This is a genomic window from Ruegeria sp. MALMAid1280 (genome assembly GCF_049195285.1).
Taxonomy (GTDB): Bacteria; Pseudomonadota; Alphaproteobacteria; order Rhodobacterales; family Rhodobacteraceae; genus Ruegeria.
In genome coordinates, this window is the sequence record NZ_JBMIRT010000059.1 from 57,672 (window position 1) to 278,772 (window position 221,101).

General features: G+C 60.5%; 226 protein-coding genes, 1 tRNA gene and 1 other RNA gene (2 of these 228 only partly in view). 122 read left to right on the forward strand and 106 right to left on the reverse strand.

What is annotated here, in order from left to right; genetic code table 11:
* Together xdhB and xdhA are read right to left on the reverse strand one after the other, a co-directional pair.
* Positions 1-182 carry the start of a xanthine dehydrogenase molybdopterin binding subunit gene (gene xdhB / locus ACOQFT_RS17140; RefSeq protein WP_421599102.1) on the reverse strand. Its footprint begins 2,221 nt before the window's first position, so only the first 182 of its 2,403 coding nucleotides appear in the window; it begins with the start codon at positions 180-182; the stop codon falls past the left edge of the window.
* Positions 179-1,537: a xanthine dehydrogenase small subunit gene (gene xdhA, locus ACOQFT_RS17145; protein WP_421599103.1), complete on the reverse strand. Its 1,359-nt coding sequence runs from the start codon at positions 1,535-1,537 to the stop codon at positions 179-181. The genes xdhB and xdhA overlap by 4 nt, the downstream gene beginning before the upstream one ends.
* 344 nt (positions 1,538-1,881) lie before the next feature.
* Between xdhA and dnaE the strand changes: the two genes are divergently transcribed.
* The 3 genes from dnaE to ACOQFT_RS17160 all read left to right on the forward strand — a co-directional run bounded on the left by dnaE (position 1,882) and on the right by ACOQFT_RS17160 (position 6,060).
* The gene (dnaE, locus tag ACOQFT_RS17150; protein WP_421599104.1) at positions 1,882-5,382 is read left to right on the forward strand and encodes a DNA polymerase III subunit alpha; all 3,501 of its coding nucleotides are present in this window, start codon (positions 1,882-1,884) and stop codon (positions 5,380-5,382) included.
* An 85-nt stretch (positions 5,383-5,467) separates the two neighbouring features.
* Entirely contained in the window at positions 5,468-5,686 is a 219-nt protein-coding gene (locus ACOQFT_RS17155; protein ID WP_421599105.1) for a YMGG-like glycine zipper-containing protein, read from the forward strand.
* Positions 5,687-5,691: 5 nt separating this feature from the next.
* Positions 5,692-6,060, forward strand: coding sequence for a hypothetical protein (locus tag ACOQFT_RS17160; RefSeq protein ID WP_421599106.1), 369 nt, complete (start codon positions 5,692-5,694; stop codon positions 6,058-6,060).
* A gap of 4 nt (positions 6,061-6,064) precedes the next feature.
* Here ACOQFT_RS17160 and ACOQFT_RS17165 read toward each other — a convergent pair whose 3' ends face one another.
* The gene (locus ACOQFT_RS17165) at positions 6,065-6,259 is read right to left on the reverse strand and encodes a SlyX family protein (RefSeq protein WP_170573549.1); all 195 of its coding nucleotides are present in this window, start codon (positions 6,257-6,259) and stop codon (positions 6,065-6,067) included.
* A 129-nt stretch (positions 6,260-6,388) separates the two neighbouring features.
* On the opposite strand from ACOQFT_RS17165, the gene hisS reads away from it, so the two are divergent.
* From hisS to hisG, 3 genes are read left to right on the forward strand one after another with little or no spacing between them, the layout of a single operon-like run.
* Positions 6,389-7,876, forward strand: a complete 1,488-nt coding sequence (hisS, locus tag ACOQFT_RS17170; protein WP_421599107.1) for a histidine--tRNA ligase — start codon at positions 6,389-6,391, stop codon at positions 7,874-7,876.
* Positions 7,877-7,879: 3 nt separating this feature from the next.
* Complete coding sequence (locus tag ACOQFT_RS17175; RefSeq protein WP_421599108.1) at positions 7,880-8,968, forward strand: ATP phosphoribosyltransferase regulatory subunit; 1,089 nt, start codon at positions 7,880-7,882, stop codon at positions 8,966-8,968.
* Positions 8,965-9,654, forward strand: coding sequence for an ATP phosphoribosyltransferase (gene hisG / locus ACOQFT_RS17180; RefSeq protein ID WP_421599109.1), 690 nt, complete (start codon positions 8,965-8,967; stop codon positions 9,652-9,654). Before ACOQFT_RS17175 ends, hisG begins: the two co-directional genes overlap by 4 nt.
* Here hisG and ACOQFT_RS17185 read toward each other — a convergent pair.
* Positions 9,651-10,082, reverse strand: a complete 432-nt coding sequence (locus ACOQFT_RS17185; RefSeq protein ID WP_170674701.1) for a DUF1489 domain-containing protein — start codon at positions 10,080-10,082, stop codon at positions 9,651-9,653. The genes hisG and ACOQFT_RS17185 overlap by 4 nt on opposite strands.
* A gap of 114 nt (positions 10,083-10,196) precedes the next feature.
* Here ACOQFT_RS17185 and ACOQFT_RS17190 point away from each other — a divergent pair, with 114 nt between their 5' ends.
* The 3 genes from ACOQFT_RS17190 (at position 10,197) to rpsD (ending at position 14,284) form a co-directional block, all read left to right on the forward strand.
* Positions 10,197-12,479: an adenosylcobalamin-dependent ribonucleoside-diphosphate reductase gene (locus ACOQFT_RS17190; protein WP_421599110.1), complete on the forward strand. Its 2,283-nt coding sequence runs from the start codon at positions 10,197-10,199 to the stop codon at positions 12,477-12,479.
* A 367-nt stretch (positions 12,480-12,846) separates the two neighbouring features.
* Positions 12,847-13,446, forward strand: coding sequence for a hypothetical protein (locus ACOQFT_RS17195; protein ID WP_421599111.1), 600 nt, complete (start codon positions 12,847-12,849; stop codon positions 13,444-13,446).
* Positions 13,447-13,663: 217 nt separating this feature from the next.
* Positions 13,664-14,284 carry a 30S ribosomal protein S4 gene (rpsD, locus tag ACOQFT_RS17200; RefSeq protein ID WP_421599112.1) on the forward strand — a complete coding sequence of 207 codons (621 nt, stop codon included), beginning with the start codon at positions 13,664-13,666 and terminating at the stop codon, positions 14,282-14,284.
* 121 nt (positions 14,285-14,405) lie between these two features.
* Here rpsD and ACOQFT_RS17205 read toward each other — a convergent pair whose 3' ends face one another.
* Positions 14,406-14,867, reverse strand: coding sequence for an Lrp/AsnC family transcriptional regulator (locus tag ACOQFT_RS17205; RefSeq protein WP_421599113.1), 462 nt, complete (start codon positions 14,865-14,867; stop codon positions 14,406-14,408).
* A 102-nt stretch (positions 14,868-14,969) separates the two neighbouring features.
* Here ACOQFT_RS17205 and ACOQFT_RS17210 point away from each other — a divergent pair, with 102 nt between their 5' ends.
* From ACOQFT_RS17210 to ACOQFT_RS17225, 4 genes are all read left to right on the forward strand, one after another.
* On the forward strand, positions 14,970-16,385 hold the full coding sequence (locus ACOQFT_RS17210) for an aminotransferase class V-fold PLP-dependent enzyme (protein WP_421599114.1): 1,416 nt from the start codon (positions 14,970-14,972) through the stop codon (positions 16,383-16,385).
* 65 nt (positions 16,386-16,450) lie between these two features.
* Positions 16,451-17,536: a histidinol-phosphate transaminase gene (hisC, locus tag ACOQFT_RS17215; RefSeq protein WP_421599115.1), complete on the forward strand. Its 1,086-nt coding sequence runs from the start codon at positions 16,451-16,453 to the stop codon at positions 17,534-17,536.
* The gene (locus tag ACOQFT_RS17220; RefSeq protein ID WP_421599116.1) at positions 17,533-18,453 is read left to right on the forward strand and encodes a prephenate/arogenate dehydrogenase family protein; all 921 of its coding nucleotides are present in this window, start codon (positions 17,533-17,535) and stop codon (positions 18,451-18,453) included. Before hisC ends, ACOQFT_RS17220 begins: the two co-directional genes overlap by 4 nt.
* 20 nt (positions 18,454-18,473) lie before the next feature.
* Positions 18,474-19,277, forward strand: a complete 804-nt coding sequence (locus ACOQFT_RS17225; RefSeq protein WP_421599117.1) for an extensin family protein — start codon at positions 18,474-18,476, stop codon at positions 19,275-19,277.
* Here the strand turns inward: ACOQFT_RS17225 and ACOQFT_RS17230 are convergent.
* On the reverse strand, positions 19,274-20,275 hold the full coding sequence (locus tag ACOQFT_RS17230; protein ID WP_421599118.1) for a DUF2125 domain-containing protein: 1,002 nt from the start codon (positions 20,273-20,275) through the stop codon (positions 19,274-19,276). The genes ACOQFT_RS17225 and ACOQFT_RS17230 overlap by 4 nt on opposite strands.
* Positions 20,276-20,342: 67 nt before the next feature.
* Between ACOQFT_RS17230 and ACOQFT_RS17235 the strand changes: the two genes are divergently transcribed.
* The 3 genes from ACOQFT_RS17235 (at position 20,343) to ACOQFT_RS17245 (ending at position 23,763) form a co-directional block, all read left to right on the forward strand.
* Positions 20,343-20,873, forward strand: coding sequence for a gamma-glutamylcyclotransferase (locus ACOQFT_RS17235; RefSeq protein WP_421599119.1), 531 nt, complete (start codon positions 20,343-20,345; stop codon positions 20,871-20,873).
* Between the two features lie 70 nt (positions 20,874-20,943).
* A complete protein-coding gene (locus ACOQFT_RS17240; protein WP_421599120.1) occupies positions 20,944-22,122 on the forward strand; it encodes a biopolymer transporter ExbB in 1,179 nt (392 codons plus the stop codon).
* Between the two features lie 3 nt (positions 22,123-22,125).
* Positions 22,126-23,763 carry a peptidoglycan -binding protein gene (locus ACOQFT_RS17245; RefSeq protein ID WP_421599121.1) on the forward strand — a complete coding sequence of 546 codons (1,638 nt, stop codon included), beginning with the start codon at positions 22,126-22,128 and terminating at the stop codon, positions 23,761-23,763.
* Positions 23,764-23,774: 11 nt separating this feature from the next.
* On the opposite strand, the gene ACOQFT_RS17250 is transcribed toward ACOQFT_RS17245, so the two are convergent.
* The 3 genes from ACOQFT_RS17250 to gloB form a co-directional block, all read right to left on the reverse strand.
* Positions 23,775-24,383 (reverse strand): DJ-1/PfpI family protein, encoded by a 609-nt coding sequence (locus ACOQFT_RS17250; RefSeq protein WP_421599122.1) that lies wholly within the window; start codon positions 24,381-24,383, stop codon positions 23,775-23,777.
* Between the two features lie 90 nt (positions 24,384-24,473).
* Entirely contained in the window at positions 24,474-26,798 is a 2,325-nt protein-coding gene (clpA, locus tag ACOQFT_RS17255) for an ATP-dependent Clp protease ATP-binding subunit ClpA (RefSeq protein WP_421599123.1), read from the reverse strand.
* Between the two features lie 166 nt (positions 26,799-26,964).
* Entirely contained in the window at positions 26,965-27,732 is a 768-nt protein-coding gene (gloB, locus tag ACOQFT_RS17260; protein WP_421599124.1) for a hydroxyacylglutathione hydrolase, read from the reverse strand.
* Positions 27,733-27,793: 61 nt separating this feature from the next.
* Between gloB and ACOQFT_RS17265 the strand changes: the two genes are divergently transcribed.
* The 7 genes from ACOQFT_RS17265 to ACOQFT_RS17295 all read left to right on the forward strand — a co-directional run bounded on the left by ACOQFT_RS17265 (position 27,794) and on the right by ACOQFT_RS17295 (position 34,157).
* Positions 27,794-28,528 (forward strand): methyltransferase domain-containing protein, encoded by a 735-nt coding sequence (locus tag ACOQFT_RS17265; RefSeq protein WP_421599125.1) that lies wholly within the window; start codon positions 27,794-27,796, stop codon positions 28,526-28,528.
* 303 nt (positions 28,529-28,831) lie between these two features.
* Entirely contained in the window at positions 28,832-29,392 is a 561-nt protein-coding gene (locus ACOQFT_RS17270; RefSeq protein WP_421599126.1) for a F0F1 ATP synthase subunit delta, read from the forward strand.
* A complete protein-coding gene (gene atpA / locus ACOQFT_RS17275; protein ID WP_421599127.1) occupies positions 29,393-30,931 on the forward strand; it encodes a F0F1 ATP synthase subunit alpha in 1,539 nt (512 codons plus the stop codon).
* 15 nt (positions 30,932-30,946) lie between these two features.
* The gene (locus tag ACOQFT_RS17280; RefSeq protein ID WP_421599128.1) at positions 30,947-31,822 is read left to right on the forward strand and encodes a F0F1 ATP synthase subunit gamma; all 876 of its coding nucleotides are present in this window, start codon (positions 30,947-30,949) and stop codon (positions 31,820-31,822) included.
* 20 nt (positions 31,823-31,842) lie between these two features.
* A complete protein-coding gene (atpD, locus tag ACOQFT_RS17285) occupies positions 31,843-33,267 on the forward strand; it encodes a F0F1 ATP synthase subunit beta (protein WP_421599129.1) in 1,425 nt (474 codons plus the stop codon).
* Between the two features lie 12 nt (positions 33,268-33,279).
* Positions 33,280-33,690: a F0F1 ATP synthase subunit epsilon gene (locus ACOQFT_RS17290; RefSeq protein ID WP_170440760.1), complete on the forward strand. Its 411-nt coding sequence runs from the start codon at positions 33,280-33,282 to the stop codon at positions 33,688-33,690.
* A 116-nt stretch (positions 33,691-33,806) separates the two neighbouring features.
* Positions 33,807-34,157, forward strand: coding sequence for an H-type lectin domain-containing protein (locus ACOQFT_RS17295; RefSeq protein ID WP_421599130.1), 351 nt, complete (start codon positions 33,807-33,809; stop codon positions 34,155-34,157).
* Between the two features lie 42 nt (positions 34,158-34,199).
* On the opposite strand, the gene ACOQFT_RS17300 is transcribed toward ACOQFT_RS17295, so the two are convergent.
* The 3 genes from ACOQFT_RS17300 to ACOQFT_RS17310 all read right to left on the reverse strand — a co-directional run bounded on the left by ACOQFT_RS17300 (position 34,200) and on the right by ACOQFT_RS17310 (position 36,712).
* A complete protein-coding gene (locus tag ACOQFT_RS17300) occupies positions 34,200-34,883 on the reverse strand; it encodes a hypothetical protein (RefSeq protein WP_421599131.1) in 684 nt (227 codons plus the stop codon).
* Positions 34,884-35,179: 296 nt separating this feature from the next.
* Complete coding sequence (gene rpiB / locus ACOQFT_RS17305) at positions 35,180-35,632, reverse strand: ribose 5-phosphate isomerase B (protein WP_421599132.1); 453 nt, start codon at positions 35,630-35,632, stop codon at positions 35,180-35,182.
* Between the two features lie 60 nt (positions 35,633-35,692).
* The gene (locus ACOQFT_RS17310) at positions 35,693-36,712 is read right to left on the reverse strand and encodes a ribose-phosphate pyrophosphokinase (RefSeq protein WP_421599133.1); all 1,020 of its coding nucleotides are present in this window, start codon (positions 36,710-36,712) and stop codon (positions 35,693-35,695) included.
* Between the two features lie 108 nt (positions 36,713-36,820).
* Between ACOQFT_RS17310 and ACOQFT_RS17315 the strand changes: the two genes are divergently transcribed.
* On the forward strand, positions 36,821-37,423 hold the full coding sequence (locus ACOQFT_RS17315) for a 2-hydroxychromene-2-carboxylate isomerase (RefSeq protein WP_421599134.1): 603 nt from the start codon (positions 36,821-36,823) through the stop codon (positions 37,421-37,423).
* Positions 37,420-38,229 carry an alpha/beta fold hydrolase gene (locus ACOQFT_RS17320; RefSeq protein ID WP_421599135.1) on the forward strand — a complete coding sequence of 270 codons (810 nt, stop codon included), beginning with the start codon at positions 37,420-37,422 and terminating at the stop codon, positions 38,227-38,229. The genes ACOQFT_RS17315 and ACOQFT_RS17320 overlap by 4 nt, the downstream gene beginning before the upstream one ends.
* Here ACOQFT_RS17320 and ACOQFT_RS17325 read toward each other — a convergent pair.
* From ACOQFT_RS17325 to ACOQFT_RS17350, 6 genes are all read right to left on the reverse strand, one after another.
* Positions 38,226-39,260: a threonine aldolase family protein gene (locus tag ACOQFT_RS17325; protein WP_421599136.1), complete on the reverse strand. Its 1,035-nt coding sequence runs from the start codon at positions 39,258-39,260 to the stop codon at positions 38,226-38,228. The two genes, ACOQFT_RS17320 and ACOQFT_RS17325, sit on opposite strands and share 4 nt — an antisense overlap.
* Entirely contained in the window at positions 39,260-39,733 is a 474-nt protein-coding gene (locus ACOQFT_RS17330) for a YcgN family cysteine cluster protein (protein ID WP_421599137.1), read from the reverse strand. Before ACOQFT_RS17330 ends, ACOQFT_RS17325 begins: the two co-directional genes overlap by 1 nt.
* Positions 39,730-40,662, reverse strand: a complete 933-nt coding sequence (locus tag ACOQFT_RS17335; protein ID WP_421599138.1) for a bifunctional riboflavin kinase/FAD synthetase — start codon at positions 40,660-40,662, stop codon at positions 39,730-39,732. The genes ACOQFT_RS17330 and ACOQFT_RS17335 overlap by 4 nt, the downstream gene beginning before the upstream one ends.
* Before the next feature lie 190 nt (positions 40,663-40,852).
* Positions 40,853-41,173, reverse strand: coding sequence for a Stf0 family sulfotransferase (locus tag ACOQFT_RS17340; RefSeq protein ID WP_421599139.1), 321 nt, complete (start codon positions 41,171-41,173; stop codon positions 40,853-40,855).
* Entirely contained in the window at positions 41,112-41,555 is a 444-nt protein-coding gene (locus ACOQFT_RS17345) for a MaoC family dehydratase (RefSeq protein ID WP_170478393.1), read from the reverse strand. The genes ACOQFT_RS17340 and ACOQFT_RS17345 overlap by 62 nt, the downstream gene beginning before the upstream one ends.
* 100 nt (positions 41,556-41,655) lie before the next feature.
* Positions 41,656-42,531: an HAD family hydrolase gene (locus ACOQFT_RS17350; RefSeq protein WP_421599140.1), complete on the reverse strand. Its 876-nt coding sequence runs from the start codon at positions 42,529-42,531 to the stop codon at positions 41,656-41,658.
* Positions 42,532-42,586: 55 nt separating this feature from the next.
* Between ACOQFT_RS17350 and ACOQFT_RS17355 the strand changes: the two genes are divergently transcribed.
* Positions 42,587-43,495, forward strand: a complete 909-nt coding sequence (locus tag ACOQFT_RS17355) for a hypothetical protein (protein WP_421599141.1) — start codon at positions 42,587-42,589, stop codon at positions 43,493-43,495.
* A 29-nt stretch (positions 43,496-43,524) separates the two neighbouring features.
* Here the strand turns inward: ACOQFT_RS17355 and ACOQFT_RS17360 are convergent, their stop codons facing one another.
* Both ACOQFT_RS17360 and ACOQFT_RS17365 read right to left on the reverse strand, forming a co-directional pair.
* Complete coding sequence (locus tag ACOQFT_RS17360) at positions 43,525-44,445, reverse strand: manganese-dependent inorganic pyrophosphatase (RefSeq protein ID WP_421599142.1); 921 nt, start codon at positions 44,443-44,445, stop codon at positions 43,525-43,527.
* Between the two features lie 111 nt (positions 44,446-44,556).
* On the reverse strand, positions 44,557-45,537 hold the full coding sequence (locus ACOQFT_RS17365; RefSeq protein ID WP_421599143.1) for a TraB/GumN family protein: 981 nt from the start codon (positions 45,535-45,537) through the stop codon (positions 44,557-44,559).
* Positions 45,538-45,659: 122 nt separating this feature from the next.
* Here ACOQFT_RS17365 and ACOQFT_RS17370 point away from each other — a divergent pair, with 122 nt between their 5' ends.
* The 6 genes from ACOQFT_RS17370 to ACOQFT_RS17395 all read left to right on the forward strand — a co-directional run bounded on the left by ACOQFT_RS17370 (position 45,660) and on the right by ACOQFT_RS17395 (position 51,521).
* Positions 45,660-46,334: a DUF2161 domain-containing phosphodiesterase gene (locus ACOQFT_RS17370; RefSeq protein ID WP_421599144.1), complete on the forward strand. Its 675-nt coding sequence runs from the start codon at positions 45,660-45,662 to the stop codon at positions 46,332-46,334.
* A 152-nt stretch (positions 46,335-46,486) separates the two neighbouring features.
* Positions 46,487-46,774, forward strand: coding sequence for a co-chaperone GroES (locus tag ACOQFT_RS17375; RefSeq protein WP_120632017.1), 288 nt, complete (start codon positions 46,487-46,489; stop codon positions 46,772-46,774).
* A gap of 56 nt (positions 46,775-46,830) precedes the next feature.
* Positions 46,831-48,471, forward strand: a complete 1,641-nt coding sequence (gene groL / locus ACOQFT_RS17380) for a chaperonin GroEL (protein WP_421599145.1) — start codon at positions 46,831-46,833, stop codon at positions 48,469-48,471.
* Between the two features lie 246 nt (positions 48,472-48,717).
* On the forward strand, positions 48,718-49,569 hold the full coding sequence (locus ACOQFT_RS17385; RefSeq protein WP_421599146.1) for a DMT family transporter: 852 nt from the start codon (positions 48,718-48,720) through the stop codon (positions 49,567-49,569).
* A 30-nt stretch (positions 49,570-49,599) separates the two neighbouring features.
* The gene (locus ACOQFT_RS17390) at positions 49,600-50,373 is read left to right on the forward strand and encodes an esterase/lipase family protein (RefSeq protein ID WP_421599147.1); all 774 of its coding nucleotides are present in this window, start codon (positions 49,600-49,602) and stop codon (positions 50,371-50,373) included.
* Positions 50,370-51,521, forward strand: a complete 1,152-nt coding sequence (locus ACOQFT_RS17395; RefSeq protein WP_421599148.1) for an alpha-D-ribose 1-methylphosphonate 5-triphosphate diphosphatase — start codon at positions 50,370-50,372, stop codon at positions 51,519-51,521. The genes ACOQFT_RS17390 and ACOQFT_RS17395 overlap by 4 nt, the downstream gene beginning before the upstream one ends.
* A gap of 58 nt (positions 51,522-51,579) precedes the next feature.
* Here the strand turns inward: ACOQFT_RS17395 and ACOQFT_RS17400 are convergent, their stop codons facing one another.
* The 4 genes from ACOQFT_RS17400 to ACOQFT_RS17415 form a co-directional block, all read right to left on the reverse strand.
* Positions 51,580-52,647 carry a 5-(carboxyamino)imidazole ribonucleotide synthase gene (locus ACOQFT_RS17400; RefSeq protein WP_421599149.1) on the reverse strand — a complete coding sequence of 356 codons (1,068 nt, stop codon included), beginning with the start codon at positions 52,645-52,647 and terminating at the stop codon, positions 51,580-51,582.
* Complete coding sequence (locus ACOQFT_RS17405; RefSeq protein WP_421599150.1) at positions 52,644-53,405, reverse strand: NAD(P)-binding domain-containing protein; 762 nt, start codon at positions 53,403-53,405, stop codon at positions 52,644-52,646. Before ACOQFT_RS17405 ends, ACOQFT_RS17400 begins: the two co-directional genes overlap by 4 nt.
* Positions 53,402-53,887, reverse strand: coding sequence for a 5-(carboxyamino)imidazole ribonucleotide mutase (purE, locus tag ACOQFT_RS17410; protein WP_421599151.1), 486 nt, complete (start codon positions 53,885-53,887; stop codon positions 53,402-53,404). The genes ACOQFT_RS17405 and purE overlap by 4 nt, the downstream gene beginning before the upstream one ends.
* A 65-nt stretch (positions 53,888-53,952) precedes the next feature.
* A complete protein-coding gene (locus ACOQFT_RS17415) occupies positions 53,953-54,177 on the reverse strand; it encodes a DUF465 domain-containing protein (protein ID WP_170440808.1) in 225 nt (74 codons plus the stop codon).
* A gap of 164 nt (positions 54,178-54,341) precedes the next feature.
* Here ACOQFT_RS17415 and ACOQFT_RS17420 point away from each other — a divergent pair, with 164 nt between their 5' ends.
* The 4 genes from ACOQFT_RS17420 to ACOQFT_RS17435 all read left to right on the forward strand — a co-directional run bounded on the left by ACOQFT_RS17420 (position 54,342) and on the right by ACOQFT_RS17435 (position 56,816).
* Positions 54,342-54,755 carry an Hsp20 family protein gene (locus ACOQFT_RS17420; protein WP_085821398.1) on the forward strand — a complete coding sequence of 138 codons (414 nt, stop codon included), beginning with the start codon at positions 54,342-54,344 and terminating at the stop codon, positions 54,753-54,755.
* A gap of 5 nt (positions 54,756-54,760) precedes the next feature.
* On the forward strand, positions 54,761-54,985 hold the full coding sequence (locus ACOQFT_RS17425) for a DUF1150 family protein (protein WP_170325930.1): 225 nt from the start codon (positions 54,761-54,763) through the stop codon (positions 54,983-54,985).
* Positions 54,986-55,071: 86 nt separating this feature from the next.
* Entirely contained in the window at positions 55,072-55,959 is an 888-nt protein-coding gene (locus tag ACOQFT_RS17430; RefSeq protein ID WP_421599152.1) for a PhzF family phenazine biosynthesis protein, read from the forward strand.
* A complete protein-coding gene (locus ACOQFT_RS17435) occupies positions 55,956-56,816 on the forward strand; it encodes a glycosyltransferase family 10 domain-containing protein (RefSeq protein ID WP_421599153.1) in 861 nt (286 codons plus the stop codon). The genes ACOQFT_RS17430 and ACOQFT_RS17435 overlap by 4 nt, the downstream gene beginning before the upstream one ends.
* 54 nt (positions 56,817-56,870) lie before the next feature.
* Here the strand turns inward: ACOQFT_RS17435 and ACOQFT_RS17440 are convergent, their stop codons facing one another.
* The 4 genes from ACOQFT_RS17440 to trxB form a co-directional block, all read right to left on the reverse strand.
* Positions 56,871-58,589: a bifunctional sulfate adenylyltransferase/adenylylsulfate kinase gene (locus ACOQFT_RS17440; RefSeq protein ID WP_421599154.1), complete on the reverse strand. Its 1,719-nt coding sequence runs from the start codon at positions 58,587-58,589 to the stop codon at positions 56,871-56,873.
* Positions 58,590-58,805: 216 nt separating this feature from the next.
* Positions 58,806-60,476 carry an adenylate/guanylate cyclase domain-containing protein gene (locus ACOQFT_RS17445; RefSeq protein ID WP_421599155.1) on the reverse strand — a complete coding sequence of 557 codons (1,671 nt, stop codon included), beginning with the start codon at positions 60,474-60,476 and terminating at the stop codon, positions 58,806-58,808.
* A 58-nt stretch (positions 60,477-60,534) separates the two neighbouring features.
* Complete coding sequence (locus tag ACOQFT_RS17450) at positions 60,535-60,993, reverse strand: RES family NAD+ phosphorylase (RefSeq protein WP_421599156.1); 459 nt, start codon at positions 60,991-60,993, stop codon at positions 60,535-60,537.
* Between the two features lie 4 nt (positions 60,994-60,997).
* Positions 60,998-61,939, reverse strand: a complete 942-nt coding sequence (trxB, locus tag ACOQFT_RS17455) for a thioredoxin-disulfide reductase (RefSeq protein ID WP_421599157.1) — start codon at positions 61,937-61,939, stop codon at positions 60,998-61,000.
* Positions 61,940-62,165: 226 nt separating this feature from the next.
* Between trxB and ACOQFT_RS17460 the strand changes: the two genes are divergently transcribed.
* A complete protein-coding gene (locus ACOQFT_RS17460) occupies positions 62,166-62,666 on the forward strand; it encodes an Lrp/AsnC family transcriptional regulator (protein WP_421599158.1) in 501 nt (166 codons plus the stop codon).
* Positions 62,667-62,782: 116 nt separating this feature from the next.
* Here the strand turns inward: ACOQFT_RS17460 and ACOQFT_RS17465 are convergent, their stop codons facing one another.
* The 5 genes from ACOQFT_RS17465 to lgt form a co-directional block, all read right to left on the reverse strand.
* Positions 62,783-63,565, reverse strand: coding sequence for a Hint domain-containing protein (locus ACOQFT_RS17465; RefSeq protein WP_421599159.1), 783 nt, complete (start codon positions 63,563-63,565; stop codon positions 62,783-62,785).
* Between the two features lie 332 nt (positions 63,566-63,897).
* Positions 63,898-64,026, reverse strand: a complete 129-nt coding sequence (locus ACOQFT_RS17470) for a hypothetical protein (RefSeq protein ID WP_421599160.1) — start codon at positions 64,024-64,026, stop codon at positions 63,898-63,900.
* A gap of 270 nt (positions 64,027-64,296) precedes the next feature.
* A complete protein-coding gene (gene pgeF / locus ACOQFT_RS17475; RefSeq protein WP_421599161.1) occupies positions 64,297-65,055 on the reverse strand; it encodes a peptidoglycan editing factor PgeF in 759 nt (252 codons plus the stop codon).
* Positions 65,052-66,119 carry a class I SAM-dependent methyltransferase gene (locus tag ACOQFT_RS17480; protein WP_421599162.1) on the reverse strand — a complete coding sequence of 356 codons (1,068 nt, stop codon included), beginning with the start codon at positions 66,117-66,119 and terminating at the stop codon, positions 65,052-65,054. The genes pgeF and ACOQFT_RS17480 overlap by 4 nt, the downstream gene beginning before the upstream one ends.
* Positions 66,116-67,003 (reverse strand): prolipoprotein diacylglyceryl transferase, encoded by an 888-nt coding sequence (gene lgt / locus ACOQFT_RS17485; protein WP_421599163.1) that lies wholly within the window; start codon positions 67,001-67,003, stop codon positions 66,116-66,118. Before lgt ends, ACOQFT_RS17480 begins: the two co-directional genes overlap by 4 nt.
* Before the next feature lie 97 nt (positions 67,004-67,100).
* Here lgt and ACOQFT_RS17490 point away from each other — a divergent pair, with 97 nt between their 5' ends.
* The 5 genes from ACOQFT_RS17490 to ACOQFT_RS17510 all read left to right on the forward strand — a co-directional run bounded on the left by ACOQFT_RS17490 (position 67,101) and on the right by ACOQFT_RS17510 (position 70,295).
* Positions 67,101-67,349 (forward strand): accessory factor UbiK family protein, encoded by a 249-nt coding sequence (locus ACOQFT_RS17490; protein ID WP_050604795.1) that lies wholly within the window; start codon positions 67,101-67,103, stop codon positions 67,347-67,349.
* 312 nt (positions 67,350-67,661) lie between these two features.
* Positions 67,662-68,162, forward strand: coding sequence for a YbjN domain-containing protein (locus ACOQFT_RS17495; RefSeq protein WP_421599164.1), 501 nt, complete (start codon positions 67,662-67,664; stop codon positions 68,160-68,162).
* Positions 68,163-68,198: 36 nt separating this feature from the next.
* Positions 68,199-69,014 carry a pyrroline-5-carboxylate reductase gene (gene proC / locus ACOQFT_RS17500; protein WP_421599165.1) on the forward strand — a complete coding sequence of 272 codons (816 nt, stop codon included), beginning with the start codon at positions 68,199-68,201 and terminating at the stop codon, positions 69,012-69,014.
* On the forward strand, positions 69,007-69,345 hold the full coding sequence (locus ACOQFT_RS17505) for a tRNA-binding protein (protein ID WP_170670547.1): 339 nt from the start codon (positions 69,007-69,009) through the stop codon (positions 69,343-69,345). The genes proC and ACOQFT_RS17505 overlap by 8 nt, the downstream gene beginning before the upstream one ends.
* Positions 69,345-70,295 carry a 2-hydroxyacid dehydrogenase gene (locus tag ACOQFT_RS17510; protein WP_421599166.1) on the forward strand — a complete coding sequence of 317 codons (951 nt, stop codon included), beginning with the start codon at positions 69,345-69,347 and terminating at the stop codon, positions 70,293-70,295. Before ACOQFT_RS17505 ends, ACOQFT_RS17510 begins: the two co-directional genes overlap by 1 nt.
* Here ACOQFT_RS17510 and ACOQFT_RS17515 read toward each other — a convergent pair.
* A complete protein-coding gene (locus tag ACOQFT_RS17515) occupies positions 70,292-70,870 on the reverse strand; it encodes a thymidine kinase (RefSeq protein WP_421599167.1) in 579 nt (192 codons plus the stop codon). The genes ACOQFT_RS17510 and ACOQFT_RS17515 overlap by 4 nt on opposite strands.
* A 357-nt stretch (positions 70,871-71,227) precedes the next feature.
* Between ACOQFT_RS17515 and ACOQFT_RS17520 the strand changes: the two genes are divergently transcribed.
* On the forward strand, positions 71,228-71,689 hold the full coding sequence (locus ACOQFT_RS17520; protein ID WP_170440842.1) for a hypothetical protein: 462 nt from the start codon (positions 71,228-71,230) through the stop codon (positions 71,687-71,689).
* A 40-nt stretch (positions 71,690-71,729) separates the two neighbouring features.
* Here the strand turns inward: ACOQFT_RS17520 and ACOQFT_RS17525 are convergent, their stop codons facing one another.
* Together ACOQFT_RS17525 and ACOQFT_RS17530 are read right to left on the reverse strand one after the other, a co-directional pair.
* Complete coding sequence (locus ACOQFT_RS17525; RefSeq protein ID WP_421599168.1) at positions 71,730-72,374, reverse strand: class I SAM-dependent methyltransferase; 645 nt, start codon at positions 72,372-72,374, stop codon at positions 71,730-71,732.
* 64 nt (positions 72,375-72,438) lie between these two features.
* The gene (locus ACOQFT_RS17530; RefSeq protein WP_421599169.1) at positions 72,439-73,563 is read right to left on the reverse strand and encodes a beta-ketoacyl-ACP synthase III; all 1,125 of its coding nucleotides are present in this window, start codon (positions 73,561-73,563) and stop codon (positions 72,439-72,441) included.
* 166 nt (positions 73,564-73,729) lie between these two features.
* Here ACOQFT_RS17530 and ACOQFT_RS17535 point away from each other — a divergent pair, with 166 nt between their 5' ends.
* The 3 genes from ACOQFT_RS17535 to ACOQFT_RS17545 are packed head-to-tail and all read left to right on the forward strand — an operon-like array spanning position 73,730 to position 78,283.
* Positions 73,730-74,197: a MarR family winged helix-turn-helix transcriptional regulator gene (locus ACOQFT_RS17535; protein WP_421599170.1), complete on the forward strand. Its 468-nt coding sequence runs from the start codon at positions 73,730-73,732 to the stop codon at positions 74,195-74,197.
* Positions 74,194-75,231, forward strand: a complete 1,038-nt coding sequence (locus ACOQFT_RS17540; protein WP_421599171.1) for an efflux RND transporter periplasmic adaptor subunit — start codon at positions 74,194-74,196, stop codon at positions 75,229-75,231. Before ACOQFT_RS17535 ends, ACOQFT_RS17540 begins: the two co-directional genes overlap by 4 nt.
* Before the next feature lie 10 nt (positions 75,232-75,241).
* Complete coding sequence (locus ACOQFT_RS17545; protein ID WP_421599172.1) at positions 75,242-78,283, forward strand: efflux RND transporter permease subunit; 3,042 nt, start codon at positions 75,242-75,244, stop codon at positions 78,281-78,283.
* Between the two features lie 20 nt (positions 78,284-78,303).
* On the opposite strand, the gene ACOQFT_RS17550 is transcribed toward ACOQFT_RS17545, so the two are convergent.
* Both ACOQFT_RS17550 and carB read right to left on the reverse strand, forming a co-directional pair.
* Complete coding sequence (locus tag ACOQFT_RS17550; RefSeq protein ID WP_421599173.1) at positions 78,304-78,714, reverse strand: VOC family protein; 411 nt, start codon at positions 78,712-78,714, stop codon at positions 78,304-78,306.
* 254 nt (positions 78,715-78,968) lie between these two features.
* On the reverse strand, positions 78,969-82,313 hold the full coding sequence (gene carB / locus ACOQFT_RS17555) for a carbamoyl-phosphate synthase large subunit (RefSeq protein WP_421599174.1): 3,345 nt from the start codon (positions 82,311-82,313) through the stop codon (positions 78,969-78,971).
* A gap of 176 nt (positions 82,314-82,489) precedes the next feature.
* Here carB and ACOQFT_RS17560 point away from each other — a divergent pair, with 176 nt between their 5' ends.
* The 4 genes from ACOQFT_RS17560 (at position 82,490) to aspS (ending at position 86,742) form a co-directional block, all read left to right on the forward strand.
* A complete protein-coding gene (locus ACOQFT_RS17560; RefSeq protein ID WP_421599175.1) occupies positions 82,490-83,617 on the forward strand; it encodes an aminodeoxychorismate synthase component I in 1,128 nt (375 codons plus the stop codon).
* Positions 83,572-84,219, forward strand: a complete 648-nt coding sequence (locus ACOQFT_RS17565) for an aminotransferase class IV family protein (RefSeq protein WP_421599176.1) — start codon at positions 83,572-83,574, stop codon at positions 84,217-84,219. The genes ACOQFT_RS17560 and ACOQFT_RS17565 overlap by 46 nt, the downstream gene beginning before the upstream one ends.
* Positions 84,216-84,887 (forward strand): CPBP family intramembrane glutamic endopeptidase, encoded by a 672-nt coding sequence (locus ACOQFT_RS17570; RefSeq protein WP_421599177.1) that lies wholly within the window; start codon positions 84,216-84,218, stop codon positions 84,885-84,887. Before ACOQFT_RS17565 ends, ACOQFT_RS17570 begins: the two co-directional genes overlap by 4 nt.
* 79 nt (positions 84,888-84,966) lie before the next feature.
* Positions 84,967-86,742: an aspartate--tRNA ligase gene (gene aspS, locus ACOQFT_RS17575; RefSeq protein ID WP_421599178.1), complete on the forward strand. Its 1,776-nt coding sequence runs from the start codon at positions 84,967-84,969 to the stop codon at positions 86,740-86,742.
* A gap of 190 nt (positions 86,743-86,932) precedes the next feature.
* Here aspS and ACOQFT_RS17580 read toward each other — a convergent pair whose 3' ends face one another.
* Positions 86,933-87,649: a response regulator gene (locus ACOQFT_RS17580; protein WP_421599179.1), complete on the reverse strand. Its 717-nt coding sequence runs from the start codon at positions 87,647-87,649 to the stop codon at positions 86,933-86,935.
* A 134-nt stretch (positions 87,650-87,783) separates the two neighbouring features.
* Here ACOQFT_RS17580 and mce point away from each other — a divergent pair, with 134 nt between their 5' ends.
* Positions 87,784-88,188 carry a methylmalonyl-CoA epimerase gene (gene mce, locus ACOQFT_RS17585; RefSeq protein ID WP_170440867.1) on the forward strand — a complete coding sequence of 135 codons (405 nt, stop codon included), beginning with the start codon at positions 87,784-87,786 and terminating at the stop codon, positions 88,186-88,188.
* A 16-nt stretch (positions 88,189-88,204) separates the two neighbouring features.
* Entirely contained in the window at positions 88,205-88,480 is a 276-nt protein-coding gene (locus ACOQFT_RS17590; protein WP_170440869.1) for a DUF1467 family protein, read from the forward strand.
* A 3-nt stretch (positions 88,481-88,483) separates the two neighbouring features.
* Here ACOQFT_RS17590 and ACOQFT_RS17595 read toward each other — a convergent pair whose 3' ends face one another.
* Positions 88,484-89,179 (reverse strand): EI24 domain-containing protein, encoded by a 696-nt coding sequence (locus tag ACOQFT_RS17595; RefSeq protein WP_421599180.1) that lies wholly within the window; start codon positions 89,177-89,179, stop codon positions 88,484-88,486.
* Positions 89,179-89,757, reverse strand: a complete 579-nt coding sequence (locus ACOQFT_RS17600; RefSeq protein ID WP_421599181.1) for a nitroreductase family protein — start codon at positions 89,755-89,757, stop codon at positions 89,179-89,181. The genes ACOQFT_RS17595 and ACOQFT_RS17600 overlap by 1 nt, the downstream gene beginning before the upstream one ends.
* Positions 89,758-89,894: 137 nt before the next feature.
* On the opposite strand from ACOQFT_RS17600, the gene ACOQFT_RS17605 reads away from it, so the two are divergent.
* Positions 89,895-90,170: a DUF167 domain-containing protein gene (locus tag ACOQFT_RS17605; RefSeq protein WP_421599182.1), complete on the forward strand. Its 276-nt coding sequence runs from the start codon at positions 89,895-89,897 to the stop codon at positions 90,168-90,170.
* On the opposite strand, the gene ACOQFT_RS17610 is transcribed toward ACOQFT_RS17605, so the two are convergent.
* Positions 90,158-90,406 (reverse strand): hypothetical protein, encoded by a 249-nt coding sequence (locus ACOQFT_RS17610; protein WP_421600065.1) that lies wholly within the window; start codon positions 90,404-90,406, stop codon positions 90,158-90,160. The two genes, ACOQFT_RS17605 and ACOQFT_RS17610, sit on opposite strands and share 13 nt — an antisense overlap.
* 123 nt (positions 90,407-90,529) lie before the next feature.
* On the opposite strand from ACOQFT_RS17610, the gene ACOQFT_RS17615 reads away from it, so the two are divergent.
* The 5 genes from ACOQFT_RS17615 to ACOQFT_RS17635 are packed head-to-tail and all read left to right on the forward strand — an operon-like array spanning position 90,530 to position 92,467.
* Complete coding sequence (locus ACOQFT_RS17615) at positions 90,530-91,237, forward strand: M48 family metallopeptidase (RefSeq protein WP_421599183.1); 708 nt, start codon at positions 90,530-90,532, stop codon at positions 91,235-91,237.
* A complete protein-coding gene (locus tag ACOQFT_RS17620; protein WP_421599184.1) occupies positions 91,234-91,602 on the forward strand; it encodes a YigZ family protein in 369 nt (122 codons plus the stop codon). The genes ACOQFT_RS17615 and ACOQFT_RS17620 overlap by 4 nt, the downstream gene beginning before the upstream one ends.
* A 26-nt stretch (positions 91,603-91,628) precedes the next feature.
* Positions 91,629-91,922, forward strand: a complete 294-nt coding sequence (locus tag ACOQFT_RS17625) for a DUF6455 family protein (RefSeq protein ID WP_421599185.1) — start codon at positions 91,629-91,631, stop codon at positions 91,920-91,922.
* A gap of 15 nt (positions 91,923-91,937) precedes the next feature.
* On the forward strand, positions 91,938-92,210 hold the full coding sequence (locus ACOQFT_RS17630) for a DUF6455 family protein (RefSeq protein WP_421599186.1): 273 nt from the start codon (positions 91,938-91,940) through the stop codon (positions 92,208-92,210).
* Positions 92,207-92,467 (forward strand): DUF6455 family protein, encoded by a 261-nt coding sequence (locus ACOQFT_RS17635; RefSeq protein WP_421599187.1) that lies wholly within the window; start codon positions 92,207-92,209, stop codon positions 92,465-92,467. Before ACOQFT_RS17630 ends, ACOQFT_RS17635 begins: the two co-directional genes overlap by 4 nt.
* On the opposite strand, the gene ACOQFT_RS17640 is transcribed toward ACOQFT_RS17635, so the two are convergent.
* The gene (locus ACOQFT_RS17640; RefSeq protein WP_421599188.1) at positions 92,468-92,710 is read right to left on the reverse strand and encodes a CDGSH iron-sulfur domain-containing protein; all 243 of its coding nucleotides are present in this window, start codon (positions 92,708-92,710) and stop codon (positions 92,468-92,470) included.
* Between the two features lie 220 nt (positions 92,711-92,930).
* Here ACOQFT_RS17640 and ACOQFT_RS17645 point away from each other — a divergent pair, with 220 nt between their 5' ends.
* Positions 92,931-93,128: a hypothetical protein gene (locus ACOQFT_RS17645; protein ID WP_421599189.1), complete on the forward strand. Its 198-nt coding sequence runs from the start codon at positions 92,931-92,933 to the stop codon at positions 93,126-93,128.
* A gap of 132 nt (positions 93,129-93,260) precedes the next feature.
* Positions 93,261-93,617 (forward strand): diacylglycerol kinase, encoded by a 357-nt coding sequence (locus tag ACOQFT_RS17650; RefSeq protein WP_421599190.1) that lies wholly within the window; start codon positions 93,261-93,263, stop codon positions 93,615-93,617.
* 17 nt (positions 93,618-93,634) lie between these two features.
* Here ACOQFT_RS17650 and ACOQFT_RS17655 read toward each other — a convergent pair whose 3' ends face one another.
* Positions 93,635-94,036, reverse strand: a complete 402-nt coding sequence (locus tag ACOQFT_RS17655; protein ID WP_421599191.1) for a hypothetical protein — start codon at positions 94,034-94,036, stop codon at positions 93,635-93,637.
* A 104-nt stretch (positions 94,037-94,140) separates the two neighbouring features.
* Positions 94,141-95,529 (reverse strand): 30S ribosomal protein S12 methylthiotransferase RimO, encoded by a 1,389-nt coding sequence (gene rimO, locus ACOQFT_RS17660; protein ID WP_421599192.1) that lies wholly within the window; start codon positions 95,527-95,529, stop codon positions 94,141-94,143.
* Positions 95,530-95,625: 96 nt separating this feature from the next.
* Between rimO and ACOQFT_RS17665 the strand changes: the two genes are divergently transcribed.
* Entirely contained in the window at positions 95,626-97,587 is a 1,962-nt protein-coding gene (locus tag ACOQFT_RS17665; protein WP_421599193.1) for an AsmA family protein, read from the forward strand.
* A gap of 36 nt (positions 97,588-97,623) precedes the next feature.
* Here the strand turns inward: ACOQFT_RS17665 and ACOQFT_RS17670 are convergent, their stop codons facing one another.
* From ACOQFT_RS17670 to ACOQFT_RS17685, 4 genes are read right to left on the reverse strand one after another with little or no spacing between them, the layout of a single operon-like run.
* Positions 97,624-99,120: a phosphomannomutase/phosphoglucomutase gene (locus ACOQFT_RS17670; protein ID WP_421599194.1), complete on the reverse strand. Its 1,497-nt coding sequence runs from the start codon at positions 99,118-99,120 to the stop codon at positions 97,624-97,626.
* 14 nt (positions 99,121-99,134) lie between these two features.
* Positions 99,135-99,968 (reverse strand): 3-deoxy-8-phosphooctulonate synthase, encoded by an 834-nt coding sequence (kdsA, locus tag ACOQFT_RS17675; protein ID WP_421599195.1) that lies wholly within the window; start codon positions 99,966-99,968, stop codon positions 99,135-99,137.
* 5 nt (positions 99,969-99,973) lie between these two features.
* Positions 99,974-101,548, reverse strand: a complete 1,575-nt coding sequence (locus ACOQFT_RS17680) for a capsule biosynthesis protein (protein ID WP_421599196.1) — start codon at positions 101,546-101,548, stop codon at positions 99,974-99,976.
* Positions 101,526-102,185, reverse strand: a complete 660-nt coding sequence (locus ACOQFT_RS17685) for an ABC transporter ATP-binding protein (RefSeq protein ID WP_421599197.1) — start codon at positions 102,183-102,185, stop codon at positions 101,526-101,528. The genes ACOQFT_RS17680 and ACOQFT_RS17685 overlap by 23 nt, the downstream gene beginning before the upstream one ends.
* Before the next feature lie 228 nt (positions 102,186-102,413).
* Here ACOQFT_RS17685 and ACOQFT_RS17690 point away from each other — a divergent pair, with 228 nt between their 5' ends.
* Positions 102,414-103,001 carry a uracil-DNA glycosylase family protein gene (locus ACOQFT_RS17690; RefSeq protein WP_421599198.1) on the forward strand — a complete coding sequence of 196 codons (588 nt, stop codon included), beginning with the start codon at positions 102,414-102,416 and terminating at the stop codon, positions 102,999-103,001.
* Positions 102,994-103,782 (forward strand): SseB family protein, encoded by a 789-nt coding sequence (locus ACOQFT_RS17695; RefSeq protein WP_421599199.1) that lies wholly within the window; start codon positions 102,994-102,996, stop codon positions 103,780-103,782. The genes ACOQFT_RS17690 and ACOQFT_RS17695 overlap by 8 nt, the downstream gene beginning before the upstream one ends.
* A gap of 40 nt (positions 103,783-103,822) precedes the next feature.
* On the opposite strand, the gene yghU is transcribed toward ACOQFT_RS17695, so the two are convergent.
* Positions 103,823-104,701, reverse strand: coding sequence for a glutathione-dependent disulfide-bond oxidoreductase (gene yghU / locus ACOQFT_RS17700; RefSeq protein WP_421599200.1), 879 nt, complete (start codon positions 104,699-104,701; stop codon positions 103,823-103,825).
* Positions 104,702-104,931: 230 nt separating this feature from the next.
* On the opposite strand from yghU, the gene ACOQFT_RS17705 reads away from it, so the two are divergent.
* The gene (locus ACOQFT_RS17705) at positions 104,932-105,450 is read left to right on the forward strand and encodes a YHS domain-containing (seleno)protein (RefSeq protein ID WP_421599201.1); all 519 of its coding nucleotides are present in this window, start codon (positions 104,932-104,934) and stop codon (positions 105,448-105,450) included.
* Positions 105,451-105,504: 54 nt separating this feature from the next.
* Here ACOQFT_RS17705 and ACOQFT_RS17710 read toward each other — a convergent pair whose 3' ends face one another.
* Positions 105,505-106,158, reverse strand: a complete 654-nt coding sequence (locus ACOQFT_RS17710; protein WP_421599202.1) for a DnaJ domain-containing protein — start codon at positions 106,156-106,158, stop codon at positions 105,505-105,507.
* Positions 106,159-106,375: 217 nt separating this feature from the next.
* Complete coding sequence (gene metF, locus ACOQFT_RS17715; protein WP_421599203.1) at positions 106,376-107,242, reverse strand: methylenetetrahydrofolate reductase [NAD(P)H]; 867 nt, start codon at positions 107,240-107,242, stop codon at positions 106,376-106,378.
* A gap of 94 nt (positions 107,243-107,336) precedes the next feature.
* Here metF and ACOQFT_RS17720 point away from each other — a divergent pair, with 94 nt between their 5' ends.
* Together ACOQFT_RS17720 and ACOQFT_RS17725 are read left to right on the forward strand one after the other, a co-directional pair.
* The gene (locus ACOQFT_RS17720; protein ID WP_421600066.1) at positions 107,337-108,242 is read left to right on the forward strand and encodes a LysR family transcriptional regulator; all 906 of its coding nucleotides are present in this window, start codon (positions 107,337-107,339) and stop codon (positions 108,240-108,242) included.
* A 96-nt stretch (positions 108,243-108,338) separates the two neighbouring features.
* Entirely contained in the window at positions 108,339-109,124 is a 786-nt protein-coding gene (locus tag ACOQFT_RS17725) for an inositol monophosphatase family protein (protein ID WP_170440918.1), read from the forward strand.
* A gap of 55 nt (positions 109,125-109,179) precedes the next feature.
* Here the strand turns inward: ACOQFT_RS17725 and bhcD are convergent, their stop codons facing one another.
* The 4 genes from bhcD to bhcA are packed head-to-tail and all read right to left on the reverse strand — an operon-like array spanning position 109,180 to position 113,534.
* Entirely contained in the window at positions 109,180-110,160 is a 981-nt protein-coding gene (gene bhcD, locus ACOQFT_RS17730) for an iminosuccinate reductase BhcD (RefSeq protein ID WP_421599204.1), read from the reverse strand.
* A gap of 24 nt (positions 110,161-110,184) precedes the next feature.
* The gene (bhcC, locus tag ACOQFT_RS17735) at positions 110,185-111,348 is read right to left on the reverse strand and encodes a 3-hydroxy-D-aspartate aldolase BhcC (protein WP_421599205.1); all 1,164 of its coding nucleotides are present in this window, start codon (positions 111,346-111,348) and stop codon (positions 110,185-110,187) included.
* Positions 111,349-111,358: 10 nt separating this feature from the next.
* Complete coding sequence (gene bhcB / locus ACOQFT_RS17740; protein ID WP_421599206.1) at positions 111,359-112,333, reverse strand: beta-hydroxyaspartate dehydratase BhcB; 975 nt, start codon at positions 112,331-112,333, stop codon at positions 111,359-111,361.
* 10 nt (positions 112,334-112,343) lie between these two features.
* Positions 112,344-113,534 carry an L-aspartate--glyoxylate aminotransferase BhcA gene (bhcA, locus tag ACOQFT_RS17745; protein ID WP_421599207.1) on the reverse strand — a complete coding sequence of 397 codons (1,191 nt, stop codon included), beginning with the start codon at positions 113,532-113,534 and terminating at the stop codon, positions 112,344-112,346.
* 191 nt (positions 113,535-113,725) lie between these two features.
* Here bhcA and ACOQFT_RS17750 point away from each other — a divergent pair, with 191 nt between their 5' ends.
* Positions 113,726-114,556 carry an IclR family transcriptional regulator gene (locus ACOQFT_RS17750; RefSeq protein WP_421599208.1) on the forward strand — a complete coding sequence of 277 codons (831 nt, stop codon included), beginning with the start codon at positions 113,726-113,728 and terminating at the stop codon, positions 114,554-114,556.
* A 3-nt stretch (positions 114,557-114,559) separates the two neighbouring features.
* On the opposite strand, the gene ACOQFT_RS17755 is transcribed toward ACOQFT_RS17750, so the two are convergent.
* Positions 114,560-115,303 (reverse strand): rhomboid family intramembrane serine protease, encoded by a 744-nt coding sequence (locus tag ACOQFT_RS17755; protein ID WP_421599209.1) that lies wholly within the window; start codon positions 115,301-115,303, stop codon positions 114,560-114,562.
* 42 nt (positions 115,304-115,345) lie between these two features.
* Entirely contained in the window at positions 115,346-118,747 is a 3,402-nt protein-coding gene (gene putA, locus ACOQFT_RS17760; protein WP_421599210.1) for a bifunctional proline dehydrogenase/L-glutamate gamma-semialdehyde dehydrogenase PutA, read from the reverse strand.
* Between the two features lie 102 nt (positions 118,748-118,849).
* Between putA and ACOQFT_RS17765 the strand changes: the two genes are divergently transcribed.
* A complete protein-coding gene (locus ACOQFT_RS17765; RefSeq protein ID WP_421599211.1) occupies positions 118,850-119,338 on the forward strand; it encodes a winged helix-turn-helix transcriptional regulator in 489 nt (162 codons plus the stop codon).
* Between the two features lie 30 nt (positions 119,339-119,368).
* Positions 119,369-119,932 (forward strand): tetratricopeptide repeat protein, encoded by a 564-nt coding sequence (locus ACOQFT_RS17770; RefSeq protein ID WP_421599212.1) that lies wholly within the window; start codon positions 119,369-119,371, stop codon positions 119,930-119,932.
* A 42-nt stretch (positions 119,933-119,974) separates the two neighbouring features.
* On the opposite strand, the gene ACOQFT_RS17775 is transcribed toward ACOQFT_RS17770, so the two are convergent.
* The 7 genes from ACOQFT_RS17775 to ACOQFT_RS17805 form a co-directional block, all read right to left on the reverse strand.
* Positions 119,975-121,864: a PhoX family protein gene (locus ACOQFT_RS17775; protein WP_421599213.1), complete on the reverse strand. Its 1,890-nt coding sequence runs from the start codon at positions 121,862-121,864 to the stop codon at positions 119,975-119,977.
* Positions 121,865-122,075: 211 nt separating this feature from the next.
* Positions 122,076-123,068, reverse strand: coding sequence for an ABC transporter ATP-binding protein (locus ACOQFT_RS17780; protein WP_421599214.1), 993 nt, complete (start codon positions 123,066-123,068; stop codon positions 122,076-122,078).
* Entirely contained in the window at positions 123,065-124,099 is a 1,035-nt protein-coding gene (locus tag ACOQFT_RS17785; protein ID WP_421599215.1) for a Gfo/Idh/MocA family protein, read from the reverse strand. The genes ACOQFT_RS17780 and ACOQFT_RS17785 overlap by 4 nt, the downstream gene beginning before the upstream one ends.
* Complete coding sequence (locus ACOQFT_RS17790) at positions 124,096-124,935, reverse strand: carbohydrate ABC transporter permease (RefSeq protein ID WP_421599216.1); 840 nt, start codon at positions 124,933-124,935, stop codon at positions 124,096-124,098. The genes ACOQFT_RS17785 and ACOQFT_RS17790 overlap by 4 nt, the downstream gene beginning before the upstream one ends.
* A 10-nt stretch (positions 124,936-124,945) precedes the next feature.
* A complete protein-coding gene (locus tag ACOQFT_RS17795; protein ID WP_421599217.1) occupies positions 124,946-125,860 on the reverse strand; it encodes a carbohydrate ABC transporter permease in 915 nt (304 codons plus the stop codon).
* 65 nt (positions 125,861-125,925) lie between these two features.
* Complete coding sequence (locus ACOQFT_RS17800) at positions 125,926-127,179, reverse strand: ABC transporter substrate-binding protein (RefSeq protein ID WP_421599218.1); 1,254 nt, start codon at positions 127,177-127,179, stop codon at positions 125,926-125,928.
* 26 nt (positions 127,180-127,205) lie between these two features.
* Positions 127,206-128,090 (reverse strand): N-acetylmuramic acid 6-phosphate etherase, encoded by an 885-nt coding sequence (locus ACOQFT_RS17805; RefSeq protein WP_421599219.1) that lies wholly within the window; start codon positions 128,088-128,090, stop codon positions 127,206-127,208.
* A 169-nt stretch (positions 128,091-128,259) separates the two neighbouring features.
* Here ACOQFT_RS17805 and ACOQFT_RS17810 point away from each other — a divergent pair, with 169 nt between their 5' ends.
* The 8 genes from ACOQFT_RS17810 to ACOQFT_RS17845 all read left to right on the forward strand — a co-directional run bounded on the left by ACOQFT_RS17810 (position 128,260) and on the right by ACOQFT_RS17845 (position 137,166).
* Positions 128,260-129,135 (forward strand): BadF/BadG/BcrA/BcrD ATPase family protein, encoded by an 876-nt coding sequence (locus tag ACOQFT_RS17810; protein ID WP_421599220.1) that lies wholly within the window; start codon positions 128,260-128,262, stop codon positions 129,133-129,135.
* Positions 129,122-129,871 carry a GntR family transcriptional regulator gene (locus tag ACOQFT_RS17815; RefSeq protein WP_421599221.1) on the forward strand — a complete coding sequence of 250 codons (750 nt, stop codon included), beginning with the start codon at positions 129,122-129,124 and terminating at the stop codon, positions 129,869-129,871. The genes ACOQFT_RS17810 and ACOQFT_RS17815 overlap by 14 nt, the downstream gene beginning before the upstream one ends.
* Positions 129,872-129,890: 19 nt before the next feature.
* On the forward strand, positions 129,891-130,919 hold the full coding sequence (locus tag ACOQFT_RS17820) for an SIS domain-containing protein (protein ID WP_421599222.1): 1,029 nt from the start codon (positions 129,891-129,893) through the stop codon (positions 130,917-130,919).
* Positions 130,916-132,052 (forward strand): N-acetylglucosamine-6-phosphate deacetylase, encoded by a 1,137-nt coding sequence (nagA, locus tag ACOQFT_RS17825; RefSeq protein ID WP_421599223.1) that lies wholly within the window; start codon positions 130,916-130,918, stop codon positions 132,050-132,052. Before ACOQFT_RS17820 ends, nagA begins: the two co-directional genes overlap by 4 nt.
* Positions 132,053-132,158: 106 nt before the next feature.
* A tRNA-Gly gene (locus ACOQFT_RS17830) sits at positions 132,159-132,233 on the forward strand.
* A gap of 128 nt (positions 132,234-132,361) precedes the next feature.
* Positions 132,362-134,182: an ABC transporter transmembrane domain-containing protein gene (locus ACOQFT_RS17835; RefSeq protein ID WP_421599224.1), complete on the forward strand. Its 1,821-nt coding sequence runs from the start codon at positions 132,362-132,364 to the stop codon at positions 134,180-134,182.
* Between the two features lie 157 nt (positions 134,183-134,339).
* Positions 134,340-136,229: an acyl-CoA synthetase gene (locus ACOQFT_RS17840; protein ID WP_421599225.1), complete on the forward strand. Its 1,890-nt coding sequence runs from the start codon at positions 134,340-134,342 to the stop codon at positions 136,227-136,229.
* Between the two features lie 13 nt (positions 136,230-136,242).
* Positions 136,243-137,166, forward strand: coding sequence for an alpha/beta hydrolase (locus tag ACOQFT_RS17845; protein ID WP_421599226.1), 924 nt, complete (start codon positions 136,243-136,245; stop codon positions 137,164-137,166).
* Positions 137,167-137,170: 4 nt separating this feature from the next.
* On the opposite strand, the gene ACOQFT_RS17850 is transcribed toward ACOQFT_RS17845, so the two are convergent.
* From ACOQFT_RS17850 to ACOQFT_RS17920, 15 genes are all read right to left on the reverse strand, one after another.
* Positions 137,171-138,007 carry an alkaline phosphatase family protein gene (locus tag ACOQFT_RS17850; RefSeq protein WP_421599227.1) on the reverse strand — a complete coding sequence of 279 codons (837 nt, stop codon included), beginning with the start codon at positions 138,005-138,007 and terminating at the stop codon, positions 137,171-137,173.
* Positions 138,008-138,149: 142 nt separating this feature from the next.
* Entirely contained in the window at positions 138,150-139,787 is a 1,638-nt protein-coding gene (locus ACOQFT_RS17855; protein ID WP_421599228.1) for an ABC transporter ATP-binding protein, read from the reverse strand.
* Positions 139,784-140,599 (reverse strand): ABC transporter permease, encoded by an 816-nt coding sequence (locus ACOQFT_RS17860; protein WP_170326022.1) that lies wholly within the window; start codon positions 140,597-140,599, stop codon positions 139,784-139,786. The genes ACOQFT_RS17855 and ACOQFT_RS17860 overlap by 4 nt, the downstream gene beginning before the upstream one ends.
* On the reverse strand, positions 140,599-141,555 hold the full coding sequence (locus ACOQFT_RS17865; protein WP_421599229.1) for an ABC transporter permease: 957 nt from the start codon (positions 141,553-141,555) through the stop codon (positions 140,599-140,601). Before ACOQFT_RS17865 ends, ACOQFT_RS17860 begins: the two co-directional genes overlap by 1 nt.
* Before the next feature lie 15 nt (positions 141,556-141,570).
* Positions 141,571-143,154 carry an ABC transporter substrate-binding protein gene (locus ACOQFT_RS17870; RefSeq protein WP_170440973.1) on the reverse strand — a complete coding sequence of 528 codons (1,584 nt, stop codon included), beginning with the start codon at positions 143,152-143,154 and terminating at the stop codon, positions 141,571-141,573.
* Between the two features lie 120 nt (positions 143,155-143,274).
* A complete protein-coding gene (locus ACOQFT_RS17875; RefSeq protein ID WP_421599230.1) occupies positions 143,275-144,963 on the reverse strand; it encodes a CocE/NonD family hydrolase in 1,689 nt (562 codons plus the stop codon).
* Between the two features lie 51 nt (positions 144,964-145,014).
* Positions 145,015-146,118, reverse strand: coding sequence for a glycerate kinase type-2 family protein (locus tag ACOQFT_RS17880; protein WP_421599231.1), 1,104 nt, complete (start codon positions 146,116-146,118; stop codon positions 145,015-145,017).
* Positions 146,118-146,555 carry a D-aminoacyl-tRNA deacylase gene (gene dtd, locus ACOQFT_RS17885; RefSeq protein ID WP_421599232.1) on the reverse strand — a complete coding sequence of 146 codons (438 nt, stop codon included), beginning with the start codon at positions 146,553-146,555 and terminating at the stop codon, positions 146,118-146,120. The genes ACOQFT_RS17880 and dtd overlap by 1 nt, the downstream gene beginning before the upstream one ends.
* 25 nt (positions 146,556-146,580) lie before the next feature.
* Positions 146,581-147,249 carry a nitroreductase gene (locus ACOQFT_RS17890; RefSeq protein ID WP_421599233.1) on the reverse strand — a complete coding sequence of 223 codons (669 nt, stop codon included), beginning with the start codon at positions 147,247-147,249 and terminating at the stop codon, positions 146,581-146,583.
* Positions 147,250-147,340: 91 nt separating this feature from the next.
* Positions 147,341-148,432 carry a TFIIB-type zinc finger domain-containing protein gene (locus tag ACOQFT_RS17895; protein ID WP_421599234.1) on the reverse strand — a complete coding sequence of 364 codons (1,092 nt, stop codon included), beginning with the start codon at positions 148,430-148,432 and terminating at the stop codon, positions 147,341-147,343.
* A gap of 35 nt (positions 148,433-148,467) precedes the next feature.
* The gene (locus ACOQFT_RS17900; RefSeq protein ID WP_421599235.1) at positions 148,468-149,616 is read right to left on the reverse strand and encodes an SPFH domain-containing protein; all 1,149 of its coding nucleotides are present in this window, start codon (positions 149,614-149,616) and stop codon (positions 148,468-148,470) included.
* Between the two features lie 21 nt (positions 149,617-149,637).
* Positions 149,638-150,594 carry a DUF2927 domain-containing protein gene (locus ACOQFT_RS17905; protein ID WP_421599236.1) on the reverse strand — a complete coding sequence of 319 codons (957 nt, stop codon included), beginning with the start codon at positions 150,592-150,594 and terminating at the stop codon, positions 149,638-149,640.
* A gap of 13 nt (positions 150,595-150,607) precedes the next feature.
* On the reverse strand, positions 150,608-151,798 hold the full coding sequence (locus ACOQFT_RS17910; RefSeq protein ID WP_421599237.1) for a toxic anion resistance protein: 1,191 nt from the start codon (positions 151,796-151,798) through the stop codon (positions 150,608-150,610).
* Positions 151,799-151,828: 30 nt separating this feature from the next.
* A complete protein-coding gene (locus ACOQFT_RS17915; protein ID WP_421599238.1) occupies positions 151,829-152,743 on the reverse strand; it encodes a 5-bromo-4-chloroindolyl phosphate hydrolysis family protein in 915 nt (304 codons plus the stop codon).
* Positions 152,744-152,917: 174 nt separating this feature from the next.
* Positions 152,918-153,727 (reverse strand): pseudouridine synthase, encoded by an 810-nt coding sequence (locus tag ACOQFT_RS17920; RefSeq protein WP_421599239.1) that lies wholly within the window; start codon positions 153,725-153,727, stop codon positions 152,918-152,920.
* A gap of 62 nt (positions 153,728-153,789) precedes the next feature.
* Here ACOQFT_RS17920 and ACOQFT_RS17925 point away from each other — a divergent pair, with 62 nt between their 5' ends.
* On the forward strand, positions 153,790-154,251 hold the full coding sequence (locus tag ACOQFT_RS17925; RefSeq protein ID WP_421599240.1) for a nucleoside deaminase: 462 nt from the start codon (positions 153,790-153,792) through the stop codon (positions 154,249-154,251).
* Here ACOQFT_RS17925 and ACOQFT_RS17930 read toward each other — a convergent pair.
* Entirely contained in the window at positions 154,241-154,933 is a 693-nt protein-coding gene (locus tag ACOQFT_RS17930; RefSeq protein WP_421599241.1) for a metal-dependent hydrolase, read from the reverse strand. The two genes, ACOQFT_RS17925 and ACOQFT_RS17930, sit on opposite strands and share 11 nt — an antisense overlap.
* Positions 154,934-154,992: 59 nt before the next feature.
* Between ACOQFT_RS17930 and ACOQFT_RS17935 the strand changes: the two genes are divergently transcribed.
* Complete coding sequence (locus ACOQFT_RS17935) at positions 154,993-155,649, forward strand: ceramidase domain-containing protein (protein ID WP_421599242.1); 657 nt, start codon at positions 154,993-154,995, stop codon at positions 155,647-155,649.
* Between the two features lie 3 nt (positions 155,650-155,652).
* Here the strand turns inward: ACOQFT_RS17935 and ACOQFT_RS17940 are convergent, their stop codons facing one another.
* Positions 155,653-156,216 carry a DUF4202 domain-containing protein gene (locus ACOQFT_RS17940; RefSeq protein ID WP_421599243.1) on the reverse strand — a complete coding sequence of 188 codons (564 nt, stop codon included), beginning with the start codon at positions 156,214-156,216 and terminating at the stop codon, positions 155,653-155,655.
* A 145-nt stretch (positions 156,217-156,361) separates the two neighbouring features.
* On the reverse strand, positions 156,362-156,508 hold the full coding sequence (locus tag ACOQFT_RS17945) for a hypothetical protein (RefSeq protein WP_421599244.1): 147 nt from the start codon (positions 156,506-156,508) through the stop codon (positions 156,362-156,364).
* 240 nt (positions 156,509-156,748) lie between these two features.
* Between ACOQFT_RS17945 and gatC the strand changes: the two genes are divergently transcribed.
* From gatC to rnpB, 5 genes are all read left to right on the forward strand, one after another.
* Positions 156,749-157,036 carry an Asp-tRNA(Asn)/Glu-tRNA(Gln) amidotransferase subunit GatC gene (gene gatC / locus ACOQFT_RS17950; protein ID WP_068335936.1) on the forward strand — a complete coding sequence of 96 codons (288 nt, stop codon included), beginning with the start codon at positions 156,749-156,751 and terminating at the stop codon, positions 157,034-157,036.
* A 3-nt stretch (positions 157,037-157,039) separates the two neighbouring features.
* The gene (gene gatA, locus ACOQFT_RS17955) at positions 157,040-158,527 is read left to right on the forward strand and encodes an Asp-tRNA(Asn)/Glu-tRNA(Gln) amidotransferase subunit GatA (protein WP_421599245.1); all 1,488 of its coding nucleotides are present in this window, start codon (positions 157,040-157,042) and stop codon (positions 158,525-158,527) included.
* A 40-nt stretch (positions 158,528-158,567) separates the two neighbouring features.
* Complete coding sequence (locus ACOQFT_RS17960; RefSeq protein WP_421599246.1) at positions 158,568-159,281, forward strand: hypothetical protein; 714 nt, start codon at positions 158,568-158,570, stop codon at positions 159,279-159,281.
* On the forward strand, positions 159,265-159,936 hold the full coding sequence (locus ACOQFT_RS17965; RefSeq protein WP_421599247.1) for an N-acetylmuramoyl-L-alanine amidase: 672 nt from the start codon (positions 159,265-159,267) through the stop codon (positions 159,934-159,936). Before ACOQFT_RS17960 ends, ACOQFT_RS17965 begins: the two co-directional genes overlap by 17 nt.
* Before the next feature lie 129 nt (positions 159,937-160,065).
* Positions 160,066-160,462: RNase P RNA component class A (rnpB, locus tag ACOQFT_RS17970), an RNA gene on the forward strand.
* An 8-nt stretch (positions 160,463-160,470) separates the two neighbouring features.
* Here rnpB and ACOQFT_RS17975 read toward each other — a convergent pair.
* Complete coding sequence (locus ACOQFT_RS17975; RefSeq protein ID WP_421599248.1) at positions 160,471-160,803, reverse strand: GYD domain-containing protein; 333 nt, start codon at positions 160,801-160,803, stop codon at positions 160,471-160,473.
* A gap of 629 nt (positions 160,804-161,432) precedes the next feature.
* Between ACOQFT_RS17975 and rpmG the strand changes: the two genes are divergently transcribed.
* A complete protein-coding gene (gene rpmG / locus ACOQFT_RS17980) occupies positions 161,433-161,600 on the forward strand; it encodes a 50S ribosomal protein L33 (RefSeq protein WP_005630270.1) in 168 nt (55 codons plus the stop codon).
* A gap of 206 nt (positions 161,601-161,806) precedes the next feature.
* Positions 161,807-162,307 carry a hypothetical protein gene (locus tag ACOQFT_RS17985; protein ID WP_421599249.1) on the forward strand — a complete coding sequence of 167 codons (501 nt, stop codon included), beginning with the start codon at positions 161,807-161,809 and terminating at the stop codon, positions 162,305-162,307.
* 147 nt (positions 162,308-162,454) lie between these two features.
* On the opposite strand, the gene ACOQFT_RS17990 is transcribed toward ACOQFT_RS17985, so the two are convergent.
* On the reverse strand, positions 162,455-163,231 hold the full coding sequence (locus tag ACOQFT_RS17990; RefSeq protein ID WP_421599250.1) for a Bax inhibitor-1/YccA family protein: 777 nt from the start codon (positions 163,229-163,231) through the stop codon (positions 162,455-162,457).
* A gap of 183 nt (positions 163,232-163,414) precedes the next feature.
* A complete protein-coding gene (locus ACOQFT_RS17995) occupies positions 163,415-163,624 on the reverse strand; it encodes a DUF1127 domain-containing protein (protein WP_421599251.1) in 210 nt (69 codons plus the stop codon).
* Positions 163,625-163,751: 127 nt separating this feature from the next.
* Between ACOQFT_RS17995 and ACOQFT_RS18000 the strand changes: the two genes are divergently transcribed.
* Positions 163,752-164,633: a LysR family transcriptional regulator gene (locus ACOQFT_RS18000; RefSeq protein WP_421599252.1), complete on the forward strand. Its 882-nt coding sequence runs from the start codon at positions 163,752-163,754 to the stop codon at positions 164,631-164,633.
* Here the strand turns inward: ACOQFT_RS18000 and ACOQFT_RS18005 are convergent.
* On the reverse strand, positions 164,630-165,586 hold the full coding sequence (locus ACOQFT_RS18005; protein WP_421599253.1) for an NADPH:quinone oxidoreductase family protein: 957 nt from the start codon (positions 165,584-165,586) through the stop codon (positions 164,630-164,632). The two genes, ACOQFT_RS18000 and ACOQFT_RS18005, sit on opposite strands and share 4 nt — an antisense overlap.
* Positions 165,587-165,913: 327 nt before the next feature.
* On the opposite strand from ACOQFT_RS18005, the gene ACOQFT_RS18010 reads away from it, so the two are divergent.
* The 3 genes from ACOQFT_RS18010 (at position 165,914) to ACOQFT_RS18020 (ending at position 168,572) form a co-directional block, all read left to right on the forward strand.
* Positions 165,914-166,285: a helix-turn-helix domain-containing protein gene (locus ACOQFT_RS18010; RefSeq protein ID WP_058280151.1), complete on the forward strand. Its 372-nt coding sequence runs from the start codon at positions 165,914-165,916 to the stop codon at positions 166,283-166,285.
* A gap of 45 nt (positions 166,286-166,330) precedes the next feature.
* Positions 166,331-167,122 carry a histidinol-phosphatase gene (hisN, locus tag ACOQFT_RS18015; protein ID WP_421599254.1) on the forward strand — a complete coding sequence of 264 codons (792 nt, stop codon included), beginning with the start codon at positions 166,331-166,333 and terminating at the stop codon, positions 167,120-167,122.
* Between the two features lie 115 nt (positions 167,123-167,237).
* Complete coding sequence (locus tag ACOQFT_RS18020) at positions 167,238-168,572, forward strand: 8-oxoguanine deaminase (protein ID WP_421599255.1); 1,335 nt, start codon at positions 167,238-167,240, stop codon at positions 168,570-168,572.
* Here the strand turns inward: ACOQFT_RS18020 and guaD are convergent.
* A complete protein-coding gene (gene guaD, locus ACOQFT_RS18025; RefSeq protein WP_421599256.1) occupies positions 168,569-169,858 on the reverse strand; it encodes a guanine deaminase in 1,290 nt (429 codons plus the stop codon). The genes ACOQFT_RS18020 and guaD overlap by 4 nt on opposite strands.
* Positions 169,859-169,998: 140 nt before the next feature.
* Between guaD and mgtE the strand changes: the two genes are divergently transcribed.
* On the forward strand, positions 169,999-171,393 hold the full coding sequence (mgtE, locus tag ACOQFT_RS18030; RefSeq protein ID WP_421599257.1) for a magnesium transporter: 1,395 nt from the start codon (positions 169,999-170,001) through the stop codon (positions 171,391-171,393).
* On the forward strand, positions 171,390-171,953 hold the full coding sequence (locus tag ACOQFT_RS18035) for a 5-formyltetrahydrofolate cyclo-ligase (protein ID WP_421599258.1): 564 nt from the start codon (positions 171,390-171,392) through the stop codon (positions 171,951-171,953). Before mgtE ends, ACOQFT_RS18035 begins: the two co-directional genes overlap by 4 nt.
* Positions 171,954-171,958: 5 nt before the next feature.
* Here ACOQFT_RS18035 and ACOQFT_RS18040 read toward each other — a convergent pair whose 3' ends face one another.
* Entirely contained in the window at positions 171,959-172,192 is a 234-nt protein-coding gene (locus tag ACOQFT_RS18040; protein ID WP_421599259.1) for a DUF333 domain-containing protein, read from the reverse strand.
* A gap of 89 nt (positions 172,193-172,281) precedes the next feature.
* Here ACOQFT_RS18040 and ACOQFT_RS18045 point away from each other — a divergent pair, with 89 nt between their 5' ends.
* From ACOQFT_RS18045 to ACOQFT_RS18055, 3 genes are all read left to right on the forward strand, one after another.
* Positions 172,282-173,097 (forward strand): TIGR00282 family metallophosphoesterase, encoded by an 816-nt coding sequence (locus ACOQFT_RS18045; RefSeq protein WP_421599260.1) that lies wholly within the window; start codon positions 172,282-172,284, stop codon positions 173,095-173,097.
* Between the two features lie 80 nt (positions 173,098-173,177).
* Entirely contained in the window at positions 173,178-174,956 is a 1,779-nt protein-coding gene (locus ACOQFT_RS18050) for an SLC13 family permease (RefSeq protein ID WP_421599261.1), read from the forward strand.
* Positions 174,957-175,052: 96 nt separating this feature from the next.
* On the forward strand, positions 175,053-175,799 hold the full coding sequence (locus tag ACOQFT_RS18055) for a YbaY family lipoprotein (protein WP_421599262.1): 747 nt from the start codon (positions 175,053-175,055) through the stop codon (positions 175,797-175,799).
* On the opposite strand, the gene ACOQFT_RS18060 is transcribed toward ACOQFT_RS18055, so the two are convergent.
* From ACOQFT_RS18060 to ACOQFT_RS18075, 4 genes are all read right to left on the reverse strand, one after another.
* On the reverse strand, positions 175,800-177,461 hold the full coding sequence (locus ACOQFT_RS18060; protein WP_421599263.1) for an FAD-binding dehydrogenase: 1,662 nt from the start codon (positions 177,459-177,461) through the stop codon (positions 175,800-175,802).
* A gap of 11 nt (positions 177,462-177,472) precedes the next feature.
* Positions 177,473-178,330 carry a bile acid:sodium symporter family protein gene (locus ACOQFT_RS18065; protein ID WP_421599264.1) on the reverse strand — a complete coding sequence of 286 codons (858 nt, stop codon included), beginning with the start codon at positions 178,328-178,330 and terminating at the stop codon, positions 177,473-177,475.
* A gap of 72 nt (positions 178,331-178,402) precedes the next feature.
* Positions 178,403-179,137, reverse strand: a complete 735-nt coding sequence (locus ACOQFT_RS18070; RefSeq protein WP_421599265.1) for a glutamine amidotransferase — start codon at positions 179,135-179,137, stop codon at positions 178,403-178,405.
* A 16-nt stretch (positions 179,138-179,153) separates the two neighbouring features.
* The gene (locus tag ACOQFT_RS18075) at positions 179,154-180,926 is read right to left on the reverse strand and encodes an SLC13 family permease (RefSeq protein ID WP_421599266.1); all 1,773 of its coding nucleotides are present in this window, start codon (positions 180,924-180,926) and stop codon (positions 179,154-179,156) included.
* A 110-nt stretch (positions 180,927-181,036) separates the two neighbouring features.
* Between ACOQFT_RS18075 and ACOQFT_RS18080 the strand changes: the two genes are divergently transcribed.
* Together ACOQFT_RS18080 and ACOQFT_RS18085 are read left to right on the forward strand one after the other, a co-directional pair.
* The gene (locus tag ACOQFT_RS18080) at positions 181,037-181,777 is read left to right on the forward strand and encodes a YebC/PmpR family DNA-binding transcriptional regulator (protein WP_421599267.1); all 741 of its coding nucleotides are present in this window, start codon (positions 181,037-181,039) and stop codon (positions 181,775-181,777) included.
* 141 nt (positions 181,778-181,918) lie between these two features.
* Complete coding sequence (locus ACOQFT_RS18085; RefSeq protein WP_421599268.1) at positions 181,919-183,184, forward strand: permease; 1,266 nt, start codon at positions 181,919-181,921, stop codon at positions 183,182-183,184.
* Between the two features lie 9 nt (positions 183,185-183,193).
* Here the strand turns inward: ACOQFT_RS18085 and ACOQFT_RS18090 are convergent, their stop codons facing one another.
* Positions 183,194-184,084: a LysR family transcriptional regulator ArgP gene (locus tag ACOQFT_RS18090; RefSeq protein WP_421599269.1), complete on the reverse strand. Its 891-nt coding sequence runs from the start codon at positions 184,082-184,084 to the stop codon at positions 183,194-183,196.
* An 87-nt stretch (positions 184,085-184,171) separates the two neighbouring features.
* On the opposite strand from ACOQFT_RS18090, the gene ACOQFT_RS18095 reads away from it, so the two are divergent.
* The 6 genes from ACOQFT_RS18095 (at position 184,172) to ACOQFT_RS18120 (ending at position 189,936) form a co-directional block, all read left to right on the forward strand.
* Positions 184,172-184,771, forward strand: a complete 600-nt coding sequence (locus ACOQFT_RS18095) for a LysE/ArgO family amino acid transporter (RefSeq protein WP_170670677.1) — start codon at positions 184,172-184,174, stop codon at positions 184,769-184,771.
* Between the two features lie 40 nt (positions 184,772-184,811).
* On the forward strand, positions 184,812-185,720 hold the full coding sequence (locus ACOQFT_RS18100; protein WP_421599270.1) for a DMT family transporter: 909 nt from the start codon (positions 184,812-184,814) through the stop codon (positions 185,718-185,720).
* A gap of 89 nt (positions 185,721-185,809) precedes the next feature.
* Entirely contained in the window at positions 185,810-186,382 is a 573-nt protein-coding gene (betI, locus tag ACOQFT_RS18105; RefSeq protein ID WP_421599271.1) for a choline-responsive transcriptional repressor BetI, read from the forward strand.
* Positions 186,379-187,887 (forward strand): choline-sulfatase, encoded by a 1,509-nt coding sequence (gene betC / locus ACOQFT_RS18110; RefSeq protein ID WP_421599272.1) that lies wholly within the window; start codon positions 186,379-186,381, stop codon positions 187,885-187,887. Before betI ends, betC begins: the two co-directional genes overlap by 4 nt.
* 72 nt (positions 187,888-187,959) lie before the next feature.
* The gene (betA, locus tag ACOQFT_RS18115) at positions 187,960-189,618 is read left to right on the forward strand and encodes a choline dehydrogenase (RefSeq protein ID WP_421599273.1); all 1,659 of its coding nucleotides are present in this window, start codon (positions 187,960-187,962) and stop codon (positions 189,616-189,618) included.
* Positions 189,619-189,696: 78 nt separating this feature from the next.
* Positions 189,697-189,936, forward strand: coding sequence for a YdcH family protein (locus tag ACOQFT_RS18120; RefSeq protein WP_421599274.1), 240 nt, complete (start codon positions 189,697-189,699; stop codon positions 189,934-189,936).
* Positions 189,937-190,011: 75 nt separating this feature from the next.
* On the opposite strand, the gene ACOQFT_RS18125 is transcribed toward ACOQFT_RS18120, so the two are convergent.
* The gene (locus tag ACOQFT_RS18125; protein WP_421599275.1) at positions 190,012-191,409 is read right to left on the reverse strand and encodes a helix-turn-helix domain-containing protein; all 1,398 of its coding nucleotides are present in this window, start codon (positions 191,407-191,409) and stop codon (positions 190,012-190,014) included.
* A 65-nt stretch (positions 191,410-191,474) separates the two neighbouring features.
* The gene (locus tag ACOQFT_RS18130; protein WP_421599276.1) at positions 191,475-192,680 is read right to left on the reverse strand and encodes a multidrug effflux MFS transporter; all 1,206 of its coding nucleotides are present in this window, start codon (positions 192,678-192,680) and stop codon (positions 191,475-191,477) included.
* A gap of 183 nt (positions 192,681-192,863) precedes the next feature.
* On the opposite strand from ACOQFT_RS18130, the gene ACOQFT_RS18135 reads away from it, so the two are divergent.
* The 3 genes from ACOQFT_RS18135 (at position 192,864) to ACOQFT_RS18145 (ending at position 195,466) form a co-directional block, all read left to right on the forward strand.
* Positions 192,864-194,396 carry an acyl-CoA carboxylase subunit beta gene (locus ACOQFT_RS18135; protein ID WP_421599277.1) on the forward strand — a complete coding sequence of 511 codons (1,533 nt, stop codon included), beginning with the start codon at positions 192,864-192,866 and terminating at the stop codon, positions 194,394-194,396.
* A gap of 97 nt (positions 194,397-194,493) precedes the next feature.
* On the forward strand, positions 194,494-194,979 hold the full coding sequence (locus tag ACOQFT_RS18140; protein WP_421599278.1) for a DUF6497 family protein: 486 nt from the start codon (positions 194,494-194,496) through the stop codon (positions 194,977-194,979).
* A gap of 133 nt (positions 194,980-195,112) precedes the next feature.
* Positions 195,113-195,466, forward strand: a complete 354-nt coding sequence (locus ACOQFT_RS18145) for a hypothetical protein (protein ID WP_170441073.1) — start codon at positions 195,113-195,115, stop codon at positions 195,464-195,466.
* A gap of 87 nt (positions 195,467-195,553) precedes the next feature.
* Here the strand turns inward: ACOQFT_RS18145 and ACOQFT_RS18150 are convergent, their stop codons facing one another.
* Positions 195,554-196,705 carry a DcaP family trimeric outer membrane transporter gene (locus tag ACOQFT_RS18150; protein WP_421599279.1) on the reverse strand — a complete coding sequence of 384 codons (1,152 nt, stop codon included), beginning with the start codon at positions 196,703-196,705 and terminating at the stop codon, positions 195,554-195,556.
* A 650-nt stretch (positions 196,706-197,355) separates the two neighbouring features.
* Here ACOQFT_RS18150 and ACOQFT_RS18155 point away from each other — a divergent pair.
* Together ACOQFT_RS18155 and ACOQFT_RS18160 are read left to right on the forward strand one after the other, a co-directional pair.
* Positions 197,356-197,559, forward strand: a complete 204-nt coding sequence (locus ACOQFT_RS18155) for a hypothetical protein (protein ID WP_421599280.1) — start codon at positions 197,356-197,358, stop codon at positions 197,557-197,559.
* A 114-nt stretch (positions 197,560-197,673) separates the two neighbouring features.
* The gene (locus ACOQFT_RS18160) at positions 197,674-199,719 is read left to right on the forward strand and encodes an acetyl-CoA carboxylase biotin carboxylase subunit (protein ID WP_421599281.1); all 2,046 of its coding nucleotides are present in this window, start codon (positions 197,674-197,676) and stop codon (positions 199,717-199,719) included.
* 73 nt (positions 199,720-199,792) lie between these two features.
* Here the strand turns inward: ACOQFT_RS18160 and ACOQFT_RS18165 are convergent, their stop codons facing one another.
* Positions 199,793-200,242 (reverse strand): DUF4174 domain-containing protein, encoded by a 450-nt coding sequence (locus tag ACOQFT_RS18165; RefSeq protein ID WP_421599282.1) that lies wholly within the window; start codon positions 200,240-200,242, stop codon positions 199,793-199,795.
* Positions 200,243-200,410: 168 nt separating this feature from the next.
* Between ACOQFT_RS18165 and scpA the strand changes: the two genes are divergently transcribed.
* From scpA to ACOQFT_RS18195, 6 genes are all read left to right on the forward strand, one after another.
* Entirely contained in the window at positions 200,411-202,537 is a 2,127-nt protein-coding gene (scpA, locus tag ACOQFT_RS18170; protein WP_421599283.1) for a methylmalonyl-CoA mutase, read from the forward strand.
* A gap of 104 nt (positions 202,538-202,641) precedes the next feature.
* Positions 202,642-203,244 (forward strand): VOC family protein, encoded by a 603-nt coding sequence (locus ACOQFT_RS18175; RefSeq protein ID WP_421599284.1) that lies wholly within the window; start codon positions 202,642-202,644, stop codon positions 203,242-203,244.
* Positions 203,241-203,732, forward strand: a complete 492-nt coding sequence (locus ACOQFT_RS18180; protein ID WP_421599285.1) for a GNAT family N-acetyltransferase — start codon at positions 203,241-203,243, stop codon at positions 203,730-203,732. The genes ACOQFT_RS18175 and ACOQFT_RS18180 overlap by 4 nt, the downstream gene beginning before the upstream one ends.
* A gap of 42 nt (positions 203,733-203,774) precedes the next feature.
* On the forward strand, positions 203,775-204,455 hold the full coding sequence (locus ACOQFT_RS18185) for a molecular chaperone DjiA (RefSeq protein ID WP_170441090.1): 681 nt from the start codon (positions 203,775-203,777) through the stop codon (positions 204,453-204,455).
* Between the two features lie 4 nt (positions 204,456-204,459).
* Positions 204,460-205,437 (forward strand): endonuclease/exonuclease/phosphatase family protein, encoded by a 978-nt coding sequence (locus tag ACOQFT_RS18190; protein ID WP_421599286.1) that lies wholly within the window; start codon positions 204,460-204,462, stop codon positions 205,435-205,437.
* 38 nt (positions 205,438-205,475) lie between these two features.
* Complete coding sequence (locus ACOQFT_RS18195; protein ID WP_421599287.1) at positions 205,476-205,850, forward strand: hypothetical protein; 375 nt, start codon at positions 205,476-205,478, stop codon at positions 205,848-205,850.
* 3 nt (positions 205,851-205,853) lie between these two features.
* Here ACOQFT_RS18195 and ACOQFT_RS18200 read toward each other — a convergent pair whose 3' ends face one another.
* From ACOQFT_RS18200 to ACOQFT_RS18220, 5 genes are all read right to left on the reverse strand, one after another.
* Positions 205,854-207,398 (reverse strand): Ppx/GppA family phosphatase, encoded by a 1,545-nt coding sequence (locus ACOQFT_RS18200; RefSeq protein ID WP_421599288.1) that lies wholly within the window; start codon positions 207,396-207,398, stop codon positions 205,854-205,856.
* A gap of 49 nt (positions 207,399-207,447) precedes the next feature.
* Positions 207,448-208,137, reverse strand: a complete 690-nt coding sequence (locus ACOQFT_RS18205; protein WP_421599289.1) for an HdaA/DnaA family protein — start codon at positions 208,135-208,137, stop codon at positions 207,448-207,450.
* Complete coding sequence (locus ACOQFT_RS18210; protein WP_421599290.1) at positions 208,138-209,211, reverse strand: AI-2E family transporter; 1,074 nt, start codon at positions 209,209-209,211, stop codon at positions 208,138-208,140.
* Positions 209,212-209,301: 90 nt separating this feature from the next.
* A complete protein-coding gene (locus tag ACOQFT_RS18215) occupies positions 209,302-210,276 on the reverse strand; it encodes an isopenicillin N synthase family dioxygenase (protein WP_421599291.1) in 975 nt (324 codons plus the stop codon).
* Entirely contained in the window at positions 210,276-211,640 is a 1,365-nt protein-coding gene (locus tag ACOQFT_RS18220) for an FAD-dependent oxidoreductase (RefSeq protein ID WP_421599292.1), read from the reverse strand. The genes ACOQFT_RS18215 and ACOQFT_RS18220 overlap by 1 nt, the downstream gene beginning before the upstream one ends.
* Before the next feature lie 167 nt (positions 211,641-211,807).
* On the opposite strand from ACOQFT_RS18220, the gene proS reads away from it, so the two are divergent.
* From proS to ACOQFT_RS18240, 4 genes are all read left to right on the forward strand, one after another.
* Positions 211,808-213,154, forward strand: coding sequence for a proline--tRNA ligase (gene proS, locus ACOQFT_RS18225; RefSeq protein WP_421599293.1), 1,347 nt, complete (start codon positions 211,808-211,810; stop codon positions 213,152-213,154).
* A gap of 1 nt (position 213,155) precedes the next feature.
* Positions 213,156-214,076, forward strand: a complete 921-nt coding sequence (locus ACOQFT_RS18230; protein ID WP_421599294.1) for a glycosyltransferase family 2 protein — start codon at positions 213,156-213,158, stop codon at positions 214,074-214,076.
* Positions 214,077-214,935: 859 nt separating this feature from the next.
* The gene (locus ACOQFT_RS18235; protein ID WP_421599295.1) at positions 214,936-216,231 is read left to right on the forward strand and encodes a lipoprotein-releasing ABC transporter permease subunit; all 1,296 of its coding nucleotides are present in this window, start codon (positions 214,936-214,938) and stop codon (positions 216,229-216,231) included.
* Positions 216,224-216,910, forward strand: a complete 687-nt coding sequence (locus ACOQFT_RS18240; protein WP_421599296.1) for an ABC transporter ATP-binding protein — start codon at positions 216,224-216,226, stop codon at positions 216,908-216,910. Before ACOQFT_RS18235 ends, ACOQFT_RS18240 begins: the two co-directional genes overlap by 8 nt.
* Here the strand turns inward: ACOQFT_RS18240 and ACOQFT_RS18245 are convergent.
* Positions 216,894-217,331 carry a DMT family transporter gene (locus ACOQFT_RS18245; RefSeq protein ID WP_421599297.1) on the reverse strand — a complete coding sequence of 146 codons (438 nt, stop codon included), beginning with the start codon at positions 217,329-217,331 and terminating at the stop codon, positions 216,894-216,896. The two genes, ACOQFT_RS18240 and ACOQFT_RS18245, sit on opposite strands and share 17 nt — an antisense overlap.
* Positions 217,332-217,423: 92 nt before the next feature.
* Here ACOQFT_RS18245 and ACOQFT_RS18250 point away from each other — a divergent pair, with 92 nt between their 5' ends.
* Positions 217,424-217,828 (forward strand): c-type cytochrome, encoded by a 405-nt coding sequence (locus tag ACOQFT_RS18250; protein WP_421599298.1) that lies wholly within the window; start codon positions 217,424-217,426, stop codon positions 217,826-217,828.
* 3 nt (positions 217,829-217,831) lie between these two features.
* Here ACOQFT_RS18250 and ACOQFT_RS18255 read toward each other — a convergent pair whose 3' ends face one another.
* Together ACOQFT_RS18255 and ACOQFT_RS18260 are read right to left on the reverse strand one after the other, a co-directional pair.
* A complete protein-coding gene (locus tag ACOQFT_RS18255) occupies positions 217,832-218,500 on the reverse strand; it encodes a hypothetical protein (protein WP_421599299.1) in 669 nt (222 codons plus the stop codon).
* 59 nt (positions 218,501-218,559) lie between these two features.
* Entirely contained in the window at positions 218,560-219,222 is a 663-nt protein-coding gene (locus ACOQFT_RS18260) for a DNA-3-methyladenine glycosylase I (protein WP_421599300.1), read from the reverse strand.
* Between the two features lie 150 nt (positions 219,223-219,372).
* On the opposite strand from ACOQFT_RS18260, the gene ACOQFT_RS18265 reads away from it, so the two are divergent.
* The 3 genes from ACOQFT_RS18265 to ACOQFT_RS18275 form a co-directional block, all read left to right on the forward strand.
* Complete coding sequence (locus ACOQFT_RS18265) at positions 219,373-220,038, forward strand: NnrU family protein (RefSeq protein WP_421599301.1); 666 nt, start codon at positions 219,373-219,375, stop codon at positions 220,036-220,038.
* 70 nt (positions 220,039-220,108) lie between these two features.
* Positions 220,109-220,630 carry a DUF2478 domain-containing protein gene (locus ACOQFT_RS18270; protein WP_421599302.1) on the forward strand — a complete coding sequence of 174 codons (522 nt, stop codon included), beginning with the start codon at positions 220,109-220,111 and terminating at the stop codon, positions 220,628-220,630.
* Between the two features lie 87 nt (positions 220,631-220,717).
* Positions 220,718-221,101: the start of a D-arabinono-1,4-lactone oxidase gene (locus ACOQFT_RS18275; RefSeq protein ID WP_421599303.1), read on the forward strand. Its footprint extends 864 nt past the window's final position; only the first 384 of its 1,248 coding nucleotides appear in the window; it begins with the start codon at positions 220,718-220,720; the stop codon falls past the right edge of the window.

The following is a 221,101-nucleotide window of genomic DNA, read 5'->3' on the forward strand; positions in this document are numbered from 1 at the left end:
ACCCCGTCGGCAGCCTTCACGGCGGACAGGTTCATCGTGGTGATCTTGCCTTTTGCAATCGGGCTCAGGCCAAACGCCAGATGCAGAGAGCCTTTGGGCGTCGGGATGTCATCCACATACCGCGCCGAACCGGACACATGCAGCGGTGCCGCGTCGTGGGGGAGGGGTTTGGTCACACTCATGCCGACACCTCCAGCACATTGGTCAGTTCGCCTTGATCCTCGAGGAAGTAGCGTTCCAGCATCGCCTTGGCGGTTTCCATACGATAGGTGGCCGAGGCGCGCATGTCCGTGAGTGGAGAATAGTCTTCGGCAAAGGCGGGCAGCGCGGCATCAATCGTCTCGCGCGTCCACGGTTTGCCGATCAGCGCGGCCTCGACGTTTGTGGCCCGTTTCGGGATGCCCGCCATGCCGCCAAACGCGATGCGCGCTTGCGTGACGGTGTCGTCCGTAACAGTGATATTGAAACAGCCGCACACGGCCGAGATATCCTGATCGAACCGTTTGCTGAGTTTGTACGTTTTGAGGCGGTCCGCTTGACGGGGGAAGCTGACGGCCTCAACAAACTCGCCCGGAGCGCGGTCCTGCTTGCCGTAATCGATGAAGAACTTTTCCAGCGGGACCTGCCGCCGCGTGTCGCCTTTGCGCAGATGCAAAGTGGCGTCAAGCGCGATCAGGGCGGGCGGGTTGTCCCCGATGGGCGAGCCGTTGGCGATATTGCCGCCGACGGTGGCCGCGTGGCGCACCTGAACACTGGCATAACGGCGGATCATTTCGGCGTATGACGGGTGCAGGTCAGTCAGGGCTTCGCCCATGCGGTTCATGTCCACCATGGCACCAAAGCGAATTTCGTCCTTGGTGATCGTGATTTGTTTCAGGTCCTCACAGCGGTTGAGGAAGATCACCGGATCCAGATCGCGCAATTGCTTGGTGACCCAAAGACCCACATCGGTTGCACCGGCGACAAGGGTAGCATCCGGGTTGTCGGCGTACACTGCCGCCAATTCATCGGACGAGCCGGGCAACATCGGCGATGCCTGCGCTGTGACTGGCTTGTCTTTGACCCAGACGGGAACGGGCTGATCCTCAGCGGCCTGAGCCGCGCGAATGATGGGGGCGTAGCCGGTACAGCGGCACAGGTTTCCGGCAAGCTGGGTGTCGTGATCCGTCGCGCCAATCGCGTGACCGGCAACCATCGACATGACAAAGCCGGGGGTGCAGAAGCCGCATTGAGAGCCATGCAAATCGGCCATGGCCTGCTGCACTGGATGCATCTCGCCTTTCGGGCCGCTGGCCCCTTCGACTGTGCGGACCGCTTTGCCGTGCAGTTGCGGAAGGAACAGGATGCAGGAGTTCAGCGCCTTGGCGCCGCCCTCATCCGTCACCATGACAGTGCAGGCGCCGCAATCGCCCTCGTTGCAGCCTTCCTTGGTGCCGGTCAACCCGCGATCCTCGCGCAGCCAGTCCAGCAGGGTCGCTGTCGGATCAACATCCGCCAGTTCCACTGTCTCTCCGTTCAGAAGAAACGTGATGTTCATTCGAGAAACCCGTCGCCTTACCCGGTTGCGCCCTTGGGTGCCCTCCTTCGATGCGACGTAGAAAGAGTGGCGGGCGGATAGCTTGCCGTAAGATGTTAGAAACAGGGCAGGTTCTCTGGCAAGAAAAACTGCCTATGTAATGTACCATTCGACAGGCGCAGATTGTGAATGTCGCGTTTGTGTAAAAGGCAGTCGCTTGTAAATAAAGCGCTTTTTGCAGGCGGCGCCCGGTCAATCCCGAAGCACCTTCTGCAAAAGCCGAATAATCCACACTGATTTTTTTGGCATTCCAAAGCTGCGGTTCCCGCTTTTGCCGGGCAGCTGGCTGGGATAGCGTAGGCGGTATGAGCAGTACTCCTCGATTCATTCACCTCCGTGTTCACACCGAATACTCCTTGCTGGAAGGCGCCGTGCGGCTGAAAAAGCTGCCCGCTCTGTGTGAGAAGATGGAGATGCCCGCCGTCGCCGTCACCGATACGAACAGCATGTTTTCGGCGCTGGAGTTCTCGGTCACCGCCAGCGGCGCCGGAGTGCAGCCGATCATGGGGTGCCAGGTCGATCTGACCTATCTGCAGGCCCAACCCGGTGAGAAGCCCAAAGCGCCCGCGCCACTGGTGCTGCTGGCGCAGTCCGAGGTGGGCTATGAGAACCTGATGAAGCTCAGTTCCTGCCTTTACGTGGACAAGGGCGGGCAGTTGCCGCAGGTCACGTTGGAAGAGCTGGCGGACCGGTCGGACGGTTTGATCTGTTTGACCGGCGGGCCGGATGGGCCTGTAGGGATGCTGCTGCAACAGGGTCAGCGCCCGGCGGCCGAGGCGCTGGTTGATCAGTTGGCGGCGATGTTCCCGGATCGCCTTTACATCGAACTGCAGCGCCATCCGGGTGAGGATGGGCAGCCCGAGACCGAACGCCTCACCGAGCGTGGCCATGTCGAAATGGCTTATGCCAAGAACCTGCCTCTGGTCGCAACCAATGACGTCTATTTCCCGACGACAGACATGTATGAGGCCCACGACGCACTGATCTGTATCGCCGAGGGCGCCTATGTCGACCAGCAGGAGGGCCGCCGCCGCCTGACCGCGCAGCATTATTTCAAGTCGCAGCAGGAGATGGTGACCTTGTTCGCCGATCTGCCCGAGGCCATCGAGAACACGGTCGAGATCGCGCGGCGCTGCGCCTTCATGGCCTATCGCCGCGACCCGATCCTGCCGAAATTCGCCGATGACGAGGTGGCCGAACTGCGCCGCATCGCCAATGAGGGCCTTCAGAAACGACTGGCTGTGATCCCCCATGCGGTGACACCTGAAGAATACCAGGAACGGCTGGATTTTGAACTGGGCATCATCGAAGGCATGGGCTTTCCCGGCTATTTCCTGATCGTTGCCGACTTTATCCAATGGGCCAAAGACCACGACATTCCGGTGGGGCCGGGGCGGGGCTCGGGTGCGGGCTCGCTGGTGGCTTATGCACTGACGATCACCGACCTTGACCCGCTGCGCTATTCGCTGCTGTTCGAACGGTTCCTGAACCCCGAGCGGGTCTCGATGCCCGATTTCGATATCGACTTCTGCATGGATCGCCGTGAAGAAGTCATCCGCTACGTGCAGCAGAAATACGGCCGCGACAAGGTGGGGCAGATCATCACCTTCGGTGCGTTGCTGTCGAAGGCCGCCGTGCGCGATATCGGGCGGGTTCTGCAGATGCCGTACGGGCAGGTGGATCGCCTGTCCAAGATGATCCCGGTTGAGGGGGTGAAGCCGGTTTCGATTGAAAAGGCATTGAAGGACGAACCCCGCCTGCGCGAAGAGGCACGCAACGAAGAGGTCGTCGACCGGCTGCTGACCTACGGCCAACAGGTCGAAGGGCTGTTGCGGAATGCCTCGACCCACGCGGCGGGCGTTGTGATCGGAGATCGGCCTCTGGACGCACTGGTGCCGCTGTATCAGGACCCGCGATCCGACATGCCGGCAACTCAGTTCAACATGAAATGGGTGGAACAGGCCGGTCTGGTGAAGTTCGACTTTCTGGGTCTGAAAACCCTGACCGTGATCCAGAACGCGATGGACATCATCTTCAAGTCCGGGCGTCCTTTGCACATCGCGGCGGACGGTACTGAGCTTTACGAACCCGCCGAAGGGGCCGAGAACCAGATCAACGCCATCCCGCTGGATGACGAGGCGACGTACAAGCTTTACTCGGCGGCCAAGACGGTGGCGGTGTTCCAAGTGGAATCCTCGGGGATGATGGACGCGCTCAAGCGGATGAAGCCGACCTGTATCGAGGATATCGTGGCCCTTGTGGCGCTGTACCGTCCCGGCCCGATGGAGAACATCCCGACCTATTGCGAGGTCAAGAACGGCCAGCGCGAGATCACTTCGGTTCACCCGCTGATCGACCACATCCTTGAGGAAACGCAGGGCATCATCGTCTATCAGGAGCAGGTGATGCAGATCGCGCAGGTCATGGCGGGGTACAGCCTTGGTGGCGCCGACCTGCTGCGCCGTGCGATGGGTAAAAAGATCAAAGAGGCGATGGACGCCGAGCGCCCGAAATTCGAGAAGGGCGCGGGCGAGAACGGCGTGGATGCCAAGAAGGCCTCCGAGGTTTTCGACCTGCTGGAGAAATTCGCCAACTACGGCTTTAACAAATCCCACGCGGCTGCCTATGCAGTGGTCAGCTATCAGACCGGCTGGTTGAAGGCGAACCACCCGGTCGAGTTCATGGCGGGGGTCATGAACTGCGATATCCACTTGACCGACAAGCTGGCCGTTTATTTTGAAGAGGTCCGCAAGGGGCTGGAGCTGACCTATGTGCCGCCCTGCGTGAACCGCTCTCTGGCGACGTTTGACGTGGTCGAAGGCCATCTAGTCTATGCGCTGGGCGCACTGAAAAACGTTGGCGTCGAGGCGATGAACCTTGTGGTCGAGGGGCGCGCCGACAAACCGTTCGTCAACCTGTTCGATTTCGCCCGCCGCGTCGATCTGAAGAAAGTCGGCAAACGCCCGTTGGAGATGCTGGCCCGCGCCGGGGCATTTGATCAGCTCGACAAGAACCGCCGCCGCGTGTTCGAAAGCCTTGATCCGTTGGTACAGTATTCTGCGGCAATCCACGATCAGAAGAACTCGGACCAGGTATCGCTGTTTGGTGAGGCGGGGGACGACCTGCCGGAACCGCGCCTGTCGCCGACGCCCGACTGGTTGCCTGCCGAGCGCCTGAGCGAGGAATTCAAGGCCATCGGCTTTTACCTCTCGGGTCACCCGCTTGATGATTACATGCCCGCGTTGAAACGCAAGCAGGTGTTGACATTGGACGAGGTGACGGAAAAGGCGCGCTCGGGGCCATTCATTGCGAAAATGGCAGGTGTCGTGGCCGGGCGGCAGGAACGGAAATCAGCGCGCGGTAACCGGTTCGCTTTTGCCCAGCTCTCGGATCCGACGGGGGCTTACGAGGTTACGCTGTTCTCGGAAACGCTGGAGAAATCGCGCGAGTATCTGGAAACCGGGGCGCAGGTGGTGCTGACCGCCGAGGCGACGATGGAGGCGGATCAGCTGAAACTTCTGGGCCGCTCGGTCGGGCCGGTGGATACGGTCGTGGCCGAGGCCGGAGCGACCGGGTTGCGGATATTCGTGGACGAACCGGCGGTGCTGGCAACCGTCGCAAAGGTGCTTGAGGACGCCGCCGGCGCGGCCAAGCGGGCCTCGAAAGGGCCGATCCATGTCTTTCTGATGGACCCGGGTCTGCCGGGCGATGTCGAGATGGATCTGGGGCAGGATTTCCCGATCAACCCACAGATCAAGGGTGCGATCAAATCGCTGGACGGCGTCACCGACGTTCAGGAAATCTGAGCCAGCCATTTGTTGCCACAGCGTTTTTGCGCGGCTAGGCTGTGATCATTGCTTCATTTGGGGCGTGTCACAGGAGGGCACTTTCATGCGCTTTTCAACTTTGGGATTAAGAACATTTGCGTTGGCAGCCGTCGCTTCCGTGGCGATGGTGTCCGGGGGGCTGGCAGATAACAAGGATGACAAAAAGAAAAAGACGATCGAAGGCGCGCTGATTGGCGCGGGCGTTGGGGCACTGGTCGGCGACGGTAAGGGCGCGGCGATTGGTGGCGTGGCCGGTGCTGTTATCGGACATAACTGGAAGTGATGGCGATGCAGTTTATCAGATTCAAAATGTCCGTTTGCGCCGCAATCGTGGCGGTCCCGTGCGTGGCGATTGCCGATGACGCGGCTGATCAGATGGTACAGGACGCCTTGCCAGTGATGCACTATACCTGCGCTTCGATTGCCGAAGAGGCGGATGGAGATGAGGCCTTTGTTGTGGCCGTCGTTGAAAAGATGACGGCCCTATCGCTGTATAATCGTCAGATTAATATTGAAGATCACGCGACCACTGACGAGGAAAAGGCCCAGCTGCGTGACGCCTTCATCGCCGCGCTGTCGGAAGGATGCGCCGCCGATAAGGATGCCCTGCTGGGCGGGGTGGTCGACAACGCGGTGAAAACGACGCTGGGCCTGTGATCCGTCAATAATGCGGCGGGCGTTCGTCTCCGAAGACGACTCCGCCTGATCCTTCCTGCGCCCGTTCGGCCTCGCGTTGCAACAGCATCTCGACGCGGCGGGTCAGTCGGTCGATCTCACCCTGCTGGCGAGTGACGACCGTGTTCAGCTCTTCGACCGTGCGGGTCAGATGGGCGATCTGTTCTTCCAGATGCTGCATTGGGGACTCCTGTTCCTGCGCCGGTCATAGCGGCCCTGTGACGCCGTGGCCAGCGAAAGCGCGCCTTGCCCCGATGCAGGCCATGGGATAGACCGCGCGCGGAACATGAAAATCCCAAGGACGTCCCACATGGCCAAGCCCAAGAAACAGCCCCGCCCCAAGGCAATTACGCCAAAAGGGTTCCGCGACTATTTCGGCCAGGAAGTCTCGCAGCGCACCGAAATGCTGCGGACTATTGCGGACGTCTATCATCGGTACGGCTTTGATGCGTTAGAGAGCAGCGCGGTTGAAACCGTCGAGGCGCTGGGCAAGTTCCTGCCCGACGTGGATCGCCCGAACGAGGGTGTGTTTGCGTGGCAGGAGGTTGACGAAAACGACAAGGGCGACTGGATGGCCCTGCGGTATGACCTGACCGCGCCTCTGGCCCGTGTCTATGCGCAGCACCGCAACGATCTGCCGACGCCCTATCGCCGTTACGCGATGGGCCCGGTCTGGCGCAACGAAAAGCCCGGGCCGGGGCGCTATCGTCAGTTTTATCAGTGTGATGCGGATACGGTGGGCACGGCCTCGATGGCCGCGGATGCCGAGATCTGCGCGATGCTGTCGGACACGTTGGAAACCGTTGGCATCCCGCGCGGTGACTATCTGGTGCGGGTGAACAACCGAAAGGTCCTGAACGGTGTGCTCGAGGCGATGGGTCTGGGCGAAGACGCCTCCGCCCGTGACAACGTCCTGCGTACCATCGACAAGTTTGATAAGGTGGGTGAGGCCGGTGTGCGCGAGCTGCTGACCAAGGGTCGTCTGGATGCGTCTGGTGCGTTCATCGATGGCGTCGGCCTGAGCGACGATCAGGCAGAGCCCGTGATTGCCTTCCTGACTTCGAAAGCCGCGGATACCGCCGGGACGCTGGCGAACCTGCGCGCCGCTGTCGGCGATAGCAAGATCGGTGCGGATGGCATTGCCGAGCTGGAACAGATCGGCGCGCTGTTGGATGCAGGCGGGTACGGCGCGGACCGGATCGAGATCGATCCTTCGGTGGTGCGCGGCCTGGGCTATTATACCGGGCCTGTTTATGAGGCCGAGCTGACCTTTGAGATTTTCGACGAGAAGGGCCGCAAGCGGCAGTTCGGATCGGTCTCGGGCGGTGGCCGCTATGACGATCTGGTCAAGCGGTTCACCGGGCAGGAAGTGCCTGCAACCGGTATCTCTATCGGTGTCGACCGCCTGCTGGCTGCCTTGCGCGAAAAGGGCCGGATCGCCGCAAAGGCGACTGGTCCCGTGGTGGTCACGGTCATGGATCGCGACCGGATGGCAGACTATCAGGCGATGGTAGCCGAGCTGCGCAATGCGGGCATCCGGGCCGAGGTCTATCTGGGCAACCCCAAGAACTTTGGCAACCAACTGAAATATGCGGACAAGCGCAACTCGCCGATTGCGGTGATCGAAGGTGGTGACGAAAAGGCCAACGGCATCGTGCAGATCAAGGACCTGATCCTGGGTGCGAAGATTGCCGAAAGCGCCACGCTTGAGGAATGGAAGGAACGCCCCAGCCAATTCGAAGTCCCGCGCAGCGATCTGGTCGCCAAGGTACGCGAAATTCTGGACAGTCAGGACTGAGCCATGCCCAACCGTTCCCAGATACAGGCCCGCGCCGCGATGATGCGCGTCCGGTTCGAGGCCGCAGGCGCGCAGGTGGTGGACCCGCCGCTGCTGCAACCGGCTGAAACGCTGCTGGACCTTTATGGCGAGGATATCCGCGCGCGCGCTTACGTGACCTCGGATGCGCTGCGCGGTGAGCAGATGATGCGCCCCGATTTCACTCTGCCCGTAGTGCAGATGCACATGAGCGAGGGGGCCGAGCCCGCGCGTTACACCTATTCCGGTGAGGTGTTCCGCCGTCAGGAACACGACCCGGATCGGTCGAACGAATACATTCAGGTCGGCTATGAGGTGTTCGACCGTGACGATCCCTCGGGCGCCGATGCCGAGGTGTTTTCGCTGTTCGCGCTGCAACTGCGCGGTCTGCCTTTGCGTGCCGCGACCGGGGATATCGGCATCCTGACCGCAGCCGTCCAGGGCTTGCGCACGACGGACCGCCGCAAAGCCGCGCTGATGCGGCATCTGTGGCGTCCGCGCCGGTTCCGGGTTCTGCTGGACCGTTTCGCGGGCCGTAAACCCGCCCCGGAAGGGCGCGATGCTTTGTTGAACGCGGAAAACCCGTTGGGCCACGACATCCCCGTGATCGGCAAGCGCCGTGTATCCGAGGTAGAGGCACGGATCGAAGCCCTGCGCGAAGATCGCGATACGCCGCCGATTTCAGACAGTGAACTTGCTGGTCTGGAAACGCTGCTGAACGTACGCGAGACCATGCCCTTTGCGCTGGAGCAACTGCGTGACGTGGCGGTGGACCTGCCACAAATTACCCCGGCGCTGGACCGGCTTGAGGCACGGGTCGCCTCGCTGCAGGCGCGCGGCGTCGATGTGGAGCGGCTGGATTTCGAGGCCGCCTATGGCCGGACCTCGATGGAATATTACGACGGGTTTGTCTTTGGCTTTTACGCCGAGGGTCGTCCGGACCTGCCTCCGATTGCAACCGGCGGGCGCTATGACGCGCTGACCCGGCAATTGGGCAACGGCGCTGAAATTCCGGCTGTGGGCGGCGTCATCCGTCCCGACCTGATGCTGGAGATTGAGGAGGACGCGCAATGAGCCTGAAACTGGGCGTGCCCTCGAAGGGCCGGTTGATGGAGAAGACCTTTTCGTGGTTCGAAAAGCGCGGCATCACCCTGTCGCGCAGCGGATCGGACCGGGAATATGCGGGTAAGGTCGAGGGGATCGATGGTGTTTCGCTGGTTCTGTTGTCCGCCGGGGAAATCCCGCGCGAACTGGCGGCAGGGCGCATTCACCTGGGCGTCACGGGCATCGATCTGGTGCATGAGAAACTGCCGCGCTGGGAACAGCAGGTCGAAGAGGTTTCGCAGCTTGGGTTCGGCAAGGCTGATCTGATCATCGCCACGCCTGCCTGCTGGGTGGATGTGGACACGCTGGACGATCTGGATGCAGCGGCGGCGGCGTTTCGCAAGACCCACGGCCACCGGCTGCGCATTGCCACCAAATATCATCGGCTGGTACGTGAGTTCCTGACGGATGCGGGCGTGGCCGATTATACTCTGGTCGACAGCCAGGGAGCGACCGAGGGCACGGTGATGAACGAAACCGCCGAGGCGATTGCCGATATCACCTCGACCGGGGAAACCCTGCGGGCAAACCACCTGAAAATCCTGTCGGACGGGCTGATCCTGCAATCGCAGGCGACGCTGTGGCGCAGCCGGGTGGCGAAATGCGATGCAGCGGAAAAGGCGGTTCTGTCCGAACTGATGGATCGGCTGCGTTAAAGCAAGCCGATATCGGCCAGCGCGCGGTTCAGGTCATCGGGCAGGGTGTCGTCCTGCTCGCGCCCCTTGGGCAGGTCGGCAGGCGTGTCCTCTGGTTTCAGATAGCGCCAGCCTTGAAACGGTCGTTTAAGGGCGTTCTGGGTGCGATGCACCTCGGGGTCCAGCACGATGGCACAGCGGCGGATCCCATCCTCGCCCCGTACCTCGTCCAGCCGCAGGATACGCTGGCGGCACTGGATCACGCCCTTGATCACCCAATAGATCGAACCGCCGTTCAGAATCTCGGCCTCGCGCTTGGGCCACATGCGGGTGACATGGCGCGGGCAGCCGTCCTCATACAGCGGTTTGCGGCTGTCCTGCCACGCCATCAGCGTGTCGACGCTTTCCGAGCCAACCGAGAGTTTTATGAGGTTTACGTACTTATCCACAGCTTTCCCACAGAGTCGTCCATCGACTATCTATCCATTGTAGCTCATGCGCGATTGTCATCAAGGTTTAGTAGATGATAGTCTGTATCCCTCTTCTAACACAGGGAATCGCCAATGAGCCGCTTTGCCGCCCCCATCGCCGAGCAGATCTGGGACATGAAATACCGTTTCAAACAGGCGGATGGCACGCCCATCGACCAGACGGTTGAGGACAGCTGGCGGCGCATCGCCCGCGATCTGGCACGGGTGGAAAAAGACCCCGCGCACTGGGAAGAGAAGTTTTTTGAGGCGTTGGAGGATTTCAAATATTTGCCCGCCGGTCGTATCACCGCAGGCGCAGGCACCGCGCGGCAGGTGACGCTGTTCAATTGCTTTGTCATGGGCACCGTGCCCGACAGCATGGGCGGCATCTTCGACATGCTGAAAGAGGCCGCGCTGACCATGCAGCAGGGCGGGGGGATCGGTTATGATTTCTCGACCATCCGTCCGCGTGGGGCCGATGTGCACGGGGTGGCAGCCGATGCCTCGGGGCCGCTGAGCTTCATGGATGTGTGGGATGCGATGTGCCGCACGATCATGTCCGCAGGCTCGCGCCGTGGGGCGATGATGGCGACCATGCGTTGCGACCATCCGGATATCGAACAGTTCATCACCGCCAAATCCGACCCGGCGCGTCTGCGCATGTTCAACATGTCGGTGCTGGTCACCGATCCGTTCATGGAGGCGGTCAAGGCCGATGGCCCGTGGGAACTGGTGTTCGGTGACAAGGTCTATCACACCGTTCAAGCCCGTGATCTGTGGAACAAGATCATGCAGGCCACCTATGATTATGCCGAACCCGGCGTGATCTTCATCGACCGGATCAATCAGGCCAACAACCTGAGCTATGTCGAAACCATCGCGGCGACCAACCCGTGTGGCGAACAACCCCTGCCACCCTATGGCGCCTGCCTGCTGGGGTCGATCAACCTAGCGCGGCTGGTGGCTGAACCGTTCGAAGACGCAGCCCATCTGGACGAGGCAACGCTGCAAGAGTTGGTCGCGACGTCCGTGCGGATGATGGACAATGTGGTCGACGCGTCGAAATTCCCGCTGCCCGAACAGGCCGCCGAGGCACAGGCCAAGCGCCGCATCGGGCTGGGGGTGACCGGTCTGGCGGATGCGTTGCTGATGCTTGGCCTGCGCTATGGGTCCGACGAGGCGGCGCGTCAGACCGAGCGCTGGTTGCAGGCGATCGCCCGCGCCGCGTATCTGGCGTCGGTGGATTTGGCCAAGGAAAAAGGCGCGTTCCCGCTGTTCGATGCCGAGAAATATCTGGCCAGTGGCACCATGCAGCAGATGGACGATGACGTACGCGATGCAATCCGCGAGCACGGGATCCGTAACGCTCTGCTGACCTCGATCGCGCCGACGGGCACAATTTCCCTATATGCGGGCAACGTGTCCTCGGGGATCGAGCCGGTCTTTGCCTATGCCTATACGCGCAAAGTGCTGCAGAAGGACGGCTCGCGCACCGAGGAAGAGGTCGTGGACTACGCCGTGCAGATGTGGCGGGACAAGTTCGGTGACAAGGAACTGCCGGAGTATTTCGTCAACGCGCAGACGCTGTCTCCGTCGGATCACGTCAAGATGCAGGCGGCGGCGCAGAAATGGATCGACAGCTCGATCTCGAAGACGATCAACTGCCCCGAGGATATCAGCTTTGACGCCTTCAAGGACGTCTACATGCAGGCTTGGGACCAAGGTTGCAAAGGCTGCACCACCTATCGTCCGAATGACGTGACCGGATCGGTTCTGACCGTATCCGAGAGCGCCGACACCGCGCCGGGTGAAAGCGCGGCCGCCCCGCATGAGGTGGATGGAGGCGAGGTCGTCTACATGTCCGAGCCGCTGGACCGGCCGCAATCGCTGGAAGGTTCGACCTACAAGCTGAAATGGCCAGATAGCGAGCACGCGATCTACCTGACCATCAACGATATCGTCATTGGTGGCCGTCGCCGTCCGTTCGAGGTGTTCATCAACTCGAAGAACATGGAGCATTACGCCTGGACCCTGGCCCTGACCCGGATGATCTCGGCCGTGTTCCGCCGGGGTGGAGATGTGTCGTTCGTGGTCGAAGAGTTGAAGGCCGTGTTCGACCCGCGCGGTGGTGCCTGGGTGAAGGGCAAGTATATCCCCTCAATCCTGGCCGCGATCGGCGGGGTGATCGAGCAACACCTGATCAACATTGGTTTCCTCGAGGGCGAAGGCATGGGCCTGAAGTCCGACCCGCAAGCGCAGGTGGTCAACATGGATGCCCCCCGCGGCAAGGCATGCCCGTCCTGCGGCCAGTTCGACATGGTGATGATCGAAGGCTGCATGACCTGTCGCAGTTGTGGGCACTCCAAATGTGGCTGATCCCGGGGGGAGTAACCTGCCAATGAAATACAAGGCGACGCGAAGCGGCTCAGTAGAACCTAGCCTCGATCCGAAGGGGCTGTGACGCTCAAGGCACGTGTTCCCTTGGTTTTTCAACTGCTTGCAGGCGCTCGGTTTATGGATCGGGCGCCTTCTAGTTTTGATCCTCTCAGCCATTCTTTGCTATATGCCAACTGGCCTATTCGGGTAAGCTTGTGACTTGATTCAGGATGGCTTGAGAAGCCGAAGCATCTTGAGGTTGCTGCTGTTGAGACTGCCAACCGCTAACACGGTAGATAAAGCCAGATTGGCAAGTGTCTTTGCAGCCACGGTCAATGGTCGAATCGTTTAGGTAAAAATTTCGTTAATGTTGCGGAAACGTCTCTTTTCCGCCTCATTTAGCATTGATAAGAACAGCCCAGTCAGTAGTGAAATGTTGAAGGTGCAGGCGGGTACAATGAGAGCCGGAAAAAACGGTCGAACGGCAGTATTTTGGAGTCAGACGGAAATCGATGGGCTTGAGGCGGCGCCTTTGTCCTTTCTGTCTGTCGGAGCAGCGTGGTCATGGCGCGGACAGGCGCGATATCTGGTTGAGACGGCCGCCCACGCGGTGGAATGGACTGGACATGCCGGTGGCAGCAAGGCTGCAACTCTTGATCATTGCGCTCAAATTGAAAATCTGCCGGACGAAGCAAACGGTCTTCTTGTTTTGACCAATGGCGCACAAACATTCACAGCGGCCTTGTTCCCAGTGGCAGGTGAATCAGTTCCGATGTTGGTATTCGAAGGCGATTGCCCCGAACGGGATCAGGAATTCTGGATCAGCGAAATTGCGGAAAGCGGGCTCCAAGACGGCACGTCCTCGGAGTTGGTGAATACCGTCGTCACATTCCCGGCCCGGCCAAGGCAGGACATGGGCGGGGCCGAACTGCGGGTTGCGGGTGCCGCCGGGCGCAGGGCCGAATAAATCCCAAATTTTTTGACAGAAAAGCCGTTGTCGCCTCGTGCGGCCGGTTGACTCTGCCTGTTTCGCGGATATAAGCGCGGCTTCATTGGTGTTGGTGGCCCTCGCAAGGGGATGCCTGTCATGGGGGAAACCTCAAGAGGACAACGCCCTTCATAGTAGGCGCTAACCTATTCCCTTAGCAGGGGAGCGCCTTCGACCAAAACGAAGGAGATCAGCCGTGACCAAACGCACGTCTGCCAAGTACAAAATCGACCGCCGGATGGGCGAGAACATCTGGGGTCGTCCGAAATCCCCGATCAACCGTCGTGAATATGGCCCCGGCCAGCACGGTCAACGCCGCAAGGGCAAACTGTCAGACTTCGGTCTGCAGTTGCGCGCCAAGCAGAAGCTGAAAGGCTACTACGGCGACCTGACCGAGAAGCAGTTCCGCCGCATTTATGCCGAAGCCGTGCGTGTGACCGGCGACACCGGCGAAAACCTGATCGGTCTGCTGGAACGCCGTCTGGACGCTGTGGTCTACCGCGCTAAATTCGTCGCGACCGTCTTTGCCGCACGTCAGTTCGTGAACCACGGCCACGTCAAGGTGAACGGCAAGCGGGTCAACATCCCTAGCTACCGTGTCAAAGAAGGCGACATCATCGAAGTGCGCGATAAGTCCAAGCAGCTGGCCGTTGTTCTGGAAGCTGTTGCTCTGGCCGAGCGCGATGTGCCTGACTACATCGACGCCGATCACTCGAAAATGACCGCGACTTTCGTGCGTGCACCGGGCCTGAGCGATGTGCCTTACCCGGTCATGATGGAACCGAACCTGGTCGTCGAATTCTACGCGAAGAACTAATCTTCGCCGACGTCTGGAATTCCAAGGCCGCGCAGTGTGCGCGGCCTTTTTTTGTTGGGGTGGGCCTGCCACTGCGGCAGGAGGCTTCCATCCGAGATTTTCTGCCAACAAGAAGATCGAGTCAAATCGGCAGCGGTCGCCCCTCGGCGATTGCTTCCATCGCGAAATACGAAGTCACGCTATCCAACTCGACCTTTTCGATCAGGCGTTGATAGACTTTGTCATACGAGGCCATATCCTCGGTCACGACTTTCAGCTGATAGTCATAGTCGCCGCCGATGCGGTGGAAATCCACGACTTCGGGAATGGTCAGGACGTGGCTGCGAAAGGCCTGCAGCCATTCGGCCGAATGGTGCCGCGTGCGCAGCATGACGAAGACCACAAGGCTCAGCCCCAGTTTCTCGCGCGCGATCCGGGCGGTTGAGCCAGTGATGACCCCATTTTCGTTCAGCGCCTTCAGGCGGCGCCAACAGGCGTTTTGTGACAACCCGACCCGATCCGCCAATTCACGTTGGGACAGCGTGGCGTCGGTTTGCAGCTCACGCAGGATGCGTTTGTCAATTTGATCCATTTTTTCTGACATAGTTGATCATATGACACAAAAACTTGGAAAACCATCAAAAGAAAGGTGAAGAATCCTCGCTGCTATTCAATCATATTTAAAGGGCAATACGGAGCCTATGCCATGACCCTGTCCAAATTTCGCGCAGACATCCAGTCCACCACTCGCAATTCAAGCTTGCGCGACGGGCTGATCGGAGAAAACGTTCTGATCCCGGGTCTGCATGGGGACGTGCCGCTGGTATATGCGGATTACGTCGCCTCGGGTCGTGCGCTGCGGCAGGTTGAGGACTTTGTCGCCGAACAGGTGCTGCCTTTCTATGCCAACAGCCATACCGAGGCCTCCTATTGCGGGTCTTATATGACCCGTCTGCGCCGTGAAGCACGCGCAGAAATTGCCCGCATTGTTGGTGCGAGGGGCGAAGACGCGGTGATCTTCACCGGGTCCGGCGCCACTGCGGGTCTGAACCGGCTGGTCAGCTTGTTGGGTGTGGATGCGGCTGACCGGCCGGTCGTCCTGATCGGGCCGTACGAGCATCATTCGAACATTCTGCCCTGGCGCGAAAGCAAGGCGCAGGTGATTGAGATCCCCGAGGCTGCAGGGGGCGGTGTTGACTTGGCTGCGCTTGCACAAGCCTTGGTCGATAATGCCGGTTCCGACTTGATCATCGGGTCGTTCTCGGCCGCATCGAATGTCACCGGGATCATCACCGATCCGGACCCGATCACCCGGTTGCTCAAGGCAAATGGGGCGGTGTCGGTTTGGGATTACGCGGGCGGCGGGCCGTATTTGCCGATGGACATGGGGCCGGAGGATGCGCGCAAGGATGCCATCGTTGTCTCTCCGCACAAGTTTCCGGGCGGACCGGGCGCGTCGGGCGTGCTGATCGTCAACCAGAGCGCTGTAAAGCGCACATGCCCCAGTTGGCCCGGTGGCGGCACGGTCAGCTTCGTCTCGCCATGGCGGCACGACTATAGTGAGGATTTGGCTACGCGCGAAGAGGCCGGAACGCCCAACGTGATCGGTGATATCCGCGCGGCGCTGGCCTTCATCGTCAAGGATGTGGTCGGCACCGATGAGATTGCCCACCGCGAGGCGCAATACAACCGCATGGCGCTGGAGGGGTGGGGCGACAACCCAAACCTGACCTTGCTGGGCACGGACAACCCGCATCGGCTGCCGATCTATTCTTTCCTGGTGCGCGACAACTCGGGGCAGCCTGTTCATCAGCAACTGTTCACCCGGATGCTCAGCGATATCTACGGTATTCAGGCCCGCGGCGGCTGTGCCTGCGCCGGACCCTACGCGCACCGCCTGTTGGGGATCGACCGAGAGATGTCGAACGAGTTGCACGCGGCATTGTCTGCCGGGGAAGAGATGAAGAAACCGGGCTGGGTGCGCCTGAATTTCTCGTATCTGATGAGCGAAGAGACGGTTCAGTTCATCATCGACAGCGTCAATGACCTGTCCCACCGGACCGAGGAATTCGCGCCCATTTACAGCGCCGACCCGGCAGCCGCCCGCTTCAAAGCGGCGTGACGGAATTGCCGCTTTTCTCAACGCGTTGAGACAGGTATGAGGGGCTCCAATCAACGGAGCCTCTTATGAACAAGATCACCCCTCAACCCGGCATTATGGACATCGCGCTTTATCAGGGCGGGCAGTCGCATGTGGCCGGGGTCGAGCATGTGATCAAGCTGAGTTCGAACGAAAACCCGTTTGGCCCCAGCCCCAAGGCGATCGAGGCGGTGCGCGACAGTGCCGCGACCCTGCATCGTTATCCCAGCACCGATCACGCCCCCCTGCGTGCGGCAATTGCTGAGCGGCACGGGCTGAACCCGGCGCAGATCGTCTGCGGCGTGGGTAGTGACGAGGTGCTGCAATTCGTGGCGCAAGCCTATGCCGGACCGGGGGATGAGGTCATCTATACCGAGCACGGGTTTTCCATGTACCCAATCATCGCCCGCATGGCCGGCGCGACGCCTGTGATGGTGCCCGAGCGGGACCGGCACGTAGATGTGGACAACATCCTTGCGGCGGTCACGGACCAAACGCGGATCGTGTTTGTGACCAATCCGGGCAACCCGACCTCGACCATGATCCCCGAGGCTGAACTGGTGCGATTGGCCGAGGCGCTGCCGCAGGCTTGTCTTATGGTGATCGACGGCGCCTATGCCGAATTCGTTGACGGGTTCGACGGTGGTGCGTCTCTGGTCGACCGGTTCGAGAACGTGATCATGACCCGGACGTTTTCCAAGGTTTACGGTCTGGGCGGAATGCGCGTCGGCTGGGGCTATGCCGCGCAGTCGATCATCGATGTGCTGAACCGTGTGCGCCAGCCGTTCAACCTGTCGCTGACCGCACTGGCGGCGGCCGAAGCTGCGGTGAAGGATGTGGAGTTTCTGACCTTCTGTCAGGCCGAGAACGCGCGCCTGCGGGTGTGGCTGTCCGAGGAGCTGGCCAAGATCGGTGTTCCGTCGGATGTGTCCTGCACCAACTTCATCCTCGTCCGGTTTGCCGATCGGGCCGAGGCCGAGGCCTGTGACGATTACCTCAAGACCCAAGGTCTGATCGTGCGCCGCGTGGCGGGCTACAACCTGCCCAACGCCCTGCGGATCACCGTTGGTGACCAGAAAGCCTGCCGCCGTGTTGTTGCGGCCATCACCGCGTTCAAAGGAGGTGCGGCATGAGCCAGGTTTACGACCGCGTCGCGCTGATCGGGTTGGGCCTGATCGCATCGTCCATGTTCTGGGCCATCAAACGCGCCGGCCTTGCAGGTGAGGTCACTGGCTATGCCCGGTCCGATGCGACACGCGAAACGGCCCGCCGCATCGGTCTGTGCGACCGTGTGTGCGACACCGCGCGCGAGGCGGCCGAAGGCGCGGATTTGGTGGTTTTGTGTGTCCCTGTCGGCGCGATGGAGGCCGTGGCCGCAGATATCGCCCCGGTGCTGAAACCCGGCGCGACGGTGACGGATGTGGGCTCGGTCAAACGGCACGTGATTCAGGCCGTGTCCCCGCATATTCCTGAAGGCGTGCATTTCGTCCCCGCCCACCCGCTGGCCGGGACCGAGCATTCAGGCCCCGAATCCGGTTTCGCCGAGCTTTACGACAATCGCTGGTGCCTGCTGGTGCCGGTCGAGGGCTCGGACCCGGGCGCTATCGCCCGTCTAAGGGCGCTGTGGGAAGGCATGGGCGCGAATGTCGATGAGATGGATGCGGATCACCACGATCTGGTGCTGGCCGTGACGTCCCATGCACCTCACCTGATCGCTTATACGATGGTAGGCGTGGCTGACGACTTGCGCCGGGTGACCGACAGCGAGGTGATCAATTATTCCGCCGCCGGTTTCCGGGATTTCACCCGGATTGCGGCCTCGGACCCAACCATGTGGCGCGATGTATTCCTGACCAACAAGGATGCAACACTGGAAATCCTCGGTCGCTTTACCGAAGAGCTTTTCGCCCTGCAGCGCGCCATCCGTACCGGTGATGGCGAGCATCTGTTCGACTATTTCACCCGAACCCGCGCGATCCGGCGCGGCATTATCGACGCAGGCCAGGACACGGATGCGCCGGACTTTGGACGGGGCAAAGCAAACCCATGAGACGCGGCTGGAGGTTCCTGATGGTCGGATGCGTGGCGGTCAGCGCCACATGGTCCTACGCGGCGCCTCCGGAACAGTCACTGGTGCCCGTCACGCGCCCCTCTGAGGCAGAGGTGTTGGCCTTTGCAAACCCGGCCCCCGTTGAGATTCGCCCCAAATTGCGGCCCGAGCCGCAAATCGTTCTGGCCGCAGCGGCGGTCCCGGCGGATGTGTCGGTGTTGGAGCAAAGCGCACCAATCCGGCCGCTCTTGCGGCCAAATGCGCTGGAGCTTGAGGTGCTGTTCAAGAAACGCAAGCTGCGCAAAACCTCGGTTTGCGGGGATATCGACATTCAGGGCAAACCGGTCGGCAACGTTCCGGGCAGGATCGCGGCGTGCGGCATCAAGGATGCCGTTCAGGTCACCTCGATCTCGGGCGTGGCGCTCAGCCGTCCGTCGACGATGGATTGCGGCACGGCCATTGCGCTGAACAAATGGGTCGACAAATCGGTCAAGCCCGCCTTCAAGCGGCGCGGTCCGGTGGTCGAGCTTCAGGTCGCCGCGCATTACGCCTGCCGGACGCGTAACAATCGCAAAGGTGCGCGTATCTCGGAACACGGCAAGGGCCGGGCGATCGATATCTCGGGTTTCAAGATGGCGGACGGAGAGGTTGTGACCGTGCTCAAAGGCTGGCGCAAGAACCCGTCAAAGCGGCAGCTGACCAAGGTCTGGCGCGGGGCGTGCGGGCCGTTTGGTACCGTGTTGGGGCCAAACTCGGACCGATATCACCGGGATCATTTCCACTTGGACACGGCGCGTCACCGCCGGGGGCCGTACTGCCGTTAGCGCAGGATCAGGCGTGGGGCCGGTCCAAGGGGCAGGGGGCCAAGCGCCACAAAACCATCGCGGAAATTTAGTTGCAGGTCCAGGGCGTTGGGGTTGCCGCCCAGCCCGGCCATGAAGTTCAGCGCGCGCGTTACCGGATCAACCGCCTGATCGGGCAGGGCACCGGCTGCGTTGGCCATGGCGATCATGTCGCGCCAGTTCTCGGCCTTTACGGCAATCTCTCCGGTGGGGATGCCCTGTTGATCGACATCCAGCTCTCCGGTCGCGAACAGACGCAGCGCGCCCCATTTCATCTCGGCCAGACGCAGGTCGATCTTTACCGGCTGCGGCCTGCTGTCCTCCAGCGCCGAGCGATCCCAGGCCTTGTCGAAGGTGGCAATCATATCCAGTTCCAGCGCCTCGAACGCCTGCGGAAGGGACGTGGCCGAGCGCATCAACTCGCGTAGGTCGTCACCGGGGGTGAAGCCATCAATCCGGGCACCAATTACATAGGCCTCGGGGGTCGGCGTCTGCTCCATCACCAGGGCCAGAGTATCACCACCGGCCAGCGCCTCGGCATCGTCGGTGATCGACCACGGACCAGCGGTCAGCGCCATCTTTTCCAACACCAGCGCGACGCCGGGCTGCAATTGCAGCTCGGCTTGAAGGCCGCTGGCTTCGATTGTGGCCGTCTGATCGTAGTAGGACAGCCGCTGTGGCGTGTCGGCAAACCGCAGCACCTGTCGGCCGGGCCAGATTGCGGGGCTCTGGAACTCAATCCAATCGGCGCTCCATGCGGTGCCGTTGACCGGATCGGCCAGCGCGGGGCTGTTCAGGCGGGTCATGTGGTGGAACGGGTATCCGGCGGTTTCCACATCCGCGAACTCGGCCTGCCAGCCCCGTTCCTGCTGTTTGTCGAACCATGTGGTGATGGCATTGCGCAGCCCGAAACCGGCGATGAACCAATAGGCGCTCCATGCGACAAAGATGAAAATGATAAACCGCACCAGACCGCGCATGACAGATGGCCCTTTTTCCCGCCTCGGAATTGATGTTTATAGGCGCAAACGGGCAAGGACCAGTGCTATGACGATGTGGGTTTTCGGATATGGATCGCTGCTGTGGAATCCGGGCTTTCCGGTGGCCCGCAGCGAACGCGCCACGCTGAACGGCTATGCCCGGTCCTTCTGCATGAGTTCGATCCACCACCGCGGCACCGAAGATCATCCCGGCCTTGTTCTGGCGCTGGACGAACAGGCCGATGCCCATTGCAAAGGTTTAGCTTTGGCCGTTGAGGCCGGTCACGAAGAGCGCACGCTGCATGAATTGCGCGAACGCGAGCTGATTTCATCGGCCTATGTCGAGAAAATGCTGGATGTGCACCTGAACAGCGGCGAAGTGGTGACAGCGGTGACATACGTGATCGACGCCGACCATGTGCAATATTGCGGGGGGATGCCGCTGGAGGAACAGGCGCAGATCATCGCCCATGCTGTTGGCGGGCGCGGGCCGAACACCGAATACCTGTATAACACAGCCGAACATCTGGCCGAGATCGACCTGCGCGATCCCGATCTTGAGTGGTTGGCGCAACGGGTGCGGACCATCACAGCATAAACCCTTGGCGTCACCGGTGTAATTTCGCTAGATTCAACGTAGAGCAGGCAAAATACCGGGAACCACGCGCATGGCGCAGGCACAACAGGGCGCGAGACCGCATTTCTCGCAACCCATTCGTCAGATCGTTACGATGCTGGTCGCGATCGCCTTGGCGGGGCTTGGGGTCTTCATGGCGCTGCCCTACGTTTTGCCGGTCTTTTATGCCAACCCCTACCTGAACGGTTTCATCATACTCGTCTTCATCATCGGTGTGTTCGCCTGTTTCTATCAGGTGACACAGCTGATTGGGTCGGTCCGCTGGATCGAGGCGTTTGTCGGCGGTGTTGTTGGTGAGGACGCCCGCACACCGCAATTGCTGGCGCCGCTGGCATCGCTGCTGCGCGAACGGGGCGCGCGGTCGCAGATCAGTTCAACCTCAACCCGGTCCATTCTGGATTCGGTGGCCGAGCGGATTGAGGAAGAGCGCGAGATTACCCGCTATATTACCAACGTCCTGATATACCTTGGCCTTTTGGGTACGTTCTTCGGGCTGGCCACCACCGTTCCGGCCATCGTCGACACCATCCGCAGCCTCAACCCGCAACAGGGCGAAGAGGGGCTGGCCGTATTCAACCGCCTGATGGTCGGGCTGGAGTCGCAGCTGCAGGGCATGGGCGTGGCCTTCGGGTCCTCGCTGCTGGGCTTGGCGGGGTCGTTGATCGTTGGCCTGTTGGAACTGTTCGCGGGTCACGGGCAGAACCGGTTCTACCGCGAGCTTGAGGAATGGTTGTCCTCGATCACTCGCGTCGGTTTTGCCGCCGGGGACGAAGGCAACGCCGAACTGGCCGTGCTGACGCCTGTGCTCGACGCCATGTCCGAACAGATGAACGCGCTGCAGGATTTGTTTTCCGCGCAAGGGGCAGACAGCGTAGCGGTGTCGACCAAGTTGGGCCAGCTGGCGGACTCGATTGGCGAAATGAACGCGCGGCAATCGAACAACGACAATGTGACAGCGGCTTTGGAACGGGTGGCCCTTGGGCAGGATGCGCTTCTGGGTCACATGCGCGAACAGGGTGCCGGTGACGGGATCGATGCCGAAAGCCGGATGCGCCTGCGGTCAATGGATGTGCAGTTGCTGCGCATTCTCGAAGAAATCTCGGCTGGCCGGCAGGAAAGCATGAGCGAGCTGCGCAAGGATATCGAACTGCTGGTCAAAGCCCTGACACTGCCCCGAGGCGCCGTGCGTACTGCTCCGGAAGGCGAGTAGCCCATGGCCCTGTCCCGCCGCACAGGTCAGCGTTTTCAGGGCTCGGTCTGGCCCGGATTCGTGGATGCGATCACCGGGCTTTTGATGGTGCTGACCTTTGTGTTGACCATTTTCATGGTGGTGCAGTTCGTGCTGCGCGAAACCATTTCCGGGCAAGAGGATGAATTGACCGCCCTGTCGGACGAGGTCGCGGCCCTGGCCGGGGCGTTGGGCTTGGAAGAACGGGAAAACAGCCGGTTGCAGGCGCGGTTGGGGGTGTTGAGCTCGACCCTGAATCAGGTCGAGACGGAATTGGTGCAGGCGCAAATACAACTCACCGACTTTGAGGATCAGGTCGCGGCCCTGTTGCTGGATCAGGCGCGATCACAGGATGAAATCGCCGAATTGCAGAGTGAACAGGACGCGTTGAACCTGGCTCTGGCGCAAAGCCGGGCCGAGATCGACGAACAGACCGAGGCCGCCCGTCTGGCCGCCGCGCAACGCGAGGCGCTTGAGGCGTTGGTGGCCGATCTGGAACAAGCGGATGCGGCGCAGACCACCCGGATATCCGAGCTTGAAGAACAGCTGACAACGGAAGAAGCCGCCAGATTGGCCGAGGCCGCCGCTGCCGAAAACCTGCGGTCCCGTCTGCAGAACGCAGATGCCGAACTGACCGCCATGACCCTCGCGCTGGAGGCGCAGCGCAAGGAAGCCGAGGAAACGCTGACCCTGCTGGCCGCAGCGCAGGCCGCAAAGGCGGAACTGGAACAGCAGTTTGGCGATCTGAATAACGAAGAACTGCGGGCCCGGCTTGAAGCCGCCCTTGCCGCCCAGACCGAGGCTCAGGCCGAGGCGCAGGAACAACGGACATTGGCCGAGGAGCGCGCGGCCCTGCTGGCCGTGGCGCGCGACACGCTGTCAGCCGAGCAGGCGATTTCCGAAAAGGCGCAGCGCGAAACCGCGCTGTTGAACCAGCAGATGGCGGCGCTGCGCGAGCAGTTGGGTGGTTTGCAGGCGCTGCTGGACGATTACGCCGAGCGCAACGCCGCCGCCGACATTCGCATCCAGTCGCTGGGGCAGGATTTGAACGCCGCGCTGGCGCGTGCGGCCTCGGAAGAGCGCCGCCGCCGCCTGCTGGAAGAGGCCGAACGTATCCGTCTTGAGGCCGAGGCGCAGGACCTTGCCGCGCAGGCCGAGGACCTGCAGCGCTATCGGTCGGAATTCTTCGGCCGCCTGCGCGACGTTCTGGGCAATGAAGAGGGCGTGCGGATCGAAGGGGACCGTTTCGTGTTTTCCTCCGAGGTGCTGTTCGACACCGGGTCGGCCATCTTGTCCCCGGTCGGTCAGCAAGAGGTCGCCAAAGTGGCCACCATCCTGCGCAGCGTGGCGGCGGAAATTCCCGAAGGTCTGAACTGGGTGATCCGCGTCGACGGCCACACGGACAACGTGCCTCTGGCTGGGACAGGGCGCTATCGCGACAATTGGGAGCTGAGCCAGGCGCGGGCCTTGTCGGTGGTACGCTATATGGTTGACGCACTGGGAATCCCCCCGAACCGGCTGGCGGCCAACGGATTTGGTGAATTCCAGCCTGTCGACCCGGCCGACACACCCGAAGCCCGCGCGCAGAACCGCCGGATCGAGCTGAAGCTGACCGAGCGCTAACTTCCGGGCGTTCAGACCAATCCATGAATGCGGGCAAACGGGTCGTTGGTCTTGTCTTTGTGCCATGTGTATTCGCACCATTTAGCGACCTTTTCGGCCACGTCTTTTCCGTGCATCAGGGCGATTGCGCCAAGTGCCATGTCCATGCCGGCGGACACGCCGGACGAGGTCAGGAATGGCCCGTCTTCCACCCACCTCGCTTGCGGAATCCAGTCGACCTGCGGCCCCTGTTCGCAGACCCACGAAAATGCGGCCTTGTTGGTTGTGGCGCGCCGATTGTCCAGCAGGCCCGCTTTGGCAAGCAGGGCGCTGCCAGTGCAGACGCTGAGAGTGAACTCCGCAGTGTTTGAACTGTGCGCTATCCAATCCAGCAGGCGTGGGTTGCCAACCTCGCGGCGTGTTCCTGCGCCGCCGGGTACAAACAGGACGTCATAGTGACCACCATCCCCGAGTGATTTTTCGGCGAAGGCTTTCAGCCCTTGATTGCTTGTGACCGGGCCTGCGGTTTCGGCCACAAGCTCCAATGAGAAGTCATCGGCAAGCAGGCCGAACATCTGCATCGGGCCAAACACATCCAGCAACTCGAACCCTGGAAAGATCAACGCCCCGATTTTACGCATTCCGGCTCTCCTTCCGCAGACGGGTATCCGTCACAAAAAAAGCCCGCCAACATAGGTCGGCGGGCGTATGGATTTGTTGTGGGACCGGGGTCAATCCGCAGTCAACAACGGCGGCTTGTCGCCCGGAATACGCGGCTGATCGGGGCCGAAGATTTCCAGGTTCAACTCACCTTTCCTGACCGAGACGCGAACCACACCGCCCTTGGCCAGCTTGCCGAACAGCAGTTCCTCGGCCAGGGGTTTCTTGATGTGCTCCTGAATCACGCGGCCCAACGGGCGGGCGCCCATCTTGTCATCATAGCCCTTGTCGGCCAGCCATTCAGCGGCTTTGGGCGTCAGGTCGATGGTCACGTTGCGGTCCAGCAGCTGCGCTTCCAGCTGTAGCACGAACTTTTCGACCACCTGCAGAATGACCTCTTTCGGCAGTGGCGCGAACGAGATCACCGCATCCAGACGGTTGCGGAATTCCGGCGTGAACATCCGTTCGATCGCGGCAGTGTCTTCGCCTTCGCGGCGGTCACGGGCAAAGCCGATGGCGGCCTTGGCCTGTTCCTGCGCGCCTGCGTTCGAGGTCATGATCAGAACCACGTTGCGGAAGTTCACCGTGCGGCCGTTGTGATCGGTCAACTCACCGTGGTCCATCACCTGCAACAGGATGTTGAACACATCCGGATGCGCTTTTTCGATCTCGTCCAGCAGCAGTACACAATGCGGATGCTGGTCGACGCCATCGGTCAGCAGACCGCCCTGATCAAACCCGACATAGCCCGGAGGCGCACCGATCAGACGGGAAACCGCATGTTTCTCCATGTATTCAGACATGTCAAAGCGCAGCAGTTCCACACCCAGCGTATCCGCCAACTGTTTCGCGACCTCGGTTTTACCCACACCGGTCGGACCGGCGAACAGGTAGTTGCCGATGGGCTTTTCAGGCTCGCGCAGACCGGCCCGTGCCAGTTTGATCGCGCTGGACAGCGCCACGATGGCGTCATCCTGACCGAACACCACACGTTTCAGCGAAGCCTCAAGATCCTTCAGAACCTCGGCATCGTCCTTGGTGACATTCTTCGGCGGGATGCGGGCGATCTTGGCGACGACCGCCTCGATCTCTTTCACACCGATGGTTTTACGGCGCTTGCTTTCGGCGACCAGATGCTGCGCGGCGCCGGCCTCATCGATCACGTCGATGGCCTTATCGGGCAGTTTGCGGTCGTTGATATACCGCGCCGAGAGTTCCACGGCGGTCTTGATCGCGTCCGCAGTGTATTTGATCTCGTGATGTGCTTCGAAATAGGGTTTCAGGCCACGCAGGATTTTTACGCTGTCCTCGACCGAAGGTTCATTCACGTCGATCTTCTGGAACCGACGGCTCAGCGCGCGGTCCTTTTCGAAATGCTGCCGGAATTCCTTGTAAGTGGTCGAGCCCATGGTGCGCAGCTTACCGCCCTGCAAGGCGGGCTTCAGCAGGTTCGAGGCATCCATCGCCCCGCCCGAGGTGGCACCGGCCCCGATCACGGTGTGAATCTCGTCGATGAACAGCACCGCGTCGGGGTGATCTTCCAATTCGGTTACGACCGCCTTGAGCCGTTCTTCGAAATCTCCGCGATAGCGGGTTCCGGCCAGCAGCGCGCCCATATCCAGCGAATAGATGGTGGTATTGGACAGCACATCAGGTGCTTCGCCGCCCACGATTTTGTGAGCCAAACCTTCAGCGATAGCAGTTTTGCCCACGCCAGGATCGCCCACCAGCAGCGGGTTGTTCTTGCGACGGCGGCAGAGAACCTGAATGCAACGCTCAACCTCATCGGCGCGGCCGATCAGCGGGTCAACGTCGCCTGCGCGCGATTTGGCGTTCAGATCAATGCAGTATTTTCCAAGCGCGCTTTCCTTCTGGTCGCCCTCGCCAGCGGTGGCCTGAACCTCATCCTCGACCTGATCCGCGCCGGATACCGAGCGGTTTTCGCCAAAGGCCGGGTCCTTGGCCACGCCATGCGCGATAAAATTCACCGCGTCATAGCGGGTCATGTCCTGTTCCTGCAGGAAATAGGCCGCGTTGCTTTCGCGTTCGGCGAAGATGGCAACCAGGACATTGGCGCCGGTCACCTCGGTCCGGCCCGAGCTTTGCACATGGATCGCGGCGCGTTGGATTACACGCTGGAAGGCAGCAGTCGGTACGGCCTCGGACCCGTCGATGTCGGTGACCAGATTGGACAGGTCTTCGTCAATGAACTCGACCAGAGTGCTGCGCAATTCTTCCAGATCGACGCTGCAGGCCTTCATGACGCGGATGGCATCAGGTTCCTCCAGCAGCGCCAGCAGCAGATGTTCCAGCGTTGCGAATTCATGTCGCCGTTCATTCGCAGCCGCAAGGGCCGCGTGAATGGCTTGTTCTAATGTGCTCGAGAATGAAGGCACGCGGGTGCTCCTCTGTCTTGGGTCGAAGCGGGGCGGCTATGGCCCCAATCCAACCATGTCCTCATACTATTAGAGTTTGGTTGATCGTGGCCCGGCTTCAAGGGTTTTCTTGCTCTTGACAGTCACATTTAACGTGACCGTGGCCGTGAAGAGAGCGAAATAGGCACTAGAAGCGGTCTTTTCTAGCCCGGATCTCGGCGAAAACTGCCGCAGGGTCAGCATTTCCCATCCCCAGATGTGCCTGAATCGCAGGATCGGAGGCGCGTAGAAACGGGTTTGTGGCCTGTTCCAGCGCCAGAGTTGACGGCACCGTGGGTCGCCCCTCGGCGCGGGCGCGGTCGATATCGACAATGCGTTGCTGCAGCGCGGCGTTGTCGGGATCGACGGTCACGGCAAATTTGGCGTTGGATTGTGTGTATTCGTGCCCTGAGCAGACGATTGTTTCGTCCGGCAAGGCGGCCAGTTTGCAGAGCGACGCCCACATTTGCGGCGCGGTGCCTTCGAACAGGCGGCCACACCCAAGCGCCATCAGGCTGTCGGCGGTGAACACTACAGAGCTTTGCGGCATGTAATAAGCAACATGCCCGACCGTGTGGCCGGAGACGTCCAGCACCTGCACCGGTTCGCCGCCAACCTCGAACGTATCACCGTCCGCGACCTGCTGGTCCAGCGGGGGCAGGCGATGGGCGTCGGCAGCGGCGCCGATGACTTTGGCGGGGTGCTGTTCAAGAATGCCGGGCAAGCCGTCGACGTGATCCCAGTGGTGATGGGTCAGCAGCACATGGCTGAGGTTCCAGCCACGTGCTTCCAGTTCGGTCAAAATCGGGGTGGATTCGGGCGCATCAACAAGGGCGGTCTGGCCACTGGCGGCGTCATGCGCCAGAAAAGCGTAATTATCGCTGAGACATGGGATGGTGACGATCTCAAGAGGCATGGCCTTTTGCCCTTTCGTTGCTAGACTGCGCTCAGCTAAGCCGATTGACCGGGTGTCCGCAATGCATCTTGATGTGCAGGATCTGAGGAACTTCTACTACCGCAGCACACTGGGCCGGGCGGCGCAGGCTGCTATTCGGGGCCGGCTGACCGAGATATGGCCCGAAGCCAAGGGACAGACGGTGGTGGGCTTTGGCTTTGCGGTGCCCTTGCTGCGCCCTTATCTGGCCGACGCACGTCGTGTGATCGGCCTGATGCCGGGGCCGCAAGGCGTGATGCCGTGGCCCGCGGGCATGCCCAACGTGTCGGTTCTGATCGAGGAAACCTTGTGGCCGGTTGAGACCGGCCATGTGGACAAGCTGGTGGTGATGCACGGGCTTGAGACCTCGAGCCGCCCCAGTGAGTTGCTGGATGAATGCTGGCGCGTTCTGGGGCCGGGTGGGCGGGCCCTGTTCGTGGTGCCGAACCGGGCCGGGTTGTGGTCGCGAACGGACCGGACGCCGTTCGGGTTCGGGCGGCCGTATTCGGCGTCGCAGCTGGAAAGTCAGCTAAAGGGACACCATTTCATCCCGGAAAGTCACTGTTCCGCCCTTTACATGCCGCCCTCCTTTCGCCGCTTCTGGCTGAAATCGGGAAGTCTGATCGAGAAAACCGGGCAACGCTTGCCCACGGTCATGGCTGGCGGCGTTCTGATGGTTGAGGTGACCAAACATATTCGGCCTCCCAGCGGCAGCGTCACAAAGGATACCGAGCGGCGCCCCATCAAGGCGCTGGACGGTTTGTTGAAGCCCGCGTGACCGCTGAGCCGCCATGCGTTCGGAAAAAACGCGGGAAAAAAGTCACAGGAATCGCAAAAACCTGCATATTCGTAACATTTTTCAACTGACCCAGGGGGTTCAAACCGTCGCACTTTGTGTAAGTATCTGAAAAATAATACTTTGTGGATAATTCTGTTACCGCTATAGCATATTGCTTGGTTGGTTCTGCTCTGCTACATCCCCGGTGATTTTGATCCCCGCCCTAAAAGGACGGGGTTTCCTCACGCCCCAAGGTAGCGGCCGCTACTCAAAATCGGGGCCTCAAGTATCGGAAGGGTGGACGTGTCCGAACCAGCTTCGATTTCCACAGGCATCGCCGAGCGCTATGCCACCGCAATCTTTGAGATTGCAAAAGAGAACAACGACCTTGCAGGTCTGGAATCCGGCATCAATGATCTGGCATCAGCTTTGGGCGAAAGCGCCGAACTGCGCGACCTGATCGCATCTCCGCTGATTTCGCGGGCCGAACAGGAAGGCGCGATTACTGCGGTTGCCGACAAGATGGGCCTGCACGCCATCCTGCGCAACACGCTGGGTCTGATGGCGCAGAAGCGCCGCTTGTTCGTTGTGCCGCAGCTGGTGCAGGTTCTACGCGACATGCTGGCGGACGAGCGCGGCGAAGTGACCGCCGATGTCGCCTCGGCCAAGGCGCTGACCAAGGCGCAACTGGATAAACTGTCCAAGACGCTGTCCGAGCGCGTGGGCAAGACCGTGACAATCAATGCGACTGTTGATGAAAGCCTCATCGGCGGTCTAGTCGTTAAAGTGGGCTCGAAGATGATCGACAGCTCGATCCGCTCCAAGCTCAACTCCCTACAGAATGCAATGAAAGAGGTCGGATAAATGGGAATCCAAGCTGCAGAGATTTCTGCAATCCTGAAGGACCAGATCAAGAATTTTGGTCAGGAAGCCGAAGTAGCCGAGATCGGCCGCGTGCTGAGCGTCGGTGACGGGATTGCCCGTGTATACGGCCTGGACAACGTGCAAGCCGGTGAGATGGTCGAATTCCCCGGTGGCATCATGGGCATGGCGCTGAACCTGGAAAGCGACAACGTGGGTGTCGTTATCTTCGGTTCCGACCGTGACATCAAAGAAGGTGACACCGTCAAGCGCACCAACTCGATCGTGGACGTTCCGATCGGTGACGAACTGCTGGGCCGTGTTGTTGACGGTCTGGGCAACCCGCTGGACGGCAAGGGCCCGATCAACGCAACCAAGCGTGGCGTTGCAGACGTTAAGGCTCCTGGCATCATCCCGCGTAAATCGGTGCACGAGCCGATGGCGACCGGCCTGAAGTCGGTTGACGCGATGATCCCGATTGGCCGTGGCCAGCGTGAGCTGATCATTGGTGACCGTCAGACCGGTAAAACCGCCGTTGCTCTGGACGCGATCCTGAACCAGAAATCCTACAACGACGCAGCAGGTGACGACGAGTCGAAGAAACTGTACTGCGTTTACGTTGCGATCGGTCAAAAGCGTTCGACCGTTGCGCAGCTGGTGAAGAAACTGGAAGAATCCGGTGCAATTGAGTATTCGATCGTTGTGGCCGCGACCGCGTCCGACCCGGCACCGATGCAGTTCCTGGCGCCTTACGCCGCAACCGCGATGGCCGAATACTTCCGTGACAACGGCCGCCACGCGCTGATTATCTATGATGACCTGTCGAAACAGGCTGTTTCTTATCGTCAGATGTCCCTGCTGCTGCGCCGTCCGCCCGGACGTGAAGCGTATCCGGGTGACGTTTTCTATCTTCACTCGCGTCTGCTGGAACGTTCGGCGAAGCTGAACGAAGATTTCGGCGCGGGCTCGCTGACTGCTCTGCCGGTTATCGAAACTCAGGGTGGTGACGTTTCGGCGTTTATTCCGACCAACGTGATCTCGATCACCGACGGTCAGATCTTCCTTGAAACCGAACTGTTCTATCAGGGCATCCGTCCCGCCGTGAACACCGGTCTGTCGGTTTCGCGCGTGGGCTCCTCGGCTCAGACCAACTCGATGAAGTCGGTTGCTGGTCCGGTTAAGCTGGAACTGGCTCAGTACCGCGAAATGGCTGCGTTTGCGCAGTTCGGTTCCGACCTTGACGCCGCAACCCAGCAACTGCTGAACCGTGGTGCGCGTCTGACCGAGCTGATGAAGCAGCCGCAGTATTCGCCGCTGACCAACGCTGAAATCGTCTGCGTGATCTTCGCTGGCACCAACGGTTACCTCGACAAGATCGATGTTTCGGACGTTGGCCGCTATGAAGCTGGCCTGCTGGCGCACCTGCGTGGCAAGCACGCGGATCTGCTTCAGTGGATCACGGACGAAGATCCCAAGATCAAGGGCGATGCTTCCGACAAGATCAAGGCTGCGATTGACGAATACGCCGCAACCTTCGCTTAAGGGAGAGGCGGGCATATGCCAAATCTTAAGGACCTTAAAAACAGGATCGAGTCGGTCAAATCGACCCGCAAGATCACCAAGGCCATGCAGATGGTCGCGGCGGCAAAACTGCGCCGCGCCCAGGAATCTGCCGAAGCCTCGCGTCCCTATGCCGAACGGTTCAATGCCGTGATGGCGGGGCTGGCGGCATCGGTCGGGGGCAGCGACAGCGCCCCCAAGCTGCTCCGTGGTACGGGCAGTGATGATGTCCACCTGCTGGTTGTGATGACAGCTGAACGCGGCCTCTGCGGCGGCTTCAACTCGAGCATCGCCAAGCTGGCCCGTGTCAAAGCGGAAGAGCTGCGCCTGAAAGGCAAGACGGTCAAGGTTCTGACTGTCGGCAAGAAAGGCCGCGACGCGCTCAAGCGTGATCTGGGCGATCTGTTCGTCGGACATGTCGACCTGAGCGAAGCAAAACGCATTGGTTACACCAACGCGCAGGACATCGCGAAGGATATCCTGTCCCGCTTTGATGGGGGTGAGTTCGATGTTGCCACGATCTTCTACTCGAAGTTCGTCAACGTTGTGACCCAGATCCCGACGGCACAGCAAGTCATCCCCGCCTCGTTCGAGGAAACCGAGGGTGACGAAAGTGGCGCGGTATTCGACTACGAGCCCAGCGAAGAGGCCATTCTGGCCGACCTGCTGCCCAAGGGGGTTGCGACTGCAGTCTTCTCGGCTCTGCTCGAAAACGGAGCCTCGGAACAGGGCGCACGGATGTCCGCGATGGACAATGCGACACGAAACGCGGGTGAGATGATCGACAAACTGACGATCCAGTTCAACCGCTCGCGTCAGGCCGTGATCACCAACGAGCTGATTGAAATTATTTCCGGCGCCGAAGCGCTGTAGAGACAAACCGGAGACGAAACATGGCGAATGCAAAAGGCAAAGTCACACAGATCATCGGGGCCGTCGTCGACGTGCACTTCGAAGATCAGCTGCCTGAAATTCTGAACGCGCTGGAAACCACCAACAACGGCAAGCGCCTGGTGTTGGAAGTTGCTCAGCACCTGGGTGAAAACACTGTCCGCACAATCGCGATGGACGCGACCGAAGGTCTGGTCCGTGGCGAAGCCGTGACCGACACCGGCGCACCGATCTCAGTTCCGGTTGGCAACGCCACCCTGGGCCGTATCCTGAACGTCGTTGGTGAGCCGATCGATGAAAAAGGTCCGGTTGAAGCGTCTGAGGCCCGCGCAATCCACCAGCCCGCGCCGACCTTTGATGAGCAGTCGACCGAGTCGGAAGTTCTGGTCACCGGCATCAAGGTTGTGGACCTGCTGGCGCCCTACGCCAAGGGCGGTAAGATCGGCCTGTTCGGCGGCGCCGGCGTTGGTAAAACCGTTCTGATCATGGAACTGATCAACAACATCGCAAAAGTGCACTCGGGCTTCTCGGTTTTCGCGGGTGTTGGTGAACGGACCCGTGAAGGCAACGACCTGTACCACGAGATGATCGAATCGAACGTGATCAAGCCGGACAACCTGTCGGAATCGCAGGTGGCCCTGGTTTACGGTCAGATGAACGAACCTCCGGGAGCACGTGCGCGTGTTGCTCTGACCGGTCTGACCCTGGCCGAACAGTTCCGCGACCAGTCCGGTACCGACGTTCTGTTCTTCGTCGACAACATCTTCCGCTTCACGCAGGCGGGCTCCGAGGTTTCGGCTCTGCTGGGTCGTATTCCTTCGGCTGTGGGCTATCAGCCGACACTGGCCACCGATATGGGCGCCCTGCAGGAACGCATCACCTCGACCAAGTCGGGCTCGATCACCTCGGTGCAGGCCATCTACGTACCTGCGGACGACCTGACCGACCCCGCGCCGGCAACCTCGTTTGCGCACCTGGACGCGACCACCGTTCTTAACCGTGCGATCTCGGAAAAGGGTATCTACCCTGCGGTTGACCCGCTCGACTCGACCTCGCGTCTGCTCGACCCGGCCATTGTTGGTGAAGAGCACTACAAGGTTGCGACCGACGTTCAGCAGATCCTCCAGCGCTACAAGTCGCTGCAGGACATCATCGCCATCCTCGGCATGGACGAACTGTCGGAAGAGGACAAATTGACCGTGGCCCGTGCCCGTAAGATCGAACGCTTCATGTCGCAGCCGTTCGACGTGGCTCAGGTCTTCACCGGCTCGCCCGGCGTTCAGGTTCCTCTGGATGTTACCATCGCGTCGTTCAAGGCCGTTGTGGCCGGCGAGTACGATCACCTGCCCGAAGCGGCCTTCCTGATGGTTGGCGGCATCGAAGAAGTGATTGCCAAGGCGGAAAAGATGGCCGCAGAAGCCGCCTAAGGAGTATCCCTGATGGCAAACACGATGCAATTCGACCTCGTCAGCCCCGAGCGAAGCCTGGCTTCGCTCAGTGCGACGGCGGTCCAGATTCCCGGCGCGGACGGGGACATGACGGCAATGCCCGATCACGCCCCCACCATTACCACGCTGCGCCCAGGCATCCTGAAGGTCGACTCACCCGAAGGCTCCAGTGAATATCTGGTCACCGGTGGGTTTGCTCAGATCAACGGCGATGGCCTGTCGGTTCTGGCCGAAAAGGCCATTCCGGTTGCCGAGGTGACCCGGTCGCATCTGGACGATCTGGTGGCCGAAGCCCGCGCTTCGCACGAAGCAGCGAAGGAAGGCGATGACCAATCCATCGTCGACGACGCCGCCAAGCTGCTGGCCGACATGGAAGCCCTTGGAACGCATATGAGCCTGTAAGGTTCACTGCAATCAGAATGTCGAAAACGGCCTCGCTTGCGCGGGGCCGTTTTTTTGTGGTGATTTTAAAGAAACCTCGGGATAAGGAGTCGGAATTCAAAGAAAAAGACGATGTAATGAAGACATTTCGAACCCACCCGATTGGCATCGACCAAGGCGAGGCCGTGCTGTTTTCCGAATTCGCTGATGGTGGCGATATGTGGACGGGTGAGGGGCCGCGCGAACGGCGCAAACCTGTCACCTTCAGTCAGCCCTTCCGGTCGGTGCCGGTGGTTCAGATTGGCGTGTCGCTGTGGGATGTGGACACATCCTCTGCCTTGCGTGCCGAAGTGACGGCTGCCGACGTAACGCCCGAAGGTTTTGTCGCCGTGTTCCGAACATGGTCAGACACACGCATTGCCCGGATACGGGTGACGTGGACGGCTATAGGTGAAGTGCCTCACGAGGATGACTGGGAGATATCGTGAAGCATGAGCTTAGAAAGACATACCATGCATTCTTCGCGTTGATCAGCGCAGTCTGGAAACCAACCAACCCCATTCGTAGGGGTTAGTGCCGCTCAGGTTTATGGCGGAAATCGTTATTAAGGCTCCAATTAGAAAGTAAACAGGAACACGACCCAAGCCAAATCCACGTAGACGAAGCCCGGTAATTCCGATGAACACGGAAAGAAAAGCTAGCCCAATCATAGCCATGCCTGCCTCAGTGGCGAACTCACGCGCAACATTGGTGTCGATTGAGCGGGCGACTGTTCCGACGATCAGGTAAAATGACGCGATGGAGCCAAAAATGAAGCCCACAACAGAACTGATGGTCCGCGCCATGTATGACGCTTTACGTTTGGGGCGCCCGTCAGTTCCGGAACCGTGTGAGATTGTCTTGTTCTGCTGCGTGTTGGCCGCAGTAAGGCCGCGGTACATAAGAACGCAGCCATACACCAGCATCAACGCGCCTCCGATACCCAGCCCGGCTGCGGCACCCATCCCATAGCTTTGCTTTATAGTCTCGTAGCTATCGTTGGCCTGTCTCATTAATTGTTGGCCGACACTCAAAATCAGAATGCCGACAAGTACCTTCCAGTGTGTCGGACGCAATGATGAAGCTTTTGTAACCTCTTGCGAAAGGGGGGCGCTCGAATGCGGATTTTTAGCGTTGATGCGTTGAATGCGGTCCTGAAAGCTTGCGCTGGACATAGGTCGATGTCTCAAGAATTAAACTTAAGGTTTCGAAAATCCCTACCCAGATAATGTGGTGAAAATTGGCCGAATGTCGGCGGATTTAGTGTACCGGCACAAGGAAAGGTGCTTGCAGTAATACTGCGCTTTAGGCGGCTAAACTTGTCTAACTCCTGCGGTACTCGTCGCGCTCGTGCAAAGGTCGCTTACGAAGTTGCCACGCCGGAGAGCTCCAAAATGTGTCAGACGCATTACGACCAAGCTCTGCAAGAGAGCGGCGTCAGGTTTCGTGGTGCTTTGAAGAAAGGGCTAGTTTAGGCCCCTTTGTCTTCCTCGATCATGTCTACCCGCGTCGCGTGACGGCCGCCTTCGAATTCGGCCCCCAGAAACGCATCGACGATGTCCAGCGCCTGGCCTTCACCCACCACACGGGCGCCGATGGACAGCATGTTGGCGTTGTTGTGCTGGCGGATCATCCGGGCCGAGAATGCGTCCGAGCAGACGCCACAGCGGATGCCGGGGACTTTGTTCGCCGCCATCATGATACCCTGTCCGGTGCCGCACAGAATGATCCCCAGTTCGCAATCCCCCGAGGCCACAGCCTGCGCTGCGGCTTTGCCATGTTTGGGGTAATGCGTGCTTTCGGGAGTAGTTGGTCCGATATCGACCACGTCCCAGCCTTGGGCTGCAACGTGGTCGGCGACGGCTTGGCGCAGATCGATGGCTGCGTGGTCGCTGGAAAGAACAATGCGTTTTGAGGCGGTCACTGGAACGTCCTGATTTGATATTGCAACGAAAAAGGGCGGCTGTCGGGCCGCCCGTCTCTGTCAGTCCATGTGGTACATGGATTCGTAGATCGGCGTCAGGGTCTTGTCCTCGAACAGGGACGACACGCTGGTGCCGTTCCAGATGTTCAGGATCGCTTGGGTAAAGATCGGCGCGGTCGGCACGATGCGGATATTCTTGGCCTTGTCGATCTCTTTGGTGGGCTGAATGGTGTCGGTCAGCACCAGCGACTTCATCACCGAGTTCGTCACGCGTTCGACCGCCGGGCCGCTCATGACGCCGTGGGTGATGTACGAGTGCACTTCTTTTGCGCCCTTATCCAGCAACACCTGCGCCGCTTTGCACAGCGTGCCGGCGGTGTCGCACATATCGTCCACGATCAGGCAGATCTTGTCCTTCACGTCACCGATCACGGTCATCTCGGCGACTTCGCCGGCCTTTTCGCGGCGCTTGTCCACGATTGACAGGGGCGCGTTGATCCGCTTGGCCAGCTCACGCGCGCGGGCCACGCCGCCAACGTCGGGCGAGACCACCATGATCTCGTCCAGATTGTCCTTGAACTGATTTTTCACATCCAGTGCAAAGATCGGCGAGGCATAAAGGTTGTCCACGGGGATATCAAAGAACCCCTGAATCTGCGCGGCATGCAGGTCCATTGTCAGAACCCGCTCGATCCCGGCGCCGGTCAGCATGTTGGCCACCAGCTTGGCGCTGATCGGCGTGCGGGCTTTGGTGCGGCGATCCTGACGGGCATAGCCGAAATAGGGGATCACGGCGGTGATCCGCTGCGCGGACGAGCGGCGCAGCGCGTCGGCGATGATCAGCAATTCCATCAGGTTGTCATTGGCCGGGTTCGAGGTCGGCTGGACGATGAACATATCCTCGCCACGGACGTTTTCGAACACTTCGACGAAAATCTCGCCATCGTTGAACCGTTCGACCCGGGCATCGACCAGACCCTGATCGACACCGCGATACAAGCTCATGCGGCGAGCAATGGATTCGGCAAGCGGAAGATTGGCGTTCCCAGCGATAAGCTTGGGTTCGTGGAGTGTCGGCATCGGCTGAGGTCCCCGGGCAGCAATGGCAAATGTGACAGATTCGTGATGTTGACACCGCTTAGCATGGCCTTAACGTCCAGCAAAGATAACGCTGCGGAGAAAGTGAACATGGCCCGGATTGACTACTTTTTTGCGACACTCTCGCCATTCACCTATCTGGCTGGCGCGCGGCTGGAAGAAATTGCGGCCAGGCACGGGGCGACGATCAATTACAAACCGCTGGATATCATGGCCCTGTTCGCACGCACCGGGGGGACGCCACCGAAGGATCGGCATATCTCGCGCGTTGAATACCGGGCGCAGGAGTTGCTGCGGCAGTCCAGAAATTTGGGAGTGGAGTTCAATCTGCGACCGGCGCACTGGCCGACCAATATGGCGCCGTCCTCTTATGCGGTGATCGCGGCGGTCAAGGACGGCTCTGGCGATGTGGGCCAACTGGTCCAGTCCTTCCTGCGCGCCTGTTGGGTCGAGGAAAAGGACATCGCGCAGGATGACGTGATCCGCGCGTGCCTGTCAGACGCCGGGTTTGATCCGAACCTTGCCGACAGTGGCCTGCTGGTGGGGGCTGAAACCTATGCCGCCAATCTGGAAGAGGCGGTGGATCGCGGCGTCTTTGGTGCGCCTTTCTATATCACCGAAGATGATCAGAGGTTCTGGGGACAGGATCGGCTGGACGATCTGGATCGGCACCTGACCGAGATGAAAGGGTGAAGGACCTGTCACCGGTTCATGTCAGAACCTTGGGGCAGGGCGCGCGAAACGTTCTGGCCCTGCACTGCACGATTGCGCATTCCGGCGCCTGGTCCGGTCTGGCTGCGGCGCTGGAGGGCGAGGCGACCCTGATCGCTCCGGACATGCTGTCGCATGGGCGCAGTCCGGATTGGGACGGGCAGGGCGATTTTTTCGACCTCGCGACGGAAGCGGCGGTCGCACAGCTGACCGAGCCGATGGACGTGATCGGCCATTCCTTTGGCGGCATGATAGCGTTGCGCCTTGCGGTCGAACATCCTGAGTTGATCCGCAGCGCCGTGTTGATCGAGCCTGTGTTCTTTGCGGTCGCGAAACAGGACGCGCCCGATTTGATGGCAAAGCACGACCACGAGGCGCAGCCCTACACGGACGCTCTGGCCGCCGGAGACATGGCGCTGGCCGCGCGCCTGTTCAACAGGATGTGGAGCACCGATGACAGCCCCCGCTGGCCGGACCTGCCGGAGCGGACGCGTGCCGCGATGGTGCGCGGCGTGCACGTTGTTCCAGCGGTCGAAGATGTTCTGTTTCAGGACCAGAAAGGGCTGCTGAGCCCCGGCGTTCTGGACCGAGCGGCCATGCCGGTTCTGATCCTCAGCGGGTCAAGGACGCATCCGGTGATGCCTGTGATTGCACAGGGGCTGCAAAGGCGGCTGCCCGATGCACACTGCGCCGTGGTCGAGGGGGCAGGGCATATGTTGCCGATTTCGCATCCGCAAGACACTGCGCGCCTTGTACGGCAGTTCTGGCAGGACGTCGGCAGCCGTTAAAGCAGGGCGAGGAACCGGTCGATCTCCTCAGCGCTGATCGACCAGTCGCAGACCAGGCGGCAGGCAAGGATTTCCGCGTCATCGTCGCCTTCCAGCTCCGCCCCCCACAGGTGATAAACGGCACCTGCGTCGTGCAGCAGTTTGTGCCGCGCGCGCGAGAATTGCGCGAAGATCATGTTGGCCTGCGGTTCATGCAGGAACGAGGCCCCCTTGGCGCGCAATCCCTCGGCCAGACGGGCGCAGTTGGCATTGGCTTGACGTGCCAGTTTCAGCCAAAGGTCATCCTGCAGATAGGCCGCCATCTGCGCCGAAAGATAGCGGTGTTTGGAAAACAGATGCGCCCCGCGCTTGCGGCGCAGTTCGAACTCCCACGCTTTGGTTTCGTCGAAGAAGACAACCGCCTCAACCCCCATAAGCCCGTTCTTGGTACCGCCAAAGCTGACCGCGTCCACACCCGCTTTCCACGTCATCTCAGCCGGAGAGCAGTTCAGCGCAACCAGCGCGTTGGTGAACCGCGCACCGTCCAGATGCACCGGCAGGCCGTATTCCTTGGCCACACCGCACAGCGCCTGCAGCTCGGCCAGTGAATAAACCGAACCGCGTTCCGTGACCTGCGTGATCGACACCGGCCCGCGTTGCGGGCCATGCACACCGCGTGTCTCTTCGGCCAGAATCGAGCGGCGCAGGGCTTCGGGCTCCATCTTGTCGCTGCCCTGCACCAGCGTCAGTTTGGCACCGCTGTAGAATTCCGGCGCGTTGCATTCATCCTCATGGATATGCGCAACAGGCGAACAGAAAACCGTATCCCAAGGGTTTGCCAGCGTCGCCAGCGCCAGCGAATTCGCCGCCGTTCCGGTGGCCACCAGATAAACCGCCGCGCCCGGAGCCTCGAAGATGCCGCGAATGCGATCGCGCACCTCGTTCATCAGCGTGTCGGCGCCATAGGCCATCTGATAGCCCTCATTGGCCGCGTTCAGTGCGGCCATGACCTGGGGGTGAACCGGCCCGGAATTGTCAGAGGCGAAATACATCAGCTGGGCTCCTCGATGATATAGTCTTCCCACTCTTCAAGCGGTGTTTCGAACTCGGATACCGTGCGGCCCTGAACCGACATCCCGGCGGCGTGCACGCTGTTCGGCGTACCAGATATCAACGGGTGCCAGTCGTAAAGAGGTTTGCCTTCCCACAGCAGCCGATAGGCGCAGGTCTGTGGCAGCCAATAGGCGTGGTCGTCGATGTTGTCCGGCTTCATGACGATGCATTCCGGCACGAACTGGTGGCGGATATCGTATTGCGTGCAGCGGCAGCTCTCATCGTCCAGCAGGCGGCAGGCGACGCAGGTCAGGGCGACCTCGCCGGTATCTTCGTCTTCCAGCTTGTTCAGGCAGCATTTGCCGCAGCCGTCACACAGTGCCTCCCACTCGTGCTGGTTCATCTGGGCCAGTGGTTTGCGTTCCCAGAAACGGGGGCTCAGACCGTTGCGATCAATCGGATCGGTTGTCATAGCACCGCCAGAATGCTGCGAGCCTTATCGCAATCGGCACCCATTTGAGTGATGAGGCCGTCCAGCCCGTCAAAGGTCATCTCGGGGCGTAGATAGTCGATCAACCCGACCGAAAGGGTCGCGCCATAAAGGTCGCCCGAGAAGTCGAACAGAAAGGTCTCGATATTGGGCACTTCGCCGTGGAACATCGGCCTGGTCCCCACCGAGGCCGCGCCGTGATAGCTGCCCTGATGGGGGCCGTCCAACACATCGACCAGCACCGCATAGACGCCGAATTTCGGCGGGTGCAGCCCCTCGATGGACATGTTTGCCGTGGGGAAGCCCAGCTCGCGGCCACGCTGTTCGCCGCCGATGACCTCGCCTTCGATGCGATGCCAGTGTCCCAGCATGGCGGCAGCATCGCGCGGGCGGCCTTCGGACAATGCGGCGCGGATTGCGGTCGAGGAGACCACGTTCTCGGACCGCTCCATCAGCGGAGCGATGGTGACGCCGAACCCCATCTCTTGCCCAAAGCGGGCCATGTCATCCGCCGTTCCGCTGCGGCCTTTGCCGAAACGGAAATCGGCGCCTACGACCACATGCGACAGGCCCAGCCCATCGCAGATCACGTTGCGGGCGAATTCCTCGGGTGTCAGCCCGGCCAAGGCCGCGTTGAAGGGCAATTCGTACAGTTTCCGCACGCCCAGCTTTTCCAACCGGTGCGCGCGGGCGTTGCCGCGCATCAGGCGAAAGGGGGGGGCATCGGGTGCAAAATACTCGCGCGGGTGAGGTTCGAATGTCAGCACGCCCAAAGGGGCATCCGGGGCCGCATTGCGCGCCAGTTCGATCACCGATTGGTGGCCGATATGAACGCCGTCAAAATTCCCGATCGCCACGCTGGCGCCGCGGTCCTGAGGCTCGACAAACTGAAAATCCCGGATAATGCGCATAGTGCCTGCCTAGCGGGACTGCGGGGTGGGTTCAAGCGCCTGATTTCGCCGTCCCGCCGAGGGTCTGTCGGCTTGAAGCCGTCGGACCTATTTCTGAATTGTCGTACCTGCCGGTCTGGCGGTCTGAGGCGTGACCTAGGCTGCACGGGAAGGATCAATGCCCAACTGAGTCACTCGCCAGCGGGCCTTGTCAAAGACCATGCGCAGGGCGGCGTACGGGTTCGGATAGGTGTGTTGGCCCTGATGAATGCGTCATCCAGTCGACCAGAGGCGGTGAGCGGAAGTAGGATGCCGGTTTGGCCGCGCATCCGGCTGCGGCCAGCCGTTTGCACGGAAACGTGCTGCCGCTGCGTGGGTTTGCACAGATGACGTGCGCGCCGAAATGACTCACGGCCCGGAGGTAGACCGGGCCGATGGCTGAAACATGACAGGTAGAGCCTGGATTCGGCTCAGTCGAACTTGCGCGACGGGGCCAATACCATGGCCTCACCGACCAGCACTTTCTTACCATCGACCGAGCAATGGCAGTCCAGCTTGACCCGACGCTTGGAAAAGTCGATGTCGATCACCTTGACCTCGGCATAGACCATGTCGCCGGGGCGGACCGGGGCCAGAAATTTCAGCGACTGGCCCATGTATACGGTGCCGTGGCCGGGCAGTTGTTCCCCGATCACGGCCGAGATCAGACCGGCGGTCAGCATCCCGTGCGCGATGCGCCCCTCGAAGATCGTGTCACGGGCGTAATCGTCATCCAGATGCACCGGATTCCGGTCAGTCGAAACCTGCGCGAACATCTCGATATCTTCGTCCGTCACCACTTTGCGCAGGTAGCGGGTCATACCCATTTCGATGTCTTCGATACAGATCGTGCCGCGCGGAAGATTGTCCAACATGTCGCCCTCACTTGAATCCGCAGGGCAACAAAACAACCAAAGTCGCCCTAGTTCGGCAACTTTATTACTTCGCAGTCGCAGAAAATCAAGTCTTTTCTGACTATCTCAAACGGCCGATTGTATAGGTGGGGTTGATTTTTTCCCTTGCGATATAGTCAGTTAGGGATTCGTGGTGCGGATGGTGCTCAGTTTTTGTTTCGGCTGCGGCCAATCCGCCCGAGATGAACAGAGAATCAATTCCCTCTCCCATACCGCCCAGAATGTCGGTATGGGGGCCATCACCGATCACCAGAATATCGCCATCAGGGATGTCATGACCCAATTCCTGCAGCCGACGACGGGCCAGATCATAGATCGGCGGATGCGGCTTGCCGAAGTACAGGCTCTCTCCACCCATCTCGGTGTATAGCCGGGCCAGCGCGCCCGCGCACCATTCCCGAACCTCGCCCCGGTCGACGACAATATCGGGGTTGGCGCAGAGCAGCTTCATACCCTTTTGCTTGGCATAGAGGAAATCGGGGCGGTTCACCGACGGGTCCGCCATCGGGTCGAACGGGCCGCAGCAGACGATGCCTTCGGCCTCGACCAGCGGGACACGTTCGATGTGGATGGGGTGGTGCAGCAGTTTCAGCGGCTCAAAGAACCCGGCATCGCGCTGCCATTCCCCCATGAAATAGACCTTCTCACCCACCGCACCCCGAAACATGGCCGAACGCGCCGAGTCGCCGCTGGTGGCGATGGTGTCATAGGCATCCTCGGGCACGTTGAATTGTGCCAGCTGCTCGGCCACACCCGCGCGGGGTTTCGGAGAGTTCGTGACCAGCACCACGATCCCGCCATTTGCCCGATAGGCCTGCAGGGCGGCGACGGCCTCGGGGAAGGCGGTGATGCCATTGTGAACGCAGCCCCAAAGGTCAACAAACAGCGCCTTATAGCGGTCGGATACGTCGGACAGGGCGTGGATGATCTGGGTCATAATGGCCTCGGGCAAGAAAACAGGTTTGCGCTAGCTATGCCAAAGCGCGGGCAGAATGACCATCCCGCACGGTGTCAGCGGGCAGCGCGCCATTCGGCTCAGAGCCGGATTCGTGTTATGCTACGCGCCGATTTGTTACGTTTATTGCGATTGCAGGATGCAGAAAGAGGGCGGCTCTCAGGGTAGGACCGAAGCGGTTTTCCGATGGTTTCAGATCATCGCAATATCGCTCGCCGGTTTGTGGGCGGTGTTTCAGTTCGGCTTGCTTGAATTTGGCAAGAGCTATGTGCTGGAGGTGAATGTTTCGGCCTCGGTCGGAGAGCCGGTAATCGAGATGGGGATGGTGCCGGTCAAGATTTCTTCGACCGTGCGAAACACGGGCCATAAGGAACTTACCCTGATTTTTGCCACGGCGCTGTTCGGCGAGGAACATTTCCTGCCAGTAGAAGAAGGCGAGGAACCGATCATAAACTATTGGAGTTCGAGTTCGCACAAACCCTATCGCTTTGACGGAAAGTGGGGCGAGCGAGAATTCATGTACGCCACGGCGTTCGAGTTCTTCTCACCCGACTATTGGCTGGATCGGAATGAAATGCAGACGAATGAGGTGCTTTTCTTTGGCGACCTCTTTAACGTCAATCTCTTTGCCTACCGCATCGAGTTTTATGCGGTTGAGCGATGTCGGGGGATTGCCCCGTTCCGAACGTGCTATGAATTCAAGGTGGAGACGTTTGTCCCATCTGGGGATACCCAGTGCTTGGGGGATATACTTGAAGTCGAGTTGGCAGACCTGTGTGTTCAGTATTGGCGTCTGGACAAATCTGCAGATCAGGAAGAGTGGGAGCGGGTTTTCAAACGTGATCTGTATACGGATCACGGCTTGATTTTGTATCGCCGTGAGGGGCTTTTGTTTCACCAGCACGCGAATGCGGGTGTCCCGAACAAAACAGGGGCACCGGAATAGGTGCCCCTGCAACTGGCGTTCAGATTAGATCAGACCTTGAGGTTCGGAATGATCTGCTTTTTGCGGCTCATGATGCCCGGCAGAACAACGGCGTCGCCATCGACCGATGCGCCAAAGCTTTTTTCGGCTACGCCTTTGACCAGATCGTTCGGCACCAGCAGGGTGGCTTCTTCGTTCAGGATGTCGACCACGAACAGCAAAACCTGATCAACACCATCTTCCTTGGCGACGTCTACCATCGAATCTGCCAGGCTGGCCTTGCGGTCCAGCACGACGCCAGGTGCGGTGGTTTCCAGAACCGAGACGCGGAACTTGGTGCCGTCGACTTCGTATTCCTTGCTGTCCATGCGGATCAGTTCAGCGTCCGAAAAGGACGACACGTCCGATTTCGCCGCGAACATGTCGGCAGCATAGGCCGAGACGTCCAGACCCAGATCGGCGGCCAGTTTCTCGGCCACTTCGCGGTCATGCGCGGTGGTGGTGGGCGAGCGGAATTCCAGCGTGTCCGACAGGATGCAGGTCAGTGCCGCGCCTTTGACGGCGTCGGGCATCTTGGCGGCGTCGTCGCCCATCAGGTCAACCATGATGGTCGCGGTGCAGGCCAGCGGGCGCACGGTGATGTCGATCGGGCCTTTGGTTTCCAGACCGCCAACCAGCTTGTGGTGGTCGATGATGGCACGGATGTCGGCGCTGTTGACGCTGGCGGGCAGCTCGGCCGGGTTGTTGGTGTCGACGATGACAACCGGAGCATCCGCGTCCACATCTTCGATAATGCGCGGCTTGGGTAGATCCCAGCGTTGCAACATGAAGGCCGCTTCGGTGTTGGGCTCGCCCAGCAGAACTGGCTCGGCCTGTTCGCCTTTCACTTCGTTCAGGTACCACGACCACAGGATCGGCGAGCCTGTGGAGTCCGTGTCGGGGGATTTATGGCCAAATACAAGGGTTGTCATGTCAGCGTCCTGAGGATGATAAATTTGCGCGCCTTATAGGTCGGACCGCCGGGCTTGTCACCCGGCAGTGTTTACGCTGCGACGGTTGGTCTGAAATTCGTCCGTATACCCTCAGAACTGGGCGCGGGTCAGGGTGTATCCGGCCTGTTGCAACTGGTACAAAAGGCCGTGCGTGTCGCCTAGATGCCCCGCGCCCACGGCAATCACGGCGGTCTGATCCTGAATATTCAGTATATGTCGCATCCAGTTGTTGTTCCGCTCGATTAACAGGTGCTGTTCGAACGCATCCCATTCCTCGTCAAAGATTTCGGGTGACATGCCGGAATACTTGCGCGCCATGATGCGACCCAGTTCGATGGAATGCGCGTGATTTTCGTCGAAATAGGATTTTGCCATGGTGACCATCTGGTCGTCGCTGTTGCCATAGGCATTGGACATCCGCGCCAGCGATTCCGCCTGTTCTTCGATGGTGTGGATTTCGAACACCGCCATCAGTTCCTCGATGCTCTCCAACGAGAATTGCGGGATGCCGCGTTCTTCGGCCAATTCGGTCAGGCGTGCATCCAACCCGCGACTGGCCTCGGGGTCCGCAATCAAACACGCAGGCATCGCCAGCGTCATGCCCAGAAACCAGGGGCGCATTTTTGCCCCCATCCAACTGGGTATGCCGCGCTCAGCCATTGCTGACGATAGGGCCGACCACGCCTCTTCGGGCAGCAATTCGATCAGGGTAGGACCGGATGTAATCAGGATCGGGCTTGGGTCACGGGCCAGTTCCTGTTCCCAAGCGTCCATCTCGTCCTGAGTCACCTCGAAATAAAAGGCATCGGCCTGACTGAGTGTTGGTGCAAGGCGTTCTACAATCGTGTCCATGCGCGAATCGCTCAGGTGGAGCGTGCCGATCAGATGCAGAACCGTGTCGCCCTTGCTCGCGATCCAGTGGTTGCCCTCGGGATAGGGAACGCCTTCAAGGGCCCGTTCCAGTTCCGCCCTGGCCGAAGGTGTCAGATCGGCCTTCAGATCACGCCCTTCGCAGGCAGCTTGAACTGTGGCGGGCAGCAGCAGGCAGATCAGAAAAAGAAACAGGCGCATGTGTATCATCCCGGTGATGTCATCTTGCCGGACCTTGCCTCGGTGCAGGGCGGTATGCAAGGCAGATCAGAGGCTTGCATGTGGCCTCTGGCATTCTGTGGCAATTCGCCTAGCATGTGTTTATGAACCGCGAGCAGGATCTCTATCCCCCCATCAAGGCGTTGCTGGAGCGTCAGGGCTATACCGTCAAAGGCGAGGTCGGCGCGGCCGATATCGTCGCCGTTCGGGATGGGGATGAGCCGGTGATCGTGGAACTGAAGCTGCGGTTTTCGCTGGCACTGTTCCATCAGGCGATCACGCGGCTGAAGGTGACCGATCAGGTCTATATCGGGGTGTGCAAACCCAAGGGGCGCACGGCCCGGCGGGCGTTGAAGGACAACCTTGCTCTGTGTCGCCGTTTGGGTCTGGGGCTGATCACCGTGCGGGCCGATGGTACGGTCGAGGTACAGTGCGACCCCGGCCCCTATGCGCCGCGCAAGAACAAGGCCAAAGCGGCGCGGTTGCTGCGTGAATTCGACCGGCTGGAAGGTGATCCCAATGCCGGAGGCGCCACCCGGCACGGGATCGTCACGGCCTATCGGCAGGACGCGTTGAAATGCGCGGCTCATCTGGCCGAATGCGGCGCGACCAAGGGGGCCGAGGTGGCAAAAGCGACCGGAGTACCCACGGCCACCCGCCTGATGCGGGAAAACCACTATGGCTGGTTCGACAAGATCGACAAGGGCGTCTATGCGCTGTCGGATGCAGGCAGCGAGGGCCTGAAACACTGGGCCTATAGCTGGGAAAGCGCCGACTGAGGCCATTTGCCAAAAAATCCATCACAGCTTGTTGACTCGGGGATTTGGACTCCCTAGCTATGCGTCGCTGGCACTCATACACCCCGAGTGCTAACGCCCCGCCAGCCGGCGGGGGGAGGATAAACAAACTTTGAGCCCAAGGAGCTGCAAAGATGGCATTGAAACCGCTTCATGACCGCGTGCTGGTTCGCCGTACCGAAAGCGATGAAAAAACCGCTGGTGGTCTGATCATTCCTGACAGCGCAAAAGAAAAGCCCAGCGAAGGCGAAGTCGTTGCAACCGGCGAAGGCGCACGCAAGGACAGCGGCGAACTGATCGCTATGGCTGTGAAAGCTGGCGACAAGATCCTGTTCGGCAAATGGTCGGGCACCGAGGTTCAGGTCAACGGCGAAGAGCTGCTGATGATGAAAGAAAGCGACATCATGGGGATCATCGAGTAAGCCCACGCGCTTCTCTGACTCTTCATTCCCAACTTAATTTCTCAAGGAGAAACGACATGGCTGCAAAGGACGTCAAGTTCGACACCGATGCCCGTAACCGCATGCTGGCAGGTGTGAACATCCTGGCCGATGCTGTTAAAGTGACCCTGGGCCCCAAAGGCCGCAACGTGGTTCTGGACAAATCCTTCGGCGCACCGCGCATCACCAAAGACGGTGTATCGGTTGCCAAGGAAATCGAACTGGAAGACAAGTTCGAAAACATGGGCGCGCAGATGGTGAAAGAAGTCGCCAGCCGCACCAATGACGAAGCCGGCGACGGCACCACCACCGCAACCGTTCTGGCCCAGGCCATCGTTCGCGAAGGTCTGAAGCAGGTTGCTGCTGGCCTGAACCCGATGGACCTGAAGCGCGGCATCGACCTGGCAACTGCCAAGGTTGTTGAAGGCATCAAGTCGGCTTCGCGCGAAGTCAAGGACTCGGCTGAAGTTGCTCAGGTTGGCACCATCTCGGCCAACGGCGAGGCTGAAATCGGTCAGCAGATCGCAGACGCGATGCAGAAGGTTGGCAACGAAGGTGTTATCACCGTCGAAGAAAACAAAGGTCTGGAAACCGAGACCGATGTTGTCGAAGGTATGCAGTTCGACCGTGGCTACCTGTCGCCTTACTTCGTCACCAACGCAGACAAGATGATCGCAGAGCTCGACGACTGCATGATCCTGCTGCACGAAAAGAAACTGTCCTCGCTGCAGCCGATGGTTCCGCTGCTCGAGCAGGTGATCCAGTCGCAAAAGCCGCTGCTGATCATCGCGGAAGACGTTGAAGGCGAAGCGCTGGCAACTCTGGTTGTCAACAAACTGCGCGGCGGCCTGAAAATTGCTGCTGTCAAAGCTCCGGGCTTCGGCGATCGCCGCAAAGCCATGCTGCAGGACATCGCAATCCTGACCGGTGGTCAGGTCATCAGCGAAGATCTGGGCATGAAGCTCGAGTCCGTGACCATGGACATGCTGGGCACCGCCAAGAAAATCGAAATCACCAAAGACGAAACCACCATCGTCGACGGTGCTGGCGAGAAAGCCGAGATCGAAGCACGTGTTGCTCAGATCCGCACTCAGATCGAAGAAACCTCGTCGGACTACGACCGTGAGAAGCTGCAAGAGCGTGTTGCCAAACTGGCAGGCGGTGTTGCTGTTATCCGCGTCGGCGGCATGACCGAAGTTGAAGTGAAAGAGCGTAAGGACCGTGTGGACGATGCTCTGAACGCAACACGCGCTGCTGTGCAGGAAGGCGTTGTTGTCGGCGGTGGTGTTGCGCTGGTTCAGGCCGGCAAAGCACTGGAAAACCTGAAAGGTGCAAACGCCGATCAGGACGCAGGCATCAACATCGTTCGCAAGGCAATCGAAGCGCCTCTGCGCCAGATCGCCGAGAACGCAGGTGTCGACGGTGCGGTTGTTGCTGGCAAAGTCCGTGAAAGCGACGACGCAGCATTCGGCTTCAACGCGCAGTCGGAGGAGTATGGCGACATGTTCTCGTTCGGCGTGATCGACCCGGCCAAAGTTGTCCGTACCGCTCTGGAAGATGCGGCATCGGTTGCCGGTCTGCTGGTCACCACCGAAGCGATGGTTGCAGACAAGCCGCAGAAAGACGCACCTGCCGCAGGCGGTATGCCGGACATGGGCGGCATGGGCGGCATGATGTAAGCACGTCGAATTCGCCTTGGCGAATTCTGACGGTCCCGACAGGCGCTTGGCTGCAAGGCAAAGCTGCCGAGAGGGAAAAGTCGCAGGAATATGGACGGGGTTGCCTTCGGGCGGCCCCGTTTTTTTTCAGGATGCCCGCTGCGCGTGCATGCCTCCGGCGGGAGTATTTTTGAAAAGATGAAGCGGGGGCGTTCCTCTGCGGGAAAGTGAGTGTGCAAATCCCTGCGGAACCGCTATGCGGTTGATATGAGACTGTTCCTCCTCACCGCGCTGACCATGTGCGCTTTTGCGGCAAACTCGATCCTGAACCGTTTGGCCATCAACAGCGGGGCCAGCGACCCCGCCGGGTTCGCGGTTGTTCGGGTTCTGGCCGGGGCTGTGGTGCTGGCTGTTCTGGTCTGGGTAAAAGCCGGGCACCTGCCGCTGCGCAACCATCGCAGGATCGCGGGGGCGGGGTCGTTATCCCTCTATATGATCGGGTTTTCCGTGGCGTATCTGACCCTGGATGCCGGGTTGGGGGCTTTGATCCTGTTCGGGGTCGTGCAGGTTGCCATGTTCGCGGTTACGTCGATGTCGGGTAACACTCCGCAAATGCGGCAGGTTGCCGGTGCCGCGATTGCGCTTGCGGGATTGACCTATGTGCTTTGGCCTTCGGGCGCGGTTCAGGTCAATCTGGTCGGCGCCGCATTGATGACGGCAGCGGGGATCGGCTGGGCAATCTATTCGCTGGTTGGGCGGTCAGAACCGGACGCGCTGGCGGGGACGGCTGCAAATTTCGTCGTCGCGTTGCCACTCACTGCACTGGCCTTGCTGATCGCCGGAGTGGAATGGCGAATGTCGGCAACGGGCTATATGCTGGCGGCACTGTCCGGAGGCGTCACTTCGGGTTTGGGGTATGCGCTTTGGTATCGCGTTCTGCCTCAGTTAGCACCCACCACTGCAGCTGTCGTGCAACTGAGCGTCCCGATTATCGCGATTGTCGGAGGGGTCATCCTTTTGGGCGAAACGGCCAGCCTGCGTCTGGTCCTTGGCGCGGGGCTGGTTCTGGGCGGGATCGCGCTGGCCGTTCTGCGACTGAAACCCCGTCAGGGGGTTTAATCAACCTAGGTTAAGCTTTATCTGGCGGCTATGAGATACCTGCTTACCATCTTTCTGTTGCTCGCCCCAATGGCGGCTCATGCGAAATGCGTGGTGCTGTTGCACGGGCTCGCGCGGACCGAGGCCTCGTTCACCGTGATGGAACAGTTGTTCAAGGCGCATGACTATAACGTTGTGCGTCCGGGGTATCCGTCAACGGACTTGCCGATACCCAAGCTGGTCGAACAAACTCTGCCAGATGCTTTTGCGGCCTGTGGCAACGACAGGGTAAACGTGGTGGCGCATTCGATGGGCGGCATTCTGCTGCGCTATTGGTTGCAGGATCATCGGCCCGAGAACCTGGGTCGCGTGGTCATGCTCGGCCCGCCCAATCAGGGCAGTCAATTGGTCGATGAACTGGGCGCGTATGAAGTGTTCGGCATGTTGCATGGCCCCGCCGGACTGGCATTGGGTACCGGCCCCGAGGGCGTCCCACGCCAACTGCCTCCGGTTGATTTCGAACTGGGCGTGATCGCGGGCGAGAACTCGTTGAACCCGCTGTTCTCGTCCATGATCGACGGTCGGGATGACGGCAAAGTGTCGATTGAGACGACGAAAGTTGAAGGGATGAAGGATCACATCGTCCTGCCGGTGACCCACACCTTCATGATGAACAACCCGCGCGTCATGGCTCAGGCGCTGCACTTCATCGAGTACGGGCAGTTTGATCCTCAAATCACCTGGCTGGACGGCGTGATGGATATCATCGACGAAATCTGCATCGGGCAGGATTGCTCGGAACCTGCCTCGGAGCCATCGCAATGACCGCATTAAACCTGACCCTGACCGGCGCAGAAGTGCTGTTGCCGGAGCAAGGCCTTGTGCACTCTGACCTGGCCATGGCGGACGGCGTCATTCAACCGGACCGCACCGGGCGTGAAATCGACCTGTCAGGATATCTTGTGCTGCCGGGCATCATTGATCTGCATGGGGATGGGTTCGAGCGCCATATAGCGCCGCGTCGCGGGGCGATGAAGCAGATGGACGAGGGCATCCTCTCGGTCGAGGCTGAGCTGGCCGCCAACGGCATCACCACCGCCGTTCTGGCCCAGTTCCACAGCTGGGAGGGCGGCGTGCGCGGCCCCGAATTCGCAGGGCAGGTGTTTGAGGCCATTGCTGCAGTCAAGGATCGCGTCGTGACCGACCTTATGCCTCAGCTTCGGTTTGAGACGCATATGCTGGACGACTATGCGGGATTGCCCAAACGCATTGCCGAATGGCAGGTGCCCTATGTGGTATTCAACGATCACCTTCCACATGACCGTCTGGCCGAGCGGCGCAAACCACCGCGCCTGACCGGACAGGCGCTCAAGGCCGGGCGCAACCCAGAGAAACACTTCGAACTGTTGCTGTCCATGCACGACCGCCGAGCCGAGGTGCCTGCGGCGCTGGACGCTCTGTGTGCAGCCCTCGCCAAGCAGGGCGTGCGCATGGGCAGCCATGACGATGCCACCGCGCTGACCCGCGCCGACTGGCGCAAGCGCGGGGCGCAAATCGCCGAATTTCCAGAAACGCTTGCGGCCGCCGAGGCCGCCCGTGCCTGCGGCGACTATATCATTCTGGGTTCGCCCAATGTGGTGCGTGGGGGCTCGCACAAGGGCAATGTCAGCGCGCTTGACCTGATCACGATGGGGTATTGCGACGCGCTGGCCTCGGATTATCACTACCCCAGCCCCAGACGTGCTGCGCTGATGCTGGCCAAATCCGGGTTGGTGGATATGGCAGGCGCATGGGCGCTGGTGTCCTCGGGGCCTGCGCACGTGTTGGGGTTGCATGACCGGGGCACGCTGGCTTCGGGGCAGCGTGCCGATCTGGTCATTCTGGATGCCGAAACCCATCGCGTTGCCGCGACTCTGGCAGCTGGCCGGGTCAGCTACATGGCCGGAGATATCGCGGCCCGGTTCGTTCGCTGACCCGCTTCATCTTTTCCCAAATACTCCCGCCGGAGGCATCGCGCGGCAGCGCGATCCCCTAGCGCGAGATGCGGTTGAAATGACCCATCTTGCGACCGGCCTTTACCTCGGCCTTGCCATAAAGATGCAGGGCCACGTCGCGTTCCTGCGCCAGCTCTGGCACGCGATCCATGTCGGCACCGATCAGGTTCTCCATGACCACATCCGAATGCCGTTGCCCGTCCCCCAGCGGCCACCCGGCCACGGCGCGGATATGCTGCTCGAACTGGTCCACCGCACAGCCGTTCTGGGTCCAATGCCCCGAGTTATGCACCCGCGGCGCAATCTCGTTCACGATCAGACCGGCGGGGGTGACGAACAGCTCAACACCCATAACGCCAACATAGTCCAACGCGTTGAGGATGTTGGCTGCCAAAAGCACGGCATCCGTACGCTGCGCCGGGCGCAGGCGGGCAGGGACCGTTGTGGTGTGCAGGATGCCGTCGCGGTGCACGTTCTCGCCGGGATCGAAACAGGCGACCTGACCGTCCAACCCGCGCGCGGCGATGATCGAAACCTCGTGGCTGAACTCGACGAACCCTTCAAGGATCGACGGCGCGCCCGCCATATCGGCCAGAGCAGCCTCGGCATCTTCGGGACCATGCAACCGCGCCTGGCCCTTGCCGTCATAGCCAAAGCGGCGGGTCTTCAGAATGGCAGGCGTGCCGATCTGGTTGATCGCCGCGTTCAGGCTGTCCAGGTCGGTGATGTCGGCAAAGGGCGCGGTTTGCAGGCCAAGACCTTGCAGAAAATTCTTCTCGGTCAGCCGGTCCTGGCTGACGCGCAGCGCCTCGCGCCCCGGGTGGATAGGGCGGTGGGATTCCAGCAGGTCCAGCGCCTCGGTCGGGATGTTCTCGAATTCATAGGTGATGACGTCGACCGACTCGGCAAAGGCGCGCAGGGCGTCCGCATCGTCATAGGCCGCGGTGGTCACCCGGTCAGCGACCTGCCCCGCGGGCGGGTTGGCGCCGGGTTCGAAGATGTGGGTCACAAACCCCAAGCGGGCCGCCGCCACGGACAACATGCGTCCCAGCTGACCGCCGCCCAGGATACCGATCTTCGCACCGGGTTTTAGTGTGTCGGTCATTCTTTCGTCTCCAACCGTGATCCAATCGCCGTCAGGGTCGCGCGCAACACATCATGGGCGCGACCGGACTGCAATCCATCCGTCATCTGCAGGCTCAGCGTTCCCTCGGTCGCCAGGGCGTCGCGCTCAGTGGCCAACCGTCCCGACGTACCCGTTTCCATCGTGGACAGGAACCCTGACAATAGTTGAGTGGTATAGAATTCGGCGGCGTCCGCGTCGCCGGTTTGTTCGGTCAGCCACGCGGCACCGGTCGCCATCAGGTCAAGCATACCGGGGACCATTGCGCAAATCGCGAAATGCGCATTCAGCGCCGCCTCGTCCGAGACACTGACGACCGGGTTTTCCGGTTGGAACAAATCCGCCAGCAGAGTGTCATTTCCAAAGGCTGCCAGGGGGCACCCACCCTGTTGCAGAAAACCCAGAGGGATCGTCTGAACGAAATCAGAGGCCGGGGCGCAAAGCTGCGCCAGTTGCTGGGCCGATACCGCCGCCATGACCGAAATGATTTGCTGGTCGGCGCGAAACGTCAGCGTTTCAAGGACGTCCGGTGCAATCTGCGGGCGCAGACACAGAAACACGATGTCCGAGGTGTCGACTACAGATTGCGCATCAGTGACCGTCACACCCAGTTCGGTCCTAAGGGCTGCCGAAACGTCGGTGTTACGATCAGTAACGGATATGAAATGCCCTTTCGAGGCCAAAAACCGAACCATCGGAGCCGCAATATGCCCGGTTCCGATGAATCCGATCCGGCTCATCCCTGGGGCTCCTCGGGGATCGAGGCCGACAGCGCCTCGCGCCAGGCATCCAGCCGCTGGGCCAGCGCGTCGTCCTGCAGGGCCAGAATACCAGCCGCCATCAGGCCCGCATTTGCGCCGCCAGCCGCGCCAATCGCCATGGTCGCCACCGGGAAACCCTTGGGCATCTGCACGATGGAATACAGCGAATCGACACCCGACAACGCCCGTGTCTGCACTGGAACGCCAATCACCGGCACTCGGGTTTTCGAGGCCATCATGCCCGGCAGATGCGCGGCCCCTCCGGCCCCTGCAATGATCACATGCAGCCCTCGCGAAACGGCGGTTTTGCCGTAATCCCACAACCGGTCGGGGGTCCGGTGCGCCGAAACGATGCGTTTCTCATACGCGATGCCCAGATCATCCAGAATGTCTGCGGCTTCTTTCATCGTGGGCCAGTCCGACTGGCTGCCCATGATGATCCCCACTTTCACGTCGCTCATCCGCTTGCGTCCCTGCCTTTCGAAAGAGCGGGCACTATAGCCAAATCCGAATTCGTGGCAATGCGTCAGGCGATGATGTCAGGGGTCAAACGGTCTTCGATCAGACGAATAATGTCCTTTAGCCGCAGTTTCTGCTTTTTCAGCCGCTTGAGCGTCAGCTGATCGGCCGTGCCGGTGGATTGCAGCGCCTCGATCGCCTGGTCCAGGTCTCGGTGCTGGCGGCGGAAAACCTCCAGTTCAACCCGCAAAACCTCGTCTGTTTTCATCGAAAGATCGGTGGGCGCGTTCATGTGCGACTCAGTGCCTTTTGTGGTGCTTAGCACACAAGATAGTGTGTCAGGGTTTATCCGGCCAGACCTTGTGGACATCCCCGCATATTCCCATATTCTATTCTACGCGGTTGCCAGAACGGGGCCGCACCACACGTCGCTTTGGCAATAAAGGACGAAAATACGTGTCGAAACTTACTCTTGGCTCATACCCGCATCTTTTGGGGTTCGAGCAGTTGGAACGCCTTCTGGAACGGTCTGCAAAGGCCGGTAACGAAGGGTACCCACCCTATAACATCGAACAGACCTCGGACTTTTCGTACCGCATCACTCTGGCGGTGGCCGGGTTCGCAGAAGAGGATCTGTCGATCACCATCGAGGATCGCCAGCTGGTGATCCGGGGCCGTCAACGCGACGACAGCGAGGGGCGAGTTTTCCTGCACCGTGGCATCGCGGCGCGTCAGTTCCAGCGTATGTTCGTGCTGGCCGACGGGGTCGAGGTGGGCGAGGCGATCATGGAAAACGGCCTGCTGCATGTAGACCTGACCCGCGCCGTACCCGAAACCGTGGTGCAAACGATCAACATAAGAAAGGGGTAAGAGCAATGAATACACCGATTGAGCTGAATGCCGAAGGCGACCGGATCGTCTATGTGAAAGCTGTCGACGTCGCTGATCTGCCTCGGGAAGTGCGCGAGCAGGCGGGCGATCTGGATCAGCTTTACGCCGTTCACGATTCCGACGGTCAGCAACTGGCGCTGGTCGCCGACCGCAAGCTGGCTTTTGTCCTGGCGCGCGAACATGATTTTTCACCGGTGGCCGTCCACTGAGCCACACGATTTGCCCGTGACATCTGCCGCCCCGCGGGCAAGATATGCGGACCTATAGCGGTTCGCATATCGAAAGGGCGCAATTCATGAGCTGGTTTGACTTTGACTGGGTAGACGCCTTCAGCGACCGTGCGTTTGGCGGCAACGGCTGTGCAGTGGTTCATGGCGGCGCTGTTCTTTCGCAAGAGGTCTGCATGGCCTATGTGCGCGAAACTTCTCTGGTCGAATGCACGTTTACCGGCCCGTCCGATCTGGCCGATATCCGGGTGCGTTATTTTCTGGCCAGCCGCGAGATTCCCTTTGCCGGGCATCCCACCATCGCCACCGTTGCCGCAATGCGGTCACGCGACCTGTTTCAGGGCGACGCGCTGACGTTGGAGACCGGGGCCGGGATTGTCTCGATTCGCCTGAACGGCGATGAAATCGAGATGACACAGGTCGCGCCGCAATTTGGCAGTGCCGTGCCAGCCGATATGGTTGCCGCTGCGATCAGCCTTCCCGAAGAGGCTATCATTTCCCCGCCGCAATTTGTCTCCACCGGGCTGCCCTTCTGCGTCACTGTTCTGCGCGATCATGAGGCCTTGCGCGCCGCAAAGCTGGACATCAGCAAGCTGCCGAAAATAACTGAGAAAGCAGGGTTTTCAGGATCAGACATGGCCGAACCTTTCCTTGTCACACTCAAAGGTGCGACCGAAGCGGGCGACACATTCTCGCGCCTGTTGATGGCGCCGCCCAGCCCGCCCGAGGATCCGTTCACCGGATCGGCCACCGGCGCGATGGCGGCGTATCTGTGGAAACACGGGCTGATGCCCAAAGACACATTCATCGCCGAGCAGGGCCACGACATGGGGCGGCCCGGTCAGGCCACTGTCACCCGCGTTGGCCCGCCGGATGCGATGACCGGCATCAAGGTTGCGGGGCGCGGCCACATTCTGATGCGCGGTCAAGTGGACCTGCCCGAGGCTGCAGAATGACCCAACCCGCGATCGCGATCCTGCCCTATGGGCATCGGTTGGGGCCGAAACTGGCCTCGATCCCGCTGTCGGATCTGATCTGGCCCGAAGGTTGCCCGGATCGTTTGACCGGCAAGACGGTCGGTGATCTGGAACCCACCGATCACCTGATCATGCATCCGAACTCGACCGTCCATCTGCGCCTGCGTCGGGGCACCCGCGCGCGGATATCGCTGATGATGGGCGAGCCCTCGGCCATTCATGGCAAACACGACCGGATGCTGCGATATACGTGGCGGCGGTTCTTCCGGGTGCTGACCTTTCACGATGTGCTGTTGCAGAACATTCCGAACGCCGTGTTCCTGCCCTATGGCGTTACCATGGTGCCCGACTGGCAGGACCTTGATGTCACGAAAACCAAATCCTGCTCGCTGATCGCGTCGGCCAAGCGCGACCTTGAAGGGCACCAGCTGCGCCATTCGGTGATCGACTGGCTGCGGGAAACCGGCGCGGATGTGGATATCATGGGGCGCGGCTATACGCCGTTTGACCGCAAATCCGACGGTTTGACCCCGTACCGCTATTCCGTGGTGATCGAGAACGTGCAGGAACGGAATTATTTCTCGGAAAAGCTGACGGACGCGATCCTGTGTTCGACGGTGCCGATCTATTGGGGCTGTCCGAATATCGGGGATTTCTTCGATACGTCCGGCATGATCCTGTGCGACTCCGAGGCTGATATTCAGTGTGCAATTCAGGCGGCCTCAGCCGAGGATTATGCCACCCGCTTGCCGCACCTGCAGGCGATCCAGCCCAAGGCGGCCGAGTTCGGAGACTTCGAAGCCCGCGCCGTCGCCGCCATCCGCGCCGAGCTCTGACCACAAAAAAAGGCCCCCGCGATGCGAGGGCCTTTGAATGTTTCTGGTGCCGACTTACGACGCGGCGATCAGACCCATGCTCTCCAGTTTCAGCAGAACCTGGTGGGCGCAATTGTCGACGTCCACATTCTCGGTCTCGACGCTCAGCTCGGGGTTCTGAGGCACGTCATAAGGGTCCGAGATGCCGGTGAACTCCTTGATCTTGCCTTCACGCGCCAGCTTGTACAGGCCCTTGCGGTCGCGGCGTTCGCATTCCTCGATCGAGGTCGCAACGTGCACTTCGCAGAAGGCGCCAAACTGTTCGACGTCTTCCCGAACGGCGCGGCGGGTGGTGGCGTAAGGCGCGATCGGGGCACAGATGGCGATGCCGCCATTCTTGGTGATCTCGCTGGCCACGTAACCGATGCGGCGGATGTTCAGGTCGCGGTGCTCTTTCGAGAAGCCCAGTTCCGAAGACAGGTTCTTACGCACGATGTCACCATCCAGCAGAGTCACAGGGCGACCACCCATCTCCATCAGCTTGACCATCAGCGCGTTGGCGATGGTGGATTTGCCCGAGCCCGAGAAGCCGGTGAAGAACACGGTAAAGCCCTGCTGGCTGCGCGGCGGTTTCGTCTTGCGCAATTCGGCCACAACCTCGGGGAAGCTGAACCATTCCGGGATTTCCAGACCTTCGGCCAGACGCCGGCGCAGTTCGGTGCCCGAGATGTTCAGGATCGTGACGTTTTCCTTGTCTTCGATCTCGTCATTCGGTTCGTACTGAGCACGTTCCTGCACGTAGACCATGTGTTTGAAATCGACCATCTCGACGCCGACTTCATCCTGGAACTGGCGGAACAGGTCCTGCGCGTCATAGGGGCCGTAGAAGTCTTCGCCCTGGCTGTTCTTGCCGGGGCCGGCGTGGTCGCGACCGACGATAAAGTGGGTGCAACCGTGGTTCGCGCGGATCAGGCCGTGCCAGACCGCCTCGCGCGGCCCAGCCATACGCATCGCCAGGTTCAGCAGCGACATCGATGTGGTCGAGGCCGGGTACTTGTCCAGAACCGCCTCATAGCAGCGCACGCGGGTGAAGTGATCGACGTCGCCGGGCTTGGTCATGCCCACGACCGGGTGGATCAGCAGGTTGGCCTGCGCTTCCTTGGCGGCGCGGAAGGTCAGTTCCTGATGCGCGCGGTGCAGCGGGTTACGGGTTTGGAACGCAACGATGCGGCGCCAGCCCAGCTTGCGGAAATAGGCACGCAGCTCGTTCGGCGTGTCGCGGCGGCCACGGAAATCATAGTGAACCGGCTGTTGAATGCCGACCACAGGCCCACCCAAATAGACCTTGCCAGCCACGTTGTGCAGGTAGTTCACGGCCGGATGCGCATCGTCATCGGCGCCAAAGACCTTTTCGGCCTCGCGTACCTTATCCGGGGTCCAGCGGTCGGTGACCGTCATAGTGCCGAGGATGACACCTTCCTGATCGCGCAGGGCGATGTCCTGACCCAGTTCGATGGTTTCGGCAAAGTCTTCGCTGACGTCCAGCGTGATCGGCATCGGCCACAGGGTGCCATCGGCCAAGCGCATGTTTTCGACGACGTTGTCGTAGTCGGCTTCGGACAGGAAACCTTTGAGCGGGTTGAACCCGCCATTCATCAGAAGCTCCAGATCGCAGATCTGACGCGGGCTCAGGTCCCAACTGGTCAGATCAGCGGCTTCCACTTTCAGCTTTTGGGCAGATTCATAAGATACATACAGCTCGGGGATCGGAGCCAGATTGCTTAACATCGTCATTGGAATACTCTTGTCGAAGTGCGGTTTTACCGGTGGTTCAGGGGTGTTTGCGGGGCATTTGCCCCGACTGCTGGTCGAAGTCCATATACATTCACGAAATTAAGGACGATAATCGCGGTTTTTATCGGGATTAGAAGGAAATTTCGGTAGGCGCGGCTTTTCGCGATTTAATTCCCGCTGACGTGCGGTTGCTGTGCGAATTCAGCACATCCGTTCCTATCTTGCGGTGGCCAGCAGCAAGTCCGAGGCGCTGGTCACCGGCAGGGCGGGAATCGGGCGGGTCACGCCGCGCAGGTCAAAGGGTCTGATGCCATTCTGATCCCCCTCATACCCTGCCGCCTGCAGCAATTCGGCCGAGACCAGAAGCTCGACCCCCAGCGCTTTGGTTTCGCCCTCAAGCCGGCTGGCCACGTTGACCGCGTCACCGATGATGGTGCGCGCGGCATGGCCGGCAGCGCCGATTTCCCCCAGCACCAGATCGCCCAGATGCAACCCCATCCCGATGCGTATGCGGGGACTGCCCTCGGCCTCAAGCCGCTGATTGAACTGTGCGAGGGCACGACTGACATCGGCCGCTGCCTTCAACCCCGCCCGGGCCGAGCTTTCGGTGTCGGGCGTTTCGAACACGGCCAGAAGGCCATCGCCCATGTATTTGTCGACCACACCGCCATCAGTGGTGATCGCCGGAACAATGGCGTCGAAGAACCGGTTCAGCAGGAACACGATGTCATAGGGCAACTGGCCAGTGGTGCGCGAGGTGAACCCGCGCATGTCCAGAAACAGAACGGCCAGTTTGCGCTCTTGCCCCTGGCTTGCGTGGGCACGGTGCCGCCCGCCATCCGGACGGAACATGCGAAACGCGGTCAGCGGCGCAATCGGGCAAATCTGACAGGCCAGCCGCGCCCCGCTGGGGGCACCAACAGCAGCAAGGCTGCGGGCTTCGATCTCGCTGGGGGCGGGAAGGTTATCGGCGCCTTCCTCGACGATCACCCGGCAGGTGGTGCAGCGCCCCTTACCGCCACACAGGGCCGTGTGCGGAATGCCATTGGCCTGCGAAATCTCAAGCAGGGTCATACCCTTTTCGGCCACAACCTCGGGGCCTTCGACATATTTCACCCGCACGGAGTGTCGGCGTCGCCAGAGCTTGCGGATCGCAAATACCGCCAGCGCCGCCCCCAGCGCGATCCAGAAGGCCATCAGCGCATTGTCCTTGACGCTGAACATGGCCTCGAATGCCTCGGGCGAGGGCCAGTTGTAATGCTCGATATACTGTTCGCGCAGAAAGGGATCGGAGAAATCCACCCAGATGCGCCGCCCTTCGGTCAGCAGCCCGGCCAGCGCAAATGATGGGATGAACACGGCAACGCCGATCAGATAGGGTACAGTTTTTGACCACCAGCGGGTTAGCCGCAGCCACCTGTGCAACCCGATGCAGCCATGCACCCAGACCAACAGCAACAGCAGGCTCTGCATCCAGATCACCGTGCCGGGCCACATCAGGATGATGATATAGCCCATCTCGTCATTTACATCATAGATTTCATGCGCATAGCGCGTTTGCACGATATGAGAGATCAGTTGCAGCGGGATCAGCAGGCCAAGAACAACCTGCAATCCGGTTGCAAATGGCATCCGCAATGTTCGGCGTTGACTGATCGAATGCAGCGCCAGCCCGGCATGTACCAGCAGGGCGGCGTATAAGATCACGCTCATGGCGTCGTGACGGGTAACGGCTTTGCGGCCATCCTGCATTCCGTGCAGGTAGTCGGTGTGAAACAGACCCAGCCCGATATTGATGAAGTGAAAGAAGGCAAAGGTAAACAGGATCAGGCCGCTGCCGATCCTCAGCCGGGTTGCCCACCCGCCTCGCCATAGAACGCTGTTCAATCAGATCACCTGCATTCGGGTTGTTTGAGAGCGAGTCTGATACGGGCGGGCGAACGGGTCAAGAATAAGACGGAACCCATTCGGTTGCCGCAGCGTCCATGCGGATCAGGGCAGGGGAGATGTCGAAAAGCACGACATGGTTGAGCTCGGGACGCGAGCGTGAGCTGTACAACAACCCATCGGCGCCGATCGCACGGGCATCATCGGAAAACCGCCATGTCGGTGAGCGGCCTTGAGCGTCGTGGATGCCTTGCCAGACAATCGAGGCATCGGCGCGTCCGCGCAGGTCCGCCAGCATTGCACCGGTAACGCTTGCGCGTTGCAAGACCCTTGGCGGGTCACCGTCCGACACATACCGCCGGATCGCGACCCCGGCGCCCTCTGCGCTGAGAGAGGCATAAAGGGCTGTCTGACCCGCGTAATGAAAACGCCCCTCGGGCGCCTGTGCCGGGGCCAGAGGGGCGTCGATCTGTGACAGAAACAGAATTCTCCAGACTGCGCCGGAGAATTCCAGCATTGGGTTAGTCCTGCTCCGCCAGGAAACGTTCCGCGTCCAGCGCGGCCATGCAGCCCATGCCGGCGCTGGTGACGGCCTGACGATAGATGTGGTCGGTCAGGTCACCGGCGGCAAAGACACCGGGGACCGAGGTCTCGGTCGAACCCGGCTTGGTCGCGACATAGCCGCCCATATGAGTTTCCAACGCATCCTTGACCAGTTCGCTGGCCGGGGCGTGGCCGATGGCGACAAACACGCCTTTGCAGGGGATCTCGGTGATCTCGCCGGTTTTGACGTTCTTGACGCGCACGCCTTCGACGCCCAGCGGGGCATCGGTGCCGACCACCTCTTCCAACTCGTGGAACCACAGCGGTTCGATCTTTTCGTGCTTGAGAAGGCGATCCTGCAGGATTTTCTCGGCCCGCAGCTCGTCGCGGCGGTGGACCAGAGTGACCTTGCTGGCGAAGTTGGTCAGGAACAGTGCCTCTTCCACTGCGGTGTTGCCGCCGCCGATCACCACGATTTCCTGGCCGCGATAGAAGAAGCCGTCGCAAGTGGCACAGGCAGACACGCCAAAGCCCTTGAATTTCTCTTCCGACGGCAGGCCCAGCCATTTCGCACGCGCGCCGGTGGCCAGAATGACGGCATCGGCGGTATAGGTGGTGCCATTGTCACCCTTGGCGGTGAAGGGGCGTTTCGAGACGTCCAGATCGCTGATGAAGTCGCCGATCACCTCGCAGCCCATGGCCTGGGCGTGCTCCTGCATCTTGACCATCAGGTCCGGGCCCTGAACTTCGGTGAAGCCGGGGTAATTCTCGACATCCGTGGTGGTGGTCAACTGACCGCCGGGCTCGATGCCCTGAACCAGAATCGGCTCCAGCATCGCGCGGCTTGCGTAGACGCCTGCAGTGTAACCGGCAGGTCCCGACCCGATGATCAGAACCTTGGTGTGACGTGTTTCGGACATGGTACCCCCAACTCGATCTGCCTGATATGGGCGCGCGGCCCTTGGGCGATGGATATAGCGACCCCTGTGCCGCGCTTAAAGCCCCTTCCTGTTTCACACCTGCTATGTGCCGCGTGAATGGCGCGCAAAATAAGGACATTGAAAATAAACAATATTGCGCGACCACGAAAGATTATTGCGCATCCTCTGGGTGCTGATATAACAACCGAAAAATCAGGAGCATTTGATGGTCGCGATACGGCTGGATGAGATTGACCGCAAAATTCTGGCGGAATTGCAGGCAGACGGTCGCATGACCAATGTCGAGCTGGCAAAGCGCGTGGGCATTTCAGCGCCTCCGTGCCTGCGTCGTGTGCGGACATTGGAAGAATCGGGTCTGATCCGCGGATACCACGCCGAAGTGAACTCGCGCGAACTGGGCTTCGAGGTTCAGGTCTTTGCAATGGTCGGTCTGGAAAGCCAGGCCGAATCCGAGTTGAGCGCGTTCGAGGAACGCTGCCGCGAATGGCCTCTGGTGCGGGAATGCCACATGCTGAACGGCGAGGTCGACTTTATCCTGAAATGCGTGGCACCGGACCTGAGCAGTTTTCAGCAGTTCCTGACCGGCGATCTGCTGACCACGCCGAACGTGGCCAGCGTCAAGACCTCGCTGGTCATCCGCGGCGCAAAAGACGAACCCGGTGTGCCTTTCGATGTTCTGGAAGAACGAATGAACCGGACGGCGTAAGCGCTGCGCCCTTCGGATGCGGCTTCATCTGTGGCAGAAAAGCTGCCACCGTCATGTAAAACACCCAACTTAACAATAACTGCATAATGCCCCCACATTGCAGAAAAAGCCCGGATTCAGGCGTCTATCGCATTGACCTCTCCGTCCCCGGCGCGTGGCAAAACCAATGGTCCGAAATCGTTCAGCGTGTCAATATGCGCAAACAGGTTCAGATAGATCGACTTCAGTGACCGGCTGACCTTGCGAATGGTGTTGACGCCGGGGTGATAGGATTCGAACTGCAGCCCGTCGACCCCGATCACCGCATGGCGTTTGAGACAGATGTGAAACAGCTCGACCGGCGTCGGCGGCAGCGTTTCGATGATGCTTGTGCCGTCCTGGAACTCGTGGACCGGTGTTAGAATCTGATCGTCGCCGTGTAGATGTCGCAGGTGCGCAGGCGTTCCCAGCAACCGCGCGGACGGGCCGGTGATAACGCCCGACATCGGTTTTTGCATACCGAACGTGTCGGCCATGATCCGCGTCAACGGTCGTGTTCGGCCGCGGGCGTCCTCGCGTCCGGGCACCAGCGTGACCGATCCCTTCCACAGCACCGTTTCCGAAGTGCCGCTTTGGGTCAGGACTGTATCGCCGGGCATCAGGTCTTCGATCGCCATCGGCCCGAATTCCGTTTCAACCAGAGATCCTCGGGTAAAGGCGCAGAATGCGTCTTCGAACATGGGCAGGGCAGGTGCGATGTGACGGGTCTGCACGACATCCCCGTTTTTCATCAGCGTACTGACCTCAAAGCGCCGCAACTGCGCTTTTTTCTGTGTGGTTGGTCTTGGCGCGTCGCGCAGCAATGACGAGGTTTCAACGGCATTTCTGGCAGCGCGCGATAACGAACGTGGGATATCCATATCAATTTCGTCCCCTCTGACTACCGCACAGGCAGGCTGAACCCCCGTACAGGCCCGCTTGATCGGATTTACTTTCGTCTAGAAAGAAGCTGGCGACCGCAGGACAGCGGGCTTGATCGGCGCTTGCCGCTACAAAATTCCCTACGTTATTAGTCACCACTTGTCCCCCAGACAAACTCATACAAACGCGGGCGAAATTGCCTGCGCACACGTGCCCCTCACCACAGCCGCACACAATATTCGCGGCAGGTCACACACCGGATCGGAGCCTTCCTCCGCTGTGCGTCTTTGGTTGCCCAAGAACCGGCAGCTTGGTTCGTGGAGCCTTTTGATCAGCGACGTGCCGCCAGGCGGCGTGCGACTCTGACCGAATGGCTGGAAACCCGTTTCCACGGCATCTCCAGCTTGTGCTCTCTGGTGGCCGCAACCACGGCGCTGAGAAAGCGAGATTTCATCTTCATGTTATGTCCTGCCCGACTTTGGGGACTGTCGCCCCGTTTTCCTCTGAGCCCTCAATGTGCCGGACCAATGCGGCGGCGATAAGGCTGATCCGGGATGAATTCAGGACTAAGAACGGTTGGCGATACCTCTTTTCGGGATACGTCACGCTCGGCCAGAGTTTTGACTGATAACCACCTGAGAGCGGACGATAAAAATCGAATTTCTGCGACTCAGGTAGACAAAAAATTGTGGCGAAAAAGCGGCGAAGCCGCCGCAATCCAGACGCGTTCTTAAAGTTTTATGGCTGAAATCAGGCGGCCGTAATCGGCCTCTTTCGCGTGGGTCGACCGGCGGTAGGAATAGAATCTGTCCGGATCGGAATAGGTGCAGTGGCGCGTCCACTCGGCCTGGCCGACCCCCGCCTGCCGCAATCGGTGCAGGCCAAAGGCGGGCAGGTCAAATTGCAGCCTGTCGCCTGTGCCATTTGCGAAGAATTGCAGGTTTCCCGGAGAATCGGCGACAAATTCATCCAGGAATTCGGGGCCTACCTCATAGGCGCGCTGCGAGATTGACGGGCCGATCACGGCCACGGTGTTTTCCCGTTTCGCGCCCAGGGCTTCCATTGCGTCCAGCGTTGCCTCAAGCACGCCGTCCAGAGCACCCCGCCAACCGGCATGGGCGGCACCGATCACATTTGCGTCAGAATCGGCGAACAAGACCGGCTGGCAATCAGCAGTGAGGATCGTCAGCGCCAGGCCGGGTGTCGCCGTGACCACCGAATCGGCCTTGGGTTTTTCGCCGTTGATGGGGGCATCGACGGTCAGCACGGTTGGCGAATGCACCTGATGAACGCCGATCAGCGCCTCGGGTGTGACGTCCATCGCCTGCGCCACCCGCTTGCGATTCACCGCTACGGCCTCGGTCTGGTCGGATGAGCCGTAACCGCAGTTGAGGCCGGCAAACACGCCAGATGAAGCGCCGCCGCGTCGGCTGAAGAACCCGTGGCGCATGGGCGACAGCAAATCTGAGGTCAGAATCTCCAGGGTCATGGCTCCAGTCCCGGTGGCGGCGAGGAAGGGGTGGGGTAGAGACCCAGCACCTTGAACAGGTTTCCCATTTCCTCGGGGTGCGTCAACCGGCGATGTGCTGCAATCAGCACTTCAAGCTCAGACCCGCCGAGAGAGGCCGCCAATGCCTGCGCGCGAGTGGTGATTCCCAGTCGTTCAAGGAACACGCCCTGTGGTGTCAGGCGCGAATGGGCGCATCCTGCGGCGCGGGTCGCAAGGGCCAGCGGTTCGAAATCAACATGCGCCGTCAGATCGGCCTGACCGGGCAGGGCCAATGGATCAGTGCGTTCATGCGCCTGCAGTGCCTGAAACGTGTCGCCCTGGGAATGCCAGTCGCCGTAATCCACGATCAGACCGGCGCCGCCGTGAGTGCCGATTCGCCCGGCGATCACGGTGATGATGGGAATCGCTGCTGCGCACAGCTCGACCAGATCGCCGTCCTTGGTGTCATCCAGCCGTTCCTTCAGCGCCACCTGTTCGCCCTGCGGTCCCAGCCCCCAGCTCAGCGCGCCGCCATCCGCGCCGATCAGCCGTTCGCGCCAGCCATCGCGGTCACGCAGGAACTGGCGGATGGGCAGGGCGTCGAAGAACTCGTTCGCGACCAGAAACAGCGGCGATTCGGGCAGGTCGGCAACCGAATCGATCCAGCGCGGGTCGTGGTCCTTTAACGTCTGCGCCTGCAAGCCTCGCAGGGTCGGCGAAACCTCGACCAGTACCACCTCGGCAGCGTCATTGAATCCCGGCACGCGCGCCGTGGCACGCAGCATATCCGCCATCAGCGTGCCGCGGCCCGGTCCAAGCTCGGCCAGTATGAAATGATCCGGATGACCCTGATCCAGCCAGCTCTGCGCCAGAGACAGGCCGATCAGCTCTCCGAACATCTGGCTGATTTCCGGAGCGGTGATGAAATCCCCCTGCGTGCCCAGCGGGTCTCGGGTGGTGTAAAATCCATGCGTTGGGTGCAGCAGGCAGTCCGTCATATAGTCGGCCACGCTCATCGGGCCGTCCTGCGCAATTCGCGCCAACAGTTGATCTTTCAGGCTCATGCTGTCGATCTTGCACGCAAGGCGAACCACAAGCCAAGCGCGATCATCGGCAGTGACAACAATTGCCCCATCGTCAGGCCGTACCCGCCGACCTGCAGGGCCAGCCCCAGCGGGTTTCCGGCCGAGATGAACTGTGCGTCGGGCTGCCGGAAGAACTCGACAATAAACCGCGACGTGCCATAGCCGACCATGAACAGGCCCATGATCAGGCCGGGCTTGCGGAACGCACCGCGCCGATAAACCAGCCACAGCAGCAGGGCACCCAGCAGCAGACCTTCCAGCGCGGCTTCATACAGCTGTGACGGATGCCGGGCGCACATGCCCGCGACCACGCCGGGACAGTCCTGTGCGGCTGTGCCCGGAAAGATCACGGCCCAAGGCAACTCGCTGGGTCGACCCCAGAGTTCGGCATTGATGAAATTCGCCAGCCGCCCCAGCAGCAATCCCGGCGGCACCGTGTGGGCGATCAGGTCCGCCATCGACAGCACCGGAATCTGGTGACGCCGCGCATAGAGGTAAGACGCGATCACAACCCCCAGCAGCCCGCCATGAAACGCCATGCCGCCCTGCCAGACCTTCAGAATCTCCAGTGGGTTTGAAAGGTAATAAGTGGGCTGATAGAACAGCACGAAGCCCAGACGCCCGCCAAGAATCACGCCAAGGATGATCCAGGTGATCAGATCCTCAAGCCGTTCGGGCTTCATCGGTGGTGCATTGTCGAGCCAAAGGGCCGGGCGCTTCAGCGCCATCACCCCCATCCGCCACGCAATCAGGATACCGGCGATATAGGCCAGCGCGTACCACCGCAGCGCGAACTCCATCCCGAACAGCGAGATCGAGAACAGTTCGGGCGACAGATCGGGGAAATTCAGAACAGCCTGCATGTGCGTCTCATTGCCCGGGGTTTGCGGGGCAAGTCAACCTTGAGCCCGCGCCAATCATTCCCCATATAGAGACCAACCGCGATTTCGGAGTAAAGCCATGCAAACCCGCAACAAGATCCTCGACGACGTATCCCAGCTGATGACCAACGCCATGGGTGTGGCGCAGGGCGCGCGGGAAGAGGCCGAGAACGCGATGAAGTCGATGATCGACCGTTGGCTGGCCGACCGCGATTTCGTCACGCGCGAGGAATTCGATGCCGTCCGGGCGATGGCCCAGAAGGCGCGCGAAGAGAACGCAGCGCTTGAGGCGCGCATCGCCGCGCTTGAGGCGAAACTGGACAAGTAACGTCCAACTCAGAACATTTCGAGAAAAAGGCATCCGTCGCGCAATCCGAGCCTGGGTTGTGCGGCGCTGTGTATCATGCCGCCTTGCGGATTTTAATCAAGACAAAGCTGCGTTATGCGCCAATATTTTGATCGTCGTTGCCTTCTGTCCACAACTTATTGCTGTTATCCCCAATAAATAGGGTTGCCAGAACCCATCTCGCATCGCACCATATTTAGTACAGGCCTATGGGGGAAGCCCGGCTTGTAGAGCAGGCAACTAGCGCTGGGGCGCTGCCAGCCCCGAAATGCTAGAGATTAGTGAGGTGGCATTATGGCCCTTTCCGAGCAGTTTCTCGAAGAAGACCTTCATCCGATCGATATTGTTGAACATTTGGCTGAACACCACGACTGGGACTTTGACCGGATCGGGGATGATCAGATTGCCATGGCTGTCGAAGGGCAGTGGCGCACATATTCGATCACTCTGGCCTGGTCGCACTATGACGAAACCCTGCGCATGGTCTGCTCCTTTGAAATGGAGCCACCGTCCGATCGTGAGGGCGAGCTGTATGAGTTGCTGAACAAGATGAACGATCAGTGCTGGGCCGGGGCGTTTACCTATTGGGCCAATCAGAAGCTGATGGTCTATCGGTACGGTCTGGTTCTGACCGGCGGCCAGATGGCCAGCCCCGAGCAGATCGACACGCTGATCAACGCAGCGGTGCTGAGCGCCGAACGGTTCTACCCTGCCATCCAACTGGTCACATGGGGCAACCGCACCCCCGAAGAGGCGATGCAAGTCGCCATTGCAGAGGCCTACGGCCGCGCGTAAAGCTTTGCCCCAAGCCGACTAGGGGGAGGGGCAATCATGGACATGTCACGCGTCGCCGAGCAGGGGCTGGTGCTTCTGGGATGCGGCAAGATGGGATCGGCCATGCTCGCCGGATGGTTGGAGCATGGCCTTCCTGCATCAGCGGTCTGGGTGATCGACCCGAACCCCTCGGACTGGTTGAAGGCGCAGCGCGTGAACATCAACACGCCGTTGCCCGAAGCGCCCGCTGTGGTGCTGGTGGCCGTCAAGCCGCAGATGATGGGTGAGGCGCTGCCCGCGATCAAAGCTCTGGGCGGGGGTAGCAGCCTGTTTGTATCAGTCGCTGCGGGCACCTCTATTGCCACGTTCGAATCCGTATTGGGTGAGGGGACGCCGATTGTACGCGCTATGCCGAATACGCCCGCCGCGATTCGGCAGGGAATCACGGCGTTGATCGGCAATTCGGTTGCGTCGGACGCGGATGTGGGCCTGGCTGAAAACCTGCTGTCGGCTATTGGCGAAACGGTGCTGTTGCAGGATGAATCGCAGATGGACGCCGTTACCGGCCTCAGCGGCTCGGGTCCGGCCTATGTCTTCCACTTGATCGAAACGCTGGCCGCTGCCGGCCAGGCACAGGGATTGCCGCATGAACTAGCGATGAAGCTGGCCAAGTCCACCGTTGCCGGGGCAGGGGCTTTGGCTTTGGCCGCCGAGGAAGACCCTTCTCAGTTGCGCGTGAATGTGACGTCCCCGAATGGCACCACGCAGGCCGCGCTTGAAGTTCTGATGCATGAGGAAGAAGGTTTCCCCGACCTGTTGCACCGCGCCGTCAAAGCCGCCACCGACCGATCCAAGGAGCTGTCCCGTGAGTGAGATTACCTTCGATGACTTCCTCAAGGTTGATATCCGCGTGGGTGAGGTGACCCGCGCCGAGCCCTATCCCGAAGCCCGCAAGCCTGCGATCAAGATGTGGATCGATTTTGGCGATGAAATTGGGGAGCGAAAAACCTCGGCCCAGGTCACCGCGCATTACGATCCGGCGACGCTGGTGGGCAAGCAGGTGATGGCTGTGGTCAACTTCCCACCGCGCCAGATCGGACGCTTCATGTCCGAGGTTCTGGTGCTGGGTCTTCCCGATGAAAACGGTGAAATCGTACTGATCGGCCCGGATGGCGAGGTTCCTGTTGGCGGGCGGATGCACTGATGAAACTGTTTATCGCTCGTCCAATGACGGCTGCCGTTGAGGCTCGCGCCCGCGCCGAGTTCAATGCCGAGATCCGCAGCGAAACGCTGCCGATGACCCGTGATGAGATGCTGCGCGCTTTGAGGGAGTTTGATGTAGTCGTGCCCACGCTGGGCGACCAGTTCTCCGCTCAGGTTTTTGCTGACGCGCCCAATCCCCGCTGCAAACTGCTGGCGAATTTCGGCGTCGGTTACAATCACATCGATGTGGACGCGGCCGGCGCCGCTGGCGTTGCCGTCACCAACACACCCGGCGCGGTGACCGATGCCACCGCCGACATTGCCATGACCCTGCTGCTGTCCACCGCTCGCCGCGCGGGTGAAGGTGAACGGCTGCTCCGTGCAGGCGACTGGCAGGGCTGGCACCCGACGCAGATGCTGGGCCATCACGTCACCGGCAAACGGGTCGGTATCGTCGGCATGGGGCGCATCGGTCAGGCCATCGCGCGCCGTTGCCATTTCGGATTCGGGATGCAGGTTGCCTATCAGTCCCGCAGCCCGAAAGATGTGGACTTCCCCGCCGAGTTCTTCCCCGATCTGGCCGCATTGGCGGCATCGGTCGATTTCCTGATTCTGGCGGTTCCCGGCGGCGCAGACACACGGCACCTGATCAACGCACAGGTTTTGGAGGCGATGAACCCGTCGGCCATTCTGATCAACATCGCGCGAGGAGAGGTCGTGGACGAAGCCGCCCTGACCGTCGCACTGCAAGCGGGCCAGATCGCAGGTGCGGGGCTGGATGTCTACGAATTCGAACCCGCCGTCCCGCAAGCCCTGCGCGACATGCAGAACGTGACCCTGCTGCCGCATCTGGGTACAGCGACCGAGGAAGTGCGTACCGATATGGGCCATATGGCGCTGGACAACGTTGCGGCTTTTGCCGCGGGTCGGGCGCTGCCGAATCCGGTTTAGGTTCCCACCGCCTCGCGCCAGTGTTTGCGGCAGAGCGAGACATAGGTCTCGTTCCCGCCGATCTGCACCTGCGCGCCTTCGGTGATGGTTTTGCCGTTCTCATCCTGACGAATCACCATGGTCGCCTTGCGGCCGCATTTGCAGATTGTGCGGACTTCGCGCATCTCATCGGCCAGCGCCAGCAGGGCCGCCGAACCGGGGAACAGATGACCCTGAAAATCCACCCGCAGCCCATAGGCCAAAACCGGGACGCGCAGATCATCGACGGCGCGGGCCAGTTGCCAGACCTGATCATCGGTCAGAAACTGCGCCTCGTCCACAAAGACACAGGCGATCTCACCCCGGTTCAGGCGTGCTTCGATCATCGCAAACACATCGTCGCCGACCGAGAATGTATCGGCATCGGCGGAGATTCCGATCCGCGAGGCGATCTTTCCCACTCCGGCCCGCCCATCCAGCGCGGCGGTCATCAGATAGGTGTCCATGCCCCTTTCGCGATAGTTGTGCGAGGCCTGCAGCAACACGGTCGATTTGCCCGCGTTCATGGTCGAATAGTTGAAGTAGAGCTTTGCCATGTGCCCGGGTCTAAAACGCCTGACCCCCTTGGGCAAGATGCCAAAATCGGGGGTAAGAATCGACGTCGCTATTGTTGCGCAAGGGCCGAGCGCAAAGCTCAAGGGGGATGGATCCCCCGCGTCAACAACAACGACGCCGTTGGCCGACAGGCGGCCAATACAGAGCGAAGCTAATATTCTGCCCCGCAATCACTAATTACCAGCCGGAACTGCCGTCACTCACTCACAAAACCCCCGAATATCTGAGGGATAGCCAATGTATGACATTTCAATTATGACTGGAGTATGGGAAATTTCTTTTCCCTTTCCCCCATAGTGGCAGATGTTGTGGGGGAGACAGGCAGAAAAGGTAAAAACATGGCAGATATCGGGGCCTATCTGAAAAAGCACACAGAAGCATTGGTCAAAGATGTCGGCATTGAATCCGCATGTGAGATCACCGGCAAATCCAAGGCGACTCTGGGCCGGTATTACTCAGACAACGCCGAACATGTTGATCGGTTCATGCCAGTGGACGCAGTGGCCAGGCTTGAAGCCGTATCGACATATCCGCACGTCACCTCGGCGCTTGCCGATCTGAAGAACATCACCTTGTCCTATGAGTGTCGCAACTCGGAAAAACCGCGCACTGGCGGAGTGAATTCGGACGTCATCGCCCTGAGTCAGCGGTTCGCGATGCTGATGACCGAATATCAGGCCGCGATCGAGGACGGCATCATCACCGTAAACGAAGCCAAGCGCCTGCTGAAGGAAACCAGCCTGCTGCAACAGGTGCTGATCGAGATGAAGCTGCATCTGGAAGAGGAAAGCGTGAGCTGAAGCTTTCTTGCTTTGGTTCTGGTAAGTCGCTCGACAGCGTTCAGTCAGGTCTAATTGCGACGATACCTCTGCTTGTTCGCGATGGCGGACCCGAGGGGAAGGAATATAGCCGCTCAATCTCGAAACCCGCTGTCTGCAATAATCTCGTGATTTCGTCCTTGGCAAACGTTCGGTGCCGCCATTGAAGCCAGATTATGACATTGCACCAATGCGGTTTCGAAACGACAAGGTACAGGCGGCCACGTGGGCGCAAGTGACTGCGCATTTGCTTAAGCGCTGTCAGAGGATCGTCACAATGCTCAAGAACGTGTGCGGCCAAGGCAACATCTGCTGATTTCTGGACTGAGGCCCCTAATACCTTCTGAATTAATGTGGGCTCTACGCTGCGTGCGCGCAGCGCGCCCTGACCTCGCTTTAGCATTGCGCTGCTTGGGTCAAGCAGGGTCATTTCTTCAGGAGGTCCGTAAATTGCGACCCACGCCTCAGCAAAAGCAGCTGTCCCCGCTCCGATATCGATGACGCTCAATCCCTCGGCCGGACTTGACTGAGGCGAGGATAAAAAACCCAGATAAGCGTCGTAGTATCCCAACGCGCGCATCTTATCCCGCCACAGCGGCGCGGCGGCGTCATAGTGTTGCGTGGTTTCTGCAGTTGAATGCGCCATCAGGAATGGATTGCCACACATGGAGACTCAAATCCAGCCAATGCAGGCTTGGCGGCGTTCGATTACAACGCAGTTAAAAGTCGTTTTACCCGCACCGCTTCACGATCACCGACCCCACCGAATACCCGGCGCCGAAGGAACATATCAGGCCGACATCTCCGTCCGTCAGATCATCGGAATACTTGGAAAACGCGATGATCGACCCGGCTGAGGACGTGTTGGCATAGTCCTGCAGGATGTTGGGTTGCTCGCCTGCTTCTGGTTCGCGGCCTAGCACCTTTTTTCCGATGAAATCGTTCATCGTCTTGTTGGCCTGATGCAGCCACAGACGTTTCAGGTCACCGCTGGCCACGCCTTCGGACTCCATGTGATCCGAGATATGTTTACTGACCATCGGCAGCACTTCCTTGAACACCTTGCGGCCATTCTGGACGAATTGCATATCACGGCGGTCAATCACTCCATCCGGGCGCGAGCGACGCAGGAAGCCGTTATTGTTGCGGATGTTGTTCGAAAACGACGTGGCGCAGCGGGTCGAGAGAATTTCGAAATGCGGGCCCGTTGCGTCTTCGATCCGTTCGACCAGCGTGGCCGTGGCCACGTCTCCAAAGATAAAGTGGCAGTCGCGATCGCGCCATTCCAGATGGCCCGAACAAATCTCGGGGTTCACCACCAGCGCCGACCGCACCGAGCCCGAGCGGATCATGTCCGCCGCCGCCTGAATGCCGAATGTGGCCGAGGAACAGGCGACGTTCATGTCGAAGCCGAATCCATTGATCCCCAGTGCCTGCTGGATCTCGATCGCAATCGCCGGATAGGCGCGTTCGTGGTTCGAGGCGGCGCAGATCACCAGATCGACGTCCTCGGCGCTGCGGCCCGCCTGTGCCAATGCCTTTTTACAAGCGTCCACCGCCATCTCGGTCATGATGCCCGGCTCATCATCACTGCGCTGGCGTAGCATAGGGTGCATCACATCCGGGTCCAGAACGCCGGATTTATCCATCACATAGCGGTTCTCGATACCCGACGCCTTTAAGATGAATTCTTCCGAGGAGTGCTGCATCGGCTCCATCTCGCCCGCTGCTATTGCGTCGGCATTCGCGGCGTTCTGCTTGTCGGCATAGGCGTTGAAGGCGGCGACAAGCTCGGCATTGGTGATAACGTTTTCGGGGGTGAAAACACCGGTGCCGGTGATTGCAGGGGTATACATGGCGGATCCTGGACGTTTCGAGTTGGCCTAAAATGCAGTCACAGCCGGGTTTGATCAAGGTATGGTGACCTAACGGAATGCACGGGGGTAATCTAATTCAGCTTCATATCTTGAATAGTTCGAAATTCGAAGTATATGACCAGCCTGACTCATCCGGAGGGTTCGTATGTCAGACGATATCAGCACCAGGTTGGGCCGGCTCAGCCCCGAGATTCAGGCCATCATGGGGGTGTATGCACTGTATTGGAAACTGGAAGAGGCCTTTGACTGCGTCGAAACCGATCTCAGCCATCTTGAGTGCCACATGCTGATCAAGCTGGATCAGCCCAAGCGCATGGGCGTTCTGGCCGCCGACATGCTGACCGTCCCATCGACCATCACCGCAACGGCAGACGGTTTGGAAAAGGCGGGTCTGCTGACCCGCGATCGCGATCCTCAGGACCGCCGGGCCTGGCTGCTGGTTCTGACAGAGCAGGGGCAAGAGATGCGTAACATGTTGGTGTCCGTGGCCGGAGACCTGTTCCACCGCGCCTCTGGCCTGGATGCGGACGAAACGGCCCAATTCGCGCGACTGGCGCGCAAAATCCGAGACAACATTCTGAAAACGGGAATTCCCGAGGGACTGACGAAATGAAACTCCTCTCTGTTCTGAGCGCGACCCTGATCGCGCTGGCGACCACGGTTGTGGCGCAAGATACGGCCAAGCCGGTCAAACTAATGCAGGTGCGGGAAACCTCGCCCGGGTTTTCGCGGCAATTTTTCGGGCGGGTGGCCGCCCGGCAGACTGTTGACCTCGCCTTTCAGGTGTCCGGTCAGATCGTGGAAATGCCGGTGAACGAAGGCTTTGTGATCCCCAAGGGCGAGCTGATTGCGCAACTGGATCAGGCCCCGTTCCAGCGCCGTTATGACCGGGCCGTGCTGCAAGAGGACCAGGCCGATCGAACCCTGGCCCGCCTGTCGCGTCTGCGTGGGACGACGGCCAGTCAGGTGGCGGTAGACGATGCGGAAACCGCCGCGCAACTGGCCGAGATCGCGGTGCGGGATGCGGAATACGATCTGGAACACGCCACGCTGTCCGCGCCGTTTGATGCGCTGGTCTCAAGCCGGGCGGTCGAGGCTTTCACGACCGTGTCAGCGGGGACACCCATCGTGCGCATTCATGACATGTCCGAGCTGCGGATCGAGGTCGACGTACCCGAGATACTATTCCAGCGGTCCTCGCAGGAAGATGACCTTACGATCACTGCGAAGTTCCCCGCCAGCGACGAAGTGTTTCCCCTTCAGATCCGCGAGTTCGATGCCGAAAGCTCGACCGTGGGGCAGACGTTTCGCATACAGTTTGGCCTGACCCCGCCCGAGGGGCTGCAAATCCTGCCCGGCTCGTCCGTGACGGTGAATGTTCAGGTGCAGGATGCCCGCACAGGCATCATCATTCCGGCCTCGGCCATCGTTGCCGGTGCTGACGGCGCGCTGGGCGTCATGGTGTTTTCGCCGGTCGGCGCCGACGAGGGCACCATCCGCCACATGCCTGTCACCATTGAGCCGACCCAGACGGGTGATGTTCGGGTGCTGACCGGCTTGTCGGATGGCGACGAGATTGTCGTCGCCGGAGGCGGTGCGCTGACCGATGGTCAGGCGGTGCGCCGCTTTGCCGGTTTCGCGAACTGAGGGTGGACGGATGAACATCGCACGCGCCTCAATCGACCGGCCGCTCTATACTTGGCTGATCATCCTGTTTGCCCTGTTTGGCGGTATCTGGGGGTTCCTGTCGCTGGGCCGCCTGGAAGACCCCGCCTTCACCATCAAAAACGCCGTCATCGCAACCCAGTACCCGGGGGCTACGGCGGAACAAGTGGCTTTGGAGGTTTCGGAGCCGCTGGAATCCGCCATTCAACAAATGGGCGAAGTCGATACCATTACGTCGGTCAACCAACCCGGTTTCTCGCTGATTGAGGTCGAGATTAAGTCGACCTATGATGGCACGGAACTGCCGCGTATCTGGACCGAACTGCGCGCCAAGACGCGCGACGCGGCGCGGAGCCTGCCTCCGGGTGTTGGCGCGCCTTTGGTCAATGACGGGTTCGGCGATGTGTTCGGCCTGTTTTACGCCGTCACCGCCGAAGGCTTTTCAGACGCCGAGAAACACGAATTGGCTACCTTTTTGCGGCGCGAGTTGCTGACCGTTTCCGGTGTCGCAGATGTCGAGGTGATGGGCCTGCCGCAAGAGGCGATCTTTGTCGAACCCGATCTGGCCATTTCCGTGAACCAGAACGTGCCGATCCAGACCATCAATGACGCCATCGCCAACGCGGATTCCGTCAACGCGTCGGGGTCCGTCCGGTCCGGTAATGACCGCACCACGATCCTGACGGCCGAAGGGTCGGATTCCGTCTCGGCCATTGCCGGACTGTCCGTAGGCTCGCAGGGACAGGTGATCAACCTGTTCGATATGTCCCACGTGTTCCGGGGCCGTCAGACCGATCCGGACGTGATGATCCGGTTCAATGGCGCCGAGGCGTTCACGCTGGGTATCGCGGGCTTGTCGACCGAGAACATTGTCGAGGTCGGCCAGCGCGCCGATGCCAAGTTTGCCGAGTTGGACGCCCAAATCCCCTTTGGCGTGGAAATCCTGCCGATCTATCAGCAACATGTGGTGGTCGAGCAGGCCTCGAACGATTTCCTGAAAAACCTGGCGATGTCGGTCAGTATCGTGGTTGCGGTGCTGGGCATCTTTATGGGCTGGCGCGCGGCGGTGGTTGTTGGCTCGACTTTGCTGCTGACCGTTGTGGGGACGCTGCTGTTCATGTCGATCTTCTCGATCGAGATGGAGCGAATTTCGCTGGGCGCCCTGATCATCGCAATGGGGATGTTGGTGGACAACGCCATCGTGGTGGCCGAGGGGATGCAGATTGCCATGCTGCGCGGCAAGAATTCGCGTGACGCGGCGGATGAAGCGGCCTCGAAAACACAAATCCCGCTGCTGGGGGCAACGGTGATTGGCATCATGGCCTTTGCCGGGATCGGTCTCAGCCCCGATGCGACCGGCGAGTTCCTGTTCTCGCTGTTTGCGGTGATCGGCATTTCGCTGATGCTCAGCTGGGTGCTGGCGCTGACCGTGACACCTCTGCTGGGGCACTACTTCTTCCAACAGGGCAAAGAAGGCGCGGTCGATGCCTACGGCGGCATCATGTTCCGCGTCTACGGGGCGATCCTGCGCTGGTCGCTGCGGATGCGCTGGCTGGTGATTGCCGCATTGGTCGGCGTCACTGTGGCGTGTTTCGCGGGCTTCGGTCTGGTAAAACAGCAGTTCTTCCCGGACTCGAACACGCCGCTGTTCTTCGTGCATTACAACCTGCCGCAAGGCACGCCGATTGCCCGCACCGCCGAAGACATGGCCGTGTTCGAAGACTGGCTGACCGAGCGTGACGACGTGGTGTCGGTCACTACCTTTGTCGGGCAGGGCGCGACCCGGTTCCTGTTGACCTATTCGGCGGAAAAACCGAACCCCAGCTATGGTCACATGATCATCCGTACCAACTCGCTGGAGGACATTCCGGCGTTGCAGGCGGATCTTGAGGCGTTTGGTCAGGCCCAATTCCCCGAAGGGCAGTTCCGCACCAAGCGGCTGATCTTTGGTCCGGGCGGCGGTGATCCGGTTCAGGCGCGGTTCTCGGGCAGTGATCCGGCGGTTTTGCGTGAACTGGCCGAGGCGGCGGTGCTGAAAATGCGCGAGGCCTCGCCCAACGCGCTGAACGTCTATCACGACTGGCGCGAGCAGGAACTGGCAGTGCAGCCGATCTACGCGACCGAGCGGGCGCAGACCGCCGGTGTGTCGCGCGAAGACATTGCTGCAACGCTGCAGTTTTCGACAGACGGGATCACCGCTGGCGGATTCCGCGAGCGGGACCGCCTGATCCCCATCATCCTGCGCCGCCCTGCGGACGGGGATTATTCGATCGTCGATCAGGTCGTGTACTCGGATCAGTCCGAAAGGTTTGTGCCGATTGAGCAAATGGTCGACGGGTTCGAATACAAACCGCTCAACACGCTGGTCCATCGCCGCGACCGGGTTCTGACGATCACCGTGGGGGCCGACATCCCACCCGACATGACGGCGGCTCAGGTTCACTCGGAAGTCCGCGACGCCATCGAGGGCATGGACCTGCCGCCGGGTTACCGGATGGAATGGGGCGGTGAGTTTGAAAACGCAGGTGAAGCCAATGAAAGCCTTGGGCGTCAGCTGCCGCTGAGCCTGCTGATCATGGTGCTGATCTCGGTGCTGATCTTCAACGCCATCCGCCAGCCGATCATCATCTGGCTGCTGGTGCCGATGTCAGTGAACGGGGTGGTGATCGGCCTGCTGGGCACCGGCCTGCCGTTCACCTTCACCGCGTTGCTGGGCTTGCTCAGCCTGTCGGGGATGCTGATCAAGAACGGCATCGTTCTGGTCGAGGAGATCGATCTGGTCCGCGCCACCGGCAAACCGCTGCGCGAGGCGATTGTCGAGGCTTCGGTCTCGCGTCTGCGTCCCGTGATGCTGGCGGCGATCACCACCATTCTGGGGATGGCGCCGCTGCTGACGGATGCGTTCTTCCGGTCCATGGCGGTGACGATCATGGGAGGTCTGGCCTTTGCCACGATCCTGACGATGGTTGCGGCGCCGGTTTTCTACCTCGTGTTCTTCGCGCGAGATGAAAAACGCGAGGCCGCAGCAGCCTGACGAATGCCGGGCGGCTGCTTTCAGTCGCCCGGGTCTTTTGTCGGGTCGAAATGGTAGTAAAAACAGGACAGCTTGTTGCCATCCGGATCGCGCAGATAGGCGACATAGAATTCGGGGGAATAGTAATCCCGTGTGCCCGGCGGCCCTTCGTCGAAGCCACCATATTCCAGCCCTGCCGCGTGAAACCGCCGGACCTGAGCGGCGCTGTCGGCAGGGAAGGCCATCATCGTGCCGTTACCCACGCTGGCCGTCTGGCCGTCAAAGGGTGAGCATATCCAAAACCCGACACCTGCGTCGGGTTCGGTTCCCCAGCCCGCGCAATCCTTGGTCCATCCCGGCAGACGCGGCTGCTCCAGAACCGCAAAGATCGCGTCATAAAACCGGATGGCCTGCTTCAGGTCATTGGTGCCGTATGTGGTGTAAAGGCGCATGGCTCTCCTGCTGGTTTCAAGACAGCATCATGCCGCCTGCATACCCACAGAAACAGTGAAAACAACGCCAAAGCCCGCGTCAGATCAACGGAACCAGCGGTACGTCACACGCGGCCAGCGTCAACAGGGCGGCAAAAACCATAAACCTGCGCATTTCTGTTATCCTTCTGCTCGTTTGCAGAAAAGATGCGCGCCCGAAGACATGGGGTCAACGGGCGCGTAAAATGTGTTGTATTTAAGCGGGTTCGGGCCGGTCAGCCCTGCAGCGATTTCACCTCGACATCCCCTTCGGCCTGCGCCTTGATCGCCAGTGCGGCGGCATGGCTGGCGGCGGCTGTGGTGAAATAGGGTATCTTGTCATACAGCGCGATCGAGCGGATGGACTTGCTGTCCTCGACGGCCTGCGCGCCTTCGGTGGTATTCATCAGCAGTTGCACCTGACCGTCTTTCAGCATGTCGACGACGTCCGGACGACCCTCATAGACCTTGTTGACCACGTCGCAGTCGACGCCGTGGTTGGACAGCCAGCTTTGGGTGCCGCGGGTCGCAATCAGCTTGAACCCCTGCTCGGTCAGCACCTGCGCGGCCTCAAGCATCGCTGCGGTCTTGTCGGCATCCTTGATCGAGATGAAGGCGCGGCCTGAGGAGGGCAGCACCATACCGGCCCCCATCTGCGCCTTGAGGAAGGCACGCGGGAAGTCGCGGTCCCAGCCCATGACCTCACCGGTCGAACGCATTTCCGGGCCAAGGATCGTGTCGACGCCGGGGAAGCGGGCGAAGGGCAGCACGGCCTCTTTCACCGAGAACCAAGGCATGTCGGGATCGGCCAGGGTCATCTGATCGGCGATTTTGGTGTCCTTGCCTTCCTGATAGGGTGGACGCATCGGGAAGTTTGACAGTTTCTCGCCAGCCATGACGCGGGCTGCGATCGACGCAATCGCGCTGTCGGTTGCCTTCGCCACAAAGGGCACGGTACGCGAGGCACGAGGGTTCACTTCGATCAGGTAGATCTCATCATCCTTGATCGCGAACTGCACATTCATCAGACCAACGACGTTCAGCGCTTTGGCCAGTTTGAATGCCTGATCCTTGATCTGGCCGATGATGTCTTTCGACAGCGAGTAGGGCGGCAGCGAACAGGCCGAGTCACCCGAGTGGACGCCCGCCTCTTCGATATGCTGCATGATGCCTGCGACGTGCACGTCGGTGCCATCGCACAGGGCGTCCACGTCCAGTTCCACCGCGCCGGCCAGATAGCTGTCGAGCAGTACGGGGCTGTCGCCCGAGACCACAACGGCCTCGTTGATATAGCGCTTCAGCTGATCCATATCACGGACGATTTCCATTGCGCGACCACCCAGAACGTAGGAGGGGCGGATGACCAGCGGGAAACCGATCTCTTCGGCAATCTCCAGCGCCTGTTCGTCGGTCGAGGCGATACCGTTTTTCGGTTGTTTCAGGCCCAAATCGTTGACCAGCGCCTGAAAGCGTTCGCGGTCTTCGGCCAGGTCGATGGCGTCGGGCGTTGTGCCGAGGATCGGAATGCCTTCGGCCTCCAGCGCGTTGGCCAGTTTCAGCGGGGTTTGGCCACCAAACTGAACGATCACACCATGCAGCGTGCCGTTTTCCTGTTCCTTCGTCAGGATTTCCATGACGTGTTCGAAGGTCAGCGGTTCGAAATACAGACGGTCCGAGGTATCGTAGTCGGTGGATACGGTCTCGGGGTTGCAGTTGACCATGATGGTCTCGTACCCCGCTTCGGTCAGCGCGAAACAGGCATGACAGCAGCAATAATCGAACTCGATCCCCTGACCGATCCGGTTCGGGCCACCGCCGAGGATGACAACCTTTTTGCGGTCGGAGGGGCGTGCCTCGCACTCGACCTCGCCCATCATCGGGGCCTCGTAGGTCGAATACATGTAAGGCGTCTGCGCTTCGAATTCCGCGGCACAGGTGTCGATGCGTTTGAACACGGCGTTAACGCCGAGATTGCGGCGAGCGCGACGGACGTTGTCTTCGTCACGACCGGTCAGGTCGCCCAGACGCGCGTCGGTGAAGCCCAGCATTTTCAGCTTGCGGATGCCTTCTTCGGTCACTGGCAGGCCGTCTTTGCGCACCTGACGCTCGGCCTTGATGATTTCACGAATACGGGCCAGGAACCACGGGTCGAACTTGGTGACGCCGAAAATCTCATCATCGGTTAGCCCGTGACGCATGGCTTGCGCGATGGTGCGCAGACGGTCGGGGGTCTGTTGGCTGATCGCCTTGATAACGGCGGCCTTGTCATCGGCTTCGTCCCAGAGGCCGACGTTCAGGCCGGGGATTTCGATTTCGTCAAAGCCGGTCAGACCCGATTCCATTGAGGCCAGCGCCTTTTGCATCGACTCGTGGATGGTGCGGCCGATGGACATCGCCTCGCCCACCGACTTCATCGCGGTGGTCAGATAGGGTTCGGAGCCGGGGAACTTTTCAAAGGCGAATTTCGGGATCTTGGTGACGACATAGTCGATGGTCGGCTCAAAGCTGGCAGGCGTGACCTTGGTGATGTCATTGTCCAGCTCATCCAGCGTGTAACCCACGGCCAGTTTCGCGGCGATCTTGGCAATCGGGAAACCGGTCGCCTTGGACGCCAGCGCAGATGAGCGCGACACGCGGGGGTTCATCTCGATCACGACCATGCGGCCATCGTCGGGGTTGATCGCCCATTGCACGTTCGACCCACCGGTCTCGACACCGATCTCGCGCAGAACGGCAATCGAGCCGTTGCGCATGATCTGGTATTCCTTGTCGGTCAGCGTCAGGGCAGGGGCCACCGTGATCGAGTCACCCGTATGCACACCCATCGGGTCGACGTTTTCAATCGAACAGACGATGATCGCATTGTCGGCAGTGTCGCGCACCACCTCCATCTCATACTCTTTCCAGCCCAGCAGGCTTTCATCGACGAGGATCTGGTTCACCGGGGACGCATCCATGCCCGAGCGGCAGAAGTGGATGTAATCTTCACGGTTATAGGCCACACCGCCGCCGGTGCCGCCCAAGGTAAAGGCAGGACGGATGATGGCGGGCAGGCCGATTTCCTCAAGCTCATCCAGAGCCATCTGTACGCCCGCATCCAGATCGGTCGAGCCATCCTCGCGCTTGGGCGCAGTCACGATGGTTGCCTTTGGGTTTTCCAGCCCCAGCCGATCCATCGCCTCGCGGAACAGGGCGCGGTCTTCGGCCATCTCGATGGCGTCGCGTTTGGCCCCGATCATCTCAACGCCGAACTTGTCCAGCACGCCCATCTCTTCCAGCGCCAAGGAGGTGTTCAGGCCGGTCTGCCCACCCATTGTCGGCAGCAGGGCGTCGGGGCGCTCTTTCTCGATGATCTTGGCAACAACTTCGGGGGTGATCGGCTCGATATAAGTCGCGTCCGCCAGTCCGGGATCGGTCATGATCGTCGCCGGGTTTGAGTTCACCAGAATGACCCGGTATCCTTCTTCGCGCAGCGCCTTACAGGCTTGGGCACCGGAATAGTCGAACTCGCAGGCTTGACCGATAACAATGGGGCCCGCCCCGATGATCATGATCGACTTGATGTCGGTTCTTCTCGGCATGGCCTTGGTCCTTTGATTGTCCGCGAGTCAGGGCGCCCCCAAGCGCCCAAATTGTCCTGCGTTATAGGGACCGCGCGAAAAGGTTCAAGGGGTATCGGAATTGGGTGTGAAATTGCCGCTTTCCCCTCTTTCCCTTGCCGCCGTATTCTCTATACCGCGCAACACGGCAAATGAGGATGCAATTGCGTATTCGTTTTGATCAGGGGGCAGCCGGGCCCGGAACCAGTTTCGAACGGCCTGCCAATGTGATCCGCGCGGACAAAGCGGATGACGTGCCCCACGCGCTGGCGGCGCTGGATGAGGCGCGCGCGGATGGCGCATGGCTGGCGGGCTACGCCAGTTATGAGCTGGGCTATGCGCTGGAACCCCGCCTGGCCGACCGTATGCCACGGGATCGCCGCCTGCCTCTGCTGTGCTTTGGTGTCTATGATGCGCCCGGCCAGCGTGATCTGCCCGCGGCTTCGGGTGCCGTCACCGGTTTTGACCCGCGCTGGGACGAGGCGCGCTATACACGCGCCTTTCAGCAGGTTCACGATGCCATCGGGGCCGGGGATATCTATCAAGCCAACCTGACCTTTCCCATCGACCTGACTGTCGAAGGGGACAGCGCCGCGCTTTATACCGCTTTGGCTTCGGGTCAGCCGGTAGGTCATGGCGCATTGGTAGAGCAAGACGGGTTGCCGGACCTCCTTAGCCGCTCACCCGAGCTGTTCTTTCGCACCGATGCGGACCGGATGATCGAAACCCGCCCGATGAAGGGCACTCAGCCCCGCAGCGAGGATATGGCCGAGGACGCACGCCGCCGCGCCTTCCTGTCGACCGACGAAAAGAACCGGGCCGAGAACCTGATGATCGTCGACCTGCTGCGCAATGATATCAGCCGCGTCGCGCTGCCGGGGTCGGTCAAGGTGCCCGAGCTGTTCAAGGTCGAGACCTACGCCACCGTGCACCAGATGATCTCATTGGTGCAGGCGCAGCTTCATCTGGGGGCCGAGTTGTCAGACATCCTGATGGCGCTGTTCCCTTGCGGCTCGATCACCGGCGCGCCAAAGATTCGCGCGATGGAGATCCTGTCGGACCTCGAACCCTGGCCGCGCGATATCTATTGTGGTGCGATTGGTTGGGCCGCTCCCGACGGACGGTCCGAGTTCAACGTGGCAATCCGCACGCTGATGGTCGAAGATGGCAAAGCTACGCTGAACGTGGGCGGCGGCGTGGTCTGGGACAGTACGGCCCCATCGGAATACGAGGAAGCGCTATGGAAAGCCCGCTTTGCGCACCAATTGACTCTGACTTCCGCCTGATTGAAACGCTGGCCTTTCGGCCAGGGCATGGATTTGTGCGACGGGCCCGGCATCTGGCCCGCATGGCGCGTTCGGCCAGAGCGTTTGGGTTTCCGTTCGATGACGGGGTGGCCGCCGACAAACTGGATGCGGTTGCAGGCGCATCGCTGTTGCGCTGTCGCCTGACTTTGGCCGCAGGGGGGGAACTGGACGTGACGACGGGGGCGCTGACCGACAACCCTCCGGTCTGGCGGGTGGCGATTGCCCAGACCCGCCTGACCGCTGATGACATCTGGTTGCGGTACAAAACAACCAAACGTGCGCTTTATGACAACGCCCGCGCGTCCTTGCCGAAAGGGATCGACGAGGTTCTGTTCCTGAACGAACGCGATGAGTTGTGCGAAGGCACCATCACCAACCTGTTTCTGCACATGCCCGATGGCCGCCACCTTACGCCCGCTTTGTCCTGCGGCGTCCTGCCGGGCATCCTGCGCGAAGAACTGCTGGATAATAAACAGGTTACCGAAGCCACCCTGACCTTGACCGACCTGAAAAACGCATCAAAAATCTATGTGGGAAATTCGTTGCGCGGTCTGATCCGGGCGGAGTTGGCAGAACAGTGAGCAAACAAACCGATTGGGCGGACAGCGCAGTCCCGCATCTGCGATTGCGGCTGGAATTCGGGATGTTCTTCATCGCCGTACCGGTGCTGATCGCGGTGTTTTTCCCTCCGAACTGGATGTTCCCGTCGCTGTTTGCCTTCACGGCCATCGGCATCGTGCTTCTGCACTCCACACCCGGCTTTTCCTGGGCCGAGCTGCGGTACAACTGGCGCAACTGGTCCTGGCGCGAAGTCGCGCTGTTTGCGGTTGCTATGACCACTTTCTGCACCGCTCTGGTGATGGCCACCCAGCCAGAAGCAGCGTTTTTCCTGCTGCGCAACCGGCCCGAGTTTCTGCTGGTCATCTGGCTTGGCTATCCGCTGCTGTCGGCCCTGCCGCAAGAACTGCTGTTCCGGTCCCTGTTCTTCCGCCGTTATCACGCGATCCTCCCGAACGGGCGGGCGGCCAATCTGCTGAATGCGGCGCTGTTTTCGCTGGCGCATCTGATGTACTGGAGCTGGATCGTCGCCATCATGACCTTTGCCGGGGGGCTTCTGTTCACCTGGGCCTATCGCCAGCGCGGATCGTTTTTCTATGCTGTCCTGCTGCACGCGATTGCGGGGAACATCATCTTTGCCGCGGGTCTGGGCATCTATTTCTACTCGGGCAATGTGCAAAGGCCGTTTTGAGCGGTATACCTGCCTTGACTTTCCAAGCCTGACGGGGTGTATCGGCGCGACGAATTCTGCGCCCGAAGGGATATGATCCATGCACGCCTACCGCAGCCACACCTGCGCCGCTCTGACTGCCGCCAATGTCGGTGAAACCGTCCGCCTGTCCGGTTGGGTGCATCGTGTCCGAGATCACGGCGGCGTGCTGTTCATCGATCTGCGCGACCATTTTGGCGTGACGCAGGTTCTGTGCGACGGCGACAGCGCGGCCTTTGCCGAGCTTGAGAATGTGCGCTCCGAGTGGTGCATCCGCATTGATGGCAACGTCAAAGCGCGTCATCCCGAATTGGTGAACCCGAAGCTGCCCACCGGCGAGATCGAGGTTTACGTGCGCGAACTGGAAGTTCTGGGCGCTGCCGACGAACTGCCGCTGATGGTGTTCGGCGATCAGGAATACCCCGAGGAAACCCGCCTGCGCTATCGCTATCTGGACCTGCGCCGCGAGGCGATGCAGCAGAACATGACCTTGCGCTCGGATGTCGTGGCCTCGATGCGCAAACGCATGTGGGATCAGGGCTTCCGTGAGTATCAAACGCCGATCATCACCGCCTCCTCGCCCGAAGGTGCGCGTGACTTCCTGGTGCCGTCGCGTCTGCACCCAGGCAAATTCTACGCACTGCCGCAGGCGCCGCAGCTGTTCAAACAGCTGATCATGGTGTCGGGTTTCGACAAGTATTTCCAGATCGCGCCCTGTTTCCGCGACGAAGACCCGCGTGCCGACCGTTCGCCCACCGATTTCTACCAGCTCGATCTCGAGATGTCGTTTGTCGAGCAGCAGGACGTGTTCGACACGATCCAGCCCGTTCTGACCGGCGTGTTCGAAGAGTTCGGCGGTGGTCGCAAGGTCGATCAGGAGTGGCCGCAGATTTCCTACAAGGACTCGGCCCTGTGGTACGGCACCGACAAACCCGACCTGCGCAATCCTATTAAAATGCAAGTGGTCTCCGACCACTTCCGCGGGTCTGGCTTCGCGATTTTCGCGAAGCTGTTGGAGCAGGAAGGCGCGGAAATCCGCGCCATCCCGGCGCCCACCGGTGGCAGTCGCAAGTTCTGTGACCGCATGAACGCCTTTGCGCAAAAAGAGGGTCTGCCCGGCATGGGTTACATCTTCTGGCGCGATCAGGGTGAGGGCATGGAAGCCGCAGGCCCGGTGGCCAAGAACATCGGCCCGGAGCGCACCGAGGCGATCCGTCAACAGCTGGGTCTGGGCGTTGGCGATGCGGCGTTCTTCCTGGGCGGCAAGCCGAAAGCCTTTGAAAAGGTCGCAGGCAAGGCGCGGGACGTGATCGGCGACGAACTGAACCTGACTGAGAAAGACCGTTTTGCCTTTGCCTGGATCGTGGATTTCCCGATTTACGAGCAGGACGAAGAAACGGGCGCAATCGACTTTGAACACAACCCGTTCTCGATGCCGCAGGGTGGTTTGGACGCCCTGAACGGCAACCCGCTGGATGTGCGCGGCTATCAGTATGACCTGGCCTGCAACGGGTATGAGCTGGTGTCGGGCGCGATCCGGAACCACAAGCCCGAGATCATGTTGAAGGCCTTCGAACTGGCCGGCTATGGCGAGGATGAAGTGAAATCCCGCTTTGGTGCCCTGTTCAGCGCCTTCCACTATGGCGCCCCGCCGCACGGTGGCTGTGCTGCCGGGATTGACCGGATCGTGATGTTGCTGGCTGATGAGGCCAACATCCGCGAGGTCATGATGTTCCCGATGAACCAACGCGCCGAGGACCTGATGATGGACGCGCCATCCGATCCGACCTCGGATCAGTTGATGGAGCTGGGATTGCGCATCATCCCGCAGGATTGATCAACAGCCCGTCGCAGACTATGCGGCGGGTTTTTCTTTGGCCGGGAGCGCCAAGCCCGAGTTCCCGTTCAAGCACAAAGGGCAGGGGCGTGCGCCGCGCGCCAAGCGAATGTTCCGAGCCGTTGTTCTGGTCTGGTAGTAGGCCCAGATGATCAGGATCGTAGCCGTCAGAAAATACGCTGCGGCCATCTCAGATCGCCTCGCGCTGTTCAAGCCGCGCCTGAACGATACCAGCAACCTGCGCAGCCAGAGCGGTAACGGGCGTGCCACATGCACGCGATTCCGCCAGCTTTTGCGCTGCATTGGCCAGAATCGTATCTTCGGCATCGCGGGCAACACCGCGCAAGAATTGTGCCGCATAGTCCAGCGTGCGGTGATCGTTCGGCCCGGCCAAAACGTCCGCGATATGGGCCATGTCGTCCTGATAGGCCATAGGATCGGGGCGAATGACTTCATCCCGGATCGCATGCAGGCTGTTGGGGCGGCGATCTTCGGGCAGGCTTTCCAGAATGAACTTCTGAAAGTAGGAAAGTGATTTCAGAGGTTTGTGCAAGAAACCGTCGGCCCCGGCCTGCAGCGCAGAGGCCTGTGCATCATCATCGCCGGACATCCCCAGAATGGCGCCGATACGCGGGCTGGCCTCGGTCAGTTCGGCGATCAGCTCGGCCCCCGAGCCATCCGGCAGGCCGATATCCACCAGAATGACCGAAGGGCGATAAATCTGCAGATGACGCCGTGCCGAGGTCAGACAATCCGCGCGCCGGATGCGGGCGCCGCTGTGCAGGCACATCAGCCGGATCGCATCACAGGCATAGCGGCTGTCTTCGACAACCAGAATGGTTTGGCCCAGCAGAGGCCGCGTGGCCGTCGGCTGCGCGGGAGAGGCGAAGGGGCTCGAATCGTCCATGGCAGAACTCCTAATCAGCAGATGCCCCACGCTAGGAAGTTCTGGCTAACACGACGTTAACGGCAATTTGGCGCACTTGTTCTTTGTCCAAACAGCCCCCATAACCGCTGCAACGCAGAACGGAGGAGAGTTCCATGATCGGTCGTCTGAACCATGTCGCCATTGCCGTGCCTGACCTTGAGGCCGCATCCGAGCAGTACCGCAGCGCGCTGGGCGCCAAGGTCGGCGCGCCGCAGGACGAACCCGATCATGGCGTGACCGTGGTGTTCATCGAACTGCCGAACACCAAGATCGAACTGCTGTATCCGTTGGGCGATGACAGTCCGATCAACGGATTTCTGGAAAAGAACCCGGCCGGTGGCATTCACCATGTCTGCTATGAGGTCGACGACATCATCGCCGCCCGCGACCACCTGAAAGAAACCGGTGCCCGCGTTCTGGGATCGGGCGACCCCAAAATTGGCGCGCATGGCAAGCCGGTGTTGTTCCTGCACCCCAAGGATTTCAACGGCTGCCTGGTCGAGCTGGAACAGGTCTGACCCAAGCGAGGCTGTCATGACGATTACCGCTGCACTGGTCCTGTTTGCCGTCATCTGGTTCATGACGCTGTTGGTCGTGCTGCCGATCCGCATCAAGACGCAGGGTGATCTGGGCGATATCGTTCCGGGCACCCATGCGGGTGCGCCGGAAGTGCACCACATGAAGAAAAAGCTCTGGATCACCACCGGGATTTCGGTGGTGCTCTGGGCGATCATCGCAGGGATCATCATCTCGGGCGTGATTTCGGTGCGCGACTTCGACTGGCTGAACCAGCTTGAGCCGCGCCAGTAAGCGTCAGGGCGTCCGCCCCGACAGCTTGTGGTAGAGATGGGTGAAGGTGGCCGCCCCGAGGATCGGGATCACCAGATTCACCAGCGGCACTGACAACGGGATGGCCATCAGGGTGCCAGCCAGCCAGATTGTGGGCATATGCTTGGCACGTAGTTTGCGCGCGCCGTCCCGCCCCACACGCCGCATCGCGGCCAGTGTGAAATATTCCCGGCCCAGCAGAAACCCGTTCATTGCCCAGAAAATAAACGGAGCCAATGGCGTGAAAATCGCATAGAGGATCAGCGCCAGCAGGTTGGCGACGATCAGCACGCTCATGAACTCTGCCGCATCACGCATCCCCTCGCTGAACGGGATGCCGGGAACGGCGGGCAGGGTGGGATAGTGTTTGTCCTCGACCGCCTGCGCGACCTCTTCCAGAAACATCGAGATGATGGCCGAGGCGACGGGCATCATCAGGAACACCGGCAGGATCATCACCAAAAAGATGCCGGAATAGTTCAACACGTCGTTGAGCCACGGCACAGCACCGATCCAGGGCAGCGAAATCTCGTCCCCGGACAGCCAGTTGATCAGCCAGATTGCTCCGGCACTGGCCGCGATCAGTAGCACAATTGTCAGACCAACGCCGCGCAGCAGAACGGAGCGGAACCTGGGGTCTCCGATCTGACCCAATGCTGCGAAGAACGCGCTGAGGATCATCACTCCGAAACCCACTCGGTCAGCGCCGCGACATCGGGGCGGGGGCGTTCAGGTGGGGTTTTGCCTTCGGTGGCGATATGGATCAGGCCGGCCACGCGTTCGTTGCCCTGCAGCCCAAAGGCCTGGCGGCAGAACGCGGCGTCATGAACCTGCCAGCCGGATAACCAGTTTGCGCCCCAACCGGCCGCAAGGGCCGCATTCAGAAGCGCCAGACATACGGCGCCCGCCGAATAGGTCTGTTCGATGGCCGGGACTTTGTCCGACGGGGTCTGGACCTCGATAACCGCCACGGCCAGATGGCCCATGTCGAACTGGCTGCGGGCCTTCGCGATGTCCTCAGGGGCTTTGCCCAGCCTTGTTCCGCAGTCCTGTGTCAGCGATGACAGACGGTCCATGGCGCCCTTCTCGAGAACGATAAAACGCCACGGCTCCAACTTGCCGTGATCCGGACTGCGGGCGGCGGCGGTCAGCAGGGGCAGCAACTCTTCCCGTGTGGGGGCCGGAGCGACCAAAGTCTTCACGGGACGCGACCGGCGTGATTGCAGAAACTCCAGGGCGGCCGGGTTCTTCAAGGACATATGTTAACTTCCTTTACATGGGCAGTCTGTATCTGGTTGAGGCTCTGGCGCGTTTCAAGTGCAAACAGCTGGTGATGTGGGATCAATTTCATTCCCCGGTTCCCCGTGCAAGAGTGTTTGCAAGCAAGAGGAACAAGATGGCGAAACCAAAACTGCACGATGTGCCGGATTTAAGCGGCCTTGCCACCCCCGGCGCGGCGATTCCGGTCCGGGTAACGCCCAAAGCGGCAAAGGACAGCATTGTGGTGGACAAGGGCGCAATCCGTATCACCGTGACCGCCCCGCCGGAAAACGGCAAGGCGAATGACGCGGTGCGCCGGATACTGGCCGTCTCAATGGGCGTCGCCCCGTCCGATTTGACCCTGAAACAGGGGCAGACCGCGCGGGACAAGTTGTTTGTCTATGCGCCCTGATCCGGTCTTTCGTGGATCTGATACACGCCCTCGGGCAGGTCCAGCGCGGCGGCCAGATCGCGCACCTGTTCGGGCGACAGGGTTATCATTTGAATTTGGTCCGTACGAGGGTCCAATTGCTCAAGCGTCACACATTCGGCGAAGCTGTTGATGACGACATCCTCTTGCAAAGGCTTGGGGCCTTCGTCCACCAGAGTAATGACTGTCGAGTCGAATTCATGCTCAATCGAAAACATGAAGCCAAAGTGCAGGGCGTTGCGCGGCAATGCAACCCGTTCCCTTGCAATCGCGCGGTGGCAGTCCCGTGCGGGCCGCGCTATGGTTTTTTCAAACGGGATTTCCGTTTCAAAGGAATATGAATGCGCCGTCTGACCTATTTGCTGTTTCCTCTGGTGCTGGCGGCGTGCAGCGCCGGTGCTCTGCGTGTGCAACCGGCAGCGGAATGGTCGCAGGATTCGGGTGAATTCCAGGTCGACGCGGCAACTTTCCAGCAGATCAGCCGCGCAGTTGGCAAAGAGGCCCGCGCCGAATGTTTGCGCCAGGCCATGGTCAGCAACTGTGATTTCACGATTCTGGTCGACCTGAACCCGCGCGCACCGGCAAACGCGTTTCAGACCCGGGACGACAAGGATCAGCCGGTGATTATCTTTACCCGCGCAATGATCCAATCTGCGGAAAATGCCGACGAACTGGCCTTTGTGATGGGGCATGAGGCGGCGCATCATGTGTTGGGCCATATCGACCGGCAATCGCAAAATGCACGGGAAAGTGCAGCGATCTTTAACGATCTGGGCAAGCTGTATGGCGAGAACGGAGAAGACCTGGAGCGTGTGCAGAAACTGGGCGCCGAGGTGGGGGTGCAGGTAAACGTCAAGGCGTTTGAGCTTGAGGCCGATCAAATGGGAACGATCATCACCCACAATGCAGGGTACGACCCGCTGATCGGCGCAAAGTACTTTGACCGCCTTCCCGATCCGGGGGATCAGTTTCTGGGTTCACATCCACCCAACGCGGATCGGGTGCAGGTTGTACTGGATACCGCACGACAACTGGGACTGACCCCATGACGACACTGACGCGACTGGGGGTGATCCTGACGGATCGGGGATCGAAATACGCCGTCTCGGGCGCGTCTGTCGGCACACGTGCGGATGTGGATGCCGTGTTGCAGGACCTCAAGTCGGACAAGGCCTATGCCAAGGCCACGCACAACACCTGGGCGGCTGTTTTGCCCGCGGGTGCGCTTAAGGCGGATGACGGTGAAAGTGGTGCGGGCATGGTGATCCTGCGTATGCTGGAACGCGCCGGGATGGAAAACCACGTGGTGATCGTCACCCGTTGGTACGGCGGAAAAAAGCTGGGCGGGGACCGCTTCCGCCGGGTGCAGGACGCCACCCGCGCCTATCTGGACCACATCGGGATTGGGTCTTGACCTGAGTCAAAGGCCAATTTGGGGCGTTGCGCTATCCTGTTCTGGACGCGAAACAGGAAGGGGTCTTCGATGCCCAGCCAGGAAATCTGAAACTCCATGCCGGTCTGGTGGACCGGATGGCCTCCAAGCTGGGGGTCGATTTGCAAGAGGCGGCGATAGGCGGTGACGTGTCGATCGACCAGTTGTCCGACGCTGTTTTGAACTGCACGGACTGCCCGAATCCTGGCCATTGCCAGCGTTTTCTGGACCAACCAGCTGTGGTGGCCCGGGCGCCGGAATATTGCCGCAACCAGGGCTTGCTCAACAAACTTGCACCCTAACCACCGGAGATCTCGATGCTGCATCTCGGAGAGATCATGACCCATTTGCGCCTTGTCCTGCGTATGGGGCAGGCAACCTGGGCGGACGTGGTCGCGGCGCACCATTCAGGTCACCTGACCCAACAGGACTGGGCCGAGATGATTCAATATTGCCGGGGCTGCGGCTGGGCCAACCGGTGCCCCGACTGGCTGGATCAACAGGAAGCCGTGGCTGGTGCACCGTGTACCTGCGAAAACCGGCAACGGTTTGCAGCGCTGAAAACAAGGCTAGAGAAGGAAAACGCATGACACGGTCTGCTTTGGGAGATGTCGAGACACATTTTTGGCTCACCCGATCTGTGGCGAGGTGCATGAATATCTCGCTGACCGAAGCAATGGCCGAAGGTCGGCTTACACCGGATCGCTATGCCGAAATGGTGACGCGCTGCCGGGCATCGCATTGCAGCGGCCAATGCGCAATCTGGCTGTCTGAACAACAGTCCGAGGCCCACGCGGCCCCGGATTTCTGCGCCAATGCCGAACAGATGAACGCGCTGAAGGCGTGATCAGACCTTCGAATGAGTCCCGTCGCACAACGGCGGATTGGCGCTGTGTTTACACCCACAGAAAAAGACCTTCTTGCCGCTGTCCGCAGTGTATTTGACCGGTTCAAACCGGGTCCCCTTGTGTGAGCCGTCGCAAAACAGTTGCCGTTTGGATAGGCCACATGCACACCAGAAATAGCTTTTCCCTTCGGTCACCTCGACCGGGAAGGGACCTTTTTGCGCGATGGTGGGGCTATCTGACATGGGGCTACTCCGTCTTTGGCTGATGTCACCTGAACAGTGTAGGCCGAAACGCGGAAAACGGTAGCTTTTGCTCATAAATCCGCTGTTTCTGAGGGGGTTACCAGCGTGGTTCCGCCTTTACTCACAAATGCGTGACTGATTTCGTTGCAAAAATACCATCAAGGCCCTATCCTATGCCTGGCCCCGAATTCTTGGGCAATATCAGGAAATTAATAGAGGAATGACGGACATGAAACTTAAATTTGCTGCCGTTGGTGCATTTGCCCTTGTTTTGGCTGCTTGCTCTCAGCAGGAAGAGCCGGCGCCGGTTTACATCACGCCTGAGTATGACAAATACGGCACGCCGAGCTGCCCGGCAGGGACCGAGCTGGCCACGACCGAAGCGGGTCAGACTGTCTGTAACCCGGTTGCTCAATAAGAATTCCGCGGGCGGCTTTTCTGCGAAGCCGCCCGCAACAATATCACCATCATGGCCGCCACCGGGGCGGTTTTTTCTTGTCTGCCGGTCACTATTCCGATTTCAGTTTCAGCGACCAAAAGTCGAGGCCAGATGAGAACCTTTTTTACCCGCCTCAAGGACCGCACCCGCTGGAGCTGGCAGGGCGTCGTTTCCACATGGCGCGCAGAATATTCATTCCGGACATGGGTGTGGGCGAACCTGTTATCTGCTGCTCTGGCGCTTTGGTTACCGTTGGGCGACGGAATTCGTGCATTGATATTGGTCCTGGGGCTGCTTGTCCTGGTGGCTGAGTTGCTGAACACCGCGATTGAGCGTGCCGTTGACCACACCTCGACCGATCACAGTGAACTGGCGGGTCAGGCCAAGGACGCGGCCAGCGCAGCCGTTGCGTTGACGGCCGTGGCCACCGGGGTGGCCTGGGTTGTCGGGATTGTCAGCCTGCTCTGAGGCAAGTCGCAACGGTTTTACCCGCCAAAGCGATACCCCCGGCGCTGAATGCCGTAGTTTTGTGGAATGTGGTAGGGCGAGGCGTGTCTTTTGGGGAAGCCTCGCACGGCGCGGTGGTGTCGTCTTGTCGGTTTCAGGTAATACACCTTGGGTTTTTGATAATAAACCCTGGGCTTTTTCTTGTGGTGATAAACCTTGCCTTTAGGGCGATGAACCTTGGCCTTGGGATAATAAGTTCTGGGCGCGCCGTAATGCCTGTGCACATGGTGCGTGCTGCGCAGGTGAAGGCTCAGCGACTTGGAACCAATGACAATGAACCCGCCCGAGCGGAAACTGTCGGCAGCAACGGGTGCGGCATAAAGCTGGGCGGCCAGAATCACTGCGATACATTTCAGGCCAAAGGGATGCGGACAGGACATTAAACCCTCCTTCACTCAGGGCGGAATGTCCTGTCATGATCCACGAATCGCGCGACAAATGCCAATAAACTTGGCTCACGCTTTGCCGAGGCCGGGTGACCGGGTCAGGCCAGCTTGCCCCACAGATCGTATTCGCCGGCCTCGTCCACCTCGACCCGGACGATGTCACCGGGTTTGAGGGTTTCGTAACCTTCGTCGATGAACAGGTTGCCGTCGATCTCGGGCGCGTCCGCCTTGGTACGGCAGGTGGCGGCCTCGTCATCGACCTCATCCACGATCACGTCGATCGTCTGGCCGACTTTCGCGGCCAGCTTGGCCTCGGAAATCGCCTGCGCCTTTTCCATGAACCGTTCCCAGCGCTCTTGTTTGATCTCAGCTGGTACGTGATCAGGCAGGTCGTTCGACCGCGCGCCATCCACGTTTTCATATTGGAAGCAGCCGACGCGATCCAGTTGCGCCTCGTCCAGCCAGTCCAGCAGGGTCTGGAATTCGGCCTCGGTCTCGCCGGGATAGCCGACGATGAAGGTCGACCGCAGGGTGATGTCGGGGCAGGTTGCGCGCCACGCGGCGATCTCGTCCAGCGTCTTGGCGGCCGCGGCCGGGCGGGCCATGCGCTTCAGAACGTCCGGGTGGGCGTGCTGGAACGGAATGTCCAGATAGGGCAGAATGTTGCAGCCCGCATCCGCCATCAGCGGGATCAGTTCGCGCACATGCGGATAGGGATAGACGTAGTGCAGCCGCACCCAGGCGTCGAGCTGCCCCAGCTCGCGCGCCAGATCGGTGATGTGGCTGCGCACCTCACGGTCTTTCCACGGGTTTACATCGTATTTGCGATCCAGCCCATAGGCCGAGGTGTCCTGCGAGATCACCAGCAATTCGCGCACGCCATTGTCGACCAGCTTTTCGGCCTCACGCAACACCGCATGAGCCGGACGGCTGGCCAGTTTGCCGCGCATGTCGGGGATGATGCAGAACTTGCACTTGTGGTTGCAGCCCTCGGAAATCTTGAGGTAGCTATAGTGGCGTGGGGTCAGTTGCACATTGGCTGCAGGCAGCAAGTCCACGAAAGGGTCCGGGTCGGGTGGAACAGCCGTATGGACCGCATCCAGAACCTGTTCGTATTGATGTGGCCCCGTCACCGCCATGATGCGCGGGTGATGTTCGCGGATGTAATCCGGTTCCGCCCCAAGACAGCCAGTCACGATGACCTTGCCGTTTTCCACCAGCGCCTCACCAATGGAATCCAGAGATTCAGCCTTGGCGCTGTCAAGGAACCCGCAGGTGTTCACAATCACGGCATCGGCCCCGGAATAGTCCGGTGAAATGCCGTACCCTTCGGCCCGCAGGCGGGTCAGAATCCGTTCGCTGTCAACCAGCGCCTTCGGGCAGCCCAATGAGACCATCCCAATGGTGGGCTGGTTCGGGCGCGGCATATCGGTGATCCGGGCAGAGGGTGCCAGGTCGGGGCGGAGGTTTGGCGGGTTCGTGCTCATGGCGCGGCATATAGTGGGGAACGCTTCCCCTTGCAAATGCGGGTCAGGCTTTGAATGATCTTTTCAACGCATGCCCAATAAGCGGAGAGCAGAAAAATGAAGTGGCTGTTGCGCATACTCTTCCTATTCGTGGTCGCCTTCGGCCTGGTCATCGGCGCGTTGTTGCTGATGCCCGGTGACAAGCTGGCCGCGATTCTGGCCGAACAGGTCAAAAGCGAGACCGGCCGCGAGCTGACTTTGTCCGGTGATGTGAGCCTGTCCTTCTGGCCGGTTCTGGGGGTCGAGACCGGTCCGGTCACCTTTGGCAATGCATCTTGGGCGGGCTCAGAACCGATGCTGAGTGCCGAAAGCCTGGCCGTTGGGGTCGATGCCGCGGGTTTGTGGAATGGCGATTTCCGGATACGGCGCGTGATCGCCGACAAGCCGGTCTTGCGGCTGGAACTGTCAGACGGGCGCGGCAACTGGGAATTGAGCGCCGCTGGCCCTCAGCCAACCTCTGGCGGCGGCGGCACACCTGCCGAGGCCTCGCCGCAAGGGGCGGTGACACTGGATCGTCTGGAACTGACCAACGCGCGGCTGATCTATGTCGAGAATGGCACGACGACCTATGATTTCTCGGATGTCGATCTTTCCGCCAGTTGGCCCGGGCCAACCGCGCCCATGGTGATGCAGGCGCGGATGACGGTCCCCGGTGGCAATGTGAACGTGGACCTGAAAATCCCGAACCTGCCTGCCTATGCCTCGGGCGCTGCGACGCCGCTGCAACTGGCGCTGACCGCGCCGGGCGGAGAGGTCGGGTTTGACGGCCGCGTCAACCTTGCGGGTGAGATGGACGGCAATCTGGAGGTTAAGACCAAAAGTACGGAAAAGATGCTGGCCGCATTCGGGCAGGCCGGTGTCGGGGTGCCGCTGGGGTTGGGGCGTGCCGCAGATGTATCGGGGCACATGACCTATACAAGTGAGGGCCGGATATCCTTGCGCAATCTGGTGGCGCAGCTGGATCACAACCGGTTCACCGGCGAGGCCGATATCGAGATTTCGGACCCGCCCAACATCACCGCGCGGCTAAAGGGCGGGGATATCGACCTGTCCCGCTACAACGATGCGCCCGCTTCGTCCGGGGATGGTTCCGACACGGCCTCCGCGTCGACACCTGACAACGCATGGTCGACAGATCCGATCGATGCTTCGGCCCTGGCGCTGGCGAACGGAGAGATCCGCCTGACGGCCGCGTCCATTGCCGTCCCCGAGCTGACACTGGGCCCCAGCGACCTGACGCTCAGCCTTGATCGGTCCCGTGCCGTTTTGCGGATGGACCCCGCCACATTGTTTGCAGGACAGGTGACCGGGCAGGTGGTTGCCAACAACAGAAATGGCTTGTCCGTTGGTGGTAAGCTGAACGCCCAGGGCATCGACCTGCAGCAAGCCCTGTCAACCATGGCCGGGATCAATCGTCTGACGGGGGCCGCTTCGGGCGAATTCGAGTTCCTGGGCGTCGGTCAGACCGAGGACCAGATTATGCGATCCCTCAGCGGCCAGGGTAACCTGAATGTTGGTCAAGGCGTCATCGCCGGCTTTGACCTCGACCGTCTGATGGGGCGGGGCAAGGGCGCCGGAGGTACGACTGTGTTCAACAGTCTGACGGCCAGTTTCAACATCGATCAGGGGGTTCTGACCAATAACGACCTGCTGATGTCGTTGGATAATTTTCGGGCGGACGGAACCGGACAGGTCAATATCGGGGCGCAGACAATCGACTATCTGTTCACGCCTACCGCGCTTAGGGCAAATTCAGGGCAGGGCCTTTCGGTACCGGTGCACGTTGTCGGTCCGTGGGCTGACCCGGCGATCAAGCCCGATCTGACGAAGGTGATCGAAGCCGCCGCGGAAGGGCAGCTCAAAGACCTGGAAGATGACGCTAAGCAAAAGGTTCTGGACAAGGTCAGCGATGAGCTGGGAACCGCGGTAACCGATACCGAAAGCGCCGAGGACGCTTTGAAAAACAAGCTGGAAGAAGAGGCTAGGAAAGGCCTGCTCAAACTGCTGGGAGCAGACTAATACGGGGCGCCCTTGGGCGCCCCAGTTTTATTTTGATCAGATCGTCTGGTCGTAATCGCCGACACCGGGTTCGGTCCGGATCACAGCGTCGATATCGGCGAAGATGGCGCGCATTTCGTCTTCGCTGTCGCTGCTTTCGCAAACCACAACAAGGTTCGGCGTGTTCGAGGATGCACGCACCAGACCCCAGCTGCCATTGTCCAGAATGACCCGCGCGCCGTTGACGGTGACCACTTCTTTGATCGCGCGACCCGCGAATGCCTCGCCTGCATCGGCCTTGGCAACCAGCTTGTCGACCAGACGTTTGAGGATGTCATATTTCTCGGTGTCCGCAGCATAGGGCGACATGGTCGGCGTCGACCAGGTCTTCGGCAGCGCCTTGCGCAGGTCCGACATGCTCTTGTCCGGATTGCGGTCCATCAGTTTGCAGATCTCAACCGCGACCCGCATACCGCAGTCATAGCCGCGTCCGATCGGTTCAGCCAGGAAGTAGTGGCCCGATTTTTCGAACCCGGCCAGAGCGTCAATCTCTTTGACCCGGCGCTTCATGTGGCTGTGGCCGGTTTTCCAGTAATCTGCCTTGACACCGTGGGCCTGTAACTCGGGGTCGCTGGCAAACAGGCCGGTCGATTTCACGTCGGCCACGAAGGTCGCGTTGGGATACAGCTTGGCCAGATCGCGGGCCATGATCACGCCGACCTTATCGGCGAAAATCTCCTCACCCTCGTCATCCACAACACCGCAGCGGTCACCGTCGCCGTCAAACCCCAGCGCCATATCCGCGCCGCTGGACTTCACGGTGTCGGCCATGTCGTGCAACATCTCCATGGCTTCGGGGTTTGGGTTGTAGTTGGGGAAGGTGTAGTCCAGCCGGTTGTGGCTGGGCACAACTTCGACGCCCATCCGTTCGAAGATTTCCGGCGCGAACGCCGAGGCTGTGCCATTGCCGGTGGCGCAGACGACCTTGAGCGGACGGGACATTTTGAAATCCCCGACCAGATCGTCGATATAGGCCTCTTTTACACCATCGACGAACTCGTACGAGCCGCCGTCGTGCGGAACACCTTCGCCGTTCAGAACGATATCGCGCAGCTCTGACATCTCGTCCGGGCCGTGGGTCAGCGGACGGTCAAAGCCCATCTTCACGCCGGTCCAGCCGTTCGGGTTGTGGCTGGCCGTGACCATCGCCACTGCAGGCACGTCCAGATGGAACTGGGCGAAATAGGCCATCGGGCTGAGCGCCGGGCCGATATCCTTGACCTGAATACCGGCCTGCATCAGCCCCAGGATCAGCGCGTTCTTGATCGCCAGCGAATAGTCGCGATAGTCGTTGCCCACCGCGATCACGGGCTCGATCCCGCGTTTGCGCATTTGGGTGCCCAGACCCAGCCCCAGCGCGGTCATGCCGGGCAGGTTGATCTCTTCGGGGTATTTCCAGCGGGCGTCGTATTCGCGAAACCCGGTGGGCTTGATCATCGGGTCGCGCAGAAAGCTCCAGGTGTTTGGAGTCACCTCGGGGATGGGTTTGGTCATACTATCGCTCTTGGCTAAATCTGGATGGGATTGGCTTTGGCCAATGCATCAAAGCGCATCAATGTGTCAATCAACTGAGGCATTTGATCGAGAGGGATCATGTTTGGTCCGTCAGATGGCGCCGAGTCCGGGTCCTGATGGGTTTCGATGAATACAGCGCCAACACCCAATGACACTGCGGCACGGGCCATGACCGGAGCAAACTCACGCTGGCCACCGGATGACCCACCTTTGCCACCGGGTTGCTGCACCGAATGGGTCGCGTCCATTACGACAGGGTAGCCCGTTTTTGCCATTTGCGGCAGACCGCGCATATCGGCCACAAGCGTATTGTAACCAAAGGATGTTCCACGTTCGGTCAGCAGGATGTTCTGGTTTCCGGTGCTTTCGATTTTGTCAACGATATTGCCCATTTCCCAAGGGGCAAGAAACTGGCCCTTCTTGACGTTGACGGCTTTACCGGTGTTACCCGCAGCCAGCAGCATGTCGGTCTGGCGGCACAGGAAAGCCGGGATTTGCAGCACATCCACCGCATCGGCGGCGACGGTGCATTGCGTTTCGGTGTGGACGTCGGTCAGAACCGGAATGCCCATCGTCTTGCGGATGTCGTCCAGAACCTTCAGCCCGGCGTCGATACCCATACCCCTTTTGCCGGACAGGGACGTCCGGTTTGCCTTGTCATACGAGGCCTTGAAGACATACTGCGCACCGGCAGTATCGCAGGCCTCTTTCATTTTACCCGCAATCATCTGGGCATGATCGGCGGTTTCAAGCTGGCAGGGGCCGGCAATGATCGTCAGAGGCAGATCATTGCCGACCGTGAGATCGGAGATTTTTACATGTTTCATGTGTCTTACGAGGATACCTGTTCACGAAGGACCGACGCGGTAAGCGAGATCATCAGGTAGATACCAGCAAACAACAGGAAAGCCAAAATCGTATTTTCGAACTTGCGCGGATAGGTCGGATCTTCGCTGGCGACCGGGTTCACCGATACCGTCAGATAACGCACTTTGCGGTTGGCCTCGGTTCGCGTGGTTTCCATCTGCTCCATCGCGGTTTGCAGCATCAAATCCCGCGCCACCAGGTCGGCTTGCGCCATCTGAATCCGCACGCTCAACCTTGCCAGCGAGTTTTCGCCCGCTGAGACGTCCAGCATTTCTTCGTTCAGCTCTGCCAGTACGACTTCGAGCCTTTGGATATCAGCGCGCACACCGTCCACCTTGGCCTGGTTCGGCCGCAGGTTGTCCAACAGCGCCGCCAGTTGCAGTTCCTTTTCCTGCAGCTCGATTTCGATCGCATTGATCCGCGCCCGCAGACCGGCAAGGACGTTCTCGGGATCCAGCACCGCGCCCTGCAGTTGCAGTTCGATCAGTTCTTCCTGCGCTTTTCTGCGTTCTTCCTGCGCCAGTTCAAAACCTGCCCGCGCATCGCGCATCTGGTCTTCGCGCTTCAGTTCCGTCAAGCCGTTGATTGTTTCCTCGGCATAGGACAACAGAAGGGTCGACAGCTCGACCGATATTTCCGGGCTTGGGGCCGCAACTTCCATGCGAATGATCCCATCACTTGGGTCATACCCGATGGTGATCATCCGCTTGAACAGCTTATAGGTATCCTCAAGGGTCGCGTCCTGAGGCAGGCGCTGGATCGGGTCTATCCACTCCTGCTTGAAGATTTCCGAGAAATTGGTGTCGTTCTCAAGCCGGACCAGCGCGTCCTTTGATTCCAGAAACTCCTGCGTGGCGACCGAGTCCTGCGCAGTGGCGTATTGGGTACCTGCCAGGAACCCGCCAAAGGACGCACCACCCCCATCTGCCTGCAGGATCGAAAAGGCCGAGTCGCTTGCATACATCGGGGTCGCGACCCGATAGAAGTAAACGCCGACGATCACGGTCGGCAGCAGAACAAACACTGCCAACCGCGCGAAAAGCGCAAACAGCTTGCGTTTGCGGCGGCGGGCAATGTCCTTTTGAATTTCACCGATTTCCAGATTGCGCCGCTCAGCGGGGCTGAGTTCGGGTCCGGGCAGATTTTGCGGTGTTTCCTTCACCGTCTGCGGCAGTTGGATGGTGATTTTGTCCTTGGCCTGATCTTCCGCGTCTTTCTTTTCGGCCGCCAGATCCAGCAGATTGGCCCGCTCAAACGGGTCAATGCCTTTTTGGCGCAGCAGGCGCACCGCATCGTAGTCTGACGTCGCCGCCAGACCGTTTTTCTGCGCCAGACGCCGGGCTACGCGCAGTTGCCGCCCGGTCAGGCCTTCGCGTTTGATCGCATCGATGTCGGTAGCAGGCTGCGCGTCATTTGCGGCCTCGGACGGTTGCGTCGCCTTTCTGATGCGCGAAATGGCATCGGCCCGTGCGTCCGCCGCGTCTGCGCCCTGACGGTTGCGCCGCCAGCGGTATTTCTTAGCCTTGGGTTTGGTAGTCATATAACTGTCGTGCCTCTTCCAAGGTTTCGAACATGTAAAGCTGACCGTCCAGAAGTACAGCGGCCTGCTGTGCAAACTTCTCAAGAACGGAGGGGCTGTGCGATACGATAACCAGGGTCGTGGTGCGCAACCTCTCTTTCAGGATGTCGCCTGCCTTTCTATTGAACTCTACATCCGTTGTCGCCGGCATCCCTTCGTCAATCAGGTACATGTCGAAATCCAGCGCCAACATCAGAGCAAAGGTAAAGCGCGCCCGCATACCGGACGAATAGGTTCCAAGCGGTTGGTCAAAATATTCACCCAGACCGCATAGCCACTTGCAGTACGCCTCGATGTAATCGGGGTCCATGCCATAGATTTTCGCGATGTAGCGGGCGTTTTCCAGCGCAGAGAGCTTCTTGGCCACGCCGCCCGAGAACCCCATCGGAAACGAGATCCGGCAGGATTTTCGGATCACGCCTTCGTCTGGCTTTTCCAGTCCCGCCATCATGTTGATCAGGGTCGTCTTACCGGTGCCGTTGGGGGCAAGTATGCCGATCGAGCGCCCAAGCTCGATCCGGAACGAGACCCGGTCCAGGATCACCTTGCGGCGCGTCCCGGTCCAGAAGGACTTGCTGACATTCTCGAACTCAAGCATTCAAGGCCTGCTGCTCTTACGTTTGTTGCACCGGTCGGGCCGGTGAAGGAACGGAAAATTTACCGGTCCTTATTGGCTACATTATGTCGAAATATGAAACAAATGATCAATGCGCGTGAAAGCGACCATTCGGCACTGTGACCAATGCATCGGTTGGACTGCCGCAACGCGTTGACTATCTTTCACTTCGACCGTCAACCAGTTTGATGCAGGAAAACTTGCGATCCGATGAATTCACTACAGAAAGAGATTGAAGCCTGCCGTATCTGCGCGGACAGGTTTCGGGCCACGCAGACGGCGCATGAACCGCGCCCGGTGGTCTGGTTTCGGAACGGCACGCCGTTGCTGGTCGCGGGGCAGGCGCCGGGTGCGCGGGTTCATGCTTCGGGTCGTCCGTTCACTGACCCGTCGGGTGACCGCCTGCGCGACTGGCTGGGGATTGATGAGGCCGTTTTCTACGACCGCGCCCGCGTGTCGATCGTTCCGATGGCGTTCTGTTTTCCGGGATACAACGCACGCAAGGCCGACCTGCCGCCGCCGCCGATCTGTGGGCAGACATGGCACAACAGGGTGATGAACGAACTGGGGCAGGTGCCGCTGACCGTTCTGGTCGGTGGACATGCGCATAAGTACCACCTTGGCGCACGCGGCTCGGTCACGGACACGGTACGAGGCTGGCATGACTATGCGCCGCAGGTCTTTCCCTTGCCTCATCCGTCCTGGCGCAATACGGCATGGTTGAAGAAAAACCCGTGGTTCGAGGCCGAGCTGCTGCCGGTTCTGCGCGCACGGGTGCAAGAGGTTCTGAATGACTGACACAACCGCCCTTGATACCGCCCACACCGCCATGGAGGCCAACCCGCAGGACGACGCCGCGCGGTTGCGTTTCTTTGAACAGCTTGCCGACAGCGAGCTGTTCCTGCTTCTGGCCGAAGAAGCGCAGGATGAAAACATCACGCCGGAGCTGTTCGACGTGGCCGATGGCCGGTTCGTTCTGGCCTTCGACCGCGAGGACCGGCTGGCCCGCTTTGCCGAACGCCCTGTGCCCTACGTCGCGCTTTCGGGCCGGGTTCTGTCCGGGGTGCTGGCGGGGCAGGGGATCGGTCTGGGGCTGAACCTTGAGGTCGCGTCGTCCTCGATGCTGATCCCGGCCGAGGCGTTGGGCTGGTTGGCCACCACTTTGGAACACGCACCGGAAGAGGTGCAGCAACGTTTGGCCGAGCTCCTGCCTCCGACCGGCCTGCCGGATGACTTGCTGAAAGCGTTGGACGCAAAGCTGGCCACAGCCGTTGGCTTGGCCGAGGCCGCGTTTCTGGTTGGAACCAAATCAGAGGATGGGGGCGCGGGACATCTGCTGGGCTTTGTCGGCGCGGTTGAAGGGGCTGAGCCTGCACTGGCCAAAGCGGCTTCTGAGGCGCTGACTTTTTCCGGGATTGAGGCCGGGGCGATGGATGTCGGGTTTTTCAGCCCACATGATGCTGCTGCAGCCGCCTTGGCGCGGGTTGGTCTGAAGTTCGATTTGCCGCAGCCCGAACAAAAGGTTGTTCAACACATCACACCGGGCAGTGACCCGGACAAGCCGCCGGTGCTGAAATAAGCAGGCCCCGCGAACCGTCAGGTCGCGGGGCCATGCGTTTCTATTCTGCTGCAGCTTCCAACTTGTCCTGCGTGCGGGATTCAAAGTCGCTGGCGTCGTGGCGCTCGTGCAGCTGCGTATGCGGCTCACCAAATGCGCGGTTGACCATGCGGCCGCGTTGAACGGCAGGGCGCGCATCGACGGCCTTGGCCCAACGAATCACGTTTTCATAGGATTCCACATCCAGGAACTCGGCCGCGCTGTAGAGACGCCCCAGAACCAGCTGGCCATACCAGGGCCAGATCGCCATGTCGGCGATGGTATAATCTTCGCCCGCGATATAGGTGTTTTCCGCCAGCTGACGGTCCAGTACGTCCAACTGGCGCTTGGCCTCCATGGCGAAACGGTTGATCGGGTATTCCCATTTCTCGGGCGCGTAGGCGTAGAAATGGCCAAAGCCGCCGCCCAGATATGGCGCACTGCCCATCTGCCAAAAGACCCAGTTCATCACCTCGGTCCGCTCGGGGCCGGATTTCGGCAGGAAGGCGTCGAACTTTTCAGCCAAATGGAACAGGATCGAGGCGCTTTCGAAAACACGCAACGGCGCGTCGCCCGAGCGATCCCAAAGCGCGGGGATTTTCGAGTTCGGATTGGCCTCGACAAAGCCCGAGCCGAATTGGTCACCGTCGCCGATATTGATCAGCCAGGCATTGTATTCGGCGCCTTCGTGACCCAGCGCCAGCAGTTCCTCGAGCATCACGGTCACTTTGACACCGTTGGGCGTCGCCAGCGAATAGAGTTGTAGCGGATGGCGCCCGACCGGCAGGTCCTTGTCATGGGTGGCACCGGCGATGGGGCGGTTGATATTGGCAAACTGGCCGCCGCTTTCGCTGTCCCAGGTCCAGACTTTGGGGGGCGTGTATGGGGATTGCTCGGTCATCTGTTGTCTTTCTCAGCAAAGTTCGGGTGAATTGTCCGTTCGCCACAACAGCTAATGTTGCAAAGCCCCGAGTCCAACCCCGGATGTCAAAGAGGTTTTGTAACAAACGGGGTCGAACCTCTCACGTTTTTTCATCGGACCTCACAGCGGCGCGAGCAGGACTGCCCATCGGGGCGAAAACACCTATCCTCTCAGCAACGCCAAACCCAAAGGACAAAAGGATTGACCATATGAAACGCTTTGCCCTGACTCTTGCGACTGCTCTGACCCTTGCCGTTCCCGCTTTTGCCGGGGATCAGTATGTGGACGGCACCGGGTTTGCCGTGTCGGGTTATGACGTGGTTGCCTATCGCAATCTGGATCAGGCACCGGTCGGACAGTCCCAGCCCGAGGCGGTGCGGGGTCATGCGGATATCACGGCAGACTATAATGGCGCGACCTGGGCGTTCTCGACCGAAGAAAACCGCGACAAGTTCCTTGAAAACCCGGCTTACTACGCCCCTGCCTATGACGGGCACTGCGCCTACGGTGTGTCGCGGGGCGGCAAGGTTCCGGCGAACCCGAACCTGTGGCGCATCGTTGACGACAAGCTGTATCTGAACATCACCGATGTTGTTGTTGGTTTCTTCGAAGAGGATATCCCGGGCAACATAAATCTGGCCGAAGGTAACTGGCCGGGAATCGAGGCTGATGCCGCATCGACCAGCGTGATCCCCAAATTTACCTCGGAAGGCCCGGTCGCGAACTAAACCGCTACGCGGCAAGAACAAACCCGGCTCTTACCTGGCCGGGTTTTTTCACTGTCAGCCCGCCAGCCAGAAATCGTCGCGCATCTGCTGATCTGCGTCGAACTTGATGCGTACGCTTTTGGCACCGGGGAATTTGCGGGCCGTGATCGTTTCCGGGATCACAACCTCGCCTGCACCGGTATCCTTGGATTGAAAGCTCAGCACTTCGGTTTCCATTCGCCGGGCCGCAGCCAGGAACGAGGTCGGCAGCGCCACACGGTTCGATCCTTCCTGAACCGGGGTTGGAACGAAATAGGTCAGGTGGCGGCCATAGAACCCAACCGCATCGGGGACATGGTCCGCATCGGAATTGCGCTGAGAATCCGGGTTTGGTCCGTCACCGTCCGGGCTGTGCGCCAGTGCGGTGTTCAGCAACATACGGCAGGCGTCGATATCGGTGGTTTCCAGCTCGATCACACGTTTGCGCAGCTTCGGTCGCCGGGGCGTGCCGGCAGTTTTCCCTTTGGTGGTCAGACCCTCGCGGCGCAAAAAGTCGTATGCCTCTTTGGCGCGGGCGAAATGGGTGCAGTCGCCGTTTCTGTGATCGGGATGAGCATGAAATGCAATGTGGCGCCAGGCATCCCGAATATCGTCGGACCTTGCTGTCTGGTCTAATCCCAGAGCCGCCAGCGCGTCAGCGCGTGCATTTATCTTTTCGACAGGCTCCATTCCCAAATCAACTCATTAAACAAACACAACAACCTCAGTTTGAAGAGGCGCAGGTTTTTGTCAAATTTTAGCGGAAATTTATTGCAGATCGGGGGACAGTTGCCCCGAGGGAAGATTATTGTCCACGCATATGCTGTGGCCACCAAAACAGGCGTCAAACAAACGAAAAAGCCCGGAGCCTTTGCAGGCTCCGGGCGAAAGTGACCAACAGGTAGGTTCAGGCGACGTTCTGTAGTTCGGCCCGCGGTGTGATGCCCAGTGCAAAGCACACATCACGGGTCAGTTCGGGCCGGTTCAGCGTGTAAAAATGCAGCTTGTCCACGCCACCATCGATCAGGTCGGAACACAGCTCGGTGCACAGAGCGGTGGCCAGCAGGTCCTCACGATCATCGCGAATCGCTTTTTCAAAGGCGTGTTCGATCCAGTCCGGGATATGGGTCCCGCAGCGGCGGGCGAATTTGCGGGCGCCTTTCCAGTTCTCGATCGGCAGGATGCCGGGAACGATGGGCTTGTCGATACCCGCTTTTTCACAAGCATCGCGGAAGCGGAAAAACGTCTCGGCCTCAAAGAAGAACTGGGTCAGTGCTTCGTCCGCGCCGGCGTCCAGCTTGGCCTTGAGCCAATCCACATCCGCCGAGAAATCCTGTGCTTCTGGGTGCTTGTCGGGATAGGCTCCGACGCGGATGCTGAACATTTCGGTCTCGGACAGCGCCGAAATCAGTTCGACCGAATTGGCGAACCCCTCGGGGTGGGGCGTGAAGCGGTGGTGACCTTTGGGCGGGTCGCCACGCAAGGCAACGATATTTTCAACCCCGGCACGTGCGAAAGTGTCGGCGATTTCCAGCGTTTCCTGACGCGAGGCATCAACACAGGTCAGATGCGCAGCGACCGGCAGGCCGGACGATTTGTGCAGCGTCGTCACCGCATCGCGCGTCAGCTCGCGGGTGGTGCCTCCAGCGCCATAGGTGACCGATACAAAGCGCGGCTCAAGCGGCGCCAGGGTCTGAACCGTATCCCATAGGCGGAACGACGCCTCCAGCGTTTGCGGCGGGAAGAACTCGAATGAAATCTCAGGTGTCGTCATATCTGCCTCACAGGTCCAATCTGAGGCCCTTGTGCCAGTTCCTGCATTGTGAGACAAACTCATATTATTCAAGAACAACATGAGTATCACTGCAATGCACATTGAATTCCGCCACTTGCGCACGATCAAGGCAATCCATGAATGCGGTGGGTTGGCCCGAGCGGCGGATCAGCTGAATATCACGCAATCGGCTTTAAGCCATCAGATCAAGGGGTTGGAGGATCAGGCTGGGGTCGAACTGTTCCTGCGCCGGTCCAAGCCGATGAAGCTGTCAGCCGCAGGGCTGCGCCTGTTGCGGTTGGCGGAACAGATCCTGCCGCAGGTCGAGGCGACGCAACAGGAGTTTTCATCCCTGCGTGACGGGCGCACGGGCCGGATGCATATCGCCATCGAATGCCATGCCTGTTTCGAATGGTTGTTCCCGGTGTTGGAATCGTTCCGCAAATCCTGGGGCGATGTGGATGTCGATATCCGCCCGGGTCTGGCGTTCGACGCCTTGCCCGCCTTGCAGAAGGAAGAGGTCGATCTGGTCGTCTCATCCGATCCCGAGGATCTGCCGGGGGTCGAGTTCATCGAGCTATTCGACTATGACGCGGTTTTCGTCGCGGCCTCTGCGCACCCATTGGCGCAGAAAGAGTTCATCGAGGCTGAGGATTTCCGGGGCCAGACCCTGATCACCTATCCGGTCGAACGCACCCGACTGGATATCTTCAGCCAGTTGCTGATCCCCGCGCGGGTCGAACCGGCTGCGATCCGGCAGGTTGAACTGACCGCCGTGATCCTGCTGCTGGTGGCCTCGAACCGGGGCATTTCGGTGCTGCCCGACTGGGTGGTACGTGAGGTAAAGTACAACTCGGACTACGTCACCCGCCCGCTGACCAGGGACGGGATCACCCGCAGCCTGTACGCTGCGGTCCGCACCGAAGACCTTGAAAAACCCTATGTGCAGGAACTGATCGAACTGGCCGGAACCGAGGCGCGCAAGCTGCAGTCACAATAAGCGCGAAACGCGGGCCTGTTATGCGCATCATTCCTCTTGGCAAGGGCGCGTTGCCCCAGTATACGCGCGGTTTGACCGGACAGGAGCCTTTGGACAATGGTTGGCAGTGCAAACCTCAACATCATGATCAAGGCCGCGCGCAAAGCGGGGCGTTCTTTGGTCAAGGATTTTCGTGAAGTCGAGAACCTGCAGGTGTCGATGAAAGGCGCGGGCGACTTTGTCTCCAAGGCCGATATTGCAGCCGAGGAGATCCTGAAAGAGGAACTGCTGGGCGCGCGTCCGACCTATGGCTGGCTGGCCGAAGAGGGCGGCACCATCGCCGGCGAAGATCCGACCCGCCGCTGGATCGTCGATCCGCTGGACGGCACCACCAATTTCCTGCACGGCCTGCCGCACTGGGCGATCTCGATCGCGCTGGAACACAAAGGCAAGATCGTTGCCGGCGTGATCTATGATGCCGCCAAGGACGAGATGTTCTTTGCCGAAAAAGGCGAGGGCGCATGGATGAACGACACCCGCATCCGTGTCTCGGGCCGTCATCGCATGATCGAGTCGATCTTTTCGACCGGGCTGCCCTTTGGTGGCCGTTCCGATCTGCCTGCAACGCTGCAGGATTTGGCCCGTCTGATGCCTGCCTGCGCTGGCGTGCGCCGCTGGGGCGCTGCGGCGCTGGACATGGCTTATGTGGCTGCTGGCCGCTACGAAGGGTTCTGGGAGCGTCGTCTGAACGCCTGGGATGTCGCTGCCGGGATCATCATCGTGAAAGAGGCGGGTGGCTTTGTGCAGGCCCTGAACCCCGAAGGCAGCGTGCTGGAGGATGGTGAAGTGATCTGTTCGAACGAACCGATCTTTGACCAGTTTGCCAAGGTGATCCGGGGCTAATCACCCGACATACCGATTAAGCAAGCGCGCCCCGTTCGAGGCGCGCTTTTTCGTTTTACAGGACCGCGCGTTCAGCCAGACCGGCCTCGTCCGCGAGTTTCGCGGCGACAGATGCCACGGCGAGGTCTTGCAGGCCAACGCCCGTTCCGTCGAAGAGGGTGATTTCTTTGTCTGATCTCCGCCCCGGATGGTCGCGGTTGATGACGGCGCCGATGGGGGTGATCTGATCTTCGGTCAACCTCCCGTCTGCAACCGCGTGCTGCGCCTCGCCGAGAGAGATGGACTGGGCGACCTCGTCGGTGAAGACAGTCGCGTGGGCCACAAGTGCCGCGTCGACCTCTTGCTTGCCCTTGGTGTCGGTGCCCATGCAGGCAAGATGCGTGCCGGGTTTGATCCAATCCTTCATCAGCAGCGGTTCGAAGGCCGAAGTGATGGTGATGATGACATCGGCCTGCGCGCCCAGTTCCTCCTGTGTCACGGCCTCGAAGTTCAGGCCCAGTTCGGTCGCGACCGCGCCCAGACGGGGCAGCATCTCGGGGTGGGGGTTCCAGGCGACGACCTTGTCGAAATCGCGCTGCTCGGCAGCGGCGCGCAACTGGAAAGCGGATTGATGACCCGCGCCGACCATGCCCAGCACCTTGGCGTCCTTGCGCGCAAGATGGGCGATCGACACCGCCGAGGACGCGGCCGTGCGCACGGCGGTCAGGTAGTTGCCGCCGACCAGCGCCGACAGCCGCCCGGTATCGGGGTCGAACAAAAAGACGGTGGACTGGTGGTTGGTCAGCCCTTTTTCCATGTTCCCCGGCCAGTAACCGCCGGACTTGACGCCCAGCACCTGACCCGCGCGGTCAAAGCCGGACTTGAAGCCGTAAAGCGCATCGGCGTAACCGATGGCTTCGCGGATGACCGGGAAGTTATAGGCGTCACCACGCGCCAGGGCGGCAAAGACGTCCTGCACCGCGTCGAACGCCTCGGCCCGGCCTACCAGTTTCTGGCATAGGTCCTCTCCGACGATCAGCAAAGGTTTATCTGTCATATCTTTCACGATCCTTTCCCCCGCTCAGAACGCTTTTCCGCGCGCGGAAACGGGCCAGAGGGCTTCGACCTTGCCGCCGCGCACGCCCACATACCAGTCATGGACATTGGCGGTCGGGTCACAGTGGCCGGGCACCAGATGCAGCTTGTCATTGACCTTCAGAACACCTTCGGGGTCGGAAACAACGCCGTGCTCGTCCGAGCATTTGATGTATTCCACATCCGAACGCCCGAACACCACTGGCAACCCGCTGTCCACCGACTGCGCCTTGAGGCCCGCATCCACGATAGCCTTGTCCGCCTTGGCATGGCTCATGACGCTGGTGAGGATGAAGAAGGCGTTCTCCCATTCTCCACGGTCGATGCGGTTGCCGTTTTCATCAAGGATGCGGCCATAATCGGCATCCATGAAGGCGTAAGAGCCGCATTGCAGTTCGTTATACACGCCCGAGGTGCTCTCGAAATAATAGGACCCTGTCCCGCCACCGCCGACGATGTCACAGTCCAGTCCTTCGGCCGCTAGCCCGTCCACGGCGTCTTTGACCTGCGCCACGGCGATGTCGATCTTGGTCTTGCGATCCTCGTACAGGTCCATGTGCTGCATCGCGCCCTGATAGGCCTGAATGCCCGCAAACGTCAGCCCAGGAGCGGCGTCGATGGCCTTGGCGATGGCGATCACTTCGGGGGTGGTGGTCACGCCGCAGCGGCCCGCACCACAATCGATTTCGACCAGACATTCGATCTGGGTGCCGTGGCGTTGTGCGGCCTCGGACAGATCGCTGACATTGTCGATGTCGTCGACGCAGCAGATCGTCCGCGCGCCCAGCTTGGGTATCCGCGCCAGCCGATCGATCTTGGCGGGATCGCGCACTTGGTTCGAGACAAGCACATCTTTGATGCCGCCGCGGGCAAAGACCTCGGCCTCTGAGACTTTCTGGCAGCAGATGCCGCATGCTCCGCCCAGTTCGATCTGCAGCTTGGCCACATCGACGGATTTGTGCATCTTGCCATGCACCCGGTGGCGCATTCCGTGGGCCTTGGCGTAGTCGCCCATCTTCTTGATGTTGCGCTCCAGCGCGTCCAGATCCAGCACCAGAGCGGGTGTCTGAATCTCGGACGCGTCCATGCCGATGGCGGCGGGGATGTCGAAGCCGACCTCAAGCTGGTTGATGTTTGCGGGCTTGTTCATGTTTTCCTCCTCAACCCAAAGTCCAGGGCAGTTTGTCCAGATCCACATTGCCGCCGGTGATGATCACGCCGACGCGCTTTCCACTGAACACCTCAGGGTGTTTCAGGATGGTCGCCACAGGCACGGCGCTGCTGGGTTCCATCACGATGCGCAGGTGTTTCCAGATGGTCTTCATCGCGGCGATGATCTCGTCTTCGCTGGCGGTGTGGATGTCGCTCACGAAGTTCGAAACAAAGTGCCAGGTGTTTTCCTTCAGCGGCACTTTCAGCCCGTCTGCAATGGTAACCGGTGCGTCATCGGCGATGATGTGACCGGCCTTGAAACTGCGATAGGCATCGTCGGCCTGTTCGGGTTCGGCGGCATATATCTGCACCTCGGGCGCCAGGTTCGACAGAGTCAGGCAGGTGCCCGAGATCATGCCACCGCCGCCAATGGGGGCAACCACCGCGTCCAGACCATCGGTCTGCTCCAACAACTCTGCGGAACACGTCGCCTGGCCCGCAATCACGCGCGGATCGTTATAGGGGTGCACAAACTCACCACCCGTGCGGGCCTGCACCTCGGCAAACACCGCCTCGCGCGAGGTGGTTGAGGGCTCGCATTCGGTGATGATCCCGCCATAGCGGCGCACCGCGTCCTTTTTGGCTTGTGGCGCTGTGCGCGGCATCACCACGTTGCAGGGAATGCCCCGGCGACCGGCCGCATACGACAGGCTGAGCGCGTGGTTGCCAGAAGAATGAGTGCAGACCCCGCGCTCGGCGGCCTCGTTATTCAGGCCGAATACAGCGTTGCAGGCGCCGCGCACCTTGAAAGCTCCGGCCTCCTGAAAGTTCTCGCATTTGAAGAAAAGCTGCGCGCCGGTCAGATCGTCCAGATAGTCGGACCGCAGCACCGGGGTACGGTTGATATGCGGTTTGATCCGCTCATGCGCCTCGCGCATGTCGGCAAGGGTCAGGCAATCGGCTGTGATCATGTCGTCAAGCATATTGGCCTCCTTACGCCGCGGATTGCATCGGGTTGGCGTGGCCTGCGCGAAAGTACTCCTGCGCCGCAGCCACACCGCTGCCCAGCTTGATCGGATATTCCAGATCGGCCATCGCCATTTCGATCGTGGCCAGTCCAGACAGGACCATCACATCCGTCAGGCTGCCCAGATGGCCGATGCGGAAGGCTTTGCCGTTCATCTCGCCCAACCCGATGCCAAAGCTGACGCCATAGGCGTTGAAGGCATGATCGGTCAGCGCATTGCTGTCGAGGCCCTCGGGCACATAGATCGCGCTGACTGTATCCGAGTAGAGGTCCGGCGACTGTGCCACCAGTTCCAACCCCCAGGCGGCGGTGGCCTTACGCACGCCTTCGGCCAGACGGAAGTGGCGGGCATAAACATTGTCCAGACCTTCCTCGAACAGCATCTTAAGGCTTTCGCGCATCCCGTAGATCAGCTGCAGCGGCGGGGTATAGGGAAAGCCGCCCGAGGCGTTGGCATCCATCATGTCGCGGAAGTCGAAGAAAGTGCGCGGCAATTTGGCCGCCCCCATCGCCGCCAGCGCCTTGGGACTGACGCACAGGATTGCCATGCCGGTCGCCAGCATGAAGCCCTTTTGCGAGCCCGACACCGCGATATCAACGCCCCAAACATCGAACTCAAACGGCATCGAGGCCAGAGAGCTGACGCAATCCACGAACAGCATCGCAGGGTGGGCGCTGGCATCCATCGCCTTGCGCACTGCCGCAATGTCCGAACGCACGCCGGTCGCTGTCTCGTTATGGGTGACAAGAACGGCCTTGACCTCATGGGCTTTGTCGGCCGCCAGAGCCTCGGCGAACTTATCGGCCGGGGCACCGCTGCCCCAAGGGCATTCGATGATCCGCACGTCCAGCCCATGACGCTGGCACAGATCGATCCAGCGATGGCTGAACATACCATAGCGGGCCACCAGAACCGCATCACCGGGGCTGAGCGTATTGGTCACTGCCGCTTCCCATCCGCCGGTCCCACTGGCGGGAAAGGTGATCACCTGGCCCGATGATGTCCCGAACACCTTCTTGGACTCGTCGAGTACCGGGGCAAAAGTCTCGACAAAATCCGGCGCGCGGTGGTCCTGTGTCTGAACCTGCATTGCCAGTCGCAGGCGATCCGGGATGTTTGTCGGGCCGGGTATGAAAACAGGGTTCTGAGTGGACATCACTATATTCCTCCAAGATGGAAATCAGTGTCGGGGAAACTGCCCGCGTGTGCAATTTTCTTGAAAAGTATTTTCATTTTTGTAAGTAAATTGATAAGCACATGAATTGGATGACTTTTCCGTTTTTCATTTTTCGAGGTTGAAAATGGGGATTTCGAAAAAACCGCTGAGAGCAGAGGAGAGAGCCCAAGATGGAGACCCAGAAAAGGCAGCGCGGCCGGCCGAAATCGCTGTTCAAGGAAAGCTCAGCCGGGACCATGCAGTCACTGGATCGGGCGCTGGGCGTTCTGACCACCGTGGCGCGGATGGAGCGCGCCTCGCTCAGCGATCTGGCGCGCGAAGTGGGCGTGCCGACGGCGACCACGCACCGTATTCTGGCCACTTTGCAGAAGCACGGGTTTGCCACCTTCGATGACGAGCGGCAGGAATGGATGATCGGGATCGAGGCCTACCGGACCGGAGCTTCTTTTCTGCGTCGCAACAGTGTGATTGAGATCGGGCGACCGATCCTGCGGCGTCTGATGCAGGAGAGTGGCGAGACTGCCAATCTGGCGGTGCCGGATGGGGCCGAAGTGGTTTTTGTCGGTCAGGTCGAGACGCTGAACCCGATCCGGGCCTTCTTTCCGCCCGGTGCGCGCACGCCGATGTATGCGTCGGGCACGGGCAAGGCGATACTGGCTGCGATGATCCCGGATGCGGCCAGAAAAGCCCTCGGTTCTGTGGATCCCGAACGTTTTACGGACCACACGCTGACGCCCGGATCGGACCTGATGGCGGATTTGGACAAGACCCGCGCCCGAGGTTGGTCGTATGACCACGAGGAACGGTACGAAGGCATGTCCTGCATTGGCGCCGCCATCTACAACGACCGCGCCGAACCCTGTGCTGGGGTTTCCGTCTCGGGTCCGTCTGTCCGTTTTCGCGCGGACAGGGCGCCGGAACTCGGGGCATTGGTCAAAGACGCCGCACAGGAGATCACGCATCTCAGCGGTGGCTGGATGCGGGATCAGACAGAAAGCTGACGTTTATTTGCGCGGGACGCGTGGAATGCGGGATTGCGACAGCTTGTATTTGTGCTCGGGGTGGGGCGGATGGCCGTGGGTACGGTTCCAATAGGCTGTCCCGCCGCGTTTCAGCCAAAGCGGGATGCACAGGATCAGGCCGACAAGGAAACCGCCCGTATGCGCCCAATAAGCAACGCCGCCTTCGTCCGGGTTGCTGGCAAGGCTGCCCATGAACTGTAGGCCCAGCCAGATGCCCAGCATGATGAAGGCCGGAATTGTGAAGACCCGGAAATAGACGATCAGGATCAACAGGACATCCACACGGGCCTTGGGGAACAGCAGAAGGTAGCCCCCCATGACCCCGGCGATTGCACCGGATGCACCGATGGTCGGCACAACCGAGTCCGGGGCGGTGACGACATGGATCAGGCCCGCACCTATACCAGCGACCAGATAGAACAGCAGAAAGGGCAGGTGGCCCATCTCATCTTCGAGGTTGTCGCCGAAGATCCACAGAAACAGCATGTTCCCCGCCAGATGCATCCAGCCGCCGTGCAGGAACATCGAGGTTACAAGCGTTTCCAGCGCAAACCCGTCGGTGATCCGCGCCGGGATGACCGCGTAGTCGAAATAGAACCGGTTCATGAGCTGATCGTTGCTCATGATCCCCACATAGCTGAGGAAAATCAGGATATTGGCCGCCATCAGAAGATAGACGACATATGGCGTGCGCCCCGAGGGGTTGTGGTCACGGATCGGAAACATGTGGCGACGCTGGGCTTTTCCCGGCCCAGCGTCAAGGTCCGGTTACGCCGCACCTCCCAACAACGCCGCGTTGCCGCCCGCAGCGGTGGTGTCGACGCAGACGTGGCGCTCGCCCAACACGCGCGCGCGGTCTGGCTGGCCGGGGATCAGCGGCAGAATCGGGCCATTGCGGCGAGCCAGGTGGCGTTCGATCTCGCGTGCAGTGTCATCGTTCCCCCACCAGAGCACGCCCGAGAATCCGGCAGCATTTTCCAGCCGGTGCAGGTCAACCATTCCGGTTGCGCGGATGGCCGTGCCACCCAGAGCTTTGACAGCTTCGGCCTGTGCTTGCGCCGCGTCCGGCCCCGGCCCCATGCACAGCAGGGGCGCTCGAGGGGTTTCGCTCAGCCGATTGGATTCACCGGTCGGGCCAGGCAGGGATTGGGTGCGGGTGGCGGCGGGTTGGCCCTGCGGGGCGGGCAGGTCACCCATGGTGGTTTCCCATTCGGCCTTGCTGGCTTGCCGATCCGGCGCACAGAACCGCGCCATATAGTTCGGCCCGCCCGCCTTTGGGCCGGTGCCCGACAGGCCTTCGCCACCGAAGGGCTGAGAGCCGACGATGGCTCCGATCTGATTGCGGTTGACGTAGATGTTGCCCGCATGGATGGCCTCGGTGATATGCTGCACGCGGTCGTCTATGCGGGTGTGCAGGCCAAAGGTCAGCCCATAGCCGGTTGCGTTGATATCGGCGATGACCTGATCAATCTGGGATGCTTTGAACCGGGCCACATGCAGCACGGGGCCAAAGACCTCGCGTTCCAGCGCCGCAATGCCCGGCAGTTCGATCAGGGTGGGGGCAATGAAGGTGCCCTCGGGCGGTGTGGCCAGTTCCTTCAGAACCCGCCCCTCGTTGCGCGCCTGCGCGACGTGATCCGCAATGCCCTGCCACGCGTCCTGATCAATCACCGGGCCGCAATCGGTGGTCAGCATCCATGGATCCCCGATCTGCAACGCCTCCATCGCGCCGGTCAGCATGGTCAGCAGATCGTCGGCGATATCTTCCTGCACGTAAAGGCAGCGCAGGGCAGAACACCGCTGCCCCGCCGACTGGAACGCGCTTTCGATAATGGACTGCACGGCCTGTTCTGGCAGAGCGGTGCTGTCCACGATCATCGCATTCAGCCCGCCGGTTTCCGCGATCAGGGGCGTGCCTGGCCGCAGGTTATCAGCCATGGCCGCACGGATTTTCAGCGCCGTCGCCGTCGAGCCGGTGAACGCCACCCCCGACACGCGCGGGTCCGATGTCAGCGCGGCCCCGACGGATGGCCCGCCCGGCAGCAATTGCAATACGTCGCGGGGTACGCCAGCCTCGTGCAGCAATTGCACGGCCCGGTGCGCGATCAGAGGGGTCTGCGGCGCGGGCTTGGCCAGAACGGCGTTGCCGGTGGCCAGGGCTGCGGAAATCTGGCCGGTGAAGATTGCCAGCGGAAAGTTCCACGGGCTGATACAGGTGAACGTCCCGGCTGGTTCCGCCTGCGGGATGTTGGCCGCATAGTAGCGCAGGAAATCCACCGCTTCGCGCAGCTCGGCCACTGCGTCGGGTATGGACTTGCCAGCCTCGCGGGCCAGCAGGGCGAACAGTTCGCCAAAATGCGCTTCATACAAATCAGCGGCGGCGTTCAGGATGCGTGCCCGATCTTCGGCGTTTGCCTGCCACGGACAGGCCGAGGCCAAGGCCAGTTCCACATCCCGCGCGCTTGCTGGGGCAACCAAACCGGGCCGGTCTTGTGGTTGGGCCGGGTTGATGACGGGCTGATCCTCATCCGGCTGTGCCTCTTCGGACAACAGCGGTTGCGCATACCAGTGATGGGCGCGGAATGCGTTCCGGGCCGCGTCGATCTGGTCGAGCGTCGGCGTGTGCTGCAGGTCAAAGCCTTTCGAATTCGGACGTTCCGGCTGAAACAGTTCGGGGCCGGTTGGCAGAGGGGATTTCGGCTCCTGAGTGGTGGCGAAGGGGTCAGCGGCCACCTCTTCCGGTGGCACGGCTTCATCCACGATCTGGTTCACGAACGAAGAGTTCGCGCCGTTTTCCAGCAGGCGTCGTACGAGATAGGCCAGAAGGTCCCGGTGTGCGCCCACCGGTGCGTAGATCCGGCAGCGCGTCTTGCTTTGATCCTTGACGATCTGGTGCAGGGTTTCGCCCATGCCGTGCAGGCGCTGAAACTCGAACGGCTGATCGTCGGCCATATGCAGGATTGCGCTGACCGTGTGGGCGTTATGGGTTGCGAATTGCGGGTAGATCCGGTCGGTCATGCCCAGCAATTTGCGGGCATTGGCAATGTACGAGATATCGGTTGCCGCCTTGCGGGTGAACACGGGGAAGCCATCGACGCCCTCGACCTGCGCGCGCTTGATTTCGGTATCCCAATATGCCCCCTTGACTAGCCGCACCATCAGCTTCCGATCGTGACGCAGGGCCATGTCATAGAGCGTTTCCAGCACGATCCCGGCGCGCGGGCCGTAGGCCTGCACCACGATCCCGAACCCATCCCATCCGGCCAGCGCGGGCTCGGCCATCACCTCTTCGATCACCTGCAGAGACAGTGACAGACGGTCGGCTTCCTCGGCGTCCACGTTCAGCCCCATCCCGGCTGCCTTGGCCAGCAGGCACAGAGCGCGCAAGCGGGGCGTAAGCTCGTTCATCACGCGCTGTTCCTGCGCGATTTCATAGCGCGGATGAAGCGCCGACAATTTCACGGAAATTCCGGGATTGGCGCGGATGTCGTCATGGGTGCAGGCGTCCGCAATGGCTGCAATAGCGCGGGAATACGACAGGTGATAGCGGGCGGCGTCGGCCTCGGTACGGGCGGCCTCACCCAGCATGTCGTAGGAATAAGTGTAACCTTTGGCCTCCATCCCGCTGGCGCGGTCCATGGCGGATTGGATGGTTTCGCCCAGAACGAACTGCCGCCCCATCTCTTTCATCGCGCGGCCCACGGCGGTGCGGATCACCGGTTCACCCAGACGTTTGATCGCGCCACGCAGGGCGCTGACCGGAGAGGTTTTGCCCTCGTCCAGAACCTTGCCCGTCAGCATCAGCGCCCAGGTCGAGGCGTTCACCAGCGACGAGGACGACTGGCCCAGATGTTTGCCCCAATCGGACGGCGCGATCTTGTCCTCGATCAGTGCGTCGATGGTTTCGGCGTCGGGCACCCGCAATAGCGCCTCGGCCAGACACATCAGCGCGACGCCTTCGTCGGTGGACAGGCCGTATTCGGCAAGGAAGACTTCCATCATGCCGGGCGAGGTACTGGACCGGATGTCGCGCACCAACTGAGCCGCAGCGACGCAGATCGCTGCGCGGTCGGGTTCGCTCAGCTTTGCCTGCGTGATCAGGGCATCCAGAATTTCGGACTGATCGGCATAGGTCTTGCCGTCAATATGGGTGCGCTGGCTGTGTGTCATGTATCCTCCGGGCTTTAGGAGAGTATAGCGTCGATTTTTCGGGACAATCGCCTTAATTTGTGATTTCAGAGGGCAAATGATCTGAATTCCAGAGGGATTGCAATGCAAACGAACCGCCTTGATCTGGACCGGTTTGACCGGTCGATCCTGACGATTCTGGCCGAGGACGGACGTATCTCGGTCGCTGATCTGGCGCGGCGCATTGGGCTGTCAAAGTCCCCGACGCAAGCCCGTGTGAAAAGGCTTGAGGCCGAAGGGATCATCACCGGATACCGTGCCCTGCTGGACCCGATCCGCCTTGGACTGGATCATGTCGCCTTTGTCGAAGTGCGTCTGACCGACACGCGCGAAAAGGCCCTGGCCGAGTTCAACGCAGCGGTGCGCAAGGTGGCCGAGATCGAACAAGCCCATATGATCGCGTCGAATTTCGACTATCTTCTGAAAATCCGCACCGGCTCGATGTCGGAATACCGCGCGGTTCTGGCCGAGAAAGTCTCATCCCTGCCGCATGTGGCGAATACCTCGACCTTCGTTGCGATGGAGGCGGTGAAAGAGACCGGTGTTTCCGGGGCCATCGAAGGGATGGGTTGACGAACGGTCTGATGGCCTCACCATTGGATCATGAACCAGATCGCTATTGCTTGCCTCGTCCTATTCACGTCCACGACCGTTCAGGCGGCGGACTGCCCTGTTGCACCGGATCACAGCGCCGATGTCAGCGGGGTGATCGCGCAAATTCAGAAGGCCGAGACAGAACAGGCCGCCCGTGCCTTGTCGAACCAGTTGTGGGAGTTCTGGACAGACGCGCCGGACCAAAGCGCGCAAGCCACGCTGGATCTGGGAATGGCGCGTCTCAGGGCCTCGGATTTGTTGGGTGCGATCGAGGAGTTTGATAAGCTGATCGCTTACTGCCCGTCTTACGCTGAAGGGTACAACCAGCGCGCCTTCGCGTTCTATCTTGGGCAGGATTTCGAAGCCGCCTTGCCCGATCTGGACAGGGCGATAGAGCTGTCGCCAAATCATGTGGCCGCGATCAGCGGGCGTGCGTTGACGTTGTTGGGATTGCAAAGATTGGCTGAGGCGCGGGAGGCTTTGAATCAAGCCCTGGACCTGAACCCTTGGCTTTCGGAGCGCCATCTTTTGGCTCCGGGAGGGCCGCTGGAGCCGCCGGGTCAGGATATCTGACAAAAGATGCCCCCGCACCCGCAAGGCTTGGGGGCTTGTGGCTTAGCCAATCAGCCCGTTGTCGGCGCGCTTGATCGTGATCACCGAAGACCGTGGTGTTCCGCCATCAGGCCAGTTTCTGCCCGGGTGCTGAATGCCCACAAACATGGTGCGCAGGTCGTCGGACCAGGCCAGACCGGTGACCTCACAGCCGTTCGGGCCGGTCATGAAGCGCGCGATTTCACCGGTGACCGGGTCACCAACCAGCATCTGGTTGTTGCCGTGGCCCGCGAAATCTTCTTCGTTGTTGTCATTGCCGTCGGTTTGGATCCAGATCAGACCGGTCGAGTCAATGACCATGCCGTCGGGCGAGTTGAACAGGTTGCCCGCGTTCACATTCGGCGAACCTGCATAAGCGTCCGTATGCACGGTCGGGTTCCCGGCCATGACATACAAATCCCAGTCGAAGGCTTCGGCGGCGTGGTCGTCGTTCGCCGGACGCCAGCGCACGATCTGGCCATATTTGTTGGCCTCGCGCGGGTTGGGTCCATTGACCGAAGTATCGTCACCACCGGCATTCGGCTTGACGCCGCGGTTCCTGTTGTTGGTCAGACAGCAATAGGCCTCGACCGCAACCGGGCTGGAGGCCACCCACTCGGGACGGTCCATTGTGGTGCCGCCTGCCTTCGACGCCGCCATGCGGGTGAAGATGCAGATTTCGGCCTGGTCCATACCAGTGGTTTCCGGCGTCAGCGGCAGCCATTCACCCGTTGCGTCGTCATTGAACCTGGCCACGAAAAGCGTACCATCATTCAACAGGCTCTCGGTCTCGCCGCCCGGCTGGTAGGTGCCGTTCGAGACGAACTTGTACAGGTACTCACCGCGCTCATCGTCGCCCATATAGACAACCACACGGCCATCGGCGGCCAGCGTTACCTCGGCGTTTTCGTGCTTGAAGCGGCCCAGTCCGGTGTGCTTGACCGGCGTACTGTCGGGCTGGGTCGGGTCGATTTCAACAATCCAGCCCGCGCGGTGCGGCTCGTTCGGGTTTTTCGCGGTGTCGAAACGCGGGTCGAAGAACTCGTAGCCGTTCCAGCTTGCGGTCGCGATGCCATAACGGGCCATGCCATCCGCGACCTTCTGGTCATACCTGGCGGTTTCATCGGACGAGCCGAAATAACCGTTAAAGTTTTCCTCGCAGGTCAGGTAAGTGCCCCATGGGGTCTTGCCCGCACCACAGTTGTTCATGGTCCCCAACGAGGCGGTGCCGGTCGGGTCGGCCTCGGTCTTCAGCAGGTCATGACCAGCTGCGGGGCCCACAATTTTCATCGGCGAGTTGTGGTGGATGCGACGGTTGAATGGGCTGTCTTTGACAACTGACCAGCCGTCCGGACCTTCGGTGATTTCCATCACGGTGACACCCTGCAGGTTTTGCATCTTCAGAACGTCGCCGGCATTGGCCGGAACGCCATTCTGTGCGGCGGGCAGGTTGATCCTTCGGTTCGGGAATTCGTGGTTGATCGCGATCAGCTCGTGACCCTGGAACGAAAAGGTCTCCATCCCGTCGGTGTTTTCACCAAACACGCGGTCCGATTTTTCGACCGCTCCACCGTCGGTCAGATCATAGCCGTCCGCGTCGGAAAACAGCGGGTCGCCCCAGCGCATCAGTATTTTCCATTCATACCCTTCGGGTACGTGCACGGTGCCACCGGTCTGCGCGGCAATCGGAGTGAACACAAAGCGTGAAGCGGTTTGTGCCTGCGCCGAAGTGGCCCCCATCAGACCCGCGCCCATGGCCGCAGCGCCCGAGCCAAAAGCCAGCACGCCGCCCATGAAACCACGCCGCGAAATTGCGCGTTCGACAACGCGGTCAAAATCGTTTTCCTCGGGGCGGGGGAAGTGCAGCTCGTCCCAGTCGTCGGCGGATAGAGTGGTAGGGTCAGCGTTTTTCATGAATAACTCCTGACCGTTTGAAAAAAGTGGATAAAGAGCATTTAGAGCTTCATTGTGACAAGGTGCTAACACCCTAGATAAGGACGATTTCCGAAATTTCACAGTTCTGAGTGAGGTGAATGACCTGACGTCCCGTTTGCGGCGCGAAGGCAGGAATATCAGCGCAGAGGATCAAAACCACGCTGGCAAAACCCGCGCCACACCGCGACACTTAGCGCAAACGCCGACCCGCTGGATCGAACCGATAAGCCTTGTCAGCGGCATAGGCAAAGCGCAGTTCCTGCCCCTCGGAAATCGCGTGCTGGCCGAACAGCCGTGCCGTTACCGCGTGGTCGTGTATTTTGGCGATCACGTTGGTGTCTCCGCCCAGTTTTTCCACGTGACTGACCCGTGCGGCCAGTGGGCCGTTGTCGGACAGGAACAGGTCTTCGGGGCGGATGCCGATGGTGTTCTGACCATCCCCCAGCAACTTCTCGGGCAGGAAATTCATCGACGGCGACCCAAGGAAGCCCGCGACAAACTGGTTGGCGGGGTTGTTATACAACTCCATCGGGGTGCCGGTCTGTTCCACCCGCCCGTCGCGCAGTACCACGATCTTGTCGGCCAGCGTCATCGCCTCGGTCTGGTCATGGGTGACATAGATCATTGAGGCATCCAGCGCGCGGTGCAGGTTGGCGATTTCGATCCGCGTGTTCATCCGCAAGGCGGCGTCGAGGTTCGAGAGGGGTTCATCAAACAGGAACAGTTTCGGTTCGCGCACGATGGCGCGCCCGATGGCGACGCGCTGGCGCTGACCGCCGGACAGCTCGGACGGGTAGCGATCCAGATACTCCTCAAGGTTCAGCATCCGGCTGGCGGTGGCGACGCGGTCTTCGATCACCGCCTTGGGTTGCTTTTCCTGTTTCAGCGCCAGCGTCATGTTCCCGCGCACGTTCAAGTGGGGGTAGAGCGCGTAGCTTTGAAACACCATCGCGATCCCGCGCTTGGAGGGCGGTATCAGATTGACCTGCTGGCCACCGATATTGATCTGCCCCGAGGATGCATCCTCCAGCCCCGCAATCACCCGCAACAGGGTGGACTTGCCACAGCCCGAGGGGCCCACGAAGACGACGAACTCACCTTCTTCAACTTCAAGCGAGATGTCTTTCAGGACGTGCACATTGCCGAAGGACTTGTTCACATTGGTCAGGGTCAGAGCGGTCATGACGCGGGCTCCTTGAGCGAAACGGGTTGGCCGGTGCGGATGCTTTCATCGGCAGCCAGGCAAATGGCGAGGGACTGGACGGCGTCATTCATATGGCGCGTCAGGTTGATATCGTCTGCGATGGCACGCAACATATAGGCTTGCTCGGCATCGCAGAGTTGTTGATGGCCGGGCTCATCGGGCATCTCGACCGTGCGGTTTCCGTCCGGTGTATGCACCAGCAGGCCGCCCACCTTGGTGTGTCCGTCGATGTCGGCAGACGCGCCCTTGTTACCGTCAGTGATCGAGACCGAACCGTTGGGCGAGACGATGTCTTTCACGAAAAACGCGGTCTCGGACATCATCGGGCCCCATCCGGCCTCGTACCAGCCGACCGAACCATCGTCGAAGACCACCTGAAACTGGCCGTAATTATACATGTCCTCGGCGATCTCATCCGACAGGCGCAGGCCCATACCGTGCACGCGCGCAGGTTGCGCATCAGTGATCTGACACATCACATCGACGTAATGAACACCGCAGTCCACGATGGGTGAGGTGGTCTGCATCAGCGCCTTGTGCGTCTCCCATTCCGCGCCCGAGGATTGCTGGTTCAGGTTCAGGCGAAACACGTAAGGCCCACCCAGATCGCGCGCCTCGGCGATCAGGCGGACCCATGAAGGATGGTGGCGCAGGATATAACCGACAGCCAGTTTGCGGTTCAGCCGGGTGGCTGTTTCAACCACGCGCCGGGCATCAGCGACATTGGTGGCCAGCGGTTTTTCCACGAAGACATGCGCGCCGGCCTCCATCGCCGCACAGGCGTAATCGGCGTGGCTGTCGGAATAGGTGGCGACGACAACCAGATCGGGCTTCGCCTCGGTCAGGGCAGTCCGAAAATCGGAATATGCCGGATAGCCCGCAAGGTCGGGGTGATCCACGCGGCCCGACCGGTTCACCAGCCCCACGATCTGCGCGTCCGGGTGATGGTGATGGGCCAGCGCGTGGCTGAGGCCCATATTGCCAAGGCCAGCGATCAGAACACGGATCATTTGACAGCTCCTGACGTTATGCCGCGGATCAGCTGGCGCGAGAAGATGACGTACAGCACCAGCACCGGCAGGATCGCCATCGACAGCGCCGACAGAACAGCGTTCCAGTCGGTGACGAATTGGCCGATGAAGACCTGACTGCCCAGCGTCAGCGTCTTGGTTTCTTCGGCGGGCGCAAGGATCAGCGGGAACCACAGGTCATTCCAGATCGGGATCATGTTGAACACAGCCACGGTCGCCATCGCGGGCCGCACCAATGGCAGTACCAGCCGGAAGAAGATCGTGTATTCCGACAGCCCATCGATCCGCCCTGCGTTTTTCAGGTCATCGCTGACCTGCCGCATGAACTCGGACAGGATGAACACCGCCAGCGGCAGCCCTTGCGCTGTGTAAACCAGGATCAGCGCCCACAGCGTGTTCACCAGCCCGGTCGTCACCATCATCTCAAGGATGGCCACGGTGCCGATGCGGATCGGGATCATAATCCCCAGCGCAAGGTACAGGCCCATAACCATGTTGCCTTTGAACTGATACTCCGACAGCGCATAGGCCGCCATCGCGCCAAACAGCAGGACAAAGAACAGCGACGCGACCGTGACGATCATCGAGTTCTGGAAGTAGAGGAAGAAATCCCCCTGCTTCATCACCGTCTCATAGCCGATCATCGAGAAGCTGTCCGCATTGGGCAGGGCTAGCGGTTCGCGGAAGATCGCGCGACGGTTTTTGAAGCTGTTGATCAGGATCACAAAGACCGGGAACAGGGCGATCAGCGTGTAAAGGATCAGCGCGCCGTGCATCGCGGCGGTATTGATCGGGTTCTGGCGTGCTTTATTCATACCTGCGCCCTCACAGTTGATACCGGCGCATCCGGGTCTGGATGCCGAAAAGGTAAATGCAGACGCCCACGAGGATGATCGCGAACATGGCCCCCGCGATGGCCGATCCCATATGCGGGTCGCCCAGTTGCAACTGGAAGCCAAAGAAGGTGCGGTACATGAAGGTGCCCAGAATATCGGTTGAGAAATCCGGTCCCGCCAGCGCGCCCTGGGCGGCATAGATCAGATCGAACGCGTTGAAATTGCCGACGAAGGTCAGGATCGAGATGATCCCGATCGAGGGCAGGATCAGCGGCAGCTTGATCTTCCAGAAGGCCGAGGCTCCGGTGATGCCGTCGATCTCTCCGGCTTCAAGGATTTCCTCGGGGATGGTCAGCAGGGCGGCATAGATCAGCATCATCGGGATGCCCACGAACTGCCAGACCGAGATCAGCGCCAATGTGGTCAGGGCGTATTCCTCTTTCCCCAGCCACGGCGCGAACAGCGACTTCAACCCGATGGCGTCCAGCATCGAGGGGGCGATGCCCCAGATCGGCGACAGGATCAGTTTCCAGGCAAAACCGACGATTACAAAACTCAGAATCGTGGGGATGAAAATCGCCGAGCGGTACAGCGCAGCGAACCGCAGGCGCGGATGGCTCAGAAGCGCGGCCAAGGCAATGCCGATGGGGTTCTGCACCAGCATATGAATCAGGAAAAACCAGAAGTTGTTGCCCAGGGCGTTCCAGAACTGCTCGGACCAGATGGGGTCAAAAAACAGGGTCTGAAAGTTCTGCAATCCAACGAACACGCGGGTCTGATCGACTTCGGTAAACAGCGCCAGACGTAGCGTGTTGAACAAAGGAAAGATCATTACCGCCGTATAGACAAGTACGGCTGGTGCCAGAAACACGATGATATGCCAGCGGAAGCGGGGGCGGTTCATTGGACTGCTTTCAACGGAGTGTCGGGATTACCCGGGCGGGCATCTCCGCCCGGGTAGGGATCAGGTTACTGGTGCGGAGCGTACCAGCTGGACAGACCTTCCTGCAGTTCGGCGCCCAGTTCATCGGGCGACTTGGCGCCCTTGATGGCGGCGACCGATGCGCCCCAGGTTTCGTTTTCCAGGTTCGGCGTGCCGCGTGACAGGATCTGATAGGTCGAGCGGATGGTCGACTCGCATTCCTCGCGCCAGCCGACGATTTCCTTGGCCAGCGGGTCCTGAAGGTCCACCGGAGTGTTGGACAGCGGGAAGAAGCCGGGCAGGGCATTGCCGAAAATTTCTGCAAATTCCGGGCTTGCGACCCAGGTCAAGAATGTCTCGGCGGCCTCGGGATGTTCGGTGGCGGCGTTCATGCCGATGCCGATATCGGTGTGGTCCGAAATATAACAGGTGTCGCCAGCGTTGCGGACTGGCGGCTTGAATGCACCCATCTCGAAATCGGCCTGTGTGTTGAAGCCCGAGATTTCCCACGACCCGGCGGGATAGATCGCGGCACGTCCCAAGGTAAAGATGTTCTGGCTGTCGGGATAGGTCTGCGCTTCGTATCCGTCACCCATATACTCGCCCCAACGGGCCAGGGTCGCATAGGGCGCAGTCCATGCCTCATCGGTCAGCTTCTGCTCGCCCGCGATCAGGGCCTGACGGCCTTCTTCACCTTTCCAGTAGTTCGGGCCTATGTTGTTGTAACCCATAGTGGCGGCTTCCCACTGGTCGTTGGTGCCCATGGCCAGAGGGACATAGGTGCCGTCCTCCCTGATCTTGTCGAGCGCAGCAAAGAACTCGTCTTCGGTGGTGGGAACTTCGATGCCCAATTCGGCAAAGGCGTCCTTGTTGTAGATGAAGCCGTGGATTACCGAAGCCATCGGAACGCAGAAGCTGACCGCACCGTCATCCGTCTGCCACGCCGATTTTGCCACGTCCGAGAAGTTGCCCATCGCTTCGACGCCGGACAGGTCGGTAAGGTGACCCGCCTCATACAGCGCCAGAGAGGCGTCGAACGGTCGGCAGGTGATCAGATCGCCGGCCGAGCCCGCGTCGAGTTTCGAGTTCAGAACGGCGTTGTATTCCGCCGGGGCCGAAGGGGTGAATTGAACCTTGATGCCGGGGTGCTTTGCCTCGAAAGCGGGGATGATCTGGTCCTGCCACAGGGTCAGGTCGTCGTTACGCCAGCTTTCGATGGTCAGAGTCACGTCCTCGGCAAGGGCGCTTGTGGCCATCAGTGTCGTGCCCAGCAAAGCCAGCTTCAGGCTTTTGTGTGTCATTGGTTTCTCCCGTTTGTTTGTCGTTGTCAGTTTTGCGCCAGTATGGCGGTCAGAATTCCCTTGTCGGCCTGCAACCGCGTGCGGGCCTGCGTCAGAGACAGGCCCTGCGCGGCGATCAGGATGGCGGGTTTCACCTCTCCGTTTGCCGCATCCAGCGCCTGCTGTGCAGTGTTGGCGTCCACGTCGGCGATCCGGGCGACGATTCCGGTAGCCCGCGCCCGCAGTTTGTCATTATCGGCGCGCAGATTGACCATCATCCCGCCATGCACATGCCCCAACTCGACCGCCATCAGCGACGAAAGCATGTTCAGCGCGATTTTCTGAGCCGTTCCCGCGCCCATGCGGGTTGAGCCCGAGATCAGCTCGGGCGGTGTGGCCAGAAGGATCGGAATGTCCGCGCCCTGCAGCAGCGGGCTGCCCGCGTTATTCGCAATGCCGATTACGGTTGCTTTGCGTGCACGGGCGATCTTTGCGGCCGCCATCGTGTAAGGCGTGGACCCGCTGGCCGACACCGCGATCACCGTGTCGCGTGCGGTCACCTGGCCCATCGCCTGCTCCAGACCGTCTGCGGCGTCTTCGGCTCCGCCCGGCATCTGGACGCCGGTCGGCAAACCTCCGGCCATGTGAATGCGTAGGCGGGCTGGGGGGATTGAAAACGTGCCGCCCAGTTCTTGTGCGTCAGCTGCTGCCATCAGGCCAGACGATCCGGCAGCCACGAAATGCAGCACCCCGTCGGTGCGGATCGTTGCCGCCATGGCCTCGGCGCCGCGGGCGATGTTGTCCAGGGCGTCCCGGACGGCGGCGGCCGCCGCGATCTGCCCCTCGGCCAGCGCGCGTGCGGCACTGACCAGGTTGCCTTGGGTCAGATGTAAGGCGTCAGGGTGCAATTGTTCGGTCAGCGGCAGCGTCAAGAGAATCCCCTCGTGTGTTCGCTCTACAATACCTATTTAATACCACCTGTCCATATTTTTCTTTTGCTGTGAGAAAATCGGGCGTTTTCAGCAAAAAAAGAACGCCAGATCAAGAATTTTACGGAATATGGGCTTTTCCAAGTTCGAAAGGTATTATAATGGTATTGCTATGACCGAGTCTCGAAATAGCGCCGTTTTGGCGGTGGATGGTGGCGGAACGCGCTGCCGTGTGGCCTGTGAGGTCAATGGCGTGATCCATTGCGTTGAAACGGGCACCGCCAATGTCTCGACCAATTTTGATGCGGCGCTGGCCCAGATTCGGGCTGGGCTTGAAGCATTGTCCCGACAAGCCTGCATAGAGGGCGCGGACCTGCGTGACTGGCCTGCGTTCATAGGTCTTGCGGGCGTTACCGATGCTGTGATTGCGGGGCGCTTGCGCGATGCGCTGGGTTTGACCTGCGCGCGAATCGAGGATGATCGCCCCGCCGCTGTGCGCGGTGCGTTGGGCGCACAGGATGGTTTGATCGCGCATTGCGGCACCGGTTCGTTCCTTGCAGTTCAGGTGGATGGTGCAATGCGGTTCGCCGGGGGCTGGGGATCGGTTCTGGGGGATGAGGCCTCGGCCCAGTGGGTCGGGCGCAGGGCCTTGTCCGAAGCGCTGTGCGCCCATGACGGTACGCAGGTTCAGACCGGCTTGACGCAAAAGCTGTTGTCCGATCTGAACGGTCCGGCGGGCGTCGTGTCTTTCGCCGGGTCTGCGACGCCTGCGCAGTTCGGCACGCTTGCCCCCGCAGTGACGTCTGCCGCTCAGGCGGGCGACTCTGTTGCTGTGGAAATCCTGAAGGCCGGTGCTGATTACATCGCTGAGATCGCGAAGCGTCTGGGCTGGCAGTCGGGCAGGGCGATCTGCCTGACCGGCGGAATTGCAGGGCATTACGCGCCCTATCTGCCGGACGAGATGCAGCCCGCCATTCGCGCCCCGCAAGGCGAGCCGCTGGCCGGCGCATTGGCCATGGCGAAGGAGATACGCCATGAGCATCTCTGACTTTCTGCGTGCCGACCGTTGGCTGAGCCCCGAAAAAGGGCCGCGCTATGTCCAATTGCGGCGCAGGCTGCAAGAGGGGATCGATACTGGCGTGCTGGCCCCGAACGCGTCACTGCCCTCGGAAAGGGAACTGGTCGAGATCACCGATCTGTCGCGGGTCACCGTACGCAAGGCAATACAGGAACTGGTTCAGGAGGGTGTGATCGAACAGCGCCAGGGCTCGGGTTCGTTCATTCGCGAGCGTATGCCGCGGGTCGAGCAATCGCTGACGCATCTGACATCCTTCACCGAGGACATGTCCAGCCGGGGAATGCGGACGACCTCGAAATGGCTGGAACGCGGCGTTTTTGCGCCAACCCAGGAAGAGATCGAGGCGCTGAGCCTGAAAGACGGAGAACAGATTTCCCGCATCTACCGCCTGCGCGAGGCTGATGGTCGCCCGCTGGCGCTGGAACGCGCCGCGCTGCCGCTGGACATCCTGCCGAACCCGATCGAGGTGACGACGTCACTCTATGAGGTTCTGGACAGTCTGGGCCTGCGGCCGGTGCGCGCGGTGCAAAAGATCTCGGCGCTCAATCTGGCGGCGCGTGAGGCCGAATTGCTGGGCGTGCCCGAAGGGGCTGCCGGGTTGAATATCGAACGCATTTCATTCCTCAAGAACGGGCGGGTCGCGGAACTGACCCGGTCGCTATATCGCGGTGACGCCTATGACTTCGTCGCCGAATTGCGGTTGTAACCGGAAAGGCCGAAAAATCATGTCTGAACACAGCTCGAAAATGCGTCAGGAGATTCTGGAAATCCCCGATGCGGTTGACCGGCTGCTGAGCCAAGGCGCGACCAACATAAAGGGTGCGGCAGCGCTGGTCAAAGAAGCCGATCCTCGGTTCCTGATCACTGTGGCGCGGGGATCGTCCGATCATGCCTGCCTGTATCTGAAATATGCCGCCGAGCTGCTGCTGAAGCTGCCTGCGGCGTCGGTCGGGCCGTCGGTCAGTTCGATCTATGACGTGGACTTGCAGGCCAAGGGGGCGTTGTGCGTGTCGGTGTCACAGTCCGGTCAAAGCCCGGATATCGTTGGAATGACACGATCGCTGAAATCCGGGGGCGGGGTGACTGTGGCCATCACCAACGATGAAAGCTCGCGATTGGCCAGTGTAACGGATGCGGTGCTGCCCCTTCACGCGGGGCCGGAACTGAGTGTGGCAGCGACCAAGACCTTTATCACTTCGCTTGTGACCGGGTTGTGGCTGCTGGCAGAGATCAAGGGCGACAGCGAGTTGTCCGGCGCGATCCGATCGCTGCCGGGCCATTTGGCGCAGGCCGCGCAGTGCGACTGGTCAGCGGTGGCCGAGGCGATCACGGGACGGTCGCTGTTCACGCTTGGTCGCGGTCCGTCCTTTGCCGTGTCCAATGAGGCCGCGCTGAAGATCAAGGAAACCTGCCAGATTCACGCCGAAAGCTATTCGGCGGCCGAAGTTCTGCATGGGCCGGTCTCGATTGTGGAAGAGGGCTTCCCCACCATCGTCTTCGCCGCAGCGGACGCGGCGGAACAGACAACGGCCGAGGCTGCCGACGCTCTGGCCGTCAAAGGGGCTGCGGTGTTCGCGGCGACCAACAGGGTTACCCGCGCACAGAGCCTGCCGGTGGCAAGAACCGATCACTGGCTGACCGATCCTATTGCCACCATCACCTCGTTCTACAGTATGGTCGAAGCCCTGGCCTGTGCCCGCGGAATCGACCCGGACGCACCGCGCCATCTGAGAAAGGTGACAGAGACGGTATGACCTCAGGTTCAGTGACATTTCGCAATGGGGCGCTGTTCGATGGCGGGCGCCTGCATTTCGGTCAGGCGGTGGTTTTTCATGATGGCGCGCTGGCCGCGCTTGAGCCTGAAGAGCGGGCGAAAAACCAAGGTCAGGTCATCGACCTGAACGGAGATACCCTGTGCCCCGGATATGTTGATCTGCAGGTCAATGGCGGCGACGGGGTGATGTTCAACGATGATCCGTCGGTTGAAACAATACGGCGGATTACTGATGCGCATCGCCGTCTGGGCGTGGCATCTTTGCTGCCGACCTTGATCACCGATACGCCCGAGAAAACGCAGGCCGCCATCCAGGCCGCGACAGAGGCGGTCCGTGCCGGTGTTCCGGGCGTGGCTGGGCTGCATCTGGAGGGGCCGCACCTCTCCGTTGCACGCAAGGGTGCGCATGACGGGGCGCTGATCCGCCCGATGGAGGACGCTGACCTGACGGCGCTGATCGAAGCGGCGGGGGAACTGCCGTGCCTCAAGGTGACCCTCGCGCCCGAATCCGTTTCCGAGCAACAAGTGAAGGCATTGTTCGACGCTGGTATTCTGGTGTCGCTGGGTCATACCGATGCGGATTTCGCGACCTGCCAGCGCTATGCTGCCGCGGGTGCGCGCTGTGTGACGCATCTGTTTAATGCCATGAGCCAGCTGGGCAGCCGCGAGCCGGGTCTGGTGGGGGCGGCGCTTGCCAATGGCAGCTTTTCGGCGGGTCTGATCGCCGATGGTATCCATGTTCACCCCGAGGTGATGCGCGCGGCGTGGGCCGCCAAAACCGCGCCAGGTCAAATCTTTTTGGTCAGCGATGCGATGGCTGTTGCGGGCACGGATCAGAACGCGTTCGGACTGGAAGGCCGCCGGATTGCGCGGACAGATGGGCGGTTGACGCTTGAGGACGGAACGCTGGCGGGGGCTGATCTGGACCTGACTACGGCCATCCGCAATCTTGTTACTCATGTGGGGGTGCCACTGCAGGAAGCGCTGGCCGCCGCAACGACTTATCCGGCATCACTGATTGGTCAAACGGCCGCACAGCCGTTGCAATATGCGTCGATGATCCGAATTTCGTCTGGTCTCGACACGTGTGACTGGCTTCCGGTGCAGATGTAGCGGGGCCGCTATACACGGTTCGCCGAGGCAGTGTGCGGAAATTGGAATCTGCCGTCGAACGGCGCTTGACGGCGTCAGGCGCATCGCTTAAACCGACCTGCGCTGAGCGGGCGTCGTATACTGGCTATTACCTCAGCCTTCCAAGCTGATGAAGCGGGTTCGATTCCCGCCGCCCGCTCCAAGTCAGCCCCAGAATACTGCGTCAAATGGCCCTGAGAAGGGGTCAATTCGCGTTGCGAAGCTTGACCCGGCGGTGCGCTGCCGCCAAGAAGCGGGCAAACGAATGCGAACATGAGTTAAGGACCAAGCATGGCAAGAAGAGCCTCAGCCAGTCCAGCGCAGCAATCCGCGCCAGGCGCCAGCGAAGAGCGCGCCGGATCCAAGAAGATTGGCGTTCTGGCGTCACTTTGGCCGTTCATGCTGCCGTACCGGTTGCTGATGATCGGTGCGACGCTGGCGCTGGTTTTGACCGCCAGCATGACCTTGACGCTGCCGCTGGCCGTACGTCGCGTGGTCGACAATTTCCGCATCGAAGACGGCGACTTGCTGGATTGGTACTTTCTGGCCGCGCTGGGCATTGCCGCAGTGTTGGCCGTAGGCACCGGCCTGCGCTATGCGCTGGTGACCCGTCTGGGCGAACGCGTGGTGGCCGATATCCGCAAGGCGGTGTTCGATCGCGTCATCGGAATGAGCCCCGAGTTCTACGAGCGCATCATGACCGGCGAGGTTCTGAGCCGTATCACCACCGATACGACGCTGATCCAATCGGTGCTGGGCTCGTCCGTGTCCATCGCCCTGCGCAACATGCTGTTATTCCTCGGCGGTTTGGTATTGATGCTGCTGACCTCGGCCAAGCTGACCGGGATGGTGATGCTGCTGATCCCGATTGTGGTGGTGCCGATTCTGCTGTTGGGGCGCCGTCTGCGTGTGATCAGCCGTGAAAATCAGGATTGGATTGCGGCGTCGTCCGGCAACGCGGGAGAGGCCCTGAGTGCGGTGCAGACCGTTCAGGCCTTCACCCACGAACAGGCCAGCCGCAAGCAGTTCGATGACATGACCGAAACGTCCTACGTGGTGTCTTTGCGTCGTATTCAGACCCGCGCGGTGCTGACGGTCATCGTGATTTTCCTGGTGTTCACCGGCATTGTCGGCGTGCTGTGGATGGGTGCCAATGACGTCCGCAATGGGGTGATGACCGAAGGGGTGCTGATCCAGTTCGTGATCTACTCGATCATTATGGCGGGTTCGGTCGCGGCCCTGTCGGAAATCTGGAGCGAGCTGCAGCGCGCCGCTGGCGCCACCGACCGTCTTGTCGAGCTGCTGAATGCGCAGGACACCGTCAATGATCCGGCCAACCCGGCCGCGTTGCCGTCACCGGTTCGTGGCGAGATTCGCTTTGACGACGTGACCTTCCGCTATCCCTCACGTCCTGATGTTGTGGCGCTGGAGCACCTGTCTTTGCAGGTCAATCCGGGTGAGACTGTGGCTTTTGTCGGCCCTTCGGGGGCGGGCAAGACAACCGTCATCCAGATGATCCAGCGGTTCTATGATCCGGCCTCGGGGCAGGTCATGCTGGACGGCGTTGATTTGCGTGACATCGACCGTGCCGACTTTCGCCGCCATATGGCACTGGTGCCGCAGGATCCGATCATCTTTGCCACCTCAGCGCGTGAGAACATTCGCTTTGGCCGTCTGGACGCCTCGGATGCCGAAGTTGAGGCCGCCGCCCGGGCCGCTGCTGCGCATGATTTCATTGCGGCCTTGCCCGAGGGCTATGACAGTTTCGTTGGCGAGCGCGGCGTGATGCTGTCGGGTGGCCAGAAACAACGCATCGCCATCGCCCGTGCGATCCTGCGCGACGCGCCGGTTCTGCTGCTGGATGAGGCGACCTCGGCGCTGGATGCGGAAAGCGAACGGGCGGTGCAGGGTGCCGTGGATAAAATGCGCGCGGGCCGCACCACGCTGATCGTGGCGCATCGGCTGGCGACGGTGAAAAAGGCCGACCGGATCGTGGTGATGGAGGCCGGCCGCATCGTGGCGCAGGGCACCCATGACGATCTGGTGGCGCAGGACGGCCTCTATGCCCGTCTGGCGCGCCTGCAATTCACCGACGGTATTGCCGCCGAATAAGGTGACGCTGGGGCACTACAGCTAAGTCCGCAGCGTCATTCTACCTCTTTGGTGCCTTCACAGCTAAGGCCTTTCTTGAACCTGCGCGGTTTTGCTTCCATCTTGACGGTGGATACAAAACCCGTGCCGGACACGGGAGAGATAAGGGAGGAACCGCATGGCCTTTGTGGGTTTGGAAGACAAGGCAAGGATGGAGCAGGAAATGTCGTGGGAGGACCGCGATGTACCGGTCACTTTCCACCAGTTACTGTCACGTACCGCAGAGAAATTCCCCAACAGCAATGCGATGAGCTTTCAGCTGTTGTCCGGCCCGACCGACAAGGCCGAGACGCTGACCTGGTCGGAACTGCTGGGCAAGGTCAATCAGGCCGCCAACCTGTTCCGGTCGCTGGGCATCGGCGAAAAGGACGTGGTGGCCTATGTGCTGCCGAATTGTAACGAAACGCTGATCACCATGATGGGCGGCGCGGTGGCCGGGATTGTCAATCCGATCAACCCGCTGCTGGAACCCGAACAGATCGCTGCAATCCTGCGTGAAACCGGTGCCAAGGTGGTGGTGACGCTGAAGTCCTTCCCCAAGACCGATGTGGCGCAAAAGGTTGAAGAGGCGGTGCGCCACGCGCCCAAGGTCAACACCATTCTGGAGATTGATCTGAACCGCTATCTGACACCGCCGAAATCCTGGTTGGTGCCGTTCTTGCGCCCCAAGATGGGGGACAAGGAGCATCTGGCCCACGCAGATTACAAGAACTTCAATCAGGAACTGGCCAAGCAGCCCACAACCCTGACCTTCGAGGACAGCAAGGAAGACCGTGTTGCCTGTTACTTCCATACCGGCGGCACCACGGGTATGCCCAAAGTGGCGCAGCACAAGTATTCGGGCCTGATCTACAACGGTTGGCTGGGCAACACGCTGCTGTTCTCGGATGAAGATGTCATCATGTGCCCGCTGCCGATGTTCCATGTCTTTGCCGTGCATGTGATCGTGATGGCGGCTGTGTCTTCGGGCGCGCATGTGGTCTTCCCGACCCCTGCCGGGTATCGCGGCGACGGGGTGTTCGACAATTTCTGGAAGCTGATCGAACGTTGGAAAGTATCCTTTATCATCACCGTACCCACGGCCATTGCCGCCAAGATGCAGCGCCCGGTGGACGCGGATATCTCGACGGTGAAAACAGCCTTCTCGGGCTCGGCCCCGCTGCCGGTTGAACTGTTCCGCCGCTTTGAAGACGCGACCGGCGTGACCATCGTCGAAGGCTATGGTCTGACCGAGGCGACCTGTCTGGTGTCGTGCAACCCTGTGGATGGCGAAAAGAAGATCGGCTCGATCGGGATCCCGTTCCCCTATACGGATGTCAAAATCCTGCAGGACGGGCCGGATGGCCCCAAGGAATGTGGCGCGAACGAGATCGGTGAGATCTGTATCTCGAACCCCGGTGTCTATGCGGGCAACACCTATACCGAGGCCGACAAGAACGTGGGCCTCTATCACTTCGACAAATATCTGCGCACCGGCGATCTGGGGCGGTTTGATGAGGATGGCTATCTGTGGATCACAGGCCGCGCCAAGGACCTGATCATTCGCGGTGGTCACAACATCGATCCGGCCGAGATCGAAGAGGCTCTGCTGGGGCATGACGCCGTCGCCTTTGCCGGCGCTATTGGTCAGCCCGACGCTTATTCGGGTGAGGTGCCTTGCGCCTTTGTCGAACTGGTCGATGGCGCCAGCGTGACCGAGAAAGAGCTGATGGAGTATTGCGGCGTGCATGTCCATGAACGCGCGGCGCAGCCCAAGCACATGACTATTCTGGATGAGCTGCCGAAAACCGCCGTAGGTAAGGTGTTTAAGCCCGAGCTGCGAAAACAGGCGATCACCCGCATCTATAACGGCGCGCTTGAAAAGGCCGGGGTGGATGCTCGTGTTGTCTCGGTTGTCGACGACAAGAAGCGCGGGCTTGTCGCGCAGCTTGACGCCAACGGCTCCTCGGAGGACGATGTCGGTAAGGTGCTGGGATCGTTTACCCGGCCATGGGAGTGGGCTGCCTGACCGCGGAGGTACAATGGATTATGAACGTCTGATCGATGAAGAAACCTGGGCGTTCATAAGACGAACGGCGGAAAGCTATCCTGACGACGCGGTCGATCTGTCGATCGCGGATCAACGCCGCGTCTACAACGAGATGTGTCAGGACTTTCGCCAACCCCGGCCTCCGGGTCTGGAGGTGCAGGACAGGTCCGCCGATGGCGTGCCTGTCCGCGTTTACACCGCCGGAGATCCAACGCGAACCGTCGTCTATTATCATGGCGGCGGTTTTGTTGTTGGCGGGTTGGACAGCCACGATGATGTCTGCGCCGAGATATGCGTACAGACCGGGTACCGTGTTGTTGCCGTAGATTACCGCCTGTGCCCCGAACATGTGCATCCCGCCCAGTTCGAGGACAGCTGGACTGCAGCGAACTGGGTGGCGACCGAGTTCGGCGACCCTCTGGTTCTGGCCGGGGACAGCGCCGGGGGGAACCTTGCGGCTGCGGTTGCGCAGCATGGCCGCGGGCGTCTTGAGGGCGTTCTGGGTCAGGTTCTGATCTATCCCGGATTGGGCGGCGACACATCGACCGGCTCTTACATCGAACACGCACAAGCACCGCTTTTGACGCTGGACGAAATTAAGTTCTATGAGAAAGTCCGCTGTGGTGGCACGGCGCCGCAAAACGACCCGACATTTGCGCCGTTGCACGATACCGATTTCTCGGCCCTGCCGCCGACCGTGGTCGTGACGGCGGATTGCGATCCGTTGCGCGATGACGGAGCGATCTATTGCGAGCAAATCGCGGCAGCCGGCGGGCAGGCGCATTGGATCAACGAACCCGGCCTCGTGCATGGCTATCTGCGGGCGCGAACCTCGGTAAAGCGCGCCGCAGACAGTTTCGAGCGGATATCGGTCGCCATCGAGGCGCTGGGCCAAGAAGTTTGGCCCTACGACTGATCTCTTATTTCAGGAACGGCGCGGCCTTCATCGTTTCGGCAATCGGTGCGCCCATGCGGTTCAGGATCGTGGGGGCCAGCTGTAACTGGTCGATTGCAGCGTCCGCGTCGGGGCCTTTTGCATCGCCAAAGTAGTACAGCGCGGTTTCCTGCTGCAACGGGCTGCGCCCGCCGTGGTGGCCGCGCTCATCCTGACCATGATCAGCAGTGACGATGACCTCATAGCCCAACTGCCGCCAGCGGGGGATGAAGGGCGCCAGCATCTCGTCCATCACGAAACAGGCGTGATCCATTTCCTCGCAATCGTGGAAGAACCGATGCCCCATGCTGTCCAGCGTGCAGGTGTGCAGGATGCCGTAATCCAGACCGAAACGCAGGCAAAGGTTGGTCAGAGACGCGAACAGGTCCACGTCACACGGCGTCATCTGATTGGCTTTGCCATAGCCGGTCATGGTGTGAAACCGGCCGTGGTTGATGGTCTTGCTGTCGGGTTCGTCATATTCGACATCGCGGACATAATCGAACGGATGGCGGTTGAAGAACTGTGACCAATAGCTATGGGTGACAGCTCCGGTCACGCCGCCGGCCTCACGCACCTGGCTGAAGACGTCCTTGTGGCTCAGGCGGAAGACGTTGCCATTGCCGGTGCAGCCATGTTCCTGTGGTGTGACGCCGGTATGGATCGACGCATAGCAGCTGGCCGAAGTCGACGGCAGCACCGAACGCAGCTTCCAAACCTGCGCCTCGCCACTGTCGACCCAACCTTCGAGGTTGCCGAACAACCGGCGAAAATTGCGCCACGGGACGCCGTCCAGAATGATGAGAAGGATTTTGCGGTCCATTTTCCGACCCTTTTCTTAAACACGTCAGGCGAGCCTAGGGGATTCGCCGCGCATGGACTGTCAATTCGCGCCCCGAATAGCAAAATCCCGACACCTGTTTGTGACACATGCCGGGATTTCGAAGCTTTTATGGGGACGGGGATCAGTTCCCGGCGCTCTCCATTTTACGGTGGGCGACCACCTCTTCCAGCCAGCCCAGATGCATCTCGGGCACCGAGCTGAGCAGCAAGTCGGTATAGTCGTCGAACGGCGGGCTCAGCACCTCGCTCTTTGACCCATACCGCGCCACACGTCCCTGATACATCACCGCGATGCTGTCGCTGATTGCGCGGACCGTCGCCAGATCGTGGGTGATGAACAGATAGGCCACATCCTCGATCTGCTGCAGATCCAGCAGCAGTTTCAGAATGCCGTCAGCCACCAGCGGATCCAGCGCCGAGGTGACCTCGTCGCAGATGATCATCTTGGGCTTGGCCGCCAGCGAGCGTGCGATGCAGACACGCTGTTTCTGACCGCCCGACAGTTCCGCCGGATAGCGATCGATGAACTTTTCGCCCAGTTCGATCTCATCCAGCAATTCGACGATCCGCTTGCGCTTTTCGGCACCGCGCATGTTGAAGTAGAACTCCAACGGGCGACCGATGATCGTACCAACGGTCTGACGCGGGTTCATCGCCGTATCAGCCATCTGATAGATCATTTGCAGCTCACGCAGGTCTTCCAGCGACCGTCCCTTCAGATCGGGGCTCAGCTTGCGCCCGTTAAAGGTGATCTCACCATCACGCGGCGGCAGCAGGCCGGTGATCACACGGGCCAGCGTCGACTTGCCCGAACCGGATTCACCCACAACCGCCAGCGTCTGGCCTGGATGAAGCTCGACATTGACGTTGTGCAGCACGTCGAAGTTCAGACCCTTGTAGCGCGCGGTGATGCCGTCAACGCTCAGCACCGGTTCGGGCGTGGGTTTCTTCTCTTCGTGCTCGATCGACCGCACCGAGACCAGAGCTTTGGTATAGTCTTCCTGCGGGTTGTTGATGATCTGATCGGTGTTGCCGTATTCGACCGTGTTCCCCATCCGCAGCACCATGATGTCGTCGCTCACCTGCGCCACAACCGCCAGGTCGTGGGTGATGTAGAGCGCGGCAACGCCAGTCGCTGCGATGGCTTCCTTGATGGCCATCAGAACATCGATCTGAGTGGTCACGTCCAAGGCCGTGGTGGGTTCGTCAAACACCACCAGATCAGGCTCGGGGCACAGCGCCAGCGCTGTCATGCAACGCTGCAGCTGACCGCCGGAAACCTGGTGCGGGTAGCGGCTGCCGATATTGTCCGGGTCGGGCAGACCCAGCTTGGCGAACAGTTCACGCGCGCGGGCTTCGGCCTCTTTGCGGGTGAATTTCTTCTGTTCGACTGCGGCTTCGACCACCTGATCCATGATCTTCTTGGCCGGGTTAAACGAGGCGGCGGCGGATTGGGACACATAGGTGACCTCACCCCCGCGCAGCTTGCGGATATCCCCATGAGACGTCTTGAGGATATCGCGTCCGTTGACCCAGACCTCGCCGCCGGTGATTTTCACGCCACCCCGGCCATAGGCCATCGAGGCCAGACCGATGGTGGATTTACCGGCACCGGATTCGCCGATCAGACCGAGCACCTTGCCGCGTTCGAGGTCAAAGCTGACCCCGTGCACGATTTCGATGTCATGGGGCTTTTCGCCCGGCGGATAGACGGTCGCGCCGATCTTGAGGTCGCGGACCTTGAGAAGGGTATCACTCATCCCCGGCCTCCTTTCAGCGATGTGGTGCGGTTCAGGACCCAGTCAGCCACGAGATTGACCGAGATGGCCAGCGTCGCGATGGCCACAGCGGGGTACAACGCCGCGCCGATGCCATAGACGATACCGTCCTTGTTTTCCTTCACGATGCCACCCCAGTCCGCCAGCGGCGGCTGAACGCCCAGACCCAGGAACGACAGGGTCGAGATGAACAGAACCATGAAGATGAACCGCAGCCCGAACTCAGCCACCAGAGGCGACAAGGCATTGGGCAGGATTTCCCGGAAGATGATCCAGCCCCGGCCTTCACCGCGCAACTTGGCGGCCTCGACATAGTCCATCACGTTGATGTCCACGGCCACCGACCGCGACAGGCGATAGGGCCGCGTGGCGTCCAGCAGGCCCATAACAAGGATCAGGATCGGAACGGTCACCGGAACGATTGCCAGAATAACCAGCGCCAGGATCAGTGTCGGGATCGACATGACCAGATCAACTGCCCGGCTGAGCACCTGATCGGCCCATCCGCCCAGCACGGCCGCCAGCAGACCCAGAGAGGTGCCGGTGACAAAGCTGAGGATCGTGGCTGCCGCGGCGATAAATATGGTCGTACGGCCACCGTAGATCATGCGGGTCAACAGATCGCGCCCGATGTTGTCGGTGCCCAGCAGATGCTCGGCGCTTGAGGGTTCCCACACATCTCCGACCACTTCGGCCATGCCGTAGGGGGCGATCAGGGGGGCTGCGAAGGCTATGAAAAAGTACAGCCCGGTGAAAAACAGACCGATCATAGCCGAAATAGGAACATTCTTCATCATTTCGGATGCCTCAGTCTTGGGTTGGCGAGGATCGACACAATATCGGCCACCATGTTCAGCCCAATATAGACGGCGGCAAAGACGACTCCGCAGGCCAGAACGACCGGCACGTCACGTTTGGTCACCGAGTCCACCAGATACTGCCCCATACCGGGGTACACGAACACTACCTCGACAACGACGACGCCGACGACCAGATAGGCCAGGTTCAGCATCACGACGTTTACGATGGGCGAGATTGCGTTGGGAAACGCATGGCGTGCAATGACCTGAAAGTTCGACAGGCCCTTCAGCTCGGCCGTTTCGATATAGGCCGATTGCATCAGGTTCAGGATCGCGGCGCGGGTCATCCGCATCATCTGCGCCAAAACTACCAGCGTCAGCACGAAGGCAGGCAGGGCGATGGTATAGAGCTTTTCCCCGAAAGACATTGAATCATTGATCATAGCGAGCGAAGAAAACCAGCCCAGTTTCACCGAGATGAAGTAGATCACCAGGTAGCCGATCAGGAATTCGGGGATCGAAACAGTTGTAAGCGTGACAGCGGAGATTAGTTTATCCGGCCAGCGGTCGCGGTACCGGACGGCCAGCAAACCCAGAAAGATGGCAAGTGGAACCGATACGATGGCTGCAACACAGGCCAGAAACAGCGTGTTCCCCAGCCGTTTTCCAATGCTTTCCGCGATATCGAGTTTGTTAGTCAGGGACTGACCCAGATCACCCTGAAGAATGCCGCCCAGCCACTCGAAGTAACGGGTCAGGGCAGGGCGGTTGAGGCCCATCTCTTCGCGCAGGTTGGCCAAAGATTCGGGGGTTGCGGATTGACCAAGGACAGCTTGGGCAGCGTCCCCGGGAAGAGCTTCGGTGAGGCCGAAAATCAGAGCCGATGCACCAAAGAGCAAGAGGATTCCCAGCGCAAGGCGCTGGGAAACCAGTTTGATGACGGGATGCATTGTCCTGAGCCCGTATCAGGCGAACCACATTTTGCGTGAGGCCTGGCCACCCATCAGTTCATCATACGGATCCGGCTCCCAACCAGCCAGTTGGTCGCTGACACCGTCAATGAACTGGTTGAACATCGGGCAAATCAGGCCGCCTTCTTCGTTAAGCAGCCGACCCATCTGAGAGTAGATCTCTTTCCGCTTGGCGGTGTCGAGCTCTCCTTTTGCCTGATTCAGCATATCGTCGAACTCGGGCCGTTTCCAACGTGTGTCGTTCCAGTCGGCGGTCGAGAGGTACGCGGTGGTGTACATCTGATCCTGTACCGGACGGCCCGTCCAGTAAGAGGCGCAGAACGGTTGGACATTCCAGACCTCGGACCAGTAGCCATCACCCGGGACACGTTCGATGACAAGTGGGATACCGGCCTGATTTGCCGTTTGCTGGAAGAGCGCCGCAGCGTCCACCGCACCCGGGAATGCAACATCCGAGGTACGCAGAACGATCGGTGATCCGTCGTGGCCGGACTTCTTGTAGTGCTCGGCTGCCTTTTCAAGATCAAACGGGCGCTGAGGGATTGTATCGTCAAACAGCGGATAGGCCGCATTGATCGGCATGTCGTTGCCAACAGACCCATAACCCTGCAGGATCTTTTCAACCAGCTCTTCGCGGTTGATCGCATATTTCAGAGCCAGCCGCAGATCGAGATTGTCGAACGGGGCGGTATCCGAATGCATGATGAATACGTAATGCCCGCGACCCGTCGTAGGCTGTACGCTCAGACCCGGCGCGCGGCCCAGAAGATTGGCCACCTTGGGCTCAACCCGGTTGATAAGGTGAACCTGACCGGACTGAAGCGCCGCGGTACGTGCGGTTGCATCGTTGATGGCAATAATTTCGACACTGTCAAAATGGCCGTCATCCGCCCAGTAATTGTCGAATTTCGTGTAAACGTGACGCACACCCGGCTCGTTTACTTCCATCTTGTATGGCCCTGTGCCGATCCCCGCGCCCGGATTATCGAGGCCACCGTCCGGCTGAATGATCAGGTGATAGTCTGCCATGAGGTAAGGCAAATCAGCATTCGGGCTGTTCAACGTGACTGAGAACACGTCGCCGTCTGTCTTCATCGACTCGATCTCTTTCATGATGCCCAGGGCACCGGATTTCGAGTTCTCGTCCGAATGGCGCTGCATGGTTTTCAGCACATCTTCGCTGGTCAGTGTCTTGCCGTTGTGGAATTCGACACCAGGGCGGATTTTAAAGTTCCACACCTTGGCGTCAGCGCTGGCTTCCACGCTTTCGGCCAGACGTGATTCAATCGAGCCGTCCGGCGCTACGACCACCAGAGTGTCACCAAATTGGCGACCGTTGAGAGCAGGCACTTGGCTGGCGTAGGTCGCCGGGTCCAGAGAGTTCGTCGATTCGCCACCGACCGAGCCGATCTTCAGGTCGCCGCCCTTTTTCGGGCCAGCCGCGCGTGCGGCATCTGCAAACATGGTGCTGGCCATGGCCGCAGAAACACCCAAAGCCGCAGCTTTCCCCATGAATTCGCGGCGGGTGAGCTTGCCGGCTGTGACCTGTTTGGTCATGTGAGTGATTTGTTCGTTCATCATGGTCTCCCGGTTGATTGGATTGTTGCCCTTTTGGGCTTTTTATTGACGCGTGAGTCAAAGTAGGCGGAATTCGGTCGGACGGGCAAGAACAAATGTCTGACACTTGAGCGTCCAGCATCACATTTGATCACGCGGTATGGCATCCTCCAGTCGCTTGGTTGATACCAGTTTGTCGCCCTCAAAGGCATCCTTACGAGCCCTGAGGAAAAAGGAATTCTGATCCGCCCACATCTCGCATGAGGTTTCAGTGCGCAGGTCGATACCGTTCCGGCTGATTTCTTGCGTCCATTTGCAATGTCCCCGAGCCGAGAAGGGATCATCCGGGTGGATCGTCCAGCGTTCATGCGCCATTCCGCCGTGGATTTGGCCGTGGTCGTTATTGGTAACCAGGCCAAAGTCATCCTTGATGATCAGGTGGGTTTCGCCCGAGTTCATGTCCGTTTCCACCCGCCGCGAATTATTCGGCGCGCGTAGCGACGTCTGACCCAGAGCCGGGGCCGACTCGGGCGGTGGAAACGTGTATTCGTCGCCACCGGATGGGCGTTGCGGTATGGTAATGTCGCCCTGCGTCAGATGCAGTTCGGTATGCTCGGGCGACGGCCAGATCAGCGGCGAATAGGCGCTGGAGATTGCGACCCGCAGCCTGTGCCCCTTGGGCACGCGATAGGCGATGTGATCCAGATCCAGCGAAACGTCATAAACGGCGCCCGGCGTCAGTGGTGTTGGCTCGGCGTGGCTGTCGCGATGCGTCAGGTTCAGCACGCCATAGGTGATGCGTGTCGAGGCCCCGTCCGGGTGCACATGATTCAGCCGAACGGCAATCTGCGCCTGCCGGCGGTCGGCACTCAGGCGCAGGCGAATGCGTGGCGCGCCGACGATGTCCATGTTCTCAGCCAGCGGTGCGCCATCGAAACAGGCCGAAAGCGCATCATCGGCGCGCTGGTCTCCGGGCATGTCGGGACCCAGCCAGATGGCGCAATAATCTCCGCTTTCCATGCCGCAGGTCTGCGGTGACCGCACGCGAACGTTCAGCGGGCCGTCCAGTCCAAGGCCCTCATCCGACAGGCCCAGTGTCAGGGCGGGCAGATGAGACGTGGCCCCCTCGGCCTCGGCGATCCAGCGCCCCGACCGTTCATTGTACCGGCGCTGCGGTCGCACGCCATCCATCAGATAGGCGCGGTAGGCGGGATCTTTGTCGACGCCGGTATCAATGCCTTTCAGCCAGTGATCCCACCAGCGCAGAGCTTCTTGCAAGAATCCGATTCTTGGTTCGGGTACTGCGAAATGAGGGTACTTGTGCACCCAAGGCCCCACGATCCCTTTGACTGGGGCTGTCAGTTGCTCAACCAGCAAAGGAACGGTGTTCTTATAGGCATCCCCCAAGCCGCCGGTCGCCAGCGTCGCCACCTGCAGCGCGTTGAACCCACCCCAGCTGATCCCCATCATCCCGATCATGCCGGTACACCAGGGTTGCTGCGCCAGCCAATGGATTGTTGCGACGGCATCGTCCAGCTCTTGCCGGGTGTATTCGTTCTCCATCAACCCTTCGCTGTCGCCATTGCCGCGCATGTCGACGCGTATCCAAGCATAGCCCCGTTCCGCAAACCAAAGGTGGGTCAGCGCATCCCGCACGGTCGTTCCGTCACGCTTGCGATAGGGCAGAAACTCCAGAATAGCGGGGACAGGGTTGTCCGCCGCATCCGTCGGTCGCCAGATGCGCGCAGACAAGCGACAGCAATCGGGCATTTCAATGCCGACGTCGGGGCTTTCTTCGATGGTGCGTAGCGCGTTGGCAGGCGGCGTCATTCGCACACTGTCCGGGGGAAGTTCAAATCAGGTTGGCTCAAAATCGTCAGATCATTCGCGGATTGCGACAAGCAGATCCATAACATTCGTTCCCGTCGGCCCCGTCACCAGCAATGCACCCGCGCGATCCAGAAAGCTGCCGCTATCCGCCTGCTGCAACGCTTGTTCCGCACCTTCGCCCCAGGTGGTGCCGTCGATGATAGCGCCGGCCGCATCGGTTGGGCCATCCGTGCCATCGGTTCCGCCGACGACCACCGTTATTCCTTCAGTTCCCGCAATCTCGCGGGCAAGGGCCAGCGCCAACCCCTGATTGCGCCCGCCGCGCCCCGGGTTTTCAGGCAGGACAACCGTCGGCTCTCCGCCGAAAACCATGACGCCGCTGGGCATGGCGCGGAGTCGAGCACCTAACGCTTCGGCGATGTTCAAAAAGTCATCGTGCAGACATTCTTCGTTGGTGAGAACTGTCAGGCCTTCGTCCCGCGCCAAATCCGCAGCGGCCGCGCGGGCATGAGCATTCGAGGCCACGATCTGCGTGCTCGCCTCAAAGCTATAGCTATCCGGCAGTGCCCCGATCCCCGAGCCGACAACATTCAGGTCATCCCCGGGCACGTCCGAGATCGCCAGTACGGTCGCCTTTTTCCCTTGGAAATGAGACAGAAGCCCGCCGCCTTTGATCCGCGACAGCTTGCGGCGCTCGGCGTTCATGGCCGTTATGTCCAGCCCCTCGGCCAGTAGCTGTTTGTTCAACTGCTCCAGATCGGACAGCGTTTTTCCCGGCAGCAAATCCTCGGCCAGTGAAGACGCCCCGCCGGACACCAGCAACAGCAGATGCGAGCCGGGCTGCATGGCTTCGACTGCTTCGCGCAGGGCCTGACCGCCCTCAAGGCTGCGGCTGTCGGGAACCGGATGAGAGGCCTCGATCACTGTCACATGATCCGGCAGGTCGCGCCCGTGGTCGTCCTTGGTGACAACCAGTGTCGGGCGTGGGCCAAAATGCTCCAAAGCGGCACGGGCCATTGCGGCAGCGGGTTTGCCCACGGCCAGGATTTGATCGGGTGCGGCGATATCGTGCAGCACTTTGCTGGTCGCAGCGTGGCCGCCCACGGCATCGACACCAGCCTGCCAGATGCGAATTGCCTGTTCTTTTCTGTCCATCAGCTTTCCACCCAAATCGTGACCGGCCCGTCATTGACCAGTTCTACTGCCATATCCGCCCCAAACTCACCGGTTTCGACCGGCACGCCATGCGCCGCAAGGCGCTGGGCGAACACCTCATAAAGATGCTTGCCAAGATCCGGCGCCGCCGCTTCGGAAAAGCCGGGCCTGTTGCCGCGCGACGTATCGGCGGCCAATGTGAACTGGCTGATCACCAACGCCGAGCCTTCGATATCTTTCACCGAGCGGTTCATTTTCCCGGCGTCATCCTTGAAAATCCGCAGTTTCGAGACCTTGGCGGCCAGTTGATCCGCCTTCGTTTCATCATCGCCCTGCATTGCGCAGACCAGGATCATCAGCCCCGGTCCGGTCTGGCCGATGACTTGACCGCCGACCGATACGCTGGCGCGTGAAACTCGTTGTAGGACTGCGCGCAAATTTACTCTCCGCCTGGTGCGTTTGTTACCCTAGCCATTCGACAATCTCGCTCAGATCGGCGCGGTCGGTACGAAAGCCATTGGCGGGGTGATCTTTATCCGCATAGCCAAAGGAAATCGCGCATAAAATCATCCGGTCGTCCGGGATGTCGAAATAGCGGCGCAGAAACGGGCTGTACGTGGCGACCGCCGCCTGCGGGATCGTGGCTACGCCAAGTGCCTGTGCGGCCAGTGAAAACGCGGTGACGAACCCGCCGCAATCCAGCGCGCCATAGGCCCCAAGTTCCTTCGGGCTGGTTATGATCGCGCAATGCGGCGCGCCGAACAGCGCGAAATTCTCCATCATCTGCCGGGCCGAGGCCGCGCGATCGCCGCGCTCCACGCCCACCGCCTCATACAAGGCCCAGCCGCAAGCCCGGCGGCGGTTCTGGTAGACACCTGAATACGAGGTCGGAAAGGGCAGATCGGGGGCAGGGGCGCCGGTCATGGCCTCTGTCTGCAGCGCCGTGCGAAAGTGATCGGTTTCTTCGCCGCTGGTGAGGATCACGTGCCAGGGCTGGGCGTTGCACCAACTGGGCACAAGCATGGCGCTGGTCAGGATTTGTTCGATCTGCTCCTTCGGGACCCGGTCGGGAAGAAAGGCCCGGCAGGAATGCCGCGCTGTCAGCAATTGGGTCAGATCGGATAGTGTCACACTGGCCTCCCCGCTCGGCTTTGACGCGGCGCAGAATGGCGTCTGATCGAGCGGAGTTCAAGCGCTAACAATTTCTGATTTCGGTCCGATTTCACCCTTGTTGGCCAGTTGCCATCAGATATCCGACGCCGGCGGCCACAAGCAGGCCCAGAACGACGGCGACGGTGATCTTGATAGCGGACCAGGGGCGCTCACCCTGAACGCGACCTGTGCGGCCGTTCACGACAAAGCGGTATGTCTGACCGCGATACTTGTAGGCCGCCATCCAGACCGGCAGCAGGATATGCTTGAACGTCACGTTCCGCACATCCGTATCGATCGTGTGTATCCGCTGGCGGTCGCCACCGATGTCGAAACGCACATCCCTTTCGATGACCCGGGCCATATACCCGCGCGCCTCGGTGTAGCCTTCCTGTAATTCAACGGTGTAGGCCTCGGCCCGAAACCCAGCCAGATACTCGGGCTGATAAGGCTCCAGCGCTGGTAAGTCCCAGGGCTCCAGCGCGTCGGTGTAGCTTTTGGGCAAAGACCGCGAGGCCAGCACAAGCACGTCGTCAAAGAACCGCTTCACCCGCCCGGATTTCGGAGACCACCGCACCTTGGGCACCTGCTGCTGCACACGCTTGCCGTCGCGCATGACGGTTCGGGTTTCATAGTAGACGGTGCCACGCTCGCCGCGATAGCTGGATTGCGTATCCGCATCAAACGTCCAGTATGGGACGTAAATACCCTGCATCTTGCGACCTTTGCGGGCGTATTCCTGCAACCCGTTCGGCGCAAACCACAGCCGCCCCAGCCAGTCCCCCATCGCCTTGTGCGCTGAACGTTCATCTATGGCAAAGGGTAACACCCCACGCGGCTTTATATGCCGATTGACACCGGTATCCGTAACCACCGGCGTTGCGCAGAACGGGCATTCAGCGGCGTGGGTGGCGGGGTCGAACTCGACCTGAGCCGCGCAGTTTGGGCAGGACAGAACACGTGTTTCCTCGATCTCGCTGTCGGGCAGGCGGTCCGCAATGGCGGCCACGAAATCCAGCTCTTTCAGGCTGGCACCGCCCCAGGGGCCGGCGCCGATAGCTTCGGAATGCCCGCAATGATCGCAGGTCAGGCTGCCGTCACCGGGGTTGAATCGGTAATCTGCACCGCATTGCTCGCAGGGAAATCGATGTTCTTCGGTCATCGTGCGGCCTTATTCTTGCGCGGACGTGTGAAAGGTCAGGCGCCGGGCGGCGGCGGTGGCAGAATGGTGAACAACTGCGCCAGTTCCTGCACGTCTCCGGCCTTTTTCCAGCCGTCTTGTCCGGCAGTCCAGACGTGGGTGTCGCGGGTAATTTCCCCGTCCGTCGCCATCCGTCCCATCTTGGCTTTCGAGAACGGCCCGCTGGTTTGCCCATCCACCGCGATGTGCCACACATGCTCGACCGGAGGAGGCGGCGGCGGTGCCGCGTGCGCTGCCGGTTGCGGGGCAGCGGGGGCGGAACTGCCCCATGGGCCACTCGGTTGACCCGCTGCCATGTTCGACATCTGCTGTGCCATGGCCATTCCCATGCCCATGCCAAGACCCGCGCCCATGCCGCCACCCTGACCGGGGTTGTTGGCGGCGGCGGTCATTGCCTCGGCTGCGGAATACTGGGTGAATTTGCCCAGATCACCCGCCAGCCCCATCGAGGTGCGCTTGTCCAACGCGGCCTCGACCGCGGGCGGAAGCGAGATATTTTCGATGTAGAACTCAGGCATCTCCAGCCCGTAGCTGTCCAGCACCGGCGAAACCTCAGCCGCGATCAGCTTGCCCAGATCGGCGGTGTTGGCGGCCATGTCCAGAACTGGAATACCCGACCCGGCGATCACGCGACTGAATTCTTGCACGATGATGTTGCGAATCTGAAAGCTGATCTCGTCCATGGTGAATTCACCATCGGTGCCCACGATTTCGATCAGGAACTTTGCGGCATCCTTCACGCGCACTGTATAAGTGCCGAAGGCCCGGATGCGGGTCGGCCCGAATTCGGGATCGCGCAGCATAATTGGGTTCTTTGTACCCCATTTGAGGTCATTGAACCGGGTTGTGTTGACGAAATAGATCTCGGACTTGAACGGAGACTGAAAGCCGTGATCCCAATGCTGCAAGGTTGTCATGATCGGCATGTTGTTGGTCTCAAGCATATAAAGACCCGGCGTGAACACATCCGCCAGTTGCCCCTCATGCACGAACACGGCCGCCTGGCCTTCGCGCACGGTCAGCTTAGCGCCGTATTTGATCTCGTGTCCCTCACGTTCGAACCGCCAGACCATGGTGTCGCGCGTGTCGTCGACCCAGTGAATGACGTCGATGAATTCTCCGGTCAGAAAATCGAAAATACCCATTGGGGTCTCCTTTCCTTGGGCTCAGAGCTGCTGGCCCATCAGTTCACGCGCAATGATCCGCACCACAGGGCGGGCGTCCTCGGCCGTCGTGCCGGGTGTCAGACGCGGGTCATAGAGCATCGTCAGTAGTTTCTCGTCATGGCTTGTCAGCAGCGCAAACTCATCATCGTCGTTGAAAATCGAAGGGCGCGCGGCAGGGCTGTCATTGGACAGGCCAAGGCCCTGTGCGATCTCTTCGTGGATGCAACTGCGGCGTAGCAGGTCGGGCAATTCTGTCCGGATCAGCGTCACCGCCCGCACATACCGGTTCGGAGCATTGCTCGTGGCCGAGGCAAACACGAAACAATCGATATTGGCGCGCGGGTTGGCAACCAGATCCAGCGAGGCCTGACCGATATTCGGGATCAATTGCTTGAGGCGCATGACCACATAGCTGCTGTCATCTTTGCCCGCAAAGAACACGTGGAAGTTCGCCTTGCGATTGACGACCGAGATCGGGTGGTCAGTCAGTTTGGCCAGCCGCGCCGTAAAGGCATCGACCTGCGCGGCATCCTGTTCGCGCACCTCGGGGGCAACCGATGGGGCGAATTCGGTCTGCACGCGCACCGGCCCCGTCCACCGGCTGAGCTGCCCGTCCGTCTTGCGCGAAGACGCGGTCACCGCGTGGTCGGGGTATTCGCTATAGAACGCGATGGCCTCGAAATTTCGGGCCAGATCGTCGGCGTCATAGGGCGTGTCGGGGCCACCCCCGTCTATTCGCAGCAAATCACGGGTCAAAAGATCGCGTTCGACCCGCTGATAGAACCGCGCCAGATCCTGACTTGCCGCGGACGGCGGCACATAGGCATTGGGCGCAGGTGCGGGCGTCTCTGGCCGCGGTTGCGGGACAACCGAAGACGTCAGGGTTTCATCGCAATTGGCCAAAACCAACAGCGATACCAAACCCAAAAGGGGCTTCAGATATCCCGATACCCGCACGCGCGACCCGCCGTCAGCCCGGAACCGCCGTTCCGGCAGTGTCGCCGATCCCGTCCTGACGCGCCTTTGCCGAGGCCAGCGTGTCGCGTAGTTCGGCCTCCATCTTCTGCAGTTCCTGTTCGGCAGCGGCGCGCTTGGCCTTGCCTTCGTCCGCGATGGCAAGGCTTTCATTGATAGTACCGATCAGGTCAGCATTGGCCTGTTTGACCGCTTCGATGTCGAATACGCCGCGTTCCATTTCCTCGCGGATCATCTTGTTGGACTCGCGCAGGTTCGCCGCGTTCGAGGTCAGCAATTCGTTGGTCAGGTCATTGGCGTCACGCACGGCGGCGGCGGCCTCGGCGCTGCGCTGAATGGTAACGGCCTGCGCCAGTTGGGTTTCCCACAGAGGCACGGTGTTGACCAAAGTCGAGTTGATCTTGGTCACCAGCGACTTGTCGTTCTCCTGCACCAGTCGGATCGACGGCAGCGACTGCATCGTCACCTGCCGCGTCAGTTTCAGGTCATGGACCCGGCGCTCCAGATCGTCGCGCGCGGCGCGCATGTCGCGCAGCTCCTGCGCTTTCATCACCTGCTGGTCCTCGGGCGCGGCCTGAACTTCGGCCTCTTTTTCGGGGATGTCGTGGCTGTCCAGCTCGGTCAGCTTTTCCTCACCCGCCGCGATGTAAAGCGCCAGTTCGTCATAGAACCCAAGCGTCTTTTCATAGAGCAGGTCCAGCGACTTGATGTCTTTCAACAGCGTGTGTTCATGGCCGAGCAGGTCGTCGGTGATACGGTCGATCTGGCCCTGAACGTTTTCGTATTGCGCGGTGAACTTGGCGAAAGGCGCGGCGCGGCCCAGCAGTTTTTCCCACCAGCTGCGCTCGCGGCGCACGTCCAGTTCGCTGACCGAGAAACCACGGATCGTCGTCACGATGTTGCGCAGGCTGTCCCCGGCGGGACCCACATCCTTGTTGCGCACATCGGCCAGCATCGCCTGGCTGATTTCCTGCAGTTCCGCCTGAGCGGATGAGCCGAAGGATACGATCGAGTTGGTGTTGTCCATGTCGATCTCATCCATCCGCTTGCGGATTTCGGCGCTTACGGGTTCGTCGGCCTCCTCCAGCGAAACAACTTCAGCCACAGGCTCGGGCAGGGCCACGGCAGTGACTTCCTGAACCAGTGTTTCGGCCTCGACCGCCTTGTTCTTGATCGCATCGGACATGGGGTAATCCTTTCTCAAATAACTGTCCGGTCAGTCCAACCGGACGCCTTCGCGTTGCAGACGTTCGCGCAACACGTCAATTTCAACCGTCAGATCACTGCGGTCATCCAAAAGCATCTTGCGGGTGCGGGCCGCGAAATTCTGTTCCAGATCGTCCAGCAAGGCGGTGTAGTCGGCCAGCGCCTGCGCATCCCGGGTGCGGGCAAAGACGTCGGCAAACTTCACCGTCGCGTCGCGCGCACCTTGCAGATAAACGGTCAGGTATTTGCGGGCGCCGGCCAGATCGCGCGGGTCTTCCTCGACCGTGCGGAACAGATCGCGGGCAGTGTCCTGAAACCGTTCGACCCGCGCTTCGACCCGGCGGTCGCCGGCGCGTTTTATGGCATCGGTCATCTCGGACAGATGGGTTTCGGCGTCTTCGACCACTCGGGCCACACGGTCCTGCTGAAACGTGTCGACCCCTTCCATGCCCTTGTCTTTCATCGGGTCCAGCCCGAACGACACCGAATGCAGCACCGTGGCCACCGCGCCAAACAGGATCGGAGCCACCAGACTGGCCTGCGCGGCGGTCTCGGCGTCCAGATATTCGGACCGATATGCGGCCAGCGCGGTGCCCAGCCCGGTCAGAACACTGGCGAAAATCTTGCGGGGAAAGGCCGGGCGGCGGGCGGTGCGGCGCGCGTCAAAGGCGGCCTCGGCGCGCAAGCCCTCGCGCAGAAGAAAGGCGGCGCCGGTCAGCAGGCCTGCTGCGATCAGCCCGATCGTCATCCCGATCGCTCCGTCGTTCAGCGACAGAAACACCAGTGGTATGGCGGGCAAGAACAGAATATTTACCCGCGCGCCTGCCGGTTCGACCCTTGCGCCGTGGAATTGCCCGCGCGGCGGTTTGTCGTCGTCGGACCCACCACCTTGAGGGCTGAATTTTCCGCCATACCGCTGTGACATGCGCTAAAGGCCCCCCAATACGCCGGTGCAGACACCGAACAACAGCACCAACAAGGCCGCATAGGCCAGTTTTTGCACTCCGGTCCCTGACATGACGCCCCCCATAAGCAACGCTCACGGAAAATTTAGGCGATACGAGGGCTTGGCGCTAGGGGGAAGGTTGCCAAACCCGCGTCACTTGCGAGTTTTCTTGCCGATTGGCGCCCGTTTTCGTTGCGGTCGTGCGGGGCGTTTCGGCTTTGCTTCAAGTTCCGCGTCCAGCCCCAACTGGTCCCGCATCACGCGGCGGCGGATTTCCTCGACCTCGCCTTGTTTCAGGCTGCCCAACTGGAATGGTCCATAGGACACACGCAGCAGGCGGTTCACGGCATAGCCGATATCCTCCATCGCGCGGCGAATTTCGCGGTTCTTGCCTTCGCGCAGACCGATGGTCAGCCAGGCGTTTGCGCCCTGTTGGCGGTCTAGTGAAACGTCCATCGGCAGGAACCGCTCGCCATCAATCACAAGACCTTTTCGCAGTGGGGCAAAATCCTCGTCCTTGGGCCGCCCGTTCACCCGCACGCGGTATTTCCGCAACCATCCGGTCGATGGCAGTTCGAGTTTTCGTTTGATGCCGCCGTCATTGGTCAGCAGCAGAAGTCCTTCCGAGTTCAGGTCCAACCGCCCAACGCTCATGACGCGGGGCATGTCTTCGGGCAGGTTGTCGAAGATGGTCGGGCGGCCCTTTTCGTCGCGCGTCGTCGTCACCAGGCCGGATGGCTTGTGATACAGCCACAGGCGCGCGGGTTCGGGCTCGGACACCGGTTTGCCATCAACAGTGATCTTGTCTTTGCCGGTGACGTTCAGGGCAGGGCTGTCGATGGCCTTGCCATTCACGGTCACACGACCGGCTTCGATCATGCGTTCGGCTTCACGGCGCGAGGCAACACCCGCGCGGGCAAGCACTTTGGCGATCCGGTCGCCGGGAGGAGGGGTTTTGGTCATCCGCAGCCCATAGCGCATCCCGCCGCCTTGCGAAAGACAGGTTTCTGATGCAGTCAGGGGTCATGGTGTTCAGATCGCATATGGACAAGGCGCTGGTTGAAGCGCGCGCAGCCGCAGATCGCGGAGAGGTTCCGGTGGGCGCCGTCGTCGTCGCGCCTGACGGTCGCGTTGTAGCCACAGCTGGAAATCGGACGCGTGAGTTGAGCGACCCCACCGCTCATGCCGAGATTCTGGCCTTGCGCGCCGCCTGCGCCGAGGCCGGGTCCGAGCGGTTGCCTGACCATGACCTCTATGTAACGCTGGAACCCTGCGCGATGTGCGCGGCGGCATTGGCGGCGGCGCGTATCCGGCGTATTTATTATGGCGCAGCCGACCCGAAATCCGGCGGTGTGGCCCATGGCGCGCGGGTGTTTACTCACAAACAGGCGCACCATGTCCCCGAGATTTATGACGGCATCGCCGGGCAGGAGGCCGCCGACCTGTTGAAAACCTTCTTTGCCGCGCGGCGTGATCCTAGAGAGTGATGGGTTTCATTACCTCGGGCTCGATCACATCCACCCCCGCCAACCCATCAATCAGCACCTGAGCGGACTGTTCGAGAATCGGGAAGGTCTTGTAGTGGCAGGGAATCACGGTCTTGAAGTTGAAATACCGCTTTGCCGCGTAAGCTGTTGCTTTCATATCCATCGTGAAATGCCCGCCCGCCGACAGGATTCCAATGTCGGGTTTGTAATAGTCGCCCATCCACTCCATGTCCGCCATGATATCGGTGTCGCCTGAGACGTAGAGCATGTGTCCCTCCGATGCGATCATGAAGCCAACCTCGCTGCCGCCCGTCCGCAACCCCTCGAGCGTTGAAAAGGTCGAGCTGTGAGAGGCTGGCACCATCGACACCATCACCCCGTTCAGGTTCACCGTGCCGCCTTTGTTGAAGCCGATGGTTTCCAACTCCTCGGCCTCGCTCCAATAGCCCATCAGATCGTATTGGCCGACTACGGGAACCTTCAGGTGCTTGGCCAACGACACCACGTCGGCCACGTGATCGAAATGGGTGTGGGTCAGAAGGATGTGCGTTGCCCCGTCCAATGCGGCGTCGTGCTGTTCTTCGGACAGCACCGGGTTGCCGGTCAGCCAGGGGTCGATCAGCAGAACCTGCCCCCCGGTTTCGATGCGGAAACTGCCGTGCCCCAGCCAAATGATCTTCATGAATCGTCCTCCTAAAACAAACTGTTGGCATCAACTTAGCATCGGCTATGTAAAAGTTCATGGACTGGTTGCAGGAAATTGACGGCTATTGCGAGCGCCTGTCGCCCGCCTATTGGGCCGAGCCGATCAACGCCGTGACAAACGCGGCGTTTCTGATCGCGGCTTTTGTCATGTGGCGGCGTGTGCGCGGGCAGGGGCTGCCCTTGGCGATGGTGCTGGTGATCATCCTCGCGGTGATCGGAGTGGGCAGTTACCTGTTCCATACCCATGCGCAGGTCTGGGCCGCGATGGCCGATGTCGCGCCGATTCTGCTGTATATTCTGGTCTATATCTTCGCCATCAATCGGGATGTCTGGCACATGCGGCCAGGCTATGCCCTGATCGTCACCCTTCTGTTCGTGCCTTATGCCGCAGCTACGGTCCCGCTGTTCCAGTTCATTCCGGGTCTGGGCGGATCGGCTGGCTACGCGCCGGTGCCTTTGCTGATTCTGATCTACGCGTTTCTGCTGCGCAAACGTGTGCCGGACACGGCCCGAGGTCTTACGATCGGCGCGGCAATCCTGATTGCCTCGATCACCTTCCGTGCGCTGGACGAGCCCCTTTGCATGCAACTTCCGCTGGGCACGCATTTCATGTGGCATATCCTGAACGCCACCATGCTGGGATGGATGATCGAGGTCTATCGCAGGCACATGGCCCGCGCGTCTCAGACCTGACACTCAGGTTTCAAACGCAGAAGCCAGATGTTCGGGCAGGTCAAATTCAGACAGAACCCGCGCCCGGCCCTCGGCCGACATCTTGCGGGCGGTCTTTTCAACGATGCTCTGGATTTTCTCGGCTGAGTGTTTAGCCGCGAAGGGGCCAAAATACCATTTCAGGAACACGAAACAGATCACATCTTCCAGCGCCTGCACGTCGTCATCCCGCTTGATGCCCTGTTTGCGCAACATTCGCCCGGCGGCTTCAATCTCATCCGCGCCGTAACCGGCCTGTTCCATCATCGCCATGACAACCTCGGCGTGGTGGACGCCCTGCGCCTTGCGCCAGGCCAGATATCCGGCGCGGCCCTCGGGGTATTCGCTGCGCGCCAGTTTCCAGCGCTCGACATGCTGACCCCGAGCCGCAATCTGCAACACATCGGAAGCGTCCGGGAAAAGCCGGTCCAGCTCAGCGCTCATGCGCTGGCCGTACAGCAGCTCGACCGGCTGGCCGTCATCAAGGTTGGGGTCTTGGGTGTTGGCCGCATCAATTGCGTCCAGAACTGCTTGTTTGCGCGCGCTCATCGTCCGCTCCGTTGGCTTACCGAACCTGCTGTCCGGTCCGGTGGATCACTTCGATCACCCTAGCGGTTGGACGCAATAAGCGCAGCAGTCAATTGCACTTTTCCGGGCCGGACGTCGAATACCCGACCCGGAACGAGGGGGGATATCATTTACCCAGCTTGGTCTGATCCCGCGAAACGGGCTGCGAAGCAGTCTCGGGGAAAGTCAGGTCGCGCGTCAGGGTGTTCATGGTGGGGCCAAAGGCCTGCGCCTGAGCAGCAAGAACAGTGGTGGCCAGTACGAATGCAGTCATGAATGTTTTCATTGTCTTTCTCCGATTGATGGCTGTGCCATACAATTCGAAATGAACAGTTCGGTTCACTTTTTCAATGCGCCAAATGAACTAATCGGTTTACTTTTGCGTATAGGGGATATGCAAAATTGAATGGCACTTGCCATGCGCAGGTGGAAACGGGGCGGATCGACCCGATGGCGGTCTTGCGACCCGGCCCCCAGACAGGTAAATGCCCCCTAACGCATATGAGGTTTTCCGATGTCGATTGACCAAAGCACCGCCGCCAAGGTGGCCAAACTGGCCCGGATCAAGGTCGAGGATGACGCGCTGCCCGCGCTGGCGTCCGAGTTCAACACCATCCTCGGGTTCATCGAGCAACTGAACGAAGTGGATGTCGAAGGCGTCGAGCCGATGGTCTCGGTCGAGCCGATGCGCCTGAAGCGTCGTCAGGACGTGGTCACCGACGGAAACCAGCAGGACAAGGTTCTGGCCAACGCCCCCGACGCGCGCGAGGGCTTTTTCGCAGTCCCCAAAGTGGTGGAGTAAGACATGAGCGATCTGAACAAACTGGGCTTGGCCGAGGCCCGTGACGCGCTGCGCAAGGGTGAGGTGACCTCGGTCGAGCTGACCGAATCCTGCCTGAAGGCCATTGATGAAGCCGACGCGCTGAACGCATTCGTACACAAGACCCCCGAGATCGCGCTGGAACGCGCCAAGGCTGCGGATGAGCGGATCAAGGGCGGCGATGCGCCGTCGATGTGCGGCCTGCCGATCGGCATCAAGGATCTGTTCTGCACCAAGGGCGTGCCCTCGCAGGCGGCCTCGAAGATTCTGGAAGGCTTCAAGCCGGAATACGAATCCACCGTGTCGCAGCAACTGGCCGATGCCGGTGCCGTGATGCTGGGCAAGCTGAACATGGACGAATTCGCCATGGGCTCGTCCAACGAAACATCCGTCTATGGCAACGCGGTCAGCCCGTGGCGCCGTGGCAATGACGACGCACCGCTGACGCCGGGCGGTTCATCGGGTGGCTCGGCTTCGGCTGTGGCCGCTGACCTGTGTCTGGCGGCCACCGGCACCGACACCGGCGGCTCGATCCGCCAGCCTGCCGCGTTCACCGGGATCACCGGTATCAAGCCGACCTATGGGCGCTGCTCGCGCTGGGGTGTCGTCGCTTTTGCGTCCTCGCTGGATCAGGCAGGCCCGATGACCAAGAACGTGCGCGACGCGGCGATCATGCTGGAAACCATGTGCGGTCACGATCCCAAGGATTCCACCAGCGCCGAACTGGCCGTACCGAATTTCGAAGCGATGCTGACCGGCGACATCAAAGGCAAGAAGATCGGTATCCCCAAGGAATACCGCATGGACGGCATGCCCGCCGAGATCGAAAAGCTCTGGGCCGACGGCGCCGAGATGCTGAAAGCCGCAGGTGCCGAGATCGTCGATATCTCGCTGCCGCACACCAAATACGCGCTGCCTGCCTATTACGTGATTGCCCCGGCCGAGGCGTCTTCGAACCTCGCGCGTTATGACGGTGTGCGCTATGGCCGCCGCGCGCAGCTGGCGCAGGGCGACGGCATCACCGAGATGTACGAAAAAACCCGCGCCGAGGGCTTCGGCCACGAGGTGCAGCGCCGTGTCATGATCGGCACCTACGTGTTGTCTGCGGGTTTCTATGACGCCTATTACAACCGCGCGCGCCGCGTCCGGACCCTGATCAAGAAAGACTTCGAAGATGTCTTCGCCGCAGGCGTCGACGCGATCCTGACCCCGGCCACGCCATCGGCGTCGTTTGGCTTGGGCGAGATGACCGAGGCCGATCCGGTTCAGATGTACCTGAACGACGTCTTCACCGTGACGGTGAACCTAGCCGGCCTGCCGGGTGTCTCGGTGCCGGCTGGTCTGGACAAACAAGGTTTGCCGCTGGGTCTGCAGCTGATCGGGCGCCCGTGGGAAGAGGGCGATCTGCTGAACACAGCCTACGCGCTTGAGAACGCGGCCGGGTTTGTGGCCAAGCCGGGCAAATGGTGGTAAGCCTCAGGTCAGGCAAGACAACACAAGACGGAGCAGCTGAATGCGCTTTACGCTTCTGATCCCCGCAATCGGATTGGTGGCCGCCTGTGACACGGTGGCCCCCGTGGGTGGCCCGGATTTCAACACGCCAACCTACCAGGCGCAGCGCGAGGCGCAGCTGGCAGGGCAGGGATACACCGGAAATCCTCTGCTTGGCCCCGCCGAGGTGACCGAACAACAACTGGGCGCGCCTGACGCTGACGCTCCTCTGCCAACCGGCGAAAACGCTGACCTTGCCTCGGCAACGGCGGCCGCCTTGGCCAGCACGTCGGGGCAACCCACATATGTACCGCCTGCGTCACCGGTCGAAGACCCCGTGAACACTGCAATCTCGGACGAGCAGGATTTCGACGCCGTTTCTGGCCGTCGCACAATCGAATCCGATGCTGCGCGGATAGAACAAAACCGCCAGACATATGAGGTGGTCGCGCCGACCGCCGTTCCGGCGCGTGGTACGGACGGTCAGCCCAATATTGTCCAATATGCGCTGAACACCTCGAACCCGGTGGGAACCCAGCTTTACAGCCGCGCCGGGTTCAACCTGCAGGCCAAGGCGCAACGCAACTGCGCCCGCTACCCCTCGGCCGATCAGGCTCAGATCGATTTCCTGTCCAACGGCGGCCCGCAGAAGGACCGCAAAGGCCTGGACCCGGATGGCGACGGTTTCGCCTGCGGCTGGGACCCAAGCGCGTTCCGCAGTGCCGTCAACAACTGAACCACCGGCACCCATCTGGCACCCGTCCCCGAATTTTGGTGAGCGCAGGGACGGGCTGAATCCGTCTTTGGTGGTCATCCACTACACCGCGATGGACAGCGCGCAGGCGGCGCTGGATCGCTTGTGTAATCCCGACCACGAGGTCTCGGCCCATTACCTGATCGGCGGGGATGGCACGCTTTGGCAGATGGTGCGCGAGGAACACCGCGCCTGGCATGCAGGCGCAGGCGAATGGAACGGCCAGAGCGACATCAACTCCCGCTCGATCGGCATCGAACTGGACAATACCGGGTCGCATCCGTTTTCAGAGCCTCAGATCGTTGTGCTAGAAAGCCTGCTGCGCCAGATTCAGAAACGGTGGTCGATCAGCCCGGACCACGTGATTGGCCATTCCGACATGGCACCAGGCCGAAAATGCGATCCCGGTCCCCGCTTCCCCTGGCAACGACTCGAGCACGTGAACCTCGCAGGCCGTCGCGGAGAGGGGAAAGCTCCACAAAACCCGACGATGCAATCATTCCGGGCCGCAGCCCGCGCGGCCGGGTTTTCCCTTGAGACCGACGATGACACTCTGCTGGCTGCGGTCCGGCTCAGATACCGTCCCTGGGCCACGGGCGACCTGCACCCTGCAGATTTCGCGCCGCTGGATCGATAGATACTGATCCGTTCTTCATCTGGCCAGAAATATCCCGGGGTTGAATTGGCCGCAGGCCAAGAAGGGGCTGGCCCCTTTATGCCCTTACCACTTGACGCCACCCAGCCCAAAGCATACCCACCGCACTGCGCGGAGGGCCGGATGGCCGCTGGGGTGCAAGCCCGAGAGGAAAGTCCGGACTCCACAAGACAACGGTGCCGGGTAACGCCCGGGCGGGGCAACCCGACGGAAAGCGCCACAGAAATCAGACCGCCCGCGACTTCGGTCAACGGTAAGGGTGAAACGGTGGGGTAAGAGCCCACCGCGCCGCTGGCAACAGGGGCGGCACGGCAAGCCCCACCGGGAGCAATGCCAAATAGGGTCCCCGCGCGGACAGGTCGGCGTCAGCCGATACCGCCGCTAAGCGCGTCTTGGCCGAGAGGGACCGGGTTGGCAGCTTGAGCCGCGCAGCAATGCGCGGCCTAGAGGAATGGTCATCGAAGGGGCAACCCTGGAACAAGATCCGGCTTACAGGCCCTCCGCGCGTCATTCCAATCACTTGCCCGGCGGCGCATAGGCGCCGGTCAGTTTGGCGGCTTTCTTGGTGACGGCGACAAAGTCCTTCGCTTTCCAGGCGCGCACCGTATGAACTTTTGACACCGCGCCTGATGAGGCAACTGCCATTCCGACTGCCACGGCATCCGTGCCGTCCGGAGCTTCGCTGATGACCACCACGTCATTTTCGCCCGTCGTCATATAGAAACCCAAAAGCTTACCGCCGACCTTTTTCAGCAAAGCCCTGACAGGGGCCGTACGGTCCACAGGCTTTTTCAGCATCCCCTTGACTCCATCCTGTGAATAGGACGCGTAGGTAATGAAAATAGGCATGTCTAACTCCTGTAAAAGTTGATGCAGGACCTTTAATCAGGCTGGTCCTATAGCCCTCTTGCAAGTGTCAGCCGGTCGCGGTTATTCAGGCGCCCGTGGCGTCAGATGCCGATCCGGTACCGGAAGAACGCCATGCTGTTTGGGGATAACGGGCAGGCTGGTTGTTCTGCCGCCCTTTTCCGCGCGATAGCCTTCAAACGTGTTTGGCAGGAGAAAAGATGTTCGGTGGGCTGCCACGGAAACGATAATCGGGACCGGGCACGCTCTGCATGTTCTTCCCGGTTCCAATTCCAGCCCATCGGGGAAACCGAAGACATGCCGCCTCGCCATCTCGTCGGTGTCTTCACCTGTCATGCCCCCAAGTGATCATAAAAAACTCTGCTGGCAGAGCGTCTCGCCTGGACGTGGCGCCTCGGGGTCCGAGCCTGTTATCGGCTTCTTTTGTCGGGTGTAATCGCGCGACCATATCACAGAACCGTGAACCAGCCAAACCAGCCTGTACCCCGACCTCATGATTTATGAGCTTTACGGACGGAATCCGGTTGACTCAGCCGCGCGACCGGGTAAAAGCGCACGCTCATAGGAATTCAACCGAAAGGCCCCTGCCTTTTCGGACGCAGGAGATAACCATGGCGAAGCCGACGACAATCAAGATCCGTCTGAACTCGACCGCGGGCACGGGCCACTTCTACGTGACCAAGAAAAACGCACGCACCATGACCGAGAAAATGACCGTTCGTAAATACGATCCGGTTGCTCGGAAACATGTCGAGTACAAGGAAGGCAAGATCAAGTAATCTGCCGTCCAGCTTGGACAGTTTCAAAGGGTTCTGCCACGGCAGGGCCCTTTTTCTTTGCGGGTCATTCCGGGGGCAGGGCCTCATGGCCCCTCGCGCCGTTGCAACGAAGCATCAGCGGGCAGGGCAATCGGGTCCGCGGTGGGTTGCTTTTTGCCGGGGCTTGCCACTACGCTTCAACAAATCGTTCCAAAATGTTGGCCGTCATGAAAAAAATCTTGTTATCCACAATGACTGTGCTGGCCCTTGCGGCCTGCGAAGACCCCTTTGACCGCGAAGGCGTCGGGTTCACGGGAATCGATGGTGAGCCCCGCTCGATCTCGGATGTGCCGGGTGCTGCTGCCTTCCTGCCGCCTGCGACGAATGTACCGGCTGAACTGGCTGTGCTGCCCACCATTTCGGTCACGTCAGACGAAACTGAAATTGAGGAAATGGCACGTGTTGCGATCAACAATGCCGGTCAGAACAACACAAATGCTGTTCATCTGACCGCGAGTGGTGCGAACCTCTATCTCAGCAATGTCAACGTGAACGGTACTCTGTTCGGCGTTCTGCGCACATCAAGCGGAAAAGTGAGCAACTCCTATGGTTCAGGCTTTGGTCAGGGTGTCGAGCAGCTCACCGGATGCCTGTCTGCAGGTAATGTGTACCGCAAGGGCAATTCCAAACGCAGCTCGGGCTTTGCCGTGCCGCTGAACTGCAGCTGACACCGGTTCACGCGAATTCTGAAACAGCCTCTGCCGAATTCGGCGGAGGCTTTTCTTTTGCGCTGCCCGTTGGTTGAGAAACACGCGCGCAAAGAAAAGGGGCGGAGCCTTTCGGACCCGCCCCAGATGTAAGCGTTCTGAGCGCTGTTATTCGCGGTTACCCAGCAGTTGCAGCAGGAACATGAACATGTTGATGAAGTCCAGATACAGGCTCAGCGCACCCATGATCGCTGCTTTTCCAAGCCATTCCTGATCACCCGCATGGGCCATCTGCAGGTATGTCGTCTTGATTTTCTGCGTGTCATAGGCCGTCAGACCGGCAAAGATCAAAACGCCGATGACTGAGATGGCATACATCATCGCAGGTGACTGCAGGAATATGTTTATGACCATCGCGACGATCAGGCCGATCAACCCCATCATCATGAAGGTTCCCATTCCAGACAGGTCTTTCTTGGTGACATAACCATAGATGGACAAGCCTGCGAATGCGATCGACGTGATCAGGAAGACCTGGATGATCGACATGCCGGTAAAGGCGATGAAGATCCAGCTGATTGACAGCCCCATCACTGCGGCAAATGCGTAGAATACCAACTGTGCAGCCGAGGCTGACAAGCGGTTGATTCCGGCGCTAAATCCGAAAATAAACGCAAGCGGTGCGAACATGATCACCCAGCGCAAAGGCGAAGTGTAGATCGCCGCGCCTAGTGATGTCAGATATGTGCCCGAGCTGATTTGACCAGCCGCCGCCGAAGGATCGGTGGTTACCGCCAATCCCGAAATAGCCCAAGCGGCCATAAATGTGATTAGCATGCCCACGGACATCGTGCCGTAGACTTTGTTCATGTGGGCGCGCAGGCCCTCGTCAATCTGGGCAGCGCGCGCGCCGGCCGCCGTCCGGATCGTGTCAAATTGTGCCATTAAAGGGTCTCCCTTCACATCATTCTTGTCGTGGTCCGAAAAGCGGACCCCGTTCCTCGCAAATATCGGCAACTGCGGGTCACGTTTCAAGGGTTTAGAGGCGGAATCCGGCTAAAACACGAAACAAAAATGGCGACCTGCGGGTGCGGGTCGCCATTCATTGAGAAAAGATGAGTGTCGGAGTCATTTTTGCCAGAATTCCGGCGCATCCCAGATTGGGCGGGCCGCTTCGGCCTCGGCCTGTTCACGCGTGATCCCGATATCTTCCAGAGCCCGGGCGTCCAGCCTTGCCAGAGTGCATCGCTGGCGGCGCAGGGAAAGTGCATCCCACAGCAGAGTCAGGCCAAAGCGGCGGCGGGGCGGGCAGTGTCTGTTAATCGCGACTTGGGTCATAATTATTGTCCTTTCCGTGATCCTCGATGAGTTTCTGTGGTCTCATCAAGTTCCTTGATTTATATGGCGCGATGAGGCACATTTTGAAAATGAATGTTTATGAAGTAACACATAAGGATTCGTGAACATGCGAAATCTGGACATTACGACCTTGCGATCATTCGTGGCGGTGGCGGATCAGGGCGGCGTGACGCGCGCCGCCGGGTTTCTGCACCTGACGCAATCTGCGGTATCGATGCAGCTGAAACGGCTGGAAGAGCTGCTGGGCTTGGAACTGCTGGACCGCAGCGGTCGGACAATCGCGCTGACCGCGTCCGGCGAGCAGCTGCTGGCCTATGCCCGCCGCATGATCGCGCTGAATGATGAGGTGATCTCGAAACTTACCGATCAGGCGTTCGAGGGTGAGGTGGTGCTGGGCGTGCCGCATGACATTGTCTACCCGGCGATTCCACGGGTATTGCAGCGGTTCAATGCGGATTTTCCACGGGTGCGGGTGCAGTTGGTGTCTTCGTACTCAATGCAACTGAAAGATATGCTCAAACGTGGCGAGTGCGACCTGATTCTGACGACCGAAGCAAACAGGGGTGATGGTGCTGAAACCGTCGCGGAATTGCCGCTGCGGTGGATTGGTGCGCCCGGCGGGTCGGCCTGGCGTAAACGGCCAATACCCATCGCGGTGGGGCGCCGCTGCATGTTCCGGCCGCAAATGATCGCAGCGCTGGATGAGGCCGGCCTTCCATGGGAGCTGTCGGTGGAAACCGAAAACGACCGCACCATCGAGGCCACCGTGTCCGCCGATCTGGCGATTCACGCCATGCTGGACGGCACCGAGGCCGCGCATCTGGTTCAGATCGACGATGGCGGTGTGCTGCCCGATCTGCCTGCGCATATGATCAACCTGTACGGCGGAGAGCCCGGACGTGGCCCCGTGGTCGAGGCGTTGACCGACCTCGTTCGGCAAAATTTCCGTATGCTCGGCAGTAGCCCCTTGAAGGCGGTTGTCGGCTAAGGGGTGATTACGACCTTGCCGGTCGCCATACGGTCTCGCAGCAATTGCAAGCCTTTCTCGGCGTCCGCTAAAGGCAGGATGTGGCTGATATGGGGCTTGATTTTCCCCTCGGCGTGCCAGCGAAACAGGGTTTCAAAGCTGTTCCGTACGATCTGAGGCCGGAAGGTCAGGTACCCTCCGATGTAGAATCCGATCACTGTCAGGTTCTTGACCAGCAGATGGTTCGCAGGAATCTGTGGAACCTCACCGCCCGCAAAACCGATGGGCAGCAGGCGCCCTTCGGGGTTGGTGGCGCGGAAGGCGGCTTTGAACACATCCCCACCGATTGCGTCATACACCACATCCGCGCCACCCAGTTCCTTGACGCGCGTGCGCAGGTCTTCGGACGCGTCGATCAGGTGGTCCGCCCCGGCGGCTTGCGCTACGGCCAGCTTGTCCGCGCCCCGGGCCTGAGCGATCACGGTCGCGCCCATCAGTTTGCCGATCTCGACCGCTGTCAGGCCGACACCACCTGCGGCGCCCGTGACCAACAGGGTCTCACCGGGTTGCAGGCGGGCGCGGTGGTCCAATGCGATGTGGCTGGTGCCATAGGCGATCTGGATGGCGGCGGCGTCTTCGAAACCCATCGAATCGGGCAGGGGAATCGCGCGGTCTGCGTCGAACACTCCGAATTCAGCCAAACCGCCCTGACCGGAATAGACCGCGATCCGGTCTCCTGCTTTCAGATGTGACACACCGGGACCGACTGCATCGACCACTCCGGCGATTTCCATGCCCTGCGTGAAGGGGGCGGGCGGCGTGTCCTGATATGTACCCTTCTGCATCAGCAGGTCGGCAAAGTTCAGGCCGCAGGCCTTGATAGCGACCCGCACCTGACCTTCCAGAGGCTGCGGGATGTCAATATCGCAAAGCCGGGCGGCCGCGCCCTGGGTTGAAATTCGATAGGCCAGCATGAGTGTGCTCCTGTGGTTAGGCGCATAGGTTCGTGCCGTTTGGGGTTTGTCAATCTCTTAGCCGGGAATTGAGTGTAGCCGCCGCGTCAGACTTACCCTGCGGCAGGGACGTGTGCCGGGCTGGCGCGGCACAACTTTAAACATCTGCTCTGCGAAACAGATTCAACCTTCTTGAAAAAATACCGAAAAAGCGCAATATTGTCTGAGGTGCTGATTTGGGGGCATGTTCCTGATTAGGAAGTAGTTAAGGGCGGCTCGCTAGTGTTGCGTAAAAAGGCCTGTCGCGCACTCAAATCGGTTGTGTGTGTAGTTTAGAGGAGAATACCAATGACCCATCACGTCGATGTCCATGTGGGCAAGCGCGTCCGGCATCGCCGCTGGCTGATTGGCATGACCCAGCAGCAGTTGGCGCAGCAAGTTGGTATTAAGTTTCAACAAATTCAGAAATATGAGACGGGTGCCAACCGGATCAGCGCATCGCGCCTGTGGGACATCGCCGAGGCATTGGATGTGCCTGTCAGCTTTTTCTTTGAAGGTCTGGAAGAGGCCGAAAAAGAAGCAACCGGCAAGAAGTCGGTTCCGGCTGATCTGATGGGGGACAAGGAAGCTCTGGATTTGGTGCGTTCCTATTATGCAATCCCTGAAAATCAACGCCGCCGTCTGTTTGAACTGGCCCGGGTGCTGAGCGACGTCGCCTGAGCGAACGGGCTTGACTCTGGCACGCGCGGGCCGCACGGGTAGCGCATGCAAGAGACCATTTTGAGCGATCTGGATGTTGCCGAAGAAATGGCCGACGCCGCGCGCGCGGCCATTCTTCCGTTTTTCAGGCAATCCAATCTTGAGACTGACAACAAACTGGCCGAGGGCTTTGATCCGGTAACGGTTGCCGATCGGACTGCCGAGCAGGCCATGCGCGCGGTTCTGGAAATACACCGGCCCGATGACGGTATTTTTGGGGAAGAGTTCGGCCGGGTTCAGGGTATCAGCGGCCGGACATGGGTGCTGGACCCGATCGACGGTACGCGCGGTTTCATCTGCGGAACACCCACTTGGGGCGTGCTGATCGCGCTGAGCACACCGGCCGGTCCGATACTGGGCGTCATCGACCAGCCCTATATTGGCGAGCGTTTTGTGGGGTCGGCCGATATCGCGCGGGTGACCGGCCCAAACGGCACGGTCCCATTGAAGACCCGCCTGACCTCCGGCCTGGATCAGGCGGTACTGTTCACCACTTTCCCCGAGGTCGGAACCCCTGAAGACCGCGCCGGGTTCGAGGCCGTGGCGCAACAGGCGCGTCTGACACGCTATGGCATGGATTGTTATGCCTATGCTCTGCTGGCTGCGGGGCAGGTCGATCTGGTGATTGAGGCTGGCCTGAATGCCTATGACATTCAGGCGCCGATTGCGGTGATCGAAGCGGCTGGCGGTGTTGTCACTGATTGGCAGGGTGGCCCGGTGCATGAGGGCGGGCGCGTGCTGGCGGCCGCGAATGCCACGTTGCACGCGGCGGCGCTGGAGATCTTGCGCCAACACTGAAAGTGATTGCCGGGTCTGAAACGGTCGGCTAGGGTTTGCCCGGCTGGTTCTTGTACCCGTTTTCCGCCAGCCAACGCTCTTCTTGCACGAAACGGGTGTAAAGCAAGGGGGCGGAATGACCGAAATCCTGATCAAGAATGCAGACACCATCCTGACGATGGACGACGCGCGGCGCGAACTCTCTGGCGCGGATATCCTGATCTGTGGCGGGCGGATCGAACAGATCGGCCACGGCCTGCAGACCACCGGCGAGGTTCACGATGCCGCCGGGTGCGTCGTGACACCGGGCCTTGTGAACACCCATCACCATCTTTACCAGACCCTGACCCGCGCGGTGCCCGGCGGGCAGGATGCGCTGCTGTTTGGCTGGTTGAAGACGCTCTATCCCATCTGGTCCCGCTTTGGGCCGGAAGAGATGTTTGTTTCGGCCCAGATCGGTTTGGCTGAACTGGCCTTGTCCGGATGCACGCTCAGTTCTGATCACCTGTATTTGTACCCGAACGGTGCGCGACTGGATGACACGATTGCGGCGGCGGCCGAGATCGGCTTGCGGTTTCACCCCACCCGCGGTGCCATGAGCATTGGCGAAAGTGACGGTGGCCTGCCGCCGGATTCGCTGGTCGAAGATGAGGCCGCGATCCTCGAGGACATGATCCGGGTCGTAGATGCGTTTCACGACCCTTCCGAGGGCGCCATGTGCCGCGTCGGGCTGGCGCCGTGTTCCCCTTTTTCGGTCAGCCGCGATCTGATGCGGGATGCTGCGATTCTGGCGCGGGACAAGAGCGTGATGCTGCACACCCATCTGGCGGAGAATGACGAGGACATCGCCTATTCGCAGTCGCAGTTCGGTTGTCGCCCGGGGCAATATGCCGAGGATCTGGGCTGGACCGGTGCGGATGTCTGGCACGCCCATTGCGTCAAGTTGGACGGGGCCGAGATCGACCTGTTCGCCAGAACCGGGACCGGTGTCGCGCATTGCCCCTGTTCCAATTGCCGTCTGGGGTCGGGCATCGCGCCGGTGCGTGCCATGCGCGATCACGGCGTGTCGGTTGGACTGGGGGCGGATGGGTCAGCCAGTAACGATATCGGCAACCTGATCCTTGAGGCGCGTCAGGCCATGCTGCTGCAACGGGTCGCGAACGGTGCGGATGCGATGTCTTCCCGCGAAGCGTTGGAGATCGCGACGCGTGGCGGAGCCGACGTTCTGAACCGCCCCGATTGCGGGCGGCTGGAGCCCGGCAAGCGCGCCGATATCGCCATCTGGGACACGCGTGGCATTGAAAGCGCAGGCAGTTGGGATCCGGCGGCGTTGCTGCTGGCCGGGCCAATGAATGTGAAACACCTGTTTGTTGAAGGCCGTCAGATCGTGCGCGGCGGGCACGTCACCACATTGGACATGCCCCGTGTGATCGCGCGGCAGAACCAGTTGGCGCGCGCGCTGCAGCCCTAGTGGCTGACGCGTTCACCGGCGATCCAAACCTCGGAAATCGCCCGGTCGTCACCCATCATGATGGTGGGAAAGATGGCCTCCCACAGGTCGTCGGCGCAGGCTTCGCGCTGGGCGATGGCCGGGGTCGAGGCAAGGTCGAGGACGATCAGATCGGCCTCCATCCCCGGTGCGACATTGCCGATGCAATCGTCCATCCGCAATGTACGCGCCGATCCCACGGTGCCCAGCCACAGCAGTTGCGCGGCGTGCAGGGGTGCGCCCCGCAGCTGCCCGATCTCATAGGCGGCGGCCATTGTGCGCAGCATCGAGAAACTGGACCCGCCGCCGGTATCCGTCGCAAGCCCGACGCGGTGGCCGTCCCGCATCAGCCCGGTCATGTCGAACAGGCCCGAGCCGATGAACGTGTTCGAGGTCGGGCAATGGATCAGCGCCGCATCCACCTCGCGCAGCCGGTCGCGTTCGCGCGATTCCAGGTGGATGACGTGGCCGTAGACGCCATGCGCGCCCAGCAGGCCGAACTTTTCATAGGTATCCAGATAATCGCGGGCCTCGGGGAACAGCTTGCGGACCCAGGCGATCTCGTCGGTCTGTTCGCTCAGGTGGGTTTGCATCAGGCTATGCGGGTGCTCGGCCCAGAGGGCGCCCATCGCCTCAAGCTGTTCGGGCGTGGAGGTGGGGGAAAAGCGCGGAGTGATGGCGTAAGACAGCCGGTCGATCCCGTGCCATTTTGCAAGCAGCGCTTCGGACTGGTCATAGGCTGTCTGGGCCGTGTCACGCAGCCCCTCGGGCGCGTTGCGGTCCATGCAGGTTTTACCGGCGACCACACGCTGATTGCGCGCTTGCGCGGCGGTAAAGAAGGCATCGACACTTTCTGGATGGATGGTGCAGAAACTGCACATGGTTGTTGTGCCGTGCGCGGCGGTCAGGTCCAGATAGCGGTTGGCGATCTCGGACGCATAGGCGGGGTCGCCGAACTTCATCTCTTCGGGGAACGTATAAGTGTTCAGCCAGTCGATCAGACGCTTGCCCCAACTGGCGATCATGGCGGTCTGCGGATAGTGCACATGGGCGTCCACAAACCCGGCCATGATCACATGCTTGCCATGATCCACCACGTTGGCGTCTGGATGGGCGGCGTGCAGGCTGTCAGCATCCGCCACGGCGGAAATGCGGCCGTCTTCAATCAGGACTGCCTCGCTGAATTTGACGGCCTCGACCGGCTCACCCTCGAACGGGGTGCCGGTGAAACTCAGGACACGTCCTTTCAGCAGCGTTTTTTGCGCCATTTTCCTTCATCTCCGCCTGTATGGGACTGCGAAACAGCATAGGCGGGCGAAACTTGTCGGTAAATCGCCGCATTGTCATTGTTTTCCGGTAGCTGCTTCTTCTAATTAGGGGCCAATGACCGAATGATACGGGGGCAGACATGACGAAAGACTTCGATGAACCCGTAAACGACTCGGCCAGTGACGAGGACGCCTACGCGCTGGATCGCAAAACCGTAGCGGCCATTCTGTACGCGGTCGATGTTGACGACCGCGACAAGCTGATCGAGCTGATGGAGCCGCTGCACCCGGCCGACATCGCCGACCTTCTGGAACAGATCAACCCATATGATCGTGCCCGCCTGATCCGCCTTTATGACAAGGAGTTTGACGGCGACATCCTCTCGGAACTTGATGAGGCGGTGCGCGAAGAGATCATCGGCATCCTCAAGCCCGACGTTCTGGCCGACGCTGTGCGCGAGATGGAAAGCGACGATGTTGTCGACCTGCTGGAAGACCTTGAAGAGCCGCAGCAGGAAGCCATCCTCGGTGCGCTGGCGGATTCTGAGCGGATCGCGGCCGAACAGGCACTGTCCTACCCCGAGAACTCGGCCGGTCGTCTCATGCAGCGCGAGGTGGTCATGGCGCCCGAGCATTGGACGGTGGGTCAGGCCATCGACTTCATGCGCGCCAATGACGATCTGCCCGAGCAGTTCTATCACGTCGTTCTGGTCGACCCGCGGCTGAAACCGGTGGCGCAGGTCACGCTGGGCAAGCTGATGGCCACGCGGCGCGACGTGCCGTTGCACGACATCGCTGAGGAAGAGTTTCACACCATCCCCGTTGATCAGGACGAGGAAGACGTGGCCTATGCCTTCAATCAGTACCACCTGATCTCGGCCCCGGTGGTCGATGCGGATGGGCGGCTGGTTGGTGTGATCACCATCGACGACGCCATGGTCGTTCTGGATGAGGAGCACGAGGAAGATATCCTGCGTCTGGCGGGGGTTAGCGACGAAAGTTCGATCTCGGACAGCGTGGCGGCGACCAGCCGGCGGCGCCTGCCGTGGCTGGCGGTGAACCTGTGTACGGCGATCTGTGCCTCGCTGGTGATTTCGCAGTTCGAGGCGGCGATTGATCAGCTTGTGGCGCTGGCGATTCTGATGCCGATCGTGGCGTCGATGGGCGGCAATGCGGGGACGCAATCGCTGACAGTGGCGGTGCGGGCGCTGGCAACGCGCGACCTGACCAACGCCAACGTCATGCGCGTGATCCGGCGGGAATTGCTGGTGGGGATGCTGAACGGGCTGTGTTTTGCCATCGTGCTGGGGACGGTGGGGATGATGTGGTTCGATTCTCCGATGTTGGGTGTCGTGATCGGGTCGGCCTTGGTCGTGAATATGGTCATCGCGGGCTTTGCAGGTACGGTAGTACCGGTTGTGCTGGACCGCATGGGCGTTGACCCGGCGCTGGCGTCGGGGACTTTCGTGACCACCACAACGGATGTCATGGGGTTCTTCATTTTTCTGGGGCTTGCCAGCGTGGTGCTACTGTGACCGATCTGACCGACATCAAAGCCGCCGCGCGCAAGGCGGCTTTTGCGCGCCGCAAGGCTGCGTTTGACACCCGTCTGCCCGGAGCCGCCGGGCGTTTGTCCGAGGTTCTGGCCGGGCACCGTGGCGTGCCTCTGTCTGGCTATATGCCGATCCGGACCGAGATTGATCCGCTGGCTGCAATGGCCGAGGCCTCGGCCTATGGTCCGGTCGGCGTGCCGGTGATTCAGGCTGCCGGGCAGCCGCTGAAGTTTTCGCGCTGGACGCCCGAGGGCGCGCTGAAAGACGGGCCTTTCGGCGCCAAAGTGCCCGAGGTTGATGACTATTTCGACCCCGAGATTCTGATCGTTCCGCTGGTCGCCTTCGATGCGCAGGGCGGGCGGCTGGGCTATGGCGGTGGGTTCTATGATCGCACGCTGGAAGGGCTGCGCGCCAAGCACCCGACGTTGGCCATCGGTTTCGCCTTTGACGCGCAAGAGGCCGAAGGGCTGCCGCTGGAGCCCACCGATCAGCCGCTGGATATGGTGATCACCGAAAGCCGGGTACTGACGTTTCCGGCCTGAGTGTCTCAGGTCGGGCTGTTCTCGCGGAAGTATTTCCAGGCATCCACTTCGCGCCCGTCCGGCAGAATGCAGACCCCGGTCTGGCCGTTGTCGCCGTCACGAATTTCATAACGCATACCACTTTCGACGCAGAAGGTTGCCGCCGGGTTTGCCAGTTGTGGCGCAAGTTCGGGCGGCGTTATGGGCTGACAGGCGGTCAAAACCGCGAACCCGACGGCCGCCAGAAGGATGCGAGACATATAGATTCTCCTGTGTAATGTGCTTTGACAGATTATGCTGACAGCTTAATCGCTTGTGCTTGCCAAAGACCACACTTAGGACAGGTTGAATGAGGATACTTTTTCTGGGTGACGTCATGGGCCGTGCGGGACGCACGGCCGTACAGCAACATCTGCCGCGTTTGCGTGAAGAATGGCGGCTGGATTTTGTTGTGATCAATGGCGAGAACGCCTCTAACGGGATGGGCCTGACCGGAGATCACGCCAAGCTGCTCCTGGACGCCGGTGCCGATTGCCTGACGCTGGGCGATCATGCGTTTGACCAGAAAGACATGCTGCAATTCATTGAGAAAGAGCCGCGCATCGTGCGCCCGGTGAACTTTGCCAAAGGCGCGCCGGGGCGGGGGCATCGCCTTTATACTGCGCCGGGCGGGCGCAAAGTGCTTGTGGTGCAGGTGCTGGGGCAGGTGTTCATGAAACGGCCCTTTGACGATCCGTTCTCGGCTATTGAACCGATCCTGAAGTCCCACCCGCGCGGCGGGCAGGCGCAGGCCATCATCGTCGATATGCATTGCGAGGCGACGTCCGAGAAGATGGCAATGGGGCACTATTGCGATAAACGCGCCAGCCTTGTGGTGGGGACGCATACCCATGTGCCCACGGCAGACGCGCAGATCCTGCCGGGTGGCACAGCTTACCTGACCGATGCTGGGATGTGTGGGGACTATGACTCGGTGATCGGCATGGACAAGGTCGAACCGATGCGCCGATTCATTACCGGGATGCCCAAGGCGCGGTTCACTCCGGCCAATGGCGAGGCAACGCTGAGCGGTGTGTTCGTCGAGACCGATGATCGCGACGGGCAGGCAAAATCTGTGCAGATGGTGCGCGTTGGCGGGCGACTGCAGCAGGCCGGGCCGCAGTAAGGCTTGCTCTGCCGCGCGCAATGCGGGAAACTGCCCGACGGGCGCGCAAGCCAGGCCAAGGTTCGGACACAAAACCAAGAATGCATTTCCTTCAACTGACAGAAACGGGCAGTGCGATCGTGGCGCTGATGGTCGTTGCGGGCATGTTCGTCATGTTCCTGCGCGAGGTTTACCCGACCGAGGTTGTCGCCATCGGTGGCGTTGCCATCATGCTGGTGACCGGCATTCTGCCGTATCAGAGCGCGCTGGCGGTGCTGTCCAACCCGGCACCGTGGACGATTGCGGCGATGTTCATCATCATGGGGGCCTTGGTGCGAACCGGGGCGCTGGATGCGTTTACCTCGACCGCGCAAAAGCAGGCGCAGGTGAATCCGCGCTTTGCCATTGGTCTGTTGATGGCGTTCGTCGTGTTGGCCTCGGCCGTGGTGTCGAACACGCCGGTTGTGGTCGTGATGATCCCGGTCTTTGTGCAAATCGCACGCACGCTGAACGTTCCGGCATCTAAACTGCTGATCCCGTTGAGCTACGCGGCAATTTTGGGCGGTACGCTGACCCTGATCGGGACCTCGACCAACCTGCTGGTCGATGGTGTGGCCCGGGCGCAGGGGATGAAGGCGTTTTCGATCCTTGAGGTCACGCCGCTGGGCATCGCTCTGGTGATCTATGGCATGGTCTATCTGCGTTTCATCGCGCCGCGCCTGTTGCCGGACCGCGACAGCATGGCCTCGCTGCTGTCCGACCGGTCCAAGATGAAGTTCTTCACCGAGGCCGTCATTCCCCCCGAAAGCAACCTGATCGGGCGCGAGGTGACAGGGGTGCAGCTGTTCAAGCGCCCCGGCGTGCGCCTGATCGATGTGATCCGGGGCGACGAGTCGCTGCGGCGCAACCTGAAAGGGGTTGAGCTGAAGCTTGGCGACCGCGTTGTTCTGCGCACCGAGATGACCGAGTTGCTGAGCCTGCAAAGCAACAAGGAACTCAAACGTGTCGATCAGGTTTCGGCGGTTGAGACCAAGACCGTTGAGGTGCTGATCACACCGGGGTGTCGAATGGTCGGTCGGACGCTCGGCACGCTGCGTCTGCGTCGCCGGTATGGTGTCTATGTGCTGGCGGTGCATCGGCGGAACCAGAATATCGGGCGTCAGCTGGATGACCTGGTGGTGCGGGTCGGCGATACGCTGCTGCTGGAAGGCTCGCCTGCAGATATCCAGAAACTGGCATCCGACATGGATATGGTCGACGTCACCCAGCCCTCGGCCCGTGCATTCCGGCGCAGCCATGCGCCGATTGCCATTGGCGCGCTGGTCGGGATCGTCGTGCTGGCCGCGCTGGGCGTGGCACCGATTCTGCTGCTGTCGGTTCTGGCGGTTGCCGTGGTGTTGCTGACCCGCTGCATCGACGCGGATGAGGCGTTTTCCTTTGTCGAAGGTCGCCTGCTGGCGCTGATCTTTTCGATGCTGGCCATCGGTGCGGCGCTGGACAAATCCGGGGCCGTTTCGCTGATCGTCGAAGCGATCGCTCCGGGCCTGAGCGTGCTGCCGCCCTTCCTGATCATCTGGGCCGTCTACCTGCTGACCTCGGTGCTGACTGAACTGGTGTCGAACAATGCGGTGGCCGTGGTGGTCACACCGATTGCCATCGGTCTGGCGCAAGCGGTCGGGATCGACCCGCGCCCGCTGGTGGTGGCGGTGATGGTGGCGGCCTCGGCATCGTTCGCAACGCCCATCGGATACCAGACCAACATGATGGTCTATGGGCCGGGGGGCTACCGGTTTACCGATTTTCTGAAAGTCGGAGTGCCGCTGAACCTGACGGTCGGTTTGCTGGCATCCTTGCTGATCCCATTCATCTGGCCATTGTAAGGGCGGCGCGGAATCGCCGATCTGTGCTTGCCGCCCTTGTAAATGCCGATCTGGTCACGATCTTTTCAACAAAGATGAATGTGAAAGGATCGGATCATGCCTTTTCCAAAGATAGGTCAGGCCATTGTCGCCGTCGCAATCGCGCTGACCATTATCGGCGGCCAAAGCCATGCCGGAACAGTTACGGGAACGGCGACCTATCGCGAGAGGATCGCGGTGCCCGAAGATGCAACATTATATGTCGAGTTGCAGGACATTTCACTGGCCGATGCGCCCGCTGTCACGCTGGCCGCCCAGCGATACGCGCTGACCGGCGTACCGGCTGCATTCGAGCTGACCTTTGATGACGCGCTGATCCGCGACGGCATGACCTATGCGGTTCAAGCCTCGATTCATCGCGACGGGCAATTACTGTTCACTACCGATACGGTGCATCCGGTGCTGACCAACGGGGACGGGGAGACGACCGACCTTGTTTTGGTGCAGGTGGGCGGCCAGGGCCGTGCCACGATTGAGAACTCCAACTGGACCGCGATTGGCATCAACGGCGACGTTCTGAATACCGAACGCCCGCCACAGCTTGATTTTGCCCAAGGCGGCGCGTTCAGCGGCACGGGCGGGTGCAACCGTTTTACGGGGCAAGCCGAATTGTCGGGCAACACGCTTGAGTTTCCGGACAACATGGCTGCCACGCTGATGGCCTGCCCGCCCGAACTGGAGGCAGTCGAGGACCAGTTTTTTGCCGCCCTGCAGGGCGTATCCAGCTATGCGATGGCGGGGGACAGTCTGGTACTGCTGGATGTGGCAGGCCAACCGGTGCTCAAGTTCATGCGCACGCCGTAATCACGCAACGGCCCGTGACCGCCCCGCATTGCGGCCCGAGAAGATACAGCCGCCCAGGAAGGAGCCTTCGAGCGCGTTGTAGCCATGATAGCCACCGCCGCCGAATCCTGCGACCTCTCCGGCCGCGAACAGGCCGGGAACGATCTGACCATCTGCGCCGATCATCTGGCTGTCGAGATTGGTTTGCAGCCCACCCAGCGTCTTGCGGGTCAGCACGTGCAGCTTCACCGCAATCAGCGGGCCGTTGGCCGGATCAAGGAATTTATGCGGCTTGGCGGTGCGGATCAGCTTGTCGCCGCGATAGTTGCGCGCGGCCAGAATGGCGGCCATCTGCGCGTCTTTGGTAAAGGGGTTGTCGACCTGGCTATCCCGCGCCTCGATCTGCGCGCGTAAGTGGGATTCGTCGATCAGGCCACCGCCCAATTGGTTCATGCCGCTGACGAGTTCGGTCAGCGTATTGGCGACGATGAAATCCTCACCGTGGTCCTTGAACGCCTCAACCGGCGCAGTGGCTTTTGATCCGGTCAGAATCCGTTGAAACAGTACTTCGCGCCAGCCACCATCGGTCATGTCGGGGTTCTGCTCGGAACCCGACAGGGCAAATTCCTTCTTGATCACTTTCTGGGTCAGAACGAACCAGCTGTATTCATACCCAGATTTCAGGATTTCCTTCAGTGTACCCAACGTGTCGAATCCCGGCATACAGGGCGGCTTCAGCCGGTTGCCACGCGCGTCGAACCACATCGAGCTGGGACCGGGCAGAATGCGGATACCATGCGAGGGCCAGATCGGGTTCCAGTTGCGTACGCCTTCGGTGTAGTGCCACATCCGGTCGCCGTTGATGACGTGGCCGCCGGCCTTTTCGCTGATGGCGATCATGCGGCCATCGACGTGGAAGGGGACGCCTGCCACCATGTCCTTGGGCGGCTCGCCCAACCGGTCGCGGGGCCAGTTCTTGCGCACCATCTCGAAATTGCCACCAATCCCGCCCGAGGTGACGATGACCGAGGGCGCATAGACCTCGAACTCGCCCACCTCATCGCGGTTGGTCTTGGCACCATGAGGGGCCGTGTCATCGGCCAGAACTTCGCCCGAGACCCCTTTGGTGCCGCCGTTCTGCATGATGATATGGCTGACCTGATGGCGGAATTTCAACTCGATCAGCCCGGCGCTGACATGGTCCTGCACGCGGCGGACGAAGTGTTTCAGAACGCCCGGCCCGGTGCCCCATGTGATGTGAAACCGCGGAACCGAGTTGCCGTGACCGTCTGCATACGACCCGCCTCGTTCCGCCCAGCCGACGATGGGGAACCAGCGCAGGCCCATCTCATGCAGCCAGGGGCGCATCTCTCCGGCTGCAAATTCCACATATGCCTCGGCCCATTTGCGCGGCCAGGCGTCTTCGTCGCGATCGAACTGCGCGCTGCCCATCCAGTCGCGCAGGGCCAGCTCGTGGCTGTCCTTGATCCCCATGCGCCGCTGTTCCGGTGTGTCGACCATGAACAGCCCGCCAAGGCTCCAGAATGCTTGCCCACCCAGAAAATGCTCGGGCTCCTGATCCAGTACGATCACTTTCTTGCCGCGGTCCCCCAACTCGGCTGCGGCAGCCAGCCCGGCCAATCCGGCCCCAACGACGATGGCATCAGCAGTGTTGTTGGTCATGTCTTGTCCTTTCAGCGGCTGCGGAGCCAGCCGATATATGGCAGCGCCACGACATACATCATGATACCGTAGACGGCCGAGGGCAGGGCAAGCGGGCTGAACCCGCTATCTGTTCCCGTGATCAGCGCCGCCAGCGTAATCCCAAGTGTCGAGTTCTGTATGCCGGTTTCGATAGAGACCGTCTTACTTTCGTTCCACGACAGTTTAGCGGCACGAGCCAACCCCAGCCCGATGGCCAGCAAAGCGATGTTCAAAGTGACCAGCCCGGCGCCCATGATCTCAAGGTTGTCGATGAACAGCTTCCAGTTCCCGGCCAGCGCTGCGAGGACAATCAGGACAAAAAGGACGGTGGCCACTTTGGACAAGGGGGCGTCAATCCGTTCTGCAAAGGCGGGTGCGAAATGGCGCAGGCTAACGCCGATGGCTACGGGCAGGGTTGTGATCAGAAACAGGGCAATGGCCAGACCGGTGATCGAAACCTCGGGTGCATCTTCTCCCATGAAATAGGCGATCGACCAAGCCGCGAGAGTTGGAACCGTCACCATCGACAAAAGACTGATAACCGCAGTCAGACTGACCGACAGCGCAACATCGCCTTTTGCCAATTTGGTCAGGATATTGCTGGTCACACCGCCGGGGCAAAAGCTGAGCAACATGAAGCCCACGGCAATCTCGGGCGGCAGGGCAAACAGCTTGACGGTGATGAACGCCGCAATTGGCAGCAGCACAACCTGACTCAGCGCACCGATGGCGAACGGGTAACCTCGGGTCAGAACGCGGCGGAAATCGGCGACGTGCAGCCCAACGCCCAGAGACAGCATGATAATGGCCAGCGACAGCGGCAGGCCGACATTGATAAGCAGATCCAAGAACAACTCCTCCCAAAGCCGTTCGGACCAGCCTATGCGAGGGTCGAAGTTTCAAGCAACCGCGCCGTTGGGTCATCCGTAGCGCTGGGCAAAACGGCGCAGGATTTCGCCGGGTTGGGTGACGTCGGCGGCGTGGCAGATATCGATCAGGCGTTGCGCGTCGTCAGGCGGGAAATAGCCGTGGTGCTTGTAGATATTGATACGCTCTTCAAAGTCGCGCGCGTTGGCCTCGGGGTGGAATTGTGTGGCATAGACGTTCTGGCCCCAGCGGATCATCTGAAACGGGCAGGGGTCCGAGGCGACAAGGTGGACGCACCCGTCGGGCAGGGTCTGTACGGCTTCTTTGTGACCCACAAAAGCGTCGAAGGTCTGTTCCAACCCGGCGGTCAGCGGATCGCGCGCGCCGTCTTCGGTCAGGTGACAGGTCGAGGGGCCGACGGGTTCTCCGTACTGGTTCTTGCTGACATCTCCGTCCAGATGCGCGGCCAGAATGCCCAGACCATAGCAGCAGCCCATGAACGGGTGATCATTGGCGGTGATCTGCGGCATCAGTCCCATGATGGCGGCCTCGATGCGCGCATCCATCGGCGATTTCGTGGCCGGATCGTCACTGACACAACCGGGGCCGCCGCCAACGATCACGCCGGCATAGTCGGTGACGTTCAGCCCTTCGGGCAGGTCTTCGCAATCCAGCCGGATGCGATGGGTCTGGTCCGGCGACAGGCCGGTCTTGTCCAGGATCGAGGCATATTCGGCGTCCGACGCCTCGGTCTCGGGGCGCAGTTGCAGGATCAGAAATCGTTTCATGCGCTGCCCTTACCCGTCAAAGCGGCCAGAAGACAAGGATGGCGGGAATGGAAACCGCGACGATGAGGATTTCCAGCGGCAGCCCCATGCGCCAATAGTCGCCAAACCGATAGCCGCCGGGGCCAAGGACCAGCGTATTGTTCTTGTGCCCGATGGGCGTGAGGAACGCGGCCGAGGCCGCAACGGCGACCGTCATCAAGAAGGGATCGGGCGAAACCTCCAGTGTGCGGGCCATCTGGATGCCGACAGGGGCGGCGACGATGGCGGTGGCAGTGTTGTTCAGCACGTCCGACAGGGTCATCGTGACGATCATCAGCACCGTCAGAATGGCCCACGCGGGCAGGCCGTCGGTCAGTTGCACCAGCGCATTGGCAATCAGCTCGGTCCCACCCGAGGTCTCTAACGCGCTGCCCAGCGGGATCATTGACCCCAGAAGAACGACCACCGGCCATTCAATATGATTGTAGAGATCGGCGATCGGCATGATCTTGGTCAGCACATAGGCCACCACGACCAGCCCGAGCGCGATTGGTAGGTAGATCAGCCCGACACTGGCCGCCAGCACGGCGGCAGCGAACAGCCCGATGGCCAGCCATGCCTTGTCGTTGGCGGTGACGTTCAGGCCGCGTTGCGCCAGGGGCAGACAGCCCAGCCATTCGGTCACATCCGCGCTGCGGTCGCGGGGGCACAGCAGCAACAGAATGTCGCCCGCCTCAACCTCGGTCTTGCGGACCTGTTCGGTGATGCGGCGGCCCTGACGCGAGATCCCCATCAGCACAGTGCTCTGACGCCACGCCAGACCCAGCCCTTGCGCGGTGCGCCCGGTAATGCGGGCGTTTTCTGTGGCAACGACTTCGATCACCTCAAGCCCGTCGCCTTCGGCGGTCAGCAATTCCTGACGGCGCGTATCCGAGAAATCGAGGTTCAGCGCGGCGCGAAACTCGTCCAGCGCCTCGGGCCGCGCCTCAAGCACCAGTGCGTCGCCCTGTTTCAGCGTCGTATGGGCGGATCGGCCATAACGTCGCTTATCGTCCCGGATCAGACCGATGATGGCGACGTCGGATTTCTCGGCCGCCTCGTAAAGCTCGCTAACCCGCTTGCCGATATGGGCCGATTCCGGCGGGATGGTCAGCTCGGCAATATACTCGGCCAGCGCTTCGGATGTTTCTTCCTCCGGCCCGCGGTTCGGGATCAGCCGCCAGCCGATCAGCGACACGAAAGCCAAACCGGCAATCGCCGCCAAGCCGCCAACCGGGGCGAAATCGAACATCTTGAACGGCTCGCCCAGCGTCTCTTGCCGGATCGAGGCGATGATGATGTTCGGAGGCGTGCCGATCAGCGTCGCCATGCCGCCCAGAATGGTGGCAAAGCTCAGCGGCATCAGGGTCAGGCCGACCGAGCGCCCCGCCTTGCGCGCGGTCTGGATGTCGACCGGCATCAGCAAGGCCAGCGCGGCGACATTGTTCATGAATGCCGACAGAACGGCGCCGATCCCGCCCATCAGTGCAATATGCGCGCCCAGCCCCCGCGAGGCATCAACCAGAGTGCGGGTGATCAGGAACACTGCGCCCGACCGGACCAACCCGGCCGAGACCACAAGCACCAGCGCTACGATTATGGTTGCGGGGTGCCCGAACCCGGCAAAAGCGTCATCCACCGGGACCACCCCCAGAACAACACCAATCAGCAGCGCGGAAAACGCCACCAGATCATAGCGAAACCGCCCCCAGAGAAGCATTCCGAAGACAGTGGCGAAAAGAGCAAAAAGAATAATCTGATCTGTCGTCATGCCGCCACCATACCCGCAAGGCGGTCTTGGGCAAGCCGCTCTCTTGATCCCATGCCCTGCAAACGTCTATATGAGCGCCGAACACGCAATCACTATCATGAGGACGCACCATGGCAGGCCATTCCAAATGGGCCAACATCCAGCACCGCAAGGGACGTCAGGACGCCGCGCGGTCCAAACTGTTTTCCAAGCTGTCGAAAGAGATCACCGTCGCCGCCAAGATGGGCGACCCCGATCCCGACAAGAACCCGCGCCTGCGTCTGGCGGTGAAAGAGGCCAAGTCGAACTCGGTCCCCAAGGACGTGATCGACCGCGCGATCAAGAAATCGCAGGCAGGCGAAGGCGACGATTACGAAGAAATCCGGTACGAAGGCTATGGCCCGAACGGCGTTGCCGTGATCGTTGAGACGATGACCGACAACCGCAACCGGACGGCCTCGACCGTGCGCTCGACCTTTTCCAAGAACGGCGGCAACTTGGGCGAGACCGGCTCGGTCGGGTTCATGTTCGAACGCAAGGGTGAGGTGGTTTACACCGCCGCTGTCGGCGATGCCGACACCGTGTTCGAAGCAGCCATCGAGGCGGGTGCCGAAGACGTTGAAAGTTCGGACGAAGGGCACATCATCTGGTGCGCCGACACCGATCTGAACGACGTGTCGAACGCGCTGGAAGCCGCGCTGGGCGAGACCGAGTCGACCAAGCTGGTGTGGAAACCGACCACCACGACCGAGCTGGGTCTGGACGACATGCAAAAGCTGATGAAGCTGGTCGATGCGCTGGAAGACGACGATGACGTACAGCGCGTCACCACCAATTTCGAAGCCACGGACGAAGTCATGGCTCAGCTCTGATCCGTGTCAAACAGCCGCCTTTGAAAACCCGGCCTTTGGTCGGGTTTTTCTTTTTCCGCTCATGTGTTTCTTGGCCGGACGCCCGCGACCCTATAGGCTGGCAAGCAGTTTTCCCGTGGGGCAGATAAAGCAAGTGATCGTATGACCGACGCCATACCCAATCGGAACATTTCGGTTCTTGCCGGGCAGAGCATTCTGTCTCAGGTCGCGTGGACGTTGGGCAGCCCGTCCGTGGTGCTGCCGTTTTTGGCGGTGTCGCTGGAACTGCCGATGTTCATTGCCGGGGCATTGGTATCGGTCCGGATGGTGGGCAGCATGATCTCGGACGTGTTTCTGGCGCAACCGATTGCGGCCCGCCAACAGAAGAAACGCGGGATTGCTCTGACTGAAATCGCGATCGGTGCCTGCCTTGTCATGGCAGTGGTGGTGGCATCGACCGGAGTGGTTCCCGCCATCGGCATGGCCTTTGTCGCGGCGTTTTTCCTGATTGGCCTGATCGAAGAGATCCAGTCGTTGATGTACACTGACCTGATCGGCGACCACGTGCAATCCAAGTCGCGGATGGTGTTGCATTACCTGCAACTTGGTATTGGCGGGTTGGGCGCCATTGGGTTGGCCGTGCTGTTGCATGAGATCACCAAGGAAAACCCGCCCTTTTCGCGCCATACTGCAGTGATTGCTGTATCGGTCACGTTCTTCGTTCTGTCAGGCCTGTGCATTCTGGCCATGTCCGAGATGTCGGGGAAGACAGAGGTCAAGAGGGACGCCCCGCCTGCGCGGAAACGGAAATTCTCGGAAAACTTCACCGACATCATCGCCATGTTCGATCAGGCCTGGTTTCGCCGCTACATGGTCATGCGCATTCCGTTGGTCGTGGTATCGCTGTCGGTGCCGTTCTTTGCCCTGATCGCGGCCGAGGCACATCACGCGTCGGCCAAGGGTCTGACCGCCATGATCATCTCATCGGCGTCGGGATATCTGGTCTCGGCCCCCTTGTGGCAGTTGGTGAACATGAAATCACACCGGGCCGTGATGGTGGTGGGCAACCTGATGGTGGCCCTGACCGGAGGCGCGCTGTTGGCGGTGCATTTTCTGGGGGTGGATCACGCAGTGCATCTTCACGCCGTGGCCTTGTTCATCGTGACTGTGGCCGTGACCGGCATCAGCGGGGCCAGAAAACTGTACTTCCTCGACGTGGCCCCCAAGGATCAGCGCGTCAAAGGGGCGGCTGCGATCAAGAGTATCTGTCGGATCACAGCGGTCATCCTGTCAGCCGCATTGGCAGCCATTGCGCATATGCACGAGGTTGCCTGGGCCGTTTTCTTCATCGTCCTTGTCAGCCTGTTTGCCGCCATCACCTGCTATCGGGTGGTTTTGCCGAACACAAAGAAGTCCGGGGCGGCATGACACGGCCCATCAGCGCTGAGTGGACAGCAACGCCTGGGCCGCAACCCGTTTGACCGCACGGGTCAGCGGCGCCAGCGCAGGAGACAAGACGCGGCCCACCTGCCATGTCAGCGGTACGTCCAGCGGCGCATTAGGCAGCAACGGAACCAACCGACCGTCATCCAACGCCTGCCGTGCCAGCCCGATCGGGTTCATGCCCCAGCCCATCCCGGCAATCGCCGCGTCCACGAACCCTTGCGGTGAGGGCAGAAAATGAGAGGGCGGTGCAATCCTTTGGCCGGTCTGTTCGGTGATCCAGGACTTCTGCAGTCCGTCCTTGCGGTTGAAGGTCAAGCAGGGTGCCCGGGTCAGCGTGCGCGCGTTCACCCCGTCGGCAAACCACTGGCGCATATAGTTTGGGCTTGCGGTCGCAATATAGCGCAGCGCCCCCAGGTCCGAGGCATCGCAGCCTGCCACCAATTGGCTGCCCACCGCGATGGCAGCGCTGACCTCTCCGCGTCGCAGCCACTCTGCGGAATGGTCCTGATCGTCGACCACCAGATCGAACAGCAAGCCATCGACCTGTGCCATCGCGTCGATGAACCACGTCGCCAGAACGTCGGCAGGAACGGCCACCCGAACGCGGGCTGGGCCGCTGGCTTGATCAAGGGTCAGTTCCCGGGCCAGTTTCGCCTCAAGCAGCCCGATATCCTCGGCATGTTGCGCAATCCGCAACCCGGCCGGAGTGCCTGTGCAAGGCGTGCCGCGATGGATCAGGGCGGCGCCGATGCGATCCTCCAGCGCCTTGATCCGTTGCGATATGGCCGAAGGCGTCACGGCCAGTTCGGCAGCGGCGGCCTCAAAGCTGCCATGGCGCAAAATGGAAGACAGCGCCGACAGGTGATTGGGATCGAGCAGCATTAGAGAAACTTAACTGAGGTCAACATCTTTAATTTGATAGAGGGCGGCAATAGCCGTAGTCAATGCCTCGGAACCACCGGAGGTCGCATGTCTACATCCCTGATCGCAGGCTTTGCACTGGGCTTCAGCCTGATTCTCGCCATCGGAGCGCAGAACGCCTTTGTGCTGCGGCAGGGCTTGCGGCGTGAACATGTGCTGCCCTTGTGCCTGACCTGTGCGGTCTCGGACGCCCTCCTGATCGCCGCCGGTGTGGCAGGCTTCGGCGCGCTGGCCTCGGCAGCGCCCTGGTTCGAAACGGTCATGCGCTATGGCGGGGCGATCTTCCTGACATGGTACGGGCTGCGCAGCCTGCAATCGGCCTGGCGTGGAGGCGCGGTGATGGATGTGTCCGAGGGGCAGCGCGCCAGCCTGAAGTCGGTTCTGCTGACCGTTCTGGCCTTCACCTGGCTGAACCCGCATGTCTATCTGGATACGGTCGTGCTGATCGGGTCAATCTCGGCCCAGTATGATGACCGCCTGGCCTTTGCGCTGGGGGCGATGCTGTCCAGCTTTGTGTTCTTCTTTTCACTGGGATACGGGGCAGGCATCCTTTCCCCTGTCTTTGCCAGACCACGGGCCTGGCAGGTTCTGGACGTGGTGATCGGCGTGGTCATGCTGGGGATCGCTTACAAACTTGTGGTTATGTGAAGGGTTGCCCCGGCCGGGGTTTCGGTGTTCAACCGTTAACATGACAACTCTTGCGCCCTCATACCGCCCGCTGGTGGGCATGTTCTGGATGTTCGCCGCCGGGGTCTCTTTTGTTGTCATGACCGCGCTGGTCAAGTCGCTGGGATCGACGATGAACCCGATACAGGCGGCGTTCCTCAGGTTTGTCTTTGGTCTGGTCTTTCTGTTGCCCGCCCTGAAACTTGTCCTGACAACGCACCTGACACGGCGGAATCTGACCCTGTTCGGAATACGCGGAATCGTGCACGCCGTGGCCGTGATGCTGTGGTTTTTCTCGATGACGCAAATTCCCTTGGCCGAGGTCACGGCGATGAACTACATGACGCCCGTCTACGTTACCTTGGGTGCGGCGCTGTTTCTGGGTGAGAAGCTGGCCTTTCGGCGGATTGCCGCGATCTGTGTGGCGGTGGTTGGCGTCATCATCATTTTGCGACCCGGATTTCGCGAGGTTTCAGCGGGCCATCTGACGATGCTGGGCACGTCTCTGGCGCTTGGTGCGTCTTACCTGATTGCCAAAGCGCTTGTGCGGGACCTGCCGCCGTCGGTTGTCGTCGCGCATATGTCGATCTGGGTGACGATTGCCCTGATCCCCTTCGCGGTGGCCGTCTGGACGCCGCCCAGCCTGCGCGACCTGGGCGTTCTGTTCCTGGTCGCCAGCTTTGCCACCGCCGGTCACTATTTCATGACGATTGCGCTGAAAGCCGCACCCGTGGCGGTGACGCAGCCGGTCACCTTCCTGCAACTGATCTGGGCCACATTGGTTGGCGCGCTGGTCTTTCATGAAAGCGTCGACATCTGGGTTGTCGCGGGTGGTACATTGATCCTGTCAGCGGTCAGTTTCATCGCCTGGCGCGAGGCGGTTCTGAACCGCAGCAACCTGACGACCCCCAGTATCGCGCCGAAGATTTAGCCCTATTCAGCACATGAATCTGGTTATTAATTGACGAGTCAATAAAAATCTCGTAGCGTTTTCCCACGTAACGTTGGGAGGGGACAGCTATGCCAAAACTCGGAATGGAGCCAATCCGTCGCGACGCGATCGTTCGTGCGACAATTGCCGAACTTGGATCGAAAAAGTCCCTTGATGTGACCGTCAGCCAAATCGCCAAGCGGGCAGGGATGTCCAGCGCGCTGGCACATCACTATTTCGGCGGCAAGGATCAGATATTTCTGGCTGCCATGCGACGCATCCTGTCCGATTTTGGTGCCGAGGCGCGCGGCGAGCTGAAAACGGCCGCGCCGCAGGAACGGGCGCAGGCTATCATCCGCGCCTGCTTTGCACCTTCGTGCTTTACGCCCGACGTTATCGCCGCGTGGATGACGTTTTACGTTCTGGCCCAGACCAACGAAGACGCCCTGCGTCTGTGGCAGATCTATCAGTCACGCCTTCGGTCCAACCTGATCGAAGCCTTGCGTCCATTGGTAAGCGACCCGGTCGAAGCGGCCGGGAACATGATCGCCCTGATCGACGGGCTGTATATCCACGCTGCGCTCAGCGCGCCGGAAGAACCCCAGCTGGCCGTGAACCATGCGATGCGGGTTCTCAATACTCTGCTTGAGGCTGAAAAATGACAAAACCCAACATTCTGATCCTGATGGTGGATCAGCTCAACGGTACCCTTTTTCCCGACGGTCCCGCAGACTGGCTGCATGCTCCGAACCTGAAGAAGCTGGCAAAGCGGTCGACGCGGTTTGCCAGTGCCTACACGGCCTCGCCACTGTGCGCGCCGGGGCGGGCCAGCTTCATGTCCGGCCAGTTGCCCTCGCGCACCGGGGTCTATGACAACGCGGCCGAGTTCAACAGTGACATCCCCACCTATGCGCACCACCTGCGTCGCGCGGGTTATTACACCTGCCTGTCGGGCAAGATGCATTTTGTCGGCCCCGATCAGCTGCACGGGTTCGAAGACCGCCTGACCACCGACATCTACCCCGCCGATTTCGGCTGGACTCCCGATTACCGCAAGCCGGGTGAGCGCATCGATTGGTGGTATCATAACATGGCGTCGGTGACTGGCGCCGGCGTGGCCGAGATTTCCAACCAGATGGAATACGACGATGAGGTCGCCTACAACGCCACGGCCAAGCTGTATGACCTGGCGCGCGGCAAGGATGACCGCCCGTGGTGCGTGACCGTCAGCTTTACCCATCCGCACGATCCCTATGTGGCCCGCAGGAAATACTGGGACCTCTATGAGGATTGCGAACACCTGCTGCCCGAGGTCGCAGACCTGGGCTATGACAATCAGGACCGGCATTCCAAGCGTATCTTCGACGCCAACGACTGGCGCAGCTTTGACATCTCCGAGGAAGATATCAGCCGGTCCCGCCGCGCGTATTTCGCCAACATCTCGTATCTGGACGACAAGATCGGTGAGATTCTCGAGGTTCTTGAGACCACGCGGCAAGAGGCGATCATCCTCTTTGTCTCGGACCACGGCGATATGCTGGGTGAGCGCGGCCTGTGGTTCAAGATGACCTTCTTCGAAGGCTCGTCGCGCGTGCCGCTGATGATCTCGGCCCCGGATATGCCTGTGGGACGCATCGATACGCCGGTCTCGACAATCGACGTGACCCCGACGCTGGGCGCGCTGGCGGGCGTGGACATGGCCGAAATTGCACCTTGGACCGATGGTGAAGACCTCGTGCCATTGGCCCAAGGGGCTGAACGCACCGCGCCGGTGGCGATGGAATACGCAGCCGAGGCGTCCTATGCCCCGCTGGTCTCGTTGCGTTATGGCAAGTGGAAATACAACCGCTGCGCGCTGGACCCAGACCAGCTGTTCGACCTTGAGGCTGATCCACACGAACAGACCAACCTTGCCGAAGATTCCGCCCATGCCGGAACGCTGGAATCCCTGCGCGCGAAATCCGAGGCCCGCTGGGATCTGGACCAGTTCGACGCCGAAGTGCGCGCCAGCCAGGCCCGCCGCTGGGTCGTGTACGAGGCGCTGCGGCAGGGCGGTTACTATCCTTGGGATTACCAGCCGCTGCAAAAAGCGTCCGAACGCTACATGCGCAACCACATGGATCTGAACACCGTCGAGGAAAGCCAGCGTTTTCCGCGCGGCGAATAACCTCTTCACCTTTTGAAAATACTCCTGCCGAACGGTTCCAAACGCGGTTCGGCAGGTTATGGAGACCTGAATATGGAAGCAGATTTCGTCATCGTTGGCGCAGGGTCCGCAGGCTGCGCGATGGCTTATCGCCTGAGCAAGGCCGGGGCCTCGGTTCTGGTGATCGAACACGGTGGCACCGATGCCGGGCCGTTCATTCAGATGCCGGCCGCGCTGAGCTATCCGATGAACATGCCGATGTATGATTGGGGCTACAAGTCCGAGCCCGAGCCGCATCTGAACAACCGCCGCCTGGCCTGCCCGCGGGGCAAGGTGATCGGCGGGTCGTCCTCGATCAACGGGATGGTCTATGTGCGCGGCCACGCGCGCGACTTTGACACGTGGTCCGACATGGGCGCAGACGGCTGGTCCTATGCGGACGTGCTGCCTTACTTCAAGCGTATGGAAACATGGCACGACGGTGGCCATGGTGGCGATCCCGAATGGCGGGGCAAGGATGGCCCGCTGCACGTGTCGCGCGGCCCGCGTGAGAACCCTTTGTTCCAGGCCTTTGTCGATGCCGGTCAGCAGGCAGGCTATGAGGTCACCGGCGACTATAACGGTGAGAAACAGGAGGGCTTTGGCCCGATGGAGCAGACCGTCTGGAAAGGACGGCGCTGGTCTGCGGCGAATGCCTATCTGAAACCTGCTCTCAAGGGTGACAACTGCGAAGTCGTGCGTGGACTGGCGTCGCGCGTGGTCATGGAAAACGGCCGCGCGACCGGCGTTGAGCTGATCCGCGGCGGCAAAAAGGAAGTCATCCGCGCCCGGCGCGAGGTGGTTCTGGCCGCGTCCTCGATCAACTCACCCAAGCTGCTGATGCTGTCGGGGATCGGCCCGGCGGCGCATCTGGCCGAGCACGGGATCGAAGTTGTCGCGGATCGCCCCGGTGTGGGCGCAAACCTGCAAGACCATCTTGAGCTGTATATCCAGCAGGCTTCATTGCAGCCGATCACGCTGTATAAACATTGGAATCTTGTCAGCAAGGGTCTGATCGGGGCGCAGTGGCTGTTCACGAAAACCGGCCTCGGGGCATCGAACCAGTTCGAAAGCGCGGCCTTCATCCGCTCGAACCCGGGGGTCGAGTACCCGGACATCCAATACCACTTCCTGCCTATTGCCGTGCGTTATGATGGCCAGGCTGCGGCGGAAGGACACGGGTTCCAGGCGCATGTGGGGCCGATGCGCTCGCCCTCGCGCGGGGCGGTCACGCTGCGCTCGGATAAACCCGAGGACGCCCCGGTAATCCGGTTCAACTACATGAGCCACGATCAGGACTGGGAAGACTTCCGCAAGTGTATCCGACTGACCCGTGAGATTTTCGGGCAGGACGCGTTCAAACCCTTTGCGGGCAAGGAAATCCAGCCTGGCGCGGACGTGCAGACAGACGAAGAGCTGAACGGCTTCATCGCCGAACATGCCGAAAGCGCCTATCACCCTTGCGGGACTTGCCGGATGGGCCGGGCCGACGACAAGAACGCGGTTGTTGACCCCGAAGGGCGGGTGATTGGTGTGGACGGGCTGCGGGTCGCCGACAGCTCGATTTTCCCGCAGATCACCAACGGCAACCTCAACGCGCCGTCGATCATGGTGGGTGAGAAGATGTCCGATCACCTGCTGGGCAAAGAGGCTTTGCCAAAGGCCAATGATCGCCCGTGGATTCACCCGGCTTGGGCAACTGCGCAGCGGTGATTTGATCCGCGTCAAAGCGGGGTGTGACAAAGACGTTTAGACCTGAATCGCAACGACATATTTTAGGAGCGAACAGGAATGTCCCACACCCCGCATGAACTGGCCGAAGAGTTTCCGGACAAAGTCGAACTGATGAGCCAGCTCAAGCAATCCGATGCGCATTTCGCCCGGCTGGTGGATGAGTATCACGAGGTCAACCGCGTCGTGCACCGCGCGGAAACCAATATCGAGCCGATGGAAGATCTGGCCGAAGGCGAGCTGCGCAAGAAGCGCGCTGCGCTGAAAGATGAGATCTGGTCGATTCTGTCCAAGGATTAAGACCGAAGGGCGGGGGCTCTGCCCCCGTCGCGGCAAGCCGCGACTCCCCCGGGATATTTTCAGACTAGGTGAAGTTCAGGTGACTTCATAGGGCAGGGTGCCGCGGATATGGGCGTCGATCGACAGGCGGCGTTCCAGAGGCGGAACCGAGCGTTGGTGGCAGTTTTGCCGTTCGCAGATGCGGCAGGAAATGCCGATGGGTTCGTAAGCGCTTGCGTTGTTGATATCAAGGTTGTCGGCGTAGACCAGAGCCTCGGCATGGCGGACCTCGCACCCTAAAGCAATGGCATAGCGGCGCACGGGCGCGCCGAATGAGCCGCCCGATTTAGACACATCCCTTGCCAGCGAGATATAGCGGACGCCGTCCGGCGTTTCCGCCAGTTGCCGTAGGAAATGGCCGGGGGTTTCAAAGGCGCGGTGGACGTTCCACAGGGGGCAGGCGCCGCCGAAACGGGCGAATTGCAGGCGCGTGGCCGAGTGGCGTTTGGTGATCGTGCCCGCCTGATCGACGCGCACGAAGAAGAACGGGATACCCTTGGCACCGGGGCGTTGAAGGGTCGACAGGCGGTGCGCCACCTGTTCGATCGATGCGCCAAACCGGTTGCTCAGCAGTTCCAGATCGTGGCGGTAGTCCTGCGCAGCAGCCAGAAACGCGTCATAGGGCATCAGCGAGGCCCCGGCAAAATAGTTGGCCAGACCGATCTTGGCGATCGCGCGGGCCTCGTCACTTTGGAACTTGGCGAAGTCCAGTGTCGCGTCGAGCAGCTTGTCCTGGCTGATCAGCGCCACCTGCAGCAGCAGTTGAAACACCTGTGTCGGCGGTGCCGTGCGCGACGAGAGCTTCAGCGTTTTGCTGTCGGCGTCGTATTTCCGGGTTTCGGGAATGTCCACGAACTGTACTCGAATGCCGCGCTCGCCGAGGCTGTTGATCGCTGCGGCGCGAATGCCGCCAGCTTCTTCGGCACGGGTCGAAGCCCGCTCGGCGGCGCGGTCGACTGCGTCGATGTAGTTGTCGCAATAATGGAAGAAATCACGCACTTCCTCCCACGGGCTAGCCTGAATTTGCGCGTCTTCACGGCCCAGGGCCTCGTCCAGAGAAGCAAGCCGTTCGTGGGTCTGGCGATAGGTTCTGTGCAGGGCTATGAATGCACGGGCCAGAGCCGGGGCGTTCGAGGCCGTCAGGCGCAGGTCGGCCAGCGGCGGCATATCGTCGAACACCGGATCAGCCAGCGCCTCTCGCATGTCCGAGACCAGACGTTCACTGTCGCCGGTGCTCAGTTCGGTCACATCCATGCCGAATTCCTGCGCTAGCGCCAGAACAACCGTGGTCGAGATCGGACGGTTGTTGTTCTCCATCTGGTTCAGGTACGGCAGCGAAACCCCCAGTTTTGAGGCGAATTCCTTTTGTGTCAGGGTCAGGCGCGTGCGCATTTCGCGCAGTTTCGCACCGGCATAGAGCTTTTGGGTGGCCATGGTGTGCCTTTGCAACTTTTCTATTGCTGCAAGCTAACTTTGCAAACCGATCGGTGCAAGCTGTGTTACAGGCCCAGTTGCCTTTCGCGCCGGATGACCGAAGCGATGGCGCAGATTGCCAGAACGGATGTCACCAGCATCAGCCACAGCAGTGGCATCGCGCCGGTTTCGTGGGTCAGCAGCGCCCCGGCCAGCGCGCTTAGGCCGGCGCCGCCGCCCAGCATGATCGCACCGCTCAGCCCCGAGGCAGTGGCGGCAAGGTGCGGGCGTACGGACAGCGCGCCCGAGGTGGCATTTGGGATTGTCATGCCATTGCCGATCCCCACAAAGGTCATGAAACCAAAGAAGCTGAGCGCGGTGCCAAAGCCTGCCAGAAACAGGATGGCTGACAGGGCGACGCCGATTGCGTTCAACCAGCATCCCCAGAGCACCATCCGGTTGACGCCAAACCGGACCGAAAAGCGCCCACTGAAGAAGTTGCCGAAGAAATACCCAACCGCCGGCGCGCCGAAATAGATGCCGACCTGAGCAGCGCTGAGGCCAAACAGTTCGGTGCCGATGAATGGTGCTCCGCCCAAGTAGGCGAAGAAGGCGCCCGAGGACAAAGCGGAGGACAGCGAATAGCCCCAGAACCTGGGCGAGCGCAGCAATTCTGGGTATTCGCGAAACTGCTGTATCAGCGTTTTGCCGCTTTTGGCTGAGGTTTCCCCAAAGTCGGCATAGGTCAGCGCCAGCGTCATTACGCCCAGTGCGAAGGGCAGCCAGAAATTGGCCTTCCAGCCAAAACTCTCTTCCAAAAGGCCGCCGATGGCGGGGCCGATCATGGGCACAACCGCCATACCCATCGTCACGTAGCCAATCATCGAAGCCGCCTGATCCTGATCATACAGGTCGCGCACCGCCGCCCGGCTGAGCACCATGCCGACGACCACGATGGCCTGACACATCCGGAAGGCCAGAAAAACCTCGATGTTCGGGGCGTAGATGCAGCCAAGCGTTGCAATAAGAAACAGCGACAGCCCCCACAGCATGACGGGTCGACGCCCGGCCTTGTCCGCAAACGGGCCGATCAGGATCTGCAGTACCGCATTGACCATAAGGTACAGCGCAATCGACAGCTGCATGACTTTGTAGTCGGCCTTAAAGTGCAGCGCCATGTTCGGCAGGCTGGGCAGGAACAGGTTCAGGCTGAGCGCGGACAGCCCGGAAAGTAAAACCAGCGTTGATATCGTAGGGGGCGAACGGTGCGTCCGGGAAGAACTGAACTGCATAGTTCACAGGTATAGTGACCGTTTCAGGGAATGCTATCCATGATTGCGCTTCATTGTGATACTTAGCAAATTTACAGTTTTCCAGAAGTTTGTTGCGGTAAGTTTGCAAATTTGCCGAAAGATGCTTTGGACCTGATGCGTAAGCGTATAGTGTCGCGCGAAATCTCACAGGGAATGAGCGCCATGAAAGATATCCTTACCGAGCTTGAAGACCGCCGCAACGATGCCCGGCTGGGCGGTGGGCAAAAGCGTATCGACGCGCAGCACGGGCGTGGCAAGCTGACCGCGCGCGAGCGGATCGAGCTGCTGCTGGACGAAGGCAGCTTTGAAGAGTTCGACATGTTCGTCAGCCACCGTTGTACCGATTTCGGGATGGAAAATCAAAAGACTGCAGGCGATGGCGTGGTTACCGGCTGGGGCACGATCAACGGTCGGATGGTCTATGTGTTCAGCCAGGATTTCACCGTGTTTGGTGGTTCTCTGTCGGAAACCCATGCGCAGAAAATCTGCAAGATTATGGATATGGCGATCCAGAACGGTGCGCCGGTAATTGGAATCAACGACTCGGGCGGGGCGCGAATCCAGGAAGGCGTGGCCTCTTTGGCGGGGTATGCAGAGGTGTTTCAGCGTAACATCATGGCCTCGGGCGTGGTGCCGCAGATCAGCGTGATCATGGGCCCCTGTGCCGGTGGTGCGGTTTACAGCCCGGCGATGACCGACTTTATCTTCATGGTCAAAGACACGTCCTACATGTTCGTGACTGGCCCCGACGTTGTGAAAACAGTCACCAACGAGGTTGTCACCGCCGAGGAACTGGGCGGTGCATCGACCCACACCAAGAAATCTTCGGTCGCCGATGGTGCGTTCGAAAACGATGTCGAGGCGCTGGCCGAAGTGCGCCGTCTGGTCGATTTCCTGCCGCTCAACAACCGCGAGAAACCCCCGGTGCGTCCGTTTTTTGATGAAACGGACCGGGTGGAGACTTCGCTGGATACATTGATTCCGGACAACCCGAACACGCCCTACGACATGAAGGAACTCATCACCAAAGTGGCGGATGAGGGCGACTTCTACGAAATTCAGGAGGATTTCGCCAAGAACATCATCACCGGTTTCATCCGTCTGGAAGGGCAGACCGTGGGCGTTGTGGCCAACCAGCCGATGGTTCTGGCCGGGTGTCTGGACATCGACAGCTCGCGCAAGGCGGCACGGTTCGTGCGCTTCTGCGACTGTTTCGAGATCCCGATCCTGACGCTGGTTGACGTGCCGGGCTTCTTGCCGGGGACCTCGCAGGAATATGGCGGTGTGATCAAGCACGGCGCCAAGCTGCTGTTCGCTTATGGTGAAGCCACCGTTCCAAAGGTCACTGTGATTACCCGCAAAGCCTATGGCGGTGCCTATGACGTTATGGCCTCCAAGCACCTGCGGGGCGATTTCAACTATGCCTGGCCCACGGCCGAGATTGCGGTGATGGGTGCCAAGGGCGCAACCGAGATCATCCACCGTGCCGACCTGGGCGATGCGGAAAAGATCGCGCAGCATACGCAGGATTACGAGGACCGGTTTGCCAACCCCTTCGTCGCCGCCGAACGTGGCTTCATCGATGAGGTAATCATGCCGCAATCCACCCGCCGCCGCGTGTCCCGCGCGTTTGCCAGCCTGCGCAACAAGCAGCTGAAAAACCCGTGGAAAAAGCACGACAATATCCCGCTGTAAGGGGTTCCCGAATGATCCGTCTGACAGGGATTCCCCGGTCGGCGGATCATGGCGCAATTGTCGGATCGAAGTTTGACTTTGAGACTAAAGCTGATAGATGACTGACCGTATCAGGGATAGAAAAGCGCGGGCCACAAGCCATGCGCGCGCGACCTCGGAGAGAGGAGCCCGCGTCAATCGGGGCTGGGGTCGCGCCTTTACTCTGTTGCTTCTGGGATGGTCATCCGCCGCTGTTGCGCAAGCCGAAAACCTGTTGCCGGTTCCGTCGGGACAGCCCGTACATTTAAGCGACGTGCTGCTGGACAACAACCCGGGCGAGCTGTGGGTCAGATTCCGTTTTGTCGCGCCCAGGATCGGCTACACCGCCGGGCGAATTGGCTATGACGTTGCCTCGAACGACATGGAACACCTGTGCCAGACCCTCGCGGTTGCCTATGTGGTGCGTCACGAGCTTGATCCGGCGCGTGTTGTGATCTCGCTGTCTGACCGGCCTGTCGAGTTTGGACGATCGGCGCCTGACGCCACGCAGTTTTTTGAAGCCTACCGGCTGGAGCAATCCCAATGTATCTGGGAGGGGCTCTGACCATGAAACCCCGTTTTCACCACCTCAGAGCGTTTCTGAACACCAATGCGGCTTTGGAGGTGCGCGATATGATCCCGTCTGCTTTGAGGGGCGATTCTGTTTCCCTGATACCTGTGAACAGCGAGGTGCTGACATGCTGAAGCATCGCGGATTTCCCGGACGTCTTGCGGGGACGGATTTCCAGTTCACCATTCGCCGGGCCAACCCCAAAGGCGTCACGCCGATTACGCGGCGCGAGCGGTTCCGCGATCGCAAACCGGCCGACCGTCGTGCGGACGCCGCGTTCATGGAAGCGCTGTGGCAGAACTTTGGTGATCAGCCGTTCGAGCGTGGCAATCTGGACGCCGGCCGCCTGAGCTGGCTGTTCGAGCGCGAAGTCATCCCGGCCGAAGACCCGTTTGATCCGGCCAGCTATGACGCATTGCTGGTGATCGATGTGGATGCAGCGCGGGTGTCGTTCCCCGATATCTTCGACGGGGTGCGCTGATCCGTGCAGGCCGTTGTCGCACATATCCATCCGGGGAAAGCTTCGGTAAAAACCCTGCCCGGTCGCGGGCAGGGCGGTTCTGTGCGTTCAGAAATTCAGTTGCGCGGCGACCTGAACACGGTTGCCGTCAAAGGTCCGGCCCGTGGGTTCGTCGTTCCGCTCACCATAGATGTACTCGGCGCTCAGGGTCAGGTTCTCGGTGGCCTTATAGAAGGCATTGACGTGGATCGTCTCCAACTCGGTAAAGGACAATGTGCCGGTCGAGGTGGGCAGTTCATAGTCTTCCTTGCCGTAGGCGATGCCGACGTTCCACTTTTCCCCAAGGTCCTGCCGGAATTCGATGGTGTAGCCGTCCACGTCGTTGGCCCGACCGCCGACAACCGGATCACCAAGGCCGATCAGGTAGGGGCCAAGGGCCTCGCCGTTGACATAGTTGACCTGAAACAGCCCGCCTTGCCACGGGCGCACCGATCCGGACAGGGTAAAGCCGGTCTGATCCACCTCGACTCCACCACCTTCGGCCTTGCCATAGAGAGCCGCCGCGCGGGCGATATAGGTGCCGTCATTGTATTCCGCCGAGGCGGTCAGCACCGGGTCATCCGAGTTCGACCCGCTGACGTTTTCTTCGACCGAAACGGCGAAGGACGTGTTGGCCCCGAAACTGTTGGTGTAGCGGACCTGCGGAACGCGGGCGAAAGCGATGCCAACGGGGCCGTTGAATTCGACCGAGGTCGGATAGGTGTCCAGCGGCTGGAAGTTGGTCCAGTACTGGCCGATCAGCCAATTGTCTCCGATTCGGATATTGGCATGACGCAGTCGAAATTCAGCGGTGCCGTTCGACGCAAAAAGGTCAACTTCCAGTTGACCTCCGATGTCGCCAATGGCGCTGGGTGTGGTGGTCAGCAAACCGACGCGAGACTGTCGTACGGTGGCGCCGAAGGTACCGTCGGTGGCAGCCGAGGGTTCACCGATGACGTTCACGAAGGCGGTGTCGCCCTGGTCGAACTCGAAGTCATAGAAGAAGTCGGCTTTGACATATCCGTAGACGTCCAGAGTGGTATTGCCGATCTTGAACTCTCCGGGTGTGGTACCTGGCCCTGTGGATTCCAGCGCCTCGATGCGGGCGCGCAGCGCATCCAGTTCTGCTTGGGTTTCGGCGTCCTGGGCAAAGGCCAGCGTGCTGGTCACGCTCAACGCAGAGGCAACAAGCAGAGGTGCCCTTTTTCTCTTTACAATCATGCGGATGATTCCTTGTGTGCAGAAGTGCACGGGCAAGGTTTCACGCAAAATCCAGTGTGGGAAATCACGAGAATGGGACGAAACCGGCCCGATTTCTCAATCAAAATTGTGCGAAAGTTCCGGATTATTCACAGTGTGGTGAACAGATCGGTTAACTATACGCCTGCGAACGGAGATTCGCAGCGACGGATTGTGTCCCACCGTGATGATGCACATGCAGAAACGGCCGCCTATAGTGAGCGTTGTAACGTCAATGTGACTGTGCAGGCGGATGGAAGCGCGCACCTGACGGGGCAGGGTGTCGGCGCAATTCTGCGCGAGGATTCGCCGTATGGGCGAATTCCAGCCGGAATCCCGCTTGGAAACAATACTTTGTTTGCGGCCCTTATTGTGGCGTGCAATGTGAACGGGCCGTGCGGCTCTACTTTGCCTGCGCCGCACAAGCACCTACTATTCCGTACCCCTTCCTTCCGCGGGCAGGTTTGTGAAACTCACAATACCTTGCCCGCGTTTTTCTTTGAGCGTTCTTTGCGCTTAAAGCGGCATAATTCTGCGCAAAACGCAGATTTGCGGGGCCTGTTATTGAATAGCAGCCCCCGCTTACGCCATCTGCGCCCCGACGCATCAAGAAACCAAAAGGGGCAGAGCGTATGCGAATCTCAAAATTCTACCTTGTCGTGGCAACCTGCGCGGGCTTGGCCGCCTGTGGCGGTTCCACCGGTGAACAGGCGCTGCTTGGCGGTGGCGCGGGGGCCGTGGGCGCGGCAGTCGTCAGCGCTGACCCGCTGCTGGGTGCTGTGGTCGGCGCAGCAGGCAACGTGCTTTACTGCAAGACGCAGGGGAACTGCTACTAACGTATACTGCGGGGCGCCCGTCGCCCCGACCGTCATCGCGCAACACGCCGTCGTGGGGTTTATGCCCCGCGGCGGCGTTTTGCGTTTCCAGAACACCAAGACAAAGGACGTTCCATGTTCAACAAGATCCTGATCGCCAACCGGGGCGAGATCGCCTGCCGGGTCATCAAGACCGCTCGCAAAATGGGCATTGGCACCGTTGCCATTTACTCGGACGCGGACAGAAACGCGTTGCACGTGTCGATGGCGGATGAGGCGGTGCACATCGGCCCGCCGCCGGCGAACCAGTCGTACATCGTGATCGACAAGGTGATGGATGCCATCCGTCAAAGCGGCGCGCAGGCAGTGCATCCGGGCTATGGGTTCCTGTCCGAGAACTCGAAATTCGCCGAGGCACTGGATGCCGAGGGCGTCGCCTTTGTCGGCCCCCCGGTTGGTGCGATTGAAAGCATGGGTGACAAGATCACCTCGAAGAAGATCGCACAGGATGCGGGGGTTTCGACGGTGCCCGGCTACATGGGGCTGATCGAAGACGCAGACGAGGCGGTCAAGATCAGTCAGCAGATCGGCTATCCCGTCATGATCAAGGCCAGCGCCGGCGGCGGCGGCAAAGGCATGCGAATCGCATGGAACGACGAAGAAGCGCGCGAGGGCTTCCAGTCCTCGAAAAACGAGGCCGCGAATTCCTTTGGTGATGACCGGATCTTTATCGAGAAATTCGTGACCCAGCCGCGCCATATCGAAATTCAGGTTCTGTGCGACAGCCACGGCAATGGCATCTATCTGGGTGAGCGCGAATGCTCGATCCAGCGCCGCAATCAGAAGGTGGTGGAAGAGGCCCCGTCGCCGTTCCTTGACCCCGAGACCCGCAAGGCGATGGGCGAACAGGCAGTCGCCTTGGCCAAGGCGGTGAACTATGCCAGCGCCGGGACGGTCGAGTTCATCGTGGATGGAGAGAAGAACTTCTACTTCCTCGAAATGAACACGCGTCTGCAGGTGGAGCACCCTGTGACCGAGTTGATCACCGGCGTCGATCTGGTGGAACAGATGATCCGCGTCGCCGCTGGTGAAAAGCTGACCATCACGCAGGACGATGTGACACTGACCGGCTGGGCCATCGAAAACCGCCTGTATGCGGAAGATCCCTATCGCGGCTTCCTGCCTTCGATTGGCCGCCTGACCCGCTATCGCCCGCCGCAGGAAACGGCGGCCGGTCCGATACTGGTCAATGGCAAATGGCAGGGCGATGCGCCCGAAGGGCCTGCGGCCGTGCGCAATGATACCGGCGTCTACGAGGGCGGCGAGATCAGCATGTATTACGACCCGATGATCGCCAAGCTGTGCACCTGGGCCCCGACCCGTGAACAGGCGATCGAGGCGATGCGCGTGGCGCTGGACAGTTTTGAGGTCGAAGGTATCGGCCATAACCTGCCCTTCCTGTCGGCGGTTATGGATCACCCGATTTTCATCAAGGGCGACATGACCACCGCCTTCATCGCCGAGGAATACCCGGACGGGTTCGAAGGTGTGGAACTGCCCGAGGGGGATCTGCGCCGCATCGCGGCCTCGTGCGCGGCCATGCATAGGGTCGCCGAGATTCGTCGCACCCGCGTATCGGGTCGCATGGACAATCATGAACGCAAGGTTGGCACGGATTGGGTTGTGACCGTGCAAGGGCAGGAGTTCGCTGTCGCCATCAATGCGGATAAGGATGGTTCGACCGTGACCTTCGCGGATGGCACCACCTCGCGCGTCGCGTCCGACTGGACACCGGGTGACCAACTGGCTGTTCTGGATGTCGATGGCAGCCCGCTTGTCCTGAAGGTCGGCAAGGTTTCGGGCGGGTTCCGCATTCGCAACCGTGGCGCGGATATCAAGGTGCATGTGCGCACTCCGCGTCAGGCCGAACTGGCCCGCATGATGCCCGAGAAACTGCCGCCCGATACTTCGAAATTGCTGCTTTGCCCGATGCCCGGTCTTGTTGTGAAGATCGACGTCGAAGTAGGGCAGGAAGTGCAGGAAGGGCAGGCGCTGTGCACCATCGAGGCGATGAAGATGGAAAACATCCTGCGCGCCGAGAAGAAGGGCAAGGTCGCCAAGATCAACGCAGGTGCGGGCGACAGCCTTGCCGTTGACGATGTGATCATCGAGTTCGAATGATCATGGCTGCGCTTTTGTCATATATCCAGTGCTCTCCGGCGCATCGCGCCGGGGGGCAGGGGTGTGGCGGAAGCTATCCGCCGCCCTCGCGCCGTTCGCGGATCTCGCGTTGGCGCAGGGGGGTCTTGTCGATGGACCGGCCGATCTCGCGCACGCTCCATGGTGATGGTTTGCGCAGTTTGACGACGCCGTCCTTGTCGACAAATACCATCTGGAACCCACGTGGCCGCAATTGCGACCGGATCGGTGATCGCGCCGCCGGATCGGTATCGACCAAAACAACCACGTCACGGTCGCGCATGGCTGCTTCGCCTTCGACCAGCATGTCGATCTGTTGCTGCAAACGCGGGTCGGCCGGCGTGTCGGCAAAGACAACGATGGGCCGGTTGACCCAGAGAAACTCGCTGAGTTCGCTGTCGCCTGCGGGGCGGACAAATTCATCCTCTGCCGGTGCAGACCCGTCGGCGGCCATCGCGGCCAGCGGGAATAGTGCCGAGAAAACAAGGGCAAGCGTTCGTGTCATGGGGCCTCCTGTTGAATTGAATATAGCCCCTGCGCCGACGAATGCGACCGGTGAAATGCGCCAGACGTTCAAAATATCGCGTCTGATTGCGACCGGATCGGCCGCCCGGAACATCACATCGCAGACGGGATGCCCTGTCGCGACCCGAATTGAGAAAAGGATATCGCTATGACCGATACGAAAGGCTGGCAGGCGCTGGCCGAAAAAGAACTGCGCGGTCGTCCGCTGGAAGACCTGACCCGAGAAACGCTGGAAGGCATCGACGTCAAGCCGCTTTATACGCAGGATGACACCGCCGATCTGCCGCATATGGGGTCGCTGCCGGGGTTCGGGCCGTTCACCCGTGGAGTGAAGGCCACGATGTATGCGGGCCGGCCCTGGACCATCCGTCAATATGCAGGGTTCTCGACGGCAGAGGAATCGAACGCCTTCTACCGCCGCAATCTGGCTGCCGGTCAGCAGGGGGTCTCGGTGGCCTTCGATCTGGCCACGCACCGGGGTTATGACAGCGACCACCCGCGCGTGGTGGGCGATGTGGGCAAGGCCGGGGTGGCCATCGACAGTGTCGAAGACATGAAGATCCTGTTTGATGGTATTCCGCTGGACAAGGTCTCGGTCTCGATGACGATGAACGGCGCGGTGATCCCGATTCTGGCGAATTTCATCGTAGCGGGCGAGGAACAGGGACACGACAAATCCGTGCTGTCCGGCACCATTCAGAACGATATTCTGAAAGAGTTCATGGTGCGCAACACCTATATCTACCCGCCGGAACCTTCGATGAAGATCATCGCGGACATCATCGACTTTACCTCGAACGAGATGCCCAAGTTCAACTCGATCTCGATCTCGGGCTATCACATGCAAGAGGCCGGGGCGAACCTGGTGCAGGAACTGGCCTATACGCTGGCTGATGGCCGCGAATACGTGCGCGCCGCGACCGAGGCCGGTATGGATGTGGACAAGTTCGCGGGCCGCCTGTCGTTCTTCTTTGCCATCGGCATGAATTTCTTCATGGAAATCGCCAAACTGCGCGCCGCGCGCACGCTGTGGCACCGGGTGATGACGGATTTCGGGGCGAAATCCGAACGTTCAAAGATGTTGCGGACCCACTGCCAAACGTCGGGCGTGTCGCTGCAGGAGCAGGACCCCTATAACAACGTGATCCGCACCGCCTATGAGGCGATGAGCGCGGTTCTGGGCGGCACCCAGTCGCTGCACACCAACGCTCTGGACGAGGCGATTGCGCTGCCTACCGATTTCTCGGCCCGTATCGCGCGGAACACGCAGTTGGTGCTGCAGGAGGAAACCGGCGTGACCGATGTGGTCGATCCGCTGGCGGGGTCGTACTATGTCGAAAGCCTGACCAGCGAGTTGATCGACAAAGCCTGGGCCTTGATGGAAGAGGTCGAGGAGATGGGCGGTATGACCAAGGCCGTGGCCAGCGGAATGCCCAAACTGCGGATCGAGGAAAGCGCGGCCCGCCGTCAGGCCATGATCGACCGGGGCGACGAGGTGATCGTCGGCGTCAACAAGTACCGCAAGGAACAGGAAGACCCGATCGATATTCTGGACGTCGACAACGTCGCCGTGCGCGAGGCTCAGGTTGCGCGACTGGAACGTATCCGCGCCACCCGCGACGAGGCTGCCTGCCAACAGGCGCTGGACGCATTGACCAAGACCGCCCAAGAGGGCGGAAACCTGCTGGCTGCCGCGGTCGAGGCCGCCCGTGCCCGCGCATCCGTAGGAGAGATCAGCATGGCAATGGAAAAAGAATTCGGCCGTCACCGCGCCGAGGTGAAAACGCTGGCCGGTGTCTATGGTGCGGCCTACGAGGGCGACGAGGGCTTTGCGGCCATCCAGAAATCCATTGAACAGTTCGCCGAGGCCGAGGGCCGCCGCCCCCGACTGCTGGTCGTCAAGATGGGCCAGGATGGGCATGACCGCGGCGCCAAGGTAATCGCCACCGCCTTTGCCGATATCGGGTTTGACGTGGACGTTGGCCCGCTGTTCCAGACGCCAGCCGAGGCTGCGCAGGATGCGGTGGACAATGACGTGCATGTGGTCGGGATTTCCTCGCAGGCTGCGGGGCACAAGACGCTTGCGCCGCAGCTGGTCGAGGAGCTCAAGAAGGCCGGGGCCGAGGACATCATCGTCATCTGCGGCGGTGTGATCCCTCAGCAGGATTACCAGTTCCTCTACGATCACGGGGTCAAGGCGATCTTCGGTCCTGGCACCAATATCCCCGAGGCCGCGCAGGACATCCTGCGTCTGATCGGCGAAGCCAAAGGCTGAGCCTACCAAGATTTTCGACGAAAAATCTTGTGATCCTGTGCCTTTGGCGGAAACATGCGACCAGGCCCCTCATGGGTCTGGTCGAAATTCGCAGGAGGCAGTGCATGTTACTGGATCATCTGGCCATCGCGGGCGAAACGCTTGAGGACGCCTCGGCCCATGTCGAGCAGGCCTTGGGTGTGTCACTGCAGGCCGGTGGCAAGCACGACGTCTTTGGCACCCACAACCGACTGCTGGGCCTGCGGGACGGTCTGTATCTGGAGGCCATCGCAATTGATCCCCAGGCCCCGAATGTGGAGCGCACACGGTGGTTTGATCTGGATCGCTTCGCGGGCGCGCCGCGCCTGACCAACTGGATTTGCCGGGTTTCGGATATCGAGGCCTCGCTGTCCATCTTCCCTGATGGCGTGGGGCAGCCAATCGACCTGACCCGTGGTGCGCTACAGTGGCAAATGGCGGTGCCGCCCAACGGACGGCTGCCCTTCGACAACCTGTTTCCCGCCCTCATCGAATGGCACGGTGATCTGCATCCGGCGCAAATGCTGCAGGACAGCGGGTGCCGCCTTCAGCGCCTTGTCGTGTTCCACCCCGATGCGTTGGAACTGGCCCGATTGCTGGGCGATTTGGAGACCGTGGTGTTTGACACCGGCCCCGCAGCGCTGCGGGCCGAGTTTGAAACACCGCATGGCCCGCGTGTGTTGGAATGATCGTAAGGCGGGCGCAGGTTTCAGACGCCCCTTCAATCGCTGAAATCACCAACGCGATCATTCGCGATACGCTGGTGACCTTCACCACCGACGAACACAGCGTGGATGCCATTGCTGCGGATATCAAAACCCGTGGTCCCGCCTATCTGGTGGCCGAAAGGGATGGTCAGGTTCAGGGCTTTGCCACTTACGCCCCATTTCGCAGCGGCCCGGGCTATGCGCAGTGCCGCGAGCATACAATCCAACTGGCCCCGCAGATGCGCGGGCAGGGGGCAGGACGGGCCTTGATGTCCGCGCTTGAAAACACGGCGCGGTCCGAGAACGTGCATGTGCTGGTCGCTGGAATCTCCTCGGCCAATCCGGGTGCAATCGCCTTTCATTCCGCGATTGGCTACGCGCAGGTTGGTCAGATGCCCGAGGTCGGGTTCAAATGGGGCAAGCGGCTGGATCTGGTGCTGATGCAGAAAATTCTTGCGTCTGACGAATAGGTTGCACCTGACAGTTTCGATTTGGGACGCTAGGGTGCGCTCATGTCGATCTGGACCCGCATATCCGACGCGCTGAGCGCGCTTGCCCAAGGCGAAAGCCTGACGGCCGTATTTGAGAAACTGCGCACACCGCCCGAACGCTCGGTCGCGTTTGCGATTGCCGTGGTCGCGCTGGGTGCGAAGATGGCCAAGGCCGACGGGCAGGTGACGCGGGACGAGGTCACCGCCTTTCGCGACGTTTTCCAGATCGCGCGCGAGGATGAGGCCGGCGCGGCCCGTGTGTTCGATATGGCCCGGACGGATGTTGCCGGCTATCAGGATTATGCCCGCAAGATTGCCCGCATGTTTGCCGATGACAGCACCACGCTCTGCGACCTGATGGAGGGGCTGTTTCACATCGCCATGGCCGACGGGTTCTATCACCCCAACGAAAACGAGTTCCTGGAAGAGGTCAGCCGCATTTTCGGCCAGTCCGAGGCGCAGTTTCTGGCGTTGCGGGCGCGCTTTGTGCCTGACGCGCCCAAGGATCCTTACACCGTTCTGGGTGTACCGCGCGACATGCCGCTGCCTGATATTCGAAAGGTCTGGCGGCAATTGGTGCGCGACACGCATCCCGATGCGATGATGGCCCGCGGCGTGCCCGAAGAGGCCATCCGCTTGGCCGAAAAAAAGATGATCGACATCAATCGCGCATGGGATGAGATCAACGGCGCGCGGGCCTGAGCCGATGCGGCTGGCGACCTACAATGTCGAATGGTTCGCCAACCTGTTTGATCGCAACGACAATCTGATCGTTGATGACAGCTGGTCCGGCCGCCACAACGTCACCAAAGCGCAGCAGGTCGAGGCCATTGCCAAGGTTCTGACCGCAATTGACGCGGACGCGATCCTGATCGTCGAGGCGCCAAACTCGGGCAAATCACAGGACACCATCCGCGCGTTGCAGAGTTTTGCCGAAGCCTTCGATCTGCGCACCTCGCACGCGGTGATGGGATTTGCCAACGACACTCATCAGGAACTTGCCCTGCTTTATGACCCCAAAGCGCTAACCGTGCAGCACGACCCGGTTCCGGGTGACCGGGCGGCGCCGCGTTTTGACGGGGTGTTTCATATTGACCTCGATATCGACGCAACCGAAGACCATGTGCGTTTTTCCAAACCACCGATGGAACTGGCAGTGCAAACCAAGGCCGGGGCGCGGGTTCGTCTGATCGGGGCGCATCTGAAATCCAAGGCGCCGCACGGTGCCGGATCGCGGGACCATGCAATCCGAATCTCGATTGCGAACCGCAGAAAGCAGCTGGCGCAGGCCGTCTGGTTGTCTCGTCGGGTCCAGGCACATATCACGGACGCAGAGCAGGTCATTCTGCTGGGTGATCTGAACGACGGTCCGGGGCTGGATGAGTTCGAGCATCTGTTCGGGCGCTCATCGGTCGAGATATTGCTGCAGGCCGGATTGTTCGACCCGCACGCGAAAGGGGCCGACCCGACCCCGTCCACCGCCCGGTTTGCCCGTCAGCGCGGGAACTACCTTGAGGCGTTGCTGGACTACATCATGATCAGTGAAAACCTGTGCTCCCGGCGTCCTTCCTGGCGAATCTGGCACCCGCTCAAGGACGCCGGTCTCCGGGCCTTGCCGGACCTGCAACAGGCGCTGCTGACCGCATCCGACCATTTCCCGGTCACGCTGGATATCGACCTCTGACCTTTCATCATGGGGCGTCACGGCCTATATTTCGGATCATGAAACATCTTATTCCGATCTGTGCGATAACAGCGGCTCTGGCGTTGCCCGCCCATGCCGAGGAAGACACAGGAAAATCCCTGATGGAGCAGGGTGCCGAGTTGTTCTTTGAGGGGTTGCGCCAGGAAATGGAGCCCGCGCTTGAGGATCTGCAGGGCTTGGTCACCCAGTTCGGTCCGGCGATGCAGTCGTTCTTTGAACAGATGGGGCCCGCTCTGGCGGACCTGGCAGGCGAGATCGAGGATTGGAGCGCTTATGAACCGCCCGAGATTCTGCCCAACGGGGATATCATCATCCGCAAAAAGCCCCAACAGGACCAACCTGACACCCCGAAAAACACCGAAGAGGAAACGGACGAAGGAACGGAAATCTGACCCTTAGTCCCGGATGATAACGCGGGTGTCCGATTTCAGTGCATTTGCCAGAGACGTCAGTCGCGCTTCGGCCACCTCGTTGAACAGAGGGCCTGCAGATTTCGGCAGCAGCAGGTCAAGCTGGTGCTTTTTGGGGTAGAAGCGCAGGGTACCCATCGGGGCGTCATTCTGCATCCAGAGCATGGCGCCAAAGCGCATGGCCTTGCCCAGAATCTCGGCCTGTTTCTGATCCTTCTCGTCCAGCAGCTTGTAAAGCGGCTCGAACCTGTTGCCCTCGCGCTTGTTGCGATACCGGTGCTGCAGGGCGAGGCCGATAAAGACCCGTTCCGAGTGCTTCAGCCCACCCAGATTGGCGCGGGTGACATAATCAAAGCAAACCTCGGCCCGATAATCGGGATGGGCGCGCCAGCTGACGTCGTGCAACAGGCAGGCGGCCTTGACCAGACGCACGCGAGCTTCGGGGGCTGATTTGAACAGCGGCATCACAAAGTCATAAAGGTGTTTGCCAAACCCCGGCAGGCGGGCGTCCTTGGCCTCGGAGAACCGGCTGGCCTCGATCAGCGGGTCGCGGTCGCGCAGGGCTTGCGGCATCTGTTCATACAGCAACCCTTCGCGGATGCCATAGCTTGAGACCGCTATGTCCTTGGGTTTGAACGTTCGGATCAGGCGCGCCAGCACATCCATCGCAAAGGGGATCAGCGCCATACGGGAGCTGGAAACACCAGCCAGGCTGCGCATTTCGTCCGGATCGCCCTTTTCGATGAACTTGATGGTCTGATGAACCTGCTTGGTGGTCATGCGGTATTCATGCAGAACGTTCAGCGGGTAACCCCGGCGCAGCATATCCAGTCGTGCAAAGGCACGCCAACTGCCGCCGACAAGGAACAGACGGTCGCGTTGCTTGCCCATCTGGTCGCGCAGCTCTTCCATAGTGGCCTTGATGTGGGCCTTGCGCGCCCGCCGTCCGCCTTGGATGTCACGCAGTTTCAGCGGGCCCAGGGGCGATGTCACACGGCGACCCACGTCGCCTTCACCGATTTCGGCCAGTTCCATCGAAGAACCGCCGATGTCGCAGATCAGCCCGTAGGCACCGGGCCAGCCCAGCAGCACGCCCTGCGCGGACAGCCGCGCCTCTTCCCCGCCATCAATGACCGCAACGGCCAGGCCGGTTTCGGATTTGACCTCATCGCAGAAGTCCGGCCCGTCTTTCGCCTCGCGCACGGCGGCGGTTGCGACGACATGCAAACCCGGCAGGCCCAGATCATCGGCCAGACGCCGGAACCGGCGCAACGCCGCCAGCGCGCGCACCCGTCCGCGCGGGTTCAGACGACCGGTCTCGGACAGCCCCGCCCCCAATTCGCACATCACCTTTTCGTTGTAGAAATAGGCTGGGGACCGCGCGGCGCCGTCAAAAATCACCATCCGGACCGAGTTCGATCCGACATCGACAACACCGACACGCGACAGGGCGCGGGCCTCGGGGTTGTCAAACAATGGCTTTCCGAAAGGCCCCCAGTCCGGAATGTCGGTTTCGACGGTCTGATCCATTTTTTTCCCAGATGTTCCGATCGCAGTTTGCGAAATCACCGGGTTTGGGTCAATTGCCTGGTTCGACATCGTTTCCGTCCGAATTCAATACTCTGACTGCCAGAGTGCGCGTAATTTCACGCTTTTCCGAGAGGGCAATTTGATCCAGTCGCGCCACAACCTCGGCGGCTGTTTCAAAGCGGCGGTCCATGTGTTTGACCAGATAGGCGATGACCTCGGGGCCGGGGTTCAGCTGCCGATCAATGAACAGCTTGGCAAGAACGGCCCCCAGCAGCGCATCGTCGGGCGGGTCGAGCGCGACGTGATGCGCGCCTTCGATGCGGCTTTGCAGATCGGGCAGGGGCAGTTGCCATAGCTTCGGGGTCAGTCGACCGGTCATCAGCAGGGCGTGACCTTCTGCCAGAACAAGATTGTGCAGGTGGAACAGGACTTTCTGCTGCTCGGGATCATCCGCGATCATCGGTACGCCTTCGACCGCAATCGGGGTTTGGGCCAGGGCTGGCACGTCGTCATGCCGCAGGTCGCGCGCCCGAATGATCCGGCCCCCGGTTTCGGCTGCCCAGACATGGGCCAGATGGGTCTTGCCAGCCCCGGCCGGACCGCTGAGCACCAGCTTGTTGCCGGGCCAGGACGTCGCTGAAATCATCGCAACGGCCAGCGCATTGGCGGGCGAGACAAAGAAATCCTCGCGGCCCAAGGCAGTTTTGGCCGGCAGATCAAAGCTCAGTTGTCGGGGCATTTATTCGTCTTCCTGATTCAGCCCTTCAAGGCCGGTATACAAGCGGCTTTCCAGATAAAGCGAGGTCAGGAACCGGGCCACGACCCCCAGCGCCGCAGCGACCGGCACCGCGACCAGCATGCCCACAAAGCCGAACAGGGCGCCAAACACCGACAAGGCCAACAGCAACCAGACGGGATGCAGACCCACCGAGCTGCCGACCAGTTTGGGGGTCAGAAAGTTGCCCTCGGTCACTTGGCCCAAGGCAAAAATACCTGCGACCAGCCCGATATGAACCCAATCCCCCCAGAACTGGAACAGCGCGAGGCCAATGGCCAGCGTGCCCCCGATCAAGGCACCCAGATAAGGGATGAAGGTGACCAGCCCGGCAATGAAGCCGACAATCAGGCCGAATTGCAGGCCAACGATCATCAGCGCCACCGCGTAATAGGTTCCAAGGATCAGACAGACGGTCCCCATGCCGCGCACGAAAGACGCCAGCACGGCATCGATTTCACCGGCAAGACGTTTGATCGTGGGGGCGTGATCGCGGGGCAGCAGCTCTCCGATGCGGGCGATCATACGGTCCCAGTCCATCAGCAGGTAAACCGCCACAACAGGCGCGATCACCAGCAAAACGGCGACGTTGATGGCGGAGCCAAGCGATGCGACGACCGATTGCAGCAAATCACCGGTTTTCGATTGCAGGGTTTCACCCAGCGATACCAGCGCCTGATGCGAGCTGGAATTGCTGTCCAGCAGAGACGGGAAGCGTTTTTCGATAAAGCCGCGCAGCTCTTTGAACAGGCTGGGCAGGACTTCGACCAGATCGATCAACTGCGTGATCAAAGCCGGGACCACCATCAGGATCATCAGGACAAAGCCCAAAACGCCGACAATGGTGATGATCCCGGTGGCCGCCATGCGCGACAGGCCCAGGTTTTCCAGCCGGTCCGCGATCGGATCAAGGAAATAGGCAATCGCTCCACCGATGACGAAGGGCAGCAAGACGTCGCCAAGTGCCCACAACAGCAAAACAAAAACCGCGGCGGCAACGCCCCAGTACCTGAGCTGATCCTTCACCGGCAAAGCCATGGCTGTCCCCTTGTTGTCGGCTCTTGCAGATGTTCTTCGCTTATGCAGCGTCTTGATGCAAGCGCTTCATGCCTCGGGGAAACCGGCGTTTCAGTCGCTGAGCGTACCCAGCTCCGGAGTTGCTTCGTCTGCTGTTTCGTCGGGCCAGTTGGTGCGCCAAATCTCGGCCGACCAGTGACCGCAATGCACGGACGGGCGGTCAAAGCCGGGCAGAGGGTTCAGCAGCGGCGCAACGACCACATCATGACGGGGCACGGCGAAATAGGGAAACGAGTAGCGCTCCCGGCCCGATCGGTTGACCACCCGGTGCGGCGTCGATTTCAGACGGCCACCCGACCACAGTTCCAGCATGTCGCCGATGTTAACGATGAAACCGCCCTGCGGGCAGTTGGGGGTGATCCAGCCGCCATCGCGGGTCTGAACCTCAAGTCCGCCCACGGGATCGGGGGCGATGATGGTCAGCGCGTCGGTGTCCTTGTGCGGGTGGATGCCATAGCCATCTTCGTCCGGTGCCTGCGGTGGGTAGTGCAGCAATGTCATATTGGTCATCGGATCACGGAACGCATCGCGCAATTGACGGTCGGGCAAACCCAGTCCGGCCTCAATCGCGCCAAGCAGCACGTCCGCCACACGATCCAGCTGTACCCAATAGTCAAGGATAACCTCGCCTGCGTCGGGTGTCTCGCGAGGCCAGACATTCGGACCGTAGAGCGCGCAGTCCTCACGAATGGCCGCGTCGGCGGCGGTCTCGTAGTGCAGCTTGTAACCTTCGTATTTGTCAGCCTTACCGGATCCGTCATTTGGCGTGAAAAACCCCATCGGGATATACCCGCGATAGTTTTCGCGGGTGATCGCCTGATCCCATTTGGCGCTTTCGTCGATCCCAAAGATGGCCTGCACACACCTGCGGACCTCAGAAACCGTTTCCTGGGGAATGCCTGTCCCGGTGATCGATAGAAAGCCGATCTCGGTGCAGGCCTCCATCACCCGCTGAACGGTCCGGTCATAGTCGACATGCGCAGGATCATGCAGCGGGGTAATGTCGATCGTGGGGATATGGTCCATCAGTGAATTCGCACACCCTGACGGTCCAATTCGGCGTGAACCGGGGCAAGGTTCAACTCGTGCACATCCTGATTGCTTTTCAACGACAGTGCCGCCGCGATTCCGGCGCCCTGACCCATGACCGCGCAGCAGGCCATGTTGCGGGTCGCGGCATGGGCCACTTTGTCCGCACCGTGTGACCGCCCGGCGACCAGCAGCCCCTTGATGCCTTTGGGCAGCATCGAGCGATAGGGCACCTGCATATAACGCCCGGTGGTGGGAAGGATCAGGATGCCATAGCCGTCGATGAATTCGGGGTAGATGCCGATCGTATCCTCGAACCGGCCCTGATGGCGCGCGTCGTTCTCGGTCATGTTATACATCGCGTCGATCTTGCGGGTGTCGCGGATACCGATAGTCATGCCAAAATTCCGCAGCCGGGCGTTTTCGCAACCGGGCATAAAGCGACGCAGTGCCTCGATGGCCAGCATGGTCTGGCGGCGGCCCTCGATCTCACCCATCGTCAGGCTGTCGGGGTCGGTGCCGTCGATCTCGGCCAGATGGATGAGGTTCATATAGGTCAGCTCACCTGTGTCATGCATCGCCCCCCATGTGCCTGCGATGGTGTTCAGATGCGGCGGAATCAGGCCTTGGTCGATGGCCTGCTGGAACGGCTTGTGTACGAAGGGCGAGAACATGTCGTCCTCTTTGCCCGAGGTTTCGATGTTCCATTCGCCACCACCTCCCCAGTCCTTGTAGGTCTGCGGATCGGCCTTGATACCCTCCATGAAGGCGCGCTTGTCGACACCGGCCAGATGGAACATGACAGAGGCGGCCATCATATCCTCGCGAGCGGTTTTGTGGGTTGGTGCGCCCGCGCGGTGGGCCACATCTGCGTCGCCAGTGGCGTCGATCACGACCTTGGCCAGGATTGCCTCGCGTCCGGCTTTCGACTCGGTAATGATACCGGTGATCCGGTTGCCCTCCATAATCGGAGCCACAAACTGACGGTGCAGCATCGGATGCACGCCGGCCTCTTCGACCAGCTTGTCGGCCACCAGTTTGAACCCCTCGCTGTCCAGCTCATAACTCAGCGACTGGCTTTCCGGCACCGCCGCGCCCATGTCCCTGGCGCGGGTTTCGAACTCCATACCGATGCCGCCGGCCTCAACCGTTTGTTCGTGCCGGTACCAGGCGAAGCCTTCGACCCCCACAGCGGTGATGTTACCGCCCATGCAGCCGAAGCGATCGACCAGAGACACTTCGGCCCCGGCACGCGCAGCGGCCAGTGCGGCGGCCAGCCCGGCGGGGCCTGAACCAACGACCAGAACGTCGGTCTGGTGAACAACAGGGATCTGACGGGCGGGTTCCTGAATGGTCTGCATCGGCACCTCTTGGAATTTGCATTCCTGTCACAATTGAAAACGCCAACTGCCGGGTCAATCAGAAAACCGACTGACCGGAGGTCGCAAAATCGGCAATGGCCGATTGCCCCCGGCGGGGCTTTGGAATAATCACCTTTCAAGTGAAATCTCACCTTTAAGGTTACAATATGCGCCTCAGCCGTTACTTTCTGCCCGTTCTCAAGGAAAACCCGTCCGAGGCTCAGATCGTCAGCCACCGGCTGATGCTGCGCGCCGGGATGATCAAGCAGGCCTCGGCCGGGATTTACTCGTGGCTGCCGCTGGGCTTCAAAGTTCTGCGCAAGCTGGAAAACATCATCCATGAAGAGCAGGCCCGCGCTGGCCATATCGCGATCCAGATGCCGATCATCCAATCGGCGGACTTGTGGCGCGAATCCGGGCGCTATGACGACTATGGTCAGGAAATGCTGCGGATGAAAGACCGGCACGACCGGGATATGCTTTTCACGCCCACAGCCGAGGAACTGGTCACCGACATCTTTCGCGGTCACGTCAACAGCTACAAGGACCTGCCGCTGACGCTTTACCAAATCCAGTGGAAGTTCCGCGACGAAATTCGCCCGCGTTTCGGCGTGATGCGGGGGCGCGAGTTCTACATGAAGGACGGCTACAATTTCGACCTGACCAAAGAGGACGCGCTGCACGCCTATAACCGCCATCTGGTCACCTATCTGCGCACCTATGAGCGGATGGGCCTGCAGGCGATTCCGATGCGCGCCGATTCCGGCCCCATCGGCGGCGATAACACGCATGAATTCCTGGTGCTGGCCGATACCGGTGAATCCGAGGTTTTCTATGACAGCGCCGTCACCGATCTGACCTTTGGTGACCGTCAAATCGACTATGACAGCCGTGAACAGTGTCAGGCCATTCTGGAAGAGTTCACCTCGAAATACGCCCGCACGGACGAGACCCATGATGAGGCGCTGTTCAACCAAATCCCCGAAGAGCGCCGCCGCGTGGCCCGCGGGATCGAGGTCGGCCAGATCTTCTATTTCGGTACCAAGTATTCCGAGGCAATGGGCGCGACTGTGCAAGGCCCCGATGGCAAGCCGACGCCGGTCCACATGGGCAGCCACGGCATCGGCGTCAGCCGCCTGATTGGCGCCATCATTGAGGCCAGCCATGACGACAAGGGCATCATCTGGCCCGAAGGCGTGACGCCGTTCCATTGCGGTATCGTCAACCTCAAGCAAGGCGACGGCGAAGCGGATGCGGCGTGCGAAAAACTCTATGGCGCCCTGACCGCGCTTGGGCTGGAGCCGCTGTATGACGACCGCAACGAACGGGCAGGGGGCAAGTTCGCCACCATGGACCTGATCGGCCTGCCATGGCGCATCACCGTCGGCCCGCGCGGTCTGAAAAACGGCGTGGTCGAACTGACCAGCCGCCGCACCGGCGAAAGCGAAGAGCTGAGCCCCGAAGCCGCAGTGACCAAGATCGCTGAAATTTACCAACTGGCACACGGCGCCTGATATGGCTGGATCGGACATGGCTCTGCCTACGGTTTCGATCATTACCGTAACGCGCAACCTCATAGATGAGGGGCGCGTCGAGGCGATACGGGCGGCATTGGAGACCGCCCAAGAGCAAGGCGGCGCGATTGTTGAACATGTCATTTGGGACGGTGCTTCAACCGATGGAACGGTTGATCTGCTGAAAGATCTGATCGCCGAGATCGAGGCGCGTCCAAGCTTTGTCCCGATTCGCTTTCAAAGCTTGCCGGACAAAAGTCTTTACGACGCCATGAACCGGGGGGTTGAGATTTCCCAGGGCCAGTACGTGGTGTTCCTCAATTCAGATGATCTGCTGGTGTCGCCGGATTGTCTGCAAAAGGCGCGTGAAGAGATAGGTTCGGGGCGCCCCGATTTCTGCTTTGGACGAACCATTTTTATCGAAAAGGATGGAAGCAAACGTCTGTCGCGAGAGCGTAAGGTTCATTCGATTTTGCAACGCATTCCGTTTTGCCACAATTCTATGCTGATCCGGCGCGACGTGTTTGACCGATTTGGAGGTCACGATCTGGATCTTCGCATTGTGGCTGATTACGACCTCGTGCTGCGCATGTTGTTTGCAGGGTGCGAGTACCAGATGCTGTCGGTTCCGATTGCGGTTTTCCATCCCGGCGGCGTTTCTGCGGACCAGATGAAAACAGCGCTGGAAATGACAAAGAGCTGGCGCAAGAACTACGCTCCGTTCTTTGGTGGGCGGACGTATTCCGAAGATGAAATGTTGAATTGGTTCCGGACAGGCCAACTGCCGCTTGGGTTCTGCGTAAATCTGCTGCGCCAGTCCCGGAACCGGCCGCAATTGCGCAATGCTGCTCTGCATAGTCTGAAAGTGACGTTGAGGCGCAGGCTACAGCCGTGGCGAACCTGGGATTACTTTGCGGACTGATCCCGAGGGGCGTCCGTAGAAATTCGCGTCAAGGATTGCGCAATAGGCATGAACTTAAAAACCGCTGGGCATCCGGGGTGTGAAAACCCTTGTGCCACCCGGCTAGGTTCTGGCTGCGCCTCTAAGTGCGTTGCGGTTCCGGCCGCTCGGCCAGAACGTCTCCGTCCGCGCTGTTACCGCGTGGCACAACGATCGGACGACCCAGACGTCTTACCAGGTCCCTGAAATCAAAGCCAAGAAAGTTCAGCCCGCAGACCTTTTCGTCGGTAGTGCTATCCGTGATGCACAAGCGCCCCTGACGAAACACCAGGCGATAGCCTTTGTTTTTCAGGATATCCGTCAGACTTGCCCAACTTGGTGCAGTATCGAAAAGTGGGCGCATCGTGGCGCGCAACAGTGCCGCGGTTTCACAATCCAGTTCTGATGATGCGTTTCGGACCAAAATAGGGTCCAACAATTCCGTATTACTCTTTACAAACATGAGCGACCCCCGCTCTTTAAAATGGTATCCCCCTTACTCCTAGGGTGACAAAGTTTCTTAAAATAAGCAAAAGGCGAAATAATATTGCTTAATGAATGTTGCATTTTGAGATCAGTGCCTCACGCAACGGTCGTATTGACTTCATAGCTGAAACAATCAGGGTTTGTCTGTGAACGGCGTCACAACCAAGGGTGTAACCTTCGGTGCCGCCATCTCCTTTTGCCAGAGCAGGCGATCCGGTTTCAGAGGTGATTCGCCCCACGCTGCCGCCCGAATTGGTCGCAAGGCCGCCCATCCCGATGCAGGGCGCGCATAACCAGCTTGACCATCCGGTGAAATGCCGAAAGGGTCGCGCCGAACAATAAAACCGGAGCAGACATGGCCAAGACGCCCCCGCCCTTTGCCCCATTCGAATGGAAGATCGCCTGGCGGTACCTGCGCGCGCGCAAGGCCGAAGGCGGCGTCAGCGTGATGACGTGGATTTCGCTGATCGGGATCACTCTGGCGGTGTTCGCTCTGATTGCCACGCTGGCCGTGCGGTCGGGGTTCCGGTCCGAATTCGTGGGCACCATTCTGGGGGCCAACGCCCATGTCACGGTCTATTCGGCAGGCAGCCTGGATGCGCAGGGGCGGCTGGATCGCACGATTGCGGAATTTGACGGCGTGGCCGACCGCATCGCGCAGGTGCCGGGTGTGGTCCGCGCGGCGCCGCTGGTCAAAGGCCAGGTCCTGATCACCAATCGCGAGCGCAGCAGCGGGGTCGAGGTATTCGGCATCCAGCCGGACGATCTGCTGGACCTGCCGGGCATCGCCGAAAGCGAGCAGGCGGCCGGCGATCTGTCCGAATTTCAAAATGGGGAGTTCGTCATTGCCATCGGTTCGGGCGTGGCGCGCAGCATTGGGGCGACGGTGGGGGATACGGTCAAGCTGACCTCTCCCAACGGGGTGAAGACCGCTTTTGGCACCTCACCGCGCGTCAGCGCCTATCGGGTGGTCTATGTGTTCTCGGCCGGGCGCTATGACATCGACCGCACGCGGGTCTATATGCCGTTCGAGCAGGCGCAGAGCTTTTTCAACCGCGACGGCGTCGCCGATGAGATCGAAGTGATGGTCGAACGCCCCGAAGAACTGACCCCGATCCTGATCCCGATCCTTGAGGCCGCAGGCGAGCGCAGCCAGATCTGGACATGGCAGGATGCCTCGGGCGGGTTCCTGCGCGCGCTGGAGGTCGAAGACAACGTGATGTTCATCATCCTGTCGATCCTCGTGCTGATCGCGGCGATGAATATCGTCTCGGGCCTGATCATGCTGGTGAAGAACAAGGGCCGCGATATCGGCATCCTGCGCACCATTGGTCTGAGCGAAGGGTCGATCCTGCGGGTGTTCTTCATCTGCGGCGCGTTCACTGGCATCATCGGCACGGCGATGGGCGTGGTTCTGGGGTGTCTGTTTGCGATCTATATCGATCCGATTTTCAGCTTTGTGAACTTTGTCATGGGCGGCGGTGTCTGGGACCCCTCCATTCGCGGTATCTACGCCCTGCCAGCCGAGTTGCACCTGTCGGATGTGCTCAAGGCCATCGGGCTGTCGTTGGGCCTGTCCTTCTTTGTCACCTATTTTCCTGCCCGCCGCGCGGCGCGGCTGAACCCGGTTGAGGCGCTGCGCTATGAATGATGTGACGATGCGGCTGAACGGCCTGACCAAGACCTATCTGAAAGGCACTCCGGGCGAGGTTCAGGTGCTGCGCGGCGCCGATCTGGATCTGCGCGCGGGTGAGGCGGTAGCGCTGGTTGCGCCCTCTGGTGCAGGCAAATCGACCCTGCTGCATATCGCGGGACTGCTGGACACGCCCGATGAAGGTTCGGTCGAGATCGCTGGCCAGAGCGCGACGGGCAAGGGCGACCGGACCCGCACTGCGCTGCGGCGGCGGGATGTGGGCTTTGTCTATCAGTTCCACCATCTGCTGCCGGAATTCACCGCACTGGAGAACATCACCCTGCCGCAACTGGCCAACGGTGTGTCCGAAAAGGCGGCACAGGTCAGGGCGATGGCCCTGCTGGACCGTGTCGGTGTGGCACCGCGCGCGGATCACCGCCCCGCGGCCCTGTCAGGGGGTGAGCAACAGCGCGTGGCTTTCTGCCGGGCGCTGGCCAACAAACCGCGCGTCCTGCTGGCGGACGAGCCGACGGGCAATCTGGACCCCGAGACCTCGGATCAGGTGTTCGATGCGCTGATGTCGCTGGTCCGGGACGAGGGGCTCTCGGCGCTGATTGCCACGCACAACATGGATCTTGCGGCCCGGATGGATCGCAAGCTGCGGCTGGACGGGGGCGTGCTTAAGCCAGTTGAGTGATGGCGACCCCTGCGGCCATTACGGCGATGCCGCCTGCGCGTATCCATGTCAGCGGGGTGACCTGTGCCCCGAACAGGCCGTAGTGATCGATGGCGGCGGTGCTGATCAACTGACCTAGAAGCACGAAAAACACCGCGTTGCCGACGCCGAAATGCGGCGCGACATGGGTGATGGACAGCACGTAGAAGGCAATCAGGATGCCGGCCAACAACAGATGTTTCGGCGCCTGCGCGACTTTGGACAGGGCTCCGAACCCGGGAAACAGCAGCATCAACACTGCGGATGCACCGAAGGCAATGGCAAACAAAACAACGGCGGCGGTGGTCGGTGATCCGATCAACCGACCCAAAGCTGCATTCAGCGCCGCTAGGATCGGCACGCCGATCCCGGCGGCCAGCATGATGGCTGCGTATTGTGTCATTGCCCGTATCCTCCTGCTGCGTTGATCTGGATCATTGCGGCAAGCCGACCGTCGGGCAAGCCTGTAAATGTCAATCTGGGCAGGAGGATGCGATGATTGGACCGATGCGGAATGCTGTTTCTATAGGCCTGCTGACACTGGCATCACAAGCCGGTGCCCAAGATGCCGAGATGGGTGCCGAGCTGTATCAGCACTACTGCGCGACGTGTCATGGGATCGATGCCACCGGATACGGCCCAATGGCCGGGGTGCTGGTCATTCAACCGGCCGACCTGACTAAACTGGCCGGAGAAGACGGTGTGTTTCCAACCGCCCGTGTCGTGGCCCGGATCGACGGGCGCGACCCGCTGGTCAGCCACGGCAGCCCGATGCCGGTCTATGGGCCTTATTTCGACGGTCAGGACACCTCGATGAAAACGCCCGAGGGGCAACCGATCCTGACCAGCCAGCCGATTGTGGATCTGGTCGCCTATCTGCAGACTTTGCAGGGTCAATAGGCCCTACCTGCAGATACCTTCGATTTTGGCACCGCCCCAGGGGATTACGATGTCGCGCTCGCGCCGTTGGTCCGGCAAAGGCGACAGATCGAAATGCTCCCCAAGCATGTCGTGCAGGCGCTCGGTGCGGGGCGCCATTGGGTCCAGCGCCCGGCAGCAGACATATTCTTCGACAATCGCGCCCTGCTGTTCGAACCCGTAGGACAGGAAATCGGACGAGGTTTCGATATCGAACAGATACGGGTCGTTGTTGCCGCCATGTTCGGCTGCAGCCCGCAGCGGGTGATAGCCGGTGGTTTCCCGGTTCTGCCATTGCCAGACATGGGTTAGCTCATGCGCCAGCAGCATCGCCGCGATCAGATTCATCTGTTCGGGGAAGTCGGACATGTAGTCCTCAAGATACCAGTCGCGCGTGAAGTAGATCTTGTTGAAAACGGCAACGGCGGCGGGTTTGGCGGTCACGATGCCTTCGGCCGGGGGCGGCAGGATACGTTCGCGGCAGGCGAGGCGCGGGCGTTCCTTGCGGTAGAAAGTGATCGGCGCGACGGGGGCGCCTTCGACCAGGCGCACGCGGTCCAGATTCAATGTCTCGCCCTGAACGGCACCGGCGAATGCGCGCTCTTGATCCGTCAGCGGGCGACCGCAGGAGGCGAGCAGGAAAAGAAACGTCATCAAAATGCGCCGGGCCATATTCGAAGCCTAATGTGAAGCGCCCTCGCTGCAACCGGTTTTCACAAGCTCATCGCCAAGACGCGGCTTATTTCCGTCAGCGATCGCCCGGATTGGTCCATCCATGTGTTAAAGGCGTCCTGCACGGCCGCCATTGCCTTTCTCGAACCGGGGGCTTTGTCGACCACGCCCTCGGCAATCAACCGTGCGGTGACATCGCGCGACAGGATGAAACTGTCCCGCCCGGCAAAGCGCATGGCGTATTGGGCCGAGGCCCCGCCAAGCCGTGATCCGCGTTTGCCCAGCATCGCCAGCAGGCCGATATAGTCGGTCGAGGGCCAGCCGCCCAGAACCTGACCGACCCCGCCTTCCTGCCGCAGTTCCAGCAGAAACGCCGCGTTGTCCCGGACGGTGGCAATCTTGGTGCCATTGCGCACGATGCGGGTGTCCTGCAACAGCGAGTCGAATTTCTCGTCATCCATAAAGGCGCAACGGCCAATGTCGAACGCGTCAAAGGCGGTCTCGAACCCGTCCCACTTGTTGTCGATGACTTTCCAGTTGAACCCGGCCTGAAAGATGCATTTGGTGATGATCGAAAGCCAGCGGTCATCCGGCATGGCGGCCAATTCGGCCACGCTTTTGGGTTTGCTCAGCTTTGCCTCCAGGGCGTCAGGCCCGCCATGGCGATCGGCGGCCATGGAGTATATGTCGTCGAAATCGTGCATCGGGGTCCTCCGACGGCAGGGTCGCGTGTTCGCTGCCGGGTTGCAAGCACTGGTTCTGAGTGGAGGAGCACTTGTGCGACGGACTTGACTTCGGACAAAGACCCCCCTTCATTCGGCGCCTAAACCGGGCCAACACTCACGGAGACTGCAATGCTGGGCTGGAGCCTTTTTCTTGCTGCACTTGTCACATTCCTGCTGACGCACATGATTCCGGCGCGGCCCGCAATGCGCGGGCGGTTGATCGAGGTGATGGGGCGCAGGGGATATTTCGCCGCCTATTCTGTTTTATCGCTGCTTGTTCTCGGCTGGCTGATCGTTGCTGCCGCGCAGGCACCTTATGTCGAGATTATCCCGCCTTTTCCAATTCTGCGCTGGATGCCGTTGCTGGTGATGCCGGTTGTGTGCTGGCTGGCCGTGGCGGGGATGTCGATTCAGAATCCGTTTTCGTTCGGCGGGTTGGGGCACCGTCCGTTCGATCCGGAAAACCCCGGCATACTGCGCACAACGCGTCACCCTTTGCTGGCGGCGCTGATGTTGTGGGCGCTGGCGCATTTGCTGGCCAATGGCAGCCTGTCGCATGTCATACTGTTTGGTCTGTTCGCGGGCTTTGCCGTGCTGGGCATGTCTCTGATCGACCGCCGCAAGGCGCGCGATATGGGGATCGAATGGACACGACTGTCCCGCAATACTGCGCGGTTTTCGCTGCGGGCTCCGCACCCCTGGCCCAGCCTGTGGGTTGGGCTGGTTTCACTTGCCGCTTTTGCGGTTCTTCTTCACCTGCACGCACCTGTGATCGGCCTGTCTCCGCTACCGTAACGCGGGGAGTGGCCGGGCAGGGTCATGCGTGCTATCTGGAATGTCACAGTTATAATACGAGGGTCTCAGAATGTATCTGGCCTATGTCACCACCACTGAACGCGGCGCCACCGACCGCCTGCTGAGCGCCGTTGCCGAACATCTGCAGGCCAAGGGTGCCCGTCTAGCTGGTGTGGTTCAAACCAACACCGAATGCGCCGACAGCAGCAAATGCGACATGGACGTGCGCGTGCTGCCGGACGGAGAGACCATCCGCATCTCGCAGTCCCTGGGTGAACACGCCCGTGGTTGCCGCCTGGACCCGGCGGCGCTGGAACAGGCTGTGGGGTATGTCACCAACTCGTTGGAGGACTCGCCGCAGTTGCTGATCATAAACAAGTTCGGCAAGCATGAGGCCGACGGGCGCGGTTTCCGCCCGGTGATTGCCGAGGCGCTGGCGCAGGAGATCCCGGTACTTGTCGGTGTGAACGGCCTGAACTGCGAAAAGTTTCAGGAGTTCACCGGCGATGCGGCTGAACAACTCGCCCCCAGCGTCGAGGCCGTTACCGATTGGTTCGACCGCGTCACGGCGCAGCGCGCAGCCGCAGCCTGACGTAAGTTTCGTTGGGTAACACGCTGTAAACCTGACTTGTTTCGACCTGCATGTGCTGCAATCCTCCGACCTGGGAGGAGACAGCACATGTGGACCAACTGGGCCGGAAACCAACGCGCAGAGACTGCGATCACGCGCCCCGGCACGATTGCCGAACTGCAGCAGGTGATGGCGGAATCGTCCAGCCTGCGCGTTGTGGGGGCAGGGCATTCGTTTACGCCCATCGTTGCGGGTGGCGAGTGTATTGTGGACCTGTCCAAGCTGGACATGCCGACGCTAGGCGACAGGGACGGTGACCGCATCTGGGTCAACGCAAATGCGCGGCTGCGGGATCTGTCTCCGGCGCTGGCCGCGCAGGGGCTGGCCTTTCGCAACCTCGGCGATATCAACGCACAATCTCTGGCCGGGGCAGCCTCGACCGCAACACATGGCACCGGGCGGACGCTACCGTGTCTTGCCGCTGAAATCACC

Excerpts from the sequence above, each read along its gene's own strand:
- xdhA (WP_421599103.1), bottom strand. The coding sequence starts at position 1,537 with ATGAACATCACGTTTCTTCTGAACGGAGAGACAGTGGAACTGGCGGAT.
- dnaE (WP_421599104.1), top strand. The coding sequence starts at position 1,882 with ATGAGCAGTACTCCTCGATTCATTCACCTCCGTGTTCACACCGAATAC.
- ACOQFT_RS17155 (WP_421599105.1), top strand. The coding sequence starts at position 5,468 with ATGCGCTTTTCAACTTTGGGATTAAGAACATTTGCGTTGGCAGCCGTC.
- ACOQFT_RS17160 (WP_421599106.1), top strand. The coding sequence starts at position 5,692 with ATGCAGTTTATCAGATTCAAAATGTCCGTTTGCGCCGCAATCGTGGCG.
- ACOQFT_RS17165 (WP_170573549.1), bottom strand. The coding sequence starts at position 6,259 with ATGCAGCATCTGGAAGAACAGATCGCCCATCTGACCCGCACGGTCGAA.
- hisS (WP_421599107.1), top strand. The coding sequence starts at position 6,389 with ATGGCCAAGCCCAAGAAACAGCCCCGCCCCAAGGCAATTACGCCAAAA.
- ACOQFT_RS17175 (WP_421599108.1), top strand. The coding sequence starts at position 7,880 with ATGCCCAACCGTTCCCAGATACAGGCCCGCGCCGCGATGATGCGCGTC.
- hisG (WP_421599109.1), top strand. The coding sequence starts at position 8,965 with ATGAGCCTGAAACTGGGCGTGCCCTCGAAGGGCCGGTTGATGGAGAAG.
- ACOQFT_RS17190 (WP_421599110.1), top strand. The coding sequence starts at position 10,197 with ATGAGCCGCTTTGCCGCCCCCATCGCCGAGCAGATCTGGGACATGAAA.
- ACOQFT_RS17195 (WP_421599111.1), top strand. The coding sequence starts at position 12,847 with ATGTTGCGGAAACGTCTCTTTTCCGCCTCATTTAGCATTGATAAGAAC.
- ACOQFT_RS17205 (WP_421599113.1), bottom strand. The coding sequence starts at position 14,867 with ATGTCAGAAAAAATGGATCAAATTGACAAACGCATCCTGCGTGAGCTG.
- ACOQFT_RS17210 (WP_421599114.1), top strand. The coding sequence starts at position 14,970 with ATGACCCTGTCCAAATTTCGCGCAGACATCCAGTCCACCACTCGCAAT.
- hisC (WP_421599115.1), top strand. The coding sequence starts at position 16,451 with ATGAACAAGATCACCCCTCAACCCGGCATTATGGACATCGCGCTTTAT.
- ACOQFT_RS17220 (WP_421599116.1), top strand. The coding sequence starts at position 17,533 with ATGAGCCAGGTTTACGACCGCGTCGCGCTGATCGGGTTGGGCCTGATC.
- ACOQFT_RS17225 (WP_421599117.1), top strand. The coding sequence starts at position 18,474 with ATGGTCGGATGCGTGGCGGTCAGCGCCACATGGTCCTACGCGGCGCCT.
- ACOQFT_RS17230 (WP_421599118.1), bottom strand. The coding sequence starts at position 20,275 with ATGCGCGGTCTGGTGCGGTTTATCATTTTCATCTTTGTCGCATGGAGC.
- ACOQFT_RS17235 (WP_421599119.1), top strand. The coding sequence starts at position 20,343 with ATGACGATGTGGGTTTTCGGATATGGATCGCTGCTGTGGAATCCGGGC.
- ACOQFT_RS17240 (WP_421599120.1), top strand. The coding sequence starts at position 20,944 with ATGGCGCAGGCACAACAGGGCGCGAGACCGCATTTCTCGCAACCCATT.
- ACOQFT_RS17245 (WP_421599121.1), top strand. The coding sequence starts at position 22,126 with ATGGCCCTGTCCCGCCGCACAGGTCAGCGTTTTCAGGGCTCGGTCTGG.
- ACOQFT_RS17250 (WP_421599122.1), bottom strand. The coding sequence starts at position 24,383 with ATGCGTAAAATCGGGGCGTTGATCTTTCCAGGGTTCGAGTTGCTGGAT.
- gloB (WP_421599124.1), bottom strand. The coding sequence starts at position 27,732 with ATGCCTCTTGAGATCGTCACCATCCCATGTCTCAGCGATAATTACGCT.
- ACOQFT_RS17265 (WP_421599125.1), top strand. The coding sequence starts at position 27,794 with ATGCATCTTGATGTGCAGGATCTGAGGAACTTCTACTACCGCAGCACA.
- atpA (WP_421599127.1), top strand. The coding sequence starts at position 29,393 with ATGGGAATCCAAGCTGCAGAGATTTCTGCAATCCTGAAGGACCAGATC.
- ACOQFT_RS17280 (WP_421599128.1), top strand. The coding sequence starts at position 30,947 with ATGCCAAATCTTAAGGACCTTAAAAACAGGATCGAGTCGGTCAAATCG.
- atpD (WP_421599129.1), top strand. The coding sequence starts at position 31,843 with ATGGCGAATGCAAAAGGCAAAGTCACACAGATCATCGGGGCCGTCGTC.
- ACOQFT_RS17290 (WP_170440760.1), top strand. The coding sequence starts at position 33,280 with ATGGCAAACACGATGCAATTCGACCTCGTCAGCCCCGAGCGAAGCCTG.
- ACOQFT_RS17295 (WP_421599130.1), top strand. The coding sequence starts at position 33,807 with ATGAAGACATTTCGAACCCACCCGATTGGCATCGACCAAGGCGAGGCC.
- ACOQFT_RS17300 (WP_421599131.1), bottom strand. The coding sequence starts at position 34,883 with ATGTCCAGCGCAAGCTTTCAGGACCGCATTCAACGCATCAACGCTAAA.
- ACOQFT_RS17310 (WP_421599133.1), bottom strand. The coding sequence starts at position 36,712 with ATGCCGACACTCCACGAACCCAAGCTTATCGCTGGGAACGCCAATCTT.
- ACOQFT_RS17315 (WP_421599134.1), top strand. The coding sequence starts at position 36,821 with ATGGCCCGGATTGACTACTTTTTTGCGACACTCTCGCCATTCACCTAT.
- ACOQFT_RS17325 (WP_421599136.1), bottom strand. The coding sequence starts at position 39,260 with ATGTATTTCGCCTCTGACAATTCCGGGCCGGTTCACCCCCAGGTCATG.
- ACOQFT_RS17330 (WP_421599137.1), bottom strand. The coding sequence starts at position 39,733 with ATGACAACCGATCCGATTGATCGCAACGGTCTGAGCCCCCGTTTCTGG.
- ACOQFT_RS17335 (WP_421599138.1), bottom strand. The coding sequence starts at position 40,662 with ATGCGCATTATCCGGGATTTTCAGTTTGTCGAGCCTCAGGACCGCGGC.
- ACOQFT_RS17340 (WP_421599139.1), bottom strand. The coding sequence starts at position 41,173 with ATGGTAAGAAAGTGCTGGTCGGTGAGGCCATGGTATTGGCCCCGTCGC.
- ACOQFT_RS17345 (WP_170478393.1), bottom strand. The coding sequence starts at position 41,555 with ATGTTGGACAATCTTCCGCGCGGCACGATCTGTATCGAAGACATCGAA.
- ACOQFT_RS17350 (WP_421599140.1), bottom strand. The coding sequence starts at position 42,531 with ATGACCCAGATCATCCACGCCCTGTCCGACGTATCCGACCGCTATAAG.
- ACOQFT_RS17355 (WP_421599141.1), top strand. The coding sequence starts at position 42,587 with ATGACCATCCCGCACGGTGTCAGCGGGCAGCGCGCCATTCGGCTCAGA.
- ACOQFT_RS17360 (WP_421599142.1), bottom strand. The coding sequence starts at position 44,445 with ATGACAACCCTTGTATTTGGCCATAAATCCCCCGACACGGACTCCACA.
- ACOQFT_RS17365 (WP_421599143.1), bottom strand. The coding sequence starts at position 45,537 with ATGCGCCTGTTTCTTTTTCTGATCTGCCTGCTGCTGCCCGCCACAGTT.
- ACOQFT_RS17370 (WP_421599144.1), top strand. The coding sequence starts at position 45,660 with ATGAACCGCGAGCAGGATCTCTATCCCCCCATCAAGGCGTTGCTGGAG.
- ACOQFT_RS17375 (WP_120632017.1), top strand. The coding sequence starts at position 46,487 with ATGGCATTGAAACCGCTTCATGACCGCGTGCTGGTTCGCCGTACCGAA.
- groL (WP_421599145.1), top strand. The coding sequence starts at position 46,831 with ATGGCTGCAAAGGACGTCAAGTTCGACACCGATGCCCGTAACCGCATG.
- ACOQFT_RS17385 (WP_421599146.1), top strand. The coding sequence starts at position 48,718 with ATGAGACTGTTCCTCCTCACCGCGCTGACCATGTGCGCTTTTGCGGCA.
- ACOQFT_RS17390 (WP_421599147.1), top strand. The coding sequence starts at position 49,600 with ATGAGATACCTGCTTACCATCTTTCTGTTGCTCGCCCCAATGGCGGCT.
- ACOQFT_RS17395 (WP_421599148.1), top strand. The coding sequence starts at position 50,370 with ATGACCGCATTAAACCTGACCCTGACCGGCGCAGAAGTGCTGTTGCCG.
- ACOQFT_RS17400 (WP_421599149.1), bottom strand. The coding sequence starts at position 52,647 with ATGACCGACACACTAAAACCCGGTGCGAAGATCGGTATCCTGGGCGGC.
- ACOQFT_RS17405 (WP_421599150.1), bottom strand. The coding sequence starts at position 53,405 with ATGAGCCGGATCGGATTCATCGGAACCGGGCATATTGCGGCTCCGATG.
- purE (WP_421599151.1), bottom strand. The coding sequence starts at position 53,887 with ATGAGCGACGTGAAAGTGGGGATCATCATGGGCAGCCAGTCGGACTGG.
- ACOQFT_RS17415 (WP_170440808.1), bottom strand. The coding sequence starts at position 54,177 with ATGAACGCGCCCACCGATCTTTCGATGAAAACAGACGAGGTTTTGCGG.
- ACOQFT_RS17425 (WP_170325930.1), top strand. The coding sequence starts at position 54,761 with ATGAATACACCGATTGAGCTGAATGCCGAAGGCGACCGGATCGTCTAT.
- ACOQFT_RS17430 (WP_421599152.1), top strand. The coding sequence starts at position 55,072 with ATGAGCTGGTTTGACTTTGACTGGGTAGACGCCTTCAGCGACCGTGCG.
- ACOQFT_RS17435 (WP_421599153.1), top strand. The coding sequence starts at position 55,956 with ATGACCCAACCCGCGATCGCGATCCTGCCCTATGGGCATCGGTTGGGG.
- ACOQFT_RS17440 (WP_421599154.1), bottom strand. The coding sequence starts at position 58,589 with ATGACGATGTTAAGCAATCTGGCTCCGATCCCCGAGCTGTATGTATCT.
- ACOQFT_RS17450 (WP_421599156.1), bottom strand. The coding sequence starts at position 60,993 with ATGCTGGAATTCTCCGGCGCAGTCTGGAGAATTCTGTTTCTGTCACAG.
- trxB (WP_421599157.1), bottom strand. The coding sequence starts at position 61,939 with ATGTCCGAAACACGTCACACCAAGGTTCTGATCATCGGGTCGGGACCT.
- ACOQFT_RS17460 (WP_421599158.1), top strand. The coding sequence starts at position 62,166 with ATGGTCGCGATACGGCTGGATGAGATTGACCGCAAAATTCTGGCGGAA.
- ACOQFT_RS17465 (WP_421599159.1), bottom strand. The coding sequence starts at position 63,565 with ATGGATATCCCACGTTCGTTATCGCGCGCTGCCAGAAATGCCGTTGAA.
- ACOQFT_RS17470 (WP_421599160.1), bottom strand. The coding sequence starts at position 64,026 with ATGAAGATGAAATCTCGCTTTCTCAGCGCCGTGGTTGCGGCCACCAGA.
- pgeF (WP_421599161.1), bottom strand. The coding sequence starts at position 65,055 with ATGACCCTGGAGATTCTGACCTCAGATTTGCTGTCGCCCATGCGCCAC.
- ACOQFT_RS17480 (WP_421599162.1), bottom strand. The coding sequence starts at position 66,119 with ATGAGCCTGAAAGATCAACTGTTGGCGCGAATTGCGCAGGACGGCCCG.
- lgt (WP_421599163.1), bottom strand. The coding sequence starts at position 67,003 with ATGCAGGCTGTTCTGAATTTCCCCGATCTGTCGCCCGAACTGTTCTCG.
- ACOQFT_RS17490 (WP_050604795.1), top strand. The coding sequence starts at position 67,101 with ATGCAAACCCGCAACAAGATCCTCGACGACGTATCCCAGCTGATGACC.
- ACOQFT_RS17495 (WP_421599164.1), top strand. The coding sequence starts at position 67,662 with ATGGCCCTTTCCGAGCAGTTTCTCGAAGAAGACCTTCATCCGATCGAT.
- proC (WP_421599165.1), top strand. The coding sequence starts at position 68,199 with ATGGACATGTCACGCGTCGCCGAGCAGGGGCTGGTGCTTCTGGGATGC.
- ACOQFT_RS17510 (WP_421599166.1), top strand. The coding sequence starts at position 69,345 with ATGAAACTGTTTATCGCTCGTCCAATGACGGCTGCCGTTGAGGCTCGC.
- ACOQFT_RS17515 (WP_421599167.1), bottom strand. The coding sequence starts at position 70,870 with ATGGCAAAGCTCTACTTCAACTATTCGACCATGAACGCGGGCAAATCG.
- ACOQFT_RS17520 (WP_170440842.1), top strand. The coding sequence starts at position 71,228 with ATGGCAGATATCGGGGCCTATCTGAAAAAGCACACAGAAGCATTGGTC.
- ACOQFT_RS17525 (WP_421599168.1), bottom strand. The coding sequence starts at position 72,374 with ATGTGTGGCAATCCATTCCTGATGGCGCATTCAACTGCAGAAACCACG.
- ACOQFT_RS17530 (WP_421599169.1), bottom strand. The coding sequence starts at position 73,563 with ATGTATACCCCTGCAATCACCGGCACCGGTGTTTTCACCCCCGAAAAC.
- ACOQFT_RS17535 (WP_421599170.1), top strand. The coding sequence starts at position 73,730 with ATGTCAGACGATATCAGCACCAGGTTGGGCCGGCTCAGCCCCGAGATT.
- ACOQFT_RS17540 (WP_421599171.1), top strand. The coding sequence starts at position 74,194 with ATGAAACTCCTCTCTGTTCTGAGCGCGACCCTGATCGCGCTGGCGACC.
- ACOQFT_RS17545 (WP_421599172.1), top strand. The coding sequence starts at position 75,242 with ATGAACATCGCACGCGCCTCAATCGACCGGCCGCTCTATACTTGGCTG.
- ACOQFT_RS17550 (WP_421599173.1), bottom strand. The coding sequence starts at position 78,714 with ATGCGCCTTTACACCACATACGGCACCAATGACCTGAAGCAGGCCATC.
- carB (WP_421599174.1), bottom strand. The coding sequence starts at position 82,313 with ATGCCGAGAAGAACCGACATCAAGTCGATCATGATCATCGGGGCGGGC.
- ACOQFT_RS17560 (WP_421599175.1), top strand. The coding sequence starts at position 82,490 with ATGCAATTGCGTATTCGTTTTGATCAGGGGGCAGCCGGGCCCGGAACC.
- ACOQFT_RS17565 (WP_421599176.1), top strand. The coding sequence starts at position 83,572 with ATGGAAAGCCCGCTTTGCGCACCAATTGACTCTGACTTCCGCCTGATT.
- aspS (WP_421599178.1), top strand. The coding sequence starts at position 84,967 with ATGCACGCCTACCGCAGCCACACCTGCGCCGCTCTGACTGCCGCCAAT.
- ACOQFT_RS17580 (WP_421599179.1), bottom strand. The coding sequence starts at position 87,649 with ATGGACGATTCGAGCCCCTTCGCCTCTCCCGCGCAGCCGACGGCCACG.
- mce (WP_170440867.1), top strand. The coding sequence starts at position 87,784 with ATGATCGGTCGTCTGAACCATGTCGCCATTGCCGTGCCTGACCTTGAG.
- ACOQFT_RS17590 (WP_170440869.1), top strand. The coding sequence starts at position 88,205 with ATGACGATTACCGCTGCACTGGTCCTGTTTGCCGTCATCTGGTTCATG.
- ACOQFT_RS17595 (WP_421599180.1), bottom strand. The coding sequence starts at position 89,179 with ATGATCCTCAGCGCGTTCTTCGCAGCATTGGGTCAGATCGGAGACCCC.
- ACOQFT_RS17600 (WP_421599181.1), bottom strand. The coding sequence starts at position 89,757 with ATGTCCTTGAAGAACCCGGCCGCCCTGGAGTTTCTGCAATCACGCCGG.
- ACOQFT_RS17605 (WP_421599182.1), top strand. The coding sequence starts at position 89,895 with ATGGCGAAACCAAAACTGCACGATGTGCCGGATTTAAGCGGCCTTGCC.
- ACOQFT_RS17610 (WP_421600065.1), bottom strand. The coding sequence starts at position 90,406 with ATGTTTTCGATTGAGCATGAATTCGACTCGACAGTCATTACTCTGGTG.
- ACOQFT_RS17615 (WP_421599183.1), top strand. The coding sequence starts at position 90,530 with ATGCGCCGTCTGACCTATTTGCTGTTTCCTCTGGTGCTGGCGGCGTGC.
- ACOQFT_RS17620 (WP_421599184.1), top strand. The coding sequence starts at position 91,234 with ATGACGACACTGACGCGACTGGGGGTGATCCTGACGGATCGGGGATCG.
- ACOQFT_RS17630 (WP_421599186.1), top strand. The coding sequence starts at position 91,938 with ATGCTGCATCTCGGAGAGATCATGACCCATTTGCGCCTTGTCCTGCGT.
- ACOQFT_RS17635 (WP_421599187.1), top strand. The coding sequence starts at position 92,207 with ATGACACGGTCTGCTTTGGGAGATGTCGAGACACATTTTTGGCTCACC.
- ACOQFT_RS17640 (WP_421599188.1), bottom strand. The coding sequence starts at position 92,710 with ATGTCAGATAGCCCCACCATCGCGCAAAAAGGTCCCTTCCCGGTCGAG.
- ACOQFT_RS17645 (WP_421599189.1), top strand. The coding sequence starts at position 92,931 with ATGACGGACATGAAACTTAAATTTGCTGCCGTTGGTGCATTTGCCCTT.
- ACOQFT_RS17650 (WP_421599190.1), top strand. The coding sequence starts at position 93,261 with ATGAGAACCTTTTTTACCCGCCTCAAGGACCGCACCCGCTGGAGCTGG.
- ACOQFT_RS17655 (WP_421599191.1), bottom strand. The coding sequence starts at position 94,036 with ATGTCCTGTCCGCATCCCTTTGGCCTGAAATGTATCGCAGTGATTCTG.
- rimO (WP_421599192.1), bottom strand. The coding sequence starts at position 95,529 with ATGAGCACGAACCCGCCAAACCTCCGCCCCGACCTGGCACCCTCTGCC.
- ACOQFT_RS17665 (WP_421599193.1), top strand. The coding sequence starts at position 95,626 with ATGAAGTGGCTGTTGCGCATACTCTTCCTATTCGTGGTCGCCTTCGGC.
- ACOQFT_RS17670 (WP_421599194.1), bottom strand. The coding sequence starts at position 99,120 with ATGACCAAACCCATCCCCGAGGTGACTCCAAACACCTGGAGCTTTCTG.
- kdsA (WP_421599195.1), bottom strand. The coding sequence starts at position 99,968 with ATGAAACATGTAAAAATCTCCGATCTCACGGTCGGCAATGATCTGCCT.
- ACOQFT_RS17680 (WP_421599196.1), bottom strand. The coding sequence starts at position 101,548 with ATGACTACCAAACCCAAGGCTAAGAAATACCGCTGGCGGCGCAACCGT.
- ACOQFT_RS17685 (WP_421599197.1), bottom strand. The coding sequence starts at position 102,185 with ATGCTTGAGTTCGAGAATGTCAGCAAGTCCTTCTGGACCGGGACGCGC.
- ACOQFT_RS17690 (WP_421599198.1), top strand. The coding sequence starts at position 102,414 with ATGAATTCACTACAGAAAGAGATTGAAGCCTGCCGTATCTGCGCGGAC.
- ACOQFT_RS17695 (WP_421599199.1), top strand. The coding sequence starts at position 102,994 with ATGACTGACACAACCGCCCTTGATACCGCCCACACCGCCATGGAGGCC.
- yghU (WP_421599200.1), bottom strand. The coding sequence starts at position 104,701 with ATGACCGAGCAATCCCCATACACGCCCCCCAAAGTCTGGACCTGGGAC.
- ACOQFT_RS17705 (WP_421599201.1), top strand. The coding sequence starts at position 104,932 with ATGAAACGCTTTGCCCTGACTCTTGCGACTGCTCTGACCCTTGCCGTT.
- ACOQFT_RS17710 (WP_421599202.1), bottom strand. The coding sequence starts at position 106,158 with ATGGAGCCTGTCGAAAAGATAAATGCACGCGCTGACGCGCTGGCGGCT.
- metF (WP_421599203.1), bottom strand. The coding sequence starts at position 107,242 with ATGACGACACCTGAGATTTCATTCGAGTTCTTCCCGCCGCAAACGCTG.
- ACOQFT_RS17720 (WP_421600066.1), top strand. The coding sequence starts at position 107,337 with ATGCACATTGAATTCCGCCACTTGCGCACGATCAAGGCAATCCATGAA.
- ACOQFT_RS17725 (WP_170440918.1), top strand. The coding sequence starts at position 108,339 with ATGGTTGGCAGTGCAAACCTCAACATCATGATCAAGGCCGCGCGCAAA.
- bhcD (WP_421599204.1), bottom strand. The coding sequence starts at position 110,160 with ATGACAGATAAACCTTTGCTGATCGTCGGAGAGGACCTATGCCAGAAA.
- bhcC (WP_421599205.1), bottom strand. The coding sequence starts at position 111,348 with ATGAACAAGCCCGCAAACATCAACCAGCTTGAGGTCGGCTTCGACATC.
- bhcB (WP_421599206.1), bottom strand. The coding sequence starts at position 112,333 with ATGCTTGACGACATGATCACAGCCGATTGCCTGACCCTTGCCGACATG.
- bhcA (WP_421599207.1), bottom strand. The coding sequence starts at position 113,534 with ATGTCCACTCAGAACCCTGTTTTCATACCCGGCCCGACAAACATCCCG.
- ACOQFT_RS17750 (WP_421599208.1), top strand. The coding sequence starts at position 113,726 with ATGGAGACCCAGAAAAGGCAGCGCGGCCGGCCGAAATCGCTGTTCAAG.
- ACOQFT_RS17755 (WP_421599209.1), bottom strand. The coding sequence starts at position 115,303 with ATGTTTCCGATCCGTGACCACAACCCCTCGGGGCGCACGCCATATGTC.
- putA (WP_421599210.1), bottom strand. The coding sequence starts at position 118,747 with ATGACACACAGCCAGCGCACCCATATTGACGGCAAGACCTATGCCGAT.
- ACOQFT_RS17765 (WP_421599211.1), top strand. The coding sequence starts at position 118,850 with ATGCAAACGAACCGCCTTGATCTGGACCGGTTTGACCGGTCGATCCTG.
- ACOQFT_RS17770 (WP_421599212.1), top strand. The coding sequence starts at position 119,369 with ATGAACCAGATCGCTATTGCTTGCCTCGTCCTATTCACGTCCACGACC.
- ACOQFT_RS17775 (WP_421599213.1), bottom strand. The coding sequence starts at position 121,864 with ATGAAAAACGCTGACCCTACCACTCTATCCGCCGACGACTGGGACGAG.
- ACOQFT_RS17780 (WP_421599214.1), bottom strand. The coding sequence starts at position 123,068 with ATGACCGCTCTGACCCTGACCAATGTGAACAAGTCCTTCGGCAATGTG.
- ACOQFT_RS17785 (WP_421599215.1), bottom strand. The coding sequence starts at position 124,099 with ATGATCCGTGTTCTGATCGCTGGCCTTGGCAATATGGGCCTCAGCCAC.
- ACOQFT_RS17790 (WP_421599216.1), bottom strand. The coding sequence starts at position 124,935 with ATGAATAAAGCACGCCAGAACCCGATCAATACCGCCGCGATGCACGGC.
- ACOQFT_RS17795 (WP_421599217.1), bottom strand. The coding sequence starts at position 125,860 with ATGAACCGCCCCCGCTTCCGCTGGCATATCATCGTGTTTCTGGCACCA.
- ACOQFT_RS17800 (WP_421599218.1), bottom strand. The coding sequence starts at position 127,179 with ATGACACACAAAAGCCTGAAGCTGGCTTTGCTGGGCACGACACTGATG.
- ACOQFT_RS17810 (WP_421599220.1), top strand. The coding sequence starts at position 128,260 with ATGACCGAGTCTCGAAATAGCGCCGTTTTGGCGGTGGATGGTGGCGGA.
- ACOQFT_RS17815 (WP_421599221.1), top strand. The coding sequence starts at position 129,122 with ATGAGCATCTCTGACTTTCTGCGTGCCGACCGTTGGCTGAGCCCCGAA.
- ACOQFT_RS17820 (WP_421599222.1), top strand. The coding sequence starts at position 129,891 with ATGTCTGAACACAGCTCGAAAATGCGTCAGGAGATTCTGGAAATCCCC.
- nagA (WP_421599223.1), top strand. The coding sequence starts at position 130,916 with ATGACCTCAGGTTCAGTGACATTTCGCAATGGGGCGCTGTTCGATGGC.
- ACOQFT_RS17835 (WP_421599224.1), top strand. The coding sequence starts at position 132,362 with ATGGCAAGAAGAGCCTCAGCCAGTCCAGCGCAGCAATCCGCGCCAGGC.
- ACOQFT_RS17840 (WP_421599225.1), top strand. The coding sequence starts at position 134,340 with ATGGCCTTTGTGGGTTTGGAAGACAAGGCAAGGATGGAGCAGGAAATG.
- ACOQFT_RS17845 (WP_421599226.1), top strand. The coding sequence starts at position 136,243 with ATGGATTATGAACGTCTGATCGATGAAGAAACCTGGGCGTTCATAAGA.
- ACOQFT_RS17850 (WP_421599227.1), bottom strand. The coding sequence starts at position 138,007 with ATGGACCGCAAAATCCTTCTCATCATTCTGGACGGCGTCCCGTGGCGC.
- ACOQFT_RS17855 (WP_421599228.1), bottom strand. The coding sequence starts at position 139,787 with ATGAGTGATACCCTTCTCAAGGTCCGCGACCTCAAGATCGGCGCGACC.
- ACOQFT_RS17860 (WP_170326022.1), bottom strand. The coding sequence starts at position 140,599 with ATGAAGAATGTTCCTATTTCGGCTATGATCGGTCTGTTTTTCACCGGG.
- ACOQFT_RS17865 (WP_421599229.1), bottom strand. The coding sequence starts at position 141,555 with ATGCATCCCGTCATCAAACTGGTTTCCCAGCGCCTTGCGCTGGGAATC.
- ACOQFT_RS17870 (WP_170440973.1), bottom strand. The coding sequence starts at position 143,154 with ATGAACGAACAAATCACTCACATGACCAAACAGGTCACAGCCGGCAAG.
- ACOQFT_RS17875 (WP_421599230.1), bottom strand. The coding sequence starts at position 144,963 with ATGACGCCGCCTGCCAACGCGCTACGCACCATCGAAGAAAGCCCCGAC.
- ACOQFT_RS17880 (WP_421599231.1), bottom strand. The coding sequence starts at position 146,118 with ATGGACAGAAAAGAACAGGCAATTCGCATCTGGCAGGCTGGTGTCGAT.
- ACOQFT_RS17895 (WP_421599234.1), bottom strand. The coding sequence starts at position 148,432 with ATGACCGAAGAACATCGATTTCCCTGCGAGCAATGCGGTGCAGATTAC.
- ACOQFT_RS17900 (WP_421599235.1), bottom strand. The coding sequence starts at position 149,616 with ATGGGTATTTTCGATTTTCTGACCGGAGAATTCATCGACGTCATTCAC.
- ACOQFT_RS17910 (WP_421599237.1), bottom strand. The coding sequence starts at position 151,798 with ATGTCCGATGCGATCAAGAACAAGGCGGTCGAGGCCGAAACACTGGTT.
- ACOQFT_RS17915 (WP_421599238.1), bottom strand. The coding sequence starts at position 152,743 with ATGTCACAGCGGTATGGCGGAAAATTCAGCCCTCAAGGTGGTGGGTCC.
- ACOQFT_RS17920 (WP_421599239.1), bottom strand. The coding sequence starts at position 153,727 with ATGACCAAAACCCCTCCTCCCGGCGACCGGATCGCCAAAGTGCTTGCC.
- ACOQFT_RS17925 (WP_421599240.1), top strand. The coding sequence starts at position 153,790 with ATGGTGTTCAGATCGCATATGGACAAGGCGCTGGTTGAAGCGCGCGCA.
- ACOQFT_RS17930 (WP_421599241.1), bottom strand. The coding sequence starts at position 154,933 with ATGAAGATCATTTGGCTGGGGCACGGCAGTTTCCGCATCGAAACCGGG.
- ACOQFT_RS17935 (WP_421599242.1), top strand. The coding sequence starts at position 154,993 with ATGGACTGGTTGCAGGAAATTGACGGCTATTGCGAGCGCCTGTCGCCC.
- ACOQFT_RS17940 (WP_421599243.1), bottom strand. The coding sequence starts at position 156,216 with ATGAGCGCGCGCAAACAAGCAGTTCTGGACGCAATTGATGCGGCCAAC.
- ACOQFT_RS17945 (WP_421599244.1), bottom strand. The coding sequence starts at position 156,508 with ATGACTGCATTCGTACTGGCCACCACTGTTCTTGCTGCTCAGGCGCAG.
- gatC (WP_068335936.1), top strand. The coding sequence starts at position 156,749 with ATGTCGATTGACCAAAGCACCGCCGCCAAGGTGGCCAAACTGGCCCGG.
- gatA (WP_421599245.1), top strand. The coding sequence starts at position 157,040 with ATGAGCGATCTGAACAAACTGGGCTTGGCCGAGGCCCGTGACGCGCTG.
- ACOQFT_RS17960 (WP_421599246.1), top strand. The coding sequence starts at position 158,568 with ATGCGCTTTACGCTTCTGATCCCCGCAATCGGATTGGTGGCCGCCTGT.
- ACOQFT_RS17975 (WP_421599248.1), bottom strand. The coding sequence starts at position 160,803 with ATGCCTATTTTCATTACCTACGCGTCCTATTCACAGGATGGAGTCAAG.
- rpmG (WP_005630270.1), top strand. The coding sequence starts at position 161,433 with ATGGCGAAGCCGACGACAATCAAGATCCGTCTGAACTCGACCGCGGGC.
- ACOQFT_RS17985 (WP_421599249.1), top strand. The coding sequence starts at position 161,807 with ATGAAAAAAATCTTGTTATCCACAATGACTGTGCTGGCCCTTGCGGCC.
- ACOQFT_RS17990 (WP_421599250.1), bottom strand. The coding sequence starts at position 163,231 with ATGGCACAATTTGACACGATCCGGACGGCGGCCGGCGCGCGCGCTGCC.
- ACOQFT_RS17995 (WP_421599251.1), bottom strand. The coding sequence starts at position 163,624 with ATGACCCAAGTCGCGATTAACAGACACTGCCCGCCCCGCCGCCGCTTT.
- ACOQFT_RS18000 (WP_421599252.1), top strand. The coding sequence starts at position 163,752 with ATGCGAAATCTGGACATTACGACCTTGCGATCATTCGTGGCGGTGGCG.
- ACOQFT_RS18005 (WP_421599253.1), bottom strand. The coding sequence starts at position 165,586 with ATGCTGGCCTATCGAATTTCAACCCAGGGCGCGGCCGCCCGGCTTTGC.
- ACOQFT_RS18010 (WP_058280151.1), top strand. The coding sequence starts at position 165,914 with ATGACCCATCACGTCGATGTCCATGTGGGCAAGCGCGTCCGGCATCGC.
- hisN (WP_421599254.1), top strand. The coding sequence starts at position 166,331 with ATGCAAGAGACCATTTTGAGCGATCTGGATGTTGCCGAAGAAATGGCC.
- ACOQFT_RS18020 (WP_421599255.1), top strand. The coding sequence starts at position 167,238 with ATGACCGAAATCCTGATCAAGAATGCAGACACCATCCTGACGATGGAC.
- guaD (WP_421599256.1), bottom strand. The coding sequence starts at position 169,858 with ATGGCGCAAAAAACGCTGCTGAAAGGACGTGTCCTGAGTTTCACCGGC.
- mgtE (WP_421599257.1), top strand. The coding sequence starts at position 169,999 with ATGACGAAAGACTTCGATGAACCCGTAAACGACTCGGCCAGTGACGAG.
- ACOQFT_RS18040 (WP_421599259.1), bottom strand. The coding sequence starts at position 172,192 with ATGTCTCGCATCCTTCTGGCGGCCGTCGGGTTCGCGGTTTTGACCGCC.
- ACOQFT_RS18045 (WP_421599260.1), top strand. The coding sequence starts at position 172,282 with ATGAGGATACTTTTTCTGGGTGACGTCATGGGCCGTGCGGGACGCACG.
- ACOQFT_RS18050 (WP_421599261.1), top strand. The coding sequence starts at position 173,178 with ATGCATTTCCTTCAACTGACAGAAACGGGCAGTGCGATCGTGGCGCTG.
- ACOQFT_RS18055 (WP_421599262.1), top strand. The coding sequence starts at position 175,053 with ATGCCTTTTCCAAAGATAGGTCAGGCCATTGTCGCCGTCGCAATCGCG.
- ACOQFT_RS18060 (WP_421599263.1), bottom strand. The coding sequence starts at position 177,461 with ATGACCAACAACACTGCTGATGCCATCGTCGTTGGGGCCGGATTGGCC.
- ACOQFT_RS18070 (WP_421599265.1), bottom strand. The coding sequence starts at position 179,137 with ATGAAACGATTTCTGATCCTGCAACTGCGCCCCGAGACCGAGGCGTCG.
- ACOQFT_RS18075 (WP_421599266.1), bottom strand. The coding sequence starts at position 180,926 with ATGACGACAGATCAGATTATTCTTTTTGCTCTTTTCGCCACTGTCTTC.
- ACOQFT_RS18080 (WP_421599267.1), top strand. The coding sequence starts at position 181,037 with ATGGCAGGCCATTCCAAATGGGCCAACATCCAGCACCGCAAGGGACGT.
- ACOQFT_RS18085 (WP_421599268.1), top strand. The coding sequence starts at position 181,919 with ATGACCGACGCCATACCCAATCGGAACATTTCGGTTCTTGCCGGGCAG.
- ACOQFT_RS18090 (WP_421599269.1), bottom strand. The coding sequence starts at position 184,084 with ATGCTGCTCGATCCCAATCACCTGTCGGCGCTGTCTTCCATTTTGCGC.
- ACOQFT_RS18095 (WP_170670677.1), top strand. The coding sequence starts at position 184,172 with ATGTCTACATCCCTGATCGCAGGCTTTGCACTGGGCTTCAGCCTGATT.
- ACOQFT_RS18100 (WP_421599270.1), top strand. The coding sequence starts at position 184,812 with ATGACAACTCTTGCGCCCTCATACCGCCCGCTGGTGGGCATGTTCTGG.
- betI (WP_421599271.1), top strand. The coding sequence starts at position 185,810 with ATGCCAAAACTCGGAATGGAGCCAATCCGTCGCGACGCGATCGTTCGT.
- betC (WP_421599272.1), top strand. The coding sequence starts at position 186,379 with ATGACAAAACCCAACATTCTGATCCTGATGGTGGATCAGCTCAACGGT.
- betA (WP_421599273.1), top strand. The coding sequence starts at position 187,960 with ATGGAAGCAGATTTCGTCATCGTTGGCGCAGGGTCCGCAGGCTGCGCG.
- ACOQFT_RS18120 (WP_421599274.1), top strand. The coding sequence starts at position 189,697 with ATGTCCCACACCCCGCATGAACTGGCCGAAGAGTTTCCGGACAAAGTC.
- ACOQFT_RS18125 (WP_421599275.1), bottom strand. The coding sequence starts at position 191,409 with ATGGCCACCCAAAAGCTCTATGCCGGTGCGAAACTGCGCGAAATGCGC.
- ACOQFT_RS18130 (WP_421599276.1), bottom strand. The coding sequence starts at position 192,680 with ATGCAGTTCAGTTCTTCCCGGACGCACCGTTCGCCCCCTACGATATCA.
- ACOQFT_RS18135 (WP_421599277.1), top strand. The coding sequence starts at position 192,864 with ATGAAAGATATCCTTACCGAGCTTGAAGACCGCCGCAACGATGCCCGG.
- ACOQFT_RS18140 (WP_421599278.1), top strand. The coding sequence starts at position 194,494 with ATGACTGACCGTATCAGGGATAGAAAAGCGCGGGCCACAAGCCATGCG.
- ACOQFT_RS18145 (WP_170441073.1), top strand. The coding sequence starts at position 195,113 with ATGCTGAAGCATCGCGGATTTCCCGGACGTCTTGCGGGGACGGATTTC.
- ACOQFT_RS18150 (WP_421599279.1), bottom strand. The coding sequence starts at position 196,705 with ATGATTGTAAAGAGAAAAAGGGCACCTCTGCTTGTTGCCTCTGCGTTG.
- ACOQFT_RS18155 (WP_421599280.1), top strand. The coding sequence starts at position 197,356 with ATGCGAATCTCAAAATTCTACCTTGTCGTGGCAACCTGCGCGGGCTTG.
- ACOQFT_RS18160 (WP_421599281.1), top strand. The coding sequence starts at position 197,674 with ATGTTCAACAAGATCCTGATCGCCAACCGGGGCGAGATCGCCTGCCGG.
- ACOQFT_RS18165 (WP_421599282.1), bottom strand. The coding sequence starts at position 200,242 with ATGACACGAACGCTTGCCCTTGTTTTCTCGGCACTATTCCCGCTGGCC.
- scpA (WP_421599283.1), top strand. The coding sequence starts at position 200,411 with ATGACCGATACGAAAGGCTGGCAGGCGCTGGCCGAAAAAGAACTGCGC.
- ACOQFT_RS18175 (WP_421599284.1), top strand. The coding sequence starts at position 202,642 with ATGTTACTGGATCATCTGGCCATCGCGGGCGAAACGCTTGAGGACGCC.
- ACOQFT_RS18180 (WP_421599285.1), top strand. The coding sequence starts at position 203,241 with ATGATCGTAAGGCGGGCGCAGGTTTCAGACGCCCCTTCAATCGCTGAA.
- ACOQFT_RS18185 (WP_170441090.1), top strand. The coding sequence starts at position 203,775 with ATGTCGATCTGGACCCGCATATCCGACGCGCTGAGCGCGCTTGCCCAA.
- ACOQFT_RS18190 (WP_421599286.1), top strand. The coding sequence starts at position 204,460 with ATGCGGCTGGCGACCTACAATGTCGAATGGTTCGCCAACCTGTTTGAT.
- ACOQFT_RS18195 (WP_421599287.1), top strand. The coding sequence starts at position 205,476 with ATGAAACATCTTATTCCGATCTGTGCGATAACAGCGGCTCTGGCGTTG.
- ACOQFT_RS18200 (WP_421599288.1), bottom strand. The coding sequence starts at position 207,398 with ATGGATCAGACCGTCGAAACCGACATTCCGGACTGGGGGCCTTTCGGA.
- ACOQFT_RS18205 (WP_421599289.1), bottom strand. The coding sequence starts at position 208,137 with ATGCCCCGACAACTGAGCTTTGATCTGCCGGCCAAAACTGCCTTGGGC.
- ACOQFT_RS18210 (WP_421599290.1), bottom strand. The coding sequence starts at position 209,211 with ATGGCTTTGCCGGTGAAGGATCAGCTCAGGTACTGGGGCGTTGCCGCC.
- ACOQFT_RS18215 (WP_421599291.1), bottom strand. The coding sequence starts at position 210,276 with ATGGACCATATCCCCACGATCGACATTACCCCGCTGCATGATCCTGCG.
- ACOQFT_RS18220 (WP_421599292.1), bottom strand. The coding sequence starts at position 211,640 with ATGCAGACCATTCAGGAACCCGCCCGTCAGATCCCTGTTGTTCACCAG.
- proS (WP_421599293.1), top strand. The coding sequence starts at position 211,808 with ATGCGCCTCAGCCGTTACTTTCTGCCCGTTCTCAAGGAAAACCCGTCC.
- ACOQFT_RS18230 (WP_421599294.1), top strand. The coding sequence starts at position 213,156 with ATGGCTGGATCGGACATGGCTCTGCCTACGGTTTCGATCATTACCGTA.
- ACOQFT_RS18235 (WP_421599295.1), top strand. The coding sequence starts at position 214,936 with ATGGCCAAGACGCCCCCGCCCTTTGCCCCATTCGAATGGAAGATCGCC.
- ACOQFT_RS18240 (WP_421599296.1), top strand. The coding sequence starts at position 216,224 with ATGAATGATGTGACGATGCGGCTGAACGGCCTGACCAAGACCTATCTG.
- ACOQFT_RS18245 (WP_421599297.1), bottom strand. The coding sequence starts at position 217,331 with ATGACACAATACGCAGCCATCATGCTGGCCGCCGGGATCGGCGTGCCG.
- ACOQFT_RS18250 (WP_421599298.1), top strand. The coding sequence starts at position 217,424 with ATGATTGGACCGATGCGGAATGCTGTTTCTATAGGCCTGCTGACACTG.
- ACOQFT_RS18255 (WP_421599299.1), bottom strand. The coding sequence starts at position 218,500 with ATGACGTTTCTTTTCCTGCTCGCCTCCTGCGGTCGCCCGCTGACGGAT.
- ACOQFT_RS18260 (WP_421599300.1), bottom strand. The coding sequence starts at position 219,222 with ATGCACGATTTCGACGACATATACTCCATGGCCGCCGATCGCCATGGC.
- ACOQFT_RS18265 (WP_421599301.1), top strand. The coding sequence starts at position 219,373 with ATGCTGGGCTGGAGCCTTTTTCTTGCTGCACTTGTCACATTCCTGCTG.
- ACOQFT_RS18270 (WP_421599302.1), top strand. The coding sequence starts at position 220,109 with ATGTATCTGGCCTATGTCACCACCACTGAACGCGGCGCCACCGACCGC.